General features: G+C 66.5%; 194 protein-coding genes, 4 tRNA genes, 1 other RNA gene and 2 pseudogenes (2 of these 201 cut by a window edge). 95 read left to right on the forward strand and 106 right to left on the reverse strand.

Annotated elements, in window-relative coordinates; genetic code table 11:
* Positions 1 to 1175, reverse strand: partial view of a DUF885 domain-containing protein gene (locus ABT392_RS11645; RefSeq protein ID WP_395385725.1) — the 5' portion only. Its footprint begins 610 nt before the window's first position; 1175 of the gene's 1785 nt are visible here — the first part of the coding sequence; its start codon is at positions 1173 to 1175; its stop codon lies beyond the left edge, outside the window.
* 119 nt (positions 1176 to 1294) lie between these two features.
* Here ABT392_RS11645 and mfd point away from each other — a divergent pair, with 119 nt between their 5' ends.
* The 3 genes from mfd to ABT392_RS11660 are packed head-to-tail and all read left to right on the forward strand — an operon-like array spanning position 1295 to position 6404.
* Positions 1295 to 4753: a transcription-repair coupling factor gene (gene mfd, locus ABT392_RS11650; RefSeq protein WP_395385724.1), complete on the forward strand. Its 3459-nt coding sequence runs from the start codon at positions 1295 to 1297 to the stop codon at positions 4751 to 4753.
* Positions 4750 to 5445, forward strand: coding sequence for a phosphoserine phosphatase SerB (gene serB, locus ABT392_RS11655; protein ID WP_395385723.1), 696 nt, complete (start codon positions 4750 to 4752; stop codon positions 5443 to 5445). The genes mfd and serB overlap by 4 nt, the downstream gene beginning before the upstream one ends.
* Positions 5446 to 5456: 11 nt before the next feature.
* On the forward strand, positions 5457 to 6404 hold the full coding sequence (locus ABT392_RS11660; protein ID WP_334276016.1) for a septation protein IspZ: 948 nt from the start codon (positions 5457 to 5459) through the stop codon (positions 6402 to 6404).
* Here ABT392_RS11660 and ABT392_RS11665 read toward each other — a convergent pair.
* Genes ABT392_RS11665 through ABT392_RS11680 form a run of 4 tightly spaced genes read right to left on the reverse strand, consistent with a single transcriptional unit; the run spans position 6394 to position 10198 of the window.
* The gene (locus tag ABT392_RS11665; protein WP_395385722.1) at positions 6394 to 7683 is read right to left on the reverse strand and encodes a metal-dependent hydrolase family protein; all 1290 of its coding nucleotides are present in this window, start codon (positions 7681 to 7683) and stop codon (positions 6394 to 6396) included. The two genes, ABT392_RS11660 and ABT392_RS11665, sit on opposite strands and share 11 nt — an antisense overlap.
* 14 nt (positions 7684 to 7697) lie before the next feature.
* Positions 7698 to 8207 carry a ribonuclease E activity regulator RraA gene (gene rraA / locus ABT392_RS11670; RefSeq protein WP_395385721.1) on the reverse strand — a complete coding sequence of 170 codons (510 nt, stop codon included), beginning with the start codon at positions 8205 to 8207 and terminating at the stop codon, positions 7698 to 7700.
* Positions 8208 to 8228: 21 nt separating this feature from the next.
* Positions 8229 to 8453 carry an RNA-binding S4 domain-containing protein gene (locus ABT392_RS11675; RefSeq protein ID WP_334276019.1) on the reverse strand — a complete coding sequence of 75 codons (225 nt, stop codon included), beginning with the start codon at positions 8451 to 8453 and terminating at the stop codon, positions 8229 to 8231.
* Positions 8454 to 8476: 23 nt separating this feature from the next.
* Complete coding sequence (locus tag ABT392_RS11680) at positions 8477 to 10198, reverse strand: thiamine pyrophosphate-binding protein (RefSeq protein WP_334276020.1); 1722 nt, start codon at positions 10196 to 10198, stop codon at positions 8477 to 8479.
* A 184-nt stretch (positions 10199 to 10382) separates the two neighbouring features.
* On the opposite strand from ABT392_RS11680, the gene ABT392_RS11685 reads away from it, so the two are divergent.
* Positions 10383 to 11903, forward strand: a complete 1521-nt coding sequence (locus ABT392_RS11685; protein WP_395385720.1) for an Lcl C-terminal domain-containing protein — start codon at positions 10383 to 10385, stop codon at positions 11901 to 11903.
* A gap of 16 nt (positions 11904 to 11919) precedes the next feature.
* Here the strand turns inward: ABT392_RS11685 and ABT392_RS11690 are convergent, their stop codons facing one another.
* The gene (locus ABT392_RS11690) at positions 11920 to 12399 is read right to left on the reverse strand and encodes a VOC family protein (protein WP_395385719.1); all 480 of its coding nucleotides are present in this window, start codon (positions 12397 to 12399) and stop codon (positions 11920 to 11922) included.
* Between the two features lie 63 nt (positions 12400 to 12462).
* A complete protein-coding gene (locus tag ABT392_RS11695) occupies positions 12463 to 13713 on the reverse strand; it encodes an MFS transporter (RefSeq protein ID WP_395385718.1) in 1251 nt (416 codons plus the stop codon).
* Positions 13714 to 13902: 189 nt separating this feature from the next.
* Here ABT392_RS11695 and ABT392_RS11700 point away from each other — a divergent pair, with 189 nt between their 5' ends.
* The 3 genes from ABT392_RS11700 to ABT392_RS11710 all read left to right on the forward strand — a co-directional run bounded on the left by ABT392_RS11700 (position 13903) and on the right by ABT392_RS11710 (position 16153).
* Positions 13903 to 14610 carry an AraC family transcriptional regulator gene (locus ABT392_RS11700; RefSeq protein WP_395385717.1) on the forward strand — a complete coding sequence of 236 codons (708 nt, stop codon included), beginning with the start codon at positions 13903 to 13905 and terminating at the stop codon, positions 14608 to 14610.
* Positions 14611 to 14656: 46 nt separating this feature from the next.
* Positions 14657 to 15757 carry a quinolinate synthase NadA gene (gene nadA, locus ABT392_RS11705; protein ID WP_395385716.1) on the forward strand — a complete coding sequence of 367 codons (1101 nt, stop codon included), beginning with the start codon at positions 14657 to 14659 and terminating at the stop codon, positions 15755 to 15757.
* A 105-nt stretch (positions 15758 to 15862) separates the two neighbouring features.
* A complete protein-coding gene (locus ABT392_RS11710) occupies positions 15863 to 16153 on the forward strand; it encodes a late competence development ComFB family protein (protein WP_334276026.1) in 291 nt (96 codons plus the stop codon).
* Here ABT392_RS11710 and nadB read toward each other — a convergent pair.
* From nadB to ABT392_RS11730, 4 genes are all read right to left on the reverse strand, one after another.
* The gene (nadB, locus tag ABT392_RS11715) at positions 16150 to 17763 is read right to left on the reverse strand and encodes an L-aspartate oxidase (RefSeq protein ID WP_395385715.1); all 1614 of its coding nucleotides are present in this window, start codon (positions 17761 to 17763) and stop codon (positions 16150 to 16152) included. The two genes, ABT392_RS11710 and nadB, sit on opposite strands and share 4 nt — an antisense overlap.
* Positions 17764 to 17851: 88 nt before the next feature.
* Positions 17852 to 20446: an ATP-dependent chaperone ClpB gene (clpB, locus tag ABT392_RS11720; protein WP_334276028.1), complete on the reverse strand. Its 2595-nt coding sequence runs from the start codon at positions 20444 to 20446 to the stop codon at positions 17852 to 17854.
* 57 nt (positions 20447 to 20503) lie between these two features.
* Entirely contained in the window at positions 20504 to 20890 is a 387-nt protein-coding gene (gene crcB, locus ABT392_RS11725; RefSeq protein WP_334276029.1) for a fluoride efflux transporter CrcB, read from the reverse strand.
* Entirely contained in the window at positions 20887 to 21372 is a 486-nt protein-coding gene (locus ABT392_RS11730; protein WP_395385714.1) for a molybdenum cofactor biosynthesis protein MoaE, read from the reverse strand. The genes crcB and ABT392_RS11730 overlap by 4 nt, the downstream gene beginning before the upstream one ends.
* 147 nt (positions 21373 to 21519) lie before the next feature.
* On the opposite strand from ABT392_RS11730, the gene ABT392_RS11735 reads away from it, so the two are divergent.
* The 7 genes from ABT392_RS11735 to ABT392_RS11765 all read left to right on the forward strand — a co-directional run bounded on the left by ABT392_RS11735 (position 21520) and on the right by ABT392_RS11765 (position 31072).
* Positions 21520 to 22560 (forward strand): SPFH domain-containing protein, encoded by a 1041-nt coding sequence (locus ABT392_RS11735; protein ID WP_395385713.1) that lies wholly within the window; start codon positions 21520 to 21522, stop codon positions 22558 to 22560.
* Between the two features lie 3 nt (positions 22561 to 22563).
* A complete protein-coding gene (locus ABT392_RS11740; RefSeq protein ID WP_395385712.1) occupies positions 22564 to 24219 on the forward strand; it encodes a DUF4178 domain-containing protein in 1656 nt (551 codons plus the stop codon).
* A gap of 25 nt (positions 24220 to 24244) precedes the next feature.
* Positions 24245 to 24466, forward strand: coding sequence for a DUF350 domain-containing protein (locus ABT392_RS11745; RefSeq protein ID WP_334276033.1), 222 nt, complete (start codon positions 24245 to 24247; stop codon positions 24464 to 24466).
* Positions 24447 to 26033, forward strand: coding sequence for a polyamine aminopropyltransferase (locus tag ABT392_RS11750; protein WP_395385711.1), 1587 nt, complete (start codon positions 24447 to 24449; stop codon positions 26031 to 26033). Before ABT392_RS11745 ends, ABT392_RS11750 begins: the two co-directional genes overlap by 20 nt.
* Complete coding sequence (locus ABT392_RS11755; protein ID WP_395385710.1) at positions 26015 to 27622, forward strand: flavin monoamine oxidase family protein; 1608 nt, start codon at positions 26015 to 26017, stop codon at positions 27620 to 27622. The genes ABT392_RS11750 and ABT392_RS11755 overlap by 19 nt, the downstream gene beginning before the upstream one ends.
* A 90-nt stretch (positions 27623 to 27712) precedes the next feature.
* Complete coding sequence (locus ABT392_RS11760) at positions 27713 to 28243, forward strand: outer membrane beta-barrel protein (RefSeq protein WP_334276037.1); 531 nt, start codon at positions 27713 to 27715, stop codon at positions 28241 to 28243.
* A 243-nt stretch (positions 28244 to 28486) separates the two neighbouring features.
* On the forward strand, positions 28487 to 31072 hold the full coding sequence (locus tag ABT392_RS11765; RefSeq protein ID WP_395385709.1) for a hypothetical protein: 2586 nt from the start codon (positions 28487 to 28489) through the stop codon (positions 31070 to 31072).
* A gap of 26 nt (positions 31073 to 31098) precedes the next feature.
* Here the strand turns inward: ABT392_RS11765 and speD are convergent, their stop codons facing one another.
* From speD to ABT392_RS11795, 6 genes are read right to left on the reverse strand one after another with little or no spacing between them, the layout of a single operon-like run.
* Positions 31099 to 31479 carry an adenosylmethionine decarboxylase gene (gene speD / locus ABT392_RS11770; protein WP_395385708.1) on the reverse strand — a complete coding sequence of 127 codons (381 nt, stop codon included), beginning with the start codon at positions 31477 to 31479 and terminating at the stop codon, positions 31099 to 31101.
* A 2-nt stretch (positions 31480 to 31481) separates the two neighbouring features.
* Positions 31482 to 31730, reverse strand: coding sequence for a MoaD/ThiS family protein (locus ABT392_RS11775; protein ID WP_334276039.1), 249 nt, complete (start codon positions 31728 to 31730; stop codon positions 31482 to 31484).
* Positions 31727 to 32956 carry a molybdopterin molybdotransferase MoeA gene (locus ABT392_RS11780; RefSeq protein ID WP_334276040.1) on the reverse strand — a complete coding sequence of 410 codons (1230 nt, stop codon included), beginning with the start codon at positions 32954 to 32956 and terminating at the stop codon, positions 31727 to 31729. Before ABT392_RS11780 ends, ABT392_RS11775 begins: the two co-directional genes overlap by 4 nt.
* Positions 32949 to 34340, reverse strand: coding sequence for a threonine synthase (thrC, locus tag ABT392_RS11785; protein ID WP_395385707.1), 1392 nt, complete (start codon positions 34338 to 34340; stop codon positions 32949 to 32951). Before thrC ends, ABT392_RS11780 begins: the two co-directional genes overlap by 8 nt.
* Positions 34340 to 35650, reverse strand: a complete 1311-nt coding sequence (locus tag ABT392_RS11790) for a homoserine dehydrogenase (protein ID WP_334276042.1) — start codon at positions 35648 to 35650, stop codon at positions 34340 to 34342. The genes thrC and ABT392_RS11790 overlap by 1 nt, the downstream gene beginning before the upstream one ends.
* Before the next feature lie 34 nt (positions 35651 to 35684).
* On the reverse strand, positions 35685 to 36911 hold the full coding sequence (locus ABT392_RS11795) for a pyridoxal phosphate-dependent aminotransferase (RefSeq protein WP_334276477.1): 1227 nt from the start codon (positions 36909 to 36911) through the stop codon (positions 35685 to 35687).
* Between the two features lie 128 nt (positions 36912 to 37039).
* On the opposite strand from ABT392_RS11795, the gene ABT392_RS11800 reads away from it, so the two are divergent.
* From ABT392_RS11800 to ABT392_RS11815, 4 genes are all read left to right on the forward strand, one after another.
* Positions 37040 to 37417, forward strand: coding sequence for an Mth938-like domain-containing protein (locus tag ABT392_RS11800; RefSeq protein WP_334276043.1), 378 nt, complete (start codon positions 37040 to 37042; stop codon positions 37415 to 37417).
* 108 nt (positions 37418 to 37525) lie between these two features.
* Positions 37526 to 38005 (forward strand): peroxiredoxin, encoded by a 480-nt coding sequence (locus ABT392_RS11805; RefSeq protein WP_334276044.1) that lies wholly within the window; start codon positions 37526 to 37528, stop codon positions 38003 to 38005.
* Positions 38006 to 38401: 396 nt separating this feature from the next.
* Entirely contained in the window at positions 38402 to 40078 is a 1677-nt protein-coding gene (locus ABT392_RS11810) for a PhoH family protein (RefSeq protein WP_334276045.1), read from the forward strand.
* Positions 40075 to 40929: a Cof-type HAD-IIB family hydrolase gene (locus tag ABT392_RS11815; RefSeq protein ID WP_395385706.1), complete on the forward strand. Its 855-nt coding sequence runs from the start codon at positions 40075 to 40077 to the stop codon at positions 40927 to 40929. Before ABT392_RS11810 ends, ABT392_RS11815 begins: the two co-directional genes overlap by 4 nt.
* Positions 40930 to 41014: 85 nt before the next feature.
* Here ABT392_RS11815 and ABT392_RS11820 read toward each other — a convergent pair whose 3' ends face one another.
* Complete coding sequence (locus ABT392_RS11820; protein ID WP_395385705.1) at positions 41015 to 42916, reverse strand: propionate--CoA ligase; 1902 nt, start codon at positions 42914 to 42916, stop codon at positions 41015 to 41017.
* 221 nt (positions 42917 to 43137) lie between these two features.
* Here ABT392_RS11820 and ABT392_RS11825 point away from each other — a divergent pair, with 221 nt between their 5' ends.
* From ABT392_RS11825 to ABT392_RS11900, 16 genes are all read left to right on the forward strand, one after another.
* A complete protein-coding gene (locus ABT392_RS11825) occupies positions 43138 to 43905 on the forward strand; it encodes a C40 family peptidase (protein WP_395385704.1) in 768 nt (255 codons plus the stop codon).
* Positions 43906 to 44617: 712 nt separating this feature from the next.
* The gene (locus tag ABT392_RS11830; protein ID WP_395385703.1) at positions 44618 to 45970 is read left to right on the forward strand and encodes a GH1 family beta-glucosidase; all 1353 of its coding nucleotides are present in this window, start codon (positions 44618 to 44620) and stop codon (positions 45968 to 45970) included.
* Positions 45967 to 46959: a glucokinase gene (locus tag ABT392_RS11835; protein ID WP_395385702.1), complete on the forward strand. Its 993-nt coding sequence runs from the start codon at positions 45967 to 45969 to the stop codon at positions 46957 to 46959. The genes ABT392_RS11830 and ABT392_RS11835 overlap by 4 nt, the downstream gene beginning before the upstream one ends.
* Before the next feature lie 128 nt (positions 46960 to 47087).
* Positions 47088 to 48122, forward strand: coding sequence for a LacI family DNA-binding transcriptional regulator (locus ABT392_RS11840; protein ID WP_334276053.1), 1035 nt, complete (start codon positions 47088 to 47090; stop codon positions 48120 to 48122).
* Between the two features lie 58 nt (positions 48123 to 48180).
* On the forward strand, positions 48181 to 51096 hold the full coding sequence (locus ABT392_RS11845) for a TonB-dependent receptor domain-containing protein (RefSeq protein WP_395385701.1): 2916 nt from the start codon (positions 48181 to 48183) through the stop codon (positions 51094 to 51096).
* 69 nt (positions 51097 to 51165) lie between these two features.
* Positions 51166 to 52593, forward strand: a complete 1428-nt coding sequence (locus ABT392_RS11850; RefSeq protein WP_395385700.1) for a glucoamylase family protein — start codon at positions 51166 to 51168, stop codon at positions 52591 to 52593.
* A 79-nt stretch (positions 52594 to 52672) separates the two neighbouring features.
* The gene (locus tag ABT392_RS11855) at positions 52673 to 53968 is read left to right on the forward strand and encodes a sugar ABC transporter substrate-binding protein (RefSeq protein ID WP_395385699.1); all 1296 of its coding nucleotides are present in this window, start codon (positions 52673 to 52675) and stop codon (positions 53966 to 53968) included.
* Between the two features lie 5 nt (positions 53969 to 53973).
* Positions 53974 to 54873: a carbohydrate ABC transporter permease gene (locus ABT392_RS11860; RefSeq protein WP_395385698.1), complete on the forward strand. Its 900-nt coding sequence runs from the start codon at positions 53974 to 53976 to the stop codon at positions 54871 to 54873.
* On the forward strand, positions 54870 to 55697 hold the full coding sequence (locus tag ABT392_RS11865) for a carbohydrate ABC transporter permease (protein WP_334276058.1): 828 nt from the start codon (positions 54870 to 54872) through the stop codon (positions 55695 to 55697). The genes ABT392_RS11860 and ABT392_RS11865 overlap by 4 nt, the downstream gene beginning before the upstream one ends.
* Positions 55694 to 58732, forward strand: a complete 3039-nt coding sequence (locus ABT392_RS11870; RefSeq protein WP_395385697.1) for a hypothetical protein — start codon at positions 55694 to 55696, stop codon at positions 58730 to 58732. Before ABT392_RS11865 ends, ABT392_RS11870 begins: the two co-directional genes overlap by 4 nt.
* Before the next feature lie 7 nt (positions 58733 to 58739).
* Positions 58740 to 59837 (forward strand): ABC transporter ATP-binding protein, encoded by a 1098-nt coding sequence (locus tag ABT392_RS11875; RefSeq protein WP_395385696.1) that lies wholly within the window; start codon positions 58740 to 58742, stop codon positions 59835 to 59837.
* Positions 59834 to 60565, forward strand: coding sequence for a carboxylesterase family protein (locus tag ABT392_RS11880; RefSeq protein WP_334276061.1), 732 nt, complete (start codon positions 59834 to 59836; stop codon positions 60563 to 60565). The genes ABT392_RS11875 and ABT392_RS11880 overlap by 4 nt, the downstream gene beginning before the upstream one ends.
* A gap of 19 nt (positions 60566 to 60584) precedes the next feature.
* Positions 60585 to 63938 carry a hypothetical protein gene (locus ABT392_RS11885; RefSeq protein ID WP_464970780.1) on the forward strand — a complete coding sequence of 1118 codons (3354 nt, stop codon included), beginning with the start codon at positions 60585 to 60587 and terminating at the stop codon, positions 63936 to 63938.
* Positions 63939 to 64032: 94 nt separating this feature from the next.
* Positions 64033 to 64842 carry a substrate-binding periplasmic protein gene (locus tag ABT392_RS11890; RefSeq protein ID WP_334276063.1) on the forward strand — a complete coding sequence of 270 codons (810 nt, stop codon included), beginning with the start codon at positions 64033 to 64035 and terminating at the stop codon, positions 64840 to 64842.
* A 128-nt stretch (positions 64843 to 64970) separates the two neighbouring features.
* Positions 64971 to 65318, forward strand: coding sequence for a YciI family protein (locus ABT392_RS11895; RefSeq protein WP_395385694.1), 348 nt, complete (start codon positions 64971 to 64973; stop codon positions 65316 to 65318).
* Positions 65319 to 65338: 20 nt separating this feature from the next.
* The gene (locus ABT392_RS11900) at positions 65339 to 66541 is read left to right on the forward strand and encodes an RNA polymerase sigma factor (protein ID WP_395385693.1); all 1203 of its coding nucleotides are present in this window, start codon (positions 65339 to 65341) and stop codon (positions 66539 to 66541) included.
* A 72-nt stretch (positions 66542 to 66613) separates the two neighbouring features.
* Here the strand turns inward: ABT392_RS11900 and paaZ are convergent, their stop codons facing one another.
* From paaZ to ABT392_RS11955, 11 genes are all read right to left on the reverse strand, one after another.
* The gene (gene paaZ / locus ABT392_RS11905) at positions 66614 to 68668 is read right to left on the reverse strand and encodes a phenylacetic acid degradation bifunctional protein PaaZ (protein WP_395385692.1); all 2055 of its coding nucleotides are present in this window, start codon (positions 68666 to 68668) and stop codon (positions 66614 to 66616) included.
* Positions 68669 to 68832: 164 nt separating this feature from the next.
* Complete coding sequence (locus ABT392_RS11910) at positions 68833 to 69984, reverse strand: ABC transporter substrate-binding protein (protein ID WP_395385691.1); 1152 nt, start codon at positions 69982 to 69984, stop codon at positions 68833 to 68835.
* A gap of 22 nt (positions 69985 to 70006) precedes the next feature.
* A complete protein-coding gene (locus tag ABT392_RS11915) occupies positions 70007 to 70618 on the reverse strand; it encodes a TetR/AcrR family transcriptional regulator (protein WP_334276067.1) in 612 nt (203 codons plus the stop codon).
* 19 nt (positions 70619 to 70637) lie between these two features.
* Positions 70638 to 71717 (reverse strand): 1,2-phenylacetyl-CoA epoxidase subunit PaaE, encoded by a 1080-nt coding sequence (gene paaE / locus ABT392_RS11920; RefSeq protein ID WP_395385690.1) that lies wholly within the window; start codon positions 71715 to 71717, stop codon positions 70638 to 70640.
* A gap of 24 nt (positions 71718 to 71741) precedes the next feature.
* A complete protein-coding gene (paaD, locus tag ABT392_RS11925) occupies positions 71742 to 72257 on the reverse strand; it encodes a 1,2-phenylacetyl-CoA epoxidase subunit PaaD (RefSeq protein ID WP_395385689.1) in 516 nt (171 codons plus the stop codon).
* A complete protein-coding gene (gene paaC, locus ABT392_RS11930) occupies positions 72257 to 73033 on the reverse strand; it encodes a 1,2-phenylacetyl-CoA epoxidase subunit PaaC (RefSeq protein WP_395385688.1) in 777 nt (258 codons plus the stop codon). The genes paaD and paaC overlap by 1 nt, the downstream gene beginning before the upstream one ends.
* 10 nt (positions 73034 to 73043) lie before the next feature.
* Positions 73044 to 73343: a 1,2-phenylacetyl-CoA epoxidase subunit PaaB gene (paaB, locus tag ABT392_RS11935; RefSeq protein ID WP_395385687.1), complete on the reverse strand. Its 300-nt coding sequence runs from the start codon at positions 73341 to 73343 to the stop codon at positions 73044 to 73046.
* Complete coding sequence (paaA, locus tag ABT392_RS11940; protein WP_395385686.1) at positions 73340 to 74341, reverse strand: 1,2-phenylacetyl-CoA epoxidase subunit PaaA; 1002 nt, start codon at positions 74339 to 74341, stop codon at positions 73340 to 73342. Before paaA ends, paaB begins: the two co-directional genes overlap by 4 nt.
* Positions 74342 to 74377: 36 nt before the next feature.
* Positions 74378 to 75685 carry a phenylacetate--CoA ligase PaaK gene (gene paaK, locus ABT392_RS11945; protein WP_395385685.1) on the reverse strand — a complete coding sequence of 436 codons (1308 nt, stop codon included), beginning with the start codon at positions 75683 to 75685 and terminating at the stop codon, positions 74378 to 74380.
* Between the two features lie 7 nt (positions 75686 to 75692).
* Positions 75693 to 76130 (reverse strand): hydroxyphenylacetyl-CoA thioesterase PaaI, encoded by a 438-nt coding sequence (gene paaI / locus ABT392_RS11950; RefSeq protein ID WP_395385684.1) that lies wholly within the window; start codon positions 76128 to 76130, stop codon positions 75693 to 75695.
* A gap of 2 nt (positions 76131 to 76132) precedes the next feature.
* On the reverse strand, positions 76133 to 76945 hold the full coding sequence (locus ABT392_RS11955) for an enoyl-CoA hydratase-related protein (protein WP_395385683.1): 813 nt from the start codon (positions 76943 to 76945) through the stop codon (positions 76133 to 76135).
* A 127-nt stretch (positions 76946 to 77072) separates the two neighbouring features.
* Between ABT392_RS11955 and ABT392_RS11960 the strand changes: the two genes are divergently transcribed.
* From ABT392_RS11960 to ABT392_RS12025, 14 genes are all read left to right on the forward strand, one after another.
* Entirely contained in the window at positions 77073 to 77675 is a 603-nt protein-coding gene (locus ABT392_RS11960) for a phenylacetic acid degradation protein PaaY (RefSeq protein ID WP_395385682.1), read from the forward strand.
* 33 nt (positions 77676 to 77708) lie between these two features.
* Positions 77709 to 78098, forward strand: a complete 390-nt coding sequence (locus tag ABT392_RS11965) for a DUF1801 domain-containing protein (protein WP_395385681.1) — start codon at positions 77709 to 77711, stop codon at positions 78096 to 78098.
* Between the two features lie 152 nt (positions 78099 to 78250).
* Positions 78251 to 79618, forward strand: a complete 1368-nt coding sequence (locus ABT392_RS11970; RefSeq protein WP_395385680.1) for a M28 family metallopeptidase — start codon at positions 78251 to 78253, stop codon at positions 79616 to 79618.
* A gap of 37 nt (positions 79619 to 79655) precedes the next feature.
* A complete protein-coding gene (moaA, locus tag ABT392_RS11975) occupies positions 79656 to 80759 on the forward strand; it encodes a GTP 3',8-cyclase MoaA (protein ID WP_395385679.1) in 1104 nt (367 codons plus the stop codon).
* A gap of 45 nt (positions 80760 to 80804) precedes the next feature.
* Positions 80805 to 81335, forward strand: a complete 531-nt coding sequence (locus ABT392_RS11980) for a GNAT family N-acetyltransferase (protein WP_395385678.1) — start codon at positions 80805 to 80807, stop codon at positions 81333 to 81335.
* A complete protein-coding gene (moeA, locus tag ABT392_RS11985; protein ID WP_395385677.1) occupies positions 81332 to 82621 on the forward strand; it encodes a molybdopterin molybdotransferase MoeA in 1290 nt (429 codons plus the stop codon). The genes ABT392_RS11980 and moeA overlap by 4 nt, the downstream gene beginning before the upstream one ends.
* Positions 82622 to 82737: 116 nt before the next feature.
* Positions 82738 to 83280, forward strand: coding sequence for an Mpo1 family 2-hydroxy fatty acid dioxygenase (locus ABT392_RS11990; RefSeq protein ID WP_395385676.1), 543 nt, complete (start codon positions 82738 to 82740; stop codon positions 83278 to 83280).
* Entirely contained in the window at positions 83277 to 84299 is a 1023-nt protein-coding gene (locus ABT392_RS11995) for an MBL fold metallo-hydrolase (RefSeq protein ID WP_395385675.1), read from the forward strand. The genes ABT392_RS11990 and ABT392_RS11995 overlap by 4 nt, the downstream gene beginning before the upstream one ends.
* Positions 84296 to 85309: a 2-dehydropantoate 2-reductase gene (locus ABT392_RS12000; RefSeq protein ID WP_395385674.1), complete on the forward strand. Its 1014-nt coding sequence runs from the start codon at positions 84296 to 84298 to the stop codon at positions 85307 to 85309. Before ABT392_RS11995 ends, ABT392_RS12000 begins: the two co-directional genes overlap by 4 nt.
* A gap of 1 nt (position 85310) precedes the next feature.
* The gene (locus ABT392_RS12005) at positions 85311 to 86048 is read left to right on the forward strand and encodes a substrate-binding periplasmic protein (protein ID WP_395385673.1); all 738 of its coding nucleotides are present in this window, start codon (positions 85311 to 85313) and stop codon (positions 86046 to 86048) included.
* 129 nt (positions 86049 to 86177) lie between these two features.
* Complete coding sequence (locus ABT392_RS12010; protein ID WP_395386829.1) at positions 86178 to 86681, forward strand: DUF1993 family protein; 504 nt, start codon at positions 86178 to 86180, stop codon at positions 86679 to 86681.
* Positions 86682 to 86689: 8 nt separating this feature from the next.
* Complete coding sequence (locus ABT392_RS12015) at positions 86690 to 87205, forward strand: GFA family protein (RefSeq protein WP_395385672.1); 516 nt, start codon at positions 86690 to 86692, stop codon at positions 87203 to 87205.
* Positions 87206 to 87292: 87 nt separating this feature from the next.
* A complete protein-coding gene (locus tag ABT392_RS12020; protein WP_395385671.1) occupies positions 87293 to 87601 on the forward strand; it encodes an antibiotic biosynthesis monooxygenase family protein in 309 nt (102 codons plus the stop codon).
* Positions 87602 to 87647: 46 nt separating this feature from the next.
* Positions 87648 to 89405: a M61 family metallopeptidase gene (locus ABT392_RS12025; RefSeq protein WP_395385670.1), complete on the forward strand. Its 1758-nt coding sequence runs from the start codon at positions 87648 to 87650 to the stop codon at positions 89403 to 89405.
* 3 nt (positions 89406 to 89408) lie between these two features.
* Here the strand turns inward: ABT392_RS12025 and ABT392_RS12030 are convergent, their stop codons facing one another.
* The 14 genes from ABT392_RS12030 to ABT392_RS12095 form a co-directional block, all read right to left on the reverse strand.
* Positions 89409 to 89954: a nitroreductase family protein gene (locus ABT392_RS12030; protein WP_464970781.1), complete on the reverse strand. Its 546-nt coding sequence runs from the start codon at positions 89952 to 89954 to the stop codon at positions 89409 to 89411.
* The gene (locus ABT392_RS12035; RefSeq protein ID WP_464970782.1) at positions 89882 to 90385 is read right to left on the reverse strand and encodes a DsrE family protein; all 504 of its coding nucleotides are present in this window, start codon (positions 90383 to 90385) and stop codon (positions 89882 to 89884) included. Before ABT392_RS12035 ends, ABT392_RS12030 begins: the two co-directional genes overlap by 73 nt.
* The gene (locus ABT392_RS12040; RefSeq protein WP_395385667.1) at positions 90364 to 90792 is read right to left on the reverse strand and encodes a glycine cleavage system protein H; all 429 of its coding nucleotides are present in this window, start codon (positions 90790 to 90792) and stop codon (positions 90364 to 90366) included. The genes ABT392_RS12035 and ABT392_RS12040 overlap by 22 nt, the downstream gene beginning before the upstream one ends.
* 15 nt (positions 90793 to 90807) lie before the next feature.
* Positions 90808 to 90903: transfer RNA gene (locus tag ABT392_RS12045), tRNA-Sec, on the reverse strand.
* Between the two features lie 19 nt (positions 90904 to 90922).
* Entirely contained in the window at positions 90923 to 92839 is a 1917-nt protein-coding gene (gene selB, locus ABT392_RS12050) for a selenocysteine-specific translation elongation factor (RefSeq protein WP_395385666.1), read from the reverse strand.
* 4 nt (positions 92840 to 92843) lie between these two features.
* Positions 92844 to 93953, reverse strand: a complete 1110-nt coding sequence (locus ABT392_RS12055) for a transglutaminase-like domain-containing protein (RefSeq protein ID WP_395385665.1) — start codon at positions 93951 to 93953, stop codon at positions 92844 to 92846.
* The gene (locus ABT392_RS12060) at positions 93953 to 94468 is read right to left on the reverse strand and encodes a TlpA disulfide reductase family protein (protein WP_395385664.1); all 516 of its coding nucleotides are present in this window, start codon (positions 94466 to 94468) and stop codon (positions 93953 to 93955) included. The genes ABT392_RS12055 and ABT392_RS12060 overlap by 1 nt, the downstream gene beginning before the upstream one ends.
* Entirely contained in the window at positions 94465 to 95907 is a 1443-nt protein-coding gene (selA, locus tag ABT392_RS12065; RefSeq protein WP_395385663.1) for an L-seryl-tRNA(Sec) selenium transferase, read from the reverse strand. The genes ABT392_RS12060 and selA overlap by 4 nt, the downstream gene beginning before the upstream one ends.
* The gene (gene fdhE, locus ABT392_RS12070; protein ID WP_395385662.1) at positions 95907 to 96965 is read right to left on the reverse strand and encodes a formate dehydrogenase accessory protein FdhE; all 1059 of its coding nucleotides are present in this window, start codon (positions 96963 to 96965) and stop codon (positions 95907 to 95909) included. Before fdhE ends, selA begins: the two co-directional genes overlap by 1 nt.
* A gap of 29 nt (positions 96966 to 96994) precedes the next feature.
* Positions 96995 to 97615, reverse strand: a complete 621-nt coding sequence (locus tag ABT392_RS12075; RefSeq protein WP_395385661.1) for a formate dehydrogenase subunit gamma — start codon at positions 97613 to 97615, stop codon at positions 96995 to 96997.
* A complete protein-coding gene (gene fdxH / locus ABT392_RS12080; protein WP_395385660.1) occupies positions 97612 to 98487 on the reverse strand; it encodes a formate dehydrogenase subunit beta in 876 nt (291 codons plus the stop codon). Before fdxH ends, ABT392_RS12075 begins: the two co-directional genes overlap by 4 nt.
* 8 nt (positions 98488 to 98495) lie before the next feature.
* Positions 98496 to 101660, reverse strand: coding sequence for a formate dehydrogenase-N subunit alpha (fdnG, locus tag ABT392_RS12085; protein WP_395385659.1), 3165 nt, complete (start codon positions 101658 to 101660; stop codon positions 98496 to 98498).
* Between the two features lie 160 nt (positions 101661 to 101820).
* On the reverse strand, positions 101821 to 102915 hold the full coding sequence (gene apbC / locus ABT392_RS12090; protein WP_395385658.1) for an iron-sulfur cluster carrier protein ApbC: 1095 nt from the start codon (positions 102913 to 102915) through the stop codon (positions 101821 to 101823).
* 132 nt (positions 102916 to 103047) lie between these two features.
* Positions 103048 to 103665 carry a LysE family translocator gene (locus ABT392_RS12095; protein WP_395385657.1) on the reverse strand — a complete coding sequence of 206 codons (618 nt, stop codon included), beginning with the start codon at positions 103663 to 103665 and terminating at the stop codon, positions 103048 to 103050.
* Between the two features lie 81 nt (positions 103666 to 103746).
* Between ABT392_RS12095 and ABT392_RS12100 the strand changes: the two genes are divergently transcribed.
* Positions 103747 to 104601, forward strand: a complete 855-nt coding sequence (locus ABT392_RS12100) for an alpha/beta hydrolase (RefSeq protein ID WP_395385656.1) — start codon at positions 103747 to 103749, stop codon at positions 104599 to 104601.
* Here ABT392_RS12100 and ABT392_RS12105 read toward each other — a convergent pair.
* The 19 genes from ABT392_RS12105 to ABT392_RS12195 all read right to left on the reverse strand — a co-directional run bounded on the left by ABT392_RS12105 (position 104544) and on the right by ABT392_RS12195 (position 121146).
* Complete coding sequence (locus ABT392_RS12105) at positions 104544 to 106937, reverse strand: glycosyl hydrolase 115 family protein (protein WP_395385655.1); 2394 nt, start codon at positions 106935 to 106937, stop codon at positions 104544 to 104546. The genes ABT392_RS12100 and ABT392_RS12105 overlap by 58 nt on opposite strands.
* A gap of 68 nt (positions 106938 to 107005) precedes the next feature.
* Complete coding sequence (locus tag ABT392_RS12110; protein ID WP_395385654.1) at positions 107006 to 108031, reverse strand: family 43 glycosylhydrolase; 1026 nt, start codon at positions 108029 to 108031, stop codon at positions 107006 to 107008.
* A gap of 173 nt (positions 108032 to 108204) precedes the next feature.
* A tRNA-Lys gene (locus tag ABT392_RS12115) sits at positions 108205 to 108280 on the reverse strand.
* Positions 108281 to 108305: 25 nt separating this feature from the next.
* A tRNA-Lys gene (locus tag ABT392_RS12120) sits at positions 108306 to 108381 on the reverse strand.
* Positions 108382 to 108406: 25 nt separating this feature from the next.
* Positions 108407 to 108482 (reverse strand) — tRNA-Lys (locus ABT392_RS12125).
* 56 nt (positions 108483 to 108538) lie between these two features.
* Positions 108539 to 109321, reverse strand: coding sequence for a tRNA threonylcarbamoyladenosine dehydratase (locus ABT392_RS12130; RefSeq protein WP_395385653.1), 783 nt, complete (start codon positions 109319 to 109321; stop codon positions 108539 to 108541).
* A gap of 2 nt (positions 109322 to 109323) precedes the next feature.
* On the reverse strand, positions 109324 to 110442 hold the full coding sequence (locus ABT392_RS12135; RefSeq protein ID WP_395385652.1) for a YeeE/YedE family protein: 1119 nt from the start codon (positions 110440 to 110442) through the stop codon (positions 109324 to 109326).
* A 101-nt stretch (positions 110443 to 110543) separates the two neighbouring features.
* On the reverse strand, positions 110544 to 111320 hold the full coding sequence (gene ybgF / locus ABT392_RS12140) for a tol-pal system protein YbgF (protein WP_395385651.1): 777 nt from the start codon (positions 111318 to 111320) through the stop codon (positions 110544 to 110546).
* A complete protein-coding gene (gene pal, locus ABT392_RS12145) occupies positions 111320 to 111868 on the reverse strand; it encodes a peptidoglycan-associated lipoprotein Pal (protein ID WP_334276100.1) in 549 nt (182 codons plus the stop codon). Before pal ends, ybgF begins: the two co-directional genes overlap by 1 nt.
* A 60-nt stretch (positions 111869 to 111928) precedes the next feature.
* Positions 111929 to 113236: a Tol-Pal system beta propeller repeat protein TolB gene (tolB, locus tag ABT392_RS12150; protein ID WP_334276101.1), complete on the reverse strand. Its 1308-nt coding sequence runs from the start codon at positions 113234 to 113236 to the stop codon at positions 111929 to 111931.
* Between the two features lie 193 nt (positions 113237 to 113429).
* On the reverse strand, positions 113430 to 114914 hold the full coding sequence (gene rng, locus ABT392_RS12155; RefSeq protein ID WP_334276102.1) for a ribonuclease G: 1485 nt from the start codon (positions 114912 to 114914) through the stop codon (positions 113430 to 113432).
* Positions 114915 to 114918: 4 nt separating this feature from the next.
* Positions 114919 to 115539 carry a Maf family protein gene (locus ABT392_RS12160; protein WP_334276103.1) on the reverse strand — a complete coding sequence of 207 codons (621 nt, stop codon included), beginning with the start codon at positions 115537 to 115539 and terminating at the stop codon, positions 114919 to 114921.
* Positions 115536 to 116006, reverse strand: coding sequence for a 23S rRNA (pseudouridine(1915)-N(3))-methyltransferase RlmH (gene rlmH / locus ABT392_RS12165; protein WP_334276104.1), 471 nt, complete (start codon positions 116004 to 116006; stop codon positions 115536 to 115538). The genes ABT392_RS12160 and rlmH overlap by 4 nt, the downstream gene beginning before the upstream one ends.
* An 8-nt stretch (positions 116007 to 116014) precedes the next feature.
* Positions 116015 to 116881 carry a ribosome silencing factor gene (rsfS, locus tag ABT392_RS12170; RefSeq protein ID WP_334276105.1) on the reverse strand — a complete coding sequence of 289 codons (867 nt, stop codon included), beginning with the start codon at positions 116879 to 116881 and terminating at the stop codon, positions 116015 to 116017.
* Between the two features lie 8 nt (positions 116882 to 116889).
* A complete protein-coding gene (nadD, locus tag ABT392_RS12175) occupies positions 116890 to 117495 on the reverse strand; it encodes a nicotinate-nucleotide adenylyltransferase (RefSeq protein WP_395385649.1) in 606 nt (201 codons plus the stop codon).
* 1 nt (position 117496) lies between these two features.
* Positions 117497 to 118432, reverse strand: coding sequence for an oxygen-dependent coproporphyrinogen oxidase (gene hemF, locus ABT392_RS12180; protein WP_334276107.1), 936 nt, complete (start codon positions 118430 to 118432; stop codon positions 117497 to 117499).
* A gap of 2 nt (positions 118433 to 118434) precedes the next feature.
* Positions 118435 to 119067 (reverse strand): 1-acyl-sn-glycerol-3-phosphate acyltransferase, encoded by a 633-nt coding sequence (locus ABT392_RS12185; RefSeq protein WP_334276108.1) that lies wholly within the window; start codon positions 119065 to 119067, stop codon positions 118435 to 118437.
* The gene (gene purD / locus ABT392_RS12190) at positions 119064 to 120344 is read right to left on the reverse strand and encodes a phosphoribosylamine--glycine ligase (protein ID WP_334276109.1); all 1281 of its coding nucleotides are present in this window, start codon (positions 120342 to 120344) and stop codon (positions 119064 to 119066) included. The genes ABT392_RS12185 and purD overlap by 4 nt, the downstream gene beginning before the upstream one ends.
* A 76-nt stretch (positions 120345 to 120420) precedes the next feature.
* Positions 120421 to 121146 carry a YebC/PmpR family DNA-binding transcriptional regulator gene (locus ABT392_RS12195; protein WP_334276110.1) on the reverse strand — a complete coding sequence of 242 codons (726 nt, stop codon included), beginning with the start codon at positions 121144 to 121146 and terminating at the stop codon, positions 120421 to 120423.
* A 187-nt stretch (positions 121147 to 121333) separates the two neighbouring features.
* Between ABT392_RS12195 and ABT392_RS12200 the strand changes: the two genes are divergently transcribed.
* The 4 genes from ABT392_RS12200 (at position 121334) to ABT392_RS12215 (ending at position 125395) form a co-directional block, all read left to right on the forward strand.
* Complete coding sequence (locus ABT392_RS12200; protein ID WP_334276111.1) at positions 121334 to 122890, forward strand: helicase HerA-like domain-containing protein; 1557 nt, start codon at positions 121334 to 121336, stop codon at positions 122888 to 122890.
* Positions 122891 to 123018: 128 nt separating this feature from the next.
* On the forward strand, positions 123019 to 123528 hold the full coding sequence (locus ABT392_RS12205; protein WP_334276112.1) for a DUF6622 family protein: 510 nt from the start codon (positions 123019 to 123021) through the stop codon (positions 123526 to 123528).
* Positions 123525 to 124604, forward strand: a complete 1080-nt coding sequence (locus tag ABT392_RS12210; protein ID WP_395385648.1) for a sensor histidine kinase — start codon at positions 123525 to 123527, stop codon at positions 124602 to 124604. Before ABT392_RS12205 ends, ABT392_RS12210 begins: the two co-directional genes overlap by 4 nt.
* Complete coding sequence (locus ABT392_RS12215) at positions 124601 to 125395, forward strand: LytR/AlgR family response regulator transcription factor (RefSeq protein ID WP_395385647.1); 795 nt, start codon at positions 124601 to 124603, stop codon at positions 125393 to 125395. The genes ABT392_RS12210 and ABT392_RS12215 overlap by 4 nt, the downstream gene beginning before the upstream one ends.
* 1 nt (position 125396) lies before the next feature.
* Here the strand turns inward: ABT392_RS12215 and ABT392_RS12220 are convergent, their stop codons facing one another.
* On the reverse strand, positions 125397 to 126170 hold the full coding sequence (locus tag ABT392_RS12220; protein WP_395385646.1) for a hypothetical protein: 774 nt from the start codon (positions 126168 to 126170) through the stop codon (positions 125397 to 125399).
* 209 nt (positions 126171 to 126379) lie between these two features.
* On the opposite strand from ABT392_RS12220, the gene ABT392_RS12225 reads away from it, so the two are divergent.
* A complete protein-coding gene (locus ABT392_RS12225; RefSeq protein WP_334276116.1) occupies positions 126380 to 126715 on the forward strand; it encodes a 2TM domain-containing protein in 336 nt (111 codons plus the stop codon).
* Between the two features lie 50 nt (positions 126716 to 126765).
* Positions 126766 to 128550, forward strand: coding sequence for a glutamine--tRNA ligase/YqeY domain fusion protein (locus ABT392_RS12230; RefSeq protein WP_334276117.1), 1785 nt, complete (start codon positions 126766 to 126768; stop codon positions 128548 to 128550).
* Between the two features lie 695 nt (positions 128551 to 129245).
* On the opposite strand, the gene ABT392_RS12235 is transcribed toward ABT392_RS12230, so the two are convergent.
* From ABT392_RS12235 to ABT392_RS12250, 4 genes are all read right to left on the reverse strand, one after another.
* Positions 129246 to 131498 (reverse strand): S9 family peptidase, encoded by a 2253-nt coding sequence (locus ABT392_RS12235; RefSeq protein ID WP_334276118.1) that lies wholly within the window; start codon positions 131496 to 131498, stop codon positions 129246 to 129248.
* Positions 131499 to 131553: 55 nt separating this feature from the next.
* Complete coding sequence (locus ABT392_RS12240) at positions 131554 to 131781, reverse strand: hypothetical protein (protein ID WP_334276119.1); 228 nt, start codon at positions 131779 to 131781, stop codon at positions 131554 to 131556.
* A 153-nt stretch (positions 131782 to 131934) separates the two neighbouring features.
* Positions 131935 to 133341, reverse strand: a complete 1407-nt coding sequence (dbpA, locus tag ABT392_RS12245) for an ATP-dependent RNA helicase DbpA (RefSeq protein WP_395385645.1) — start codon at positions 133339 to 133341, stop codon at positions 131935 to 131937.
* Between the two features lie 34 nt (positions 133342 to 133375).
* On the reverse strand, positions 133376 to 133750 hold the full coding sequence (locus ABT392_RS12250; RefSeq protein WP_395385644.1) for a YbaN family protein: 375 nt from the start codon (positions 133748 to 133750) through the stop codon (positions 133376 to 133378).
* Positions 133751 to 133773: 23 nt separating this feature from the next.
* On the opposite strand from ABT392_RS12250, the gene ABT392_RS12255 reads away from it, so the two are divergent.
* Positions 133774 to 134928: an alpha-hydroxy acid oxidase gene (locus ABT392_RS12255; RefSeq protein WP_334276122.1), complete on the forward strand. Its 1155-nt coding sequence runs from the start codon at positions 133774 to 133776 to the stop codon at positions 134926 to 134928.
* Between the two features lie 14 nt (positions 134929 to 134942).
* Here ABT392_RS12255 and ABT392_RS12260 read toward each other — a convergent pair whose 3' ends face one another.
* Genes ABT392_RS12260 through ABT392_RS12270 form a run of 3 tightly spaced genes read right to left on the reverse strand, consistent with a single transcriptional unit; the run spans position 134943 to position 137780 of the window.
* Positions 134943 to 135713 (reverse strand): phosphodiester glycosidase family protein, encoded by a 771-nt coding sequence (locus ABT392_RS12260; protein ID WP_395385643.1) that lies wholly within the window; start codon positions 135711 to 135713, stop codon positions 134943 to 134945.
* On the reverse strand, positions 135710 to 137026 hold the full coding sequence (locus ABT392_RS12265) for a serine hydrolase domain-containing protein (protein ID WP_395385642.1): 1317 nt from the start codon (positions 137024 to 137026) through the stop codon (positions 135710 to 135712). The genes ABT392_RS12260 and ABT392_RS12265 overlap by 4 nt, the downstream gene beginning before the upstream one ends.
* A complete protein-coding gene (locus tag ABT392_RS12270; protein ID WP_334276127.1) occupies positions 137019 to 137780 on the reverse strand; it encodes a GntR family transcriptional regulator in 762 nt (253 codons plus the stop codon). The genes ABT392_RS12265 and ABT392_RS12270 overlap by 8 nt, the downstream gene beginning before the upstream one ends.
* 267 nt (positions 137781 to 138047) lie before the next feature.
* Here ABT392_RS12270 and ABT392_RS12275 point away from each other — a divergent pair, with 267 nt between their 5' ends.
* Positions 138048 to 138932, forward strand: a complete 885-nt coding sequence (locus ABT392_RS12275) for an aldose epimerase family protein (RefSeq protein WP_464970783.1) — start codon at positions 138048 to 138050, stop codon at positions 138930 to 138932.
* Positions 138933 to 138936: 4 nt separating this feature from the next.
* Here ABT392_RS12275 and ABT392_RS12280 read toward each other — a convergent pair whose 3' ends face one another.
* From ABT392_RS12280 to ABT392_RS12290, 3 genes are all read right to left on the reverse strand, one after another.
* Positions 138937 to 139569 carry a sensor histidine kinase gene (locus tag ABT392_RS12280; RefSeq protein ID WP_334276129.1) on the reverse strand — a complete coding sequence of 211 codons (633 nt, stop codon included), beginning with the start codon at positions 139567 to 139569 and terminating at the stop codon, positions 138937 to 138939.
* 28 nt (positions 139570 to 139597) lie between these two features.
* Positions 139598 to 141211, reverse strand: a complete 1614-nt coding sequence (locus ABT392_RS12285) for a response regulator (RefSeq protein ID WP_334276130.1) — start codon at positions 141209 to 141211, stop codon at positions 139598 to 139600.
* Between the two features lie 98 nt (positions 141212 to 141309).
* Positions 141310 to 143478, reverse strand: a complete 2169-nt coding sequence (locus ABT392_RS12290) for a S46 family peptidase (protein WP_334276131.1) — start codon at positions 143476 to 143478, stop codon at positions 141310 to 141312.
* Positions 143479 to 143733: 255 nt separating this feature from the next.
* Here ABT392_RS12290 and ABT392_RS12295 point away from each other — a divergent pair, with 255 nt between their 5' ends.
* Complete coding sequence (locus ABT392_RS12295) at positions 143734 to 144000, forward strand: hypothetical protein (protein WP_334276132.1); 267 nt, start codon at positions 143734 to 143736, stop codon at positions 143998 to 144000.
* Between the two features lies 1 nt (position 144001).
* On the opposite strand, the gene ABT392_RS12300 is transcribed toward ABT392_RS12295, so the two are convergent.
* Together ABT392_RS12300 and ABT392_RS12305 are read right to left on the reverse strand one after the other, a co-directional pair.
* Complete coding sequence (locus tag ABT392_RS12300; RefSeq protein WP_334276133.1) at positions 144002 to 144304, reverse strand: hypothetical protein; 303 nt, start codon at positions 144302 to 144304, stop codon at positions 144002 to 144004.
* Between the two features lie 112 nt (positions 144305 to 144416).
* Positions 144417 to 144974 (reverse strand): deoxycytidylate deaminase, encoded by a 558-nt coding sequence (locus ABT392_RS12305; RefSeq protein ID WP_395385640.1) that lies wholly within the window; start codon positions 144972 to 144974, stop codon positions 144417 to 144419.
* A 52-nt stretch (positions 144975 to 145026) separates the two neighbouring features.
* Between ABT392_RS12305 and ABT392_RS12310 the strand changes: the two genes are divergently transcribed.
* The 3 genes from ABT392_RS12310 (at position 145027) to udk (ending at position 148128) form a co-directional block, all read left to right on the forward strand.
* Entirely contained in the window at positions 145027 to 145692 is a 666-nt protein-coding gene (locus ABT392_RS12310; RefSeq protein WP_334276135.1) for a Crp/Fnr family transcriptional regulator, read from the forward strand.
* Positions 145693 to 145803: 111 nt separating this feature from the next.
* A complete protein-coding gene (locus ABT392_RS12315; RefSeq protein ID WP_334276136.1) occupies positions 145804 to 147222 on the forward strand; it encodes a peptide MFS transporter in 1419 nt (472 codons plus the stop codon).
* A gap of 273 nt (positions 147223 to 147495) precedes the next feature.
* Complete coding sequence (gene udk, locus ABT392_RS12320; protein ID WP_334276137.1) at positions 147496 to 148128, forward strand: uridine kinase; 633 nt, start codon at positions 147496 to 147498, stop codon at positions 148126 to 148128.
* A gap of 60 nt (positions 148129 to 148188) precedes the next feature.
* On the opposite strand, the gene ABT392_RS12325 is transcribed toward udk, so the two are convergent.
* From ABT392_RS12325 to arsD, 4 genes are all read right to left on the reverse strand, one after another.
* The gene (locus tag ABT392_RS12325; protein WP_395385639.1) at positions 148189 to 150363 is read right to left on the reverse strand and encodes a carboxy terminal-processing peptidase; all 2175 of its coding nucleotides are present in this window, start codon (positions 150361 to 150363) and stop codon (positions 148189 to 148191) included.
* A gap of 210 nt (positions 150364 to 150573) precedes the next feature.
* Positions 150574 to 151014 (reverse strand): hypothetical protein, encoded by a 441-nt coding sequence (locus ABT392_RS12330; protein WP_395385638.1) that lies wholly within the window; start codon positions 151012 to 151014, stop codon positions 150574 to 150576.
* Between the two features lie 220 nt (positions 151015 to 151234).
* Positions 151235 to 152995: an arsenical pump-driving ATPase gene (gene arsA / locus ABT392_RS12335; protein WP_395385637.1), complete on the reverse strand. Its 1761-nt coding sequence runs from the start codon at positions 152993 to 152995 to the stop codon at positions 151235 to 151237.
* Positions 152996 to 153008: 13 nt separating this feature from the next.
* Positions 153009 to 153368: an arsenite efflux transporter metallochaperone ArsD gene (arsD, locus tag ABT392_RS12340; protein ID WP_334276141.1), complete on the reverse strand. Its 360-nt coding sequence runs from the start codon at positions 153366 to 153368 to the stop codon at positions 153009 to 153011.
* 108 nt (positions 153369 to 153476) lie between these two features.
* Here arsD and ABT392_RS12345 point away from each other — a divergent pair, with 108 nt between their 5' ends.
* The 8 genes from ABT392_RS12345 (at position 153477) to ABT392_RS12380 (ending at position 160039) form a co-directional block, all read left to right on the forward strand.
* On the forward strand, positions 153477 to 153800 hold the full coding sequence (locus ABT392_RS12345) for an ArsR/SmtB family transcription factor (protein WP_334276142.1): 324 nt from the start codon (positions 153477 to 153479) through the stop codon (positions 153798 to 153800).
* 26 nt (positions 153801 to 153826) lie between these two features.
* Positions 153827 to 154321: an arsenate reductase ArsC gene (locus ABT392_RS12350; protein WP_395385636.1), complete on the forward strand. Its 495-nt coding sequence runs from the start codon at positions 153827 to 153829 to the stop codon at positions 154319 to 154321.
* An 18-nt stretch (positions 154322 to 154339) separates the two neighbouring features.
* Entirely contained in the window at positions 154340 to 154852 is a 513-nt protein-coding gene (locus ABT392_RS12355; RefSeq protein WP_334276144.1) for an arsenate reductase ArsC, read from the forward strand.
* A gap of 10 nt (positions 154853 to 154862) precedes the next feature.
* The gene (locus ABT392_RS12360) at positions 154863 to 155564 is read left to right on the forward strand and encodes an aquaporin (RefSeq protein WP_395385635.1); all 702 of its coding nucleotides are present in this window, start codon (positions 154863 to 154865) and stop codon (positions 155562 to 155564) included.
* Entirely contained in the window at positions 155557 to 156288 is a 732-nt protein-coding gene (gene arsH / locus ABT392_RS12365; RefSeq protein WP_395385634.1) for an arsenical resistance protein ArsH, read from the forward strand. Before ABT392_RS12360 ends, arsH begins: the two co-directional genes overlap by 8 nt.
* 108 nt (positions 156289 to 156396) lie before the next feature.
* Positions 156397 to 156912, forward strand: a complete 516-nt coding sequence (locus tag ABT392_RS12370; RefSeq protein ID WP_395385633.1) for a MarR family winged helix-turn-helix transcriptional regulator — start codon at positions 156397 to 156399, stop codon at positions 156910 to 156912.
* Positions 156903 to 158783, forward strand: a complete 1881-nt coding sequence (gene arsN2, locus ABT392_RS12375; protein ID WP_395385632.1) for an arsenic resistance N-acetyltransferase ArsN2 — start codon at positions 156903 to 156905, stop codon at positions 158781 to 158783. Before ABT392_RS12370 ends, arsN2 begins: the two co-directional genes overlap by 10 nt.
* Complete coding sequence (locus ABT392_RS12380) at positions 158780 to 160039, forward strand: MFS transporter (protein ID WP_395385631.1); 1260 nt, start codon at positions 158780 to 158782, stop codon at positions 160037 to 160039. Before arsN2 ends, ABT392_RS12380 begins: the two co-directional genes overlap by 4 nt.
* Here ABT392_RS12380 and ABT392_RS12385 read toward each other — a convergent pair.
* The 12 genes and pseudogenes from ABT392_RS12385 to bla form a co-directional block, all read right to left on the reverse strand.
* A complete protein-coding gene (locus ABT392_RS12385; RefSeq protein WP_395385630.1) occupies positions 159989 to 161446 on the reverse strand; it encodes a hypothetical protein in 1458 nt (485 codons plus the stop codon). The two genes, ABT392_RS12380 and ABT392_RS12385, sit on opposite strands and share 51 nt — an antisense overlap.
* Positions 161443 to 163437, reverse strand: coding sequence for a hypothetical protein (locus ABT392_RS12390; protein WP_464970784.1), 1995 nt, complete (start codon positions 163435 to 163437; stop codon positions 161443 to 161445). Before ABT392_RS12390 ends, ABT392_RS12385 begins: the two co-directional genes overlap by 4 nt.
* Positions 163421 to 164407, reverse strand: a complete 987-nt coding sequence (locus tag ABT392_RS12395; protein WP_464970785.1) for a hypothetical protein — start codon at positions 164405 to 164407, stop codon at positions 163421 to 163423. Before ABT392_RS12395 ends, ABT392_RS12390 begins: the two co-directional genes overlap by 17 nt.
* Complete coding sequence (locus ABT392_RS12400; RefSeq protein WP_395385628.1) at positions 164404 to 165288, reverse strand: DUF58 domain-containing protein; 885 nt, start codon at positions 165286 to 165288, stop codon at positions 164404 to 164406. The genes ABT392_RS12395 and ABT392_RS12400 overlap by 4 nt, the downstream gene beginning before the upstream one ends.
* Before the next feature lie 5 nt (positions 165289 to 165293).
* Positions 165294 to 166298 (reverse strand): AAA family ATPase, encoded by a 1005-nt coding sequence (locus ABT392_RS12405; protein WP_464970786.1) that lies wholly within the window; start codon positions 166296 to 166298, stop codon positions 165294 to 165296.
* Between the two features lie 2 nt (positions 166299 to 166300).
* The gene (locus tag ABT392_RS12410) at positions 166301 to 166924 is read right to left on the reverse strand and encodes a DUF4159 domain-containing protein (RefSeq protein ID WP_334276155.1); all 624 of its coding nucleotides are present in this window, start codon (positions 166922 to 166924) and stop codon (positions 166301 to 166303) included.
* An 8-nt stretch (positions 166925 to 166932) separates the two neighbouring features.
* Positions 166933 to 168267 (reverse strand): TldD/PmbA family protein, encoded by a 1335-nt coding sequence (locus tag ABT392_RS12415; protein WP_395385627.1) that lies wholly within the window; start codon positions 168265 to 168267, stop codon positions 166933 to 166935.
* Positions 168268 to 168273: 6 nt separating this feature from the next.
* Positions 168274 to 169915 (reverse strand): annotated as a pseudogene (locus ABT392_RS12420) (TldD/PmbA family protein).
* A gap of 19 nt (positions 169916 to 169934) precedes the next feature.
* Positions 169935 to 171272 (reverse strand): TldD/PmbA family protein, encoded by a 1338-nt coding sequence (locus ABT392_RS12425; protein ID WP_334276158.1) that lies wholly within the window; start codon positions 171270 to 171272, stop codon positions 169935 to 169937.
* A gap of 14 nt (positions 171273 to 171286) precedes the next feature.
* Positions 171287 to 172924: a TldD/PmbA family protein gene (locus ABT392_RS12430; protein WP_334276159.1), complete on the reverse strand. Its 1638-nt coding sequence runs from the start codon at positions 172922 to 172924 to the stop codon at positions 171287 to 171289.
* Positions 172925 to 173158: 234 nt separating this feature from the next.
* A complete protein-coding gene (locus ABT392_RS12435) occupies positions 173159 to 173338 on the reverse strand; it encodes an oxidoreductase-like domain-containing protein (RefSeq protein WP_334276160.1) in 180 nt (59 codons plus the stop codon).
* A 30-nt stretch (positions 173339 to 173368) separates the two neighbouring features.
* The gene (gene bla, locus ABT392_RS12440; RefSeq protein ID WP_334276161.1) at positions 173369 to 174241 is read right to left on the reverse strand and encodes a subclass B3 metallo-beta-lactamase; all 873 of its coding nucleotides are present in this window, start codon (positions 174239 to 174241) and stop codon (positions 173369 to 173371) included.
* A 138-nt stretch (positions 174242 to 174379) separates the two neighbouring features.
* On the opposite strand from bla, the gene ABT392_RS12445 reads away from it, so the two are divergent.
* From ABT392_RS12445 to ABT392_RS12465, 5 genes are read left to right on the forward strand one after another with little or no spacing between them, the layout of a single operon-like run.
* Positions 174380 to 174727 carry a GntR family transcriptional regulator gene (locus ABT392_RS12445; RefSeq protein WP_334276162.1) on the forward strand — a complete coding sequence of 116 codons (348 nt, stop codon included), beginning with the start codon at positions 174380 to 174382 and terminating at the stop codon, positions 174725 to 174727.
* Positions 174724 to 175623 (forward strand): ABC transporter ATP-binding protein, encoded by a 900-nt coding sequence (locus ABT392_RS12450; RefSeq protein ID WP_395385625.1) that lies wholly within the window; start codon positions 174724 to 174726, stop codon positions 175621 to 175623. The genes ABT392_RS12445 and ABT392_RS12450 overlap by 4 nt, the downstream gene beginning before the upstream one ends.
* Complete coding sequence (locus tag ABT392_RS12455; protein ID WP_334276164.1) at positions 175620 to 176288, forward strand: ABC-2 transporter permease; 669 nt, start codon at positions 175620 to 175622, stop codon at positions 176286 to 176288. The genes ABT392_RS12450 and ABT392_RS12455 overlap by 4 nt, the downstream gene beginning before the upstream one ends.
* A 9-nt stretch (positions 176289 to 176297) precedes the next feature.
* Entirely contained in the window at positions 176298 to 178400 is a 2103-nt protein-coding gene (locus tag ABT392_RS12460; protein ID WP_395385624.1) for an ATP-binding cassette domain-containing protein, read from the forward strand.
* Positions 178397 to 179179 (forward strand): ABC transporter permease, encoded by a 783-nt coding sequence (locus ABT392_RS12465; RefSeq protein WP_395385623.1) that lies wholly within the window; start codon positions 178397 to 178399, stop codon positions 179177 to 179179. Before ABT392_RS12460 ends, ABT392_RS12465 begins: the two co-directional genes overlap by 4 nt.
* A gap of 13 nt (positions 179180 to 179192) precedes the next feature.
* Here the strand turns inward: ABT392_RS12465 and ABT392_RS12470 are convergent, their stop codons facing one another.
* The 4 genes from ABT392_RS12470 to ABT392_RS12485 all read right to left on the reverse strand — a co-directional run bounded on the left by ABT392_RS12470 (position 179193) and on the right by ABT392_RS12485 (position 184772).
* Positions 179193 to 182267 carry an efflux RND transporter permease subunit gene (locus ABT392_RS12470; RefSeq protein ID WP_395385622.1) on the reverse strand — a complete coding sequence of 1025 codons (3075 nt, stop codon included), beginning with the start codon at positions 182265 to 182267 and terminating at the stop codon, positions 179193 to 179195.
* Between the two features lie 13 nt (positions 182268 to 182280).
* Positions 182281 to 183279, reverse strand: coding sequence for an efflux RND transporter periplasmic adaptor subunit (locus tag ABT392_RS12475; protein WP_334276168.1), 999 nt, complete (start codon positions 183277 to 183279; stop codon positions 182281 to 182283).
* A 258-nt stretch (positions 183280 to 183537) separates the two neighbouring features.
* Positions 183538 to 183999, reverse strand: coding sequence for a ribonuclease HI (gene rnhA / locus ABT392_RS12480; RefSeq protein ID WP_334276169.1), 462 nt, complete (start codon positions 183997 to 183999; stop codon positions 183538 to 183540).
* Positions 183996 to 184772: a class I SAM-dependent methyltransferase gene (locus tag ABT392_RS12485; RefSeq protein ID WP_395385621.1), complete on the reverse strand. Its 777-nt coding sequence runs from the start codon at positions 184770 to 184772 to the stop codon at positions 183996 to 183998. The genes rnhA and ABT392_RS12485 overlap by 4 nt, the downstream gene beginning before the upstream one ends.
* A gap of 2 nt (positions 184773 to 184774) precedes the next feature.
* Here ABT392_RS12485 and gloB point away from each other — a divergent pair, with 2 nt between their 5' ends.
* Both gloB and ABT392_RS12495 read left to right on the forward strand, forming a co-directional pair.
* Positions 184775 to 185572, forward strand: coding sequence for a hydroxyacylglutathione hydrolase (gloB, locus tag ABT392_RS12490; protein WP_334276171.1), 798 nt, complete (start codon positions 184775 to 184777; stop codon positions 185570 to 185572).
* On the forward strand, positions 185569 to 187173 hold the full coding sequence (locus ABT392_RS12495; protein ID WP_464970787.1) for a transglycosylase SLT domain-containing protein: 1605 nt from the start codon (positions 185569 to 185571) through the stop codon (positions 187171 to 187173). The genes gloB and ABT392_RS12495 overlap by 4 nt, the downstream gene beginning before the upstream one ends.
* Here ABT392_RS12495 and ABT392_RS12500 read toward each other — a convergent pair.
* From ABT392_RS12500 to ABT392_RS12520, 5 genes are all read right to left on the reverse strand, one after another.
* Positions 187166 to 187555, reverse strand: a complete 390-nt coding sequence (locus ABT392_RS12500) for an MAPEG family protein (RefSeq protein WP_334276173.1) — start codon at positions 187553 to 187555, stop codon at positions 187166 to 187168. The two genes, ABT392_RS12495 and ABT392_RS12500, sit on opposite strands and share 8 nt — an antisense overlap.
* Positions 187556 to 187594: 39 nt before the next feature.
* Complete coding sequence (recR, locus tag ABT392_RS12505) at positions 187595 to 188176, reverse strand: recombination mediator RecR (RefSeq protein WP_334276174.1); 582 nt, start codon at positions 188174 to 188176, stop codon at positions 187595 to 187597.
* Positions 188177 to 188180: 4 nt separating this feature from the next.
* The gene (locus ABT392_RS12510) at positions 188181 to 188507 is read right to left on the reverse strand and encodes a YbaB/EbfC family nucleoid-associated protein (RefSeq protein WP_334276175.1); all 327 of its coding nucleotides are present in this window, start codon (positions 188505 to 188507) and stop codon (positions 188181 to 188183) included.
* 11 nt (positions 188508 to 188518) lie between these two features.
* Positions 188519 to 190483, reverse strand: a complete 1965-nt coding sequence (gene dnaX, locus ABT392_RS12515) for a DNA polymerase III subunit gamma/tau (RefSeq protein WP_395385619.1) — start codon at positions 190481 to 190483, stop codon at positions 188519 to 188521.
* Positions 190484 to 190551: 68 nt separating this feature from the next.
* Entirely contained in the window at positions 190552 to 193014 is a 2463-nt protein-coding gene (locus tag ABT392_RS12520) for an O-linked N-acetylglucosamine transferase family protein (RefSeq protein ID WP_395385618.1), read from the reverse strand.
* Between the two features lie 85 nt (positions 193015 to 193099).
* Between ABT392_RS12520 and ABT392_RS12525 the strand changes: the two genes are divergently transcribed.
* From ABT392_RS12525 to ABT392_RS12540, 4 genes are all read left to right on the forward strand, one after another.
* Complete coding sequence (locus ABT392_RS12525; protein WP_395385617.1) at positions 193100 to 194224, forward strand: AIR synthase-related protein; 1125 nt, start codon at positions 193100 to 193102, stop codon at positions 194222 to 194224.
* Between the two features lie 22 nt (positions 194225 to 194246).
* Positions 194247 to 194624: a SirB2 family protein gene (locus tag ABT392_RS12530; protein ID WP_395385616.1), complete on the forward strand. Its 378-nt coding sequence runs from the start codon at positions 194247 to 194249 to the stop codon at positions 194622 to 194624.
* A 41-nt stretch (positions 194625 to 194665) separates the two neighbouring features.
* An RNA gene (gene ffs / locus ABT392_RS12535) (signal recognition particle sRNA small type) lies at positions 194666 to 194763 on the forward strand.
* Between the two features lie 144 nt (positions 194764 to 194907).
* On the forward strand, positions 194908 to 195084 hold the full coding sequence (locus tag ABT392_RS12540; protein ID WP_334276180.1) for a hypothetical protein: 177 nt from the start codon (positions 194908 to 194910) through the stop codon (positions 195082 to 195084).
* A 10-nt stretch (positions 195085 to 195094) separates the two neighbouring features.
* Here the strand turns inward: ABT392_RS12540 and ABT392_RS12545 are convergent, their stop codons facing one another.
* The 3 genes from ABT392_RS12545 to hrpA form a co-directional block, all read right to left on the reverse strand.
* A complete protein-coding gene (locus tag ABT392_RS12545) occupies positions 195095 to 197515 on the reverse strand; it encodes a protein kinase domain-containing protein (protein WP_395385615.1) in 2421 nt (806 codons plus the stop codon).
* A gap of 17 nt (positions 197516 to 197532) precedes the next feature.
* A complete protein-coding gene (locus ABT392_RS12550) occupies positions 197533 to 199395 on the reverse strand; it encodes an HDOD domain-containing protein (RefSeq protein WP_464970788.1) in 1863 nt (620 codons plus the stop codon).
* A gap of 129 nt (positions 199396 to 199524) precedes the next feature.
* Positions 199525 to 203442 carry an ATP-dependent RNA helicase HrpA gene (gene hrpA, locus ABT392_RS12555; protein ID WP_464970789.1) on the reverse strand — a complete coding sequence of 1306 codons (3918 nt, stop codon included), beginning with the start codon at positions 203440 to 203442 and terminating at the stop codon, positions 199525 to 199527.
* A 26-nt stretch (positions 203443 to 203468) separates the two neighbouring features.
* Here hrpA and argA point away from each other — a divergent pair, with 26 nt between their 5' ends.
* From argA to ABT392_RS12630, 15 genes and pseudogenes are all read left to right on the forward strand, one after another.
* Entirely contained in the window at positions 203469 to 204809 is a 1341-nt protein-coding gene (gene argA, locus ABT392_RS12560; protein WP_395385612.1) for an amino-acid N-acetyltransferase, read from the forward strand.
* Between the two features lie 99 nt (positions 204810 to 204908).
* Complete coding sequence (locus tag ABT392_RS12565; RefSeq protein ID WP_334276184.1) at positions 204909 to 205181, forward strand: oxidative damage protection protein; 273 nt, start codon at positions 204909 to 204911, stop codon at positions 205179 to 205181.
* A 91-nt stretch (positions 205182 to 205272) separates the two neighbouring features.
* Entirely contained in the window at positions 205273 to 206313 is a 1041-nt protein-coding gene (locus ABT392_RS12570) for an extracellular solute-binding protein (RefSeq protein ID WP_334276185.1), read from the forward strand.
* Positions 206314 to 206429: 116 nt separating this feature from the next.
* Positions 206430 to 206729, forward strand: coding sequence for an H-NS histone family protein (locus ABT392_RS12575; RefSeq protein WP_334276186.1), 300 nt, complete (start codon positions 206430 to 206432; stop codon positions 206727 to 206729).
* A 276-nt stretch (positions 206730 to 207005) separates the two neighbouring features.
* Positions 207006 to 209615: a putative bifunctional diguanylate cyclase/phosphodiesterase gene (locus tag ABT392_RS12580; RefSeq protein WP_334276187.1), complete on the forward strand. Its 2610-nt coding sequence runs from the start codon at positions 207006 to 207008 to the stop codon at positions 209613 to 209615.
* A gap of 4 nt (positions 209616 to 209619) precedes the next feature.
* Positions 209620 to 211554 carry a DNA primase gene (gene dnaG, locus ABT392_RS12585; protein WP_334276188.1) on the forward strand — a complete coding sequence of 645 codons (1935 nt, stop codon included), beginning with the start codon at positions 209620 to 209622 and terminating at the stop codon, positions 211552 to 211554.
* Between the two features lie 329 nt (positions 211555 to 211883).
* Entirely contained in the window at positions 211884 to 214154 is a 2271-nt protein-coding gene (gene rpoD, locus ABT392_RS12590) for an RNA polymerase sigma factor RpoD (protein WP_334276189.1), read from the forward strand.
* A 184-nt stretch (positions 214155 to 214338) separates the two neighbouring features.
* Complete coding sequence (locus ABT392_RS12595) at positions 214339 to 215307, forward strand: adenylate/guanylate cyclase domain-containing protein (RefSeq protein ID WP_334276190.1); 969 nt, start codon at positions 214339 to 214341, stop codon at positions 215305 to 215307.
* A gap of 21 nt (positions 215308 to 215328) precedes the next feature.
* Positions 215329 to 216420 carry a ferrochelatase gene (hemH, locus tag ABT392_RS12600; RefSeq protein WP_395385610.1) on the forward strand — a complete coding sequence of 364 codons (1092 nt, stop codon included), beginning with the start codon at positions 215329 to 215331 and terminating at the stop codon, positions 216418 to 216420.
* Complete coding sequence (locus ABT392_RS12605) at positions 216417 to 216833, forward strand: RNA-binding S4 domain-containing protein (protein WP_334276192.1); 417 nt, start codon at positions 216417 to 216419, stop codon at positions 216831 to 216833. The genes hemH and ABT392_RS12605 overlap by 4 nt, the downstream gene beginning before the upstream one ends.
* A gap of 123 nt (positions 216834 to 216956) precedes the next feature.
* Complete coding sequence (grpE, locus tag ABT392_RS12610) at positions 216957 to 217481, forward strand: nucleotide exchange factor GrpE (protein ID WP_334276193.1); 525 nt, start codon at positions 216957 to 216959, stop codon at positions 217479 to 217481.
* Positions 217482 to 217567: 86 nt separating this feature from the next.
* Positions 217568 to 219532 (forward strand): annotated as a pseudogene (dnaK, locus tag ABT392_RS12615) (molecular chaperone DnaK); the annotation flags it as partial.
* Positions 219533 to 219656: 124 nt separating this feature from the next.
* Positions 219657 to 220808 carry a molecular chaperone DnaJ gene (gene dnaJ / locus ABT392_RS12620; protein ID WP_334276194.1) on the forward strand — a complete coding sequence of 384 codons (1152 nt, stop codon included), beginning with the start codon at positions 219657 to 219659 and terminating at the stop codon, positions 220806 to 220808.
* A gap of 261 nt (positions 220809 to 221069) precedes the next feature.
* Positions 221070 to 222704, forward strand: coding sequence for a response regulator (locus ABT392_RS12625; RefSeq protein WP_395385609.1), 1635 nt, complete (start codon positions 221070 to 221072; stop codon positions 222702 to 222704).
* 76 nt (positions 222705 to 222780) lie between these two features.
* The gene (locus tag ABT392_RS12630; RefSeq protein WP_334276197.1) at positions 222781 to 224445 is read left to right on the forward strand and encodes a phosphoethanolamine transferase; all 1665 of its coding nucleotides are present in this window, start codon (positions 222781 to 222783) and stop codon (positions 224443 to 224445) included.
* Positions 224446 to 224454: 9 nt separating this feature from the next.
* Here the strand turns inward: ABT392_RS12630 and ABT392_RS12635 are convergent, their stop codons facing one another.
* The 3 genes from ABT392_RS12635 to ABT392_RS12645 all read right to left on the reverse strand — a co-directional run.
* The gene (locus tag ABT392_RS12635) at positions 224455 to 225591 is read right to left on the reverse strand and encodes a PA0069 family radical SAM protein (protein WP_395385608.1); all 1137 of its coding nucleotides are present in this window, start codon (positions 225589 to 225591) and stop codon (positions 224455 to 224457) included.
* A gap of 118 nt (positions 225592 to 225709) precedes the next feature.
* Positions 225710 to 228235 (reverse strand): bifunctional diguanylate cyclase/phosphodiesterase, encoded by a 2526-nt coding sequence (locus ABT392_RS12640; RefSeq protein WP_395385607.1) that lies wholly within the window; start codon positions 228233 to 228235, stop codon positions 225710 to 225712.
* A 45-nt stretch (positions 228236 to 228280) separates the two neighbouring features.
* Positions 228281 to 229061 carry the 3' portion of a UvrD-helicase domain-containing protein gene (locus tag ABT392_RS12645; protein ID WP_395385606.1) on the reverse strand. Its footprint extends 1184 nt past the window's final position, so only the last 781 of its 1965 coding nucleotides appear in the window; its start codon lies beyond the right edge, outside the window; its stop codon occupies positions 228281 to 228283.

Genomic DNA, 229061 nt, shown 5'->3' on the forward strand with positions numbered 1-229061 from the left:
GCCGAAGGCGATTGGTATGAAGCACCGGCTGCGCTCTGCGCGCGGAAGGCCTCGACCTCGCGCACTTCATAGTCGGCCTTGGGCGCGATGTCGAAGAGCTTGGGCGTCAGCGCATTGATCTTCTTCTGCAGCTCGCGGTAGCCGGCCAGCAGGTCTTCCGGCTTGGTGTAGTAATAGCGCGGGTCGTCCTGCAGATGGACAAAGAAGGCCTTCAGGTCACCCTCGAACTTGACCTGACGGCGCACCGCATCCATCTCGCCGAGGATGCGAGCCACTTCCTTCAGGCCCATCTCGTGGATCTCGTCGGGCGAAAGGCTCGTGGTCGTGCTGCCGGCCACGCGGTAGGCATACCAGGCCTTGCCGTCAGGCAGCTCGGACCAGGCTGTGCTGGTGCGGCTCTTGGCCAGGTACTCGTCGCGCACAAAGGCATGCAGGCGCTTGTAGGCCGGGATGACGTGGTCCTTCAGGAGCACGCGCATCTGCGCGCTCAGGCGCTCCCTGTCTGCGGCGGGCACGGCATCGGGGAAGCTCTTGAAGGGGCTCCAGAACAGCGTCTGCTCCGGCTCGTCCTTGATCAGTGCGGCCAGCTGCGGAATCACCTTTTCCATCACCGGGCGCGGCTGGGTCACGCCCTTGGCCATGCCGGTTCGCATATTGGCGATCATGCCGTCGAAGATCGGCACGGCCCGACCCAGGCGCTTCATCCAGTCTTCGTAGTCCTTCGTTGTCTTGAAGGGCTGGATCGAGCGGCCCGAGCCCAGCTGGGCCAGGAAGCCCGGCGTGCTGCCGAACTGGTTCAAGGGCTGCATCCAGTCCGGGAAGCGCGTGCCAGCCAGGCCCTCTTCCAGGTTGCGCTGCATGATGGCCAGCGAGAGCTTGTCCTTCGAGTCGAGCGCCTCGCGCTTGAAAGCCTTCAAGGCCTTCAGCTGCGATTCGAGATGGGCCTTGCTTTCGGCGCGCCAGGCCGCGCTGGTCGTGTCGGGCATCTGGTCGTTGTAGCGGCTGTCGCCCAGAGAGGTGGCGAGGATGGGCGAGCGCTTGAGCGTCTGCTCCCAGCTGCTGTCCAGCCATTGCTTGAAGCGATCGCCTTCACTGGCAGGGCTGGCCTGGCCGGTCTGGGCCAGGGCGGCATGGCCCAGCGTCGCGAGCGTGAGGGTGGCAAGCAGGGTGCGCATCGGCGAAAGCTCCGTTCGTGTTCAGACAAGTCGGCCGGATCATATCGGCAGCCCCCGGCCCCGGTCCCTACAATGAGCCCAGGCCCCGTCTCGGGGCTGAACTCATTTGTGCGCCCGTCATGCAGCTGCCCCTGATCGCCCCCGGCAAGAAGTTCTCCCAACCCCGCCCGACAGGGTCCGCTGACGCCTTGCTGCTGGCTCGCTTTTGCGCGCAGCAACGAGCGGCGGGCCGGCTCGCGGTCATCGTCACCGCCGAGCCGGGCGACACGCAGCGGCTGGAAGATGAGCTGAAGGTCTTCGCGCCCGAGTTGCGCGTGGCCGTCTTTCCCGACTGGGAAACCCTGCCCTACGACACTTTCAGCCCGCACCAGGACCTGATTTCCGAGCGGCTGGCCACCTTGTGGCGCGTCCTGCAAGCGCAGGGCAAGGCAATTGATCAGCGCGATGTCGATGTCGTACTGATGCCGGCGAGCACGGCACTCACGCGCCTCGCGCCGACCAGCTTTCTCGCCGCCACCACCTTCAACTTCAAGCTGAAGCAGCGGCTGGACGAAGCCTCTCTGAAGTCGCAATTGACGCTGGGCGGCTACAGCCATGTGTCGCAGGTGGTGTCACCGGGCGAATACGCCGTGCGGGGCGGCCTGATCGACCTGTTCCCCATGGGTTCACCGGTGCCCTACCGCGTGGACCTGTTCGGCGACGAGGTCGATTCGATCCGCACCTTCGACCCCGACACCCAGCGCAGCCTCTACCCCGTGCCCGAAGTGCGGCTCCTGCCCGGCCGCGAATTCCCGATGGACGAGGCGGCGCGCAAGGCCTTCAGGGCGCGCTGGCGCGAGAAGATGGACGGCGACCCGACCAGGTCGCGCATCTACAAGGACATCGACCAGGGCCTGGCCACCGGCGGCATCGAGTACTTCCTGCCGATCTTCTTCGAGCAGTGCGCAACGATCTTCGACTACCTGGGCGAGGCCTGTGCCGTGGCCCTGCATGGCGAAATCGGCGAAAGCCTGAACCGTTTTTGGACCGACACGCGCGAGCGCCATCGCTTCCTGCAGCATGACCCCGAGCGGCCCATCCTGCCGCCGGAAGAGATCTACCTGAAGCCAGAAGAGTTCTTCTCGCTCACCCATCCGCACCCGGTGCTCGCCGTGCGAGGCACCGAGCCGGTGGAGTACGCCCGGCCGCTGCCCGATGTGTCGGTCGAACGCGGGGCCCAGGAGCCGCTGGCCCGCCTGGCCTCGCACCTGAAATCCACCTCGCATCGCGTGCTGCTGCTGGCCGAGAGCGAAGGACGCCGCGAAAGCCTGCTGGAGCTGCTGCGCGACAACAAGCTTGATCCGCCCTCGGTCAAGGACTTCGCCGAGTTCGCATCCTCCAAAGAGAAGTTCGCCATCATGGCCGCGCCGCTGGCGGCCGGATTCTTCTGGCGTGAAGAGGGCCGCGAATGGCAGCTCTTCACCGAGACCGAGCTCTTCGCGACCACGCCGACAACGCGGCGACGCAGAAAGCAGGAGCAGGTCAGCGACGTCAATGCACTGATCAAGGACCTCTCGGAGCTCAAGGTCGGCGACCCGGTCGTGCATGTGAACCACGGCATCGGTCGCTACCAGGGCCTGATCAATATCGACATCGGCGAAGGTGCTTCCGAGTTCCTGCACCTGGAATACGCCGACAAGGCCACGCTCTATGTGCCGGTGGCACAACTGCACCTGATCAGCCGCTACACCGGCGTGTCTCCGGAAGAAGCACCGCTGCACAGGCTGGGTTCGGGCCAGTGGGAAAAGGCCAAGCGCAAGGCCGCCGAGCAGGTGCGCGACACCGCCGCCGAGCTGCTCAATCTGTATGCCCGCCGCGCCGCCCGCGAAGGCCATGCCTTCCGCTATTCGGGCCACGACTACGAGGCCTTCGCCGCCAGCTTCGGCTTCGAGGAAACGCCGGACCAGCGCGCCGCGATCCATGCGGTGATCCAGGACATGATTTCCCCGAAACCCATGGACCGCCTGGTCTGCGGCGACGTGGGCTTCGGCAAGACCGAGGTCGCCCTGCGTGCGGCGTTTGTCGCCGTGATGGGCGGCAAGCAGGTCGCCGTGCTGGCGCCAACCACGCTGCTGGCCGAGCAGCATTTCCAGAACATCTCGGACCGCTTCGGCAAGTGGCCGATCAAGGTCGCCGAGATGAGCCGCTTCCGCTCGGCCAAGGAAATCAAGGCCGCGATGGAAGGCCTGGCCGACGGCACGATAGATATCGTCATCGGCACGCACAAGCTCCTATCCAGCGATGTGAAGTTCGCGCGCCTGGGCCTCTTGGTGATCGACGAGGAGCACCGCTTCGGCGTTCGCCACAAGGAGGCCATGAAGGCGATGCGCTCCGAGGTGGACGTGCTGACGCTGACCGCCACCCCCATTCCTCGCACGCTGGGCATGGCGCTTGAAGGTCTGCGCGACCTCTCGGTCATCGCCACCGCGCCGCAGCGCCGCCTGGCGATCAAGACCTTTGTGCGCGCCGAGAGCAGCGGCACGATCCGCGAGGCCGTGCTGCGCGAGTTGAAGCGTGGCGGCCAGGTCTACTTCCTGCACAACGAGGTCGAGACCATCGAGAACCGCAAGCAAAAGCTCGAGGAGCTGCTGCCCGAAGCCCGCATCGTGGTGGCCCATGGCCAGATGCCCGAACGCGAGCTGGAGCGGGTGATGCGCGAGTTCGTCGGTGGCAAGCACAACGTGCTGCTGTGCTCCACCATCATCGAGACCGGCATCGACGTGCCGACGGCCAACACCATCGTGATCAGCCGCGCCGACAAGTTCGGCCTGGCGCAGCTGCACCAGTTGCGTGGCCGCGTCGGGCGCTCGCATCACCAGGCCTATGCCTACCTGATGGTGCCCGACATACAGGGCCTGACCAAGCAGGCGGCACAGCGGCTGGAAGCGATCCAGCAGATGGAAGAGCTGGGCTCAGGCTTCTACCTCGCGATGCATGACCTGGAGATCCGCGGCGCCGGCGAGGTGCTGGGCGAGAACCAGAGCGGCAACATGATGGAGGTCGGCTTCCAGCTCTACAACGACATGCTCTCCGAAGCCGTGCGCTCCCTGAAGGCGGGCCGCGAGCCCGATCTGCTGTCGCCGCTTTCGGCCACCACCGAGATCAATCTGCATGCACCGGCCCTGCTGCCTGACGCCTATTGCGGCGACGTGCATGTGCGGCTCTCGCTCTACAAGCGCCTGGCCACGGCCGACAAGCCCGAGCAGATCGACGCGATGCTGGAAGAGATCACCGACCGCTTCGGCAAACTGCCCGCGCAAGGCCAGACCCTCTTTGACACCCACCGCCTGCGCGTGCTGGCCAAGCCCTATGGCGTGCAGAAGATCGACGCCGGCCCGGCGCTGATGAACATCAGCTTCCGCCCCAACCCGCCCATCGACGCGATGCGCGTGATCGAACTGGTGCAGAAGAACCGCAACATCAAGCTGGTGGGCAACGACAAGCTGCGCATCGAGAAGTCGCTCAGCGATCCGAAGGACCGCGCCCAGGCGATCCGGGAAATCCTGCGCCTCCTCGGCCAACCGACCAAACAAGCATGAACCAAGACCTCGTGATCCAGCGCTTCACGCCGCCGCTGAAGCTCGCCCACTTCAGGCTCGCCGCCTTCGACATGGACTCGACGCTGATCAGCATCGAGTGCATCGACGAGATCGCGGCAGTGGCCGGCAAGAAGGAAGAAGTCGCCGCCATCACCGAAGCCGCGATGCGTGGCGAGATCACGGATTTCAAGGAGAGCCTGCGCCGCCGTTTGGCCTTGCTCAAGGGCGTGCCGGCCTCGGCGCTGGACCAGGTGCTGCGAGAGCGACTGCAGTTCAATCCGGGGGCGCGCGAGCTCTGCGCGGCCCTGAAGGCTGCGGGGCTCAAGCTGGTGCTGGTCTCCGGCGGCTTCACCTTCTTCACCCGATTCGTCGCGGCGGAGCTGGGCATGGATTACGTGCGCAGCAACGAGCTGGAAATCATCGACGGCAAGCTGACCGGCGCTCTCATGATGCAGGCCTGGGGCGACATCTGCGACGGCGAGGAGAAGCGCCGCATGCTCGTGCAATGCGCTGCCGAAATCGGCGCGACGCCCGAGCAATGCATCGCCGTGGGCGACGGCGCCAACGACCTGCCGATGATGGGCGCCGCTGGTCTTTCCGTGGCTTTCCATGCCAAGCCCAAGGTGCGCGAGCAGGCCATGGTGGCGATCAACGCAGGCGGCCTGGAGCAGCTCCTGCAAGTGCTGCGCTGAGACCTGACGCCATGAAACTCTGGACCTACCGCTTCCCCGTCACCGTCGCCGGTGTTCGCTACGAGCTGCGCTTTGAATCGGGGCTGACCGCTTCGCGCCTGTTGCTGACGCACGAGGGCCGCACCCTGGAAGACGGCTTCAGCTTCACGAGCGGCCCCTACCGGCTGCATCGCATCAGCCTGCCCACGGCCCAGGGCGAACTGGTCTTCGAGCTGGGTCCGCGCTCGGCCTGGAACTACGGCGTGCGGGCCACGCTTGACGGGCAGGTGGCCTATCAATCGCATCCCGAGCCCTTTGCCTATCTGCCGCGCCTGCTGCAGATGCAGGCCAGGCGCAAGCCGGTCGCGGCCCAGGGCATCGACTTCTCGCGCCTGAAGAACCAGGGGCCGGCCATTGCCGCCGACATCGCGCTGGGCCTGCTGTTTTTCGTGCTCGGCAAGACGACCGATCTGCGCACCGCAGCGCTGGTCACGGCCGGCGCCGGCCTCGCCATGCTGCCGATGCAATGGGCCATCAACCGCTGGGCCACCCGCAAGGTCGACATCCTCGGCGGCATGGCGTTGTTCGGCATCGTCATCCTGCTGCTCTCGGCCGGCTTTTCCTGGTACTTCGATTCGGAGTTCGCGGTGCAGCTGAAGGCAACCGTCATCGGCAGCATCGTTGCGGCCTGCTTTGGTGTGGACGCGCTGATGGGTGGCAAGAACCTGGGGCTGCGCTTCAGCAACTACCTGGTCTACAAGGACCTGAACACGCAGCGGCTGTCGGCCGGCATGTGTCTGATGGGCTTGCTGCTGGCCGGCGTCAACCTGGCGGTCGCCTGCCTGCTGAGCAAGGATGCCTGGCTCTGGTACACGCTGTGGGGCGACCTGATCCTGGTGATGATCCTGACCAACGTCGCCATCCACTGGTCGCGCGCCAAGCCGGCCGCCGACGCCCCTCCGACAATGACTAGGGCTTGACCGCCACGCCGTCCTTCATCACGAAGCTGAGCTTGGTCATCAGGCTGATGTCGCGCAGCGGGTCGCCATTCACGGCCACCACATCGGCCAGCTTGCCTGGCGCAATGCTGCCCAGCTGGTCGCTCTGGCGCAGCAGCTGCGCGGCATTGACGGTGGCGGACTTGATCGCATCCATGGTCGTCATGCCGGCCTCGACCATGTAGATGAATTCCTGGCCGTTCGTGCCATGCGGCGCCACGCCGGCATCGGTGCCGAAGGCAATCTTGACGCCGGCCTTGTAGGCGCGGCCGAAGGTGGCCTGGATCAAGGGGCCGATGGCGGCGGCCTTGGGCCGCACCAATTCGTGGAAATAGCCATCAACCTTGGCCTTGTCGGCCACGAACTTGCCGGCGGAGATGGTCGGCACGAACCAGGTGCCACGCGCCTTCATCTCGCGCATGATCTCGTCGTCCATGTAGGTGCCATGCTCGATGGAATCGACACCAGCCTTGACCGCACGCATGATGCCGTCGCGGCCATGGGCATGCACGGCCACCGCGAAGCCGTAGTCGCGCGCGGTCTTGACGATGGCCTCGACCTCGTCTTCCATGAACTGTGGGTTGTGGCCGTTCTTCGCGAGGCTCAAGACGCCACCGGTGCCGGTGATCTTGATCAGGTCGGCGCCCTCCTTGTAGCGCTGGCGCACGGCCTTGCGGGCTTCGGCAGCGCCGTTGATCACGCCGCCTTCGGGGCCGTGGTCGTGCCTGTACTCCAGGTTGAGCGCATTGCTCGGGTCGCCATGGCCACCGGTGGTGGCAATGCCCTTGCCGGCAGCAAAGATGCGTGGGCCCTTGATCCAGCCCTTGCGCACCGCGTCGCGCAGGCTGATGGCCAGGCCATTGCCGGCGCCCAGGTCGCGCACCGTGGTGAAGCCGGCATTGAGCGTGCGGTTCAGGTATTGCGTGGCCCGCAGCGCGTAGTCGGCCGGGTTCAGAAGGAAGCGGTCGGTCGCGCCGCTCGCGCCACTGCTTTCGCCCGAGACATGCACATGCATGTCGATCAGGCCGGGCATCACCGTCTGCGCGCGCAGGTCGTGATAGGGCGAATAGCCCGCGGCATCGATGTAGCCGGCCTTCACCTCGCTGATGCGGCCGTCCTTGATGACGATGGACATCTGCTCCAGCACCTTGCCCTGGTCCACGTCGATCAGCCGTCCGGCGTGGATCAGCGTGTCGGCGCGGGCAGCGCCGCCCAGCATGGCAGTGACGGCGAGGGCAGCCAGGGTGAGGCGGTCTAGCATGCGGGCTCCGGTTCTCATTCAGCTCGGGCGTGCAAGGGCGCTGCGCTGACGACGACGCCATCCTCGTCGGCGTAGAGCCATTCGTTGGGACGTATCAGCAGGCCATGCAGCTGCAGGGCCACGTCGCTCGTGCCCTGCCCTTGGCGCTCGGTGGGCATGGGCACATGGCCGAGGGCCAGGATGCCGATGTCGGCCCGCCTCAGCTCGGCCAGGTCGCGCACGCAGCCGTGAATCAGCAGGCCCGCCCAGCCATTGCGCGCAGCTGCGGCGGCCAGGTTGCCGCCCAGCAGCGCGCGTTGCATCGAGCCACCACCATCCACCACCAGCACCCGGCCCTCGCCCGGGCTTTCCACAGCGGCCTTGACCTTGCTGTTGTCGTCCAGGCAGCGCACGGTGCTGATCGCACCGGCAAAGCTCGTTCGGGCGCCATAGCTCCGGTACAGCCCGCCGGGCAGCACGCGCAGCACGCCGCTGGCATCGGCCTTGTAGGCGTCGCAGATATCGCAGGTGGAAAAGCTGTTCATGCGGCACCCCTCATGAAGACATCAGGCGTCGGCCGCCAGGACAAGGATCAACTCGCCCGCGAGCTGGACACGCTGGCCGGCGCGGATCTTGGCGGTCTTGCGGCTCTCGGGCTGGCCGTCCACCTGCACCTGGCCTTCGGTGATCATGACGCGGGCCCGGCCGCCGCTTTCAGCCAGGCCGGTGGCCTTGAGCAGCTTGTCCAGTTCGATGTACTCGCCGCGCAGTGTGAATTCAGTCTTGTTCATGGCCGCATTGTTTCAGATGCCGCTCAGGCAAGGCGCTGCTCGGCGGCGGCGCGGATGGCGGACAAGCTGCTGCGGCTGGTCGACACATCGCTGGACAGGCGCAGGTGCAAGAGCGTCGGCTTGCCCGGTTCGGCGATGGCAGCGCGCAGCGCTGGCTCAAATTCGCCTGTCGACTCGACCCGTGCAGAGCGCCAGCCGTAGGCCTCGGCCAGAGCAGCGAAGTCCGGGTTGAACAGATCGCTGCCGGACACGCGGCCCGGATACTCGCGCTCCTGGTGCATGCGGATGGTGCCGTAAGTGCCGTTGTCCACCACCACGGAGATGAGCTTCTTCGCGCCATAGCCCGTGGCCGTGGCCAGTTCCTGGCCCGTCATCAGGAAGTCTCCATCGCCGGCGATATTGACCACCCAGCGGTCCTGTTGAAGCAGCGCCGCAGCCACGGCCGCCGGCACGCCATAGCCCATGGCTCCGCTGGTCGGCGCCAGCTGGGTGCGGCCAAACTGATGCAGCGCGCTGTAGCCATGGAAGCGGTGCAGCCAGCCCGCGTAATTGCCGGCGCCATTGGTGAAGATCGTGCCTTCGGGCAGCAACGTGGAAAGCTGCTTCACGACCTCGGCCATGTCCAGCGGGCTCACGGGCGTCGGCACGCAGTTGGCCACGTAGTCGGCATTGGCGGTGCGGGTCCATTCGGCCCAGGGCACCGAGCTGGGCGGCGCCAGCGACTCAAGCGCCTGGGCAGCACAACCCATGCTGGCATTGATCATCAAGTCAGCTGCATAGACGCGGCCCAGCTCTTCGGCGCCAGCATGGATGTGCACCAGCTGCTGCAGCGGCCGCGGGGCTTGCAGGAGGGTGTAGCCGCTGGTCGTCATCTCGCCCAGGCGCGGCCCGATGGCGATGATCAGGTCGGCCTCACGCACGCGCGCAGCGAGCTTCGGATTGATGCCGATGCCCACGTCGCCGGCATAGTTCGGGTGGCTGTTGTCGAACAGGTCCTGGAAGCGGAACGCACAGCCCACCGGCAAGCTCCACGCCTCGGCAAAGCGCTGCAAGGCGGCCGTGCTGTCTGCGCTCCAGCCACCACCACCGACGATCAGCAGCGGCTTGCTGGCATCCAGCAAGCGCTCGCGCAACTCGGCCAGGGCAGCCGGCGTGGGCGCGGCCTCGGCCGGCCGCACACGGGGCAGCGCCGCCGCGCTGGTCATGCGCGTGAGCATGTCTTCCGGCAGCACCAGCACCACCGGGCCGGGCCGGCCCTGCATGGCCGTGTGAAAGGCCCGCGCCACGTACTCAGGCAGCCGGTCGGCGTCGTGCACCTCGCCCACCCACTTGGCCATGCCGAGCGTGCCAGGGCCGAACATCTGCCGGTAGTCGACCTCCTGGAAGGCCTCGCGGTCGCGCTGGTCGGCCGCCACCTGGCCGATGAAGAGAATCATCGGCGTCGAATCCTGGAAGGCCGTGTGCAGGCCGATGCTGGCGTTCGTCGCGCCAGGGCCGCGGGTCACGAAGCAGATACCGGGCCGACCGCTCAGCTTGCCTTGTGCCTCGGCCATGAAGGCCGCGCCGCCTTCCTGTCGGCAGGCGATGAAGCGGATCTTGTCGCGGTGCTCGTGAAAGCCATCCAGCACGGCGAGATAGCTCTCGCCGGGAACGCCGAAGACGGTATCGACTCCCTGGGCCAATAGGGCCTCGACGAGGGCGTGTCCGGCGAGACGGGCGCCGGCTGAAGAATGGGTGGTGTTCATCGCCTCCGACTGTAGCGCCAGCCAGCTTGACGAAAGCCAAGCGGCAGCCACCCCGCCCACAGGGGCCGGCAAACAGCAAGTCCTGGGAATGCGCTTCAGCGCAATTGCAGCGCCGTCAGCAAGCGCCAATGGAACGGCTTTGAAAATGGACCCGGCTTCACTTCATCGACGAGAAAGACTTGCCATGATTCGCCTTGCCCTGAGCGCACTGTTCCTGACTCCATTGCTCGCGGCCTCGACCGCGCATGCACAGGCGGCGGAGCCCGCCAGTGCGGCTGCCTCGGGTGCGGGCGAGCAGGCCGGCGTCTGGGTCGATCCTGCCACCGGACTGCAGTGGGCCAAATGCATGGCGCGGCGCGATGGCACGGTTCCAATCGACGCCTGCCGGGGTGAGCTGGCCGAACTGACCTGGCCCGAGGCCATGGCGCTGGCGCAGAACAGCCGCCTGGCCGGTTTTTCCGACTGGCGCCTGCCGACTCCGAAGGAACTCGCCACGCTCGGCAAGCAGCGTCCGATCGAATGGTGGTCGACCGTCTGGACGGCCGCCAGTGGCAACGGTGGGGCGCAGGTCGGCTGCCGGCATTTCGGCGCCTCGGGCTCCTGCGGAGGCAGCAATCGCTGGACCTATGGCTCGCGCTGGCGCGTCGTGCTGGTGCGCGGGGGCAACCCCGATTCGACCTTTGCCCAGGCCCTCGGCGATCCGGCCGTCGTCGCGCAGCAACAGGCGCTCATCGCCCAGCGTCAGACCTTCGAGCGCCTGGCTTCGTCACTGAATGGCGGCAAGGGTGCCGATGATCGCTGGGGCCTGATCGACCATGCGCCCTTGAGCCTGTCGACCCAGCCCGTCGTGGACGACGGCTCCCTGCAAGCCATCGACTGGTACGTCAACGGCCTGCGCAGCGAGGAGAAGCTGCGCCCCAAGCTGCGTGCCGACTTCCTGGCATATCTGCAGACACGCCGCCTGCTCGACTACGAGGCCAAGTTCAGCAGCCCCTTCGACAAGGAGGCCTTCGATCAGCAGCTGGCGGCCGAGAAGAAGGGCTACGTCGAGCGGATCTTCGAGCGCGAGGCGCAGCCCCTGCCCCAGCGCATCTACACCTTCACGCCGATCAAGATCGAGGACTACGACATGGCCACCGAGGTGCTGCGCGTCAGCACCTGCCGCGACCTCGGCCTGTACAACAACGGCGGCGCCAACGGCATGCGCTGCGGTGGCTCGGGCGCGGTGTTCCCCGACCAGTCGCTCGAGACCGAGTTGCAGAAGCTGGGAGCGGCGGGCCCGATGGCCGCAGCCGGCCGCGTGCGCTATGTGAAGTTCGCCAGCTTCTTCAACGGCGACAACACCGGTGCGCCCGTCTACATCCTGAGTCGGGGCATCCCCAGCACGATCTCGCTGAAGATGCCCAAGGACCAGGCCCGCACGATCTACGACATGGCCAAGCTCACGGCCGTGCGGCCGGAATACCGCAGTGAGCTCGAGGGCAAGATGCTGGCTGCCAAGATCGTCTACGGCACGCCCCGGCCCAAGGGCTTCGCCGCGTCGAACTCGGTGCAGAAGGATTTGTTCGTCACCTTTGTCGGTGGCGCCGCCGTGACCTATGAGACGCCGGCCCTGGCGATCTGCTTCTACGACGGCGCAGGCACGACACCGCTGACCTGCCGATCGCTCGAGAGTACGCCCGAGAAGCGGGCGATCAAGCGCTGAGCGGTCAGCCCGACGCTCAGCCGCGCCGCGCCGCCTCGATGGCGGCAATATCGATCTTGCCCATCTGCATCATGGCCTCGAAGACCCGCTTGGCCACTGCACGGTCAGGGTCGGCCATCGCATCGGTCAGCACGCGCGGCGTGATCTGCCAGTTCAGGCCCCATTTGTCCTTGCACCAGCCACAGGCGCTTTCGCGGCCGCCATGGCCGACGATGGCGTTCCAGAGCCGGTCGGTCTCGGCCTGGTCGTCGGTAGCGATCTGGAAGGAGAAGGCCTCGGTCTGCTTGAAGGCCGAACCGCCGTTCAGCCCGATGCAGGGAATGCCGCAGACGGTGAACTCGACCGTCAGCACATCGCCAGCCTTGCCGGAGGGGTAGTCAGACGGAGCGTGATGCACGGCCTTCACCGCACTGTCCGGGAAGGTCCTGGCGTAAAACTCGGCCGCCTCCTTGGCGCCGCCGTCGTACCAGATGCAGATGGTGTTCTTGGGTGTCACATCGGTCTCCAGAGCTTATGCGGAGCGACGATCCTAGCCGCCCTGGAAACCGACAAGTGCAGCCTATGCAAGCGGCTGTTGCCGACGCCGCACCAGCCCGATGCCCACCAGCCCGGCCGAGGCGACACCCAGGCACAAGGCCAACGCCGAGCCCGCGAAGATGGCGGCGGGATGGCCGCCATCCAGCAAGGCGCCGAACACCGGCGCGGCCAGCGCAAAGCCGACGTCCAGGCCCGAATACACGGTGCCGTAGACCCGGCCGGTGGCGCCCGGAGGCGCGGCGCGCTTGATCAGCATGTCGCGCGAAGGGCCGGCCAGGCCGGTGCCGAAACCCGCCAGCGCTGCCACGGCCGCCGCCGCCAGGGGAGGCAGCCAGCCGCTGGCCGTCAGGAGCAGCAGGCAGGCGGCCAATGCCATCGCGAAGGCGATGCTGCGCTCCAGCCGCTCGACCCGAGCCACCAGAAAGCCGCCCACCACCATGCCCGCCGCACCGCACAGCATGTAGCCGGTCACCACATAGGCGGTCAAGCTCACCGGCAGGCCGTACATCGCCTGCAGCGCCGGGCTGGCAAAGCTCTGGATGGCCGACAGCGCTGCCGTGGTCCAGAAGAAGAAGCTGAAGCAGAGCCAGACCGAGGGCAGCTTCAGGAAGGCCATCGGATGCTCGGGCCGGGCGCCCGGCGCCGGCTTGGCGTGGGCCCAACTCCCTTCCCTGTCGTCAATGGCCTGGCGCTGCCAGACAAGCAAGGCGAGGACCGTGAGCGCGACCAGGGCGGTGCCGACGTAGGCGAAGCGCCAGTTGCCCGTGGCCTGTGAAATGCCGATGGAGAACACCGGTGCCAACGCCCAGCCGAGGTTGCCTGTGATGCCGTGCACCGAGAACGCATGGCCCAGCCGGGGCTGCGAAACACGCTTGTTGAGAATGGTGAAGTCCACCGGATGGAAGGGCGAGTTGCCAAGACCCGCCAGCGCCGCGGCCAGCATCAGACCGCCGAAGCCGCCCGCCAGGCCCGCGGCAAGCGAAGCCAGCACGAAGCAGCCCAGCGCTGCAAACAGCACCGGCCTGGCGCCGATGCGGTCCACCACAAAGCCGGCCGTGGCCTGGCCGATGCCCGAGATCACGAAAAAGGTGGTGACCAGCAGGCCCAGCTGCGAATAGCTCAGCCCGAACTCACCGATGAAAGCCGGAAACAGCGGCGGCAGCAGCATGTGAAAGAAATGCGAGGTGCCATGTGCCAGGCCGATCAGGCTGATGGTGCTGATGTCGCGCCGGGCCTGGGTGCGCGGGTCGAGGGCGAGGGTCGCTGAATTCATGGATCCAATGTAGGCCGCGAGCTTTCGGCCGGCATGCGATAGTTCGACAAACATTGTCGAATTCCGGCCATGCACCCGTCCAGACCCTCGACCCAAGCCTCCCGGCCCGCTCGGCGCTCTTTGCCTCCCCTGGATCCGTCGCTCCATGAACCCACGGCCGCGCGCCCGATTCGGGGCAAGGCGCGGCGCATGGAGCATCAGATGGACATCCATCCGCATCACCATGACTGGTGCCAGCTGGTCTTCTCGACCAGCGGCGCGGTGCGTGTGGGCACGGACGAGAGCACCTTCATCGTGCCGCCCTCGCGGGCAGTCTGGATTCCGGCCGGCATCACCCATGCGGTCACCGCCATCGAGCAGGCCGAGCTGCGCACGCTGTACCTCCTGCCCAGCCTGCTGGAAGAGTCCATATGGTCCGGATGCCGGGTACTTGAAGTGGCGCCGCTGCTGCGCGAGCTGGTGCTGCAACTGGCCATCGAGCTGGATGAGAGGATCGAGGCACGCCGGGAGGCGCTGCTGACCGAGCTGGTCCTCGATGAGCTGAAACGCGCCAAGCCGCTGAGCCTGGGCATCGCCCTGCCCCGCGATGCCCGCCTGCGCAAGCTCTGCCAGGCCATGCTGGAGGCACCCGAGCGCCAGCAAAGCCTGGAAGCCTGGGCGGCCGAGGCCGGCGCCAGTGCGCGCACCGTTTCGCGACTGTTCCGCGAAGAGCTGGGCACGAGCTTTGCGCAATGGCGCTCCCAGGTCCTGCTGGCCCACGCACTGACGCTGGCCGCCCGTGCGCGGCCGATGGCGCACATCGCCGCCGAGCTGGGATATGCGAACGCCAGCGCGTTCTCGGCCATGGTGCGACGCACCGTGGGCATGCCGCCCAGCCGATTCTTCGCCTCGGCCTGAAACCCTGGCTCCGCATCGCCATGGGCCCTGCGCTAGGATGCCGGCCATGGATCAGGTTCTCTTCGACTACACCCGCCAGGACGCCGCTGGCGAAAGCTGCACGGCCCATGCCTGGGCCAAGGTGCCAGCGCCTCTCACCCCCGACCAGCGTGTCGCGCTGAAGGCCCGCGCCGCCGCCCTGCTCAAGGCGCACAACGCTGTGCTGGTCGCCCACTATTACGTGGACGGCGACCTGCAGGACCTGGCCTGGGAAACCGGCGGCATCGTCTCCGACTCTCTTGAAATGGCCCGCTTCGGCCGCGACCATGCGGCGCAGACCCTGGTCGTGGCCGGCGTTCGCTTCATGGGCGAATCGGCCAAGATCCTGAGCCCCGAGAAGCGCGTGCTGATGCCCGACCTGGACGCCACCTGCTCCCTGGACCTCGGCTGCCCGGCCGACGAATTCGCCGCCTTCTGCGATGCCCATCCGGACCGCCAGGTGGTGGTGTATGCCAACACCAGCGCTGCCGTGAAGGCACGCGCCGACTGGATGGTCACCAGCTCCTGCGCCCTGGACATCGTGGCCGACCTGCATGCCAAGGGCGAGAAGATCCTCTGGGCGCCCGACCGGCACCTGGGCCGCTACATCCAGGAACAGACCGGCGCCGACATGCTGATGTGGAACGGCGCCTGCATCGTGCACGACGAGTTCAAGGGCCTGGAGCTGGACCTCCTGAGAGAGCAGCATCCGGACGCAATGATCCTGGTGCACCCCGAGTCACCGAAGAGCGTGGTCGAGATGGCCCATGTGGTCGGCTCGACCTCGGCCCTGATCAAGGCGGTTGTCGAAGGCACAGCCAAGGAGTACATAGTTGCCACCGACAACGGCATCCTGCACCGCATGCGCCAATTGGCGCCGGGCAAGACCCTGATCGAGGCGCCCACCGCCGGCAATGCAGCCAGCTGCAAGAGCTGCGCCCACTGCCCATGGATGGCGATGAACGCCTTGCAAGGCATCATCGACTGCCTCGAAACCGGCCAGGGCGAGATCGAGGTGGCCGAGCCTGTCCGCGGCCAGGCGGCCGGCTGCATCGAGCGCATGCTGGACTTCGTCGCAGCGCACAAGCTCAAGGCCGCCGGCATGAAGAGCGGCATCGGCGCCGCCTGAAGCCTGCAGCTGCGGTTTGTTTGACTAGGGTCAGCCCGACGCCTTGGCGCGGGCTGCTCAGGCTATAAAGTCGGCATATCGCCAGACTTGAAGAGTAGCCCCGCCATGCAAACCTCCGACTTCAGCTCGCTCTACAACCATCACGAACGCGAAGTCTTCGCCACGGTGCAGAAGCTGGCACCTCAGTTCCCGCAGATCGACAACAACGACCTGCTCGTGGACGTGGCCTGCGTCGCGCTGAACCGCCTGCCGCCGCGCTACATCCGTCACGCGGTCGATTTCTCGTTCTACCTCACGGAGCCGGAACGTCTGGAGATCGATTCGGCGATCAATGAGTCGGTGCGTTACGCCTTCAACTTCGTCCAGGCCCGCCGGGCTCTGCACGCCAAGGCCTAAGCTCTGCGCCGCTCGGCGATCAGGACGGTCGGGAAACTGGCCGGCAAGGTATCCGGATAGTCGCGGCTGTAATGCAGGCCGCGGCTCTCATGGCGTAGCAAGGCCGAGCGAACGATCAGCTCGGCGCAGTCCACCAGGTTGCGCAGCTCCAGCAGGTCCCGCGTGACGCGGAAGTTGGCGTAGTAGTCATCGATCTCGCTGCGCAGCAGCGAGATGCGATGCAGGGCCCGCTCCAGCCGCTTGGTGGTGCGCACGATGCCCACATAGTTCCACATCAGCAGCCGCAGCTCGTCCCAGTTGTGGGCGATCACCACCTGCTCGTCGGCGTCTTCCACCTGGCTTTCGTCCCAGGCCGGCGGCATAGCGGCCGCGGGCTTGGCCTCGGCCATGATGTCGTCGGCACAGGTCTGGCCCAGCACCACGCATTCCAGCAGTGAATTGCTGGCCAGGCGGTTGGCGCCATGCAGGCCGGTGTAGCTGGTCTCACCGACGGCATAGAGGCCGGGCAGGTCGCAGCGGCCGCGCAGGTCGGTCACCACGCCGCCGCAGGTGAAATGCACGGCCGGCACGACAGGAATCGGCTGCTGGGCGATGTCGATGCCGAGCTTCAGGCAGCGGGCATGGATGGTGGGGAAATGTTCCTTCAGAAAGGCTTCGCCCAGGTGCGTGGCATCGAGCCACACATGGTCGACACCATGCTTTTTCATCTCGAAGTCGATGGCTCGGGCAACGATGTCGCGCGGCGCCAGCTCCAGGCGCTCGTCATGCGCGGCCATGAAACGCGTGCCGTCCGGGAGCCTGAGATAAGCACCCTCGCCTCGCAAGGCCTCGGTGATCAGGAAACTGCGCTCCTGCGGGTGGTAGAGGCAGGTCGGATGGAACTGGATGAACTCCATGTTCGCCACCCGGCAGCCAGCCCGCCAGGCCATGGCGATGCCGTCGCCCGTGCTCGTGTCGGGGTTGGTGGTGTAGCGGTACACCTTGCCGGCGCCGCCGGTGGCCAGCACCACGGCGCTCGCGGCCAGCGTCTCGACCTTGCGGCTGTCGATGTCCAGCGCATAGACGCCGTAGCAACGCGGTTGTTCGCTGCGCTGCAGATGGCGGGAAGTGATCAGGTCCAGCGCCATCCAGCGTTCGCGCAGGCTGATGTTCGGATGCGCCTTGGCGGCCGCCAGCAGCTGGTCGTGGATGGCCTTGCCGGTGGCATCGGCCGCATGCGCGATGCGACGCACCGCGTGGCCGCCTTCGCGGGTCAGGTGCAGGCCGAGTGGGCCATCGTCATCAGGAGTAAACGGCACACCTTGCTGCACGAGCCATTCCACCGCCTGCGCGCTGCGCTCGGCGATGAAGCGGGCCGTGGCTTCGTCCACCAGGCCGGCGCCGGCGTCCTGCGTGTCTCGCACATGGCTGTCGATGCTGTCGTCGCTGCCCAGCACGCCGACGATGCCGCCCTGCGCCCAGGCCGTGGCGCTTTCGGTCAGCTCGCGCTTGGCGAGCACGATGACCGGCAGCTTGTCGGCCAGGTGCAGGGCGACGGTCAGGCCGGCAAGGCCCGCACCGATGATGACGACGGGAGAGGGAGCGGGCGCAACGGCAGCAGTGGCGGTCATTCGGTCACGCCCTGTGTCATCAGGGCGTCATGCGGAAGGTGGGCCGATTCTAAGGAGAGCCGACCCAGCCTTGCGCTCATGCTGGCGATCAGTGCACCACGCGCTCGAACGAGAACTCGCCGCCGTCGATATGCACCGGGATCACGTCCTTCGGCCCGAAGCGCCCTTGCAGGATCAACTTCGACAGCGGATTCTCGATGCGCTGCTGGATCGCGCGCTTCAGGGGCCGCGCACCGAAGGCCGGGTCGAAGCCGACCTTGGCCAGCTCGGCCAACGCGTCCTCGCCGACGTCCAGGCTCATCTCCAGCTTGGCCAGGCGCTCTTCCAGCGCACGCAGCTGGATCTTGGCAATCGCTGCGATGTTCTTGTTGTCCAGCGCATGGAAGACCACGGTCTCGTCGATGCGGTTCAGGAACTCGGGCCGGAAATGCGCCTTCACCTCTTCCCACACCGCATCGCGGATCACCTCGCTCGGCTCGCCGGCGAGCTGCATGATGTGCTGCGAACCGAGGTTGCTGGTCATCACGATCACGCAGTTCTTGAAGTCCACCGTGCGGCCCTGGCCGTCGGTCAGGCGACCATCGTCCAGCACCTGCAGGAGCACATTGAACACATCCGGATGCGCTTTCTCGACTTCATCGAGCAGGAGCACGCTGTAGGGCTTGCGGCGCACGGCTTCCGTCAGGTAGCCGCCTTCGTCGTAGCCCACATAGCCCGGCGGCGCGCCGATCAGGCGCGAGACCGAATGCTTCTCCATGAACTCGCTCATGTCCATGCGGATCATGTGATCTTCGCTGTCGAACAGGAAGCCGGCCAAGGCCTTGCACAGCTCGGTCTTGCCCACGCCGGTGGGGCCGAGGAACAGGAAGGAGCCCAGCGGCCGGTTCGGGTCTGACAGGCCGGCACGCGAGCGGCGGATGGCGTCGGCCACGGCCGTGATCGCCTCGTCCTGACCCACCACGCGCTCGTGCAGCTTGGCTTCCATCTTGAGCAGCTTGTCGCGCTCGCCCTGCAGCAGCTTGGAGACCGGGATGCCGGTGGCACGCGCCACGACTTCGGCAATTTCTTCCGAGCCGACCAGGGTGCGCAGGAGCTTGTTGGGCGTGCCAGTGCCGCTCTTGCCGGCTTCCTTGGCTTGCGCCTCCTTCAGGCTCGCTTCAAGTTCGGGCAGGCGGCCGTATTGCAGCTCGGCCACCTTGTTGAAGTCACCCTTGCGCTTCAACTCCTCGATCTGCTGCTTGATGCGGTCGATCTCTTCCTTGACGTGGGCCGAACCCTGGGCCTGCGCCTTCTCGTTGGTCCAGATCTCTTCCAGCTCGCCGTACTCGCGCCCGAGCTTCAGGAGTTCTTCCTCGATCAGGGCCAGGCGCTTCTGCGAGGCCTCGTCCTTCTCGCGGCGCACCGCCTCGCGCTCGATCTTGAGCTGGATCATGCGGCGGTCCAGCTTGTCCATCACCTCGGGCTTGGAGTCGAGCTCGATCTTGACCTTGGCCGCGGCCTCGTCGATCAGGTCGATGGCCTTGTCGGGCAGGAATCGGTCGGTGATGTAGCGATGGCTCAGCTCGGCCGCGGCCACGATGGCCGGGTCGGTGATCTCGACGCCATGGTGAACCTCATAGCGCTCTTGCAGGCCGCGCAGGATGGCGATGGTCGCTTCCACACTCGGTTCGTCCACCAGCACCTTCTGGAAACGACGCTCCAGCGCGGCGTCTTTCTCGACGTACTTGCGGTACTCATCCAACGTGGTCGCGCCGATGCAATGCAGTTCGCCGCGGGCCAGCGCGGGCTTGAGCATATTGCCGGCATCGATGGCGCCTTCGGCCTTGCCGGCGCCCACCATGGTGTGGATCTCGTCAATGAAGAGAATGATGCGGCCTTCATCCATGGCCACTTCCTTCAAGACGGCCTTGAGCCGCTCCTCGAACTCGCCCCGGAATTTGGCGCCGGCGAGCAGGCCCGCCATGTCCAGCACCAGCACGCGCTTGTCTTTCAGCGTCTCCGGCACTTCACCATTGACGATGCGCTGGGCCAGACCCTCGACGATGGCCGTCTTGCCCACGCCGGGTTCGCCGATCAGCACCGGGTTGTTCTTGGTGCGGCGCTGCAGGACCTGGATGGCGCGGCGGATTTCGTCGTCGCGGCCGATCACCGGGTCGAGCTTGCCCTGCTTGGCGCGCTCGGTCAGGTCCAGGGTGTATTTCTTCAGTGCCTCGCGCTGGCCCTCGGCTTCCTGGCTGTCCACCTTCTGGCCGCCGCGAACGGCTTCAATCGCTGTCTCCAGCGCCTGGCGGGTCAGGCCATGGCCGCGCACGACCCCGGCCAGGTCGGTCTTGGCATCCGCCAGGGCGAGCAGGAACATCTCGCTGGCGATGTAGTGGTCGCCGCGCTTGGAGGCTTCCTTCTCTGCAGTTTGCAGCAGGCTGACCAGGTCGCGCCCGGCGCCCACCTGCTGGCCTTCGCCCTGCACCTGAGGGAGACCGGCAAGCAGGCTGTCGAGCGCAGACTTGAGCGCCGGCACCTTGACGCCGGCTCTCTCCAGCAGGGCACGCGGGCCGTCCTCCTGCATCAGCATCGCTGACAAGAGGTGCACGGGTTCGATATAGGGGTTGTCGCGCGTGACGGCGAGGCTGGACGCCTCGTTCAGCGCTTCTTGAAATCGGGTGGTGAGTTTGTCGACTCGCATGGGGAAAATCCTCCGGTTCCCGAGCAAGTGGGACCCCAGGGCCGCAATTTCAAGACCCTAGGCTTTGTCCAGGATCAAACGAATCATCCCCATGCCCAGCGCCGCCGCCGCCAGCGAGCCCAGCACATGGGCCGCCGCATGGCCCAGCGCCATCCAGGTGTGGCCGCGCTGCAAGAGCGACAGCGACTCGCCCGAGAAGGCCGAAAACGTGGTCAGGCCGCCCAGGAAGCCGGTCACCAGCAAAACCTTGAGCAGTTCATCCGGCTGGCGGCCGAACCATTCCAGCGCCATGCCGATGGCAAAGCCGCCCAGCACATTCACCAGGAGCGTTCCCAGCGGGAAGCCCAGCCACAGGGCGTTGAACGAGACCCCGACCCGCCAGCGGAGCAAGGCACCGGCCGCTGCACCGCCCGCCACTGCCAGCCCATGAATCATTGCGCTCATCCCGCTCCGTTCCTTGAATTGACACCCCAACGCGCCAGCGCCGCGTCGTCCGCCTCGCGGGCGTCCACCCACTGCGCACCTTCCGGGCCATGTTCCTTCTTCCAGAACGGCGCCTGGGTCTTCAGGTAGTCCATCAGGAACTCGCAGGCCTCGAAAGCCTGGCCGCGATGGCGCGAGGCCACCAGCACCAGGACGATCTGATCCCGGGCCGCCAGGGCACCGACCCGGTGGATCACCCGGGCGGCGCGGATCTCGAAGCGCTCGAAGGCCTGGTCGATCATGCCGGCGATGGCCGACTCCGTCATGCCCGGGTAATGTTCCAGCTCCATCAACTGGACCGGGCGGGCATCCGCCGCATCGCGCACGGTGCCGACGAAGGCCACCACGGCACCGATGCCACCATCGCCCTCGCGCAGGGCGGCGGCCTCGGCCGTGAGGTCGAAATCCTCGGTCTGGATGCTGACGCTGCGGCAGGTTTTCATGGGAGCGTATTTTGCGGCCTCATGTGCCACCATGGTCCGTTCATGCGCGCTGGCGGTCCAACCATCCAAAATGGCTTGGGCCCGCGGGCGGCTGTTGGATACTGCGCCTCGCGGCAAACGGCCGCATTGCATTGAGAGGGGAACACCATGGGCCTGATGAGCTTCATCAAGAAACAGTTCATAGACATCATCCAGTGGACGGAAGAGGGCGATGGCACCTTGGCCTGGCGCTTCCCGATTGCCGACATGGAAATCCAGTACGGCGGCTCGCTGACCGTGCGTGAGTCGCAGATGGCGGTGTTCGTCAACGAAGGCAAGGTGGCCGACGTCTTCGGCCCCGGCATGTACAAGCTGACGACGCAGACGCTGCCGGTGCTCACCTACCTGAAGAACTGGGACAAGCTGTTTGAGTCTCCGTTCAAGAGCGACGTCTATTTCTTCAGCACCCGCCAGCAGATCGACCAGCGCTGGGGCACCCAGCAGCCGGTGACGATCCGCGACAAGGACTTTGGCGCCGTGCGCCTGCGCGCCTTCGGCAACTACGCCTACAAGATCGTCGACCCCAAGCTGTTCCATCAGCAGATCTCGGGCACCCGCGAGCAGTACACCGCGGCGGAGCTGGACGGCCAGTTGCGTGGCCTGATGCTGCAGCACATCAGCGATGCCGTGGCGCAGAGCGGCATCCCGTTCCTGGACCTCGCTGCCAACCAGGTCGAGTTCGCCAAGGCGCTGCAGGAAGCAACCGCCCCCTCCTTCGAAGCCATCGGCCTGAAGCTCGAAGGCGTGACGCTGCAGAACGTGTCGCTGTCGGAAGGACTCCAGAAGATCCTCGACCAGAAGATCGGCATGGGCATGATCGGCCAGAACATGGGCCAGTTCATGCAGTACCAGACCGCGCAGTCATTGCCCGAGATGGCCAAGGGTGCAGCGTCAGGTGGCGGCGTGGCGGGCGATGCGATGGGACTGGGCGCCGGCGTGGCCATGGGCCAGGTGCTGGCGCAGCAGTTGCAAGCCGGCCTGGCGGGCACCGCCCACCCGGCGGCCGCAGCGCCAGCCGCTCCTGCGGCGCAGAGCGCGGACGACATCATGGGCTTGCTCGAGAAGCTCGGCGACCTGAAGGCCAAGGGCATCCTCACCGACGAGGAGTTCGCGGCCAAGAAGGCCGACTTGCTGAAGAAGCTCGGATAAGTCTTGGCTGAGTCCACCGCACCGCAGCGCCGCTGGACCGCGGCCTGCCCCAACTGCGGCGCGCCGGTCGAGTTCGCTTCCAGCGCCTCGGCCAGCGCGATCTGCAGCTTCTGTCGCAGCACGTTGTTGCGCGAGGGCGAGGCCTTGCGCAAGATCGGCCAGAGCGCCGAGCTGTTCGCGGACCACAGCCCGCTGCAGCTGCAGGCGCGCGGCCGCCATGCAGGCGCAGACTTCACGCTCGTCGGGCGGCTGCAACTGCGCTACGAGGGCGGCGTCTGGAACGAGTGGCATGCCCTCTTTGATGAAGCCCCCGAGGCATCGCCATCGATGCCGCCCCCTCAAGGGGGTGTGGCTGCCTCGGGGCGGCCCAGCGCCAGCCGTGGCGGCAAAAGCGGCTGGCTGTCCGAAGACAACGGCGCCTATGTCTTTTCGTTCGACGCGCCGCTGAACGAACCGGCACCGCCATCTCACACGCTGGTCGTCGGCGCGCAGCAGGTGCTGGACGGCCAGGCCTGGCGGGTCGCCTCGCTGACCCTGGTCACGCTGGGCGCGGCCGAGGGCGAGCTGCCCAAGCCACCGCTGCAGCATGCGGGCGAATTCCTGCTGGCCGACCTGCGCAACAGCCAGGACGAAGTCGGCACGCTCGACTACTTGAGCGAGCCGCCGCAATGGTCGGTCGGCCGCGCCGTGCGCCTGGCCGACCTGGCCATGTCCGGCTTGCGAGAGGACAGCGAAGCCACGCTGGCCTCGCGCGCCATGTCCTGCCCCAGTTGCGGCGCCTCGCTGGAGCCCAAGCTCGGCACGACCAAGTCCATCGTCTGCGGCCAGTGCCATGCCGTCGTCGACATCTCCGGCGGCGCCGGCGCAGACCTGGAGCACTACGCGCAGTCGAACGGCATGGAGCCGCAAATCCCGCTGGGAACCACGGGCTCGCTGTCGCTGCTGCCCAATGGCAAGCCCCTGCCCTGGCAGGTGGTCGGCTATCAGGAGCGCTGCGACATTCCGGACCCCGGCGACGACGAAGAACAGACCTTTTGGCGCGAGTACCTGCTCTACAACCGCATGGAAGGCTTTGCCTTCCTGGTGGACACCGAAGAAGGCTGGAGCCTGGTGCGCCCGCTCACCGGCGTGCCCAAGACGGCCGGCGGCAGCGATGTGGAATGGCAGGGCCGGCGCTTCAAGCAGCGCTGGCAATACGCTGCCAAGACGACCTATGTGCTGGGCGAGTTCTACTGGCGCGTGCAGCGCGAGGACCGCGTCCAGGTGGGCGACTACGAGAGCAGCACGGAGCTACTGAGCAGCGAACGCAGTGGCGCTGAGATCACCTGGTCGCTCGGCCGCAAGCTGGACGCCGCGGAAGTGGCCAAGGGCTTCCGACTTGCAGCCGATCGCGGCGCCGCCCTGGCCCGTGATGCCAGTGCCCTGAGCGGCGGCGGCTCCCTGGTACGCACCATCATCATCATTGCCGTTGCCTTCGTCCTGCTGATCATCCTCCTGCGGGCCTGCAGCAAGGACGACTGCGACAGCTACAAGAACGCCTACGGTGAGGCCAGCACCGAATACCAGCAATGCCGCCGCAACAGCAGCGGCAGCGGCGTGCGCCCGGGCTATTCAGGCGGCTCCTACGGCGGCTTTGGCGGCGGCGGTGGGCACAAATAATGAATTCAATGCAAGGAGAGCTGAGATGAGCGGTTTCGAATTCCTCAAGCCCGGCATCGTGCTGGGCTCCATCCTCTACGCCATCATCGGCGTGCTGGTGTTCTGGATCAGCTTCGTCATCATCGACAAGCTCACGCCCTACAAGCTCTGGGAAGAAATCGTCGAGCACAAGAACCTGGCACTGGCCATCGTGGTCGGCTCCATGTGCATCTCCATCGGACTGATCGTTGCCTCCGCCATCCACTGACATCCCGGCCGGCAATTCCGCCGCGCGCGTCTCCCTGCCCGAGCTGCTGCTGCTCGCCAGCGTCTTCGTTGTCGCGGCCTGCGGCCTGGTCTATGAGCTGGCCGCAGGTGCGCTGGCCAGCTACCTGCTGGGCGACTCGGTCCTGCAGTTCTCGACCATCATCGGCACCTATCTGTTTGCGATGGGCCTGGGGTCCTGGCTCTCGCGCTTTGTCGAGCGGCAACTGGTGGCGCAGTTCCTGCGCATCGAGCTGCTGGTCGGCCTGATTGGCGGCCTGATGCCGGCGGCGCTCTTTGCTGCGCACAGCCTGCTGCCGCCCGCGCATCTCACCGAGTTCCGCTGGTTGCTCTATGCCCTGGTGCTGCTGGTCGGCGCACTGGTGGGCCTGGAGATTCCGCTGGTGATGCGCATCCTGAAGAGCCAGCACGGCCATCGCTATGCGCTGAAGGACCTGGTCTCGCAGGTGCTGACCTTCGACTATCTCGGTGCACTGCTGGTCGCGCTGGCCTTCCCGCTCCTGCTGGTGCCGCATCTGGGGCTGATACGCACCGGCATCGCTTTCGGCCTGCTCAATGCGCTCGTGGCAGTGTGGGCCCTGTTCCTCTTCAAGCCGCAATTGCGGCGCTGGGGGGCGCATGCCACCGCCTGCGCGTTCACCCTGCTCGCCCTCGTGGTGGCCATGCTGGGCGCCGAGCAACTGACAAGCTGGGCCGAAGAGCGCTTCTACGGCGAACAGATGCTGGTGCGCGAATCGAGCGACTACCAGCGCGTGGTGGTCACGAGCGGCCGCAATGGCGTGCGCCTGTTCCTGAACGGCAACCTGCAGTTCCATTCGCGCGACGAGTACCGCTATCACGAGGCACTCGTCCACCCGGCGATGGCGGCGCATGGCGCGCCCAAGAAGGTGCTGGTGCTGGGTGGCGGCGACGGCATGGCAGTGCGCGAGATCCTCAAGTACCCGAGCGTCGAGCAGGTCACGCTGGTGGAGCTGGATCCGCACATGACGCGGCTGTTCTCGACCTTGCCCTTGCTGCGCGAGCTGAACCACGAGTCGCTCCTGAGCCCCAAGCTCAGAATCGTCAACACCGACGCCTTCGGCTGGTTGGGCCAACTGCCCGTCGATGAACGCTTCGACGTGATCGTGATCGACTTCCCCGACCCGTCCAATTTCTCGCTGGGCAAGCTCTACACGACGAGCTTCTATCAGCTGGTCGACCAGCACCTGAGCGCCTCGGGCTATGCGGTGATCCAGACCACCTCGCCACTGATCGCGCGGCGCAGCTTCTGGACCGTGGCGGCCACGGTCGAGTCGGTGGGCCTGACAGCGACGGCCTACCACGCCCATGTGCCCAGCTTCGGCGAATGGGGCTTCATCCTGGCTTCGCGCCGACCTTTCGCCTTGCCACGCGCCCTGCCCGAGGGTCTGAAGTTCCTCAGCGTGCAGAGCCTGCCGGCCTTGTTTGACTTTCCGCCCGACATGGCCAGGCCGCCAGGGCTGGAGGCCAACCGCCTGTCAAACCAGCAACTGGTCCACGAGTTCGAAGCGGAATGGGGCAAGGTCCATTGATCTCGCGGCGCGGCCTGCTCGGCGGCGCTGGCGCCCTGGCCCTGGCGTCCTGCGGACGCGGGCCACAGGAGTTGCAAGGCGGCTGGGTTGGCGCCACGCCTGCGCGCGGCCACCGGCTGCGCCAGCCCTTGCCCGCCGCCGGCGATGGCCCGCTGCGCCGCACCGAGGTGCTGATTGTTGGCGGCGGTGTGGCCGGCCTGGCCTGCGCCCGTGCGCTTCACAAGCGGGGCATCGATTTCACCTTGCTGGAGCTGGAAGACCAGGCCGGCGGCAATGCGCGCGGCCATTCTCTGCAAGGCATTCGCTGCCCGCTCGGCGCGCACTACCTGCCACTGCCCGGCCCCGCGGCACCCGATGTTCTAGAGCTTCTGATCGAACTCGGGCTGGCGCGCCATGAGCTCGGCCGCGTGGTCTATGACGAGCGCAATCTCTGCCACAGCCCGCAGGAGCGCTTGTTCTTCGAAGGCCAATGGGTCGAGGGCCTGCTGCCGCCGGCCAATGGCGCGGCCGGCCTGGCTCAATACCGCCGATTTGGCGCAGCTGTGGCGCAAGCACAGCGGGACCTCGGCTTCGCCATGCCCACGCATCGCGCCCGCTGGACTGCCGGCCACACCGCGCTCGACAGCCAGACCTTCGACCAATGGCTGGATGCGCGGCAGCTGAACGATGCGCGGCTGCGCTGGTATCTCGACTACTGCTGCCGCGATGACTTCGGCGCCGGCAGCGCCGTGGTGTCGGCCTGGGCCGGTCTGCACTACTTCGCCAGCAGGCACGGCTTCCACGCGCCGGGCGATGCCGAGGCCGAACGCGAACCCGTGCTGACCTGGCCCGAGGGCAATGGCTGGATCACCGAGCGCATGGCGGCAGGCCTGGGCCCTCGCCTGCAGCCCGGCCGCACCGTGCTGCGCATCGAGCCCGGCAAGCATGAGGTGCAGGTGCGCTGCTGGAACGAGGCAGCAGATGCGCCCGAGCGCTGGTCCGCCTCGCAAGTAGTGCTGGCCACGCCGCTCTTCATCGCTCAACGGCTGCTTGGCGAGGCCGCACCAAGCGCCCTGCTGGAGGCCACGCGCACCGCCCGCCATGCGCCCTGGCTGGTTGCCAATCTGCTGATCGATGCACCGCTGCTGGACCGCCCCGGCGCACCGCCCGCCTGGGACAACGTGGCCTACGGCAGCCAGCAAGCGCTGGGCTATGTCGACGCCGGCCATCAAGGCCTCGCACCGCAGCGCGCAGCCACCGTGTTGAGCAGCTACTGGGCGCTGCCGGAGAGTCAGCGGCCTGCACTGCTGAAGGATGAATGGCGGCAATGGGCCAGCCGTGTGCTGGCAGAAATGAGCTCGCTGCATCTCGACCTGCCCGAGCGCCTCCAGCGCATCGACATCGCCCGCTGGGGCCATGCCATGAGCATCCCTGTGCCAGGACGACGCAGTTCGGCCAGTCTGGCCGCCTTGCGCCAGCCGCACGGCCGGCTGCGCTTTGCCCACAGCGATCTGGCCGCCTACTCCGTGTTCGAAGAGGCCTACGCCTTAGGCCATGAGGTGGGCAGCTCTGCCAAAAGTCAGTCGTCTCAAAAAGAAACATTCGGGTAAGCAGCAACAGCACAAACCCTTTTAGCAAAAACCCTTGTTAGCATCGCGTCGCCCCCAAGAGGAGGGGTTAACCGGAAAGAGACACGACCCATGAAGAAGATTGTTGCCCTGGCCGCCCTGGCCTTCATCGCTGCCCACGCTTCTGCCGCTGACAAGACTTGGTACATCGGTGGAGACATCAGCTCCAGCCAGTTCAAGGCCGAAGGCGAAAAAGAGCGCAAGACCGGCTTCGGCGCCACACTCGGCTACTCGCTGAACGAGAACGTCGCCTTTGAACTGCAAGCGCGCCGCATGGGCAAGTGGAAGGAAGACGGCGTCTCCATCACCGCCAACGCCATCCACGCCTCGGTGCTGGGCATCGCCCCGATCACCAAGGAGTTCTCGCTGTTCGGCCGCCTGGGCATGAGCCGCAACTCCCTGGACCTGTCGCAAGGCAATGCGACCTACTCGCTGCACAAGAGCAAGGCCCTGTTCGGCTTCGGCGGCGACTACGCTTTCGACAAGAACCTGAGCCTGCGCGCCGAGTACGTGAACCTGGGCAGCAACAAGATCGGCACCGGCACCGACTCGGTCAATGTGAAGATTCAGCAGTTCAATGTGGGCCTGAACTACGCGTTCTGATCCAGACACTACCCCTGCAGACCAGCCCCGCTTCGGCGGGGCTTTTCTATTCTGGAGAGCCACTTCTTCGGATGCGCGTCATATCGCCACTACACCGATGCGCGAACAGCGAACACTTTGGCCAGTTGGGGTGCGCACTTTCGCCGGAATGACCTTTTCTGCGCCGCACAGTCATGCAACACTCGCGCCCCTCGAAGCTGCCCATCGAGCACTGGCTCACAACCCTGAATGCGATCTTCCGTCTTGCTCACCGCCTCTGTTCCGGTTCGTCCATTCAGCCGTGCAACCCCGTGGCTGCGCGCGCTGGCGGTGCTGGCAGCCCTGACGCTGACTGCGTGCGGCGGCGGCGGCAGCAGCGGCACCGCACCAACGCAGCCAACGACGCCCACAAACCCCGGCACCCCGACCACACCCACCACCCCAACCGTGCCAACGCCGCAGCTGCCCGTGAGTGGCACCGCGGTGGCCTTGACCAGCGCCAGCGACAACCCGCTGGCGAAGGGCAAAAGCTACAGCTACACGCAGGTTGACGCCTCGATTGCCGTCACGCACGAAGGCGGCACGCTCAGCATCAAGGTGCTCGGTGACGAGCAGTGGACGGCGCGACTGTCGCTGGTCGACCAGGCTTCCGGCCTGAAGCCGGGAGACTACCCTGACCTCGCCGACACTCAGGGTCCACATTCTCCGTACGGGAGCTTCTACCTGCAGGCGCAGACGACGTCATCGCTTTGCGGGAGCCCCCGATCCCGCGTCACGGTGGAACGGGTAGTGTGGGAAGGTGCGTCCTTGTCCGAGGTGAGTCTCAGTTTCGAGCACACATGCATAGGTGTCGGCGGACCCTTGAAGGGTGCACTGCGCTGGCTGGCTTCGGACACCAGGCGGGGCCCCGGCCCGGTTCAGCCCATCCCGGCGACGCTGTGGGCGCCGCCCGCCGGCGCCACTCCAGCCAGTGGCAACTACATCTATATGGAAAGCGCTGCCGGAGATCAGGTTGGCCTGGGAAGAACCCTGCTGCACACGCACGCCGACACGCTGATCTATCCGGAACTTGCCGGCCCCCATATGCGATTCGTCGTGAAGGGAGACGTGAACTGGTACGGTGATATCCAGGTCATGGATTCGTTGTCAAGAGTTCAGGTCGGCTACTACCAGAATCTGCATGACCATGCCAACCGCAACCCACGCAAGGGCGGCCTGACCTGGCACACTGGCATCACTGGCTGCACATCAAGCGGCAGCAAGAGCTGGCTCGCCGTCGATTCGGTTCGCTACCAGGGTGACGTCATGACCCAGCTCGAGCTTCGTTTCGAGCAGCGCTGTGGCGACGGTGTAGGCCAGCCCCTGCGCGGCAAGCTCCGTTGGTCGATCGACCAGCAGACCCTGCCCGCTGGCCCAATCCTCCAAGTACCCGCCAATCTCTGGCAGCCACCTACCGCGGCAGTGCCGGCGACCGGCAACTTCGTCTACCTGGAAGGTGAGGCGGGAGAGTCAATCAGCCAGGGGCAAACCTTGCTCTACTCGGGCAGCCCGGCGTTGTTCAGTGTTTTCGACAAGTCGGGATCCCTCAGGGTCAGTGTGCCGAGCGGCGAATGGAACGCCACCTTTGCCGGCGATGTCAGCCGGCGGCTGCTGCAGCCTGGCCTGTACGCAGGCCTATTGGGGGCGCCATTTCACAACCCGGCCAGGGGCGGCATCAGCTGGACAGGCCAGGGGCGCGGCTGCAGCGCCACGGGCTGGTTTGTCGTTGACGACATCGCCCACACCTACGGCGAGCTGCGCCGCATCGACCTGCGCTTCGAGCAGATCTGCGCTGGCAGTGACAAGCGCCTTCGCGGCCGCATTCGTTGGGCATCCACCGACCCGATCGTGCTCGAGAACCGCATTGATCCACCTCTCCAGCCTGTTCAACCGCCCTCCCTCACGCCTCCGGACCATGGCAGCTATGTCGTGCTGGACAGCGGCGCAGACGACTTCATTGGTGCCGGGCGCTACTATCTCTTCAGCTCGGCCACCTCGCTGATCAAGGTGGAGGCCACCAGCCGCAGCGTCGTGGTCAGGGTCAGCGGCGATACGGCCTGGACCGGAAAGTTCATGGATACGACGCAGCCTGACAATGTTCCAGGCCCAGGCACCTACCCACTGGATGCGGCCCAGGGTATGCCGATATTCAGTGGCTGGTCTGGTGATGGCCGCGGCTGCATGGCCCAGAGGGGCAATTTCACGATCGACAAGATCACCCGCGATGCCAACGGCGTCCATGCACTGGACCTGAGCTTCGAGCAGTATTGCGACTCCAACTACACGCCACTTCGGGGCCGTGTGCATTGGGTGGCCAACGACCTGGTTCAGCCACCGGGCCCGGTCTATCCTGCACCCAGCGATCTGTGGCGCCTGCCTGCTTCGCAAACACCGGCAAGCGGCAACTACCTGTTCATCCACAGCGCGCCCGGCAGCTTCGTCGGCAATGGCGGAAATCTGCTCGTCACGCCTACAAACCATGAGTTCAAGGTGTTTGCAGAAGATCGAGGTGTGAAGGTCGTGTTCTTCGGCGACCCCGGCTGGGGTCTTGACCTCCAGCCCATGCTGCCGCTGACACGGCTTCAAGCCGGCTACTACGGCGATCTAAAAAGAGTCATCAGCATGAATCCCGCACGGGGTGGCCTCGACTTTGGTGGCAACAGCAGGGGTTGCAACACGCTCAGCGGTTGGTTCGTCATAGACGCCGTGGCCTATGACGGCAACAGCCTGTCGGCGCTCGATCTCAGGTTCATGCAACTTTGCGAAGAGTCCGGGCCGCCGCTGCATGGGCAGATGCGATGGCGCCGATGAGCCGGTGAGCCGGGCGATCGAGAGCTTCAGCCGGCGCGGCCTCGACGCAGGCGCTGCGAATCGACTTCTCGCGCGCCGAATGCAGCCACCATGGCGGCGCCGAGCGCTTCCGCCTTGTCGCTGTTGTCTTGCCCGAGATTGCAAACGTAGACGTCCAGCGTCACGCCACCGCGCTCCGGCCAGGTATGAATCGCCAGGTGCGATTCAGCCAGCAGCACAACACCCGTGATGCCGCTCTGGCTTTCGCCGGGCGCCGGCTCGAACCGATGAAAGAGTTCGGCCACAGCGCCGAGCCCGGCCGCAGCCACGGCCTCGACGCAAAGCGCGCGCAGGGCTTCGGTGTTGGTCATCAGCGGCTGCGCCGGATCGCAGCCACTCAGATCGGCAGTGAGGTGCAGGCCTTGCATGCTCAGCCGCCAGTGACGGGTGGAAAGAAGGCGACTTCCGAGTCGTCAGGAATGAGCGTCGACTCATCGCACATCTGCTTGTTCAGAGCGCATCGCACTGCACGGCCACGCGCCAGCACATCGGCATGAGCGGCGTCCCTGGCGATCAGGTGGTCACGCAGCTGAGCCAGGCTGAGGCCTGCAGCATCGAGCTGTTCGCTGCTGCCCAGTGCTTCGCGGAGCGAGGCGAAATAGCGGACGGTGATGCTCATGACAGCAGCTCGGAAAACGGCAGATAGCTGACGACATCGCCGGCGGCAATCGTCGTGGACGGCGGGTTGTCGACCAGGCCATCGCCCCAGACGGCCGAGCTCAGGACACCTGAACTCTGGTTCGCGAACAGCTCGAGACCGCCCGCGTCATTCAAGCGGACGCGCAGGAACTCGCGGCGCTTGTCGGCCCGGGGCCAGGCGAAATCTGCGCGCAAGCTCAGTCGCCGCGGCGTCAGTTTCGTGGCGCCTTGCATGCGCAGGATGACCGGGCGCACAAGCAGCAGGAAGGTGACGAAGCTGGCCACAGGATTGCCCGGCAATCCGATGAACCAAGCCTTGCTGACCTGGCCGAAAGCCAAGGGCTTGCCGGGCTTGATGGCGATCTGCCAGAGGTCCAGGCTGCCCTCGGCCTGCACGGCGGGGCGCAGATGGTCTTCCTCGCCGACCGAGACGCCGCCAGAGGTAATGATCAGGTCGCTCTTCGAAGCGGCTTCGCGCAAGGCGGCGCGCGTGGCATCGAGCTGGTCCGGCACGATGCCGAGATCGATCACTTCGCAGCCCAGGCCTTGCAAGAGCCCGCGCAAGGTGAAGCGGTTGCTGTTGTAGATCGCGCCGGGCTTCAAGGGCTCGCCGGGCATCACCAACTCGTCGCCGGTTGAGAACAAGGCCACGCGCACCCGCTTGGCCACGTTCAAATGCGCGGCGCCGACTGAAGCCGCCAGCCCCAAGGCGGCAGCGTCCAGGCGATGACCAGCAGCGAGCACCAGGCTGCCCCGCTCCACGTCCTCGCCCCGGCGTCGTATCCATTGGCCGCTTTTCACTGCGGTGTTGATGCGCACACTGCCGAGGCCTTCGCCAGCGACCGTTTCGCATTGCTCCTGCATCACGATCGCATCGGCGCCGAGCGGAATCTGCGCGCCGGTGAAGATGCGCGCCGCCGTGCCGGCCTGATGCTTGGCGCCGACCACGCCGGCAGGCACGCGCTGTGCAACCGGCAACACGGTGCCGAGCTCGGCCACGTCAGCTGCGCAAAGCGCATAGCCATCCATGGCGGTGTTGTCCGCCGGCGGCACGTCGATCAGCGAGCGAACCTCGGCGGCCAGCACGCGGCCGAGCGCATCAGCGGTGGGCAGGCTTTCGAACTGACCCAGCGGCGCGACCTGGTTCAGAAGCCGCGCGAGCGCGTCGTCCAGGCTTTGCAGCGCCGGCCGGGGGGCTTCAGACATGGTCGACGATGAACTGCTTGACGGCTTGTGCGTCGGCCTTCATTTCGGTGACGCGCTTTGGCAGGGCCTCGATGTTCTCAAGACCTGCAGGCCGCGGCGGCTCGATGTCCAGCGCCTCGCGGATGGTGGCAGCGAACTTGGCCGGCAGCGCTGTCTCCAGCACCAGCATCGTCACGCCCGGCTCGCGCTGTTCCAAGGCGACCTTGAGGCCATCGGCCGTGTGGGTGTCGATCAGCTGGCCGTAGCGCTGATGGCAGAGCTTGATCGTCGCCAGCCGGTCGGCATGCGTGCTGCGGCCGGAACTGAAGCCGAAACGCGCAATCGCCGCATGCTCTTCAGCCGTCAGCGCAAACCCGCCCGCGCCGAACAGCGCCTTCACGCGCGCGCCGTTGCGACCGAGGAGGTCGAAAACGAAGCGTTCGAAGTTGCTGGCCTTGGAAATGTCCATCGAGGGGCTCGATGTTTCATGCGTCTCGGCACTGCCGCGCGGACGGTAGCTGCCGGTACGGAAGAACTCGTCCAGCACGTCGTTCTCGTTCGTCGCCACCACGAGCTTGGCGATGGGCAGGCCCATCTGGCGGGCCACATGGCCGGCGCAGACGTTGCCGAAGTTGCCCGAGGGCACGCAGAAGCTGACCTTGTCGCTGTTCGACTTCGTGGCTTGCAGATAGCCGGCGAAGTAGTAGACGACCTGGGCCAGCAGGCGTGCCCAGTTGATCGAGTTGACCGTGCCGATCTTGTGCTGGCGCTTGAACGCGAGGTCGTTGGACACTGCCTTGACAATGTCCTGGCAGTCGTCGAACACGCCCTCAACGGCGATGTTGTGGATGTTCTTGTCCTGCAGGCTGAACATCTGCGCCTGCTGGAAGGGGCTCATGCGGCCCAGCGGCGAGAGCATGAATACATTGACGCCCGCCTTGCCGCGCATGGCGTATTCAGCGGCGCTGCCGGTGTCGCCCGAGGTGGCACCGAGGATGTTCAGCGTTTCGCCACGGCGGCCCAGCTCGTACTCGAACAATTGGCCGAGCAGTTGCATCGCCATGTCCTTGAAGGCCAGCGTCGGGCCGTTGGACAAGGCTTCCAGCGCGAGGCCGGGCTCAAGCTGCTTCAATGGCGTGATCGCCGCCGTACCGAACACCGCTTCGGTGTACGTGCGCTGTGTGATGGCGCGCAGGTCTTCGGCAGGGATGTCGTCGATGTAGAGGCTGAGGATCTCGAAAGCCAGCTCGGCGTAGGAGAGGTTGCGCCACTTCGTCAGCGTTGCATCACTGACCTGCGGATACGCAACAGGCAGGTAGAGACCGCCGTCCGGCGCCAGGCCTTCCAGCAGGATCTCGCAGAAACGGCGCTCGGTCTTGTCGCCGCGGGTGCTGATGTAGCGCATCAGGCGAGTTCCTCTTTGCGCAAGCGGACGATCGGCGCCAGCACCGTCGGCAGGCCCTGCATCAATGCCAGCGCCTTGTTCATGCGGCCTTCGACGGTCTCGTGCGTCAGGATGATCAGGTCGGTCTGCTTCTCGCCTTCGGCCGACTCGCGCTGCAGCACGGCGTCGATCGAGATGTCGTTCTCGGCCAGGATGGTGGTGATGCGCGAGAGCACGCCGGCTTCGTCGGCCACACGCAGGCGCAGGTAGAAGCTGGTCAGCACCTCGTCCATCGCGAGGATAGGCGTGTCGCTCATCGCGTCAGGCCGGAAGGCCAGGTGCGGCACGCGGTGCTCGGGGTCGGCCGTGTGCAGGCGGGTGATGTCCACCAGGTCGGCAATCACGGCCGAGGCCGTGGGCTCGGAGCCGGCGCCCTTGCCGTAGTACAGGGTCGTGCCCACGGCATCGCCCTGCACCACCACGGCATTCATCGCGCCTTCGACGTTGGCGATCAGGCGGTTGGTCGGGATCAGCGTCGGGTGCACGCGCAGCTCGATGCCGTTCTCGCGACGGCGCGTCAGACCCAAGAGCTTGATGCGATAGCCGAGCTGCTCGGCGTACTTGATGTCGGCCGCCTGCAGCTGCGTGATGCCCTCGACATGCGCCTTGTCGAACTGCACCGGAATGCCGAAGGCGATGGCCGACATGATGGTCGCCTTGTGCGCCGCGTCCACGCCTTCGATGTCGAAGGTCGGGTCGGCCTCGGCATAGCCGAGGCGCTGCGCCTCCTTCAGCACGGTGGCGAAGTCCAGGCCCTTGCCGCGCATTTCCGACAGGATGAAGTTGGTCGTGCCGTTGATGATGCCGGCGATCCATTCGATGCGGTTGGCGGTGAGGCCTTCGCGCAGCGCCTTGATGATGGGAATGCCACCGGCCACGGCCGCTTCAAACGCGACGATCACGCCCTTGGCATGGGCAGCGGCAAAGATCTCCGTGCCATGCACGGCCAGCAGCGCCTTGTTGGCGGTGACCACATGCTTGCCGGCGGCAATCGCCTCCAGCACCAGGGTCTTGGCCACGCCATAGCCGCCGATCAGCTCGACAACGATGTCGATCTCGGGGTTGGCGATCACCTGGCGTGCATCGCTCACCACTTCGCAGGCGTTGCCCACAATGCTCTTGGCGCGGGCGGTATCGAGGTCGGCCACCATCGCAATCTCGATGCCACGGCCGGCACGGCCGCGAATCTCTGCCTGGTTGCGGTTCAGCACGTTGAAGGTGCCACTGCCCACGGTGCCAATGCCCAGCAGGCCGACTTTGATCGCGTTCATTTGATGTCTCGGTTTCGTCTCAGGGGATTTCAGTTCAACGGCCTGCACGCTTGCGGTAGTGCGACAGGAAGCGTTCGATGCGGCCCACGGCTTCCGCGAGGTCGTCGGAATTGGGCAGGAACACCAGGCGGAAATGATCGGGGGCAATCCAGTTGAAGCCCGTCCCTTGCACGATCAGCACCTTTTCCTCGGCGAGCAGCTCGTAGGCGAACTGCTGGTCGTCCTCGATCGGGTAGATCTTGGGGTCCAGGCGGGGGAACATGTACAGCGCCGCCTTGGGCTTGACCACGCTGACACCCGGGATCTGGGTGAGCAAATCGTAGGCCAGGTCGCGCTGGCGGCACAGGCGGCCACCGGGCGCCACCAGGTCCTTGATGCTTTGATAGCCGCCCAGCGCAGTCTGGATCGCGAGCTGGCCCGGCGTGTTGGCGCACAGTCGCATCGAGGCCAGCATGTTGAGGCCGGTGATGTAGTCCTTCGCATGGCGCTTCTCGCCGGAGACGATCATCCAGCCGGCGCGGTAACCGCAACTGCGGTAGTTTTTTGACAGGCCGTTGAAGGTCAGGCACAGCACGTCGTCGGCCAGCGAGGCAATGCTGGTGTGGACATTGCCGTCGTACAGCGTCTTGTCGTAGATCTCGTCAGCCATGATGATCAGCTGGTGCTGACGGGCCAGTTCGACGATCTGCAGCAGGAGGCTCTCGGGATAGAGCGCGCCGGTCGGGTTGTTCGGGTTGATGACGACGATGGCCTTGGTGGCCGGCGTGATCTTGCGCCTGATGTCCTCGATGTCGGGGAACCAGTCGCTGCTCTCGTCGCAGATGTAGTGCACCGGGTTGCCACCCGAGAGCGCCACGGCGGCGGTGTAGAGCGGGTAGTCGGGTGCGGGCAGCAGCACCTCGTCGCCGTTGTCCAGGAGCGCGTTGAGCGCCATCACGATCAGCTCGGAAGCACCGTTGCCGAGGTAGACATCGTCGATGGTGACGCCGCGGATGTTCTTTTCCTGACAGTAGTGCACCACTGCCTTGCGCGGTGCGAAAAGGCCCTTGGAATCGGTGTAGCCGGCGGCATCGGGCAGGTTGCGGATCATGTCCTGCACGATCTCGTCCGGCGGCATCAGGCCGAATGCGGCGATGTTGCCGATGTTCAGCTTGATGATCTTCTGGCCCTCTTCCTCCATCGCTCGCGCCTTGTCGAGCACGGGTCCACGGATGTCGTAACAGACATTGGCCAGCTTGCTGGACTTGGCGACAGGCTTCATCACGGGGCGCAGACTCCGGGGCAAAAGTAGAATTTGACCACAGGGTAGCAGGGCTTTCCCCAGGGGCGCCGCTGGCGCTTTCGCAAACAACGCAGGCTCGCTTCGCGGCAGCCCAAATCTCCGACCCCATGAAATTCCAGCTCGACGAACAGCAAGGCGGCAACGCCATCTCGCGCCACGACGGCCAATGTGTCTGGGTCAATGGCCAGCCGCACCGCGCCAGCCTGCTCGTCCCCTGGCGTGGCGAGGTGCAGCCGTGGCCGCTGAGCCGGTTCGAAGACCTGACGGAAGCACATTTCGAGCAGATCCTGGCGTGCAAGCCCGAACTGGTGGTTTTCGGCAGCGGCGCGCGCATCCGCTTCGCCAGGCCTCAGCTCTATCGCAGCCTGATCCAGGCGCGCATCGGGGTGGAAACCATGGACTTGGGCGCCGCCTGCCGCACCTACAACGTGCTGGCCAGCGAGGGCCGCGCCGTGCTGGCCGCCCTGCTGATCGACCCCGAATGAGCATACGAATGATTGACGCCTGAAGCAGCGTCAGGAGCCGGGTTGCCGTTCAACGTATAATCGCTGGCTATGCCCATCCGGGCAGCACTACAGTCTACAGAACGCCACATGACGCCAGCGCTCAACAAACCTCTCCCGGAAATTGAAGCTCTCGCCACCGGCGGCGTGAAGTTCACGCCTCATGCATTCCACGGTCAGGTTGTGGTCTTGTACTTCTACCCGAAGGACAATACCCCAGGTTGCACCACCGAAGCGATGCAATTCCGCGACCGCCACAAGGATTTCGTGAAGGCCGGCGCAGTCGTGCTGGGTGTTTCGCGCGACAACATGGCTTCGCACGACAAGTTCAAGCAAAACCTTGAACTGCCCTTCGAGCTGATCGCCGACACCGAAGAAAAGCTCTGCCACATGTTCGGCGTGGTCAAGAACAAGATCATGTACGGCAAGAAGGTCAAGGGCATCGAGCGCTCCACCTTCCTGATCGACGCCAGCGGCGTGCTGCGCGAAGAATGGCGCGGCATCAAGGTGGCCGGCCATGTGGATGAAGTGCTGAAGTCGGTCAAGGCATTGAAGAAGGAAGCAGCCTGATAGCTTAGGCGTGCATCCGCGCAAGACAGAGTCGGCGTTTCCCCTGAGGACGCCGACTTTTTTGTTGGCCCGTCGCGCTTTCAAGCTGCATCGCCTGGGAGAACCTGGGTTGCCTCGCCCCCAATCCTGCGGGAAGCGCGCGACGAACCTGATATTGGCCCGTCGCTTTTTGCACAGCAGCCCTGCTGCTCGCGCAGCCAAGCCCGAAACCGTCATCCGGGATGTGCATAATCAGCCCATGCCCGAGGGTCGCCAAAGCCGCACCAACCAACAAAGCCGCACAGCAGCCTGTGCGGCTTTTTGCTTTTCAGAACCTTCGGCATCGGCCCCCGTGGCTTGTTCCGCCCCTGGCATTCACCTGAGAGGGCGATTCAGCCCGCCCTGACACCAAGCCTCATGCCTCTGCCCAAAGCCCCCACCAAGCGCGCCAGCCGACTCGAACCTACCGCCTACGCCACCACGCTGACTGTCAGCAAGCCCCCTGCCGCGGCAAAACCCACTGCCCGCCCGGCACCGGCTGCCAACGAGGCAAGACCCCTGAGCATCGTGCCGACCGTGGCCCGCAGCCCCGAATCCACGCCCGCCCGGCCCACCCCGGCCACCAAGGCCGCCGGCAGCCGTGCAGCACCCGTTGCCGGCAACAAACGCGGGCCCGCCAAGGCCAGGAGCGTGGGCAACCCCAAGCTCTTCGTGCTCGACACCAATGTGCTGATGCACGACCCGATGAGCCTGTTCCGTTTCGAGGAACACGACGTCTACCTGCCCATGATCACGCTCGAAGAGCTGGACGGGCACAAGAAGGGCATGACCGAAGTGGCGCGCAATGTGCGCCAGGTCAGCCGCGAGCTGGACCAGCTGGCGGCCTCGATGAAGAGCAGCAATCTCGAGGAAATGGCCAAGGGCCTGCCCCTGGACCACACCGGCCACCGCGAAGCCGGCGGCAAGCTGTTCTTCCAGACGCAATTGATCGACATGCCGCTGCCGCAAGGGCTGCCCCAGGGCAAGGCGGACAACCAGATCCTTGGCGTCGTGCAGGCCCTGAAAAGGCTCGACCCGAAGCGCGAAGTGGTGCTGGTGTCCAAGGACATCAACATGCGCATCAAGGCCCGCGCGCTGGGCCTGCCGGCGGAGGATTACCGCAACGACAAGACGCTGGAAGACTCCGACCTGCTCTACACCGGCGTGCAGCAGCTGCCCAATGACTTCTGGGAGCGCCATGGCAAGACCATGGAGAGCTGGCAGCAAGGCGGCCTGACCTACTACCGCATCAGCGGCCCGCTGGTGCCCACGCTGCTGATCAACGAGTTCGTCTACCTGGAAGCGCCGGGCGCCGCGCCGCTTTATGCCAAGGTCACCGAGATCACCGGCAAGACCGCCGTGCTGCGCACCGTGAAGGACTACGGCCATCAGAAGCATTCGGTCTGGGGTGTCGCCTCGCGCAACCGCGAGCAGAACTTCGCCTTGAACCTGCTGATGGACCCCGAGGTCGACTTCATCACCCTGACCGGCACCGCCGGCACCGGCAAGACGCTGATGACGCTGGCCGCCGGCTTGTCGCAAGTGCTCGATGAGCGCCGCTACAGCGAGATCATCGTCACCCGTGTCACCGTGCCGGTGGGCGAGGACATCGGCTTCCTGCCCGGCACCGAGGAAGAAAAGATGGGCCCATGGATGGGCGCCCTGGACGACAACCTCGAAGTGCTGGCCCGTGGCGACAGCGCCGCTGGCGAATGGGGCCGTGCGGCAACCAACGACATCGTGCGCAGCAAGATCAAGATCAAGAGCCTGAACTTCATGCGCGGCCGCACCTTCCTGAACAAGTACGTGATCATCGACGAGGCGCAGAACCTGACGCCCAAGCAGATGAAGACGCTGATCACCCGCGCCGGCCCGGGCACCAAGATCGTCTGCCTGGGCAACCTGGCGCAGATCGACACGCCCTACCTGACCGAAGGCTCCTCGGGCCTGACCTACGCTGTAGACCGCTTCAAGGGCTGGGCCCACAGCGGCCATGTGACGCTGGCCCGCGGCGAGCGTTCGCGCCTGGCGGACTTTGCTTCCGAAGTCTTGTGACTCTGTATGTAAGCGATCTCGACGGCACCCTGCTCGACCCGACCGGCCAGCTCGCGGAGTCCACGCGCGCTGGCCTGGTCCGTCTGCTGGACGAAGGCCTGACCTTCACCATCGCGAGTGCGCGCCACATCGTCTCGATCAAGCAGCTGCTGGGCAACCTGCCCTTGCAGCTGCCGGTCATCTCGTCGAATGGTGCCTACCTGAGCGACTACGCCAGCGGCCGCCACGAGATGGTCAATGCGATGGAGCCCTCGCTGGCGCAAGAAGTGTTCGCGCTGATACGCCGGCACGACAAGATGCCGTTCGTGGCAACGCACGGGCCCAAGGGCGACCAGCTGTTCTGGCAGTCGGCCCACAACGAGGCGCAAGAGCGCTTTGTCGAGGAGCGCCATCGCAACCGCGACCCGCGCTTCCGCCAGGTCGAGCGCCTGCAGGACGTGCTGCACGACCCGGCCGTGACCATCGTCGTCGTGGACCGTGCAGAACCCTTGCAGGCCTTGATGGCCGAGGTCGAAGGGCTGGCCCAGGGCCGTCTCGAGATCCACATGAACGAGGACCTCTATCGCCCCGGCTGGCCCTGGCTCACCATCCATGACCGGCGAGCCACCAAGGACCAGGCGATCAAGACCCTGGCCGAACGCTACGACCTGCATGAACGCGAGATCGTGGTCTTTGGCGACCACATCAACGACGTGAGCATGCTGCGCGCTGCGCACCGGGGCATTGCGGTCGGCAATGCCATCGATGCCGTCAAGGCCGTGGCGCATACCGTCATCGGCCCGCACCACGAGGACAGTGTCGTCCGCTTCATCGAGACCGACTGGCGTCGGCCACCGGGGTCAGGCGCTTAGTGCCGCCTGAACGCTGGCCTGCGCCAGCGGCAGTGCCTCGGCGGCACTACCCAGCTCCGCAAGGGCGGCACTCTGCAACAGGGTGTCAGGCGAACAATGCCTTGACCTGTGCCAGCGCCGTCGGGTCTTCGATGGTGGAGAGGTCGCCAGGATCGCGCCCCTCGCACACCGCCTGCAAGGCGCGGCGCAGGAGCTTGCCCGAGCGCGTCTTGGGCAGCACGGTGACGAAGCGCACGCGCGCCGGCCGGGCCACGGCGCCCAGCTGCTCGTCGACGCGCTTGATGATCTCGCCTTCATGGCGCAACGCCTCTTCGGGTGTGGCGGCCTTGGTCGGGTCCTTCAAGACCACGAAGGCCATGGCCACCTGCCCCTTCAACTGATCGGCCACGCCGACCACGGCCACCTCGGCCACGTTCGGATGGCTTGAGAGGCTTTCCTCGATCTCGCGCGTGCCCAGGCGGTGGCCGGCCACATTGATCACGTCGTCGCTGCGGCCCAGGATGAAGTAATAGCCCTCCTCGTCGCGCACGCCCCAGTCGAAGGTGGAATAGAGCTGGCGGCCGGGGATGCTCGTCCAGTAGGTCTTCACGAAGCGCTCGTCGTCGCCCCACACCGTCTGCAGGCAACCCGGCGGCAAGGGGTGGGCAATGGCGAGCAGGCCCTTCTGGTGGGCGCCCGCAATGTCTTCGCCGGTGTTCTCGTCCACCAGCTTCATGTCAAAGCCGTACATGGCCTTGCCGGGCGAGCCGAACTTGCTCTTCGCGGATTCCACGCCGTTGGCCACAGTGAGGATGGGCCAGCCGGTTTCGGTCTGCCAGTAGTTGTCGATGATGGGTCGGCCAATGCCCTCGGAAATCCAGCGCGCCGTGGGTTCGTCCAGCGGCTCGCCGGCCAGGAACAGGGCCTGCAGCGAACTGAGATCGTATTTGGCGAGAAAGGCCGGGTCGCTCTTCTTCAAGACACGCACGGCCGTGGGCGCGCTGAACATCACCGAGACCTTGTACTTCTCGACCAATTGCCACCAGATGCCCGCATCGGGCCGCGTGGGCAGGCCTTCGTACATCACCGTGGCCATGCCGGCCAACAAGGGGCCGTAGATGATGTAGCTGTGGCCCACCACCCAGCCGATGTCGCTGGTGGAGAAGTAGGTCTCGCCCGGCTTGGCGCAGAAGATGTGCTTCATGCTCGCGGCCAGCGCCACCGCGTAGCCGCCAACGTCGCGCTGCACGCCCTTTGGTCGGCCAGTGGTGCCGCTGGTGTAGAGCGTGTAGCTGACCTCGTTGGACTCCAGCCAGGCGCAGGGCACGCGCTCATTCAGGTGGCGCTCGCGCTCGGCGGCGTAATCGAGGTCACGCCCGTCCACGCGGCTCATCTCGGCGAGACCGCGGTTGACCATCAGCACGCGCGCCGGCTTGTGCGTCGCGAGCTTGATCGCCTCATCCAGCAGATGCTTGTAGGGCACGACCTTGCCCGAGCGGCTGCCGGCATCGGCGCTGACGATCAGCTTGGGCGCGGCGTCATCGATGCGCTGAGCCAGGCTCACGCTGGCAAAGCCGCCGAACACCACCGAATGAATGGCGCCGATGCGCGCGCAGGCCAGCATCGCAAACGCGGCCTCGGGAATCATCGGCATATAGACCAGCACCCGGTCGCCGCGCTGCACGCCCTGCGCCAGCATGATCGCCGCCATGCGCTCCACCTCGGCTTGCAGCTCGGCAAAGCTGTAGACCTTTTCCTGCCCGGTTTCGGTCGAGACCCAGATCAGCGCGCGGCGGCTGGCATGGTCGCGGGCATGGCGGTCCACCGCGTTGTGGCAGAGGTTGGTGCGGCCGCCGACGAACCAGCGCGCAAACGGCGGGTTGCTGGCATCGCAAACCTGTTGAGGCGGCGTCTGCCATTCGATCAACTCGGCCTGCTCGGCCCAGAATTCGTCGCGCTGGTCGATTGAACGCTGGTAGAAATCGGCATAGCGGTTGCTTGCGGTCATGGGCTCGTCTCCTGAATATTGCTGGGCATTTCAAACAGGCGCACTGACGACAGTCTGACCGGCGCGTGAACAAGCGCACTTCATTGCGTTTGCGCAAACCCCGAATCAGCCGGCACGCTGCAGCGCCGTGGTCCAATAACGGGTTTTCCCTGAAATCCTGCCGCTCTTACATTGCCTTTCTTGACACCCCCGCAGACCCCTCCGTAAGCTGCGCGGCCGATATGCCATTCCCACGCCGCGAGCTCTCGCGCCCCCTCCCCCGCCATCTCCTTGTGCTGCGCCAGCTCGCTGGTGCGGCCCTGTTGTGCCTGGCCGCCGGGGGTGCCGTGGCGCAGCAGAGCGGCAGCGCACCCTTGCCGCCGCCCGGCATGGTGACGGGTGCCTGGGGCCAGGGGCAGCAGATGCTGCAGGCGCAGCAACTGGTGGCCTCGGTGGCCACCGTGGCCGGCCCCAGCCAGGTCAGCAACGACCCCGTGAGCCGCTTCCTGCAGCAGCGCGGCCTCTTGCAGAGCGCGGGCTCCACCAAGCTCTTGAACCAGGTGCGCGACACCGCGTCGGACCTGGTGCTCTCGGCCATGAACTTCCTCGGCGTGCCCTACAAGCGCGGCGGCAACTCCGAAGAAAACGGCTTCGACTGCAGCGGCTTCACCCGCTACATCTTCGAGATGAGCGTCGGCATGGTGCTGCCGCACCGCGCCGAAGAACAGGCCGGCATGTCAGGCCTGAAGAACGTCCGCAAGGACGAACTCAAGCCCGGCGACCTGGTGTTCTTCAACACCATGCGCCGCACCTTCTCGCACGTGGGCATCTACGTCGGCGAAGGCAAGTTCATCCACGCCCCCCGCACCGGCAGCGCCGTGCGCGTGGAAGACATGCGCGAAGCCTACTGGTCCAAGCGCTTCACCGGCGCCAGGCGCGCCAATCTGCCGAGTGGCGGCAGCGTGCCGGTGGGTGAGGCGGCGGGAGTGGGGTTGACGGTGGCGCACTGAGGCGGGTGGGGTGTCGGCGCCAGGCTGATCTGAGTCATTCGTGGCAGACCGTCCGAGAGACGGCTGCGTTCGTCACCCGACATTCACCGAGCTGCAGTTCGGCCAACTGCCATAGAGTTTGCTCATGCTCTCTGCGCCTTCATCCTTTCTTGCTGCGCTCGATAGTCTTTGCAAGGACCAAATCCAGCAGGCTGGCCAAAGGTACACGCCTGGCCTTGATCCCACGGCACCGAACCTGCGGATCGGATCTCATCAAAAACCCTGCAAGGCAGCGCGTCTTCCAGAAGCACTCGCATATTCATCGGACCTTCTCGCAATGGGTCGCAAGAGACTGCCTGGTCCTCTAGGACTGGCGGCGGCTTTTTGCCATTGGAGGTAGCTCGTCAAGTTCTTGGCGTCAACCTCGACCGAGCTCAGTCTCGCGAGGGATAGCCGTTGCGAACAATGTCGTTGTAGGACTCGTGGTCGAGGTCTTGCTTAAGGGCTCAGCATCCACCTGTAGAAGTCCGAGCAAATGACTGCTTGTCGCCAGACAGCGTGAGTACATCGGCCAGCGTCCGCTGACTGCAATCGCTGCAAAGCCGTCTTCCCCCCGGGTAACTACCCCATAGCCTCCCCTCCCCACCCCCCGCTATAGTCATGTAAACGTTTTCACAACGCACTCACAACCGTTGCCACCACCCCGCCACCACCCCGCCACCACCAGCCACCCATGAACTTCCCCTCTCCGTTTCTCTGGGGCTGCGCCACGTCGGCGTATCAGATCGAAGGCTCGCCGCTGGCTGATGGCGCGGGGCCGAGCATCTGGCAGCGCTATTCGCGCACGCCGGGCCGCATCCTGGGTGGCGATACCGGTGACGTCGCTTGCGACCACTACCGCCGCATGAAGGAAGACGTGGCGCTGATGAAGCAGCTGGGGCTCACGGCCTACCGCTTCAGCATCGCCTGGGGCCGCGTGCTGCCGGAGGGGCGCGGGCGGGTCAATGCCGCCGGCCTGGACTTCTATTCGCGCCTGGTGGACGAGTTGCTGGCCGCCGGCATCCAGCCCATGGCCACGCTCTATCACTGGGACCTGCCGCAAGCCCTGGACGACCGCGGCGGCTGGCTCAACCCCGACGTGGCGAACTGGTTCGCCGACTACGCGACCATCGTCTACCAGGCGCTGGACGACCGCGTGCCGCTGTGGGCCACGCTCAACGAACCCTGGGTGGTGGCCGACGGCGGCTATATGCACGGCGTGCTGGCCCCCGGCCATCGCAGCGCCAACGAGGCGGCCGTGGCGGCGCACAACCTGATGCGCTCGCATGCCGAGGGCGTCAAGGCCTACCGGGCCGTGGGCAAGAACAAGATCGGCCTGGTGGTCAACATCGAGCCCAAGCATCTGGGCCCGAACGCCAGCGAGGCCGACCGCCATGCCGCGCGCCTGGCGGACGCCTACATGAACCGCCAGTACCTGGACCCTGCCCTGCTGGGCACCTACCCCGGGGAGCTGCGCGAGGTGTTCGGCGAGTCGTGGCCCGACTGGCCGGCGGCCGAGGTCGAGGCACTGAAAGTGCCCATCGACTTCCTGGGTCTCAACTACTACACCCGCGCCGTCGTGCAGGCCGACGCCAAGGCCTGGCCGGTGCCGGCCTCGCCGGTGCGGCAGAAGGACGGCATCTACACCGAGACCGGCTGGGAGCTGCATCCGCAAAGCCTGGCCGACACGCTGGTGTGGATGCACGAGCGCTACGGCGGCCTGCCGCTCTATGTGACCGAGAACGGTGCCGCCTTCTACGACCCGCCGCATGCGGTGAACGGCCAGGTGGACGACCCGCTGCGCGTGCACTACCTGCGTACCCACATCGAGGCCGTGGGCCAGGCGATGCAGCGCGGCGCGGATGTACGCGGTTATTTTGCCTGGTCTTTCCTGGACAACCTGGAATGGTCGCTGGGCTTCTCCAAGCGCTTCGGACTGGTGCACGTGAACTTCGAGACGCTGGAGCGCACGCCCAAGGCCAGCGCCCGCTTCTACAGCCAGGTCATACAGACCCAAGGCGCCGCGCTGGCGCTCGACCAACCATGACTGAAGCCCCGCTGCCGCACCTGGTGGCCGACATCGGCGGCACCAATCTCCGCCTGGCCCTGGCCACACGCCGCGCCGATGGCGGCGTGGCGCTGTCGCAGATGCAGAGCCGCGCCGCCCAGGCGTACAGCAGCTTCGAGGAAGCCGCCCGGCTCTACCTGCAGGACCTCGGGCAGCCGGTGGCCACGGCCGTGATCAGCGTGGCCGGCCGGGTGCTGGGCCAGCAGGTGCGCATGACCAACCTGGGCTGGACCCTGGACGCCGCGCAATTGGCGCAGTCCCTGCGGCTGGAGCGGGTGCACCTGATCAACGACCTCGGCGCTGCGGCTGCCGCCGTGCCGGCCCTGACGCCGGACGACAGCACGCTGTTGTGGGGCGGCGCCGGCAAGCCGGGGGCCGAGCAACGCATCGTGGTCGTCGGTGCCGGCACCGGCCTGGGCGTGGCGGGTGCCTCGCTGGGCGAAGGCCTCACCCGCATCAGCGACACCGAGGGCGGCCACATTGCCTTCGCGCCCGAAACCGAGCAGGAAGAGCGCATCCACCAGCGCCTGCGCCAGCGGTATGGGCGGGTCTCCTGGGAAAGGCTGATCAGCGGCCCGGGCCTGATGAACATCTACGCGGCGCTGCACGACGAAGGCCAGATGGTGGCCCCGCTGTCGCCGGAACAGATCCTGGCGGCGCACGATGACGAGCTGGCGGTCGGCGCCGTCAGCGTCTTCTGCCAGGCCCTGGCTGCGGCGCTGGGTGACGCGGTCCTGATGCATGGCGCCTGGCAGGGTGCCTACCTGGTTGGCAGCCTGCCGCAAGCCGTGCTGCCCTGGCTCACGAGCGAGGCCTGCCGTGCCCGCTTCTGCGCCAAGGGGCCGTTCGCGGAGGCGGTCGCCGCGGTGCCGGTGCGGCTGGTCAGGCACGCGCAGCCCGGCCTGCTGGGCGCGGCCTGCATCGCCCTCTCCTCGGCCAGCCGGACGCCTGGCGCCCTGGCCGCCTGAAGCCAACTGTTGTCCACCCGCCTCCCATTGGTGTAAACGATTACACGAGCCCATGTGTCGCCATGTCTAATCATGAAAACCTTTACATGAGCCGGAACGACTGAGTTCCAGGCCGGAGACAAGACCCCATGCCCGCCACCATCAAGGATGTCGCCCGTGTTGCCGGCGTCTCGGTTGCCACTGTGTCGCGTGCGCTCAACGGCGCCGAGAACGTGCTGCCCGAAACCAAGCAGCGCATCCTCGACGCCGCCCGCGAGCTGCGCTTCACGCCCTCGGGCGCGGCCCGCAGCCTGATCACGCGGCGCACCGACACCATCGGCGCCCTGCTGCCCGACCTGCACGGCGAGTACTTCTCGGAGCTGATACGCGGCATCGACCAGGCCGCCCGCGCCCGGGGCCTGCATCTGCTGGTGTCGAGCTCGCATGACGATGCCGACGAGGCCGCCGCAGCGCTGCGCGCCATGAATGGCCGGGTCGATGGTCTGCTGGTGATGTCGCCGCATGCCGATGCCGGCTTTCTCTCGCACAACTTGCCGGTCAACCTGCCGGCCGTGCTGCTCAATACCGACGTGGACCTGCCGGGGCACGCCCGCTTTCAGGTCGACAACTTCGGCGGCGCGCGCACCATGACAGCCCACCTGGCCGCCTCGGGCCGCCAGCGCATCGCCTTCATCGGCGGCCCGGCCGGCAACCATGAAGCCCAGGAGCGGCTGCGCGGCTACCGCGCCGGCCTGCGCCCGGGCATGAAGGAGCTGGTATTCGAGGGCGACTTCAGCGAGGCCTCGGGCTGGAGCGCCGGCCGCAAGATCGCCCAGGCCAAGGCTCGACCCGATGCCGTCTTCGCGGGCAACGACATGATGGCGATCGGCTGCCTCACCGCGCTGGCCGAGGCGGGCTTGAGCGTGCCGGACGACATCGCCATCGCCGGCTTCGACGACATCCCCATCGCCCGCTACGTCAGCCCGGCGCTGAGCACGATCCGCGTGCCCATTGCCGCCCTGGGCGCCGCCGCGCTCGACGCGCTGGCCAAGGGCCTCGAGAACCCCGACGGCGCTGAGCATCCGGCCACCGTGATGCCCGTGGAAATGGTGCTGCGCCGCTCCTGCGGCACCGGCCCGCCACCGCCGCAGCCGCAAACCCGCAAGCCATCGAACGCTCATTGAGTTCGACCTCCCCCTGATCACAAGCGACAGACACAACAAGTCAAGACAGGAGACAACGATGAAGTACCGATTGAACCGATTCCAGCGCCACGCGCTGTCCGCCGCGGTCGCGCTCTCACTGGCGGGCGCTGCCCACGCCCAGCTGAGCACGGCCACCATCAAGGGCCAGGTCGCCAGCGCACAAGCCGGCGCCGTGGTCACGGCCGTGAACCAGGCCAATGGCAACACCTATCGCGCCACTCTGCTGGCCGACGGCAGCTATGTGCTCACCGGCCTGGCACCGGGTGTCTACGAGATCCGCATCGGCGCCGTGAAGTCGCAGCCGATCACGGTGCAGGTCGGTGAAACCGCCTCGGTGGACCTCACCGCCAATACACAGCAGCTCGAGCGCGTCGTCGTGGCCGGCAGCAGCGCCCGCCAGGGCGTGAAGGACTCGCAGCTGGGCACCAACGTCTCCCAGCGCATGATTGCGGCACTGCCACAGACCACACGCAATTTCCTGAGCTCGGCCGACCTCGCCCCGGGCGTGGCCTTCTCGACCGACCAGAGCGGCAACACCAAGATCCAGGGTGGCGCGCAGAACTTCGACCACGTGAATGTGTTCATCGACGGCGTGGGCCAGAAGAACAACATCCTGCGCGGCGGCCTGAGCGGCCAGGACAGCTCGCGCGGCAATCCGTTTCCGCAGTCGGCCATTTCCGAGTTCAAGGTCTTGAGCCAGAACTACAAGGCCGAGTTCGAGCAGGTCAGCAGCGCGGCCATCACGGCCATCACCAAGTCGGGCACGAATGAGCTGCACGGCGAGGCCTATGTCGATCGCACCGGCACCAACTGGCGCCAGAAGAACCCCTTCGAGAAGGAGCGCGAGGCCGCAGGCGTGGCACTGCCGCCCTCGTCCAAGAAGGAATACGGCTTCAGCCTGGGCGGCCCCATCGTGCGCGATCAGGCGCACTTCTTCTTCGCCTACGACGGCAAGAGCATCGACGACTCGCGCCAGATCGTGCCGCGCAACGTCAACATGCTGCCCACCGGCAAGGGCATCGTGCCCACCATCGCCGGCTTCCAGGGCAGCCAGGTCGACAACTTCAAGGAACACCTGCTGTTCGGCAAGATCGACGCGCAGCTCGACGATGAGCAGCGCATCAGCGTGAGCCTGCGCGTGCGCCGCGAAGCCGACCACTCCCCCGAGAGCCGCGACCTGAGCGCGCCGGGCAACGACGTGGAGCGCAAGAACGACGAGACCCGGTTCGACATCAAGCACGAATGGGCGCGCGGCGGCTGGTTCAGCGAAGCCCGCGTCGGCTATGAAGACTATGTGTGGAACCCGCGCTCGGCAGCCAGCTCCGCCTTCATCAAGTACAAGGTGTCGCCGGCCGGCCAGAATGCGCTGAGCAACTCGCAGGACGTGCTGTTCACCGGCGGCTCGCCCAACGCGCAGAAGCGCGGCCAGAGGGGCAGCTTCATCTCCGAAGACCTGACCTACACCGGCATCTCGGGCCATGTGCTCAAGGGCGGCGCCAAGTTCAAGGCCATGAAGTACGACCTCTCGGGCACGGCCTTCGGCGTGGACACGGTCGAGACCATCATCGACAACGTCACCGGCCTGGCCTACTACAACGGCACGGCTTGCACGGGCACCAACATCACCAACGGCGGCAACAACAGCGACCAGTGCTTCATCCGCCGCGCCATTCCCGGCGCTGCTGCCTCGTTCAAGAACAACCAGATGGGCCTGTACCTGCAGGACGACTGGGCCGTCACCAAGCAGTTCGAGCTGAACATCGGCGCGCGCTACGACTACGAGAGCAACATGCTCAACAACAGCTACGTGACGCCGGCCGCGCGCGTCGCCGCGCTGAAGAAGCTCGACGTGCCGCGCTATGGCTTCACGCCGGCGGCTGGCCAGACCTATGCGCAGTCGCTGGCCAAGGGCGGCGTCAACATCGACGACTTCATCAGCACCGGCAGCTCGCGTCAGGCCTTCAAGGGCGGACTGGCACCGCGACTGGGCGCTTCGTATGACCTGTTCGGCAACCGCGAGAGCGTGATCTTCGGCGGCTGGGGTCGCAGCTACGACCGCACCATGGCCAACCATGCGCTCGACGAGCTGCAGAAGAACGAGCAGGCCGGCGGCGAGATCTGGATGATCAAGAACAAGTTCAAGATGCCCTTCGCCGACCAGCTCACCGTGGGCCTGCGTCAGGGCATGGGTGAGTGGAACGCCGAATTCGCGCTGTCCAGCGTGAAGGCCAAGAACCAGTTCGTCTGGTTCGGCGGCAACCGCGACGCCAACGGCGGCTGGGCCAACCAGAGCCCGATCGACCCGCTGTGGGGCGGGCCTGATGGCTACGGCACGCTGATCCTCGGCGACTTCGTCGGCGAGACCAAGACCGACTCGGTGCTGGTGAAGTTCGAGAAGCCCTACACCGTGGCCTCCGGCTGGGCCATGAACGTGGCCTACACCTACAGCAATGCCAAGACCACCAGCAAGGAGTGGAACAACGACATCTTCGACTGGACCTATGGCCGCGCCACGCACGGCTGGAACCCGTCGACCCTGGTCGACAAACAGCGCCTGGTGGTGGCCGGTGTCACCGACAAGCTGCTGCCCTGGGGCATGAGCCTCTCGGGCAAGGCCACCTGGGCCAGCGGCATGCCGCGCCGCATCACCAGCTGCGCCGCAGGCTGGGACAAATGCGTGAGCGTGGAAGGCGACGCCACCGCGTTCAAGCAGTTCGACCTGGGCCTGAGCAAGGAGTTCGCCGTCATCGGCCACAAGCTGGGCCTGCGCCTGGATGCGCTGAACCTCTTCAACGCCAAGAACTACGGCGGCTTTGACGACTGGGGCGGTGGCCCGGTGGGCGCCGGCGGCACCAAGAACGCGGTGGGCGGCGACAACCTGAACCTGGGCAAGCCCAACAGCATGCGCGGCGACATGCGCACCTACCGCCTGGTGGCCAGCGTCAAGTTCTGAGGACGGTCTTCTTTCTGACGCAACAATGGTGCGGGCCATGAGGCCCGCACCGCTTTCTCCTGCCTGAACATGAATCGCAAGCTCTCGCCCGGCCTGAACCGACGCGCCCTGCTTGGCCTGGCCGGCGCTGGCGCGCTGCTGGGCGCGGCCCCAGGCTGGGCCAAGCCAGACGCCGACACCGCCCTGCTCGACGACCTCGAGCAGCGCACCTTCAACTTCTTGTGGGACACCACCGACGCCCGCACCGGCCTGGCGCCCGACCGCTGGCCCACGCCCTCGTTCGCGAGCATCGCGGCGGTGGGCTTTGCGCTCACGGCCTATCCCATCGGCGTGGAGCGCGGCTGGATCAGCCGGGCCCAGGCGCGCGAACGCGTGCTCACCACGCTGCGCTTCTTCCATGCCGCGCCGCAAGGACCGCAGGCCTCGGGCGTGTCGGGCCACAAGGGATTTTTCTACCACTTCCTCGACATGAAGACCGGCCACCGCTTCGGCCGCTGCGAGCTGTCGACCGTGGACACCGCCCTGCTGCTGGCCGGCATGCTGTTCTGCCGCGACTGGTTTGACGGCAAGGACAAGGACGAGCAGGACATCCGCCGTCTGGCCGACGAGATCTATGCCCGCGTGGACTGGCGCTGGGCGCAGCACCGCCCGCCTTCGATCTCGCATGGCTGGGACCCCGAGCAGGGCTTTCTCGGCTCCGACTGGAAGGGCTACAACGAGGCCATGCTGGTGTACCTGCTGGCACTCGGTTCGACCACCTTTGCCGTGGAGCCCGCCGCCTGGGACGCCTGGACCAGCACCTACAACCGCGCCAGCTGGGGCAGCGAGTACGGCCAGACCTATCTGCGCTTCCCGCCGCTGTTCGGCCACCAGTTCACCCATTGCTGGGTGGACTTCCGCGGCATCGCCGACGCCTATATGCGCGGCCGCGGCATCGACTATTTCGAGAACTCGCGCCGCGCCACCTACGCGCAACGCGCCTATGCCATCGCCAACCCCGAGGGCTGGGCGGGCTACGGCGAAAACGTCTGGGGCGTGACCGCCAGCGATGGCCCGGCCGACGTTGTGCGCGAGTTCAAGGGCAAGAAGCGCAAGTTCATCAGCTATGCCGGCCGTGGCATGGGCGGCGCCCACACCTACGACGACGGCACGCTGGCACCGTATGGCGCCGGCTCGTCCATCGCCTTCGCACCCGAGATCGTGATCCCTGCCCTGCGCACGATGCGCGAGCGCTACGGCCAGCACATCTATGGCAAGTACGGTTTCGTCGACGCCTTCAACCCGAGCTTCACTTTCACCGACGTGAAGCTCACGCACGGCAAGCTCATCCCCGGCTTTGGCTGGGTGGACGTGGACATGCTGGGCATCGACCAGGGCCCGCTGATCGCCATGCTGGGCAACCACCGCGGCGAGATCGTCTGGAAGACAACGCGGCGCAGCGAATGGCTCAAGCGCGGCTTGAAGCGCGCCGGTTTCACCGGCGGCTGGCTGAAATGAAGCCCCCACGTTCACTTCGTTCCCTGCCCCCCACGGGGGCGCAGTGCTCCCTTGGGGCGGCCCGGCAGGAGTCCTCGAAATGACCCAAGCCTCGCGCGCCTGGACCCGCCGCGCCTGGCTCGGTGCGGCTGCCGCTGCGCCTGCGCTCCTGAGCGCATGCAAGCCGCAGGATGCGAACACGCTGCGCTTCTGGGCCATGGGTCGCGAGGGCGAAGTGGCGGCGGAGCTGCTCGCCGGCTTCAGGGCCGAGAACCCCGGCGTGAACCTGCGCATCGAGGCCCTGCCCTGGACGGCCGCGCACGAAAAACTGCTCACCGCCTTTGCCGGCGACGCCACGCCCGACGTGGCCCAGATGGGCAACACCTGGCTGCCCGAGATGGCGGCGCTCGGTGCGCTGGAGCCGCTGGACGACTGGCTGCCAAGAACGCCCTCGCTCGCAGCGGCCGACTATTTCGAAGGCATCTGGCAGACCAACGAAGTGGCGGCCCGCCGCGTCGGCGTGCCCTGGTATGTGGACACGCGGCTCATGTATGTGCGGCACGACCTGCTGGCCAGAGCCGGCTTCCAGAAGCCGCCCACCGACTGGGCCGCATGGCACCGCTGCCTGGGCGCACTGCAGGCCGGCGGCATGGCCACGCCGATCCTGCTGCCTACCAATGAATTCGAGCCGCTGCTGGCGCTGGCTCTGCAGCAGGGCGAGCCGCTGCTGCGAGAAGGCGGCCGGCGCGGCAACTTCGCAGGCGCCGGCTTCACCCAGGCCCTGCGCTTCTATCTGCGCCTGTTCGCCGACGGCTATGCCCCCGGCATCAGCAACAACCAGGTGGCCAATCTCTGGCAGGAGTTCGGCCGTGGCAGCTTTGCCTTCTACATCTCGGGGCCCTGGAACATCGGCGAGTTCAAGCGCCGCCTGCCGCCCGAGCTGCAGAGCAGTTGGAGCACCGCGCCGCTGCCCGGCCCCACCGGCCCGGGTGCCTCCATCGCCGGCGGCGCCAGCCTGGTGATGTTCAAGCGCTCCAGCGTCAAGCCGCTGGCCTGGAAGCTGATCGAGTACCTGAGCCGCCCGGCCGTGCAGCTGCAGTTCTACCGCCTCACCGGTAATCTGCCGCCGCGCCGCAGCAGCTGGGCACTGCCCATGGACGGCGCCTCGCTGGCGCAGGACCGCTACGCCGCCGCCTACGCCGAGCAGCTGGAGCGCGTGCGCCCGGCGCCTGCCGTGCCGGAGTGGGAGCGCATCGTGCAGGAGATGCAGCTGTTTGCTGCCCGCGCCATCCACGAACGCAGCGACGTGCACAGCACCGCGCGCGCGCTCGACGTGCGTGTGGATGCGCTGCTCGAGAAGCGCCGCTGGATGCTGGACCGCGGGTCCAGGAGCTGAAAGCCATGCTGCACCGACAACGTCAACACTGGGCCGCCATCGGCTTCATCGCGCCCGCGCTGTCGGTGATCGCGCTGTTCTTCGTGCTGCCGGTGGCAATGGGCCTGGCCCTGAGCCTCACCGACTTCGACATCTATGCGCTGGCCGACCTGCGCAACCTGCGTTTCGAGGGCTTCGGCAACTACCTGCATGTGCTGCAGATGCCGCTGTTCTGGCAGGCGCTGGGCAACACGGCCTACTTCGTCGCCATCGGCGTGCCGCTGTCGATTGCGGTCTCGCTCGGCTGTGCGGTGCTGCTGCAGAGCAAACTGGCGCGCTTCAAGCCGCTCTATCGCACGGCGCTGTTTGCGCCGGTGGTGACCACCCTGGTGGCCGTGGCCGTGATCTGGCGCTATCTGTTCCACGTCAAGTACGGCCTGGTGAACCATGCGCTGCAGGGCCTGGGCATCGACCCGATCGACTGGCTGGGCGACCCGACCTGGTCCATGCCCACCATCATCCTGTTCGCCGTATGGAAGAACTTCGGCGGCAACATGATCATCTTCATCGCCGCACTGCAGGCCGTGCCCGAAGACCTCTACGAAGCCGCGCGGCTCGATGGTGCCAAGCCCTGGGCGCTGTTCCGCCACATCACCTTGCCCAGCCTCGCGCCCACGCTGCTGATGGTGTCCATTCTCACCACGGCCGGCTACTTCCAGCTATTTGCAGAACCCTATGTGATGACGCAGGGCGGCCCGCTGCAAAGCACGGTCAGCGTGCTCTACCTGATGTATGAAGAAGGCTTCAAGTGGTGGAACCTGGGACAGGCCTCGGCAGTGGCCTTCCTGCTGTTCCTGCTGATCGTGGTGGTGACCAAGGGCTTGATGGCTCTGGCTGCTCGATTGACCGCGGGGCGTGCCGCATGAAGCGCCGATCCAACACCGTCGCGGCGCTTGCCGTCAACGGCCTGCTGCTGCTGGCCGCAGTGCTCGCCTTGTTCCCATTGCTGTGGATGCTCTCCGTCTCGCTGATGCCCAGCGGTGCGGCCAGCACCTATCCGCCGCCGCTGCTGCCTGCCAACCCTACGCTGGCGCACTACCGGCAGCTGGTCCTGCATGGCGGCATTGCCACGGCATTCGCGAACAGCCTGGGCCTGGCGATTGCCGCCACGCTGATCTCCACGCTGTTCAACACGCTCGCCGGCTATGCCTTCGCCAAGCTGCGCTTTGCCGGCCGCGAATCGCTGTTCGCCCTGCTGCTGGCGGCCCTGGTAATACCGGGCCAGGTGGCCATGCTGCCGCTGTTCCTGATGCTCAAGAACCTGGGGCTCGTGAACAGCTGGGGCGGTGTGCTGGTGCCAGGTCTTGCCGGCATCTTCGGCATCTTCCTGGTGCGGCAGTACGCCAGGGGCATTCCGGACGAGCTGATCGAGGCCGCCCGCATGGACGGCGCCGGCGAGTTCCGCCTGTTCTTCTCTGTGGTGCTGCCGGTGCTGAAGCCGGTGCTGGTGACGCTGGCCGTGTTCGCCTTCCTCGGCAGCTGGAATGACTTCATGTGGCCCCTGATCGTGCTGACCGATGGCGACATGTACACGCTGCCGGTGGCCCTGGCCTCGCTCTCGCGCGAGCATGTGCAGGACAGCGAGCTGATGATGGCCGGTGCGGTGATCACCGTGCTGCCGGTGCTCGTGCTCTTCCTGGCACTGCAGCGCTACTACATGCAAGGCCTGCTGATGGGGAGCGTCAAGTGAGGCGCTACCTTGCACTCCTCGCCTGCTCCCTGCTGCTGGCGGGTTCGCCGGCGCTGGCCGCAGCGCCACGCCTGGTTGCGGACGGCAGCGACATCGCTCAATGGAAGGCCCTCGCCTCCGACCAGGTGCGCGCCAGCCTGCGGCGCGACAGCTCCGACGCCAGCCTGTGCCTGGACTACGACTTCGCCGGCGTCTCGGGCTATGCGGTGATGCGCCGCGCGCTGCCGCTCGATTGGCCGCGCCGCTTCGAGCTTGTCGGCACGATCAAGGGCAGCGGCGCCACCAACGACCTGCAGATGAAGTTTGTGGACGCCAGCGGCGACAACGTCTGGTGGATCAACCGGCCGAACACGGCGCTGCCGGCCAGGCTAACGCCGATGAAGATCCGCGAGCGCCATGTCAGCTTTGCCTGGGGGCCGAGCGAAGACAAGGCGCTGCGCCGCACCGAGGCGCTGGAGCTGGTCATCAGCGCCGGTCGCGAAGGCGGCAAGGGCTCGCTGTGCCTTTCCAGCTTGACACTGGTGGAGCGCGCGCCAGACCCCTCGCCGTGGCCCGAGGCGCGGCAGCGCCGGGTCGACGCGCAGACGCAGGACTTCGACTTCCAGCATGCGCGCGAGTTCATGGGCCTGGCCCTGCAATGGCCGGCCGGGCTGCGCGGCCTCGACTACGACCTGCTCGCCTCCGACGACGGCCGCCAGTGGCGCAATTTGCGCGCGGTGCGCGGCAGTGACGGCGGGCTCGACACCGTGTTCCTGCCCGAGAGCGAAGCGCGCTGGCTGCGTGTGCGCCAGTTGCGCGGCACGCCGGCCACGGGCTCGCTGAAGCTCACGCTGCAGGACTGGCCGGACCGCAACGCGATGCTGAAGGCTGCAGCGGCCACCCTGCCGCGTGGCCAGCTGCCGCGCGCCTTGCTGAACGAGCAGAACTACTGGACGCTGGTGGGCGTGGACGGCGGCGCGGCACAGGCCGGCCTGGTCAGCGAAGACGGCGCCATCGAGCTGCACCGCAGCGGAGCCAGCATCGAGCCCAGCCTCCGCCTGGCCGACGGCACCTCCATCACCTGGGCCGACGTGAAGCTCGGCCAGAGCCTGGCCGACGGCTATCTGCCGATGCCGCGCGTGCACTGGCGCCATCCGGCCATCGAGCTCGTCATCGAAGCGGCGGCCGACGGCACTCGCGATGCATCGGCCCTGATGGCGCGCTACACCTTGCGCAACCCGGGCAAGCAGCCTCTCAGCCTCACGTTCACGCTGGCGCTGCGGCCCTGGCAGGTCAATCCGCCGCAGCAGTTCCTGTCGACGCAGGGCGGCGTCAGCAAGGTCGGGCAAGTGGCCTGGCGAAATGGCCAGCTGATGCTCAATGGCAAGGCCGTGCTTGCGTCCGATGCAAGGCCGCAGGCCGTGACGGCCTTGCCTTTCGACGGCGGCCTGTCGCTGGCAAGCCTGCAAGCGGCCCCCAAGCTCCAGCAGCTCACCGACCCGCAGGCCCTGGCCTCCGCCGCGCTGCAGTACCGCATCACGCTGTCGCCCGGCGCCAGCCGCACGATCGCCTGGAGCGCGCCCTCCAGCAGCACGCAGCGCATCGACCAACGTTTCGAGGCTGCCGCCGCGCATTGGCGCGAACGCCTCAACCGCGTGCAGCTGCAGGTGCCGCCGGCGGCCCAGCCCATCGTCGATTCACTGCGCACCGCGCTGGCGCAGATCCTGATGTCGCGCCAGGGCCCGGCGCTGCAGCCCGGCACGCGCTCCTATGCCCGCTCCTGGGTGCGCGACGGCGCCATGATGGTGGCCGGCCTGCTGCGCCTGGGCGAACAGGACGCGGCGCGCGAGTTCGTCGACTGGTACGGCGGCCAGGTGTTCGCCTCGGGCAAGGTGCCCTGCTGCGTCGACCAGCGCGGTGCCGACCCGGTGGTGGAAAACGACAGCCACGGCCAGTACCTCTATGCCGTGGCCGAGGTCTGGCGCCACACCCGTGATGACGCATGGCTGGCCCGCCACTGGCCGCGCGTGCAGCAGGTGGCCGACTGGATCGAGCAGCAGCGTCAGAGCGAGCGCACGGCCACGAACAGCACGCCGGCACGCGCCCACCTGTTCGGCCTGATGCCGCCGTCGATCAGCCACGAAGGCTATTCCGACAAGCCGGCCTACGCGCTGTGGGACGACTTCTGGACCCTGCGCGGCCTGAAGGACGCGGTGCAGATCGCCGAGCGGCTGAACAAGCCCGAGCTGCCGGCCTGGCAAGGCCGCCGCGACGAATTCCAGCGCGAGCTGATGGCCGCCATCCAGGCCAGCGCCCGCGTGCACAAGCTCGATCACATCGTCGGCGCGGCCGACCGCGGGGACTTCGACCCCACGTCCACCACCATGGCCCTGAACCCCGCACAGGCGCAGGAGCAGTTGCCGCCGGGCCTGCTCGAAAAGACCTTCGAGCGCTACTGGCAGGAGTCGCTCGCACGCGCCCAAGGCCGCCGCGCCTGGAAGGACTACACGCCCTACGAGCTGCGCACCGTCGGTGCCTTCGTGCGCCTGGGACAGCCCGAACGGGCGCATGCGATGCTGGACTTCTTCTTCAAGGACCAGCGGCCGCAGGGCTGGAACCAGTGGGCCGAGGTGGTACTGCCCGACTACCGCGAGCCTCGCTTCCTCGGCGACATGCCGCATGCCTGGGTGTCGTCCGACTACATCCGTTCGGCGCTGGACCTGTTCGCCTATGAGCGCGAGCCACAGGCCGCACTGGTGATCGCGGCCGGCCTGCAACGCGCCTGGCTCGACGCGGGCGACATCGAGGTGCGAGGCCTGTCCACGCCCTATGGCCTGCTCGACTACCGCATCCAGCGAACGGCCGGCGGCTGGGCCCTGAACCTGCCCGCGCGCACGGCGAGGCTGCACGAGCTGCATGGCGGCATCCGCCTGCCCTGGCCCGGCGACGGCCCGCTGCCGCGCGCCCTGCATCAAGGCCGCGAACTGCCCTGGCAGGGCCGCCAGCTGCTGCTGCCGCGCGCGCCCGCCGTCGTGCAATTGATCAAGCAAGATTGAGCCACCCATGTCCACACTGAGCCTGCGGGCCATCAAGAAGCAGTTCGAGCGCACCGAGGTGCTTCACGGCATCGACCTCGAGGTCGCACAGGGCGAGTTCGTGGTCTTCGTCGGGCCCTCGGGCTGCGGCAAGTCCACGCTGCTGCGCTGCATCGCCGGCCTTGAAGAGATCAGCTCGGGCGAGCTGCTGATCGACGGCCAGGCCATGAACGACGTGCCGCCTGCCGAGCGCGGCCTGGCCATGGTGTTCCAGAGCTATGCGCTGTATCCGCACATGACGGTGGCCGAGAACATGTCCTTCGGCCTGCGCCTGGCCAACACGCCCAAGGCCGAGATCGAGCGCGCGGTGGCCGCCGCCGCCGAGGTGCTGCGCATCACGCCGCTCTTGCAGCGCTATCCGGCCCAGCTCTCGGGCGGCCAGCGCCAGCGCGTGGCCATCGGCCGGGCCATCGTGCGCCGGCCGGGCATCTTCCTGTTCGACGAGCCGCTGTCCAATCTCGACGCCGCGCTGCGCACCGAGATGCGGGTGGAGATGGCGCGGCTGCATGCCACGCTGGGCGCCACCATCATCTACGTGACCCACGACCAGGCCGAGGCGATGACGCTGGCCAACCGCATCGTGGTGTTCAACGGCGGCCGCATCGAGCAGTCCGGCCCGCCGCTGGCGCTGTACCGCCGGCCTGCCAATCTCTTCGTCGCCGGCTTCCTGGGTTCGCCCAAGATCAACCTGCTGCCGGCCACCGTGCTGGCTGCCAGTTCGCAGGGCTTGCACCTCGAGCTTGGCGCCGATGGCGAACTGCAGCTGCCGGTCAATGCAGGCGGCCTGAAGGTGGGTGACAAGCTCACCTTGGGCCTGCGACCCGAGCAGCTCATGCCCACGGTTGCGGGAGGCAGCGCGCTGGCCCTGCATGGCAGCGTGCAGATGCTGGAGCATCTGGGCGACGTGGCCTATCTTCATGTGCTGAGCCGCGGCGGCGCACGCCTCATTGCGCGCGCGCCGGCCGATACCGCGCTGCAGGCCGGCCACGCGGTCAGCCTCGGCTTTGGCGCGGCTGACGCGCTGGTCTTCGACAGCGAGGGTCGCGCCCTCGCCCAACCTTCATGAGCATCGATCGACGCACCGTCCTGATGACACCGCTGCTGCTGACCACGGGCGCTGCGCAGGCCGCGCAGCCTCAAAAGCCGCAGGAAGGCCAGCAGGCCTGGACGATCAGCCTGCCCGATGGCCTGCCCGCCGTTCGCTGCTGGCTCTACATGCCACCAGGTTCGACGAAGCCGGGCAAGACCTGGCCCCTCGCGATCTTCCTGCATGGCTCGGGTGAGCGCGGCGAGAACCTGGATGCGGTCAAGGTGCATGGCCCACCCAAGCACATTGCCAATGGCCGCCACTACCCCTTCATCGTCTGCTCGCCCCAGCTCGAGGCCGGTGCCCGCTGGGACCCCAGGCGCCTGCATGCGATGCTGCAGGTGCTGCTCAAGCAGCTGCCGGCCGATGCCGACCGCGTCTACGCCACCGGCCTGAGCCTTGGGGGCCATGGGGTGTGGGACTGGGCGGCCGCCTTCCCGAACGACCTCGCCGCCATCGCACCGGTCTGCGGCTTCGGCAACCCGGCCGCAGCATGCAACGCACGCCAGGTGCCGGCGCGGGCCTATCACGGCGACGCCGACACTGTCGTGCCGATCGCGCAGCAGCAGGCCACGGTCAATGCGCTGAAAGCCTGCGGCGGTACCGTCGAGTTCATCATCTATCCCGGCGAGGGCCATGGCTCCTGGAACCCCGCCTACGAAGACCCCGCGCTGGTGCCCTGGCTGATGGCCCAGAAGCGACGCTGAGAGCCTTACCCTGATACCCATGACTGCGCCCCATTCCCATCCCCGCCGCCTGCACAGCGCTGCCGGCCTGCAGGTCCAGCTGCTCGCCAACGGCGCGATCCGCCGTTTCGACGCCGGTGAGCTGCTGATCAATCTGTTTCCCGGCAACGAGGTCGAAGGCGCGCCGGCAAACCTCTGGCTGCGCCGGCAGGGACCGGACGGCACGCTGAGCGCCACGCCGCTGCTGGGCCCGCTGTCGCCCCTGTACTTGCACGCCGGCGAGAACAGCCACGGCGCGAGCGGCGCATGGCTGGGCCTGCATCTCCAGCTGCAGCTGCGCCTGGCTGAATCGGCCAAGGCCTGGTTCTGGCATCTGCAGGTCGAGAACCGCGGCGACACAACGGCCGAGATCGACCTAATGATGCTGCAGGACATCGCGCTGGCACCCTATGGCACGGTGCGCATCAACGAACACTATGTCAGCCATTACCTCGACCTCAGCCCGCTTGATCATCCGCAGCACGGCTGCCTGCTGGCCGCGCGCCAGAACATGGCGGTCAAGGGCCTGCACCCCTGGGCCCTGATGGGTTCGCTGCGCCGCGCCTGCAGCTACGCGACCGACGGCCTGCAGGTGCAGGGCCTGGCCCTGCGCGAAGGCGGCCTGCCCAAGGCTGTGCTGCAAGGCCTGCCGGGCAGCCGGCTTCAGCATGAGCACGCGATGCTGGCCCTGCAGGACGAGCCGCTCACCCTGCAGCCAGGCCAGCAGTCCTCGCTCGGCTTCTTCGGCCTGCTGCTGGACGATCATCCCGAGGCCAGCTCGGTGGCCGACCTGGGCCGCGTGGCCGAGGTGCTGGCCCTGCCCGAGGCAAGACCTGGCCCCATGCCGTACGGCGCCTTCGCGCAGGCCGCGCCATCGCTGTTCGCCAGCGCGCCCCTGCTGGCCAGCGAGTCCTTGAGCAGCCAGGAACTCGACCATCACTTCGGCTGCGAACGCCGCCATGCCGAGTTCGAGCGAGGTGAGCTGCTGTCCTTCTTCAAGGCCGATGCCGGCCACGTGGTGCTGCGTGCCAAGGAGCTGCGCCTGCAGCGACCGCATGGCCACATCCTGCGCAGCGGGCGGCACCTGGTGCCGGACGAGACGGCGCTGACCTCCACCGTGTGGATGGGCGGTGTCTTCCATTCCATGCTGACGCAGGGCCATGTCAGCTTCAACCGCGGCCTGTCGACGCAGCGCAGCTGGCTTGGCCTGTATCGCTCGCAAGGCCTGCGACTGTTCATCGATGCAGGCGCGGGCTGGCAGCAGCTCGGCCTGCCCTCGGCTTTCGAGATCGGCGAAAGCGTCGACGAGAGCGCCTGTCGTTGGCTCTACAAGCATGCGACCGGCCTGATCGAGGTGCGCAGCGAGGCGTTGGCAGCACCGGACGCGATGCGGCTGCAAGTGCGCGTGCTGGCCGGCGCGCCGGTGCGGCTGCTGCTGAGCCTGCATCTCGCGCTGGGTGGTGATGACGGTGGCGGCAGCGAAGCCCTCCTGTGCACCGTGCGCCGCCAAGGCAATGAGGTGGCGCTGGATGCGCCGCAAGGCAGCGAGCTGGCCGCGCGTTTTCCGGGCGGCGGCTTCAGCCTGGACTTCGATGCCGCTTCGCTGCCGCAGCAGCTGGGCGGCGACGAGCTGCTCTATGCCGATGGCCGCCCACGCGGCGAGCCGTTTGCCTGCATGAGCACCGAGGCGCTCAGCGAGTTCGGCCTCACGCTGCGTGGCCGCCTGATCCAGGCCGAGCCGGCGGCGGCGGGCACCGTGGCCCTGCCGGCCTGGCAGGCGAGCGCGGCGAGCCCCTTGCAGGCCGAGAGCACTCAGTTGGCCGACATCCTGCCCTGGTACCGGCACAACGCGCTGGTGCACTACCTCTCGCCGCGCGGCCTGGAGCAGTACACCGGCGGCGGCTGGGGCACCCGTGATGTCTGCCAGGGTCCGCTCGAGATGCTGCTGGCGCTCGGTCATGTCGCGCCGGTGCGCGACCTGCTGCTGCGCGTGTTCTCGGCCCAGAACCCCGATGGTGACTGGCCGCAGTGGTTCATGTTCTTCGACCGCGACGCCCAGGTCCGCGCGGGCGACTCGCATGGCGACATCGTCTTCTGGCCGCTGCTGGGCCTGGCCCGCTACCTGCTCGCCAGCAAGGACGCGGCCGTGCTGGACGAGCCGCTGCCCTTCTTCGGTGGCGACAGCGGCACGCTGTGGCAGCACGTCGAGCGTGCGCTCGCGCTGATACGCCAGCGCTGCATTCCTGGCACCCGCCTGGCCGCCTACTGGCATGGCGACTGGAACGATTCGCTGCAGCCGGCCGACCCGGCGTTGCGCGAGCGCCTGTGCAGCGCCTGGACCGTGACCCTGCATCACCAGATGCTGGCGAGCCTGGCCCGTGCGCTGCAGCAGCTGGGCCGCGCCGACGAGGCTTTCGCCCTGCAAGCCGAAGCGGCGGCCGTGCTGGCCGACTTTCAGCGCCTGCTGGTAGTCGATGGCGTGGTCACCGGCTATGCGCTGTTCCCGGACCAGCCCGGCGCACCCGAGCTGCTGCTGCATCCGCAGGACCGGCTCACCGGCGTTCATTTCAGCCTGCTGCCGATGATGCATGCGGTGCTGGAGGAGATGCTGAGCCCCGAGCAGGCGCGCGCCCAGCTGGGCCTGATCGAGCAGCACCTGAGCGGCCCGGACGGCGCCAGGTTGTTCGACGCGCCCATGCCCTACCGGGGCGGTCCCGAACGCTTGTTCCAGCGCGCCGAGAGCAGCGCCTTCTTCGGCCGCGAGATCGGCGTGATGTACATGCACGCCCATCTCCGCTTTGCCGAGATGCTGGCGCACCTGGGCGAAGCCGGGCGCTTCTTCGCGGCGCTGGGCAAGGCCCATCCGATTGCGCTGCGCGAGCGCGTGCCCTCGGCCTCGCTGCGCCAGGCCAACTGCTATTTCTCCAGCTCCGACGCCGGCTTTGCCGACCGCTACCAGGCCAGCGCGCACTACGCGCAGGCGCTGGCGGGCGAGGTTCCGCTGGACGGCGGCTGGCGCATCTACTCCAGCGGCCCGGGCATTGCCATCGGCCTGATCGTGCAGCGATTCCTCGGCTGGCAACTGGGCCATGCCCACTTGACGCTGGACCCGGTGATACCAAGCGCCCTGGACGGCCTGAGCGCCCAGATCGAGCTGCAGGGCTTCCAGATCGATTTGGCCTATCGCGTCGGGCCACTGGGCCATGGGCCGCTGGCGCTGCAGCTCAACGGCCAGCCCCTGGCTTTCGAGAGGGCCAGCAACCCGTACCGGCTGGGCGGCGCCCGGCTGCCGCTGCCCGTGCTGCTGCAGGCGCTGCAAGCCGGCCCCAACAAGCTGCTGATCGAGCTCGGCTGAGCCATTGAGGCGGGTCAAAACGAGGCTGGCCGGCAGGGCCAGCATCGGGGGCAATGCTGAGCCGGGCGGGCGCCAGGGGCGCATACCATCAGGCATGCCCCGCCCCACGCTGTCCCTGATCCTGCGCCCGGCCCTGCTTGTTGCCACGCTGCTGATGCTGCCTGCCGGCACGGCCATTGCCCAGGCCTGCCCCCGCCCGCTCGTGGCCGCCATGTCCTCGATGAGCGCCCGGCCAGGCTTGCAGGGCTCGCCGCTGGAGCGCATGGCGGAGGAGTTGATGGCCGAACTGGGCCGCCGCAGCGGGCTGCGCATCGAGCGGCGCGAGATGCCGCGCATTCGCGCCTTCAATGAGTTCAAGGGCGGCACCGTCGATCTGGTACCCATGGCCACCCGCACCGATGATCGCGAAGGCTGGGGGCGCCTGCTGCCGATGGGTCGCGCCAAGGCGATGCTGATGGCGCGCAAGGATCGTGCCGCCAGGCTGCGCAAGGCTGACGACCTGTTCTCACCCTCGCTGACCATCAGCCTGGTGCGTGGCCAGGCTTTTGGCATGCGCTTTGACAGCCTGGTGGAGAAGCTGGAGCGCTCCGGCCGGCTCAGCCAGGTCGGCGATCAGCTGACCATCGTGCGCATGCTCAAGGCCGGCCGCAGCGACGCGGCCCTGGGCCTGCCGGCGGTGTTCGAGTCGGCCCTGGTGGCCGAAGGCTGGCTGGACGAGATCCGCATCATCGACCTGGACCTGGCCGATGCCGTTGACGAGGGCATCTATGTGTCACGCCTGACGCCTGCAGCCTGCGTCGAGCGCCTGGAGCAGGCCAGCGAGCAATTGCGCGAGAGCGGCTGGTACCGCGAACTGCAGGCCCGCTACCTGTCACCGGCGATGCGGCAGGGCCTGCTGCCCTGAGCCTGCGCCCTCGTCGGGGAGAAGAAATTTTCAGCGACCTGTCGATCAGCAGGTTTTCCCAGCGTCATTCATGCGGCGGCTCACGTTGGGTCGTCACAGCCCATAACCCATTGGCAAGGAGCGATGAGATGCAATACCTGTTGATGATCTACAGCGATGACCATGCGCTGGAAGCGGCCGGCCCGGAAGTGATGCCGCGCATCGTGGCGGAGTTCGACGCCTACACCGAGGCCCTGCAGAAAGCCGGCGTGCTGCTCGGCGGCGAAAGGTTGCACCCTGCCGAGATGACCACCACCGTGCGCGTCAGCGGCGGCAAGACCCAGGTGCTGAATGGCCCCTATGCCGACACCAAGGAGCAGCTCGGCGGCTACTACGTCATCGAGGCACCGGACCTGGACGCCGCCATCGCCTGGGCGGCGCGCTGCCCCGGTGCCAGCTACGGCACGATGGAAGTGAGGCCGGTCTGGGCGATGTAGTCGCCACGACGCTGGAGGCGGTGATACGGCGCAGTCATGGCCGGCTCGTCGCCCTGCTGGCCAGCCGCAACCGCGACCTGGCAGGTGCCGAAGACGCGCTCGCCGATGCCTGCGCCGCCGCGCTGAAGGACTGGCCGCGCGAGCTGCCCGACAACCCGGAGGCCTGGCTGCTGACCGTAGCCCGGCGCCGGTTGATCGATGCCGCGCGCAAGCTCGCGCGCGGTGAGGAAGGCGCGGCCGAGCTGGAAATCATCGGCGACACGGTCACCCTGCCTGCCGACCCCGGCATCCTGCCCGACCCGCGCCTGGGTCTGCTGTTTGCCTGCGCCCATCCAGGCATCGCGCCTGAGGCGCGCGCGCCGCTGATGCTGCAGGTCGTGCTCGGGCTCGATGCAGCAACGATAGCCGCCAGCTTTCTCGTCGCGCCGGCCGCGCTGGCGCAGCGCCTCGTGCGGGCCAAGGCCAAGATACGCGCGGCGGGCATTCCGTTCTCCGTCCCCGAGCCTGCCGAACTGCCGGCGCGGCTGGAGGCGGTGCTGGATGCGATCTATGCCTGCTACGCCGAGGCCTGGGCCGACGCCAGCGGCAGCGAGGCCCGCTGGCGCAATCTGCGCGAAGAAGCGATCTGGCTGGCCCGCCTGCTCGCTTCGCTGCTGCCCGACCAGCCCGAGGCCCTTGGCCTGCTGGCCCTGCTGCTCTATTGCGAGTCGCGCCGCGATGCCCGCCTCAGCGCGGCCGGCGACTATGTGCCGCTGGCCGAGCAAGACCTGACCCGCTGGAACCACGCGCTGCTCGAGGAAGCCGAGGCCCTGCTGCGCCAGGCCAGCGCCGGCGGACCCACCGGGCGCTACCAACTCGAAGCGGCCCTGCAGTCCGCCCATGCCAGCGGCCGGCGGCGGGGCCGCATCGACTGGGCGGCCTTGGTCGCGCTGTACGACGCCTTGATGGCGCTGACCGGCTCTCCAGTCGTTGCGCTGAACCGCGCCGTGGCACTGGCGGGACGCGATGGGCCTGATGCTGGGCTCGCGGCGCTGGATGGACTGGCGGCCGATGCGAGGCTGCTCGACTACCAGCCGTTCTGGGCGGCACGGGCGGAGCTGCTGGCGCGCGCGGGGCGCAGCGCAGAGGCGGGGGAAGCGTATCGGCGGGCCATCGGTCTGGAACGCGAAGCGGCGGTGCGGGCCTACCTGCAGCGCCAGCTGGCGGCTCTCGGCTCTGGCTGAAGGGCTCAGGCCGGCCGGCGAAGGCAGGCTGCAGCGGCGGCAGAGCGCCCCCCGTGGGGAGCGCTCGCCGCCTCAAGCGGCCTTCTTCGCCACCAGGGTCAGGATGTCATAGCTCGCCACCAGCTCGCCGCGCTGGTTCATCACCTGCACGTCCCAGGCCACGACGCCTTGCGGCGGCTGGTCGGGGCGATTGCCGCGGTCAATGCGGCGCTTGCAGGTGAGGCGGGCCTGGATGGTGTCGCCAATGGCGACCGGGTTCACGAAGCGCAGCGTGTCGAGGCCATAGTTGGCCAGTACCGGGCCGGGGGCTGGCGAGACAAAAAGACCGGCCGCGGCTGAGAGCACGAAGTAGCCGTGCGCGATGCGCTGGCCGAACTGCGTGTCCTTGGCGGCGATCTCGTCGAAGTGCATGTAGAAGTAGTCGCCCGAGATGCCGCCGAAGTTGACGATGTCGGCCTCGCTCACCGTGCGGCGGTGCGTGAGCAGCGAGTCGCCGACCTGGATCTCTTCGAAGTATTTGCGGAAGGGGTGAACCACGTCTTCCTGCACCTTGGCGCCGCGCTGGTATTCGCCGGTGATGGCCGTGAGCATGGTTGGCGAACCTTGCACCGCGCAGCGCTGCAGGTAGTGCTTGACGGCACGCAGGCCGCCAAGTTCTTCGCCACCGCCCGCGCGGCCGGGGCCGCCGTGCTTGAGCTGCGGCAGCGGCGAGCCGTGGCCTGTGGATTCGGGCGCTGCCTCGCGGTCCAGCACCAGCACGCGGCCATGGAAGGCCGCCGCATGGAATACCGCTTGCGCAGCGATGGCCGGCGTCTTGGTGACGACCGAACCCACCAGGCTGCCGCGGCCCTTGGCCGCCAGGGCCAAGGCCTCATCGAGGTCTTCGTAGGCCATCAAGGTGGACACCGGGCCGAAGGCCTCGACGTTGTGCACCGCGTCGTTCTTCATGGGCTGGCGGCACAGCAAGAGCGTCGGCGCGAAGAAGGCCCCATCGCCAACGCCCTCGCCCAGCGGCGCAAAGCCGTCCCTGGCGCTCAGGATGGTTTCGTTGCCGGCGCTCAGCAGCGCCACGCGCTCGGCCACGTCGGCCTGCTGGTCCTTGGATGCGAGCGCGCCCATGCGCACGCCCTCGATGGACGGGTCACCGACCTTGATCTTGGCCAGGCGCTCGCGCAGCATGGCGGCCACTGCGTCGATATGCTTGGCAGGCACGATGGCACGGCGGATGGCCGTGCACTTCTGGCCCGCCTTGGCACTCATCTCGCGCGCCACTTCCTTGACGAAGAGCTCGAACTCCGGATCGTCCGGCGTCACATCGGGCGCGAGGATGGCGCAGTTCAGGCTGTCGGCCTCGGCGTTGAAAGGGATGCTGCGGGCGATCAGGTTTTTGTTGACGCGCAGCATGGCGGCCGTATCGGCCGAGCCGGTGAAGGTGACCACGTCGGTCTCTTCCAGGCGGTCCAGCAAGTCGCCCGAGCCGCCGATGATCAGCTGCAAGGCGCCCGCCGGCAGCAGTCCGGACTCATGAATCATGCGCACGCAGGCTTCGGCCACGAAGCTGGTGGCCGTGGCCGGCTTGACGATACAGGGCATGCCCGCGAGGAAGCTCGGTGCGAACTTCTCGAGCATCCCCCACATCGGGAAATTGAAGGCGTTGATGTGCACCGCCACGCCGCGCTTGGGGACCAGCACATGGCTGCCCCAGAACTGGCCGGCCTTGCCCAGCTGCTGGGCTGGGCCTTCATGAACGATGTTGCTCGACGGCAGCTCACGCCGGCCGATGCTGGCGTACGCGAACAAGGTGCCGATGCCGCCCTCGATGTCGATCCATGAATCGGGCCGCGTGGCGCCGGTGTGGGCCGAGATGGCGTAAAGCGCTTCCTTGCGCTCCATCAGGTAGGCGGCCAGCGCCTTCAGGGTGGCGGCGCGCTGCTGGAAGTCGAGCTTCAGGAGCGCAGGCAAGGCCTGACCCCTTGCGAAGGCCAGGCTTTCGGCGAAGTCGATCTCGTCCGCATGTGTCAGCGCCACGGGCTTGCCATTGACCGCACTGGCCAGGCGGCGGCCAGCGTTCGAGCCTATCCAGCGGTTGGCGATCAGGCTTTGGAGGATGGGGGGATTGGTGCTCATGGCGATTTCGATGCGGGGTATGCGGTAGCGCCTCGGCGCGGATCTGGCGGGCAGAGGGCGTAGCGAGCGGGTCGAAGTCGGGTCTGAGGCGCACAGCCGTACCGACGTACGGCGAGCACCGCAGGCCCTAGATCGCCCCGCGCAGTAGCCAGATGCCCGTCAGATCAGGGCTGGTATTTCCAGGTGCCGTTCTCGATCTTGACCATGACGCGGGCGCGCTGGTCCAGACCCAGGTGGTCGTTGGGCGACATGTTGAACACGCCGTGGGCGCCCGGCACTTCCTTCAGGCCTTCCAGCGCATCACGCAGCGCGGCGCGGAAGGCGGGCGTGCCCGGCTGGGCCTTGGTCTTGAGCGCAACGGGGATGGCGGCAGCCAGCAGCTGGCCGGCGTCCCAGGCGTGGCCGCCGAAGGTGGAAACGGTGCCCTTGCCGAAGGCGGCTTCATACCTGGCTTGATAGTCAGCGGCGCTCTTCTTGACCGGATGGTCGGCCGGCAGCTGCGCCGTCACCAGCACCGGGCCGGAAGGCAGGAAGGTGCCTTCCACGTCCTTGCCGCCAACGCGCAGGAAATCGTTGTTGGCCACGCCATGGGTCTGGTACATCTTGCCGGTGTAGCCACGTTCCTTCAGCGACTTCTGCGGCAGCGCGGCGGGCGTGCCGGAGCCGGCCACCAGCACGGCGTCGGGCTTGGCGGCCATTAGCTTCAGGACCTGGCCCGTGACGGATGTGTCGGTGCGGTTGTAGCGCTCGCTGGCCACGATGGTCAGGCCCTTGATGCCGGCGATCTTGTTGAACTCGCCGTACCAGCCCTCACCATAGGCATCGGCAAAACCGATGAAGCCCACGCTCTTGACGCCTTGCGAGGCCATGTGGGTGGCAATCGCCAGGGCCATCATGATGTCGTTCTGCGGCGTCTTGAAGACCCAGCGCTTCTTGGCATCGACCGGCTCGACGATGCGAGCCGAAGCCGCCATCGAGACCATCGGCGTCTGCGCTTCCGAGACCACGTCGATCATGGCCAGCGAGTTCGGCGTGACGGTGGAACCCACCACCACGTCGACCTTGTGCTCGGTGATGAACTTGCGCGTATTGGCCACGGCCTGCGTGGTGTCCGACGCATCGTCCAGCACGATGTAGTTGACCTTCTGGCCGGCGATGGTCGTCGGCAGGAGGGTGAAGGTGTTCTTTTCGGGGATGCCCAGCGAGGCCGCAGGGCCGGTCGCCGAAACGGTCACGCCGACATTGATGTCGGCTTGTGCACCCACAGCCAGGGTCGCTGCAGCCAGGGCCAGCAGATGCTTGCTGATCAACTTCATCATCGTCTCCTGTTGAAATTCGTCAAAGAGAAGGGGCTGCGGTCTTCACCGCACCGAGTCCACCAAAGAAGAGATCCGCCACCATCGGGGCGACGGCCTCGTAACTCAGCTCTCCATCCGGCCGGAGCCAGGTGAAGGTCCAGTTGATCATGCCAAAGAGCAGCATGGTCAGGGGCTTGTGCAGGCGTGCCGCCTCCAGCTCGGGGCGCACAGCGGCCACGGCATCGGCAAAGGCGGCCACGACGGCACGCTCCACCACCAGCAAACGCGCACGGTCTTCGTCCTGCAGGAACTTCACGTCTTCGGTCAGTACCCGGTGCTGGTACTGCGCCTGGCCGTACTCCTGCACGAAGCGACGTATCAGCTCGCGCAGATGCGGCTCCGCCGCCAGCTTCTGCGCCTGCACGTCTTCCACCAGTGCGGCCAGCGTCTGCACATGGTCTTCGCAGATCTGCACCAGCAGCTCGTGCTTGTCGCGCACGTAGTGGTACAGGGTGGGCTTGCTCACCTCGCAGGCCTCGGCCACCTCGTTCATCGAGGTGCCTGGATAGCCCTTGGCCGCGAACAGGCGCGCGGCCTGCTCCAGGATCTCATCGCGGGTGGCGTCGAAGCCTGCTGCTCGTCCTCTTGCCATTGTTGTTGGTCTTGTGGGTTCAGCGTTCGTCGAAGGAGATGACCACGCGCGGGGTCAAGGCGTGCGCCTGGCAGCTCAGGATGAAGCCGGCAGCGAGCTCATGTTTGTCGAGCGCGAAGTTCTTGTCCATCCGCACTTCACCTTCCAGCAGCTTGCAGCGGCAGGTGGAGCAGACACCGCTCTTGCACGAGAACGGCACGTCCATGCCGGAACGCGCTGCTGCATCGAGCAGGCTCGGGTCGTTCTTCGAGAACTCGATCTCGCGGCTTACGCCATCGCGGATCACCAGCACCCTGGCTGCGTCGGCATCGCCCTCTTGCACCTCGTGCGGCGCCGGCTTGCCCTGCTGCATCTCGGGTGTGCCGAAGCGCTCGATGTGGATGCGATCCTCGGGCACGCCAGCTTTCAGGAGCGCGGCCTCGGCTTCGTCGTTCAGCTGATTCGGGCCGCAGACGAACACATGGTCGATGCCGGCGGCGGGGATGAGTGTGCGCAGGTACTCACCGATCTTGGCCTCGTCCAGGCGGCCGGCCTGCAAGGGCGCGTCCATCGCTTCGCGCGAGAACACGTGGTGCAGCGACAGGCGCGTCAGGTACTGGTTCTTCAGGTCCTCGATCTCTTCCTTGAACATGGTCGAGGCCGGGCGCCGGTTGCCATAGAGCAGCGTGAAGCGCGAGTTGGGCTCGCGAGCCAGCACCGTCTTCATCAGAGAGAGGATGGGCGTGATGCCCGAGCCACCGGCGATGCCGAGGTAATGCCGGCTGATGGCAGGGTCCAGCGGCACGAAGAAGCGGCCTTGCGGCGGGAAGACCTGGATCTCGTCGCCGGCCTTCAAGGCGCCATGCACCCAGTTCGAGAACACGCCACCGCCGACCTTGCGCACGCCCACGCGCAGCTCGCCGTCGTCGACGCCTGAGCAGATCGAGTACGAGCGACGCAGGTCTTCGCCGTTCACATCGGCGCGCAGGGTCAGGTATTGCCCCTGCGTGAAGCGGAAGGTCTCGTCCAGCGCAGCGGGCACATCAAACGAGACGATGACGGCCTCGTCGGTGTCGGGCCGGACTTCGCGAACTCTCAAAGGATGGAAATGAAGACTCATGGCGGTCTCTTTTTCTTGAATCGTTCAGATGGGTTTGAAGTGTTCGAAGGGCTCGCGGCAGGCGAGGCAGCGGTACAGCGCCTTGCAGGCCGTGGAGCCGAAGGCCGACAGCTTCTCGGTGTTCTCGGAGCCGCAGCGCGGGCAGGCGAGCTTGGTGAGCGAAGCGCGGTGCACGAGCCGGATCGGCTGCGGGCCGCTCGCCGGGCCGGGCGGCGCGATGCCGTAGTCCTTGAGCTTTTGCTTGCCCGCTTCCGTGATCCAGTCGGTGGTCCAGGCCGGGGCGCGCTGCATCACGATCTCGACTTCGCCAAAGGCGGCGAGCGCGGCGCGCACGTCGTCCTGGATCAGCTCGGTGGCCGGGCAGCCGGAATACGTGGGCGTGAGTACGACTTCCAGGCCACCCGCGGTCTCGCGCAGGTCGCGCACGATGCCCAGCTCGGCCAGCGTGATCACCGGCACTTCGGGGTCGGGAATCTGGCGCAGCACCTCCCAGGCGGCTTCCAGCCGTCCGCAGGAGTTGGCCATCGGCAGCGGCGTCATTACCACTTGCCTCCGGGATAGGCGCGCTGCAGGTATTGCATGGTGGCGAGCAGATGGCCCATGTGTTCGCCATGCATGCCAAGCCGGCCTTCACTGCGGAATCCGCTGTCCTTGGGGACCGTGAGCTGCGCTGCTTCCAGCACCTCGGCAAAGGCAGCGCGCCAGTCGTCCTTGAGGTCCGACCAGGCCGGGCCCAGGCCTTGAGCGGCCGCGGCAGCATCGACCGCATCGGCATCGAACAGCTCGTTGAAGTAGGGCCACAGCGCAGTCAGCGCGGTCTTCATGCGTTGCGCCGATTCTTCGGTACCGTCGCCCAGACGCAGCACCCAGTCGGCCGCATGCTGCTGGTGATAGGCCGCTTCCTTGACGGCCTTGCCGGCGATGGCTGCCACTTCGGCATCACTCGAATTTTCGAGCCGGCGCCAGAGCAGGAGCAGCCAGGTCGCGACACCAAAGTTGCGCAGCTGCGTGTAGGCGAAGTCGCCGCGCGGCAGCTCCATCAGCACCGGGTTCAGGTACTGGCGTTCGTCACGCAGGAAAGCAAGCTGGTCTTCGTCATGGCCCTGGCCGTCAAGCTTGGCGGCATGCGTGAGCACGGCGCGCGCCTGGCCGATCAGGTCCAGCGCGATGTTGGACAGCGCGATGTCCTCCTCGAGGATGGGCGCATGGCCGCACCATTCGCTGATGCGCTGGGCCAGGATCAGGCAGCTGTCGCCGATGCGCAGCAGGTACTGGACTTCGGGGGCGGAGCCCACCTTGATGGATTGCTGAGACATATCGCTGCAATCACATATGGTTCAGAGCATCGGGCAGCTCGTAAAACGTCGGATGGCGATAGATCTTGTCTTCCATCGGATCGAAGTACATGCCCTTCTCTCCCGGGTCCGAAGCCACGATCTGGCTCGACAGCACGACCCAGATGCTCGTGCCTTCCTGGCGGCGTGTGTAGACGTCGCGGGCCATCTGCAGCGCCATCTTCGAATCAGCGGCGTGCAGGCTGCCGCAGTGCTTGTGGTCCAGGCCCGCCTTGTTGCGGACAAAGACTTCCCACAGCGGCCATTCGTTCTGAGTAGCGTTCGTGCTCATGCTGCTTGTTCCTTGGTAGCTTGCTTGCGGGAATGCGCCAGTGCGGCCTCGCGCACCCAGGCGCCGTCTTCCCAGGCCTTGACGCGGGCGCCGAGACGCTCGCGGTTCATCGGTCCGTCGCCATTGACAACGCGCCAGAACTCGGACCAGTCGATCGCACCGAAGTCGTAGGAATCGCGTTCGGCGTTCCACTTCAGGTCGGGGTCCGGCACGGTCACACCGAGGATTTCGGCCTGCGGGATCGTGGCATCGACGAACTTCTGGCGCAGGTCGTCATTGGAAATGCGCTTGATGCCCCAGCGCATCGATTGCTCGGAGTTCGGCGAGTCCTTGTCGGCCGGGCCGAACATCATCAGCGAGGGCCACCACCAGCGGTTCACGGCGTCCTGCACCATGGCTTTTTGCTCGGGTGTGCCTTCACGCATGATCACCAGCAAGGATTCATAGCCCTGGCGCTGATGGAAGCTCTCCTCGCGGCAGACGCGGATCATGGCCCGGGCATAGGGCGCAAAGGAGCAGCGGCACAGCGGCACCTGGTTCATGATGGCCGCGCCATCGACCAGCCAGCCGATCACGCCGATGTCGGCCCAGGTCGTCGTCGGGTAGTTGAAGATCGAGCTGTACTTGGCGCGACCGGTGTGCAGCGCTTCCAGCATCTGGTCGCGGCTGGTGCCCAGCGTCTCGGCTGCCGAGTAGAGGTAGAGGCCGTGGCCCGCCTCGTCCTGCACCTTGGCGAGCAGGATGGCCTTGCGCTTGAGCGTCGGCGCGCGGGTGATCCAGTTGCCCTCGGGCAGCATGCCCACGCATTCGGAATGCGCATGCTGGCTGATCTGGCGCACCAGCGTCTTGCGGTAATGCTCGGGCATCCAGTCCTTGGCTTCGATGAAGTCGCCTGCTGCGATGCGGGCCTCGAAGGCTTCCTCGCGCTGCAGGTCTTCCGCGCTGCGGACCTTGCTCGCCTGGTCTTGTGGACCGACGCTCATGGCTTGGGTGTACATGGTGCGTACTCCTTGCTTGCTTGTTTTCTTGCTGAACTACTTGGGTCGGCGATCAATGACGCGGCGCGCCTTGCCGACGAGCGTGCGCTCGATCGAGTCTGGAGCACCGACCGTGACCTTGGTGCTGACGCCGATCAAGGTCTTGATGCGGTGCTGCAGGTGTTTCGCGATGGCGCCCACGTCGGAACCCATGGCCGTGGGCTGCAACTCGCAACGCACTTCCACTTCGTCGAGCGTGCCCTCGCGGCTCACTACGATCTGGTACTGGCCCGACAGCTGCGGCTCCGCCAGCACCAGCTCCTCGACCTGGGTCGGGAACATGTTGACGCCGCGGATGATCAGCATGTCGTCGCTGCGGCCGACGATCTTGCCCATGCGGCGCATGCTGCGCGAGGTCGGCGGCAGCAGGCGCGTGAGGTCGCGGGTGCGGTAGCGGATGATGGGCAGCGCTTCCTTGCTGAGCGAGGTGAAGACGAGTTCGCCCTCCTCGCCGTCAGGCACCGGCTCGCCGGTCTCGGGATTGATGATCTCCGGGTAGAAATGGTCTTCCCAGATCACCGGACCGTCCTTGCTTTCCACGCATTCGCTGGCAACGCCGGGGCCCATCACTTCAGACAGGCCATAGATGTCCACCGCATCGATGCCGGCCTTGCCTTCGATCTCGCGGCGCATCGCCTCGGTCCAGGGCTCGGCGCCGAAGATGCCGACCTTGACCGACATCGAGCGCGGGTCCAGGCCCTGGCGCTCGAACTCCTCGATGATCACCTGCATGTAGCTGGGCGTGACCATGATGATGTCGGGCTTAAAGTCCTGGATCAGCTGCACCTGCTTCTCGGTCTGGCCGCCCGACATCGGGATGACCGTGCAGCCCAGCTTCTCCGCACCGTAATGCGCGCCGAGGCCGCCGGTGAAGAGGCCGTAGCCATAGGCGATGTGGACGATGTCGCCAGCGCGGCCACCGGCGGCGCGGATCGAGCGGGCCACGAGGCCGGCCCAGGTGTCGATATCGCGCTGCGTGTAGCCGACGACCGTCGGCTTGCCCGTCGTGCCCGACGAGGCATGGATGCGCGACACGCGCGCGCGCGGCACGGCAAACATGCCGAAGGGATAGTTGTCGCGCAGGTCTTTCTTGGTCGTGAACGGGAACCTGGCGATGTCGGCCAGGGTCTTGAGGTCCGAGGGATGCACACCCTTTGCGTCGAACGCCGCCTTGTAGTGCGGCACGTTCTCGTAGGCATGCGTGAGCGACCAGCGCAGGCGCTCGAGTTGCAGCGCCTGCAGCTCGTCGCGGCTGGCGGTCTCGATGGACTCCAGCTCGCCGGGGGATGGGTTCTTCACAGGCATTGCTACTTCACTCCTGGATGTGGACGACGGGCTTGCCCTTGAGCCGGTACGAGCGACCACGGAACAAGGCCACCAATTCATCGCGCTGGTTGCGCACGGTGATGTCATAGACACCGGTGCGGCCGGACAGCTGCACTTCTTCGGCCACCGCAGTCAGCCGGTCGCCGAGCTTGCCCGGCGCCACGATGCTGACGTCGAAGCCCGAGGCCACGGTCATCTCGTTGTAGGCATTGCAGGCGAAGGCAAAGGCGGAATCGGCCAGCGTGGTGATGAAGCCGCCATGGCAGATGTCCAGGCCGTTGAGCATGTCGTCACGCACCGTCATCGTGAGCGTGGCGCCACCGGGCGAGATGGCCAGGATCTCCATCCCCAAGCCCTTGCTGGCGCGGTCGTTGGCGAACATGGCGTCGCGGACGCGTTCGGCAATCTGTTGAGGAGACAGCATGCTCAGCGATCCTTGAACTGGGGACTGCGTTTGTCCATGAAGGCTTGCACGCCCTCGCTGTAGTCATGCGCGAAGCCGAGCTGGCTCTGCATCATGGCCTCGACGCGCAAGGCATCCTCGAAGTCCTGGTCCATGGCCTGGTCAATCAGGCGGCGGGTTTCGGCGAGCGCACGGCTGGGCATGGCGGCGAGCTTTTGCGCGGTGGCCATGGCCTCACTCATCAAATCAGCATCGGGTACGCAACGGGCGATCAGACCGATGGACACGGCCTCGGCGGCCTTCACCTTGTCGCCCAGCAAGGCAAGCTGCATGGCCTTGGCACGACCCACCAGGCGCGGCAGGAGCCAGGTTCCGCCGCAGTCCGGAATCAGGCCGATCTTGGAGAAGGCCTGGATGAAGCTGGCGCTCTCGCCAGCAATCACGAGGTCGCAGCCCAGCGCGAAATTTGCGCCGGCACCGGCGGCCACGCCATTGACGGCCGCAATCGTCGGCACGGGCATCGCGCGCAATTGCAGCGCCAGCGGGATGTAATAACCGTCGAGCAGATGACCGATGTCCTTGGGCGCGGCGCCGGGGCTTGGATCGGGCTTGACGAGTGGGTCGCCAAGGTCCTGGCCGGCACTGAAAGCGCGGCCGGCGCCGGTGATCACCACGGCGCGCACGCTCGAATCGGCAGCCGCTTCAGCCAGCGCTTCGCGGGTCGACGCCAGCATGGCTGCCGTGAAGGCGTTCAGCGCCGTCGGGCGGTTCAGCGTCAAGATGCGTACCGCGCCTTGCGTGCTGACCTGGATCACCAGTTCGGGACTCTCGGACATTGTTCGATCACTCCTTGCTGCCGATCAAACACTCTTGACCGACCGGTCGGTAGATCGTAAGGTCGCACTTGATTTGGCGCAAGGGCGCCGCCGCCCCGATTGGCCGGGGTAAACCCGGAGAAGCGAAATGCCTTGCTACGCCATCGACGGAGTCATCCCCGTCGTCCATCCGAGTGCCTACGTGCACCCCACCGCCGTGCTGATAGGCGACGTGATCGTCGGCCCGGGCTGCTATGTCGGCCCCTGCGCCAGCCTGCGCGGCGACTTCGGCCGCATCGTCTTGCAGGAAGGCGCCAACGTGCAGGACACCTGCGTGATCCATGGTTTCCCGGCGTCGGAAACCGTCGTCGAGCGCAACGGCCATATCGGCCATGGCGCCGTCCTGCATGGTTGCATCGTGCGGCACGATGCCCTGGTCGGCATGAATGCCGTGGTGATGGACGAGGCCGAGGTCGGCGCCTACGCCATCGTCGCCGCCAGCGCCTTTGTGCGCGCCAAGCTCAAGCTGCCGGAGCGCTCGCTGATTGCCGGTGTGCCGGCCAAGGTCTTGCGCGAGCTTTCCGACGACGAGATCCGCTGGAAGCTGGAAGGCACGCAGACCTACCAACAGCTGACGGTGCGCTGCCTCGCAACGATGCAGGAAGTCCAGCCCCTGATCGAGCTGGAGGCCGACCGCCCGCTGCTGCAGACGGACTCTGCCCACCAGACGCTGGCGCAGCGCAAGGGCTGAATCGCCTCATCGATTCGGTGGTGCAATCGGGGCATGAACCCCGAAGCCGTTGATGATTTCCTGACCGAGCTGCGCAAAGGCGATGCCGAGCGCTTCGCCCTGATCGATCGCACCCGCGAGTTGATCCACACCGCCGGGCCGCGGCTGCGCGAAGAGGTGCGCTACGGCGGCCTGCTGTTCTCGGCCAGGTCGCCGGTCTGCGCCCTCTTCTCTTACGACAAGCACCTCGCGCTGGAGTTCAGCCGAGGCAGCGAGCTGCCCGACAGGCACGGCGTGCTGGAAGGCGAGCAGGGCAAGCGCCGCCACATCAAGCTGAACAAGCTCGGCGACCTCTTCAAGAAGAATGTGCGCGAGTACCTGGAGCTGGCGTTTGCGGCCGAGGCCGCTGGAGCCGCTGCGAAGGGCAAGAAGCCGCAGCGTTGAGTGCCTTGTTGAGCGCCTGTTCGAGCGAATGAATGAGCGCCTGTTTGAGCGCCTGTTTGAGCGCACCTCGCACAGTGACCAAGCGCCTCTCGCCCCGCCCGCCACCATAATCCGCCGCTTCAGAACACATCCATCAATCGAAGGGACGGACGGTGCGCTTTTCTCTCCAATCTCTCCTCGTCGGCGCTTGCGCTGCGCTGAGCCTGGCCGCTACGGCCCAGACAGCGCAGACGCCCTGGATCGTCAAGCAGCAATGGGTCAGCGCCCATGAGTCCTTCCTGGCCTCCGATGCGCTGCAAGGCCGCAAGAGCGCCACGCGCGACGAAACCATCGCCGCTGTCTACGTCGCCTCGCAGTTCGAGAGCTTCGGCATCAAGCCGGCGCCGGGCATGAACAACAGCTACCTGCAGACGGCCGTGATCCCCAGGCCGCGCCTGGAGGGTACCGGCCGGCTGAATGTCGGGGGCAAGGCTGAATCGGCCGGCTTGACGCTGCTGATCTCCAGCGGCAAGCCGGCAAGCGGCAAGCTCAGCGTGGCGAGCTCGGACGATCCGAAGGACTTGGGCAAGGAGGAGCTGGTCCTCGTCAAGGGCACTGCGCCGATTCGGGGCTGGTACGCCGCAGCGGCTCGCCAGGGCGTTCAATTGCTGATCATTCGCGACAGCGAAGCCAACCGCAAGACCTATGCCCAGATGGGCAGTCAGCCGCGCCTGATGGGCGAGCCCACGGCTGGCGGCAAGCCAGGACCTACCCTGCTGGTCGTACCAGAAGCCCTGTTTGACCAATTGGCAGCCAAGCCAGGCCTGGAGCTGAGCTTCGAGCCACCAGCGGTGGTCCAGGACAAGCTGATCACGACCAACGTGATAGGTCATCTGCAAGGCACCGACCCCAAGGCCGGCACCATCCTGTTCTCTGCCCATCTGGACCACCTGGGCATGCAGGCCGATGGCGTGACCATCATGCATGGTGCCAACGACAACGCCTCCGGCGTCACCGCCGTGCTGGAAGTGGCGCGCGCGCTGGCTGCCGGCGAAAAGCCCAGGCGCTCCATCCTCTTCGTCTGCTTCGGCGCCGAGGAAATCGGCCTGCTGGGCGCGGACTACTTCGCCAAGAACCCGCCGATTCCGCTGACCGACATCATCGCCAACCTCGAGTTCGAGATGATCGGCGCGCAGGACCCGAAGCTGCCGGCCAAGACGCTGATGATGACCGGCTTCGAGCGCTCGGATTTCGGCGAGACCATGAAGGCCCGCGGCTTCAGCATTACCGCCGACCCCTACCCGGAACACAAGTTCTTCCAGCGTTCCGACAACTATCAGCTGGCCCTGGCCGGCATCGTGGCCCACACCGTCTCGGGCTGGGCCACCACGCCGACCTATCACAAGGCCGACGACAACATTGCTCACCTGGACCTGCCCTTCATGACGGCAGTGATCCAGTCGCTGATCGAGCCGGCCCGCTGGCTGGCAAATACAGATTACGTCCCTGCCTGGAAGCCAGGCGGCCGTCCAACACGCTGAACGGACGCCCGCGCAGCGGGCGGGCACAATGAGCCCCATGTCCGAGCGCATCATTCCCCTGGTCGACCATCGTCGCTCGCTGCCCCTGCCGCCACCGCAGGCCGGCAGCAGGGGCTTGCTCGCCGATGCGCTCGGCCGGCCGCTGCACGACTTGCGGATCTCGGTCACCGACCGCTGCAATTTCCGCTGCAGCTATTGCATGCCCAAGGAAGTGTTCGACAAGAGCCACAGCTTCCTGAAACACAGCGAATTGCTGAGCTTCGAAGAGATCACGCGGCTCGCAAGGATCTTCGTCGCGCAAGGCGTGCAGAAGATCCGCCTGACTGGCGGCGAGCCGCTGCTGCGCAAGAACATCGAGCGGCTGATCGAAATGCTGGCCGGACTGCGCACACCCGAAGGTCGGGCGCTGGACCTGACGCTGACGACCAATGGCTCGCTGCTGACCCGCAAGGCCCGTGCCCTGAAGGACGCCGGCCTGCAGCGCATCACCGTCAGCCTCGATGCGATGGACGACGCAATCTTCCGCCGCATGAACGACGTGGATTTCCCGGTTGCCGAGGTGCTGGAAGGCATTGCCGCCGCCGAGGCCGTGGGTCTCTCGCCGATCAAGGTGAACATGGTGGTCAAGCGCGGCGTCAACGAGCAGGAGATCCTGCCCATGGCGCGGCACTTCCACGGCAGGGGCGTCACGCTGCGCTTCATCGAATACATGGACGTGGGCGCTACCAACGGCTGGCGCATGGACGAGGTCCTGCCCTCGCGCGAGGTGCTGGCCCTGTTACGGCAGGAGTTCAGCCTGCAACCGCTGCAAGCCAGCGCGCCAGGCGAGACCGCCGAGCGCTGGGGCCATGCCGATGGCGGCGGCGAGATCGGCCTGATCTCCAGCGTCACGCAAGCCTTCTGTGGCGATTGCAACCGCGCCCGGCTCTCCACCGAGGGTCGGCTCTATCTCTGCCTCTTCGCCCATGCAGGCCATGACCTGCGCGGCTTGCTGCGCAATGGTGCCGAAGACGACGCCATTGCCGGCACGCTCGCCTCGATCTGGTCGGCCCGCAGCGACCGCTATTCGCAGCTGCGCGCCAGCGGCACGGCCCTGCCTGGCGAGGCCCGCAAGGTGGAAATGCACTACATCGGAGGCTAGATTTTGAAGACCGGTACTGACCGCCTTGCGTGCCGCCTGCGCGTCATGCGCGAAGAAGATCTGGCGCAATACAAGCAGCTGCGCGACGCGATGCTGGAGCGCTTCGAGGAAGCCTTCACATCGGACGCCGAGACCGAGCGCAGCCGCACAGCCGAGAGCTATCGCAATCGCCTGGGGCTGGCAGCCGGCGGCCACAACCTGTTCACGCTCACCGCCTGGCTGGGCGAGCAGATGGTCGGTGCGATCAGTGCCGAGTTCGACCCGCGTGCCAAGGTACGCCACATCGCCCATATCGTCGGCATGATGGTCTCGCCCGATCTGCAAGGCATCGGCCTGGGCCGCGCGCTGCTGGAGCAGGCACTGGAGATGCTGGAAGGCGAGCCTGTGCTGGAGCAGGTGACCTTGAGCGTCAGCGCCGGCAATGCCGCCGCCGTGGCCCTGTATGAGCGTTGCGGCTTCAAGCGCTACGGCTTGCTGGACCAGGCGATCAAGCTGCCCGACGGGCGCTACGTGGCAAAAGCCCTGATGTGCCGTCATTTGCGCGATTCAGGCACCGCCCCGCCCGCTTCGCCATGAGCCTGCAAGAGATTGCCGCGCGTCTCGCCGGCTACGACGCCGAAGCCCTGCACCTCGACCTGGCGCGCGACTTCATCGCCCAGGCACTGCCCGCGCCCGACGCTTCACAGGCCGAACGGCTGCCGCTGCGCTCGGTGCTGGGCCGTGTGCTCGCTGAAGACTTGATCTCAGGCATCGACGTGCCGGCGCACGACAACTCGGCCATGGACGGCTACGCCTTCCATGGTGCCGAGATGCAGCCCGGCCTGACCACCACACTGCGCGTTGCCGGCCTCAGCCTGGCCGGGGAACTGCCTGCTGCCGAGCTGCCTGCGGGCCATTGCCAGCGCATCATGACCGGCGCGGTCATGCCGCCGGGTCTGGACACCGTGGTACCGCAGGAACTCGCGCAGCACCTGGGTGAGCACAGCATCCAGATTCCGGCCGACCTCCTGAAAGCCGGTGCGAACCGACGCAAGGCAGGCGAAGACCTGGCCAAAGACCAGGTGGCGCTGGCCGCCGGCCGCCTCCTGAAGGCGCCCGACATCGGCCTGATCGCCTCGCTGGGCCAGATCGAAACCCTGGTGTTTCCACGCCTCCGGGTGGCCTTGCTGTCCACGGGCAATGAGCTCTGCGCACCGGGCCAGCCTTTGCAGCCCGGCCAGATCTACGATAGCAACCGCTACACCATGACCGCGCTCCTGCAGCGCCTGGGCTGCATCGAGGTCCTCGACCTCGGCTTGGTACAGGATGAGCCGCAAGCACTGCGCCAGGCATTTGCCGAAGGCACGGCTCGGGCCGATGTCTTGATCAGCACCGGCGGCGTCAGCGCAGGTGACGCCGATCACACCAGGCAGGTGATGGCCGAAATGGGCGAGGTGTTGTTCTGGAAGCTGGCCATGCGCCCCGGGCGCCCGGCTGCCATCGGCCAGATGCGCCGCGTTGATGGCAGCGCCGCATTGCTCTTCGGCCTGCCTGGCAACCCGGTGGCCGTGATGGTGACCTTCTACGCCCTGGTGCGCGAGGCCTTGCTGCGAATGGCGGGCGCCCGGCCCGAGCCACTGCCGCTCCTGCGGGCAGCCAGCGTCAACGCCATCCGCAAGAAGCCCGGGCGCACCGAGTACCAGCGAGGCATCGTCAGCCGTGCCGCGGACGGCGGTTGGCAGGTCGAGACCACGGGTGACCAGGGCTCGGGCATTCTCTCGAGCATGAGCCGGGCCAACGGCCTGATCGTGCTGAACCACAGCCAGGGCGACGTGGCCGCTGGCGCTGCGGTCGATGTGTTGCCTTTTGACGCCCTGATGTAGGCGGCCCCGGGTTTGCAGGGGGATGCCTGTCGGCTTTTTGACAGTCTGGTGCCAAGATGCTGCACTAGCATTGCGGCATAGGAAATCCAGCAGTTCCAAGATTCAAGGAGACCGTCATGGCCAGCCCCTTCCGCCCTGCCATCGACCTGATGGCCCAGTACGCGGCCTACCACCGCGACCGTCGCAACATTGCCACTCACTTCGTAGGCATTCCGCTGATCGTGTTCGCCATCGGCGTGCTGCTTGCGCGTGCCAGCTTCGAGCTGGGCGGCCTGGCGCTCAATGGCGCCTGGGTGCTGTGGGCTCTGAGCGCCCTCTGGTACCTGACACGTGGCGAGTTCACGCTGGGCCTGGCCACCGTCGCCGTGAACGGCCTCTTGATGGCTCTGGCCACGCCGCTGGCCGCTGGCAGCCTGGCGTCCTGGCTGCTCTGGGGCATCGGCTGCTTCGTGCTCGGTTGGGTGATCCAGTTCGTCGGCCACTATTACGAAGGCCGCAAGCCGGCCTTTGTGGACGACCTGGTCGGACTGCTCGTAGGCCCGATGTTCGTCGTCGGTGAATGGCTGTTCGCGCTGGGCTGGGGCCGCAGCATGCTGGGCGAGATCGAGCGCCGCGTCGGCCCCACGCACATTCGCGACCTGGCCCATCCAGCCACGTGAGCCGCACGATTGCCCGGCTGCGCCGCTTCGCGCTGCTGCTGGCATTGCTGCTGATTGCGGCAGCGCTCTTCCTTGCGGTCCAGATGCAGCGCCGGCCGGCGATCGCCGGCCTGAATGATCTGGTGCTGCCGGTCGCCCCGGCGCAGACGGGCGAGCTGCGCGTGCGGTTCGCGGGTGTCAGCACGCTCCTGTTCGATGACGGCGAGACCGCCTGGCTGACCGATGGCTTCTTCAGCCGCCCGCCGCTGTCGGCCCTGCTCGGCAAGATTGCGCCCGATGTGCCGCGCGTCGATGCCGGCTTGAAGGCACTGGGCATCAAGAAGCTGGCCGCGGTCGTGCCCCTGCATTCGCACTACGACCATGCGATGGATTCGCCGTTGATCGCGCGTCGTACTGGCGCCCTGCTGGTCGGTTCGCCATCGACGCTCAACCTCGGCCGCGGTGCCGGCCTCGACGCCACGCAGATGCGCGAAGTGAAGTCCGGCGACAGCCTTCAGCTCGGCCGTTTCAAGCTCAGCTTCATTGCCTCGCGCCATTCGCCCACCTTGTGGAGCGATGGCAATGGCCATGAGGACATCGAAGCGCCGCTGAGCGCCCCAGCCGCTGCAAGTGCCTGGCGCGAAGGCACGGTCTGGTCACTGCTGGTCGAGCATGAGGGCCAGCGAATCCTCGTGCAGGGCAGCGCAGGCTTCGTTCCAGATGCAATGAAGGGCCGGCCGGCCGACGTGGTCTTCCTCGGCGTTGGCACGCTGGGCCAGAAGGACCAGGCCTACCGTGATGCCTACTGGCGCGAGACCGTCCAGCTGAGCGGCGCGCGTCGCGTGATCCCGATCCATTGGGACGACTTCTGGCAGCCACTGCCGGACGGTGCCGCGCAACCCCTGGCCATGCCCTACCTGATCGACGATTTCGGCAGCACGCTGAGCGACTTGCAGGCGCGCGCCAAAGCCGAGCAGCGTGAGCTGATACTGGCGCCGCTGTGGCAGCCCTTCAATCCCTATCCACAGGCCAGACCATGAGCCCGACGAGCAGCCCGGTCTTGATCATGGGTGCCGGCTCGGTAGGCTGCTATCTCGGTGGCTGCCTGGCCGCAGCAGGCCTGGAGGTGCATTTCGTCGGCCGGCCGCGCGTGATTGCGGCGCTGCGCGAGCAGGGCCTCAAGCTCACAGACCTGAACGGCCGCGAGCAGCGGATCCAATCGGTCGACCTGCATCTGCATGAGCAAGTGCCGGCCAGCCTCTCACCCAGCGTCACGCTTCTGTGCGTGAAGAGTGGCGCCACCACCAGCGCAGCAGCGGAGTTGCAGGCGGCCCTGCCGGCCGGCAGCCTCGTGGTGTCGATGCAGAACGGCATCGGCAATGCCGAGCGAGCGCAGGCATCAGCACCTGATCTTCGCTGCCTGCCGGGCATGGTTCCCTTCAATATCGCCGAGCTCGCACCAGGCCATTTCCATCGCGGCACGGCCGGCGCCTTGATGGCACAAGACGACCCCTTGCTGAAGCCGCTCCAGGCCGCCTTTTCGGCCCAGGGCCTGGGCTTCAAGCTGTTGCCCGACTTGCTTGCCATCCAGTGGGGCAAGCTGCTGATCAACCTGAACAACCCGGTCAATGCGCTGTCCGGCCGGCCGCTGCGCGAGCAGCTGCTGCAGCGCGGCTACCGACGCTGCTTTGCCGCGCTTCAGAGCGAGGCGCTGCAGGTGCTGGCGGCGGCCGGCATCGAGCCTGCCCAGTTGGCCGCCCTGCCACCGCGCCGCCTGCCTGCGATGCTGCGGCTGCCGACCTTCATCTTCAAGCGGCTGGCCAAGCGCATGCTGCAGATCGATGCCAAGGCCCGCTCCAGCATGGCGGACGACCTGGCGCTGGGCCGCAGCACCGAGATCGATGCGCTGTGCGGCGAGGTGGTGCGCCTGGCCGCCTCCAACGGCCGACAGGCCCCGCTGAGCGCGCGCATGTGCGAGCTCGTGCAGAATTTTCCGCAGCGCGGCCGGCCGTACGGCCCCGATGAGCTGCCCAAGGCGCTGGGGATCTGAAATGGCCGTGACAGGATTGGGCCAGCGCCTGTTCGCCATCCTCAGCTTGTTGCCGCTGGCCTGGCCGGCCCTGGCGGCGGAGGGCCCGGCCCGCATCACGTTTCTGCTGCCTGAGACGCCAGCCGTATTCGTGCGCGACCCGGCGACCGGCGTCTTCAGCGGGCGCGGTATCGACATGCTGCGCCGCCTGGCCAAACATGCCAACATCGGCGAGCCGCTGTTCGAACAGACCATCACCGCCCGCGCCCTGCTCGACGCGAATACACGACCGGGCACCTGTGCCGTGGGCATGGGCCGCTCGCCGGAACGCGAAGCGCAGTTCCTCTGGGCTGGTCCGATCTCGCGCGCCGAGTTGGTGCTGCTGGCCCGTGCCGACGACACGCGGCGCTTCGCCAGCCTGGAAGACGCCCGCAACCTGACCATAGGCGCGATTCGCAACTCGGTGGTCGCCCAGCGGCTGCGCGCGCAGAATCTGCAGGTCGAGGAAGTCGCCGACGATGCGACCAATCTGCGCAAGCTGCAGGCTCAGCGCATCGATGTGTGGGCCGCCAACGGCTTCGTCGCCCGCGAGGAGCTGCGCAATGCCATTGCGCCGCCGCCCAAGGTCGTGCTCTCGTTCGGTCTGATCGAGACCTTCATCGCCTGCAACCCACAGATGGATGAAGCCTTGTTCGCAGCGATACGCCAGGCCGTGGCGACGCTGACGCGCGAAGGCGCGTTCTCGACGGTCAAACCCTGATGCCCATGCTCGGCAACCCCATGGTCAGCCGCGCCACGTTGCGCCGCGACATTGCCGAATCGGTCGACCTCGGGAAGCGCGTGCTTGCCCGTATCCGCACCCCAACGTTCAACAAGGCCTAGCGTGCAGATGGAGCGTCGCGAAGATCTCTACGCAGCCTCGGTGCCCGTCTGCCAGCGCTATCTCGGCGCGCTGCAGGCCTGGCTTGATTGCGCCGATCCGGCGCAGTTGCCCGCGCTGCTGCACCAGCGCCTGACACCAGACATGATTCCACTGCAGGGCCAGGTCGAGATCGCTTCGAACTTCGCCCTGCGCCTGTGCTTCCCGCTGACCGGCGCCGCCGTGCCCGACTACGGGAGTTTCGCCGGCACGCCAGCCGGCCTGCGCGAGCGCCTGGCCTATGTGCAGGCACTGCTGGCAAGCCTGAAGCCAGGCGATTTCGACGCGCCGCCCGCCTTCATCGAAGACCAGGCCGGCCAGGCGCTGCTGAGGCTGCCGCCCGGCGATTTCCTGCATCTGTACGCCTTGCCCAACTTCTTCTTCCACTGCAGCATGGCCTACGCGCTGCTGCGCCTGCACGGCGTGCCGCTGGGAAAACCGCAGTTTGATGGCTTCCACACCTATCCAGAATGAGGTGCACCATGAGCGAGACACTCGATGGGCAAGGCGGATGCGACTGCCGTAAGACGCGCTACCGGCTGACCGAGCGGCCCTTGTTCGTGCATGCCTGTCATTGCCGCTGGTGCCAGCGCGAGAGTGGCTCGGCGTTTGCTTTGAACGCGATGATCGAAAGCGACCGTCTTCAGCTGCTGGGCGAGGCCCCCGAACTGGTGAGTACGCCGTCGGCCAGTGGCGCCGGCCAGATGATCGCTCGCTGCCCGCAGTGCAAAGTCGCGCTGTACAGCCACTATGCCGGCGCGGGCCCGTTGCTGTCCTTTGTCCGAGTGGGCACCCTGGACCAGCCAGACCTGCTACCGCCCGATATCCACATCTTCACGCAGTCCAAGCAGCCCTGGCTGCAGCTGCCGGCAGGTGCGCTCGTCATGCCCAGGTACTACCGCCGCGATGAGCATTGGCCGGCCGTGAGTCTTGCCCGCTATGAGCTGCTGAAGCCCCAGCTGGAGGCGCAGCGGGCACGGCGGACAAATAGCTCTTGAAGGCCGCCGCCGCGCCGAGTAAGTATTGCAAGGGCGCTCGTGACTATTCAGCAGCGGCGCCAATGCCGCGCAAAAGGAGTCGCCGCCATGAGCCAAGCCGCCTTCAACATCGTCCGATTCCGCGTCAAGCCAGGCCGGCAGCAGGCCTTCCTGGAAGCGCACCGCCGCGCCGATCCGACCTTCAAGGGCTTCCTGCGCGGCAGCATGGTGCAGACCGGCGAACGCGATTTTTGCCTGGTCGGTGAATGGGATTCGATGGCCAGCCTGGTGGCTGCGCGGCCGCTGATGATCAGCCTGCTGGACAGCTTCCGCGCCGAGCTCGATGACCTGGGCCATGGGCTGGGCGTGACCGACCCGGTGTCGGGCGAGGTGGTGCTGGACCTCGGCAAGTCCTGAGCCAGACTTTTCGCAGGCCTGGCGGGGCCGGCTAGCATCCGGACCCATGACAAGTTTCGTCCGCGCCTTCGCCACGCTGGCCATCGTCCTGCTGCTCACTGCCAGCGCCCAGGCCCAGACCCAGGCAGATTGCGATCTGCACTACCGCATCAAGCCGCGCTACGACAGCACGCCACGCCGGCTGGATGTGGAGTTCAGCTTTGCCGCCGAGGGGCGGCGCGAAACCTGGCTGCGCCTGCAGGCCGGCTGGGCCGGCATCAACGACTACGGCGCCAGCTTCTCGGCGCCCGACCCACAGCCCGCCGGCATCGAGCTGCGGCCCAGCGACAACACCCACCGCTGGAAGGTCGAGCACAAGGCCGACGGCCAGGTGCGCGTGGCCTTCCAGATCCGCGCCGCGCTGGCCGATCCTGACGACGGCAAGGTCCAGCAGCAGGACCAGCTCTACCGCACCCAGATCGGCGCGGACTGGTTCCAGTTCTTCGGTTATGGCGCCTTGCCCAGCGTCGAGAACTGGGGCGACAATCGTCAGGGCCTGATGTGCGTGACACTGGAACAGCCGCCAGCCAACCAGGGCCCGCTGCTAGGCAGCCATTTCAGCGGCAGCGTGCAGGCCAGGGCCGATGTGCAGCTGCAGGGCACGCACGCCTTGCTCCGTCACGCCTTCTATGCCGGCGGCCCGGGCTGGCGCGTCAGCGAGAAGCAGCTGGCGAGCGGCCCGGTGGTGGTGGCCAGCCGCGGCGTGATGAAGCTGGACGACCGCGTGTTTGCCGACCAGGTCGCCGGCCTGCTGGACGCGCATCGCCGCTTCTGGGGTGACAAGCTGGCGCCGCGCCAGACCGTGGTGCTGACACCCAACTACAGCCAGGGCAACAACGGCGGCACCCTGGTGCACCAGGCGGCGGTTCTGCATGCCAGCAAGGACTTCGGGCCCGGCAACGACAGCTTCGAGTTCCTGATCGGCCACGAGAACCTGCACCAGTGGCTGCCGCACCGGCTGGGCGGCCCAGCCACTCGCGAGGAGGGCAAGGCGGCCCTGCACTACTGGATGTCCGAGGGCTTCACCGACTACTACACGCACCGCCTGCTGCTGGCCAGCGGCTTGTGGGACCTGGAACGTTACGCCAGCCAGGTCACGCGCGCGCTGCGCGGCTACTGGCGCTCACCGGCACGCAATGCCACGGCGGCCAGCATTGCGCCGCGATTTTTCAGCGACCGAGATGCGGGCCGCCAGATGTATTCGCGCGGCGAGATCCTGGCGATGCGCTGGGACCGCGCCTTGCGCAAGCAAGGCCATGCCGGGCTCGATGTACTGCTGCGCGGCCAGTTGCTGCCGCTGGAGCAGGCGGCCAAGGCCGAGCCGGCGCATGAGCGGGTCTTGCTGGCCTTGAGCAAGCAGCTGGGTCCCATGGCGGCAGATGACGTCCGCACGCACGTGGACGAAGGCCGCGACCTGGAACTGGACGATGGCCTGGCCGGCCCCTGCTTTGCGCTGAGCTGGAACGAAGTGCCGCGCTGGGTGCTGGGCTTCGGCCAGGCCTCTTTCGCCAGCTACACGGCCACCGACGTTGTGGTCGATGGCCCGGCCTACCGGGCCGGCCTGCGCGACGGCATGTCGCTCATGGGCTGGTCGATCTACGGCAATGACACCGGCAAGGAGGTGGTGCTGAAGGTCAAGGCTGAAGAGGGCCCGCGCGAGCTGCGCTACCTGCCGGTGGACGGCCGCACCGAGCGGCTGCCGACCTTGAGCGTGCGGCCGAACGCCGCGACTGAGGCGAGTTGCCAGGCCTGGATCAGGCGCTGAATTTCAACCGGGCCAGTCTTGCAGCGCCACGTCAACCCCGCCCTTGCGCGAAGGGCCTGAGGGCTGGCGCGATGGCGTGCCCAGGTTGATCCAGCCCAGCAGGGTCTCGCCGGGTGCGCAGAAGGCTGCACAGATCGCCGGGTCGCGCACCTTGGCACCGCTGAGCATCTTGCCGCCGAAGCCCAAGAGATGAGCGGCGGTGAGGAAGTTGGAGATAGCGCCACCGACGCAGGCCCATTGCTCATGGGCCGGCACCTGCGGATGGCCAAGGTCGATGCGCGCCAGCACCGCCACGCTGACCGGCGGGCGCAGCGCGCGCTCAGCGTCCAGCGCGGCACCTGCTTCGTCCTTGCCCGCCGCGCGCGCGGCTGCAGCAAACAGCTCGGCCATGCGCGCCCTCGCCTCGCCGCGCACGAGCTTGAAGCGGAAGGGCAGGAGCTCGCCATGGTCGGGCGCGCGCAAGGCCGCCTGCACCATCAGGGCCAGATGCTCATCGCTGGGGCCGGGCTCCTGCAGATGCTTGGGGCCGACCGAATAACGCCCGAGCAAGGCTTGCAGGGCCGCGCTTGTCTTTGTCTCAACCATCTCAGAACACCAGGCAGCGCCAGGCCGGGTCGGCCAGGCGGAGACATGAACTGTACGGCGCCGCCATGGCCCGAACATTCGGCAATCAGCTCGCCGCGCTTCAGCCCATGCGCGGCCAGCGCGTCGCTGCAGGCCAGCAGCCTGGCGCCATGGGCCACCGCTTCCTGCATGGACTGAAGCACGGTCTTGTCGTGCCGCTCGGACGCATGCAGCGCGGCGGCCACGCCAGGCTGCAAGAGCAGCACCGAGCGGGCCGAGAAATAGATCTCGACCTCGAGCTCCAGCGCCGCCGCCGCCGCCGCATGGAAGAACGGCGTGGCCAGGCGCGCGGGCTCGGCCGGGTCGGTGGCCCAGAGCAGCAGGGCCAGGCCTTTCACTGCAGCTGGTTCAGCCATGCGTAGCGCTCCATCTCGGCCTGCGCCTGTGCAGCCTGCAGCAGGCCGGCGCTTTCCTGTTCCCAATGCGAGGCCTGCAGCTCCAGCAGCCAGCCCTCGCCATAGGGGTCGCGGCACACCAGCTCCGGCGTCTCGGCCAGGCGTTCATTGACGCGCAGCACCCGGCCCGACAGCGGCGACTTGACCGAGACGATGGACTTGGCCAGTTCGACCACCGCCATCGACCGGCCCTGCTCCAGCATCTCGCCAGCTGGCTTGGGCCGGCACATGTAGAGCTCGCCCGAGGCCTTGAGGCCGAGCGCCGTGATGCCGGCGCGCACCGTGCCATCCGGCTGCAGCTCGGCCCAGGTCTGGTGCTCGATGAGCACCCAGAGGTGCTCGGGCAGCTCGGTGCCGGCGATCAGCATCGCCGGCACCTGCAATGGCGGAAGAGAACAGGAGTCGAACCTGCCCGGCAGCGCATGGCGCCACCCACCGGGTTTGAAGCCCGGCCGACACACCGGTGTCGTCTCTCCTCCATGATGGTCAGACTTTCCTTCATGCGGCGCGCTCATCGGCAAACAGCCGCGAGTCGCTCCTCAGCTTGTGCAGGTCGCCAACGCGGCGCAGCAGGCCCACACGATCGAAATATTCCAGGATCTGGATGGCCCGCTTGCGGCCGAGGCCCGTGGCATCGCGAAACGCCGCAGCGACCACGTCGCCCTGGTGCGCAGCGCCGATGCCGCGCGCCAAGGCTGCCAGCTTAAGCATGCAGGCCTGGTCGTAGAACAGGTCTTTCACCACCTGGTGCAGCTCGCCCTGCTGTGCCAGGCGTGCCAGCGTGGTACGCATCAAGGGCTCGGGCTCGCCACAATCGCGCGCCAGGTCGCGGGCCCAGGCGCCCTCGAAGGCGGCGTCGGTCAGGCGCGGTGCGACCTTCTGGGCAATGCGCTGCTCGGTGGCCGAGAGCTGCACGCCATGTTCGGGCAGATGGACGAAGGCACCGCGCAGCGCCAGGCGGCCCTGGGCACGCAGCCGCGCCAGCAGCGCGCGCCACAGCGGCTCGGCCAGGCGCGGTGCGCACAGGCGCCGCAGGCGCCCGACGTCAGGGCCCAGTTCTTCGGGCTGGCGCTGGTGATAGTCCGCCAGCCTTTGCAGGAGTTGGCCGGCCAACTGCTCAGCCAGCGCATCGGCCAGCGCCCAGGCCGCATCGCGCTCCTGCACGATGAGCGCCTCCCCTGGGCTGGGCCATTGCGCGAGGCCCTCGGCCGCTGCAAAGCGCGCCAGCGCCACGCCAAGCGAAGCGGCCTGCAACAAGGCCTGCAGACGAGCTTCGGCCGTGGGCAATTGCAGGGCCGCAAGCTCGGTCAGGCGCTCGGGCGTGCGGCGGTAGCGGGTCGGGGCAAAGGGGTCGAGCACGCTGCCGCCGGCGATGGTGCGGCTGGCGTTCGCGTCCCGCAGCACGATGCGGTCACCGCGCCAGGCCGCCACGGGCTCGCGCAGCAGCAACTGGACCAGCGCTTCCTCGCCCGGCTCCAGCACGTCGCGGCTGAGCACGGCCACCGTGCCCATCACCGCCTTGGCGCCGATGTGCACATGGACCGGCGTGCCCGAGCGCAAGGCCTTGGCCTCGGCGGGCCAGAGGCGCAGCCGCAGGTCCAGCCTGTCGGTGCTCAAGACCACGGCCGGCGCTGCCAGCCACTGGCCGCGGGCGACCTCGTCCTTGGCCAGGCCAACGAGGCCGACGGCGCAGCGCTGGCCGGCCTCGGCCTCCTCGACCGCAGCGTTCTGCGCATGCAGGCTGCGCACGCGCATCCGATGACCGCGTGGGTCGGGCGCCAGCGCCAGTTCGTCGCCGACGCGCACCCGGCCCGCATGTATCGTGCCGGTGACCACGGTGCCCACGCCGTCGAGACTGAAGGCCCGGTCGATGGCGAGCCGGAAGGCCTGCCCTTCGTCACCACGACGCGGAGGCTTCTCGGCGGCATCGAACAAGAGACTGCGCAAGGCGTCGAGGCCCAAGCCCGTCGTGGCCGCCACTTCCAGCACCGGCGCCTCGGCCAGCGTGCTGCCAGCCACCAGCTCGGCGATCTCGCCGTGCAGGGCGGCGATGCGCTCCGGCGTGGCGCGGTCGCATTTGGTGATGACGATGGCGCCTTGCTCAAGCCCAAGCAGGCTGAGCACCGCCAGGTGCTCGCGCGTCTGCGGCATCACGCCGTCGTCGGCCGCGATCAGCAAGAGCGCGAAATCGATGCCGGTGGCGCCGGCCAGCATGGTGTGGACCAGGCGTTCATGGCCAGGCACGTCGATGAAACCGATGCGCTGACCTGCCGGGGTAGCAAGAAAGGCGTAACCCAGCTCGATGCTGATGCGGCGCTTCTTCTCTTCGGGCAGGCGGTCGGTGTCCACGCCGGTGAGCGCCCTCACCAGCGTGGTCTTGCCGTGGTCGATGTGACCTGCGGTGCCGACGATCATCGGGTCACACGATTTCCTTGGCCGCGATCGTGTACTTGAACGAATCGGGCGCCAGCTCATCGAAGCGGCCGCTGCGGTTCTCCCCCTGCGGATACATCAGGAAAGGCAGGCTGGCCTTGGCACTGCTGCCGGGCAGGTGCAGGTCGTGGGCGCGGTTGTAGGCCACCCAGTTGCCTTCCCAGCTGCCAAACAGGCCCTTCATCACGGGCGCGGCCACCGGGTGCGCCGGGTCCTTGATCCACTCGGGCGTCTCCTGGCGCATCACCTTGAGCACATCGGCCGGGTCCATCGCCACCCAGCCGTATTGCTTCAGGAAGACCTCGGCACGGCAATGCTGCGCGCCCTTCAGGCCGGCCGGATTGGCGCCGAGCTCGCGGTAGCCAAAGGCCGAGGGCACCAGGCGCAGGCCGTAGAGGTCGCGAGCCGGCACGCCCACCGAGCGGCACAGTCCGACGAAGATCGCGTTCAGGTCGGCGCACTTGCCGCCGAGGTTGCCGGTCTCCAGCATGGACTTGATGTCGCCCATGCCGCAGCCGCGCACCTTGGGCTCGCGGTGCGCCTTGGCCACCACCCATTGGTAGATCGCGCGGACCTTGTCCTGGTCGGTCTTGGCGCCGGCTGTCACTTCCAGAGCAGTCTTGCGCACGATGCCGTCCAGCGGCAGCAGTTCGGTCGGCGAGAGCGCCGCGCGCAGCACCTCCGGGTCCTCGCTGGCTTTGCCCGGCTTGCTCCAGTCGACCGCACGGCTGCGCGTCTGCAGCCGTGTCGTCACGGTCAGCACCGGCTCCTTCACCTCGGCCGGGAACTCGGCGTAGAGCATGCGCGTGTCGCGTGCCGCATCGGCCACCACGCGGGCCTGTGCGGCATTGCCGGTCCAGCTGTGGCCGAGCGTGCGCTGGAAATCGGTCTCGATGTCGGGCAGCGGCAGCCAGACGCGCGTCGTGCCCTGGTGGTCGGCCACGGCCACCGAGAGGCTCAGCTCGAACGTGCGCCAGTCTCCCACCTGCGGGGCAAACCGGCGTTCAGCCTGGGCGCGCGCGGCGCCCGGCAGCACGGCGGCGCAGGCGCCCGTGAGCATCACGGTGCGTCGGTTCATCATTGTCGAGAGGCTCATCATTTCGATCCTTTGAGATAGGGCGCGACCAGCTGGCGCGCGTCGGGACTGTTCCATTCGAATTCGCCGATCACGCTGAGCCGGGCCTGGCCGCTGCGATCCACGATGACCGTGGTCGGGAAGGCCCGCACACCAAAGGCGCGGGTGGTGGCGCCATCGCTGTCGCGCAGCATCTGCAGGCTGACCGGCATCTGGTCCAGGAATCGCTTCAAGGCCGCATCGGTCTCGCGGTGATTGACGGCAATGACCTGCAAACCCTCGCCACCCAGGCTGGCCTCGAGCAGCTCCAGCGAGGGCAGCTCGGCTCGACAAGGCTCGCACCAGCTGGCCCAGAAATTCAGGAGCACCACCTTGCCGCGCGCCTCGGTCAGCGACCAGGGCTTGACATCTGGATGGCCGGGCAGGCTCAAGGCCGGCGTGGCCTGCGCCTTGGGCCAGGGGCGGCGAATGGTGTCGGCCTGCGCGCTTGTGCACAAGGCCGCAGCGGCGCCCAGCAGCAGCTCGCGGCGCTTCATTGCAAGGCCTCCTGCAAGAGCGGCAACTGCACGCGCAGAAGCGCTTCGTCGTCCAGGCAACGGAGGTCGAGCCAGAGCTGGTCTTCGGCGATGCGGCCGATGACCGGCAGCGGCAGCGAGCGCAGGGCCGACGAGAGACGCTCCAGCGCCCTGCCCTGGCCCTTGGCCGAGATGGGTGCGATCGCCAGGCCGGCGGAAGGCAGGCGCTCGATCGGCAGGGAGCCTGAGCCGATCTGGCCCAGCATCGCGCGGACCTGCACCGAGAACAACGGCGCCACGGCCGCCGAGACTGGCGCGAGCAGGCCCTGCGCCTGCTGCTCTATCTCGGCCAGCGGCCGGGTCAGCAGACGCAGCGTCGGCAGGTCCTGCGTCAGGCGTTCGGGGCGCAGGTACAGGCGCAAGGTGGCCTCCAGCGCAGCCAGCGGCAGCTTGCTCATGCGCAGGGCCCGCTTCATCGGGAACTTGCGGATGCGGCCCACCATCTCGCGGCTGCCGACGATCAGGCCGGCCTGCGGTCCGCCCAGCAGCTTGTCGCCGCTGAAGGTCACGACATCACAGCCAGCCGCCAGCATCTCCTGCGGCATCGGCTCGCGCGGCAATCCCCATTGCGAAAGGTCGACCAGCGCGCCGCTGCCGAGATCGGTGACCAGCGGCAGGCCCGCCGCATGCGCAATCGGCGCCAGCTCGGCCTCGCTGACCGCAGCGGTGAAGCCCTGCACCTGGTAGTTGCTGGTGTGGACCTTCATCAGCATCGCGGTTTGCGGTGTGATGGCGCCGGCGTAGTCGCGCGCATGGGTGCGGTTGGTCGTGCCCACCTCCACGAGCGTGGCGCCGGCACTGGCCATCACATCGGGCATGCGGAAGGCGCCGCCGATCTCGACCAGCTCGCCGCGCGAGACGATGACCTCGCGGCCGCGGCCCAGCGCTGCGATGGAGAGCAGCACGGCCGCCGCATTGTTGTTGACCACGGTCGCGGCCTCGGCGCCGGTCAGCTCGCAGAGCAGGCCTTCGACGATGTCGTCACGGTCACCCCGGCCACCCGAGGCCAGGTCGTACTCGAGGTTGTTGGGCCCGCTCATCAGCGAGAGCAATTGCTGCAAGGCCGAATCGGCCAGCAGCGCGCGGCCGAGGTTGGTGTGGATGACGGTGCCGGTGAGGTTGAGCACCGCGCGCATGCGGCTTTGCAGGCGTGCCGCCACGCGCTGCTGCAGCGCGAAGTCCAACTCGGCCGGCATCAGCTCGTCCAGGGTCAGGTCTTGCACCAGCGCGCGGGCCCGCAAGCCTTCGAGCAAGGCGCGCGCCTCGCCGGCCACCAGCGTGTGGCCATGCTCATCGACGAGCGCGGCCACGGCCGGCTGGCGCAGCAGTTTGTCTATCGAGGGCAAGTCCTTCGGGGCTGCCGTCGAGCCGTGAACCACGGACTCTCGGGGCGCGGCCATCAGGGACTCCCTGGTGGCGCTCTAGGCGCTTCTGGCGCTTCTGGCGCTTCGGGTGGATCGGCGTCCGGGTCGCCGAACAGCAGCATCAGGTTGTGGCCATGCCGCGTCAGGCCGGTCTCGCTGACCAGCAGGTCCAGCGTGAGGCTGGCCAGGTCATCAGCCGCCGGCTCGACCTGCGGATCGCGCTCGCTGTGGACGATCTTCAGGTAATGGCCGCAGTCCTCGCAGGTCTCGGCCTGCACCGCATCCTTGGCCACGCCGGTCAGGCTCACCGCCACGCCATCCTGCGCCTGCAGCGACTGGTAGGCCAGCGAGCGGCCGGAGAGGCAATGCGGGCACTGGATGCGCACCATATGCCATTCGGCGGCGCATAGCGAGCAGTGCAGGTAACGCTGGCCGGCCACGTCACCGACCTGGCGCGTGATGCTGGCCGTGGGCCGGCTCCCGCAGCAGGGGCACAGGGTTTCGTCGGCAATGCGCGCAAAGGCAGGCATCTCGGGCTGCTCATAGGCGCGAGCCGTCTGCAGCACGAGCGCGGTCCAGCTGACCTGCAAGGCCGCGGCCACCAGCGGTGCGGCAGCCAGGTCCAGGCCCAGCATCATGCCGCCCAGCAGGCGATCGGCCTGCTGCTCCAGCCAGGCCGACTCGGCGCCACGCAACTGCCGCAGCGCCTCATGTGCCGGGGCGGGCGCACGCGGCAGCAACTGATCGATGATGGCGTGCAGGGCCGCCTGCCAGGCCGGATCGCGTGGCCAGGCGCTGGCCGGCAGCGGCGGCAGGCCCACGCCTCGCGCCGCAGCGATCTGCGCGGCCGTGGGCATGGGCAGCGCCGGCATGCCCGCCAAGGCCTGGTGCTGTGCCGCGGAGATGTCGGCCATGAAGATCAGGTAGTCGCGCATCGAGTGGCCGGCTGCCAGCTGGCGCAGTCGCAGGCTGCGCTCGGCGAACAGCGTCGCCGCGTCGGGCAGCCGCAGCGGCATCACCGGCGCGCCACCGCCGCGCGCCGCGATCTCCTCAGGCGACATCAGCTTGATGGTGGCGGTCGCGCCTTCTGCCATGCGGTCTCCAGTGTGGGGTTGGCGGTGAACTACTTGGCCTTGCGGCTGGCCTCAGCATGCCACAGCGGATGGTTCTTCCGGGCCCAGCTCTCGCTGACCGTGCCGCGTGTCATCGCCCGCACGGTGCCCTTGACCCAGATTGCTGCATAGACATGCACGATGGTTGCCAGCACCAGCACGACGGCCGAAACCGAATGCACCAGCACTGCGATGCGCTGCACGCCTATCGGCACCAGGTGGTCGAACCAGGGCCGCCAGAACATGAAGCCGGTCAGCACCAGCAGCAAGAGGCTCAGCGCCAGCACCCAGAACACCAGCTTCTGGCCGTAGTTGTACTTGCCCACCGGCGGCATGCCGTCCTTGTTGCCCCTGAGCATCTCGCCCATCTTGGCGCGCCATGCCTGATCGGCCTGGTTGACCACGTTGTCACGCCACAGACGCATGAACAGCCCCAGGAAGCACAGGGCCATCAGCAGGCCGATGAAGGGGTGCAGGATGCGTGTCCAGGCCCCGCCGCCAAACAGGTTGCTGAAGAAGTAGAAGGCCGGATGGAAGAAGGCCAGGCCCGATAGCGCGGCCAGCACGAACAGCAGGGCCACGGCCCAGTGGTTCATGCGTTCGCCGTCCTGATAGCGCTGCAGGTATTTCATGACGGCTCCTTCTCGTCAGCATCCTCGGCTTCGACCGGACCCACCTTCATGTAGTGGAAGAACCCGGCCACCACGGCACCCACCATGCCGGCCACGGCCAGCGGCTTGGCGATGCCCTTCCACAGCGACACCATGGGGCTGATGCTGGGATTGGCCGGCAGGTCGACCAGGCCCGGCTGGTCGGCGTGCTTGAGCACATACATCACATGCGTGCCGCCCACACCCTGCGGGTTGTAGAGCCCGGCGTTCTTGAAGCCGCGCTCCTGCAGCTCACCGGCGCGCTTCTCGCCGTAGGCCACCATGTCTTCCTTGGTGCCGAAGCCGATGGCGCCGGTGGGGCAGGTCTTGACGCAGGCCGGCTCCAGGCCCACGCCCACCCGGTCGGAACACAAGGTGCACTTGTAGGCCTTGTTGTCCTTCTGGCTGATGCGCGGAACGTCGAAGGGGCAGCCCTTGACGCAGTAGCCGCAACCGATGCAGTTCTCGGAAATGAAGTCGACGATGCCGTTGCTGTACTTGACGATGGCGCCGGGGGCCGGGCAGGCCTTGAGGCAGCCCGGGTCCTCGCAGTGCATGCAGCCGTCCTTGCGGATCAGCCACTCGAGGCTGCCGTTCTCGGGCTCGACCTCGAAGAACTTCATCACCGTCCACGAGCTCGGCGTCAGGTCCGAGGGGTTGTCGTAGACGCCGATGTTCTCGCCGATGTCGTCACGCAGGTCGTTCCAGCTCATGCACGCGACCTGGCAGGCCTTGCAGCCTATGCACTTGGACTCGTCGATGAGCTTGGCGACCTGGGGCGTGGAGCGCACCGAGGGGCTGGGTGTGGTGGTGGCCGAGCGGGCGACCACGTCTTGGCTTTGAAGGCTTGACATGGGCTACCTCACACTTTCTCGATGTTGACGAGGAAGGCCTTGAACTCCGGCGTCTGCGAATTGGCATCGCCGACGAAGGGGGTCAGGGCATTGGCCAGATAGCCGTTGTGAGTCACGCCCTTGAATCCCCAGTGGATGGGGATGCCGACGTGATGGACCTTCTTGCCGTTCACATCCAGGCCCTTCATACGCTTGGTCACGACGCAGGCCGCAATGACCTCGCCGCGATTGCTGCGCACCTTGACCTTGTCACCCTGCTTGATGCCCTTCTCCTTGGCCAGTTCCTCGCCGATCTCGACGAAGGGCGAAGGCTGCACGATCGCATTGCTGCGGGCATGCTTGGTCCAGTAGTGCAGGTGCTCGGTCAGCCGGTAGGTCGTGGCCGCGTAGGGGAACTCCTCCTTCTTGCCAAAGGCCTCGAGGTCGCCCTTGTAGACCCGCGCCGCCGGATTGCTGATGGCCTTGGCATTGGTCGGGCACATCAGGTTGACGCCCACCGGCGTCTCGAAGGGCTCGTAGTGCTCGGGGAAGGGACCTTCGGCCATGCCCACCGCGTGCAGCCTTGCCACGCCCTCGGGGTTCATGATGAAGGCGCCCACGCCCTGGTCGGGTGCGGCATCCGGGCGCATGTCCGGAATGTCGGCGCCACCGGCCCAGCTCGTGCCGTTCCAGGCCAGGTACTTGCGGGACGGATCCCAGGGCTTGCCATTGGCATCGGCCGAGGCGCGGTTGTAGAGGATGCGCCGGTTGGCGGGCCAGGCGAAGCCCCAGCCCGGGAACACGCCGAGGCCGGTCGGATCGCTGTTGTCGCGGCGCGCCGAGAGGTTGCCGGCCTGGCTCCAGACACCGCAGTAGATCCAGTTGCCGCAACTGGTCGAGCCGTCGTCGCGCAGCATGGCAAAGCCGGGCAATTGCTCGCCAGCCTTGACCAGGGGGACCGGCGGGGCTGCCGCCGCAGCGACAGGCGCCGCTGCCACGGCCGGTTTGGCCGGCGCCGCTGCCGGTTTGCCATTGACCAATGGCTGCACCACCGGCGCCGGCAGCGCAAACACATCGGCCAGCGCCTTGCCGTTGATCTCGCGCAGCACCTCGCCCGGGTTGGGCACGTTGGCATTCAGGTACGGCCAGGCCAGCGCTGCCAGCGGTTCGGGCAAGGTGCCGCCGTCCTTGGCATACATCTCGCGCAGGCGCACGAACAGCCGCGCCATGATCTCCGAATCGACCTTGGCCTCGCCGGGCGGATCGACCGCCCGCTCCTTCCAGCTGATCACGCGGCTGGAGTTGGTGAAGCTGCCGGTCTCTTCGGCGAAACAGCTGGTCGGGAAGCGGAACACCTCGGTCTGGATCTTGGACGGATCCACGTCGTTGAGCGGCCCGTAGTTCTTCCAGAACTCGCTGGTCTCGGTCTCGAGCGGGTCCATGATGACCAGGTACTTCAGCTTGGTGAACGCGGCCGAGAGCTTTTTCTTGTTCGGCACCGCCGCCAGCGGGTTGAAGCCCTGGCAGATGAAGCCGTTCATCTTGCCGTTGTGCATGCGCTCGAACATGGCCAGCACGTCGTAGGCCCCATCGCGCTTGGGCAGCCAGTCGTAGGCGAAGTCGTTGTCCTTGGTCGCGGCCGCGCCGTAATAGGCCTTCATCAAGCTGGTGTGCCACTTCGGGAAGTTGGCCGGGAAGTTCATCTGGTTGGGCCGCAGCGGTTTGGGCGTGCGTGCCTTCAGATAGGTTTCGCGGTCGACGTCCGCTTCAGTGGGCGCACTCAAGTAGCCCGAGAGCACCTCGGAGTAGGCGCACATGTCGGTGATGCCCTGCACATTGGCATGACCACGCAGCGCATTGATGCCACCGCCCGGCCGGCCCATATTGCCCAGCAGCAGCTGGATCATGGCCATGGTGCGGATGTTCTGCGAACCCACCGAGTGCTGGGTCCAGCCCAGGGCATAGCAGATCGTCATCACCTTGTTGGTGGCCGCCGTGGCGCCCATCAGCTCGCACACCTTCAGGAACTGCTCCTTCGGGGTGCCGGTGATCTTGCTGACCTGCTCCGGCGTGTAGCGGGCGTAGTGCTTCTTCATCTGCTGGAACACGCACTGCGGGTTCTCCAGCGTGTCGTCCACTTTCACGTAGCCGTCTTCGCCCAGTTGGTAGCCCCAGCTCGCCTTGTCATAGCTGCGCTTGGCCTCGTTGTAGCCACTGAAGAAGCCGTTGTCGAAGTTGAAGCCCTCCTTCACGAGGAAGGTGGCATCCGTGTTGAGCTTGACGTAATCCAGATGGATCTTGTTGTTGCTCAGCAGGTAGTTGATGACGCCGCCCAGGAAGGCGATGTCGGTGCCCACGCGTATCGGCGCGTAGTAGTCGGCCACGGCGGCCGAGCGCGTGAAGCGCGGGTCCACCACGACCAGCTTGGCCTTGCGCTGCTGCTGCGCTTCCACAACCCATTTGAAGCCGCAAGGGTGGGCTTCGGCGGCATTGCCGCCCATCACGAGCACGAGGTCGGAATTCTTAATATCCGTCCACGAGTTGGTCATCGCTCCGCGACCGAAAGTCGGGCCCAGACTGGACACCGTCGGTGCGTGTCAGATGCGTGCTTGCGTGTCCAGGGAGACGATCCCCAGAGCGCGAGCGATCTTGACGCTCAGATAACCGGATTCGTTGGAGGAGGCCGAGGAGATCAGGAAGCCCGTGGTGTTCCAGCGGTTCACCGTGATGGTCTTGCCATCCTTCTCGACGGTCTTGACGAGGTTGGCGTCGCGGTCGGCCTTCAGGTGCTTGGCAACGCGCGTCAGCGCCTCGTCCCAGCTGATGGTCTTCCAGTCGGCCGCGCCGGCTTCACGCACTTGCGGATGCTTGACGCGGTCGGGGCTCTGGATCATGTCCAGCACGCCGGCGCCCTTGGGGCACAGGGTGCCGCGGTTGACCGGGTGGTCCGGGTCGCCCTCGACGTGGATGATGGTCGACTTGACGTTCTTCGCCTTGTCGCCCAGCGTGTACATGATGAGACCGCAGCTGACCGAGCAATACGGGCAGGTGCTGCGGGTTTCGGTGGTGCGGGCGAGCTTGAAGTTGCGCGTCTCGGCGAGTGCCGCCGTGGGCGAGAAGCCCAGCGCTACCAGGCTCGAGGCTGCCAGCCCCGCGCCGCTCACCCGGAAGAACTGCCTCCGGTTCATATCCATCGGGTCGTCTCCTGCTTGCGGGTAGTCCCGCTTCTGGTGCGGCCGTCACGCGACACGTAAGGCTGATTCCCTCACATCCGCGCGCCGCTGTCCACTGCGGAGCTTCCCAGGGCAACACCCCAGACGCCGAGGCCTCCAGCCCGGTACAAACCCTAGGTCGTCAGCTGTTCTTGGAGACGGTGATGGTCGGGAACTTGGACGAGAAGTCTTTGGCCTGGCTTGCGATCTTGATCGCCACCTTGCGGGCCAGCGCTTTGTAGAGACCAGCTACTTCGCCTTCCGGCTCGGCCGCGACGCTGGGCTTGCCGGCATCGGCATGCTCGCGGATCGACATCGCCAGCGGCAGGCCGCCGAGGTAGTCGACGCCATACTGCGCCGCCATCTTCTTGCCGCCATCGGCGCCAAAGATGTGCTCGGCATGGCCGCAGTTCGTGCAGATGTGGACCGCCATGTTCTCGACGATCCCGAGGATGGGCACGCCCACCTTCTCGAACATCTTCAGGCCCTTCTTGGCATCGATCAGCGCGATGTCCTGTGGCGTGGTCACGATGATGGCGCCCGTCACCGGCACGCGCTGCGACAGCGTCAATTGAATGTCGCCGGTGCCGGGCGGCATGTCGATGATCAGGTAGTCAAGGTCTTGCCAGCGGGTCTGGCGCAGGAGCTGGTCGAGCGCCTGCGTGGCCATGGGGCCGCGCCAGATCATGGCCTGGTCTTCTTCGACCAGGAAACCGATCGACATCAGCTGAACGCCATGGCTGATGTGCGGCTCCATCATCTTGCCGTCCTGGCTTTCGGGCCGGCCGCTCACGCCCATCAGCATCGGCTGGCTGGGGCCGTAGATGTCGGCGTCCAGGATGCCAACCCGGGCACCTTCGGCAGTCAGGGCCAGTGCCAGGTTGGCGGCCGTGGTGCTCTTGCCCACGCCGCCCTTGCCCGACGCCACCGCAATGATGTTCTTGACGCCGGGCAGCAACTGGACGCCACGCTGCACCGCGTGCGCAATCACCTTGCTGCGCAGCTCGACGCTGACGTTGCCGACGCCAGAGACCTGGCGCGCCGCAGCCACCAGGGCACTGCGCAGGCCGTCGATCTGGCTGGCGGCCGGATAGCCCAGTTCCACCTCGAAGGCGACCTGGTCGCCCGAGATGCGCAGGTTCTTCAGTTGGCGGGTTGTGACGAAATCCTGGCCGGTGTTGGGATCAACGACGGCTTGCAGGGCTTGCAACAGGCTGGCTTCGGTAGGTGCGCTCATAGGCGGCGGAGTTTAGTGCCGACTTCACATCCCTCCGGGATATGAGTCTTCTCTGAAGCGCAAGCGCTTTGGTTCCGACTTCACATCCCTCCGGGATATGAGTCTTCTCTGAAGCGCAAGCGCTTTGGTTCTTCAGTTCTTTGCCGTTGCCAGCACGGCGCCGAAGGCCATGAAGGTCGCGCCGCCCACGCGGTTGAGGGTGCGGCCGCCGCGTTCGCTCTTCAGCCAGCGCCGTGCGCGCTGGGCACACAAGGCGTAGATGCTGTGGATCAGCACGACCAGCAGCGCATAGCTCAGGACCAGCAAGACGAACTGAGGCACATGGGGCACGTCATGATCAATAAACTGAGGTAGCACCGAGAGGAAGAAGAAGATCGCCTTGGGATTGGTGAACTGCAGGGACAGCGACTGGAGAAACAGCGCCCCCGGTTTGCGCAGCGGCTCTCTCTGCGGCGAATCCTGCAAGGCCAGGCCCGGCGTGCGCCACAGCTTGATGCCCAGCCAGATCAGGTAGCAGGCGCCGAAGATCTTGATCACGGTGAACGCCAGCGCCGAACTCGCCAGCAGGATGCCGAGGCTGGTGGCCGAGAGCGCTGCCACGATGGTGGCACCCGTAGCAATGCCGAGGATCCCCGGCAGGCTGGCGCGCCAGCCGCTGCGCAAGGCATTGCTGAGCGTCATCAGCACGCCCGGGCCCGGGCTCAGCACGGTGGCGCTGGCCATCAGCAGGAACAGGAAATACAGGCGCATGGGAGCGCATGCTATGCCAAGCCGGCCAATCGATCAGCCACTTGAGCGACAGCGGGCCGCGCAACTGCCTAGAGTGCCGGCATGGACCCAACTGCCCCCGCGCCCGCCGAACTGATCGCCCTGAGCGACGGCCTACCCAATCGCCTTGAAGGCCAATGGCCCGACCGGCATTGCCGGCGCGTCACACGGCTTGAGCTGCATGCGTACCACTGCACGGAATCGGCACGCGGCCGAGTCCTGGTCTATGCCGGCGGCGGCTATCTGCAACTTGTGCATGACAAGGAAGGCATCGAAGTCGCCCGCTGGCTCAACAGCCTGGGGCTTGACGCCTATGTCGTGATGCACCGCTTGCCCGGCCAGGATGATGGCCGAGGCGGCGTTTGGCCCTCCGATCAGGCATTGCAGGATGGTCTGCGCTGCCTTGACCATCTCGCCACGCTGCCTGCCTTGCCACTGCTGCACATGGGTCTTTCCTCGGGCGGGCACCTGGCCGGCGTGATGGCTTGCCAGGACCATGCGCTGCAGGCGTGTGGCGCAGTCATCGCCTACGCTCCGCTCAATGCCAATCACCGGCTCTACAAGGCGCCAGCCGGCAAGCCCGACTATCCGCCACCCGAGAAGCAGGCCTTCTACGACGCCTGGCCGATTGGCATTGCCGCCGAACCGCACGGCCTGCCGCGCATGCCCGTTTTCCTCGCGTATGCCTTGCACGATGCCATCGTGCCGGTGGACCATGCACTGAATCTCATCAAGACCCTGCAGCAGACCGGCGGCCAGGTGGACGCCCATGTGTTCGCCGAAGCGCCGCATGGCTTCGCGCTGCGCGAGCTGGCTGGCACGCAGTCCCAGTGGCCACTGCTTGCAGCACAGTGGATGGCTCAGCGGCTGCAGGCGCCGGCGGTCAGTTCAGCGCCGTCGAACAGCAAGCCTGCCTGATCGCTGCGCAGGGCTGCCTCAAAGGCTCCGGCGCTCGCCTGTACCGGGGTGGCGGTGCTCAAGCGATTCGCCAGCACGCCTTGGGCCCAGGCGGCGTCCTGCGCCGCTCTGCCGATCTCCAGCGGAACGGGCGCTGCATCAGCCAGCATCAGCGTCAGGCGCCAGGGGCTCGCGCCGTCGCCGGGATAGTTGGGCAGCAGGTGGACGCGCAGGCACCAGGTGCCGGGCCGCGGCAGGCGGGCCTGCAAGTCCAGGATGGCCCCGGCCTGCTGAGCTCGCAAGACACTGCCACCCCGACCGAGCCCCTGCACAACTTGCCAGCCGCTCGAAGCCTTGGCCGGCAGCGGCACGGTCTCGTTGACCGGCGTGAGCGGCTCCACGGCAAACACGGTCACATCGGGCCCACGATGGGCGGCAGCACTCAGCGCCGGCGCGGGCAGCACGGCAGGCTGCAGCCGAAAGTTGGGCCACAGGCCATCGGCCGGTTCCTCGGCCAGGATGCCAGCCCATCGGCCCTGGTTGTAGCGAGCGGTCAGGGCCTTGGTGCGCTGATCGGCAAGGTGAGCACGCGCGGCATGGCGGCTCGCCTGGGCGGGGTCAGCCTCGCGCAGCGCGGCATAGGCCTCCAGCGCGAAGAAGCGTTCATTGGCCAGGGCCGAGGCGCGCAGCGGATAGTCCACCAGCTGGAAGAACGCGGCGCGCTGGGCGACGGGAACGCGGGGCCGCAAGGCATCGAGTTTCTCCAGCAAGGCCGCGAAGGCAGCCAGGCGCTGGCGCACGGCATCGGCCGCGAGGCCGCTGCGCTTTGCGCGCTCGCCGGCCAGGTGGTACTGCAGGTGCTCGGGGCGGCGCTCGATATTGAGCCGGTAGTAGCCGTCCCACAGCTCGGCCAGTGATGCCGCCATCCGCGGGCCGAAAAGCCTTGCGGCCAGGTCGCGCAGGTAGGCCCGCTGGCCCATGGCGCGCACCACGCCCGGGTTCCAGGCCAGGTCGAAGAAATGGCTGAGGTTGAGCTCGGCCGGCTTGATGTCGCCGGCATTGACCATCCACAAGCGCTGCGCGCCGGCATCGAAGGCGCGCCCCAGCTCTTCGTTGACCAGGGCCGGCGGCGTTGTGCTGAGCCAGAGATAGGACAGCGGCGCGCCGAGATAGGACAGGTGGTAGTAGACGCCCGACCCGCCGCTGCGCCGCGCTTCGCTGGCCAGAGGCAGGCGACGGAGGTAGCCGAAGTTGTCATCGGGCCAGACGAGCGTCACATCGTCCGGAATCTTCAGGCCCGGCGCCGTCTGCATCAGCGGCAGCACCTCCTTGTAGGGCACGAAGATCTGCGGCAGCGCCTCGGGCCGGCCCACATGCCTGGCCAGCAGTTCGCGCTGGTCCGCGATCAGCTGGTTCAGGAGCGCCTGGCGCACGGCCACGCTGCTGCCGCCCTGCATCGGCGAGTCGTGGATGCCGCGCATGCCCAGCGTGTAGAGATTCTCGAAGCGACCGTTGCTGCGCAATCGCTCGGCCCAGTACTCACGCACGCCTTCCGGGTTGGCCGCGTAGTCGTAGCGCTCGGGTTTGTCGGCCCATTCGGCCACGTTGTTGCGCAGCAGGGGCTCGGCATGCGAAGAACCCATGACGATGCCGTAACGCTGCGCCAGCGCCGCGTTCTCCGGGCGCGCATTGAAGGCGCCTGACACCTGGTGCATGGCCGGCCACAGGGTATTGGCCTTGAGACGCAAGAGCAGCTTGAACACCTGCTCATACGTGCGCGGGCCGATGGTCGCAGCCTCGGGCTCGAACGTGCGTGCGGCCCAGGGGAATAGGCCCCAATCCTCGTCGTTGATGAAGAGGCCGCGGTAGCGCACTGCGGGCCCTTCGGTGTGGGGCGTGGGCAGGGCGAGGTGCAAGGGGCCGCGCCTGAGCGGCGCCACATCCGCCCACCAATGCCAGGGCGAAACGCCCAGCGCCTGCGACAAGGTGTAGACACCGTAGGCCGTGCCGCGGCGGTCTGCTCCGGCGATCACCAGCACCATGGCCACGCCCGGCGCAGGCTGGCGCACCAAGGCCATGGTGAAGCACTCCCAGCAGCCGGAGAGCGGCTTGAGATCGAGCTTGCCTTCATTGGCCAGCGCATCGATGGCGGGATGACGGCCGATGGTGCCAACCCAGATCTGCAGAGTCGAAGATCTGGACCGGGCCTGCGGCCCGACGCTTGCTCGCATCCCCAGGCGGCGCAGGTCCTGGGCCAGGTCTTGCGCGACGAAGGCTTCGAGTGGATCGGCGTCAGCAGCATGCAGCACTTGCGCATCCTGCAAGGCCACGCTGCTGTGCCGCGGTGATGTACTCACCACCGGCTGCGCCAATGCTGCCGACCCGATGGTCAGCACCAGCAGAAGCGATACAAGAACCCGCTGGATCACGGCTTCGCGCCAAACAGGTGGCGCAGATCTGGCGGCGGCGCATCGCGGTCCACCGCCAGCCAGCCGTCGTTCAATGTCAGCTCGGCCACCTGGATCACGCTGCGCTGGTGATAGCGATCGTCGCCTGAGGCCGCCGCTTCATTGCCCTGATGGACAAAGTAGAAGATGAAGGCCCGCTCGCCGATCACGACCACGTCCGGATGCTGGCCCTTGGCGAGATCGGTGGGATGACGGCCTGGCTCGGCCAACAGTCTTGTCGGTTGTTCCTGCCACTGCGCGGCATCGGCAGAGCGCATCACCAGCAGGCCGCGCCACAGGTCGGCCACCAGCCACCACTGGCCCTTGAAGCGGAACACCTTGGGCCCTTCGGCCGCGCCAGCGGTGATCGGGCCCTGGACCTTCCATTGCTTCAGGTCTGCACTCTCAGCCGCGAACAGGCGGCTGCCTTGCGCCTCGTCCTTGAACCACAGGCGCCAGCGGCCATCGTCCAGCCGCACCACGGAGGCGTCGATGATGCGCTGCGACCCGAGTTCGAGTTGATCGGCACATTGCCAGCGGCGCAGGTCGGTGCTGGTCAGGTGCTGCAGAAAGCGCCTGCCTGTCCAGCGCGAATGGATGCCTGGCACGACGGTCAGCCAGAGGTGATAGCGGCCTTCGTGCTCGATGATCTCCGGCGCCCAATGCGTGCTGCGCTCAGGCGTTCCGCCTGTGCATTCCGCCGGAAACTCGGCATCGCCCTCGCGGTGCCAGGTGTTGCCGTCTTGCGTGCTGGCGATGCCGATGCGCGTGCCATGCACCCAGCTGACGTCCTTGGGATCATCCAGCCGCTGCGTGGCCCGGCGGTTCGTGTAGAACATCTCCCAGCGGCCACGTTGCTTGTTGAAGACCACGGCGGCATCCGCCGCGCCATCAAAGACCGGATCGCGGTAGAGAGGCCGCGGCGCCTGAGCGTCTGCCACGTGCACAAGGCTGGCAAGCACCAAGGCGAAGACGAAACGCGACAGGGACAACAAGGCTGGCATGGCTGGCGCACCGACAGTGAGGCTGCGCAACCATAGCCGCGCGCATTCAGCCTGCGGCAGGCCGCTGACGAATACTCAGCAGCTTGCTTGCTTCGAAAAGAAAAGGCGCAAGCAAGCGGCCAACGCAAAAGGGACCTGCTTTGCAGCAGGTCCCTTCGACGATTCGGGAGATTTGGTGGGCCCTGAAGGATTCGAACCTTCGACCAACGGATTAAGAGTCCGCTGCTCTACCAACTGAGCTAAGGACCCGAATTCTGGTCCGCTTGAGATTTCGTGGTGGGCCCTGAAGGATTCGAACCTTCGACCAACGGATTAAGAGTCCGCTGCTCTACCAACTGAGCTAAGGACCCACGAAACCCAAAAGCAAAATGCAACTGGTGGGATGTGCAGGATTCGAACCTGCGACCAACGGATTAAAAGTCCGCTGCTCTACCGACTGAGCTAACATCCCTCCTTCAGCAGAGCCTCACATTATAGGCGAATTTTCAAAGGCCCAGCAAGCTGTTTTTAGCTGGCGGCAGGGCGCAGAAAAGTCTCCATCAATTCGGCGGCCGCCACCATGCCAAAGCTCGCGGTGACGGTGACGCTGGAGCCATAGCCGGCACAGTTCAGGCTGCCGTCCACATCGCAGGCCTCGCCCTCTTCGCTCACCGGACGATGCACCGCCTCGCGTGAGAAAACGCAGCGAACACCCATCTTGCCCTGGCGCGGTGCACCATTGAATTTGCGCAGGCGCTGGCGCAGCGATGCCAGCAAAGGGTCATGGGTTGTCGCCGACAGGTCTTCCAGCTCGATCAGGTGCGGTGCGCGCTTGCCGCCCGCTGCGCCGACGGTGACGAAACCGATCTTCTCGCGCCGCGCCCAATCAGCCAGACAGGCCTTGGCTCGGATCTGGTCGCAGGCATCGATCAGGCCATCGGGACGCACGCCGTTCAAGAGCAAGGGCCAGTTCCCTTCATCGACAAACTCTTCGATCAGCGTGACGCGGCAGGCCGGATTGATGTCGAGCACCCGCTGGCGCAAGGCCTCGACCTTGGACATGCCCACCGTCGCTCCCAATGCCTGCACCTGGCGGTTGATATTCGATTCGGCCACCTGGTCGAGATCGATCAGTGTCAACGCGGCAACGCCTGAGCGCGCAAGCGCCTCAACCGCCCAGGAGCCCACGCCACCCAGGCCGACCACGGCGAAATGCGCCGAGCGCAAGCGCTGATAGCGCGCCTGGCCATAAAGCCGGCGCAGCCCGCCGAAACGCCGATCGGCGTCGTAGTCCTCGACAAGCTCGCTCATGCTCAGGCGCTGCGCTCAACGCGCCAGATCTGGAAGCGCAGTGCCAGCACCGCACCGCACATGATGGAGGCCAAGGCAATGAAGCTGCCCACGCTCAAGGTGGACAAGCCCGACAGCCCCTGCCCCACCGTGCAGCCCAGCGCGACCACGCCACCCACGCCCATCAGAATCGCGCCGACCAGGTGATTCGCCGTGTCCTCGACACCGCGAAATCCCTCCCAGCGAAAACTCTTGCTGACCAGGGCCCACGCACCCGCGCCGACGATCACGCCCAGCGTGTTGACGATGGCGATGGTCAAGACCTTGCTCTTGTCACTGAAGAACATCAGCCAGTCCAGGCTGTAGGCGATGGGGGCCACAAAGCTCATGCCTTCGATGCGCTCGCGATTGACGCTGCCGACGAAGACTTCCTGCAAGGTGTTCGGGTCTTCCGCCACATGGCCCAGCTTGCCGCTGACCCACCAGATACCGGCCACCGCGAGGCCACAGCCCAGACCGCCGAGCAGCGCATCCAGGCTGCGACCTTCCGGCTTCCAGAGAGCCCAGACCAAGAGCCCGCCGCCGATCAAGCCGCCGAGCCAGGCAGCGGCCTGCGTCTTGGCCAGGCCCAGCGGCGCGGCCAGCAAGCTGGGCAGGTCCTGCCCGGTCGCCAGGTTGACGGCCACCTTCTCCAGAGTCTCGACGCGCAGCACTGCCGTGATGCCCTTCATGGTGGCAAACGCAGCCACACCCATCACGAAGAAAACAGCCACCGACTTCAGATTGCCCGCGCCGATGCGCACCAGCGTCTTGCTGCCGCAGCCCGAGGCAAGCACCATGCCGAAGCCGAACATCAGGCCACCGACGATGGAGGAGAGCCACAGGAGGCGCGGCGCGGCGTAAGCCGTCTTGCTCGCCTCCACCCAGCCCAGCGCGACCATGCCGTTGAAGCCCAGCATCACCACGCCGGCCGCCATGGCCCACATGCGCATGCGGCTCCAGTCGCCCATGTTGACGATGTCGGACACCGCACCCATGGTGCAGAAGTGGCTGCGTTGCGCGATCACGCCGAACAGCGTGGCCAGCGCGAAAGCGGCCCACAGCACCTGGGTGTTGAGGGCATTGATGTCGATGTCTTGCATGGCCGCGATTGTAGGAGGCCATGTCGGCAGCCCTTGCGTCCATGAAAAAGCCCCGCGGGCGCAGGGCCGGCGGGGCTTCGGGGCAGAGTGAGAAGCGAGGCTTACTTCAGCGAAGCGAGGCGTTCCTTGGCGGCCTTGGCCGCTTCGGTGCCTGGATAGGTCTTGATCAGGTCTTCCAGGCTGCGCCTGGCGCCCTTCACGTCCTTCAGGTCGGCCTGGCAATTGGCCAGCGTCAACGCTGCATCGGGCGCGCGAGGATGGTCCTTGGCGGCGGCGATGAAGGCCTTGAAGCTGACGATCGCGTCCTTGCAGTCGCGGTTGCCGTACTGGGCAATGCCCAGCGAGAAGCGCACCGAGTCGGCATAGCCGCTGGCTGAATAACGTCGCAGGAAGGACTGCAGTGCAGCCTCGGCTTCGGCGAAGTCGCCGCGCTTCACGAGGCCGGTCGCAGCATCGTATTGGCGACGCTCTTCCGGGTCGACCTGGAAGTCCTTGCCATCGAGCGTGACCTTCTGCGGCTCCAGCGGACGCAGGCGCGATTCGAGCGCCTGTACCTGCTCGCTCAGCTTGCGCTGCGTGTCCGAGAGCTCGCGGGCGAGCTGCTCGTTCTGGCCGCGCAACTTGGCCACCTCGGAGCGCAAGGCTTCGATCTGGCCATTCAGATCGAGGATGCTGCGCCGCAGGGGCAGCAGCATCTCGTTCATCTGCGCGCTGAGGGCGTCGATCTTGGCCTTCTGCGCCTCGTCGTTCTGCTTGACTTGGGCGCGCAGGTCCAGCACGGCCTTGCGTGCCTCGTCATCGGCAAACAGGGCTGCCTGAGCGGGCAGCCAGGCGAAGGCGGCCACGAGGGCCACCAGTGCGGATGCGCGCCGGATCATCACTTCTTGTCCATCAGTTCAACGCGGCGGTTCTTGGCCCAGGCTTCTTCGGTGCTGCCCTGAACGGCGGGGCGCTCCTTGCCGAAGGAAACCGGCTCGACGCGGTCAGCCGCCACGCCCAGCAGGCTCAGCGACTTGGCCACAGCTTCGGCACGCTTCTGGCCCAGGGCCAGGTTGTACTCGCGGCCACCGCGCTCGTCGGCGTGGCCTTCGAGGTTCAGGCGCACGTTCTTCGAGACACCCAGGCGCTTGGCATGGGCTTCGACCACGCCGCGGTAGTCGTCCTTGACCACGTAGCTGTCGAAGTCGAAATAGATGACGCGCTTGTCGGAGACGGCGGCGGTTTGCTCGGCGTCGATGTCGATGCGCTGGACCTTGGGCTCGGCGACCGGCGTGGGCGTCGCAGGCTTGGCCTCGGCCGGCGGCGGCGGAGTGCGGGTCTCGATCTTCGGCGGCTCATCGAGCTTCACCGGCGTGCTGCAGCCCACGAGAGCGGCGGCGGCCAACAGCGCCAACAGAACTTGGCTTTGCTTCATCATCTTCTTCATTTCATTCGCTCCTAGGAGTACGTCGTCGTTGAAACTTTGGGGAGGAAAGGGAACGGTCACTCAACGGGTGAACGGTCCCCAGGTGGGTGTGCGCATGTCTGCCGTGCTGGCGATCAGCTTGGCCTTGATCTTGCCGTCCAGCGTGGTGGTCATCAAGACATCACGGCCGGCCGAGCGCGTCGCATAGACCAGCAAACGGCCATTGGGCGAGAAGCTGGGGCTTTCGTCATCGAGGGTGTCGGTGATCTGGTTGACCGTGCCGCTGGCAAGGTCCATCACGCAGAGCTTGAAGTTGCCACCCGTGCGCGTGATGTAGGCCAGCGTGCGGCCATCCGGGCTGACGTCCGGGCTGATGTTGTAGCCGCCGACGAAAGTGACCCGCTCGACGCCGCCGCCGCTGGACGACATGCGGTAGATCTGCGGCGCGCCGCCACGGTCGGAGACGAAATAGATTGAACGGCCGTCAGGCGAAAACACCGGTTCGGTGTCGATGGCCGAGCTCTGCGTCAGTCGACGCGGATCACCGCCGGTGCGATTGACGATGAAGAGCTGAGAACCGCCCTCGCGCGACAAGGTCATCGCGATCTGCGAGCCATCGGGCGAGTAGGCGGGTGCGCTGTTGGTGCCCCGGTAGGCAGCCACTTGGCGACGAGCACGGGTGAACAGGTCTTGCGTGTAGATCACTGCCTTGCGTGCCTCGAAAGACACATAGGCCACCTCACGGCCATCCGGCGACCATGCAGGCGAGATGATGGGTTCGTGGCTGGTGAGCGCTTCCTGGCCGCCCTCGCCGTCCGAGTCCGAGATGATCAGCTTGTAGCGCGAGCCAACCTTCGTGACATAGGCCAGCCGGGTGGCAAACACGCCGCGCTCGCCGGTCAGCTTCTGATAGATCCAGTCGGCTATCCGGTGGGCACCGACGCGAACATCGTCCGGCGCAACCAGGTGGCTCTCGCCGCCCAGGTCCGCACCCTTGACCACATCCCAGAGCTTGAAGCGCAGGTCGATGCGGCCATCCGCCAGGCGGGTGGCCGAACCGCCGGCCACGGCGTCCACGTTGCGGCCGCGCCATTCGCTGAAGGCCGGTTGGCTGGTTTCGCTCAGGCCTGCCGGCGCATCGACAACCCGGAACTGGCCGCTGCGCTCAAGGTCGGCACGCACGATGGCGGCAACGGCCTGGCCGGCCACAGATTCATTCAGGAAACTCGGGATCGAGATCGGCATCTGCGTCGTGCCGACGCCAGCGATCTCGACGCGGAACTGAGCCCAGGCCGGCAGTGCCAGGCCGGAAGCGACAGTGGCAGCCAGCAGGTTGCGGCGGGTCAGCGGGGTGTTCGAGGCGGCGTTTGACTGGTCAGGCATGCGCATGGGTTGGGTGGCAGCGAAGCAGATATCCCTTGTCCTGGAGGCCGTTATTCTGCCTCACCCGCAAGAGCATCCCGGCGCAACCCCGCACATGCCTGTAAAAGATGGTGGTCCCAGAGTCGCCAAAGTCTCGCGGAACAAGGTCCACATGGGCGAAATGCGCACACCCGGAAACTCTGGCAGTTGGGACCTGACACTAGAGCAGCACGATGTCGTAGTGCTCGGTCTGGTTGGTCGGCTCGGCCGACAGCGAAATCGGCTTGCCGATGAAATCCGACAGGCCAGCCAGGTGCTGGCTCTCCTCATCCAGCAGCATCTCGACCACATTGGCGGCGGCCACGACGCGGAACTCCTTGGGCGAGAACTGGCGCGCCTCGCGCAGGATCTCGCGCATGATGTCGTAGCAGACCGAACGTGCCGTCTTGACCTGGCCGCGGCCTTCGCAGGTCGGGCAGGGCTCGCACAGCATGCGGGCCAGCGATTCGCGGGTGCGTTTGCGCGTCATCTCCACCAGGCCAAGCTGCGTGAACCCGCCCACGGTCACCTTGGTGCGGTCGCGGCTCAACTGCTTCTTGAATTCGCTCAGGACCGAAGTCTTGTGCTCCTCGCGCGTCATGTCGATGAAGTCGACAATGATGATGCCGCCCAGGTTCCTCAAGCGCAGCTGGCGCGCGATGGCGCCGGCCGCTTCGAGATTGGTCTTGAAGATGGTGTCGTCGAAATTGCGGGCACCCACGAAGCCGCCGGTGTTGACGTCGATCGTCGTCATCGCCTCTGTCTGGTCGACGATCAGGTAGCCACCCGACTTCAGGTCCACTCGCCGGGCCAGCGCGCGGTCCAGCTCGGCATCGATATTGTTCAGGTCGAAGATCGGTCGCTCACCCTTGTAATGCTCCAGCTTGGCCGTGGCCGCCGGCATGTAGACCTCGCCAAAGCCCTGCAGCACATCGAACTGCAGCTTGGAGTCGATGCGGATCGAGCCGGTGCGGTCCGTCGTCAGGTCGCGCAGCACGCGCTCCACGAGGCTCAGGTCCTGATGCAGCAAGGTGCCCGGGGGCGAGCGGAACGAACGCTCGCGGATGGTCGCCCAGGTCTTGCGCAGATAGGCGATGTCAGCCGCCAGCTCTTCGTCAGTCGCGTCTTCGGCATTGGTGCGCAGGATGAAGCCACCGCCGCCGCCCTCCTCGGCCTTGCCCACAAGGGCCTGCATGCGCGCACGCAGCTGCTCGCGGGTTTCGGGCGAGCCGATCTTCTGCGAGATGCCGATGTGCTCGTCCTGCGGCAGGAACACCAGCATGCGCCCGGCAATGCTGACCTGGCTGGAAAGCCTGGCGCCCTTGGTGCCTATCGGGTCCTTGATCACCTGCACGGTCAAGGCCTGGCCCTCGAAGACCAGGCGCTCGATCGGCGTTGGCACGCCCGCCTCGTTGTGCGGCGCGCGGCCATGGTTGTTGCCGTTCACGTGCAGGTCGGCCACATGAAGAAAGGCGGCGCGTTCCAGGCCGATATCGATGAAGGCGGACTGCATGCCCGGCAACACGCGGGCCACCTTGCCCGAGTAGATGTTGCCGACCAGGCCGCGCTCCAGCGTGCGCTCGATGTGCAGCTCCTGGACCGAGCCGTTCTCGACGACGGCCACCCGCGTTTCCTGCGGCGACCAGTTGATCAGAATGTCTTCCATGTCTTCACAGACCCCAAGGTTCCAGCAACTGTGCCGTCTCGAAGAGCGGCAGGCCCATGATGCCTGAGTAAGAGCCGGCGATGTGCGAGATCCATGCAGCGGCTTCGCTCTGGATCGCATAGGAGCCAGCCTTGCCGAAGGGCTGGCCGCCGTCCACATAGCGCTGCAGAACCGCTTGCGACACCGGCGCGAACTCGACTTCGGAAACGCTCAATCGCGCATCGCGGCGTGCGCCCAGACCCACCGCGACACCGGTGATCACTCGGTGGCGGCGGCCGGCCAGGCGCGTGAGCATGGCCAGGGCTTCTGCCGCATCGACGGGCTTGCCAAGGATGTCGTCGTCGATGGCCACCGTCGTGTCCGAGCACAGCACCGGCGCCGGCGGCAGGCCGCGGCGCTCCAGGCGCTGCAATGCAGCGTCGAGCTTCAACTGGGTCACGCGCTGCACATAGGCCTCGGGCTTCTCGCCGGGGAGCACCGCTTCGAGCGCTTCAGCGTCTTCCTCTGCCGTGGGCAGCAGCAGCTCCAGCTTCACACCGATCTGCTCCAGCAGCTGGCGGCGGCGCGGGCTTTGCGAGGCCAGGTAGAGAAAGTCGAAGGAGGTTGCTGACGGAGAGGCGCTCATTCTCGGTGGTAGGGATGGTTGACCATGACCGTCCAGGCCCGGTACAGGCCTTCCGCCAGCAGGACGCGTGCGAAGGCGTGAGGCAGGGTCAGGTCCGACAGGCGCAGGGTCTCGTCGGCCGTGGCCTTCAGGTCGGGGTGCAGGCCGTCGGGCCCGCCGATGATGAGCGCCGCGTCGCGCCCCTCGCCCATCCAGAGTTTGAGCCTCTCGGCGAGCTGCATCGTGGTGCGCTGGTGCCCGCGCTCATCCAGGATGATGCGGCGCACACCCTTGGGCAATGCAGCCTCGATGCGCTGCGCTTCGGCCGCCATCATCTGCTCGACCGACTTGCCGGCGCCACGAGGCTCGGCCTTGACCGCCTTCAGCTCGAGCTTCAGCTCGGGCGGAAAGCGCTTGGCGAAGTCTTCGTAGGCCGTGTCAGCCCAGGCCGGCTGGCGCTGGCCGACGGCAACAAGCCAGAGCCGCATCTGGAAAATCAGCGCGCCGACTTCTTGGCGGGCGCTGCCTTCTTGGCTGCTGGCTTGGCTGCGGGCTTGGCCGCCACGGCGGTCTTGCGGCCCACGGTCTTGGTGACGGCCTTCTTGGCCGGTGCAGCCTTCTTGGCTGCGGGCTTGGCGGCGCCGACCTTGATCGTCTTCACCGGCGCTTCAGCCGCCACGCGGGTGGCTGGCGTGCGCGCGGCGGGGGTACGGGTAGCCGGTGTACGCGTGGCTGGCGTGCGGGTTGCGGGTGTACGGGTTGCGGGCGTCTTGGCAGCCGTCTTGCCTGCGGGCTTGCGCAGCGGCGGCTTGGCTGCGGCGACCTTCTTGGCCGCAGGCGCTGCCTTCTTGGCAGCCGGAGCCGCCTTCTTGGCCGCAGCCGTCTTGGTGCCGGTGACCTTGGAGGGCGCTGCCGACGGTGCCGTCTTCTTGGCTGGCGCCTTGCCAGCATTCTTCTTGGCAGGCTTGGCTGGTGCTTCGTCTTCCGGCTCGGAAGCCTTTACCAGGCGCACTTCGCCGTCGCCCAGCTTCAGCTTGACCGGCTTGCCGCCCCAGATTTCTTCGAGGTGGTAGTAGTCACGGATGGCAGGCTGCATCACGTGCACGACGGCGGCACCGCAGTCCACGATGATCCATTCGCCGTTGTCTTCACCTTCCGTGCGCATCACCTGCATGCCGCGCTCCTTGACCGTCACCCGCACGCTGGAGGCCAGTGCCTTGGTCTGGCGGTTGCTGGTGCCCGAGGCAATGATCACGCGCTCGAACAGCGGCGACAGATGCTCGGTATTGAAGACCTGGATGTTCTGGGCCTTCACGTCTTCCAGACCATCGACGATGGCGCGCTGCAGCTTACGAATGTCCATTCAGTGACTCACTCTCTGTAGAGGCGGTGCCGGGAAATATAACCCGCGACCGCGTTGCCCACCATGGGGCGGATGTCCTCGCCACGCATCACTTTTTGACGCACGGCTGTGGCTGAATGCTCCATGGCCGGCAATGCCAGCTTGAAGCTCTGATGGGGGGTGACCTGCAGTTCCGGTGCTGCCTGGATGGCTTCGCCGGCACGGGCCGCCACGGCAATCGTGGCACGCTGCAGGATCTCGGGCCAGTCGCGCCAGGTGTTCAAGCGGGCGTACTGGTCCTGGCCGATGATGAGGAAGAGCTGCTCGCCCGGGTGATTCGCTGCTCTTTCGCGCAGGGTCTCCACCGTATAGCTGGCGCCGGTTCGGCGAATTTCGCAGTCGTCCAGTTCAAAGCGCGATTCATCGTCGATCATCAGCTCGACCATGGCGCGCCGGTGTTCGGCCGGGGCCAATTGTCGCCCAGCTTTCTGCCAGGGCTGGCCGGCGGGTATCCAGAGCAGTTTGTCGAGCTTCAATTCGGCCAGCGCGCAGGCCGCCAAGGCCCGGTGCGCCAGGTGCGGCGGATCGAAGCTGCCGCCGAACAGCCCGACCCGCGGCGCCAGCATCAAGGGCATGTCAAAGCCACAGATGCGTGGCCGGCTCGTCGGCCCAGTCACGGGGGCGCAGGAAGTCCGAATAAAGCTTCGCCTCGGGCGAGCCCTCTTCCGGTTGCCAGTCGTAACGCCACTTCACCAGCGGCGGCATCGACATCAGGATGGCCTCGGTGCGGCCACCCGACTGCAGGCCGAACAGCGTGCCGCGGTCGAACACCAGGTTGAACTCGACATAGCGGCCGCGCCGATAGGCCTGGAAGTCGCGCTCGCGCTCACCATAGGCATAGCCCTGGCGGCGCTCGACGATGGGCAGATAGGCCGGCAGGAAGGCATCACCCACCGAGCGCATCGTGGCAAAGGCCGCTTCAAAGCCGCCCTCGGCGTAATCGTCGAAGAAGACGCCGCCCACGCCGCGCGGCTCGTTGCGATGCTTCAGGAAGAAGTACTCGTCGCACCAGGTCTTGAAGCGCGGGAACAGATCCGCTCCATGCGGCGCCAGCGCCTCGCGGCAGGTGCGATGGAAATGCTGGGCATCACGCTCGAAGCCGTAGTACGGCGTCAGGTCCATGCCGCCGCCGAACCAGACGACCGGCTCACGGCCAGCCGGCAGGGCCGCAAACATGCGCACATTCATGTGCACCGTCGGCACAAAGGGGTTCTGCGGATGGATCACCAGCGAAACGCCCATGGCCTCGAAAGGCGCGCCCGCAAGTTCGGGGCGATGCTGGGTGGCCGACGGCGGCAAGACCCGGCCCCGCACATGCGAGAAATTGCAGCCGCCGCGCTCGAACACCGCACCGCCCTCGATCAGGCGCGAGACGCCATCGCCCTCGAGCCGGCCGCCGGGCTCGCGCTGCCAGCCGTCGCTGATGAATTCACCGCCATCCGCCGCCTGCAAGCCGGCAATGATGCGCTGCTGCAGGTCGAGCAGATAGCTGCGTACTGCTTGGGTTTCCATGCTCAGGTCCTCAGCTTGACCGGCCCGGCCAGCTCGGGCCGCTTGCCGCGATAGGGCGCCAGCACCTTGGCGAACAGGGCGAAGTCCTTGTCCGGGTCGCCGCTCAGCTCGACGAAGTCGGTCAGGCCCACGGTCTTGGTCGCGAAGTCGAAGTAGGCCAGGCCCACCGGCGCCTGCGCCTGTACGGCGACATGGTAGGAGCCCGAACGCCAGCCGCTCACCAGCGAGCGCGTGCCCTCCGGCGCCACGGCCAGCCAGAAAAGTTCCCTGTTGGCGCGCGCCGCCTTCATCTGGTCTGCGGTGTTGCCGACCAGGCCGCTGGCATTCGCACGGTCCACCGGAATGCCGCCGATACCGCGGGCCCAGGGGCCCAGCAGCGGGATCTTGAACAGGCTGTCCTTGCCCCACCAGCGCGCCTGGATGCCGAAGGCCCACTTGACCAGCACGCCGAGGATGAAATCCCAGTTCGAGGTGTGCGGGTAGACCATGATCACGCCCTGCCCGGCTGGCAGGCCTTCATAGCGCAGCGTCCAGCCGGCCATGCGAAGAATGCCTTGCGCGATGCTGCTGCCAGGCGCCTTGAACTCGGCCTTGCCGGCGATCAGGCGGGGCAACTCGGGGTTCGTCGTGCTCAACGCTTGACCGCCCGATGGCCGATGTCCTGCCGGTACTGCTTGCCGGCGAACTGGATGCCGCTCAGCGCCTCGTAGGCATGCTGCTGCGCCGTCTTCACCGATTCGCCCAGGGCCGTCACGCAAAGCACGCGGCCGCCGCTGGTGACGAGCGTGCCGTCTTTGTCAGCCGTACCGGCATGGAAGACCATGGCGTTGTCGGTTTCAGCCGGCAGACCGGTGATCGCGTCGCCCTTGCGTGGGTTGAGCGGATAGCCTTCGGCCGCCAGCACCACGCCCAGCGCCACGCGGCGGTCCCATTGCAGCTCGACCTGGTCGAGCGTGCCATCCGTGGCGTGCAGCATCACCTCCAGCAGGTCGCTCTTGAGCCGCATCATGATGGGCTGGGTTTCCGGATCGCCCATGCGGGTGTTGAACTCGACCGTGCGCGGCTGGCCGTGGCTGTCGATCATCAGGCCGGCATAGAGGAAGCCGGTGAAGGGAATGCCGTCTCGGGCCATGCCGGAAATGGTCGGCATGATGATCTCGTGCATCACCTTGGCATGCACGTTTGGCGTGACCACCGGTGCGGGCGAGTAGGCGCCCATGCCGCCGGTATTCGGGCCGGCATCGCCGTCCAGCAGGCGCTTGTGGTCCTGGCTCGTTGCCAGCGAGATCACGTTCTTGCCGTCACACAGCACGATGAAGCTGGCCTCCTCGCCTTCGAGGAACTGCTCGATGACGACGCGCGCGCCACCTTCGTTGTGCACCACGCCGAGCTTGTTGTCCGCGAGGATCCAGTCGATGGCTTCATGCGCCTCGGTCAGCGTCATCGCGACGACCACACCCTTGCCCGCCGCCAGGCCGTCGGCCTTGATGACGATGGGTGCGCCCTGTGCATCCACATAGGCGTGGGCGGCCGCAGCGTCGGTGAAGGTGTCGTAGGCAGCCGTCGGGATGCCGTGGCGCTTCATGAAGTCCTTGGCGAAGGCCTTGCTCGATTCGAGCTGCGCGGCCGCCTTGGTGGGGCCGAAGATGCGCAGGCCGCGCGCGCGGAATTCGTCCACCACCCCGGCAGCCAGGTAGGCCTCGGGGCCGACGACGGTCACCGAAATCTTCTGCTCGACAGCGAAGTCGGCCAGCGCCTTCACGTCCGTCAGCGGCACGTTCTTGAAGCGGACGTCATGCGCCGTGCCGCCATTGCCTGGCGCCACATAGATCTGCGAAACACGCTCGCTTTGCGAGAGCTTCCAGGCCAGCGCGTGTTCACGCCCGCCGTTGCCAATGACCAGAACTTTCATGCCGACCTCCGCAGGGCCGCCCCAAGGAGGGCGAACGCCCCCGCGGGGGGCAGCAAGTGACAACTTGCGTGGGGGCTCATGCTTCTATGCTCGCGTTGTGATACAGGGCCTGGGTGTCGTCGAGGTCTTCCAGCATGTCCAGGAGCTTCTGCATGCGCTCGGCGTCCTCGCCTGACAGCTCGATCGTGTTTTCCGGGCGCATCGTCACTTCGGCCACGTCGGCGGTGAAGCCTGCAGCTTCCAGCGCGTTCTTGACGGCTTCGAACTGAGTCGGCGGCGTCAACACCTCGATGGCGCCGTCGTCATCGGTGATCACATCGTCGGCACCGGCTTCCAGCGCGACGTCCATGATCTTGTCTTCCGAGGCGCCGGGCGCGTAGATCAGCTGGCCGCAATGCTTGAACTGGAAGGCCACTGCGCCCTCGGTGCCCATATTGCCGCCGTACTTGCTGAACATGTGGCGCACTTCGGCCACGGTGCGCACGCGGTTGTCCGTCATCGTGTCCACGATGATGGCCGCGCCGCCGATGCCATAGCCTTCGTAGCGGATTTCCTCGTAGCTCACGCCCTCGAGGTTGCCCGAGGCCTTGTCCACGTTGTACTTGATGCGGTCCGCCGGCATGTTGGCGGCCTTGGCCTTTTCAATGGCCAGACGCAGGCGCGGATTGGCGCTCAGATCGGCACCGCCCTGACGGGCCGCGACGGTGATTTCACGGATGATGCGGGTCCAGACTTTGCCGCGCTTTTCGTCTTGGCGACCCTTGCGGTGCTGGATATTGGCCCACTTCGAATGACCTGCCATCTTGGCTTGCTCCTGGCCTGCATATTGGTTGGATAGACTGCGATTTTAGTTCCGACATCACATCGCCTCGGCGATATGAGTCTTCTCTGAGCCGCAAGCGCCTTAGTTCCGACATCACATCGCCCCGGCGATATGAGTCTTCTCTGAAGTGCAAAGCGCTATAGCCCCCCGATCTGGAGCTCTCCCGATGGCCGATCCAATCCTGCTGGCGCGCAACGCCGCCACCGAATGCCTGCTGCTGCCCCAGTTGGCCAACCGACATGGCCTGATCACCGGGGCCACCGGCACCGGCAAGACCATCAGCCTGCAAAAGCTTGCAGAGTCCTTCAGCACGCTTGGCGTGCCGGTCTTCATGGCCGACGTGAAGGGCGACCTGACCGGCATTTCACAGGTCGGCACGCCCTCCGAGAAGCTGCTGGCCATCCTCAAGGAACGGGGCATCGAGCCGCCCGCCCGCGCCGCCTGCCCGACCACGCTGTGGGATGTATTCGGCGAGCAAGGCCATCCGGTGCGCGCCACGGTCTCCGACATGGGGCCACTCTTGCTGGCACGCATGCTGGCCCTGAACGAAACCCAGGCCGGCGTGCTGCAACTGGTGTTCAAGATCGCTGACGACAACGGCCTGCTGCTGCTGGACCTGAAAGACCTGCGCGCCATGCTGCAGTACGTGGGCGACAACAGCAGCCAGTTCACCACCGAATACGGCAACGTCTCGGCCGCTTCCATCGGCGCGATCCAGCGCGGCCTCCTGCAGATCGACGCCCAGGGCGGCGACAAGTTCTTCGGCGAACCGATGCTCAACATCGCCGACCTGATGCAGACCGAGAGCGGTGCCGGCGTCATCAACATCCTGGCCGCCGACAAGCTGCTGGCCTCGCCGCGCCTCTACGCCAGCTTCCTCCTGTGGATGCTCTCCGAGCTGTTCGAAACCCTGCCCGAGGTGGGCGACCTGGACAAGCCCAAGCTCGTCTTCTTCTTCGATGAGGCCCACCTGCTCTTCAAGGATGCGGCGCCGGCCCTGGTCGAGCGCATCGAGCTGGTTGTGCGCCTGGTCCGCTCCAAGGGCGTCGGCGTCTATTTCGTGACCCAGAACCCGCTGGACATTCCCGACTCCGTGCTCGGCCAGCTCGGCAACCGGGTCCAGCATGCGCTGCGCGCCTTCACGCCGCGCGACCAGAAGGCGGTCAAGGCCGCCGCCGAAACGATGCGGGCCAAGCCGGGGCTGGACATCGAAACCGCGATCACCGAGCTGGCCGTGGGCGAAGCCCTGGTCAGCCTCCTGGACGAGAAAGGCCGGCCCAGCATCACCGAGCGGGTCTTCGTGCTGCCACCGGGCAGCCAGATCGGCCCGATCAAGCCCGAGCAGCGCCAGGCCCTGATCCAGAGCTCGCTGGTGGCGGGCGTGTACGAGAAGGCAGTGGACCGCGAATCGGCCTACGAGAAGCTCAAGGGCAAGCCGGCGGCGGCTGCGCCTTCGGCTCCGAGCGCCGGCCCCGCCGCTCCGCCGCCATCGATGCCCACGCCAAGCACTGCCCAAGTCCCGACGGACGATGGCGGCGGCATGCTTGGCGGCCTGAAGGACGTGCTCTTCGGCTCGACCGGCCCGCGCGGCGGCCGGCGTGAAGGGCTTGCGGAAGCCGCCGCCAAGTCGGCCATGCGCTCGATCGGCTCCTCGGTAGGCCGAGAAATCATCCGTGGTGTGCTCGGCAGCATCCTCGGCGGCGGAGGCAGCCGGCGCCGCTGAGGCCCCCGCTCGCGCCGCATCGGCGGCGTTTCGCACCCGGCCTGAACCCTTGGTCGCAGCCGCATGGCGGGGCGGCGACCAGGGCCTCAGCATTCAAGCCTGTCAACACGCAATACACAGGAAGCGCCATGCAAACTGCCGCCATCATCCTCACGCACATCCCCGTCTGGGTCTGGGCCATCCTCGCCTTCCTGGTCCTCATGGGCTTGCGCCTGAGCCGTGAGCGACGCATGTCCAGGCTGCGTCTGATGCTGGTGCCGGCGATCTTTCTGGCCTATGGCGCCTGGGGGATCGAAAACACCTTCGGCTTTGCAGCCACGCCGATCCTGGCCTGGGGCGCCGGCCTGCTGACCAGCCTGACCCTGGTCCGCTGGAGCGGCTGGCCCGGGCGCGCCCGCGTCGAGGGCGGCCAATACGTGGTGCCCGGCAGCTGGATCCCGATGGGCCTGATGCTGGCCATCTTCGTCGGCAAGTTCATCCTGGGCATGGGCCTGGCGATGAACCCCGCGCTGGCCCTGCAGACCGACGTGGCCATCGGCTTCAGCAGCCTGTTCGGTGCGCTGAGCGGCGCCTTCCTCGGCCGCACGCTGAACATACTTGGCCTCGGCCGCACCAACGCCCAAGCGGCCTTTGCATGAAGAACATCCACACGCCCTGGGCCGAGCGCAGCCGCGAGGACTGGCTGCGCTGGGCCGCCTGGCAGATTGGCACCGTTGCCGCAGCCGCCACAGCCGTCACCATCGGGCTGGTGCTGCTCTTGCAACAGCCCGTGGGCATCACCGCGGTGTTCTGCTTCTGCATCGCCGCCGGCTGCTCCGTTGCAGTGCAAGCGATGCGCCGCGGCGTCGAGCTCTTTTGCGAGCACCTGCTGCACAGGCCGGCGCCCGCCTGGCTGCGCGAGGTCCTCAGCCTGGTGCTGGGCACGGTGATCGGCTACACCATTGGCAACGAGCTGGCAGTGCTGTTGACCGGCATCCAGAACAGCGGCATCTTCGATGTCAGCCTGCGCCGCGCGGTGACCATGGTGTTCATCGCCATCGTGCCGGGCGCTGCGATCACGCTGTTCTTCGTCGGCCAGAGCCGCATCGCGAATGCCGAGACCCAGGCCCAGCAAGCAGCCCGCATCGCCGCAGAAACGCAATTGCGCCTGCTGGAGTCGCAGCTTGAACCGCACATGCTGTTCAACACGCTGGCCAATCTGCGCGTGCTGATCGGCATGGACCCGGCCCGGGCCCAGGCCATGCTGGACCAGCTCATCGCCTTCCTGCGCGCCACCCTGCAGGCCTCGCGCAGCGGCAGCCATCCCTTGAGTGCCGAGTTCGCCCGACTGAGCGACTACCTGGCCCTGATGCAGGTGCGCATGGGCTCGCGCCTGCGGCCCGCTTTCCAGCTGCCGGCCGAACTGGCCGGGCTGGAGATTCCGCCGCTGCTCCTTCAGCCGCTGGTCGAGAACGCGATCAAGCATGGGCTGGAGCCGCATGTGGAAGGCGGCGTGCTCGTCGTCCGCGCTGAAATGCAAGGCCAGGTCCTGCTGCTGCAGGTGCAGGACAGCGGCGCCGGCCTTTCAGCCACACCCGATGCCGCCGGCACGGGCTTCGGTCTGCAGCAGGTACGCGAGCGCCTGGCCACGCGCTACGGCCCGAGCGCCAGCCTGGAAGTCAGCCCTGCCCCCGGTGGCGGCACGCTTTGTTCGATACGGATTCCACAGCCATGAAGCCCATCACTGCCCTGATTGCCGAAGACGAAGCCCTGCTGGCCGAGAACCTGCGCCAGGAGCTGGCCAAGCTCTGGCCGGAGCTGCAGATCGTGGCCCAGGTGGCGCACGGCCAGGCGGCGGTCGATGCGGCCCTGGCCCACAAGCCGACCCTGTGCTTCCTGGACATCCGCATGCCCGGCATGACGGGCCTGGAAGCCGCCGCAGCGCTGACCGAGGACTGGCCCGAGGGCGAGCCCTTCCCCAAGCTGGTCTTCGTCACCGCCTACGACCAGTACGCCCTGCAGGCCTTCGAGCATGCGGCGGTCGACTACGTGCTCAAGCCCGTGCAGCCCGAGCGGCTGGCGCAGACGGTCGCCCGGCTCAAGGAGGCCCTCGCACCCAAGCAGGACGATGCCTTGCAAGCCGCCGTCCAGCAATTGCGCAGCCTGCTCAGCGCCGCGCCGGCCGCCACTGCCGCCCAACCCTTGCGCCTTCTGCAGGTCAGCGTGGGCAGCAGCATCGTGATGGTGCCGGTGGACGAGGTGATTTTTTTCGAAGCGGCCGACAAGTACGTGCGCGTCATCGTCACGAGCGGCAAGGAGCATCTGGTGCGCATCTCCCTGCGCGAACTTCTGCCCCAGCTCGACACCTCACGCTTCTGGCAGATTCATCGCAGCATCGTGGTGCGCAGCGATGCGATCGAGCGGGCGGTGCGCGACGAAGCCGGCAAGCTCAGCCTGCATCTGCATGGCTGCAAGGAGCGGCTGGGCGTCAGCCGCATGTATGCCCATCTGTTCAAGGGCCTCTAGCCTAAGAGCCCTGTGTGCCCTGGTAGGCCTGCTGCAGGAGTTGCTGTGCCTTGAGGATGGTTGGATCGGTGCTGGTCTTGGCGCTGGTCGTGCGGCTGTTCGACAGCTTGGTGGCGGCGCTCAGCAAGGCGTCTTCCTGCTTCTTCAGCGCCGTCAGTCGGTTGCCGAGGCTGCTCAGCGCTGAAGTGAGCCGGCTCGAGCTGCTGAGCCCACCCTCGGCCAGCTTGCCCACGGCCGCGCCGAACTGCGAGAGCGCGCCCGTGACACCCTTGCCGTTCGCGGCCAGCGCCGTCTTGAGGGCGGCGGCATCCAACTTCACGGTGCCGTCCGCCTGCGCCCTGATGCCCAGTGCATGCAGGGTGGGCGGTGCCGTGCGCTGGTTCAAGGCACGGCGCAGATCGCCCAACAGGGTGCTGCTGCCCAGGTTCGACCCGCCTTGGGCGAAAGCCTCGCGCGCGCCGGAAATCGCGCTGTTGTAGTCCGCCGCGAAGGCCTCGAGCGCCGACTGGACGGCGGCCGGCGTGCTGCCGGAACCGAGCCTGCCCAGGCCGCCGGCCGTGCCGACCAGCGAGGCCAAGGCCGATTTGTATTTGCCAAGCACCGACAGCGAGGTCGCCGTCGATTGCTCCTGCGCCACCACGCGCTCGCGTGCCTTGGCCAAGGCCGGTGAGATCTTGCTCAGGCTGTCGGCGCTCAGAGTGGTCTTGCTCGAGCCGGCTTGCGACAGCGTGCTGTCGCCGCGGCCGACCAGGCCGGAAAGGCTTTGCAGGTCCATGGGTTTGCTTGTCCAATGCCAAGGCTTCAGGGTAGCCCCAGAGGGCGCCGCCAGCGGCCGGAAAAGCCGGGCCAAGCCCTGCCTGATCCACCGGCGCCGTCCAATGGCCACTGGCGCCCTGCCTTGTCCATTCGTCACATTTCCCGGGCCGGCCGGGCCGGCGCGCCGCAGAATTCGTTCCATACCAGACCAACATCCAGGAGCGAGAAATGAGCAGCAACGAGCAAAGCCTGAGCAACACCACCACCACAAGCGCCGACGACGAACTGCACATGCTGGCAAAGCGCCGCGTGGACCAGAAAATGGGCTTCTACACCCACGCCCTGGTCTATGTGCTGGTCAACCTGGGCCTCTATGTGCTCGGCCATGCCGGCAGCGACTGGGGCTGGGGCCATGGCCGCTGGCACTTCGTGCCGATGGTGCCCTGGGGCATCGGCCTGGCGATCCACGGCATCGTCACCTTCGTGTCACTGCAGGGCGGCGATCTGCGCCAGCATCTGATGGACAAGGAACTCGAAACCCTGCGCCGCCGCCAGCAGCGATAATTCGTGCCCAAGCAAATTGCACAGCCCCGGACCGGCGCCGGGGCGCCTCTATGTCCCATACCAGCGACGACGCCAAGCCCGTCAGCAACAACTTCCTTCGCGCCATCATCGAGCGCGACCTCGACGCCGGCCTGACCCAGGGCCGCAAGTTCGCCGGCACGCCCGGTGACGCGGCCCACCACGAGGGCGGCCAGGTCGACCCGGCCAGGATCCGCACCCGCTTCCCGCCCGAGCCGAACGGCTACCTGCACATCGGCCATGCCAAGAGCATCTGCCTGAACTTCGGCCTGGCACGCGACTACGGCGGCATCTGCCACCTGCGCTTCGACGACACCAATCCGGAGAAGGAAGAGCAGGAGTACGTCGACGCGATCAAGGAGATGGTCACCTGGCTGGGCTGGGACTGGAACGCGGGTGGCACCTCGCACCTGTTCTTCGCCAGCAACTACTTCGACTTCATGTACCGCGCGGCCGAGTACCTGATCGAACAGGGCCTGGCCTATGTGGACGAGCAGACGCCCGACGAGATGCGCGCCAACCGCGGCGACTTCACGACGCCCGGCAAGGACAGCCCGTTCCGCAGCCGCACGCCGCAAGAGAACCTGGCGCGCTTCCGCGAGATGCGTGATGGCCAGCATGCCGACGGCGCCATGATTCTGCGCGCCAGGATCGACATGGCCTCGCCGAACATCAATATGCGCGACCCGGCCCTGTATCGCATCCGCCGCGCCACCCATCACAACACCGGCGACCAGTGGTGCATCTATCCGATGTACACCTTCGCCCACCCGATCGAAGACGCGCTGGAGCGCATCACGCACAGTCTGTGCACGCTGGAGTTCGAAGACCAGCGCCCGTTCTACGACTGGCTCTTGAACGCCTTGGCCGATGGCGGCCTGCTGGCCCGCCCGCTGCCGCATCAATACGAGTTCGGTCGCTTCAACCTCTCCTATGTGGTCACCAGCAAGCGCAAACTGAAGCAGCTGGTGGACGAGCAGCATGTGACCGGCTGGGACGACCCACGCATGCCCACCCTGGTCGGCATGCGCCGCCGCGGCTACACGCCGGAGGCCGTGCGCGCCATGGTCGAGTCCACCGGCGTGACCAAGACCAATGCCTGGCTGGAATACTCGGTGCTCGACGGCTATCTGCGCGCCGACCTGGAAGGCAAGGCCGCGCGCGCCAGCGCGGTGCTGGACCCGGTGAAGCTCAAGCTCACCAACTGGGTCGAGCTGTTCGGCAGCGCCGAGCACAAGGAAGCCTGCCACGCCCCGGCACATCCCCATGTGCCTGAACTGGGCACGCGCAACTTCACGCTGGGCCCCGATGTCTGGATCGAGCGCGAAGACTTCCAGGAAGTGGCGCCCAAGGGCTACCACCGTCTGTATCCGGGCAACAAGGCTCGCCTGAAATACGGCTACATCGTCGAGTGCACGGGCTGCGAGAAGGACGAGAACGGCAACATCACCGCCGTGCTCGCCACGATCGTTCCGGACACCAAGAGCGGCACGCCGGGCGCCGATTCAGTGAAGGTCAAGGGCGTGATCACCTGGGTGAGCGCGCATGAAGCGATTGCCGCCGAGGTGCGCCTGTACGACCGCCTGTTCACCGAAGAACAGCCGGATGCGGGTGGCCGCGATTTCCTCGAGGTGCTGAACCCGGGCAGCAAGAAGGTCGTTACAGCGTACCTGGAGCCTTCCTTGTCTGCTGTGGCTGCGGATACCAAGTTCCAGTTCGAGCGGCATGGCTACTTCGTGGCCGATCGTGTCGACCACAGGGCAGGCAAGCCGGTGTTCAACAAGATCACCGGCTTGCGGGACAACTTCACCAAGTAAGGCTCGCGTGCAGTAGCGCCTGCTCTCGGCACGTTGCGGCCGTTCGCGAAGCCACGTCGGGAGAGCGTTGCACGGCAACCCGGGCAGCCGCACGGCTCAGGCAAGGGGGCCGGCCTTGCAGGCCGACTCCCCTGCGCTGCTCGCAACTCGGGGCGGCACGCAACTCGCTCCACTCACTTCGTTCGTGCCGCTCAGACAGGGCGTGCCAAGTCAGTCGTTGAGGCACGCTGCGCGTGCTGCCCCGAGCCGCTGTGCTGCTCGGCCCCTTGCATTCACCGCGCAGCTGCCCGGGGTCACCGTGCAACGCAGCGCCGCGTGGGGGTGTTTGCTCGCAGGCCACGAACGCTGCACGGGCACAGGCTGGCCCCGCTGCCGGGCGATTTGTGCGCGGCCGAGAGCGCAGCAGCACGGGCCGGGCGTGCGCAGCACGCTTCAACAACTGACTTGGCGCGCCCTGTCTGAGCGGCACGAACGAAGTGAGTGGAGCGAGTTGCGCGCCGCCGGCCCGTGATGCGAGCACCGAGGGGAGTTGGCCGCGAGGCCAACCCGCGCACCATGAGCCCGGTGGCGGGGCCAGCCTGTGCCTACCGCCCGACCTCTGCAAGCGCGAAGCGAACGGCCGCAACGTGCCGAGACACGTCACCAAGAGAAACGGCGCCTTCGGCGCCGTTTTCAATTCATAAGCCCACTTTCCCTCAGGGCTTGAGGTGGCGGACGAAGAAGTCCGTCTGCGTCTTGGCCAGATGCAGTCTCGACTTGCGGCCGGCGATGCCGTGGGCTTTGCCCGGGTAGATCGTCGTCTCGAAGATCTTGCCTTCGTTCTGCAGGGCTTCGATCAGCTTGAGTGAGTTCTCGAACAGCACGTTGTCGTCGGCCGTGCCGTGGATCAGCATCAGCGGCTTGGACAGGTACTTGGCGCGCGGGATCAGGTTGGCTTCGGCATAAGCCGGTGCCTTGCCGCCCTGCGGGTCGATGCCGAGATAACGCTCCGTGTAAGCCGTGTCGTAAAGCGTCCAGTCCGTCGGCGGTGCGCCGGCAAAGGCGGCGGCGAACGGTGTGTCGGTGTCCAGCATCGAACGCGCAGCCAGGAAGCCGCCGTAAGACCAGCCGGTGAAGCCGATGCGCGCCGGGTCGACAGAGGGCACCAGCTTGGGCAGCTGGCGAACCGCGGCGAACAGGTCGGCCACTTCGATCTTGCCGATGGCGCGGTAGTGCGCATGCGTGAAGTCGCGGTCACGGTTGGCCATGCCGCGCGTGTCCACCGTCATCACGCCAAAGCCCAGCCGCTGCCAGTAGGCTTCAAGCGCCATGCCACCGCTGTAGCGCCAGCCCACCGAGGCGCCATGCGGGCCGCCATAAGCCTGCACGATGACCGGGTTCTTGCCCGAGGCCGAGGCCTTGAGCGGCGGCGAGTAAGTGGCGTTGAGCGGCGTCTTGCCATCGGCAGAAATGATGTCCAGCACCTGCTGCTCCGGCACGATGCGCGCCAGGAGCGGGTCGGCAGGGCTGCCCTCGACTTCGATCGGCGCGGCCTTGCCGTCAATCGAGATCACGCGAGTGGTCGGCACCTTGCCCCAGCTGGATTCGCTCATCAGCAAACGCTGGCAGCTGCTGTCGCCCGAGGCGCCGCGGGTGCGGCGCGGCTGACCGGGATCGATCATCCGGGTCTTGCCGTTCAGGTCGGTCTCGAACAATTCCTTGCCGCGGCCGCGTTCGGTCACGCCGGAAAAGACGATGCGCTTGTCAGCGGCACAGACGACGCCGGCCACCATCTCGGGCTGCTGCGTCAGTTGCTTGACCGCGCCGCTCACCCGGTCCAGCAGCCAGAGCTGGCGGCGGCCACTGCGCTCGCTGGACCACAGGAGCGCCGGATGGCCGGACAGCTTCATCGCCGGCAGTTCACGCAAGTCGTTGTGCAGCTCGACCCAGGCCGGGTCGCGCTCGGAGAGCACGGTGCGCGCCTTGCCGCCATCGAACTCGACCAGGTCCAGTCGCGTCTGGTCGCGGGTCAGCCATTGCAGCCAGGGCTTGCCGTCGGCAAACCAGCCAGCACGGGCGATGTACTCGGCTTCGGTCGGCAAGGGCAGCGGCGTGATGCTGCCGCTCGCCACATCGATGTTCAGGGCGCGCAGCTTGGCGTTGGGCTGACCGGCGCCGGGATAGCGCTGCTCGGTCATCGCGGTGCGGTCCGCAAAGATCTGCGCGCGCACCTTGATCGGCACCGGGCTTTCGTCCACTTCGATGGCAAGGACAGCCTTGCCGTCCGGCGACCACCAGAAGCCCTTGTGGCGGTCCAGCTCTTCCTCGGCGATGAACTCGGCCAGGCCGGTGCTCATGGTCTTGCTGCCGCTCAAGGTCAGGCGCTTGGCGCCGCCTTCGTTCAGCGACTGCACATACAGGTCGCCGCCCTTGACGAAGGCAACCTGGCGGCCGGCCTTGTCGCACTGCGGCTCACGGGCCGGGTCGCCGCCGGCTTCGGTCAGCTTGCGTGACTTCGGCGCAGCGTCGCCATTGAGCTCAACGGCATACAGCGCGCCCGACATCGGCACCAGGAGGCGCTTGTCATCCTCGCCGCACCACTGATAGCTCAGGATGCCGCTGCCCTGGATGCGACGGCGCTCCAGCGCCATCTTTTCGGCCTCGGTCAGCTCAGCCTTGGCGCCGCCGATCAGGTCGGACATCGCCAGCAAGCGACGCGGCTTGCCTGCGGGCAGCGGCTGGCCCCACAGTTCCATCACTTCGCTGTCGGCCTCCGAGGGCTGCAGAAAGGTCAGCCACTGACCAGCCGGCGACAGGTTTGCCGCACGCGGCAGCCGGCCCGCCAGCGGCGGATCGGCATAAATGCGGTCCAGGGTGAGTTCATCGGTGGCGGCAGGGGCCGCGACCAGGGGCGAGACGCTGGCGGCCAGGGCGGCGGCCAGCAGGGTGAGGGTCAGGGGTTTGCGCATGCCGCATGCTAAATGCAGCAGCCGCCGCAAGCCATGGGGTCCTCACCCAATGACTTCAGTCACCGCACTCGCGAACCTCGGGCGTCGAATATTCGTCCCCGATGACAGCGCGGGCAAACAGGTAGTTTTCCAGCGCTCGCGGGCTCAGGTCGTCCAGCGGCACTTCGCCTCGGGCGTCGCAGGGAAAAGCCAGGCCGCGGCCAGCGTGATACAGCGACTGGAAGCGCAGTTCGTAGTGGGCGCCACCCGCAATCGAAAGTCCGTGGCTCAGTTTGCTTTCCATGATGGGCTCCTTGCCTTGCCTCTGCCTTGATTTCGGCCTCTTGAAGCAAGACTAGGAGTGTTTTGGAGAAGCCTGCGTGCAATAAGGCGCAGCTTTTGGCCCCACCACTGATTCAACCCGTGACCCGGGGGGATCGCCCAGCCGCCCGCCCCTTCAGTCGAGGGGTGCCAGATCGGCCAGGCGGCGCACCTTGACCTTGCGCCCCTTCAGCTTGCCGTCCGACAGGCGCTTGACCACCTCGCGGGCGATGCTGCGCTCCACGGCCACGTAGCAATGAAAGTCGGTCACGTGGATCTTGCCGATCTGGGCGGCCTCGAAGCCGGCCTCGCCAGTGAGCGCACCCAGGATGTCGCCGCGGCGGATCTTTTCCTTCTTGCCGCCGAGGATCTGCAAGGTGTCCATGGCTGGCAGCAGCGGCGCCTTGGAGGCTGCCGTCATTTCAGCCAGCGGCTTCCACTTCAGGGCATAGCCCAGCAGTTGCTCGATGCGCCCGATGCGACCCATCTCGTCCAGGCTTGCCAGGTTCAGGGCCAGGCCTTCAGCGCCCGCGCGGCCAGTGCGGCCGATGCGGTGCAGATGACTCTCCGCATCCGCCGCGATGTCCACGTTGATCACGCATTCCAGCTCGGCGATGTCCAGGCCGCGCGCAGCCACATCGGTGGCCACCAGCACCGAGCAGCTGCTGTTGGTGAACTGGATCAGCACCTGGTCGCGCTCGCGCTGCTCGAGCTCGCCATGCAGCGCGAGGGCGACGATGCCCTGTGCCTGCAGGACGTCCACCAGATCACGGCATTGCTGGCGCGTATTGCAGAAAGCCAGCGTGCGCGCCGGACGGTAGTGCAGGAGCAATTGCGAGACGGCGTGCAGGCGGTCGCCTTCGCTCACCTCGAACGCGATCTGCTGGATCTGGCGCGGCGCGGCGGCCGCTTCGGCCTTGACCGTCTGCGGGTCGCGCATGAAGCGCTGAGCCAGGCCGGCCACGCCCTCGGGCCAGGTGGCCGAGAACAGGAGCGTCTGGCGGTTCTTGGGCGCCGCCTTCACGACTGTGGCGATGTCTTCCACAAAGCCCATGTCCAGCATGCGATCCGCTTCGTCGAGCACCAGCGTGTTGAGCTGCGACAGGTCCAGCGTGCCGCGCTCGAGGTGGTCGAGGATGCGGCCCGGCGTGCCGACGATGACGTGGGCGCCGAACTCGAGGCTGGCAATCTGGTTGCGCATCGGCACGCCGCCGCAAACAGTCAAGATCTTGATGTTTTCCGCGGCGCGCGCGAGCTGGCGCAACACTTCGGCGACCTGATCGGCCAATTCACGCGTGGGGCAAAGCACCAGCGACTGCACGTTCATGCGCGAAGCATCGAGCCGGTGCAGCAGCGAGAGGCCGAAGGCCACGGTCTTGCCGCTGCCGGTCTGCGCTTGCGCGATCAGGTCGGTGCCGGCGAGCGACTTGGGCAGGGAAAGGGCCTGGATCGCGGTCATTTCGGTGAAGCCCAGCTGGGCCAGATTGGCCTGCATGGCTGCGGACAGCGGCAGGACGGCGAAAGACTGCGGGAACGTGTTCATCGAAGGATTATCCCAGGCCGCCTCGCGCGAGCCTCTACTTGCTCGGCAGCCGGTACATCCAGACCGCCACGCAGAGGCAAATCGCGGCAGGCAGCCAGGACCAGGCCCGCGGCAGCCGCCATGCGGCCACGGCGCAACCGAAGGTCATCATGACCCAGGCCAGTTGCTTGGCCCGAAGCGGAATCGCGCGGCGCGCGCGCCAGTTCCGCACCATGGGCCCGAAGGTCTTGTGACTCAACAACCAGGCCTCGCAACGCTTGCTGGCGCGGGCAAAACAGAAGGCCGCCAGCAGCACGAAAGGCGTGGTCGGCAGCAGCGGCACGAAGATGCCGACGATGCCTAGCACAAGCGCGGCGAGGCCGGCCAGCAGCCAGAGAACGCGCAGGGCGAGTGGGGTCGAGTTGGGCACGGCGCCAGTGTAGAGTGGCCGCCATGCCTGCCATCACCTGCATCGAAGACCTGCGTGTCCTGGCCGAAAAACGCGTGCCACGGATGTTCTATGACTACGCCGATTCGGGCTCCTGGACCGAAGGCACCTACCGCGCCAACGAGTCGGATTTCCAGGCCATCAAGCTGCGCCAGCGCGTGGCCGTGAACATGGAAAACCGCAGCACGGCGGTGAAGCTGGTGGGCCAGGACGCCAAGATGCCGGTGGCGATAGCGCCCACGGGCCTGACCGGCATGCAGCATGCCGATGGCGAGATCCTGGCGGCCAAGGCGGCCGAGGCTTTCGGCATCCCGTTCACGCTGTCGACGATGAGCATCTGCTCGATCGAGGACATCGCCGCCCACACCACGGCGCCCTTCTGGTTCCAGCTCTACATGATGCGCGACCGCGATGCGATGGAGCGCATGATCGAGCGCGCCCGCGCCGCCCGCTGCAGCGCGCTGGTGTTGACGCTCGACCTGCAGGTGATTGGCCAGCGCCACAAGGACATCAAGAACGGGCTTACTGCTCCACCTCGCCCGACCCTCGCCAACCTGATCAACCTCGCGACCAAGCCGCGCTGGTGCCTGGGCATGCTGGGCACGAAGCGCCGCACTTTCGGCAATCTCGTCGGCCATGTGAAGGCCGTCACCGACATGAAGTCGCTCGCCTCCTGGACCAATGAGCAGTTCGACCCGCGCCTCTCCTGGGCCGACGTGGAATGGGTCAAGCAGCGCTGGGGCGGCAAGCTGATCCTCAAGGGCATCATGGATGTCGAGGACGCCAGGCTTGCGGCCAACTCCGGCGCTGATGCGCTGGTGGTCAGCAACCATGGCGGCCGCCAGCTGGACGGCGCCGAGTCGAGCATCCATGCCTTGCCGCGCATCGTCGATGCCGTGGGCTCCAGGATCGAAGTGCACATGGACGGCGGCGTGCGCTCCGGCCAGGACGTGCTCAAGGCCTGGGCCCTCGGCGCTCGCGGCGCCTGGATAGGCCGGGCCTTCCTTTACGGCCTCGGCGCCATGGGCCAGCCGGGTGTGACCAAGGCCTTGCAGATCATCCACAAGGAGCTCGACGTGACCATGGCCTTTTGCGGCCACACGCAGCTGAAGAAGGTGGACAGCGGCATCCTCCTGCCGGGCAGCTTCCCGCAGGCCTGAGAAGCCGCGCCGGTTCAGTGCGGCTTGGCGAACAGATGCAAGGCGTTCGCCACCTTGCGCAGCGCGGGTTCGTTGAAGGGGCGCTCCATCGCTGAGCGGCCCTGCAGTAGCAAGGTGGACGAGCCACCGCCATCGAGGTTGATGGCGTGCACCGCGCCGAGCTGCGCCATCACCGCTGACATCTGCGCCAGCGATAGGCCCAGCACCGGCGGCCGGCGGCCTTCGGCCAGCGCGATGATCAGGAAGCGGCCGGAGGCATCCAGGCCCACGGCGGTGCGCGGATGCACCATTGCGCAAAGGTTCTTGCAAGTGGCGTCGTCCTCGGCGGTGCGTTGGCGGCCATGGTCCAGCAGCCAGGGCGTGCCAGCCATCACATTGCGCCATTCGGGCCGGGCCTTCTCCGGCTTCAGCTCGATCACGCAATGCTGGGCCGCATCGCAGGCCAGCACGGGGCTCCTGGCAATCTCGAACACCGGCTCCCAGGCCTCTCCATCGCTGATGGTGATGCCACGCACCTGGTACTCCTTGTTGAAGAAGGACACATTGATGCTGGCCAATGCGCCGGCGGCGCTGGGCATGTTGTCGATGGCCTGGCCGCGCTCGGCTGGCGGCGAGACGCTGAGCTTGACGGTTTGCAAGTCAACCCGCAGCGCATGCACCACGCTGTCCGGGAAGGGCGTGATCCGCGCATAGTCCAGGCCCGCGCTGTTCGCCTGGATGGGCGCGGGAATGCTGGCGCAACCCGCCAGCGCAAGAACCAGCCAGCCCAGCAGCAAGCGCCTCATGCGCCCTCCTTTGCGTGGGCCCAGAGCATGCCCTGCAGACGCTCCTCAAACAGCGGCAGGCTGGAATGCCGCCCGCGGAACTTCTCCGGGTCTGCACCTTCGCCCGAGATCGCGTAGGCGATGCCGTTGCCGCGCCGCGGATCGATCAGCAGGCCGGAATGCAAGCCATAGGCAAAGCCGAGATGCCCCCAGGCTTCCTGACCTGCAAAGACGCGATCGCCCCGCCCGCCTTCGCTGCGGTCGATGAAATGCTGCAGTCCCACGCCCCAGGCCTGGAACAGGCCACCCAGGTTGTCGCCGTTGCCGGCCTTGGCTTCAAAGCGCCATTGCTCGGTGCAGATCAGGCGCACGCTCTCAGGCCTGAGGAAGGCCCGGCCCTCATGCCGCCCTTCGGCCAGCAGCATGCGGGCAATGGTGCCCAGGTCTTTCACGCGCACGCGCAGCCGTCCTTGCGGACCGAACAGCGTGCCGTTGCTGCCCAGCTTGTAGTCGGCCAGACCCTTGAACGGCTTGGGCGGCTCGCGGCTGAAGTCGTCGACCTGCGGCACCCAGGGGCCGGCCGTGTCATAAGGCTGTTCGTCGCGGCGCTTGCGATAGAGCACGGCCACCTGGGCCAGTTGCTCGGGCGGCAGCGCCGAGGCATCAAAGCCGCCCGCCATGCCCAGCGGCACCTGCACCAGCTCCCGCATCAAGTGATCGAAGCGCCGACCGGCGGCGACTTCCATCACCGAGGCGAGGACACCATAGTTCAGATTGCAATACTGGAAGAAGGCCCCCGGCGCCCGTCCGCCCCAGGCCCGGGCTGCGATGCTGCCTTGCGCGCCCAGCAGCCCCTGCAAGGTGGCGGGCAGCTCGAAGAACAGGCCGCCAGCATCGGTCAAACCGGAGCGGTGGCTCAGCAGCAGGCGCGGCGTGATCGCCACGTCGGCAAAGCGCGGATGCCGCAGCCTGAAGCCCAGGCGCTCGGACACGTCTTCGTCCAGGCTCATGCGGCCGGCCTCGACCAGGCGCATCAGCCCCATCAAGACCACCAGCTTGGTGACCGAGGCGATGCGGAACAGTGTGTCGGGCGTGACCGGCAAAGCCGGCCGGCTCTCCGAAGCGACGACACGATGACCGTATTGGCCTTCGAACACCACCTCACCCTGGCGCAACACCAGCACGCTGAGGCCTGGCAGCGGGCATTGCGGGTCGTCGACGAGCCCGCGCAGTTGCTGCGCCAGATCCGGCGAGGCCTGGGCCATCGACACCACGCTCGCGCCAGCACCGGCGACGCCCCACTTCAGCATCGTGCGGCGCTGCACCTCATTCATCGCCGTCTTCCTCGACTTCGACGGCCTCACGCGTCGTCACGATGGGTCGCATCACCTGGACCTCGAAGCGGTAGCGATCAGCGCGGTACAGGGTCTTGGCGTACTCGACGACCTCGCCCGAGCCGGCATGCGAGAGCCGCTCCACCAGCAGCGAAGGCGAGAACGGCGCCACGCCCAGCGCCCCGGCCTCCTCCTCGTTCAGGACGGTGGCCTGCAGTTGCTGGCTGGCGGCACGGATCTGCAAGCCATAGCGGGCCTCCAGCAGTTCGTACAGCGAGCCCGTGGCCAGCACGGCGGCATCAAAGCCGGGCACGCGCGAATGAACGAGGTAGACGGTTTCGAGCGCCATCGGTTCATCGCTGGCCAGGCGCAGCCGACGCACCTCCAGCAGCTGTGTGCCGGGCATGACCTTGAGCCGCTGGGCCAGCTTGGCGCCGGCCGCCAGCAGGCGGCTGCTCAGCACCTCGCTCGAGGGCACCAGGCCGCGCTGGCGCATCTCTTCCGAGAAAGACATCAGAAGCGGCTGCTTGACCACAGGTTGGCCTGACACAAAGGTGCCCGCGCCCTGCCGGCGCTGCAGGAGGCCGTCGAGCTCCAACTCACGCAGGCAGCGCCGCAGGGTCTCGCGCGCCACCTCGAAACGTTCGCTCAACTCGCGCTCTGGCGGCAGGCGGCCACCCTCTCCGTTCTGCTGGATCAGCTCCAGCAGGCGCAGCTTCAATTGCTCGCGTTTCTGATTGCGGTCCGGGGTCATGGGCGCCCTCGCTCTAGGCCGGCAGGCCGGCAAATTGGTTTGCAGATGGTCTAACGCGATGGTAGCGACTAGACCAGCTGCCACTGAACCGGCGGCGCGTGTGCCAGATGCCAAACCATCAGCAGACCATAACCGGATGACGCTTTGCCGACCTGACGGCGGCCGCCCGACCTCGGGCATTCCCGAGGCGCCAATCGGGCCAGGCTTGCGAGACTCCCTGCCAATGAACGAGTCCTGCCTCCAGCCCAACGTGCCGCACGCCTGACGATGCTGCACCATCTTCGCCTGGGCGATCTGAGCGCGGCCGTCACGTCGGTCGGCGCGGAGCTGCGCAGCCTGCGTCGCGGCGACGACAAATATCTCTGGCAGGGCAGCGGCGCGGACTGCGGCACCGAACCACAGGGGCTTGGCTCGGCGGCCCTGCAGTTCCCGCACGTGGGGCGCTTGCGCGAGGACGGGTTTGCCCACGCGGGCCGCTTCTATGCCCTGCCGCCACATGGCATTGCCGGCAGCTCCCAGTTCCGCCTGATCGAGCGCGCCGCCCACAGCCTGACGCTGACACTGCGCGCCGACAGCCACACGCGCGAGTGCTACCCCTTCGATTTCGAATTGCGCGTCACCTTCACGCTGCGCAGCGATGGTCTGGTGGTGGACTATCGGGTGCGCAACCGCGGTCTGGAACGGATGGCATTCAGCCTCGGGTCGCAGGCCTCACTGGCCCTGCCGCTGCGGCCGGGCGAGGGCCTGGCGGACTGGATGGTCGGCTTTGACTGCGCGGAAGCACCCGAGGTCTATCGGCTCGATGGAAGGCTGCTCGGCTCCCTGCCCCAGCCCTTTGAATTCAAGCCCCGGCAAAGCGTGCAACTGGGGTCGCAGCAATTCGTTGCGGGCGGCCTGGTGTTCAAGAACATCAACTCGCGTCGGCTGGACCTGCTGCACCGCCGCCACGGCCGCCGCCTCGCTCTGCATACCGGTGCTGCGCCGCACCTGTGCCTGTGGTCGCGCCCCGGCGCGGAGTTCGTCACCATTGCACCCTGGTATGGCGTTGACGACGACGCCCAGACGCCACTGGAGCTGCTCGCCAAGCCGGCCGCCATCCTGCTGCCGGCCGGTCGGGCCTTCGTGGCTGGCTACCGGATCGAGCTCGGCTGAATGCTCAGGGAATCCGCAGCTCGAACAGCGCCCCGCCGCCAACACCTTCGCTGAGCCGACTCAGGCCCTCGCGGCCTTTGTTGCGATGGGCCTGGGCCACGGCGCGGCAGACCTGCAGGCCCAGGCCCGTGCTGTGCTCGCCCGGCGTGGCTGCCGCCGGGCCGGGGCCGTCGTCGGCGATGGAAAACACCAGCATGCCGTCCTCGCCCAAGGCAGCGGCCAGCCGGATGCGGCTCACCGCGTAATGCAGGGCGTTGTAGAGCGCAGAGTCCAACGCCAGGCGCAGCAGATGGCGGTCGCAGATCCACATTGCCGGCAACTCAGGGGCCGCCCGCACCTCGATCTGCAGCCGCCCGCCACCCAGCAGCCGCGCGTCGTCGGCAAGCTCCTCCAGCATCTGTGCCGGTGACTCATCCTGCAGATGCACAGGCAGCCGGCGACCGGAGGCCAGGCGCTGGGTCAGCAACAAACCGCTCAATCTATGGGTCAGCTGCAGCACTTGCGCGTGGCTGCCCGCTGCCAGTTCCTGTGCCTCACCTGCGCTGCTGAGCACCTGCAGGCGCGCCAGCGAGTCGGCCAGCAAGGCAAGGCGGTTCTTCAGGTCGTGGACGATGACGCTGTCCAGCGGCGTGGTCATGACGCGTGCTCCGCGTCTGCTTGCAGGCTCATCCCTTGACACGCTCGCGGAAGAACTTGCGGGCTGCCGCCACGCGGTCATGGTTCGGATAGCGCGCCGTCAACTGGTCCAGCAGCTCGCGTGCGCGGTCGGCATGCTGCTGTGCCTGTCCCATCCGGTTCATTGCGATCAGGTAGAGGGTGCAAAGCTCGATCAGCACGCTGAAATTGTGCGGTGCGCGCACCAGCGCCGCCTCGCCGACGACGATGGCCTGGGCCAGATCGCCGCCCCGCTTGGCTTGCTGCAACTGCTGCAGCGCCTCGTCAACGTCCCTGCCTTCTCGCTCGACCTGCTCACGGCAAGCCTCCTCGACTGCCGTGCCCTTGGCGGAGTTCAAGGCGGCGGCCAGCATCATCGGCTGGTCGGAGTTGTTGCGGGCCACGGCCAATATCAGCGCCTGGCCCAGCTCCAGGTTGCCGGTGGCCAGCGCAGATCGCGCCATCAGCAGCTTGTGGGCGTCGGGCAGCTCTTCCATGCCGCCTTGCTGGGCCTCGGCCATCAGCGTCGCGGCCTTGTCAGCCTGGCCCAGCTGGTGCAGGCCCTGCGCCTGCAGGGCCTTGCCCAAGGCGCGGGCTGCGGGCAGGTCAGCAAACTGCTTGCCCTGTTCCTGGGCCATCATCACGCCCTTGCCGATCTCGCCGTTGTCCATCAGCGCCTGGGCCAGCAGCATGCCTTCATGGTGACTGCGCTGCAGCGCACTGCGATTCTTGGTGACAGCCGACTCGAGCGCGCGCACCGCCAACGCCACGTCGCCGTTGGCCTGGGCCAGTTCGCCCAGCTTGATCTTGCGCTGGGCATTGGGCGCCAGGTCGGCGAGAGTCTTTGCCAGCGCCAGCGCACCGACGGCATCGCCGCGCTCTTCGGCCAGTTCCAGCAACAGATCGAAGGCGGCTGCATAGTCGGGCTGGGCCTGCACCAATCTCTGCAGCGCAGCCTCGGCTTGCGGTGCGCGGCCCAGGGCTCGCAAAGCCTGGGCGAGACCCAGCTGCGCCCAGGCCAGTTCGGAGTTCAGGCCGAGCGCCTGCTCGAAACATGCTCGCGCATCGTCGAAGCGGGCCAGCTTCATCAGCGCCTGCGCCTTCTGCTTGTAGCCTTCGCCGCGGGTGCTGTCAGCCTTCTTGATGAATTCGTCGGCCACGCTGATGGCCTGGTCCCAATCGCGTGCATCCACCGCCACCAGCAAGGGCGCGAGCTGCTGCTTGCGGGCGGCCAGCGCCTCGATCTGCCGGGCCAGCAATTGATCGGTGAAGGGTTTGAGGATATAGCCGTCGGGCTGGTAGTCGCCAGCAGCCAGCACATCGGCGCGCAAGGAGTTGGCCGTGATGTAGATCCATGGCGCCAGCGGATTGACACAGCGATTGCCGCGTGCGGTTTCGAGCAGTTGCTGGCCGTCCGCCCCTTCGCCCAGGTTGTAGTCGCACAGCACCAGGTCGAAGCTGCCTTCACGCATGGCCTTCAAGGCTTCGTCCGCATGCGCTGTCATCACCACCTGGCGAATGCCCAGCCGGTACAGCGACTCGCGGATGATCTGCCGCATCTGCTGCTGATCCTCGACCATCAGCACCCGGAATGAAGTGATGGGCTTGCCCACCGGTGGCGCCACGCTTGCTCCCTGCGCAGAGTGTTGCTCGTCTCAGTATCGTGCAAATGAAAAGGCCCGCAAGAGCGGGCCTTTCCGGAGAGCGAGAACGATCAGCGCGATTACTGAACGCCCATCTCCTTCAGCAGGTTGTCGGCCTTGTCGACGACCTTCATTTGCCACTGCATGTAGCGGGCGTCCAGCACGATGGAGCGAACCATCTTGGGGTTGAAGTCCACGTCGGCGATCACGGCGTCCAGCGTGCCGTCAAACAGCAGGCCCACCAGCTCGGCCTTGCTGTTCAGCACTGGCGAGCCGGAGTTGCCACCGGTGGTGTCCAGCGTGGCCAGGAAGTTGACCGGCACATTGCCCAGTTCCTTGGCGGCGTACTTGTCGAACTTCTTGGCCTTGATGGCGGCCAGCTGTGCAGCCGGTGCATTGAACTCGCCCGTGCCCGTGGCCTTGGCGCTGACGCCGGCCAGGGTGGTGAACGGCGTCCAGTTGCTGCCATCGGCGCCCGGCGTGCGGCCGGTCACCTTGCCGAAGCTCACGCGCAGCGTGCTGTTGGCATCGGGGTACAGGGCTTCCTTGCGGCTGGCCTTGTAGGCCATCAGGGCCTTCATGGTGCTGGCATAGGCCTGCTGCACGCGGCCGCCCAGTTCCTTGTCGCGGGTTTCGCGGGCTTCGTCGTCGGCATACAGGGCCACGGCGGCCTTGATGAAGGCGTCGTCGCTGGCCTTGAAGTCGGCCGGCTTCTTGCCGACCCAAGACGTGCGCTCGGCGCGGTCAGCCAGCTTGGAGCCGGCGTACAGCACGTCCAGGCGAGCCTTGATGGCGGCCTCGTTCATGCCGGCCGTCAGGCCCAGGGCCGACAGGAAGGTCGGGTTCAGCGTGCTGGCCGGCTGGGCCAGGTACTTGACCAGGAAGCTGGCGGCGATGGCCTTGTCGACCTTCTCGTCGTAGCGGCGCTCCAGCGACTGCAGGCCGGCAGCGATGCGGCTCATGTCGCGGGCCTGGAAGCCGGACTTGCGCTCGGCATCAGGCTTTTGCTGTTCCTCAGCCAGCTTCACCAGCGTGCGGGCCGTGCCCAGCAGCGTGGGGCTGCCCATGCCCATGGCCATCTCGGCCTTGCCGATGGCCTGGCGCTCGGCGATCAGCTTCTCGGCCGTGGCGAAGTCGGCGCCCCATTCCTTGGCGCGCTTCGGGTCGGCATTGACCCAGGCCTTCAGATCGGCATAGCCCTTTTGCTTGCGGTCCAGGATGTCGGAGCCGATGTAGCTCTCCTGCTGGCCCTGGAAGTTCTTCATCGTGTTGTTCAGGCCGGCGACCGTGCTGGCGTACTTCAGCTCGGCGTCCTTGCGGCCTTCGGTCTCGGCCTTGATGATGGCCAGGCGTTGCTCGAACGCGCTGATCACGGTGGGCTGCTGCCAGCTGAAGGTGAAGTCCACTTCCACCGGCAGGCGGTAGCGGTTGGTGCGGCCGGGGTAGCCGGTGACCATCACGAAGTCGTTTTCCTTCAGCGGGCTGCTGGCCAGCTTCAGGTAGGACTTGGGCTGGTAGGGCTTGTTGTCCTTGCTGTAGTCGGCCGGCTTGCCGTCCGGGCCCACGTAGGCGCGGTAGAAGCTGTAGTCGCCCGTGTGGCGCGGCCACATCCAGTTGTCGGTGTCGCCACCGAACTTGCCGACACCGTCGGCCGGTGCGTGCACCAGGCGCACGTCACGGATTTCCATCTGCTTGATCAGCTGGTACTGCACGCCGCCGTAGAAGCCGTAGACGTTGCAGCGGTGGCCGGCGTCCTTCTCGCACTCGGCGACCAGGGCCTTCTCGTTGGCTTCCATCGCATCGACACGGGCCTTGCCCGTCAGCGCGGCCACCTTGGCGTCGATCACGCGGTCCGTCACGTCCTTGACCTCGGAGGTCACGAACACGCGGCTGCCCGGAGCGGCCGGCAGCTCGTCGGCGAACGTGGCGGCCAGGAAGCCGTTCTTGATCAGGTCGCGGTCAGGACGCGAGTTGTACTGGATGCTGCCGTAGGCGCAGTGGTGGTTGGTGACCACCAGGCCTTGCGGCGAGACGAACGAAGCGGTGCAGCCACCCAGGCTGATCACGGCGTTCATCGGGAATTGGGTCAGGTCCTTCAGCTTGGCCGGGTCCAGGGCCAGGCCGGCGGCCTTCAGCGGCGCTGCGATCTGCGGCAGTTGCGAGGGCATCCACATGCCTTCTTCGGCGCGCGCGGCACCGGCGGCAGCCAGGGCCAGGATGGCCAGGCTCAGCGAGGAGAGCTTTTTCATTGAATCAGGTCCAGGTGGGGCGCGCCGGGGTGGGCGCGGGGCGTATGGCCTTGTGGGCCGAACAGCAAAGCCCAGAAGACTAGCACCGTTCTAAGGGTTTCCCCATAAGGCTTGCCCGAATGACGAAAGTCACCCCTGATGGTCCGAAGCCCAGGCGACGATACAAAAATCATCGCGTCGAAGCCCGGGAAAGCTGGCGCCAGGGCCCGGATTGCGCGATAAAGGTCCCTGACGCGAAGCTGACAGGAGCACCCCATGACGGTCCGACAACTCAGCCTGATCAAGCGCTGGCTGCGCCTGCATTCGCGCGGCCATGCGGTGGAATTGCAAGCCTGGGACCTGGTGCTGATGGCCTGGCTGGTGGGCCTGCTGGGCGTGCCCGTGGTCATCATGTTGGACGCGCCACTGTGGCTGCTGGCCTGCCTGACGGCCCATCTGCTGCCCGAAATGTATTCAGCCGCGCGGGTGCGGCTGCACCGGCGCGGCGTCTTGCGGTGTGACTACGAAGCGCTGCTGAGATGAATCAGTGGATCAGCCCGATCCACTCACCGGCGCTCTGGTAGCTCTCGAACAAGGTCAGCGAGAGCTCGCGCAGTTCGGTGTTGCTGCTGGCATGGCCCTTGGCCAGGCGCTCGAAGGCATAGAGCCGGTCGTAGATCATTCGGGTGGGCTGCACCGCAGTGCCTTCCTGCCGCATCAGTTGCTCGAAGTGCTGCAGCTCGCCCATGGCGACAGGACCGGCAATCAGGCTGCCGAGGTCGAACGATTCGTCCTGCCACAGCGTGCCGGCATTGGATGCGGGAACCAGATCGAGCGGGATGAACATGGGCGGCCTCATCGACGGAATGCTTGTGCCGCCATGATGCGAGCCGGCGCCAAAACTTAAGTCCGAAAAAGCAGGCAAAGACCCCGCTAATTCGGCTCAAGCCGGGTGCAGGTCAGCCGACGTCGGGACTTTCAGGCCGACCGTGCAGCGCCGGCCCCGTCTCCTGGATGAAGCTGTCCAGCTTCTGGCACCAGCTCGCAGCCGGGGCTTCAAGCTCTTCCAGGCGCAAGACCTCAATGCCGGCATCCGTCAGCATCTTGTCGGCCGCGCCGTTCTGCGCGACGTGGGTGGACTTCTTCTCGAGAAAGACCACGCGCTTGATGCCCACCTGGATGATGGACTGCACGCAGCGCGGGCACGGGAACTGCGTCGTGTAGATGGTGCCGCCGGTCAGCGGCAAGACCACGCAATTGAGGATGGCGTTGACCTCGGCATGCACGATGTAGCTGTGGCGCGAGCGCAGCGGGTTGTCGTCCTCGTCGGCCCAGTAGCTCGGGTCTTCATCGTCGCAACCGCGCGGCAGGCCGTTGTAGCCGACGCCCAGGATCTTGTTGTCCGCACCGGCGATGCAGGCGCCGTTGCGCTTGCGGCCGTCCTTGGAACGGGCGGCGGCCAGCAGGGCAACGCCCATGAACATCGAATGCCAGTGGATCAGAGGTGTGTTTTGCATCGCAGGGAAAGTGTACCCATGGCCCGACGATGCCTCCCTAGAATGCCCCGCCATGGACCTGCAAGAGATGCTCACGAAATCAATCTGGGGCCGCAACCTCGCCGCTGCGGAGCTCGCCCGCGTGCTGCAGGATGCGCGTGAGCGCAAGGTGCCGGCGGGCGAAGCCATCGTCAGCAGCGGGCAGTTGGCCCAGCACTGGCTCGGCCTGATCAGCGGCTTCGGCAAGATGAGCGTGGGCTCGGCCGAGGGCCGCGAGACCAGCCTGACCAGCATCGCCAGCGGGGGCTGGTTTGGCGAGGGCACCTTGATCAAGCGCGGGCACTGGCAGTACGACGCGGTGGCGCTGCGCGATTGCCGCGTGGCGCAGCTGCCGCGTGAAACTTTCGAATGGCTGCGCGCCACCAGCCTGCCCTTCAATCACCACCTGCAAGTGCTGATGAGTGCGCGGATGGGTCAGTTCATTGCCCGGATGTGCGATGACCGTCTGCTCGACTCCACTGCCCGCGTCGCCCACTGCCTGGCCGGCCTGTTCAATCCCGAGCTCTACCCGGAGCCCGGCAGCTTCATCGACATCCGCCAGGCCGAGCTGGGCCAGATGGCCGGCGTTTCGCGCCAGCGCGCCAATCGCGCCTTGCAGCTGCTCGAGCAGCAGGGGCTGGTGAGCCTGTCTCGCCGCGGAATCGAGGTGCACGACCTGCCCAGGCTGCGCGCCTATTGAGACGCTGCTGAGAGCTTGCTGGCGCCAGGCACCCCCTTGTCAAGGCGGGTTGCCAGCGCAGCCCAATTCGAGGACAGTCGCGCCCAGTTCAAATCAGAGCCGGGACCCGCCTTGTCTTCTGCATCCACCGCCGCCACACCGGCCGCACCCTACATACGCGACGACCGCGCGTTCTTCGGCCATCCGGCCGGCCTCGGCTGGCTCTCGTTCTGCGAGCTCTGGGAGCGCTTCTCCTACTACGGCATGCAGGCGCTGCTGGTGCTGTACCTCAGCAACTACCTGTTCCTGCCGGAGAACATCGGCAACGTCGCCGGCATCCATCAGCTGCGCGCCCTCATTGAAGGCGTGACCGGCCCGCGCTCGCCGCAGCAACTGGCCTCGGTGGTGTTCGGCCTCTACGCCGGCTTCGTCTACCTGACCCCGCTGTTCGGCGGACTGCTGGCCGACCGGGTGCTGGGCCGCACGAAGACGGTCGTCATCGGCGCCGTGCTGATGGCGCTGGGCCATTTCCTGATGGCCTTCGAGCTGCTGTTCCTGGTCGCGCTGGCCTGCCTGCTGCTGGGCGTTGGCTGCTTCAAGGGCAATATCGCCGCTCAGGTCGGCTCGCTCTATGCCCCGGGCGACAAGCGTCGCGCCAGTGCCTTCCAGATCTTCATGCTGGCGATACAGATTGCCGTGATCGTGGCGCCCATCGTCTGCGGCACGCTCGGCGAGAAGGTGGCCTGGCATTGGGGCTTTGGCGCTGCCGGCGTGGGCATGGTGTTCGGCCTGTTTGTCTACCTGGCCGGCCGCAAATGGCTGCCGCCAGAAACGCCGCGCGTGAAGAATGCCGACGCGAAAGCGCCCAGGCAGCCCATGACTCGACGCGACAAGGCGCGCTTTGCGCTGCTGATCGGCCTGATCCCGGTGCTGATGCTGTCCATCGTCGGCAACCAGCAGTACAACAACGCCTTCCCGCTGTGGTCGCAGAAGAACATGGACCTGCTGCTGTTCGGCTGGCAGGTGCCGGTGACCTGGCTGCAGTCGGTGGACGCGGTGATGAGCACCACGACCATGATCTTCTCCATCGCCTTCTGGCGCTGGTGGGCCACGCGCCGCCGCGAGCCCGATGAAGTGACCAAGATGGCCCTGGGCGCGCTGCTCGCTGCCTGCGCGCCAGCGCTACTGATGATCGCCTCCGTCACCGTCGATGGTGGCCAGGGCAAGGTCAGCTTCGCCTGGACGATCGGCTACACGCTGCTCAACAACCTGGGCTTCGCCAACATCCTGCCGGTCGGCATGGCGCTGTACTCACGCACCGCGCCGCTGCGCATGGAAGGCCTGTTCCTGGGCATCTACTACCTGCATCTTTTCCTCGGCAACACGTTCGTCGGCTGGCTGGCAGGCTTCCTTGAAGAGATGAGCGGCATGCAGTTCTGGGGCCTGCATGCCGTGCTGGTCGCCAGCGCCGGCGTGCTGCTGCTGGCGGTCAAGCTGTTCTTCGGCAAGCTGCTGGAGCCGGACGATCAAGCGGCCGGCGCCCAGGCCTAAAGCGAGCTCGCACAGCCGACCTCCACGTCCGCAAATCTGCGTGGGCTCGGTGGTCCACAGCAGTTCGAAATGGATGTTGCCGCAGTGGTAGCGACCGGGGATGAGCATGGGGGACGAGTTTGACGATTTGACGATTGCAGCGCCACGGCGGGCTCAACCTGGAGACTTGATCAAATAGTCGAGTGCCCGCCTGAGACGGGCCCCGAGGCCAGGGCAAAATCTGCCCCCAGCTTGCAAGTTCGCAAGCGCCACCCTAGATCGCCGTACGTTCTCATGCCAAAAATCCCTCACAAGCCTTTCGTCATCGGTGTCGCAGGGGGCAGCGGCAGCGGCAAATCCACGGTCACGCGCCAGGTGCTGGCAGCCATCGGGCCGGAGAACGTGGCGGTGGTGATGCAGGACGACTACTACCGGGACCAGTCCCACATGCCGCCGCAGGACCGGCGCAAGCAGAACTACGACCATCCCGATGCCTTTGACTGGCCGCTGATGACTCAGCACCTGGCCGCGCTGCGCAAGGGCGAAGCCATCGAGATGCCGGTGTATGACTTCGCGGCCGACAACCGCTCCAGCGACACCATCACCGTGACGCCCGCGCCGGTGATCCTGGTCGAGGGTCTGTTCGCCCTGTACGACACCAAGCTGCGCAACATGATGTCGCTGAAGATCTATGTGGACACGGCCTCGGACGTGCGCTTCATCCGCCGGCTGCAGCGCGATATTTCCGAGCGCGGCCGCAGCACCGAGTCGGTGGTGAACCAGTACCTGGAGACCGTGCGCCCGATGCACAAGCAGTTCATCGAGCCGACCAAGCGCTACGCCGACGTGATCCTCCCGCACGGCGCCAATGGGCCGGCGGTGGAACTCATCACGACCAAGGTGATGAGCCTGCTGCAACCAAAATAGCGGCGCTGAGCCCCGCGGAGCCGCCGGGCCAGATCGGCGGCCTTGAGAACCGCCGACCGCCTACTGCTTCATTGGCTCGCCAGGCAGGCTTGTGACCACGACGGGACGGGTCGACAAGGCACTCGATTCCATCTGAGTCTTGCCCTCCTTCAAGGCAGCGCTGTCCGACAGGATGCTGACCGCCTCATTCAGGAGGATGTCGACGACAGACTTCTGCGTCTTCTCGATGGCCAGATCCTTGCTGAGCTTGCGCTCGTTGAATTGCAGGCCATCGTCCGCCAGCACGCCGGCCGCACTGCTGCCTCCAGCGCCCAGGATGGCGCTCAGGCGAGCCTCTGAATCGGCGCGCTCCTTTCTCCGCTTCGCTTCATTGAGCGAAATCACATTGTTCTTGCGACGTTGCTGGGCCTTGGCAAGATCCTCAACGAGGCCCTGGTATTCACGGTCGCGTTGCACACGGCTCTCGTGCCACGCCAGCAGGCGCGGAACTTGAGCGGCGATCTGGCCCACAGGCACGTAGTCGACCGCCTTGATGCGCGTCCAAGGCAAGGCATTGCCAAAGCTCGACTCGCCGAACGAGGCGGCGTCGCCACTGGCCAAGAGGCTGATGTCCGGTGTCACGCCGCGCAATTGCGTGGTTCCCCCGTTCACCCGGAAAAACTGCGCGATGGTCAGCTTCAATTCGCCATACACGGGGCTTGTGTTCTTGGCGATCTGGTCGAGGTCAGCCACGGTCTGGACCGTCCCCTTGCCGAAGCTGGGCTCGCCGATGACCAGGCCCCGGCCGTAGTCCTGAATCGCCGCGGCGAAGATTTCCGACGCTGAGGCCGAGGACCTGTTGATCAGCACGCCCATCGGACCGTCCCAGGCCACGTCAGTATTGATGTTTCTCTCGACGCTGATCTCGCCTCGGGCATTGCGCGTCTGGACCACCGGCACCTTGCCGACGAACAGCCCTGTCAGGCCAATGGCCTCCCGCAGCGAGCCGCCGCCGTTGTTGCGCAGGTCGATCAGCACAGCCTCGACCTTCTGGGCCTTCATGTCTGCCAGCAACCGTGCCACGTCACGCCCGGCGCTGCGGTAGTCCTTGTCACCCCTGCGTAGCCCTTCCACATCCTCGTAGAACGATGGCAGGGTGATCACGCCGATCAGGCGCTTGCCTTCGCCGGTCGCCACCGAATAGACCTTGGCCTTGGCCGCGCTGTCCTGCATCGTGATGGTCTTGCGGACCAGGACGACGGTCTTCAACGGCGCATCGGGCCCCTGGTCGGCGGGCAGGACGTCCAGGCGCACGGTTGACCCCACCGCGCCACGCACCAGCGCCACCGTGTCGTCCAGGCGCCAGCCGACCACGTCTTCGAGGGGGCTCGTCTCGCCTTGGGCAACGCCCACGATGCGGTCGCCCACCTGCAGCTTGCCTGACAGGAGGGCGGGCCCGCCGGCCACCAATTCCCGGATGGTGGCGTAGCCGTCGATATCGGTCAGGACGGCGCCAATGCCCGCCAACGACAGGCGCATCGAAATGTCGAAATTCTCTGCGGCACGCGGCCCCAGATAGTTGGTGTGGGGCTCGATCGCCGTCGTGTAGGCGTTCATGAACGCCTGGAAGGCGTCGCTGGCCTTGATCTTGCCGATGCGCTTCTCGGCGCTGGCGTAGCGCTTGTCGAGCACCTTGGCGATGGCGGCGTCGTCCTGGCCCGCGAGCTTGAGCCGCAACCAGTCGTTCTTCACGCGCTTGCGCCACAGGTCCAGCGAATCCGCCTCGGTAGCGGGCCAGGGCTGGTCCTTGCGATCCATCATCAGCGTTTCATCGCCGCTGAAATCGAACCCCTTGAGCATCAGGCTGCGGGCATAGGCCATGCGCTCGACGGCCCGGCGCTCGTACAGATTGAAAATCTCGAAGGGCACGCGCAAGTCCTCGCCAAGGATCGCGTCGTCAAGCCGGGCTTTATCGACGGCCAGGCGGTCAATGTCCGACTGCAGGAAGTAGAGCTTCTCGGGGTCCAGCGCTTTCAGGTACTGGTCGAACATCTTGCTCGACAGGGCATCGTCCAGCGGAACGGCCTTGTAATGAAAGCGAGAGAGCAGCTCTGCAGCCAGCCGAGCCGCCTTGACCTCCTGCCCTGCCGGCTTCAGCGGAGGCGGGTAAGCAAGCCCAGAGTCCGCCGCCACAACAACGGTGGTTGTGAAAGCCAGCGTCAGCCAGAACCCAATCAGCTTTTGTTTCAATCTCACTCCACCACGGTTGAACCGAAGAACTCAGGGTCGATGCCAATCCTGGTCGATGGCCTGGTCGCTTGCCTGATCGCTTGCATGCCCAGGACCTGAACGCCGGTTGCTCATCGAAGGATACCTACGGCCCGGATACTGCCACGAGTCACGGGGGCTGACGTTCGTGACGGGCAGCTCCACAATCCGGACGCACCCGCTTGTTGGCGCTGCCGCTCAGACCTCGGCGAGGAAAGCCGCCGCATCACCCGCTTCACACGGCCAGTCTGCGAATACGCCGACCAGATTGCATTCCACGCAGTGGCAAGCGATGTAGTACCAGCGCACTTCATGGGTGCCCGCATGCACCGCGACGCCGGACACCAGCTCGAACACCTCGTTCTCGCACACGCATTCGTGCGTCTCGGGCGCGGCGCCTTCAAGGTGGCCCGCACTGTCGCCCATCAGGTGTTCCTGCCCGCAGTCGCTGCAGGTGCGGATGGCCACACCGGCCTCTTCGTCGGTCTGCAGCGCAAAGGTCCGGCAACCGCAAGCGCATTTGGACGTGGCAAACCGGACGGCCTCATGGCCATTCGCGATGCTGTAGCTGCGCAGTTCGGCTTGGGTGTCGCCGGACGTCGTCCCGTACCAGAACTCACCCTTCTTCGTCAGTGCCATTGATGCTGCTCCATGTCCCAAGAAGGGATTCCTGGCGGGCCTGACGCCAGGCCCGCCCCATTCGTTTGGATTTTGCCTGGAGGCGCGGCGAATCGTCGTCAAGGGCCTGGGTCGAGATGATCGCTGGCAATGGCTGCAGACAGCGTTCAATGCCGTTCCTGGCGCCGTCTCTCAAGCGCGGGTTCGCTGACTGGGCGCTGATGCCTGGTTTGCAAACTGTTCAACTTGGTTTCGCCAGCGCGCTCAACCGGTCAACGCCAATCGGCTCTTCAGGGAGTAGCGGCACGACGGCATATCGCTTGGCATGAAGCGTTGCGACGGCGTCAATGAAGGGCAACTCCTTGGCGGCGCGTGCTTTCAACAGGGCTGATGTCACTGACGTCACCGAGACACTGCCGTTGATGACCCAGGCCCACGGTTCAATTCCGGCTCTGCGCAGGTCATCCTGAAGCACGGCGGCCTCCTGAACAGGGGTGTTCTCCGCCAGCGTCGCGATCAGGACCTTGGTCCGAGTCTCATCCTGGAGCTGCATCATCGGCGTCGTGAAATGGACGCCTGAAATCGACATCTGCCTGGCAATCTCCCGGTGATAGGCCCCGGTGGCATCGAGCAACAGCAGGGTGTGGCCAGTCGGCGCAGTGTCCATGACGACGAACTTGCGGCCTGCCTCTCGGATGATGCGGGAGAAGGCCTGGAACACTGCGATCTCCTCCGTGCACGGGGATCGCAGGTCTTCTTCGAGCAGGGCGCGGCCCTGTGCATCCAGATTCTTGCCCTTGGTCGCCAGCACCTGCTCTCGATAGCGCAGCGTCTCGGCCTGCGGGTCGATGCGGCTGACCGTCAAGTGCTCCAACTGACCGACCAGAGTCTCCGCCAGGTGCGCAGCAGGGTCGGACGTTGTGAGATGAACCGGCAGCCCGCGTCGTGCCAGCTCGACAGCAAGCGCCGCGGCCAGGGTCGTCTTGCCGACCCCGCCTTTGCCCATCACCATGATGAGTCCATGCCCAGGTGCTGCCACGTCGTCCACGAGCTGAGACAGTGTCGGCGCACCGAGCGTCGCAGATTGCGTTGTATCCCCCGTCTTCGTCAGCGGAGCCTGATCGTCGAAGAATTGGCGCAGGGCTTCAAGGCCGACCAGGTCGAAGGCCTTCAGCGCGACCTGATCCGTCGGCAGGTCGCGAAGTAGCGTTGGCATTTCAGCAAGTGCATGCTGCTCGCGCCGAACCACGGCAGCAGCCAGGGCGTCATGCGCTGCTTCGGCGGTGGGCATGACCCCATTGATCACCAGGTACTGGCGGCGCAACCCTATCCGGGCCAACTCGTCGTGTGTGCGCGCCACCTCTCGCAAGGTGGAAGCCTGCGCGCGAGCCACCAGAATCAGTCGGGTGCGCTGCGAGTCGGCAAGTGCGTCGACAGCGGCTTTGTACTGAGCTCGCTGTTTCTCCAGCCCTGCCAAAGGTCCAAGGCACGATGCGTCGCCCTTGCCTGACTCCAGGAAGCTGTTCCAGGCCCCCGGGAGCTGCAGCAGGCGGATCGTGTGCCCCGTGGGCGCTGTGTCGAAGATGACATGCTCGAATCGCTCGACCAGAGACTCGTCGGTGAGCAGGCCGGTGAACTCGTCGAAAGCCGCAATCTCGGTGGTGCAGGCACCGGAGAGCTGCTCTTCGATGCCCTTCACGACATCGACAGGCAGGACGCCGCGCACCGGTCCGACGATTCGATCTCGATAGCCCTGGGCAGCCGCCTGCGGATCGATTTCCATGGCCCAGAGATTCTTCACCTCGGGCACGGCCGTGATCTTGTTGCCTATGCGGATGCTGAAGACCTGACCGACATTGGAGGCCGGATCGGTGCTGACCAGCAGGACCTGCTTGCCTGCATCAGCCAGCTTGACCGCAGTGGCGCAGGCCAGCGAGGTCTTGCCGACGCCGCCCTTGCCGGTGAAGAAAGCGAAACGGGGCAACTGGTCAAGAAATTTCATGGGGCGGTCCGGTTCAGCAGCACTTGCCACCGCTGCAGCAATTGCCCGCGCTGGTGGCTGGTTCACGTGTATCCAAGCCTAACCATTGCGCGAGTTGCTGGCGGCTCGGATAGCGTCCGGCCAACACGACCTGGCCCTCCAGAACCGAAATGGGCAGCGCATCCTGCCCCGCGCGTTCGAGGAACCCGCGTACGGCTTCGTTCTGCGCGAACGCCAAGGGCTGTTGGGCCAGGTTGAAACGCTCAACATGGGCGCCTTGACCCTTGGCCCAGTCGACATCGGCAGACATCTGGACGAGCTGAGCATCGACATCCTGGCCGCAAACGCCGCTGCTGCAACAAAGGGCTGGATCGAAGATCTGGATGGAGGGCATGTTGGTCTCCTGGAGCTTGCGTCATTGAACGGACACAAGCTTGCGGCAAAGTGCAAGCCCGTGTCTTGTGTTGCATCAATATTTCCAACTCTATAGAATTATCGACTTATGGAAGAGCAACACGTGATCCGTTCCCTCGCGGCCCTGGCCCAGGCCCACAGGCTCAAAGTGTTTCGTTTGCTGGTGGTCGCTGGCCAGCATGGGTTGACGCCCGGCGCACTCGCCGAGGCGCTTGAGCTCCCGGCCGCGACGCTGTCCTTTCACCTGAAGGAATTGAGCAATGCCGGCCTGGTAAGCCAGGAGCGCATCAGCAGAAATGTGGTCTACCGCGCAGCGTTCGATCACATGAACGAACTGCTGGCCTACCTCACCGAGAACTGCTGCCAGGGCGAAGCCTGCATGCCAGCGTCATCAACGACCTGCGCCTGCTGACTCCTACCTACTTCCGAAGGGATCCCGTGAGCTCCGTGATCTACAACGTTCTCTTTGTCTGCACTGGCAACTCGGCCCGCTCGATCCTGGCCGAAGGGCTGATGAACCACATGGGGCAAGGCAAGTTCAAAGCCTTCTCCGCAGGCAGCCACCCGGCCGGTTCCGTCAATCTGCTGTCGCTGAAGACGCTGGCCTGGCTGCAGCTGCCAACAGATGGCTATCGAAGCAAGAACTGGGACGAGTTCGCTCGCCCTGATGCGCCGCAACTGGATTTCGTGTTCACGGTTTGCGACAAGGCCGCTGGCGAGGTCTGCCCGGTTTGGCCGGGCCAGCCATTGACGGCGCATTGGGGCCTGCCTGACCCTGCGGCCGTCAAAGGTGATGAAGCGCAGCAGTTGCAAGCCTTCCAGGACACCGCGCTGGCCCTCAAGCGCCGCATCGAGTTGATGTTGGCGCTTCCCCTGACCACCCTGGACAAGATGTCGTTGCAGAAAGCAGTTCGCGACATCGGCCAAGCCTGACCTCTCGCAATTGCAGCCATGACGATCAACGTTCTCATCCTCTGCACCCACAACTCCGCGCGAAGCGTGCTCTCCGAGGGCATGCTGAACCATCTGGCTGCGAAAGCCGGCAAGGATGTCCGCGCCTTCAGCGCCGGCAGTGCGCCCAGCGGCCGACTGAACCCGTTTGCGCTGGAGGCGCTCACCAATGCCGGTGTCGATGTCAGCGGCTATCGCAGCAAGAGCTGGGACGAGTTCACCTCCCCCGATGCACCGCCGCTGTCCATCGTCATCACCGTCTGCGACAGCGCCGCGGCCGAGCAATGCCCGGTCTTCTTTGGCGCCGGCATCGATGGGGGCCAGCCGGTCAAGGTGCACTGGGGCTATCCGGATCCGTCGAACGCCGAGGGCGGCGACGAAGGCAAGCGCCGGGCCTTTGAGCTGACGCGCCAGGCCATTGGCTATCGCATGCTCCAGCTGCTGCAACTGCCGCTGGAGACGCTGGGCAAGCAGGAGCTGCTTGCCGCACTCAACGCCATCGCCAAGAGCTGAAGTCACTGCAATGAACTCGAGCACTCCTCAAAAGCTCCTTGCTGAGGCCTTGGGCACGGCCTTGCTGATGGCGGTGGTCATCGGCTCCGGCGTGATGGCGGAGCGCCTGTCCGGTGGCAATGTCGCCGTGGCGCTGCTGGCCAACACGCTGGCCACGGCGGGCGGCCTCTACATCCTGATCGAGGTCTTCGGGCCGCTCAGCGGAGCCCACTTCAACCCGGCGGTCAGTGCCGTCATGGCCTGGCGGGGCGAGTTGCCCCTTGCCACCCTTGCGCCCTATGTCGGCGCGCAGTTGCTGGGCGCCATGCTCGGTGCCTGGTTGTCGCATGCGATGTTCGACATGAGCATCCTCCAGTTCTCCACCAAGCTGCGGGGTGGCACGGGGCAATGGATCGCCGAAGGTGTCGCGACATTCGGGCTGCTGCTGGTGATCCTGCGTGCGCCCGGTTCGCGCGTGGCGGCCATGGTGGCCGCCTATATCGGTGCGGCTTATTGGTTCACGGCATCGACCTCGTTTGCCAATCCAGCCGCCGTGTTCGGTCGGATGTTCAGCGACAGCTTTGCAGGCATTGCACCTTCCAGCGCACTGGGCTTCGTTGTTGCGGAGTTGATCGGTGCAGCCGTTGCCGTGGGCGTGCATCGGCTGCTCTCTTCGCCACAGTCTGCTGGCGCGGCCTCTCCCAGCGAATCAACGTCCGCTCGCCATGTCTGATCCCCTGTTTCCTGACGCCACGTTTCCGGCCCTGAAGCCGGAGTTGTTCGACGTCCCAACTCAAGAGCGCCTGACTGTGCGCTCGCCCTCCCAGCACCGACCGCGCATCCTCATGCTCTACGGTTCGCTGCGCGAGCGCTCCTACAGCCGGCTGCTGAGCTTCGAGGCGGCACGCCTGCTGGAGGCCATGGGCGCCGAGGTGCGCATCTTCAATCCGAGCGGCTTGCCGCTCCCCGATGACGCGCCCGACTCCCACCCCAAGGTGCAGGAGCTGCGCGAGCTGGCTGCCTGGTCCGAGGGCATGGTCTGGACCTCGCCGGAGCGGCATGGCGCCATGACCGGCATCATGAAGGCCCAGATCGACTGGATTCCGCTTTCGTCCGGCGCCGTGCGGCCCACGCAGGGCAAAACGCTGGCGGTGATGCAGGTGTCGGGTGGCTCGCAGTCCTTCAATGCCGTGAACCAGATGCGCGTGCTGGGTCGCTGGATGCGCATGCTGACCATCCCCAATCAGTCTTCAGTGGCCAAGGCCTTTGCCGAGTTCACGGACGAGGGGCGCATGAAGCCCTCGTCGTTCTACGACCGCGTCGTGGACGTCATGGAGGAGTTGTTCAAGTTCACCTTGCTGACCCGTGATTTCGGGCCGTACCTGGTGGATCGCTACAGCGAGCGCAAGGAAAGCGCCGAGGAACTCTCCAAACGAGTGAACCAGCGAGCCATCTGACAACGCATGGCGGGGCGCAGCCCCGCTTCTTTCAACCCGAATAGTTGCTATTGACAACCAGAATAGTGGGCTTCAACATGCGAGCGGAAAGTTGCTATTCACATCCAAATGCCCGAGACGTCCCCATCGCACGCCCTCTCCGAATCCAGCCCGGGCAGCCTGCTGCGCGAGGTTGCGCGCCTCTACACCCGAGCACAGCGCGTGGTGGCCGATTGCTGCCGCACGACCAGCACGCAGTGCCATCTGCTGACCGAGCTGGGGCGGTCCGGGCCCCTGCCCTTGTCCGAGCTGGGCACACGGGTGAGCCTGGAGAAGAGCTGGGTGTCACGCGCGGTGGAGGCCATGGCAGCCCGTGGCTTGGTGACCAAGGAGCCGAACCCGCTAGACGCAAGGAGCTGGCTCGTCACGCTCACCGCCGACGGCGTGCGCACCGTCAACGAACTGAACGACACCCTCGACACCCATGCCGAACAACTGCTGCGACGCCTGGGCGAGCGCAACCGCGCTGCCGTCGAGAAATCACTGCTGCTGCTGCTCCAGGCCTTGCGCGAAGACCAGGCCGCCAATTGCTGCCTCCCGCCGCCTGAAGCCAAAGACGTCAAGGACAAACCGTCATGTTGCTGAACCAAGTTTCCCTGCGCCAGGCGGGCGCCGCCGACTGGCCCGCCGTGGAGGCCCTGTTACTGACCAACAAGCTTCCAACGGAGGGTGCGCAAGCCCACCTCTCCACCTACGTGCTTGCCGTCTCGAACGGTGAGGTCGTCGGCTGCGCCGGCGCCGAGGTCTATGGCTCCTTGGCGCTGCTGCGCTCGGTGGCCGTGGCGCCCGGCCTGCACAAGCAAGGCATCGGCCGCCTGCTCTTGCAAACCATGCTGCAACAGGCGCGGGCGCGCGATATCGCTTCGCTCCATCTGCTGACCGTCACCGCACCGGAATACTTCGCCTTGTACGGTTTCAAGCGCGGCAAGCTGGAAGGCGCTCCCGCTGCCTTGAAGGCCTCGGCGGAGTTCCAGGGCGCCTGCCCAGCCTGTGCCGCCTTCATGAGCCTGACCCTGCGCGAGGCACCCGAGGTGGAGGCTGACCTGCCCATCGCGGTGCTTGGTGCAGGTCCAGTAGGCCTCGCTGCCGTGGCCCAGCTGATCGAAAGAGGTCTGCCCTTCGTCGCGCTAGAGGCCGGGAGCCGCGTCGGTGCCAACCTCCTGGACTACGGTCATGTCCGCTTGTTCTCGCCCTGGAGATACAACGTTGATGCTGCCGTGGCGCGGCTGCTGAAACCCACCAGCTGGACGGCGCCGCCAGAGGCCGAACTGCCCCATGCCGCGGACATCGTCAATCGAGTCATGCAACCGTTCGCCGCGCTGCCGGAGGTCGCCCGGGCGTTGAAGCTCGGAGCGCGCGTGCTTGCCATCAGCCGCGAGGGCTACGACAAGGTGAAGACCACCGGCCGCGACCAGGCCGCCTTCGTGGTTCGCTTTGTCCAGGACGGGCGCGAGCAGGAATTGCGTGCTCGCGCCGTGATCGACGCAACGGGCACCTGGGGCACCCCCAATCCCATCGGCGCCAACGGGCTCCCTGCGATTGGCGAGGCCGCGGTGGCCGCGCAAGTCTTCTACGGCATTCCAGACATCGCCGGCTCGCAGCGCGCACGCTATGCCGGCAAGCGGACCCTGGTGGTGGGTGCCGGCCATTCGGCGGCCAACGCACTGCTGTACCTGGCAGACCTTGCCAAGCAATCGCCCGGCACCCGCTTGGCCTGGGCGGTTCGCTCGCCCGATCTGCAGCGGGCTTTCGGTGGCGGCAGTGCCGATGCGTTGCCGGCCCGAGGCGAACTGGGCAGTTCGCTGCGGCGTTTGCGTGACAGCGGCGAGATGGAGTTCTTCAGCGGCGTGCGCATCACCGAGATTCGGCAGGAGCCTTCGGGGCAACTCTCGGTACATGGCATCGATGCACGGCGCCAGCCAGTCGAAGTAGCGGGCATCGACGAAATCATCTGTGCGACCGGCCAGCGCCCGGACCTGAGCCTGAGCAACGAGTTGCGCCTGAAGCTGGACCCCTGGCTGGAATCCACCGAGCCACTAGGCCCCTTGATCGACCCGAACCTGCACAGCTGCGGGACGGTGCGGCCCCACGGTCATCGCGAGCTGGCACATCCCGAGCCGGGCTTTTACACGATCGGCGTGAAGAGCTATGGCCGAGCACCGACCTTCCTGATGGCCACCGGCTTCGAGCAGGCGCGATCCGTTGTGGCGGCTTTGGCGGGCGACCTTGAGGCAGCCGACAGGGTTGAGCTGGACCTGCCAGAGACAGGGGTCTGCTCCATCGGCCCGACGGATTCCGACGCGGGCAGCGAGGCCTGCTGCGGCGCGCCCGCGGCCGAATCATTGGCCGCCAAGCCTGTGGCGCCCGTTGTTGCAAGCCAGCCGGCTGCATCGTCGTGCTGCGGCCCAAAGCCCGCGCCGGCGACTGCTGCAGCCGCCTCGACATGCTGCGGATGAGCAGGCGAACAGGGCGGACGGCGACCGTCATTGCGCTGGGCTCTGCCCAGACACTGGCGTGGGCCTCGTCCTACTACCTCCCGGCGATGCTGGCACAGCCCATGGCCCGCTCGCTGGGGCTGAGTGCGCCGGACATCTTTGCGACCTTCTCTGTTGCGCTGATCGTCTCAGCCTTGATCGGCCCTCGGGCCGGGCGCCTCATCGACCAGCACGGGGGCCGGCCGGTGCTGGCAGGCACCAGTCTGCTCTTCGCTGCAGGCCTGGCCTTGATGGCCGGCAGCACGAGCTTCACCGGTGTTCTGCTGGCCTGGGTCGTGATGGGCATCGCAATGGGCAGCGGCTTGTACGAAGCCGCCTTCGCCACCATCGTCAGGCTGCACCGGCTGGAGTCTCGCCACATGATTACCGGCATCACCCTGATTGCCGGATTCGCCAGCACCGTGGGGTGGCCGCTGAGCGCCTGGGTCAGTGCGCAGTGGGGATGGCGTGAAGCCTGCTGGACTTGGGCCGCGTTGCATGTGATGGTCGGTCTGCCCTTGAATCTGAGCCTGCCGCGCGCCGAGACAGGGCAGGAATTGATTGCGGCGACGGCCGATGTGAAAGATGAGCCAGCGATCGCTGAACCGGGACTCGCGCCGGTGCTGGCCTTGTCGTTCGTGTTTGCCACCACCTGGTTCACCAGCACGGCCATGGCCGCGCATTTCCCGCGCCTGTTGCAAGGGTTTGGCATTGGCGTGGCAGGCGCCGTCGGCATCGCTGCACTGATCGGTCCATCGCAGGTCGCCGCACGCCTGTTCGAGTTCGGCTTCCTGCGCCGAGTGCACCCACTGCTGTCGGCTCGACTGGCAACGCTGACACATCCGCTGGGCGCGCTTGGCCTGCTGATCATCGGGGCACCCGCGGGCATTGCCTTCGGTGTGCTGCATGGCGCAGGCAATGGCGTGCTGACCATCGCAAAGGGAACCTTGCCACTGGTGCTCTTTGGTGCCCAAGGCTATGGCCATCGCCAAGGCATGCTCATGCTGCCTGCGCGCATTGCTCAGGCCTTTGCGCCTTGGTTGTTCGGCATCGCCTTGGATCGATGGCAGGGGCAAGCGCTGTGGCTCACCACGGCTTTGGGGCTGCTCGCATTCGGCACGCTCATGGCCCTGGGACAGCTTCAAAAGAAGCCGCTGCAGCAACAACAAGCTGCCTTGAACCAAACATCACCGACGCTCCCGCCACCACAGCGCCAACGCTCCAAGACCAAACAGTAGCCCGAGCAGCCATGCGGGCACTGAAGCAGCAGCTGACTGCGACACCGCACGCGCCAGATCCGCTGCCTGCACCACGGCCGCCTCGCGCTTGATCGCCTGCTGCCATTGCGGCCAAGCGTCCTTGCCGAAGACATACATCCGCGCCGCCGCGAGTTTGCCCTCCTCTGGCGCGATCACCAGCCATCCCGCTGAACGCGGCCAAAGCGCAGCACAGGCATCGTCAGCGCGATCCGCACGCCGCTGCAGCTGGAGCCGCACTCGGTCTGCGGGGGCCTCCGCTGCCAGTTCGCCAGCGCCACCACGCAGGCAGACCACCGTGCGCTCGCCGGCCCGAGGCATCGCATCCGGGAACACCCACTGCGCCTCGCGCTGCTGACGCAGGCCCGCCTGATCGAGCACGCTTTGCCACCAGCTGCCGAGCAGCTGCGGCGAACTGATTGCATGGCGGTGCCAATCGGTGAGGCCCAGCCAGACGATGCGGCCGTGCTGCCAGCGGCGCTGCCAGAGCCAGGGCCTGTCGGTCGCGTTGGCACGCCAGGCGCCGCGTTCGCTGATCGAGGGCCGGAGCGCAGCGAACGACAACTCCAAGCCAGGCAGGGGCTGCAAGGTCGCGGGCTCCTGCGGCGCCAGCGGCAGTTGCAGCTCGCGACTCCACACGCCGGCATCGCGCGCATTGCCGGCCAGCACGACCAGCGGCACGCCCTGCCTCACTTGCGCCAGCAAGGCCTGGCGCGCGCTGGCAGCGAGGCTCTCAAAATGGGCCGCATCGATGAGGATCAGCTCGGGCGTGGCCATGGCGCTGCGCGGCGTTTCGGCACGGGTGACGGTCTTGCCGAGCGTGAGCTGCCAATCGAGGTTGGCGCCGCTGGCCAGCAGCAGTTGGTTGAGCGCCTGCGCGTCGAAGGACGGTGCACCGAAGCGGCCCCAGACCTGCAGCGGCGCGCTTTCCTGCACGTCCAACGGCACGGGGCCTTGTTCCAGCGGCTTGCCGGCGGCATCGAGCACGCGGGCTTGCAAGATCATGGCTTCAGCCACCGGCGGCAGCCAACTCACCGAGGCCTCGGCGCCGCTGGCGCTGGTCTGCGCAAGCAGGCTGCCGTTTTCATCGAGCAGCTGCAGGCGCCAGCTCGCGAGCGGCTGGCTGCGCTTGAGCGTCAAGCTGAATGTGCGACCGAGGGCCAGCTGGCGCGGGAAGTCGAGCTGGATGCCGGGCTCGCTTGAAGGCGCTGGCGCGGAGGCCTGCGCGCGTTCGCCTGGCATGGTGGGCTCGGCGATCAGCAAGGCGAGGCCCGCTGCCGCGAGCAGGACCAGGGCTGCGTTGATCCATTGACGCGCGCGCAGGTAGAGCATCGCACTCACCGCGCCAATCAGGCCGACGGCGCCGGCAATGAGCACCGCCCCGCTCATGGCTCGCTCCGTTGCTGCCAGGCCCTGCTGAAGGGCGTGGCCGTGGTCGGCTCGGCCTGCAGGCGAACGCCAGCTTCGGAAACGCTGCCGCGCAGCCAGGCGCGCAGTGCGGGCCGGCAATTGGCGCAGCCATCCATCACGTCCTGCAGCGCGCGCTGGGCGGCGAGGCGGTCTTCGTCGGCGCGGATGCGCTCGCGTATCCAATCCTGCGCGGTGCGGCTCCAGAGCGCGGGCAGCGCCGCTTGCTCGCTGGCCAGCGCGGCCATCAGTTCGCGCAGGTTCGCGGGCACGGTCTCAGGCATGGCGCCCTGCTCGCGGCGGTAGGGTGCGGTGCCCACGGCATCGCCACTCATGCGCTTTTCTTCCTTGATCGGCGGTGGCGCGAAGGCGGTGCGGTGCAGGTAGATGCGGTCGGCCTGCTGCAGCTGCTTGATCGCCTCCAGCGCCTTGTATTCATGCGGCAAGGCCGGCTGCGGCGCTATCGCGCGCAGCTGCTTCTCGGCATCCCACATGGCCGAGAGCGCGCGACGCAGCATCTTTTTGGTCGCCTCGTCGAACAGCGTGGCGTTCTCGGCCTGGTCGTGCGCATGGCCGAAGCGGTGGAGGATGTCCTGCTTGTCTTCGCTCCCATGCTCGCCCCCATGCTCATCGCCATGTTCGTCCCCAAAAAGGCTGGACTCCTCACCAAGGAACTGGCCGTAGCGCAGCCGCAGGCGGGACTGGTCGGCCGCAATCGCCTCGCTGCGCGCGCGCAGTTGCCCCGGCGGGAAGCGCGGGTTGGCCTTCATCTCGCTGAGCAGTTGCTCGGTGTCTATGATGATCTGGCGCTGGCTGCGCAGGTTCTCGGGCTTGACCAGCATGGGCAGGGCCGAGCTCTCGGTCTCGGCCGCTTGCAGGCCGGGCAGGCGCAGCGTGTAGGTGGGCGAGCTGACGATGTGGGGGCGCGGCGCGGCGTTGTCGGCCGCGCGCACGAAGAAGTAGAGCTCGTCGCCCGGCTCCATGCCCAGCTCGGAGAGCAGCCAGGTCTTGTCCCAGCGGCGCTGGCGCGGGTCGCTGCTCACCGGCAGGGGCAGCTCGCGGTCGCTGAAGCGAATGTTCTCGCCACTGCCGCGCGCCAGCGTCAGGTGCAGGCTGGCCCGCTCGATCTTGTAGTCATCGCTGACGGTCACGGCGATGCGGGCCGAGCGCGCGTCGCGGGCCAGCACCTGGATCAGTTCATCGGGCGATTCGATGGCGATGCGCGGCGCTCCGTCGGGCGTGACCAGCACCGTGTAGCGCTGCCCTTGCCAGCGCCAGAACATCGCCTCGTTGGCCTGCCAGCTCGCGCAGCGCGGTGCGAACGGTAGGCGGCTGCCGTCACTCAGCTCGATGGCAGCAGCATTGGCCGGCTCGGTCTTCAGGCACCAGCGGATCTCGCTGTGCTCGGGCACCTGCAAGGCCTTGGGCGCGGTCTCGTAGGCGGCGAAGCCGGTGTAGGCCGGTGGCGTGACCTGCAGCAGCAGCTCATTGGCAGCCGCCGCCGATGCTGGCAACGCCTGCGGTGCAAGACCGGACGACTGCCCCGGCCACAGCCACAGCATCGCCGCTGCCGCAAAGCTCAGCGCCAACCAGCGCCTGTCGAAGCGGGCCTGCACGCTGGCGATGCGGCGCAGCGCCTCGGCGTCGACCGCCTGTGCGAGCCGGCCCAGAAGACGCTGCTGCTGCAGACGGGCCAGCGGCCCTGCAGTGTCGGTGCCCTGCTGCAGCAAGGCGCTGCTGTCTTCCAGCGCCGGCACGGCGGCATCCAGCCAGCGCGGCCATTGGCGCTCCGCCCGTTGGCGCAGACGCCAGAAATCAAAGCCCAGCACCAGCAGCGCGACGAGCAGGCCTGGCCAGGAGCGCAAGAGCAGCCAGGGCAGCACGAGCGCCAGCCAGCAGGGCCAACGGCGCGCCATCAGCGCGCGCAAGAGGCGTGGCTGCAAGGCCGAGTAGGCGTCAGCGGCGGCGCGCATGCGCGAGCCCCCTTTCCAGCGCGAACAGCAAGGCCAGCAGCGGCGCGAGCCAGGCGTGCAGCGCGTCAATCGGCAGCAGGGCCGGCGTGGCGCCTGCGGCGGCCTGCAGTGTCATCGACGGTGCGGCATGGGGCTCGGGCGCTTGCGCCATCGCCTGCCAACGTTGGTAGAGCGCCCGCGCGCCATCAATGTCCTGCAGGGCTGCGGAATCCACCGCAAGCACGGTGCTGCGCGCGCCCGCCTTCTTGTTCAAGCTGCTGCGCTCGGTTGCCCACCACAGCGGAGACCGCCAGCGCGCATCGGGCGGCTCGGGCTTGTCCCAGACGATCAGCTCGGTCTTGTCGCTCGGCGTCTCGTCGAACAGGTAGCGGTCACGCCACTGGCCTGCGCTCTCGAAGGCCTTGAACAAGGCGCGCCATTCGTCGGCACGGTCGCTCGCGAGGACAATGCGGCGCTCCCGCTTCTCGCTGGGCACTGGCAGTGGCTGCACACGCAGCGCCAGCTTGTGGGCCAGCGTGGGCGCCTCGGCGGCCATGGGCACGGCATCGCCACGCGCCAGCAGCAGCCATCGGGCCCCGGCCTGCCATTCGCGCTCGTGCGCGGCCAGCCAGGCGAGCGCATCGCCCTCGGGCAGCTCGAGGCGCCGCACGTCCTGCATGCCGGACTCCTTGATCTGCGCCTCGACCCAAGCCGGATCGGCGCCACGCGTCACCAGGACGGTGTCGCCCCGCCAGGCCAAGGCCACATCGGCCAGCCAGGCGATCACGCCCAGCAGCAGCAGACAGCGCAGCAGGAGCAGCAGGCGTTCGACCCAGACCCACACGCGCTGCTGCTGCGGCGGCGCCTTGGGCAGGAAACGCGCGGTGGCGAGCAGCTCGGCGCGCAGGCGCTGGTGCTTCTCGCGGTGCCACCAGATTGGGAGCAGCAGCACGGGCAAGGCCCACCACCAGGCAGCGAATGCATTCGTCATGCCCGCCCCGCCAATTGCAGCCAGCGACGCAGCACCGTGCCGACAGCCTGCTCGATCGATGCCGTGAGCAGCGGCATGTCGTGCTGCCGGCATTGGGTCTTCACCGCATCGAAGTGAGCGCTGCGCGCGCTGCGGTAGGCCGCCTTGGCCTCGGCATCGAAGCGATGCAATCCTTCCACCCGCTCAGGGTCGCGGTAGGCGCCGCCGCTGGCGAAGCTGGCGTCTTCCTCGGCCTGCGTGGAGAGGCTCAGCAAGCGCACGTCATGCGAGAGATGGCGCAAGCGCAAGAGCGCCTCGGACAGCGGCGACGGCCAGTCCAGGAAATCGCTGACTGCGAAGATCAAACTCGGCGAGCGTGCGAAATGCAGGTGGGCGCGCAGCATCGGCTCATCTGGCAAACCACCGCCCGCCTCCACCCGACTCAGTTGCGCCAGCACCTTGTGCAGCTGGCGCGGCCCGCGCGAGGCCGGCGTGAAGGCCACGCGGTCCTGGCCCGCAATGATCAGGCCGAAGGCATCGCCCTGGCGCTGAGCCACGGCCGCAATGCAGCCGAGCACGGTGCGCGCGAACCAGAGCTTGGTCAGGCCCTCGATGCTGCGGCTGGGCTCGGCCATCGAGGCGCTGGCATCCAGCAAGAGCCAGATCGCCACATGGCTGTCGCGCTCGGCTTCGCGCACGTAGTAGCGATCCACGCGGGCCAGGAGCTTCCAGTCCACGCGCCGCCATTCATCGCCCGGCACATAGGCGCGGTACTCGGAGAACTCAACGCCCGCGCCCCGCTCGCGACCCGCATGCAGGCCATGGCCCAGGCCCGCCAGCACATGGCGGATGACCAGGTCCAGGTCGGCCGTCTGGGCCAGCAGCGAGGCCGTCGCCAGCATGGTGATCAGTCGACCTTAATCTCGTTGCGCAGCGCCGCCAGGATATCGGCTATCGCCACGCCATCGGCCTCGGCTTCGAAGTTGCGCAGCACGCGGTGGGCGAGCACCGGCAAGAGCATGGCGGCGATGTCGTCTCGCGTGACGGCCAGGCGGCCGTGCATCAGTGCGCGCGCCTTGGACGCCAGTACCAGGGCCTGGCCGGCGCGCGGGCCGGCGCCCCAGCCCACATGCTTCTTGACGCTGGCAACCGTGCTCTCCTGCGGCCGCGTGGCGCGCACGAGGCGGGTGGCGTAGCGCAGCAGGTGATCGCCGATCTCGACGTCGCGCACCAGCTGCTGCAGGCGCATCAGGGTGGCCACGTCCATCGCCGGCACGGCGTCCGCCAGGCCCGCATGCGTGGTGCGCGAGACCATCTGCATTTCCTCGTCTTCGCTCGGATAACCCACGTCGATGCGCAAGAGGAAACGGTCCAATTGCGCCTCGGGCAACGGATAGGTGCCGGCCTGCTCGATCGGGTTCTGCGTGGCCAGCACGAAGAAGGGTTGCGGCAGCCGGTGCGTCTGGCCGGCGAAGGTGACCGAGCGCTCCTGCATCGCTTCGAGCAGCGCGGACTGCGTCTTGGGCGGCGCGCGGTTGATCTCGTCGGCCAGCAGCACCTGCGTGAACACCGGGCCGCGCTGGAACTTGAAGACACGCTGGTGCGTGGCCTGGTCTTCTTCCAGGATCTCGGTCCCGACGATATCGGATGGCATCAGGTCGGGCGTGAACTGCACGCGGCGGAACTGCATGTCGGTGGCCTGCGCCAGCGACTTCACCAGCAGCGTCTTGCCGAGACCAGGCACGCCTTCCACCAGCGCATGGCCCCCGGCGATCAGGCAGATCACCAGCGACTCGATCACCTCGGCCTGGCCGATGATGACGCGCGACATGCTGGCGGTGAGTTCACCCACTTTGGCGGTCAGCGAAGCAACTTCGGCTTCACTCCAGTCTTGGGCGTTCAGTTCAGACAAGTTCAGGCTCCCAATGCGTATTGAACGATGTTGACGGCAAAGCGTGTGTTGTCGATGGCCAGCCAGCGCTTGTTGCGGAAGTCGTAGTCCCACTCGCAGCCGTAGTCCTTGTTGCTGTAGAGCAGCCGGATGCGGCCGTTGAACTCGACGGCCTTCAGGTAGTCGTGCACCAGGTCGTCGCCCCAGCCATTCAGCTCCACGCCGGTGTTGGGCGGGCCGTCGAACTTGAAGAAGCTCGAGTAGATCGGGTGCTTGTTGCTGATCTTGCGCAGTGCGTTGCCGCCGAACATGCGCGCCACCTCGGCTTCGAAGGACTTGGCGAACAGGCCGTCGATGTCGTGGTTGCAGTCGTCCACGAAGAGGAACCCGCCACCCCTCACATAGCGCTCGAAGTTCTTGCGCTCGGCCGGTGTGAACTGCACCAGCTTGTGCCCGGCCAGGTAGCAGAACGGGGCTTCCAGCATCTTGGGGTCCGACAGCGCCACCACCCGCTCCACCGGATCAACCCGCAGCGTCGTGTACTCGACCAGCGAGTTCAGCACATTGCTAGGCATGCGGATGTCGACATCCCAGTCGCCGGATTCATAGATCAGGCGCGTGAAGTAGAAGTCGAAACCCGCCGCCATGCCTCAGCTCAGACCGCGTCGGACAGCGAGGTGAAATTGAAATCCCGCACCTTCATCGCCGGCACGACCGCACGGCGGCCGCCCCCTCCCATCACCTGTGTCCGTCCCAGCTCCTCGATGTTGTTGAGCATCGTGACCGGGCTCTCGTTGAAGCGGAAATTCTTGATCGGGTACATCAGCTTGCCGTTCTCGATATAGAAGGTGCCGTCGCGCGTGAGGCCGGTCACCAGCACCGACTGCGGATCGACCGAACGGATGTACCAGGTGCGCGTGACCAGCACGCCCTTCTTGGTCGAGGCGATCAGCTCGGCAAGCGACTTGCTGCCGCCGGCCATGATCACATTGCCATTGCGGCCGGGCGCCTTGATGCCCTTCTTGTTGGCCCAGAACGGCGAGTACTCGAGCGACTCGATCTTGCCGTCCTTGATGATGCTCTGGCGCTCGCGGGCCTGCATCGAGCCGCTGTCCCACGGGCGCACCGGGGCGTCCTTGTCCCAGGGGTCGGCCCAGACGTTGACCTGCTCATCGAAGAGCTTTTCGCCCAGGCGCGTGCCGCCGCCCTTCTTCGCGAGGAAGCTGCGGCCTTCGTCGGCCTGACGCGCATCGAAAGCACCGAACATGAAACTCAGGATGTCGCTGGAAGCCGCTGGCTCCAGGATCACCGTGTAGCGGCCCGGCTCCAGGGCCTTGGCATCGACCGAGCGCAAGGCCTTCTCGATGGCCACGTTCGAAGCTTCGCGCGGGTCGAACAGGCTCACATCGTTGGCGCTGCGCACCACCCAGCCGGAGCCGCGGCCGTCTTCGGTGCGGGTCGTCACCGTGAAGTCCACATTGGTGGATTCCTGGTAGCCGAAGACACCGTTGGAATTGGCAATCGCCTCGAAGCCCGAGCTGTCGATGAAGAAGCCCGCCGCCTGCAACTTGCTCTTGCGGCTTTCCTCGATGCTGTGGGCGGCCACCTGCGCACGGAACTCGGGGTCGATGGCCGCCGTGGTCTTGGCGAAGGTGTTCGAGGCCTTGAACTGCTGCTTGCCCGCAGCCGGCGTGAACTCGGGGTTCTCGGGCGCCAGGCGGGCCACGTCTTCGGCGCGGCGCACCAGCTTCTCCAGCGACTTGTCGTCGAACTCGTTCAAGGAAGCCGTGCCCTGACGCTTGCCGAAGGCCACGCTGACATTGATCTGCATGTCTTCGTTCAGGCCGGCGGTCGAGACGCTGTTCTGCGCATAGCGGATATTGCCGGTGCGGCTGCCCTGGATCGACACGCGGCATTCGTCCGCCTTGGACAGCGCCAGCACCTTGTCGCAGATGTGCTTGGCCTGTTCCTGCGTGATCTTTGCTTTCATGGTCTCTTATCCAATCTTGCGAGCGGTGTTGATGACGTTGATGCCGTTGAATCGGGTGGTGCTGGAGCCGTGTGACACGGCGCTGACCTGGCTGGGCTGGCCCTTGCCGTCAAAGAAGGAGCCGCCCATGCGCCAGTCGCGTTCATCGCAGATGGCGCTGCAGGCGTTCCAGAATTCCTGCGTGTTGGCCTGGTAGGCCACGTCCTCGACGGGGCCCGTGATCTTGCCGTTCCTGATCTCGTAGAACAGCTGGCCGCCGAACTGGAAGTTGTAGCGCTGCTGGTCGATGGAGTAGGAGCCACGGCCGAGGATGTAGATGCCCTTCTTGACGTCCTTGACCATCTCGTCGGGCGTGAGCCTTTCCTTGCCGGCGGCGAGCGAGAACATTGGGCATGCGCTGGAACTGCACGCTGTTCCAGCTGTCGGCATAGGAGCAGCCATGCGAGGCGCTCTCGCCGATGATGTGGGCCTGGTCGCGCGTGGCCTGGTAGTTCACCAGCACGCCGTTCTTGATGATGTCCCAACGCTTGCAGGCCACGCCCTCGTCGTCATAGCCCACAGCCCCCAGCGAGCCGGGCGTGGTCTTGTCGGCGAAGAAGTTGACGCGCTCGGCGCCGAACCTGAACTGCTTGCTCTGCCACTTGTCCAGCGTGGCGAAACTGGTGCCGGCGTAGTTGGCTTCGTAGCCGAGCACGCGGTCCAGCTCGGTCGGGTGGCCCACCGATTCATGGATGGTCAGGAACAGGTGGTCGGGGCTCAGCACCAGGTCGTACTTGCCCGGCTCGATGGACTTGGCGGTCAGCTTCTCCCTGGCCTGGCGGCCACAGTGGCGTGCCTCTTCCAGCAGGTCGATGCTGTTGCGGTAAAGCGTGGTCACGCCACCAGCGGCCTGTATCTTGTCTTCCGGCCTGGCATCGAAATACTCGAAGCCCATGCCCACAGGCGATGCCAGGCTCTCGCGCGTGCGGAACTTGCCGGTGGCCTTGTCCACGGCCGTGGCCGTCATCGGCGACCAGAGGCGGTGGACGTCCTGGTCGATGTAGGAGCCATCGGTCGAGGCAAAGTACTTCTGCTGGTTGACCTGAAACAGCGAGGACTGCATGAAGCTGGCACCTGCCTCCAGGCCCGCCTTGTTGGCCGCGATCAGCATGTCGGCCTTGTCCTTGATCGGCACGTGGCGCCAGTCCTTCAAGACCGGCGTGGCCCAGGCCACTTCGCCCACGCCTTTCACCGGCGCAAGCTGCAGGGGTTGGCTCTGCAGCCTGGCATTGGCCTTGGCAATCGCCACGGCTTGCCGAGCCGCACCCGCCACCGCATCGGGCGAAAGATCGTTCGTCGATGCGAAGCCATAGGCACCACCCGCGATCACGCGCACGCCCACGCCGATGGACTCGGTGTTGACGATGTTCTCGACCCGCACATCACGCGTGGTGATGAACTGGTTCAGGTAGCGGCCGATGCGGACATCGCAGTAGCTCGCGCCGGCCCTTGTTGCCGCATCGAGCGCCACGTCGGCCAGCTGCTTCTTGACGAAAACCGGCGCCGCCGGCTTCATCAGCTCTTCGGCCGCCACCGCTCGGCCCATCACCGGCACCAGGAGCGAACCGGCTGCAACGCCGGACAGATTCAGGAAACGACGCCTCTCCATACAACTCTTAGGGATGGGCTCAGACGGCATCGGAAAGCGACGTGAAGTTGAAGTCCCGCACCTTCATCGGCGGAATCATCATCTGGTACGGCACCTCGTCGCCACCGATGATCACCGGCTTGCCGATCTCTTCGATGTTGTTGAGCATGGTCACCGGGCTCTCGTTGAAGCGGAAGTTCTTGATCGGATGCAGGATCTTGCCGTTCTCGATGTAGAAGGTGCCGTCGCGCGTGAGACCGGTCAGCAGCACGGTCTGCGGGTCCACCAGGCGGATGTACCAGGTGCGGGTCACCAGCACGCCCTTCTTGGTGCTCGCGATCAGCTCGGCGGTGCTCTTGTTCGTGCCCGCCATGATCATGTTGCCGTGACCGGCCGTGGGCTTGACGCCCTGCTTCTTGGCCCAGAACAGCGAATAGTCCAGCGCATTGACGCGGCCGTTCCTGATCACATCGGTGCGCTCGCGGGCCAGCATCGAGCCGCCGTCCCAGGGCAGCACGCCCACGTCCTTGTCCCAGGGGTCGGCCCAGACGTTCACCTGTTCGTCGAACAGCTTGTCGCCCTTGCGGTTGCCGCCGCCCTTCTTCGAGAGGAAGCTGCGGCCTTCGTCGGCCTGGCGCGCATCGAAGCCACCCAGCATGAAGCCGATCAGCTCGGACGTGGCAGCCGGCTCCAGGATCACGGTGTAGCGGCCCGGCTCCAATGCCTTGGCTTCGACCGAACGGATGGCCTTCTCGATGGCCACATCCGCCGCTTCACGCGCGTCGAAGCGCGCTGCATCACCGGCAGTGCGCTTGACCCAGCCGGAGCCCCGGCCGTCTTCGGTGCGCACGGTGCAGGTGAAGTCCAGGCCGGTGCTCTGCTGATAGCCGAACACGCCGTTGGAGTTGGCCACGGTCGAGAAGGCGGTCTGGTCGGTGAAGAAGCCGGCCGTGGTCAGGCCCTTCTTGCGGCAGGCTTCAATTGTGTAGGCCGCGGCTTGAGCGCGGTAGTCGGCATCGATGTCGGCCGTCTTCTGGCTGAAGGTGGGGGTGGTCTTGTAGCTCTGCTTGCCCACCGCCGGCATGAACTCGGGGTTCTCCGGCGCCAGACGCGCCAGGTCTTCAGCGCGGCGCACCACCTTCTCGAGCGACTTGTCGTCGAACTCATTGATCGTGGCCACGCCCTGCTTCTTGCCGTAGGCGACGGACACCGCCAGTTGCGTGTCTTCCACGAGGCCTGCCGTCGAAACACTGTTGCGGGCGAAACGGATGTTGCCGGTGCGACTGCCACCCAGGTTGACCGTGCATTCATCGGCCTTGGACAGGGCCAGGATCTTGTCGCACAGGCGCTTGGCTTCTTCGGAGCTCAGGAGTTTCATCAGATGCTCCTGCCTCAGCCGATCTTGCGAGCGGTGTTGATCACGTTCACGCCGTTGAAGCGCGTGGTCGAGGAGCCGTGCGACACCGCGCTGGACTGCGAAGGCTGGCCCTTGCCGTCGAAGAAGGAGCCGCCCATGCGCCAGTCGCGCTCATCGCAGATCGCGGCGCAGGCATTCCAGAACTCCGTGGTGTTGGACTGGTAGGCCACGTCTTCCAACGGCGCGCCGATCTTGCCGTCCTTGATCTCGTAGAACAGCTGGCCGCCGAACTGGAAGTTGTAGCGCTGCTGGTCGATGGAGAAGGAGCCGGCACCGACGATGTAGATGCCCTTCTTGACGTCCTTGACCAGCTGGTCCGGGCTCAAAGGCGCCTTGCCGGCGGCCAGCGAGATATTGGGCATGCGCTGGAACTGCACGCTGCTCCAGCTGTCGGCATACGAGCAGCCATGCGAGGCGTTCTCGCCCAGCATATGGACCTGGTCGCGGGTGGCCTGGTAATTGACGAGGATGCCGTCCTTGACGATGTCCCAGCGGCGGCCGGCCACGCCTTCGTCGTCGTAGCCGACGGCACCCAGCGAGCCGGGCACGACCTTGTCGGCAATGATGTTCACGCGCTCGTGGCCGTACTTGAACTTCTTGCTCTTCCACTTGTCCATCGTGGCAAAGCTCGTGCCGGCGAAGTTGGCCTCATAGCCGAGCACGCGGTCGAGTTCGGTCGGGTGGCCGACCGACTCATGGATCGTCAGCCACATGTGTTCGGGGCTCAGCACGAGGTCGTACTTGCCTGGCTCCACCGACTTGGCGGTGAGCTTCTCCTTGGCCTGGCGGCCGCAGGCGCGCGAGTCCTCGATCAGGTCGTAGGAATTCTTGTAGAGCGTGGCCACGCCACCGGCGGCCTGCACCTTGTCTTCGGCCTTGCCGTCCAGATATTCATAGCCCATGCCCACGGGCGACGAGAGGCCCTGGCGCGAGCGGAACTTGCCGGTCGACTTGTCCACGGCCGTGGCGAACACCGGCATCCACAAACGGTGCACGTCCTGGTCGATGTAGGAGCCGTCGGTCGAGGCGAAGTACTTCTGCTGGTTGACCTGGAACATCACCGACTGCATGAAGCTGGCACCTGCATCCATGCCGGCCTTGTTCGCAGCGATCAGCAGCTCGGCCTTGTCCTTGATCGGCACGGCGCGCCAGTCTTTCTTGATCGGCGTGGCCCAGGAGACTTCACCCACGCCCTTCACCGGCGCCAGTCGCACCGGCTCGGACTGCAGCTTGGCATTGGCCTTGGCGATGGCCACGGCCTGGCGGGCGGCGTTGGCCACCGAGTCGGGCGACATGTCGTTGGTGGCCGCGAAGCCATAGGCGCCACCGGCGATGACGCGCACACCCACGCCGGCCGATTCGGTGTTCACCACGTTCTCGACGTTCAGCTCGCGCGTGGTGATGAACTGGTTCAGGTAGCGGCCGATGCGCACATCGCAGTAGCTCGCGCCGGCACTGGTGGCGGCATTGAGCGCCACATCCGCCAGCGTCTTCTTGAACTTCACCGCCAGCGGGCTCATCAGCTCTTCGGCGGCCACCGCACGCCCGAACACGGGCAAGAGCAAGGAACCGACGGCGAGGCCGCTGACATTGAGGAAAGAACGGCGTTCCATGGAAGATTCTCCTGAAGCGGTAGCCAAAGCGGCCAAACGGGGCACGGATATTTCTTGAATGCGGGACCCGCACGAACGGCGGCAACCATAGCAGCGAAAATGCCGCTTCAGCGCCGCAGACGCAATGACAGGCGCACGGATGATGTCGAGGCTCGCCCGCGCCTTGCAGTGCCGGATTGCACCGAGGGAGAGGTCCGATTGCAGGCCGAGCCGGGATAGGCTAGTGCTGCTGGCTCACACCGCTTGCGGATGCCGCTCGCGCCAGGCCCGCATCTGCTGCCGGTACTCGTCCATCGCCAGGTCGTGCAGATCGAAGATGCAGGGGTCGCAGCCGTTGCCGCAGCAGGCATCGAGGTCCGGCTGGAAGGGAGGCTGGGGCATGGGATCGGCGTCCGGGATGGCTTCGGCGGTCATTGGCGAAGATTGTCCGGCAAGGGCTGAAGATCAGGGCTTGGGCTTGGCTTGTTGCTCTTGCACCTGTTGCTTCCAGCGCTGCTGCGCCGCATCGGCGTACGCCGCACAGGTCAAGGGCCTGGGATGCGGCTGGGCGGCGTCGGCATAGTTCCAGCCGCTCTGATCCGGGTGCGGCGTCAGCAGCAAGTCGCAAGGCAGCTTGCGGACCAGCTCTGCGCTGCGCAGATAGGTCTCCAGCAGCTTGGGATAGGCCGGGTTGCCCACCAGCTGGTAGCCGGGCGCGCTGAGGCTGTCGGCGTACACGGTTCGCACGGCAGCGCCCTTGCGGGTGTCGGTCCAGGACCAGCTCATGCTGCCCGGCGTATGGCCCGGGGTGAACGAGACCGTGAGGGTCATGCCGCCCAGCTTGATCGCCTCGCCGTCCTGCAGCAGCCGGTCGGCCTGCACCGGCGGAAAGAGGATGTCGTCGCCGAAATGGATGTCGTTGCTGCCGCCGCGCGCCAGCAGCACCGCCGATTCGGCATTGCTGATCAGCTGTGCACCCGTGGCACGTTTGACCGCGGCCAATGGGCCGGCATGGTCGGCATGAGCGTGCGAATGCAGGATGTAGCGCAGATCGCCCGGCGCCACACCCAGCTTCTTCATGTTGGCCAGCAGCAGGCCCGCCACCTGCGGCATGCCGCCGTCGATCAGCAGCGCGCCCTGCTCGGTCTTCACCAGCAGCGCGGTGATGTTGGCCGTGCCGATCTGCCAGACGTGGTCGCTGATCTGCACGGGCTCGATGGGCGTCAGCCAGCTCGGCTGGACCTTGTAGGCCTGCAACTGCGGCAGCGGCTCATGGGCCTGGGCACCAAGACTGTTGGCAAGAAGCAGCGTGAGAGTGAGCGGGGCAGTGAGGCGCATGAGGAGGCTCTTGAAACGGATGCCGGCAATTTACCCCGCGAAACAGGGGGCACGGCTTGTCACTGCCGGTCTGTTCACATACTATGTATATACATTATGCACAGTGGACTTCTCATTTCCCAGGCCGATGCGCGGCCGATGTACCTGCAGATCATGGAGCAGATCCGGCTGCGCATTGCCGCAGGCGACTGGCCGGCCGGCAAGGAACTGCCCTCGATCAGGGCGCTGGCGGCCGACCTGCAGGTCAGCGTCATCACGGTCAAGCGCGCCTATCTGGACCTGGAATCAGAAGGTGTGATCGTCACGCGGCATGGCAAAGGCTCCTTCGTGGCAGATGCGCAAGACCTGGCCATCGGCATGCACCACGCCGAACTCGACACCCATCTCCGCGCCGCCGCCGGCATCGCCCGCAGCCTCGCCATGAAGCACAACGAATTGATAGACCGACTGCGCCAAGCGATGCGCGACGAGGGGGAAGCCCAATGAGCAATGCCAAGGCAATAGAGATGAGCGGCGTGCGCAAGAGCTTCCGCTTCTTCACGCTGGACGATGTCTCGCTGGAGCTGGAGCACGGCCAGATCATGGGCCTCGTCGGCCCCAATGGCGCCGGCAAGAGCACGACCATCCGGCTGCTGATGGGCTTGCTCGCGCCCGAGGCCGGCGAGATACGCCTGATGGGCCATGCCATGCCCGACAGCCAAGCCGCCGCCAAGCGCGACGTGGCCTTCGTCAGTGACGACATGCGCCTGTTCCCGCATGCCACGCTGGCCTGGCACATGGAGTTCATCGCCTCCATCTACCCGGGCTGGGACCCGCTCTATGCCGCTACGCTTCTCAAGCGCTTCAACCTGCATGCCGCGCAGACGATGAAGAGCCTCTCCAGCGGCGAGCAGGTCAAGGCCTTGCTGCTGCTGGCGCTGGCCCGCCGCCCTCGCCTGCTGGTGCTGGACGAGCCCACCTCGGGCCTCGATCCGGTGGCCCGCCATGAGCTGCTGACCGAGCTCATGGACGTGCTGCGCGACGACAGCCGCTCCATCCTCTTCTCCTCGCACAACACGATGGACGTGGAGCGCATCTCGGACCGCATCTGCTTCATCGACCGCGGCCGCGTGGTCGCCGCCAGCGACAAGGAAGACTTCCTGGAGCGCTGGCGCCGCATCCAGTTGCGCCTGCCTGCAGGCGCAGCCCTGCCGGCCTTTGCCGAGATCGTGCGCAGCGAGCGCGATGGCGGTTTCGCCACACTCACCACCAACCGCTATTCCGACGAGCTGCTGGCCCGCTTCGCCAGCAGCGTTCAGACCGTGCAGCGCATGAGCCTGGAAGAGATCTTCGTCGCCACCGTCATGCACAACCGGGAAGCGCGGGAGGCGCTGGGCCAATGAACACCGTCATGCGCAAGCTCGTGCTCAAGGAGCTCTATCTCTACCGCTGGCTGCTGATCGGCGTCGTCGCCGCGGGCCTCGTGGGCCTGGTGGTTGCTGCAGGCGGCGAGGTGGCGTTCAACGTCGGCTTTCTGCTGTGGATGACGGCCGTGATCGCCCTGGGCGCGATGCTGGCGCTGTTCGGCGTCTCGCAGGAACGCAAGGACCGCGCGCTGCTGTTCGTGATGAGCCTGCCGCTCTCACCGCGCGACTATGTGCGCGCCAAGCTGCTGGGCCTGCTGCTGTGCTTCTTCATTCCCTGGGCCTTGCTGACGGCCGGTGCGGCGGGGCTGATCCTCTGGATGCCCGGCATTCCGGATGGCCTCCTGATCTACGCCCTGCTGCTGTGCTTCTACCTGCTCCTGAACTATGTGCTGGTGCTCGCCAGCGCCCTGCACATCAGCTCGGACGCGGGCATGGGCGGCGTGATCATCCTGACCAATATGTCGGTCACGCTCTTCATGATGGGCGTGGGCCGCCTGCCCGAGATCGCATCCAACATGCTCGCGGCCGCGCCGGTCTGGAGCACAAGCTTCTGGCAGGTGCTGGGCGCTGAAGTCGGCCTCACGCTGCTGGTGCTGTGCCTGCCCCTGTTTTTCGCCGCGCGCCGGCGTGACATTTCCTGAGGTCCGGCGATGAGTCATCCGCAAGCATCCACTTCCGAGCGGCTCCACGCACTCGACGCCCTGCGCGGCTTCGCGCTGCTGCTGGGCGTGGCCTTCCACGCCACGCTGTCCTTCCTGCCCGACATGCCCAAGGGGCTCTGGGCGATGAACGACAACTCGCCGAGCGCCTTCCTGGCCGACGCCGGCTTCGTGGCGCACAGCTTCCGCATGCTGCTGTTCTTCTTCATCGCCGGCTACTTCGCGCGGTTGCTGCATCAGCGAGCCGGCACGGCCGGCTTCTGGGCCAACCGCGGCAAGCGCATTGCGGTGCCGATGATCGTTGGCTGGCTGCTGCTCTTCCCGGCCATCATCTTCGTCTGGTACCTGGGCCTGCAGAAGATGTTCAACGGCGCACCGCCGGCACCACCGGAGATGGGCAAGGAGTTCGGTGCGCTGCCGCTGTTCCATCTGTGGTTCCTCTACCAGCTGCTGTGGCTCTATGCCGGGGCGCTCTTGATACGCGGCCTCGTTGCGAAGCTGGATCCGCGTGAGACCCTGCGCGCCCTGGCGGACAAGGCCGTCGTCACCTCGCTGCGCTGGCCGCTGGGCGCCTTGCTGCTCGGCCTGCCGCTGGTGGCCAGCCTTTTGTCCCTGCCCGCCTGGTTGCCCTGGCTTGGCATACCGACGCCAGACCGGACACTGGTCCCACAACTGCCGGCCACGGTCGGCTTCGGCACCGCCTTTGCATTTGGCTGGCTGGTGCATCGGTCCGCCGGCGCACTGCAGGCGCTCACGGCGCGCTGGCTGCCCCATCTGCTGCTGGCGATCACGGCATCGGCGGTCTGCCTGTACCTGATGAAGACGCAGCCGCCGATGGCGATGCCCAAGGACGCCAAGGCCATCTTTGCGCTGGCCTACGGCGTGTCCGCCTGGGCGTGGACCTTCGCCCTCACCGGCCTCGCGCTGCGTTTCCTCTCGGGGCACAGCCCCGCGCGCCGCTATGTCGCCGACGCGTCGTACTGGATCTATCTGGCGCACCTGCCCGTGGTGGTGGCGCTGCAGGTCTGGGTCGGCGACTGGCCCCTGCACTGGAGCCTGAAGTTCCCCTTCGTCGTGCTCGCCAGTCTCGTTCCGCTGTTCCTGAGCTACCACTACCTGGTCCGTTCCACGCTGATCGGCAAGGTGCTGAACGGCAAGGCCTATCCACGCCATGCGGTGACCGCGACGGCAGTGCCCGTGGAGCCTGCCGGCGATGTGGTCGCCTCCTTGCGCGCCGTGTCCAAGCGCTATGGCGCCCTCGAAGCGCTGAGCAGCGTGGACCTGGAACTCAAGCGCGGCGAGCTGCTGGCGCTGCTGGGCCCCAATGGCGCCGGCAAGTCCACCGCGATCTCGCTGTGGCTGGGGCTGAATGATGCGGATACCGGCGTGGTGCGGCTGCTCGGCGGCTCGCCGCAGGACATCGAACAACGCCGGGGCCTGGGCGTGATGATGCAGGACGTGGAGCTGCCCAAGGACCTGAAGGTTCGGGAGCTTGTCGGGCTGTCCGCCAGCTATTACGAGCATCCGCTGAGTGTGGATGAAGCGCTGGCTCGCGTCGGCATCACGGCCTTGGCCAAACGCCCCTACGGCAAGCTCTCGGGCGGCCAGAAGCGGCAGGTGCAGTTCGCCATCGCGATCTGCGGCCGACCCAAGGTGCTGTTCCTTGACGAGCCCACGGTCGGGCTCGACATCCAGGCGCGCGAAGCCTTGTGGCACAACATCCGCGCCCTGCTGCGCGAAGGCTGCTCCATCCTGCTCACCACCCACTACCTCGAAGAAGCAGAAGCGCTGGCAAGCCGCGTCGCGGTGCTGGGCAAGGGCCGCGTCATCGCCTCGGGCAGCGTGGAAGACATGCGCTCGCTGGTCTCGCGACGCCACATCTCCTGCCAGACCTCGTTGGGCGCCGGAGAAGTTCAGACCTGGCCGGGCGTTGTCGAAGCCAGGGAGGACAAGGACAGGCTCGTCATCGTGGCGACCGACGCCGAGTCCGTCGTGCGCCGCCTGCTCGCCGCCGACGCCATGCTCACCCGCCTCGAAGTGAAGCAGGCCGGGCTCAACGATGCATTCAACGCCCTGACCCAGGAGGCCGCATGAACACGACCAGCCAGGCCCTGCCGATGCCGGCCAATCGCAGGGCGACCGCCTATGCCTTCGAGATCCGCCTGGAGCTGATCCGATTGCTGCGCTCACCCGCGTTCGCGCTGCCTGTGCTCCTGCTGCCGGTCGCCTTCTACCTGCTCTTCGCTTTTGCGGTCGCCGGCGAGATGGTGGCCAAGGACCCGGACGCCGGCCGCTACATGTTTGCCGGCTTCTCGCTGATGGCGGTGACGATGGCCGCGCTCTTCGCCACCTGCCCACTGCTGGCGCAGGAGCGCGAGCAAGGCCTGCTGACGCTCAAGCGCGCTCAGCCGGCGCCGCCCGGCGCCTGGCTGGCGGGCAAGCTGGTGGCCGGCGTCATGTGCGGCGTGCTGGCCTATCTGCCGATCCTGATCGTTGCGGCATCAACAGGCCAGGCTCATTTGAGCGGTTCGCAGCTGACGGCAATGAGCGCCGTGCTGGTTGCCGGCACCATCCCCTTCTGTGCGCTCGGCGTGATGCTGGGCTCGCTGGTCAGCGGCACGGCCGCGCCGGCCTATGCCAACCTGGTCTACCTGCCAGGGCTCTATCTGTCGGGCGTGTTCTTCCCGCTGCCCAAGTCCATGCACTTCCAGGTGCCGGTCTGGCCGCAGTTCCACCTCGACCAGCTCGTCTTCGCAGCGGGCGGGGTGGACAAGTTCCGCTTCATCCCGCCCGAGATCGCCGCCGCCGTGCTGCTGGGTTTCACGGTGCTGTGCAGCGGCGTGGCGATCTACAGGCTCAAGCGCAAGGGCTGACGAACCCGGGCTGTCAGTCGCCGGCAGCGCTGCTCGCCAGCGCCGGCGTCGTGATCTCGCCCGGCACCCGCTGGCGCGCGAACAGGGTGTACATGGTCGGCACGACGAAGATGGTGAGCAGCGTGCCCACGCTCATGCCGCCCACGATGACCCAGCCGATCTGCTGCCGGCTTTCGGCGCCTGCACCGCTGGCAAGTGCCAGGGGCAAGGCGCCAAGGACCATGGCGCCGGTGGTCATGAGGATGGGGCGCAGCCGCAGCGTGGCGGCCTCGACCACCGCCTCGGTCACCGTGCGGCCCTGCTGGCGAAGCTGGTTGCTGAACTCGACGATCAAGATGCCGTGCTTGGTGATCAGGCCTACCAGCGTGATCAGGCCGATCTGCGAATAGACGTTCAGCGTGCCCCCTGCCCACTGCAAGGCCGCCAGCGCGCCCACCATCGACAGCGGCACCGACAGCATGATCACGAAGGGGTCGATGAAGCTCTCGAACTGCGCCGACAGCACCAGGAAGATGAACAGCAAAGCCAGCACGAACACCAGGCCCAGCGCGCCGCTGGCCGCACGGAACTCGCGGCTGACGCCATTGAGCTCGGTCGAGTAGCCCACCGGCAGGACCTTGCGCGCCGTGGCGTCCAGGTAGGCCAGGGCCTCGCCGGTGGAATAGCCCGGCGCCAGATTGGCCGTGACCGACACCGAGCGGCGCTGGTTGAAGTGGTTCAGCTCGCGCGGACTCACCGCCTCGCGCACCTTCACGAGGCTGGACAGCGGCACCATGGTGTCGTTGCGACCACGCACGAACAGGCGCTCGATCTGCTCCGGCGTCACGCGGCCGCCGGCCTCGGTCTGCACCATCACGTCGTACTGCTCGGCGTCGCGCTTGTAGCGCGTGACCACGCGACTGCCGAGCATGGTTTCCACCGTGCGCGCCACCGCATCCACCGAGACGCCGAGGTCGGCCGCACGCTCGCGGTCCACGTCCATGAAGATCTCGGGCTTGTTCAGGCGCAGGTCATTGTCTGGCTGCACGAAGCCGGGGTTCTTGGCCAGCTCGGCCATGAAGGCCTGCGTCACCTTGGCGAGGTTCTCGTAGCTGTCACCGGTCACCAGCACATAGTTGATCGGCCGCTCGCGGAAGCCCTGGCCCAGGCTGGAGGGCGTGATCGGGAAGGCCTGCACACCGGGCAGCGCCGCCATCTGAGGCAGGAGCGCGCGGGCCAGCTCGGGCGTCGAGCGCTTGCGCTCAGACCAGTCGACCGTGCGCATGATGGCCGTGCCCTGGGCCACATTGCCACCGCCCATGAAGAAGAATCGGCGGTCGAACTCGGGGTAGCTTGCGGTGATCTTCTCGATGGCATCGAGATAGCGCGCCGTGAACTCCAGCGTGGCGCCGTCGGGCGCATTGACCGGCATGATGATGACGCCACGGTCCTCCAGCGGCGCCAGCTCCGACTTGGCCTGGCTGAACAACCACCAGCTGCCGCCGCCGCAGGCCAGCATCACCAGCACCACGATCCAGCGTTGCGCCAGCACGGCGCGCAGGGCCAGCGAATAGCGCCGGCTCAACCAGTTCAGGAAAGCATCGACGCCGCGGTCAAAGCGGTTCGGGCTCGGGTTGTGGCGCAGGAGCTTGCTGCACATCATCGGCGTGAGCGTCAGTGCGACAAAGCCCGACACCACCACGGCGCCGGCCAGCGTCAGGGCGAACTCGACGAAGAGGCGTCCGGTACGGCCCGGCGTGAACGCCAGCGGCGCGAACACTGCCGCGAGCGTGAGCGTCATCGCCAGCACGGCGAATGCGATTTCCTGCGCGCCCTTCAGCGCCGCCTGGAAGGGCTGCATCCCCTCCTCGATGTGGCGATAGATGTTCTCGAGCACGACGATGGCATCGTCCACCACCAGGCCGATGGCCAGCACCAGGGCCAGCAGGGTCAGGGTATTGATGGTGAAGCCGGCGGCTGCCATCAGGGCGAAGCTGCCGATCAGGCTGATCGGGATGGTCACCAGCGGAATGATCGAGGCCCGCAGGGTGCGCAGGAACACGAACACCACCAGGGCCACCAGCACCACGGCTTCGGCAATGGTGGTGTAGACCGCCGTGATCGAGCGGGCGATGAAGATCGAATTGTCATTGGCCAGCCGGACGTTGAGGCCCGGGGGCAGGTCTTGCCGCAGCGCCGGCAACAGGGCGTTGACGCCGCCAGCAACGTCCAGAGGATTGGCAGTGGCCTGGCGGATCACACCCAGCGACACCGAGGGCACGCCATTGAAGCGCACGCGCGAGCGCTCGCTGGCGGCGGCCTCCTCGATGCGGGCCACGTCCTTGAGCTTGACGCTGAAACCGCTGACGGACTTCAGCACTACGTCGCCGAACTGGGCCGGCGTGTTCAGGTCGGTGCGGGAGGTGACGTTGAACTCACGCTGCTGGCTTTCGATACGGCCGGCGGGCACCTCGAGGTTCTGCTTGCGCAGCGCGTCCTCCACTTCCTGCACCGTCAGGCGGTGAGCGGCCAGCCGGTCGGCGTCGAGCCAGATGCGCATGGCGTAGCGGCGGTCGCCGCCGAATTGCACATCGGCCACGCCAGGAATCGTCTGCAGCCGCGGCCGCACCACGCGGTTCACCAGGTCGGTGATCTGCAGCGGGTCCATGGTGTCGCTGGTGAAAGCGATCCAGATCGTTGGCGAGGCATCCGCCTCGACCTTGGAGACCACGGGCTCATCCACCGCCGTGGGCAGGCGGCCGCGCACGCGGGCCACACGGTCGCGCACATCGGCGGCGGCATCGTCGGGGTTCTTCTCGAGCTTGAAGCGCACGCTGATCTGGCTGGACTCGGAGCGCGAGAACGAGGTGACCACGTCCACGCCGTCGATGCCGGAGATCGAGTCTTCCAGCGGCTTGGTGACCTGGCCCTCGATCACCTCGCTGGAGGCGCCGACCAAGCGGGTGCTGACCGTGACCACCGGCTCGTCGATGCGCGGGTACTCGCGCAGTGAGAGCTTGTTGAACGAGACCAGGCCGACCAGCAGCAGCACCAGCGACATCACGGTCGCGAAGACCGGGCGGCGGATCGAGATTTCGGACAGGCGCATGGCGGCTGCTCCTTCAGCGCAGCGCGGTCGATGGCGCCGAACCGACCGGCGCAGCGCCGGCCACTTCCACGGCCTTCAGGGCCTGGCCGTCGCCGCGATTGAGCCGGGTGTGGCCGGCCGTCACGACGCGGTCGCCCGGCTTCACGCCGCCCAGCAGCTCCACCCGGCCGGGCTGGCGCAAGCCCAGCTTCGCTTCGATCTTCTGCGCCACCAGGCCGTTCGGACCTTCAACGGCCTTGATCACGAACTGCTTGCCGCCCTGAGGCACCAGGGCCTCCTCGGGCACCATCAAGGCCTCGGGCCGGGACGAGAAAACCAGGCGCACGCGCGCGAACAGGCCGCTGCGCAGGCTGCTGGTGTTGCCCTTCAGGCGCGCACGCACCAGGAGCGAACGGCCGTTCACGTCCACCAGCGCGTCGGTGGCCTCGACTTCAGCCTTCAAAAGCTGGCCGGGCAGCGCATCGAGCGACACCTCCACCGGCTGGCCACGCCGCAGCCGCGGCACGTCGCGCTCGGGCAGGCGGAAGTCCACCCACATGGTCGAGGCGTCTTCCAGGTTCACGAGCTCGCTGCCGTCCTTCACGTAGTCGCCGAGATTGACGGTACGGATGCCGGCGGCGCCATCGAAGGGCGCCAGCAAACGCATGCGCTCCAGCTGGGCGCGGCTCAGAGCAACCTGGGCCTCCGCAACCTGCAGGGCGGCCTGGGCCTGGTCCACCACGCTGGCCGAGACGAAGCTCTGCGCCAGCAGCTCGCGGTTGCGCTGCAATTGAGTCCGCGAGATGGCGGCCTGCGCCTCGGCCTGCTGCAGCTGGGCTGCCTGCAGGCTGTCGTCGAGCTGCACCAGGACCTGGCCCTTGCGCACGCGCTGACCGTCGGCAAAGCCGATCCTGACCACGCGGCCGCTGACCTCGGGCTTGAGCACCACCGACTGCTGCGCCCGCAGGGTGCCCACGGCCTGGACATCGTCCTCCACGGCCATTGCCTGAACATGGCCGAGCTCCACGCTCACGGGGGTGCCAGCGGCGGGGGCAGAAGCCGGCTTTGCGGCTTCGGCTGTGTTCACCCCTGCGGGCATGCGGTGCTGCCACCACCACGCACCCGCGCTGAGGGATGCCAGAGCCGCAATGGCGATCAGGGACGTCGCGCGGACACGGCCGCGCTGCTTGGTCAAACGAGTCTGAGTCATTCTTGTCTCCAGCGCGCACTGTAGCGACTGCCGGCGACCATGACTTCAGTGATGGGCGCTGTTCAGCCCATCGGCGCGCCTTCAGGCGCCGCTGACGCCCCGGTTGGCCAGCGCATCTGCGCGTTCATTGCCCGGGTCGCCGGCATGGCCCTTGACCCAGCGCCATTGCACTTCATGCAGCTTGCACAGAGCTTCCAGCCGCTGCCACAGCTCCACATTCTTCACCGGCTTGCCGTCGGCCGTCTTCCAGCCTCGGCGCTGCCAGCCGGAGATCCACTCCGTCATGCCCTTGCGGACGTACTCGCTGTCGGTATAGATCGTGATCTTGCAGGAGCGCTTCAGGGAGGCCAGCGCCTCGATCGGGGCGGTCAGTTCCATGCGGTTGTTGGTGGTGCTGGCCTCGCCGCCCCACAACTCCTTCTCATGGCCGGCCGACGACAGCCAGGCGCCCCAGCCGCCGCGGCCGGGGTTGCCCTTGCAGGCACCGTCGGTGTAGATCACCACGACGGGCTTGGGCATGGCTGCAGGTTTGGATTCGCTCATTGATGCTTCTGTGAATGTTTGTGTGTGTTCTGCGTGATGACAGCCGGCGCGGCCTGGCGCGCACGTGCGCTGCGCTTGGCAAGGCCGACCAGGCGCATGCCATGGACCCGCTTGACTGCCACGACGAAATAGACGGCACCCAGCACCGGCCACCAGCGCTTGCCGATGCGCTCGATCCAGGACCAGCGATCCAGCCATTTCTCGCTGCGCAGCGGCGGCGCATAACCGCCAAACTCGGCCGCCTCGACCTCGAAGCTCAAGAGCCGCAACCAGTCCCGCAGTCGCCAGTAGCCGATGTATTCGCCCGCCCTGGGCATGAAGAGCCGGCGATTGGCGCCCAGCAGACGGCCGCAATTCTGCCGCAAGCCCCAGAGGCTGACCGGATTGAAGCCGTTGATCACGAGCCGCCCCTCCGGCCGCAGCACCCGCTCGACCTCGCGCAGTGTCTGGTGCGGGTCGCGCGACAACTCCAGCGCATGCGGCAGCACGATCAGGTCCAGGCTGTTCGAAGCAAAAGGCAGGGCATCGAAGTCGCAGCGCAAGACGACGCGCGCTGCCGGCTGCTGCTCCTGCCCATCCTGCGCCAGCCAGCGCTGAGGCATGCGGTTGGCGCGCAGCGCATCGAGCTCGGGCAGGCCGAGCTGCAGCGCATGGAAGCCGAAACGGTCGGCAACAGCCACGTCCAGGCGTTGCTGTTCCCAGGCCAGCAGATAGCGCCCGGGAGCGGTCTGCAGCCAGTCGGCCAACTCTACAATCGAGGCATCACGCGTCATTCATGAAACTCGTCGCCCTGCCCGCTTTTTCTGACAACTACATCTGGATGCTCCACGATGGCCTTGAAGCCCTCGTGGTCGATCCGGGCGACGCAGCGCCTGTGCTCGCGGCCCTGGCCGACACAGGCCTGCGCCTCGCCGGCATTCTAGTGACCCACCACCATGCCGATCATGTCGGCGGCCTGGCCCCTCTGCGCCCGCATCTGCAGGGGCCGGTCATCGGCACCGGCAGCGAAGGCATCCAGGGTCTGGACCGGCAAGTGGTCGAGGGCGAAAGCGTCGAGCTGCTGGGCCAGCGCTTCGAGGTGATCGAGGTGCCGGGCCACACGGCCGGCCATGTCGCCTTCTTCCTGCGCGACCCGACTGACGGCAGCGCGCCCATCCTCTTCTGCGGCGATACCTTGTTCTCGGGCGGATGTGGCCGCCTGTTCGAGGGCACGCCGGCGCAGATGTTGGATTCGCTGGACAAGCTGGCAGCGCTGCCCGGCGATGCGCGCGTTTGTTGCGCCCATGAATACACGCTGTCGAATCTGAAGTTCGCGCAGGCCGTCGACCCCGAGAATGAAGACCTGAGCGACTACGTCGCGCGTTGCAAGTCCTTGCGAGAGCAAGCGCTGCCCACCTTGCCCTCCAGCATCGCAACCGAGCGACGCATCAATCCCTTCCTGCGCGCCGATGAAGCGGCCCTGCGCCAGAGCGCAGTGCAGCGCGCCAGCGCATCCACCACACCCCTTGCCGCCAACGCCGACCGCGTTGCGGTCTTCGCCACCCTGCGGCAATGGAAGAACGAATACCGATGATCCTGAAGACACCGAACGCTCGACTGCAGCCCCTGATCCTCGCCCTGTGCGCCGCCCTCCTGAGCGGCTGCGCCGGCATGCAGCCGCCGCCGAGCGAGGTGCCGGCGCCCGTGGTGGAGGCTGCGGCCGTCGCCGCGCCGGCACCGGCGCCCGCTGTCGTCGTGCCAGCGCCCGCCGCCGAGGTCGCAGCGAAGCCTGACACCGCGCTGCTGCAGGACACGCTGAACCCGGAACGCAAGATCGACCTGGATGCGCCCGCCGCCCATGCTGACCTGTGGAGCCGCATGCGCGCGGGCTTTGCCATGCCCGAGCTGGACAACGACGGCGTGCGCCGCGCCGAGGCCTGGTACGGCAGCCGCCCCGACTATGTGGGCCGCATGACCGAGCGCGGCAGCCGCTACCTGTTCCACATCATCGAGGAACTGGAGAAGCGCGGCATGCCCACCGAGCTGGCGCTCCTGCCCTTTGTCGAAAGCGCCTTCGTCACCGATGCCAAGTCCAGCGCCAAGGCCGTGGGCATGTGGCAGTTCATGCCGGCCACGGGCCGCGATTTCTCGCTGAAGCAGAACATCTTCCGCGACGACCGTCGCGACGTGCTGGCCTCGACGCGCGCCGCGCTGGACTACCTGGGCCGCCTGTACAAGCAGTTCGGCGACTGGCACCTGGCTCTGGCCGCCTACAACTGGGGCCAGGGCAATGTGGCCAAGGCGATTGCGCGCAATGAACGACTGGGCCTGCCGACCGACTACGGCAGCATCAAGATGCCGGACGAGACGCGCTACTACATACCGAAGCTCCAGGCGGTGAAGAACATCGTGCTGGACCCGGCGCGCTTCTCCCTGAACCTGCCACCGGTCGCCAACCATCCGTACTTCCTGAGTGTCAACATCGAGCGCGACATCGACGTGGAGCTGGCCGCCCGGCTGGCCGAGATGGAGATCGATGACTTCAAGCTCTTCAATCCGCAGATGAACAAGCCGGTGGTGCTGGCGAACGCCACGGCGCAACTGCTGCTTCCCTACGACAACGCAGGCCGCTTCGTCACCAACCTGGCGGCACACCGCGGCCAGCTCGCCAGCTGGACGGCCTGGGTCGTGCCCAGGACCATGAAGCCGGCCGACGCGGCCAAGCAGGTCGGCATGAGCGAAGCGCAGCTGCGCGAGATCAACAAGATCCCGCCCAAGATGCTGGTCAAGGGCGGCTCCACGCTGCTCGTGCCACGCACCGCCAAGCGCAACCAGGACGTCTCGGAGCACCTGGCCGACAACGCCAGCATGAACCTCGCACCCGATGTGCCACCGCTCAGGCGCGTGACGCACAAGGCCGGCAAGGGCGAGAGCGTTGCCACCGTGGCGGCGCGCTACAAGGTCAGCAGGTCGCAGGTGGCGCAGTGGAACAAGGTCTCGAGCAAGGCCTCGTTCAAGCCCGGCCAGGCAGTGGTGTTGTTCCTGAACCCGGCCCAGGCCGGCACACCTCAGCGCCTGGCGAGCAACACGTCCAGAACCAGCAAATCGGTGCAGAAGCCGGCACGCACGCCGGCCAAGGCCGCGCCTGCGAGGCTGGCCTCAGCCAAGCCAGCCGGCCAGCCGCAACTCAGATGAAGAACAGGGCGATGCTGATCGCCACGCCCACAGCCCAGACCAGCGAACGCAGGCTGGCCTGATCGGCAAGATAGAGCGCCACATAAACCAGACGCAGCACCACGAAGGCGATCGCCAGCTGGTCGATGCGGCCCTGGCTGGCACCCGATTGCTGAGCCACCAATACGCCGGCGATGAACAGCGGCAGGGCCTCGAAGCCATTGGCCTGTGCCGCGTTGGCGCGGGCCTGCCAGCCTTGCTGCTTGCTCATCCAACCGCGGGGGTCGTGGTTGTCATAGCCGCCATCACGGCGGCGCTTGCCGAAGCCCTTGGCCTTTGCCAGCGCGGCAGTCACTACAGGCAACAAGCAGGCGGCAATGATGCAGAGATTGGCAAGACTCACGGGCAACTCCTGGCAGTTTGATGGTGATTCAGCAGCGCCTCAGCGCCGGTCGACCAGGGCATGGGCAATGGTGCCAAGGTCCACATATTCCAGCTCGCTGCCCACCGGCACACCGCGCGCCAGACGCGTTGAGCGCAGCTGTCGCGAACGCAAGGCCTCGCCCAGCACATGGGCGGTGGCTTCGCCTTCGGCCGTGAAGCTGGTGGCGAGGATCACCTCCTCGACCCGGCCATCCTGCGCCCGGGCAAGCAATTGCTCGGCACCGATCTGACGCGCACCAATGCCGTCCAGCGGGCTCACACGGCCCAGCAGCACGAAGTAATAACCCCGGAATGAGCCGGTTCGCTCCAGCGCAGCCTGGTCAGCCGGTGTCTCCACCACGCAGAGCAGCCGCGCATCGCGTTGCTCGTCGGCGCAGATCGGACACAGCGCCGCCTCGCTGAAGGTGTGGCAGCGCTCGCAATGACCGATATCGCTCGCCGCTCCTGCCAGCGCTCTCGAGAGCACCTGGGCACCCTCGCGGTCATGCTGCAGGAGGTGATAGGCCATGCGCTGCGCCGACTTCTGGCCCACGCCAGGCAGGCGCCGAAGCGCCTCGATCAGCGTTTCTAAAGCAGCCAACGCGTTAGAAGGGGAACTTCATGCCGCCAGGCAGAGGCATGCCCGCCGTCAGCTTGCCCATCTTGGCCGAGCTCACTTCTTCGGCGCGGCGCAGGCCGTCGTTGAAGGCGGCGGCCACCATGTCTTCGAGCATGTCCTTGTCGTCCGCCAGCAGGCTTGGGTCGATGGTGACACGCTTCACTTCATGCTTGCAGGTCATCACGATCTTGACCAGGCCCGAACCCGACTGGCCTTCGACCTCGATGGTGGCGAGCTCGTCCTGCGCCTTCTTCAGGTTGTCCTGCATCGCCTGGGCCTGCTTCATCAGGCCGGCAAGTTGGTTCTTCATCATGGTGGCATCTCCTAGGAATTCAGCGGTTTGATCGACCCGGGCACGATGCGCGCGGTGCGGTACTGGCTCATCAGGCGCAGCACATCCGGGTCTTGAAGAATGATTTTCTCGGCAGCGCGCTGGCGCGCCTGCGTGGCGGCCAGCTCGCGCAGGGAAGGCGAATCGGTGGCGATGCCGACTTCCAGCTCGACAGTCTGCGGCGAGCCCAGTGCAGCGCTGAGCGCGGCCTGCAGCTTGTCTTGCAATGCCGGCTGCCGCAGCGACTCACGCTCGACGCGCAGGCGCCAGACACCGCCCTGCTCGCCCAGGCATTGAGCCTGCATGGCCAGCTCGCGGGCCAGCGCCGTCAGGCCCAGGTCCTTGACCAGCAGATGCCAGCGCTCGCCCTCGGGCGTGGGCTGCAGCTCAGGTTCATTGCCAGCGGTCGAGGCATAGGTCTTGGCGCTTGTGGCGGTGGCCGCTGGAGCCGGCGCTTCAGCAAACGGCTGACCTTCGTCGTCTGCCATGGGGGCATCGTCCAGCCACGGCGGCGGCTCATCGCCACCCGCATGCACTTCAGGCTCGGGTTCGACATGGACGACCGGGCGCGGGCGTAGGCGGGCGCTGGGGCCGTCAAGGTCGGCGGGCGCCGGCCTCGAGGCCACCGGTGTTGGCGCAGGTGCGGCTGCAACGGGCGCGGGCGCGGGCACGGGCACGGGCACGGGCACAGGCACAGGCACAGGCGCGGGCACGGGTGCGGGTGCGGGCACGGGTGCACTGGCCATCACCAGCGGTGCAACAGCCGCCACAGGCACCGTTGCCACGGCCGCCGTGCTGCGCAGCAGCGGCGCGCTCGCCGGCTTCGGCGCAGCGGCCTCGCCACGCGGCAGCTGCGCGCCACCGGGCCGGAAGGCCAGCATGCGCAAGAGCACCATCAGGAGGCCGGCGTATTCGTCGGGCGACAGGCCCAGTTCGGCACGGCCATGCAGGGCCATGCTGTACATCAGTTGCACCTCGTCGGCCGGCAAGGAGGCGGCCAGGCGGCGGGCTTCGGCGCTGTCGGGGTCGGCGTCGTCCAGCGCGGCCGGCGCCGCCTGGGCCACGGCGATCTGCTGCAGAAGGCTGGCCAGGTCTTCCAGCGTGCCGGCGGCCGAGAGTCCCAGGTCGCGCAAGGCATCGGCCTGCGCCACCACATCAGGGCCGCTGGCAGCGACCAGCGCATCAAGGATGGCCACCACATGGCCCCGGTCCACCGTACCCAGCATCTGGCGCACGCCGGCCTCGGCCAGGCTGCCAGCACCGAAGGCAATCGCCTGGTCGGTCAGGGACAGCGCATCGCGCATCGAGCCGCGAGCGGCTCGGGCCAGCAGGCGCAAGGCGCCAGGCTCGGCTTGCACGTTCTCGGCCTGCAGCACGCTGGTCAGGTGCGAGAGCACCGTCTGCGGCGCCATCGGGCGCAGATTGAACTGCAGGCAGCGCGACAGCACCGTCACCGGCACCTTCTGCGGGTCGGTCGTGGCCAGCACGAACTTCAGGTACTCCGGCGGCTCCTCCAGCGTCTTCAGCATCGCGTTGAAGGCGGTGTTCGAGAGCATGTGGACTTCGTCGATCATGTAGACCTTGAAGCGCCCGACAACCGGCTTGTAGACCGCCTGATCAAGCAGCTGCGAGATCTCCTCGACGCCGCGGTTCGAGGCCGCGTCGAGCTCGACATAGTCGACAAATCGGCCGGCATCGATATCGCGGCAGGCCTCGCACAGGCCACAGGGTCGGGCCGTGATCGTGCCCTGGCCGTCGGCGCCGGTGCAGTTGAGGCTCTTGGCCAGGATCCGCGACACCGTGGTCTTGCCCACCCCCCGGGTGCCGGTGAACAGATAGGCGTGATGCAGCCGCTGCTGCGTGAGCGCATTGGCCAAGGCCTGCACCACATGCTCTTGGCCCCGCAGCTCTTCAAAGCTGTGGGGGCGGTACTTGCGGGCGAGGACCTGGTAACTCATGGATGACCTTATTGCTGCGCGGTGCTTGAAACCCCGCGGCGTGCATGCAGCACGCTCAGCTGCGGATTTTACGGGCGCTGGCCATCGCCGGCCGCCGGCTTGAAGGCCACGGCCCAGAGGGCAAAGCCGTGCGAACGTACGACCACCCGCTCAAACCCGGCCTGCGTGAGCGCCTGGGCCAGTGAACGGCAGGTAAAACCGGTCTTGTGGATCATGAAGGCATTGCCGCCTTCGACAAAGGGCGCATAGCCATAGATCATGTCCAGCGCATTGATCGGGCCGGCCGGCGACTGATACATGGGCAGCTCCTGCTCGTCGCGGAGCACGCGCTCGGCAGCGGCCTTCAGGTCAGGCACCGTGATCAAGGCGAAGCCCCCCGGCTCCAGCACCCGCAGGAACTCGCCCAGCGCCTTGGGCACCTCGCTGACATAGAGATGCTCGACATTGTGCGAGGAGTACAGCGCCTGCATGCTGCTGGCTGGCACGACATGCATGTCGGTGGTCGATGCAACGAAGTCGGGCGCCACCTGCTTGTCGATGTCCAGGCGCAGTTCACGCCAGATCGAGGCATCGAAATAGGCCGGCAGCTTGCCTGCCTCCGGGCTGCCACAGCCCACATGGAGCACGCCGCGCGCCTGTGCAGCCAGGGGCTGGGCCTGCGCAGCCCAGGCCGCGAACAGGCGCTGGCAATGGTCCTCGATCTGGCGCGCCAGGCTGGCGCCGTCCAGCAAGCTTGACGCGCGCAAGGCCTGGCGCTGGCCGACCCGCAAGGCGGCCAGCGCCTTGGCGTCCTTGACCAACTGGCAGGCGACCTGCACGAACTGGTTTTCATCCTCGGCCACCCACTCGGGCCGGCCTGCTGCAGTGAGCAGCGACGCGCCCATGCGGGCAGCGGGCCGGGCACCGCGCAGGCTGACGACCGGCACGCCCATCCACAGCGCCTCGCAGGTATTGCCGGCGAGATTGAACGGCGAGGTGTCCAGCATCACGTCAATGCGGGCATAGTCCGCGAGATGCTCGGCATAGCCTGTCCAGCCCAGCAGCTGCACGCGCTCCGCTGCAACGCCGAGCGCCGCCAGACGGCTCAGCAAGCCGGCTGCAGTGTCCGCATCAGCCAAGGCTGCCGCCTTGAGCAGCAGGCGCGAAGCTGGTGTCGCCTTCAGGACCTGAGCCCATAGCGCCAGGGTGCCCGCCGTGACCTTGGAGAAATTGCAGTAGCAGCCGAAGGTCGCGCGGCCGTCGTTCAGCAACGGCGGCGGGCTCACCTCTGGCGCTTCAGGCGGAGGTGCGTAACGGAACATGCCACCCGTCAGATGCAATGTCTGCTCGGTGCCAGCATCGCTGCCGGGCGGATCGATCAGGGCATCGCTGAAACGATGGCCGATGGCCGCCAGGCCGGTCGTTGTGGGATAGCCCAGATAGCTGATCTGGACCGGCGCCGCACCGCGGGCCATGGCGGCAAGGCGGTTCCCGGCCGTGTGGCCTGCGAGATCGATCAGCACATCGACGCGGTCTCGGCGCAGCAGTCCGACCAGCTCAGCATCACTCAGTGCATGGCATTCGCGCCAGGCCGCGCCGGTGGCACGCAGGCGGTGGCTCAGTGCATCGTTGCGCTGGCGCGTGGCGTACAGCAAAGGCTCGAAGCGGCTTTGGTCAAGATTGGCCAGCAGGGGCTCGAACAGATAGCCCACCGGATGCTCGCCGAAATCAGGCGACAGGAAACCGATGCGCAGGCGCCGCGACACCGTACGCTCATTGGCATGAAGCGGCGGCAGGCTGTGCCAGATGCCGCCATGCTGCTCCCCGTAGGCGCGATGTTCCCGCAGCAGGGCAGCAGCATCGAGATGCTCGCTGTAGTTGAGCATCAGCAGCATATTGCTGTGGGTCGCGCTGTCGTCAGCGCGCAGCCGCAGCGCCTCGCGATAGGCCCGCTCTGCCGCTTCGAACTGCCCGGCATCGGTCAGCAGGTTGCCGAGCTGGCCGTGGGCGCGTGCGTCGGCCGGCGCCTGCGCAATGCGCTGCCGGCAGACCGCCAGCGCAGCCTGCGTACGGCCCAGGCGACCCAGGGCAACCGAGTAGTTGTGCAGCGCATCGCCGTCAAGGGCACCACCAACGCGCTCGTAGTCAGCAACAGCTTCGGCATGCTCACCGCGCGACACCTTCAGGGCCGCGCGGCTGGCGATGAATTCCAGCCGTGCCGGCGCGAAGGAAATCGCCCTCTGGATCTGCTCCAGTGCAGCATCGAAGTCACCCTGCTGAAACAGCACCAGTCCGAGGTTGTGCAGGACATCAGGGTTGCGGGGATGGGCCAGCAGCAGGTCCTGGTAGAGCGCGGCAGCCTGGACCAGCTCACCGCCGGTGTGGTGTTCAAGGGCTTGTGCGAACACACGCTCCGGCATCAGGATTGCCGCACTGCTGGCGGCCACCACGGGCACTGCAGGCGCTGGAGCCGGGGCCAGCGGGTTGCCGTGGCACTTCTTGTACTTCAGTCCGCTGCCGCAAGGGCAAGGCGCGTTTCTGTCCGTCTTCAAGTCAACCTCTTGTCTAGCCGCTTTCAACGGCCGCGCAGTGTAGCAAGGCGCTTGCATCGATTTCACTGAACGATAATCCCGCGTTATGAGCTCGCACGCCCCCTCTTCCCCCGACACCCTCAGCTATGAACAAGCGGGGGTCAATTACGACCTGATCGATCCGATGAAGATCGCTGCGCAGCGCGCGGCCGCGGCCACCGGCGCCCACCTGGGCGGCCATGGCTTCACGGAGGTGCTGGCCTCGCGCGGCGAGTCGGCCTATGTGGTGGATGTGGGCCCCTTCTACCTGGCCTCCATCGTCGAATGCCTGGGCACCAAGACCCTGGTGGCCGACGAGATGGCCAAGCTGACCGGCAAGAGCTTCTTTGCCGGCATCGCGCAAGACACGATCGCCATGGCGATCAACGACCTGATCACCGTCGGCGCCACGCCGCTGGTGGTGCAGGCCTACTGGGCCGCCGGTGGCTCCGACTGGTTCGGCGACAAGCTGCGCTCGCAGGCCCTGGTCGAAGGCTGGAAGAAGGCCTGCGACACCTGCCAGGTCGCCTGGGGCGGCGGCGAAACACCGGCGCTGGCCGGCATCGTTGAAGACGGCCGCATCGACCTGGCGGCTTCCTGCACCGGCCTGATCAATCCCAAGGAACGCCTCTCGGTGGGCGACAAGCTCGGCGCAGGCGACGCCATCGTGCTGCTCGCCTCCAGCGGCATCCATGCCAATGGCCTGTCTCTGGCGCGCAAGCTGGTCGAGCGCCTGCCCAAGGGCTACCTGACCGAGATCGAGCCCGGCCTCACGTATGGCGAAGCGCTGCTGGCGCCCACCGTGCTTTATTCGCCCGTGACCGAAGCGCTGTACAAGGCCGGCATCACGCCGCATTACTGCGCCAACATCACCGGTCACGGCTGGCGCAAGCTCTTGCGCCACCCGGCGCAGTTCACCTACCGCATCCACACGGTGCCGCCGGTCACACCGGTCTTGAAGTTCATGCAGGAGCAGGCCAAGCAGGATGACCGCGAAGCCTATTCCACGCTGAACATGGGCGCCGGTTTTGCCATCTTCGTCAAGGCGGAAGATGCCGCGCGCACCGTTGAAATCTCCAAGGCCTGCGGCATCAACGCCTGGGTGGCCGGGGCCCTGGAAGAAGGCCCGAAACAGCTGCTGATCGAACCGCTGGACATCCGTTTCAGCGACGACGACCTGCAGCTGCGCTGAGACCGCTGTCACCGGGACCGAAATGGACTGGTTCTACCCGCAGATGGTCAAGCTCCACGTCGTGATGGCGTGGGCGAGCATGCTGCTGTTCTTCGGCCGGGGCCTGGCCTATCAGCTGGGTGTGCAATGGGCCAAGGAAGGGCCGATCCTGATCCTCGTGTTCGGTGCCAACACGCTGATGATCATCACCGGCCTCAGCCTCTGGGGGTCGCTGTACTACAGCATCCCGCGCGATGGCTGGCTGCTCGGCAAGCTGATCGCACTCCTGGTCTATTTCGCCTGCGCCCACATTGCCTTCGGCGCTCACCCGCAACGTTCGCTCGGCTACCTTGCTGCGGTGCTGGCGATGGCGTATGCAATGGCAGCGGCCTATATGCGCCAAGGCCTGCTGGGTCTCTGACTTCATGGGGAGGGCCTCGCGGCTCGCATACAATGCGCGCTGACGGGCCTCCTCGCATGGAAGCGCGGCCAACCGGGTCAGGTGGGGAACCAAGCAGCCCTAGCCGTTGTGACCAGTGCCGGGGGTAAGGCTCGTCAACCCTCCCTTCTTTCTCCCGTCTTTCCTCCCCCTGACTTCCTTCACCGGCGGATGTATCGCTTGGTAAGAGTCGGCCGCGCGCGTCCTCGCATGCGCATTGGCCCTCGTTGACAGCTCACGTTCACACCCACAACGGAGCCCTCAAATGAAGTCGCGTCGCACCCTGCTGGCCATCACCACGGTCCTGCTCTCCACGATCCTGAGTGGCTGCATCGTCTTGCCGGGCGGGCATCACCACCGTCATCGCGACTACGGCGACCACCGCGGTGGCTATCACGGCAGCTACCAGGGCGACCGCGACGGCCGTCACGACCGCCGCTGAGGCCAGGCCTTCAGCTGGCCTGACGGAAGGCCATCACCGCCTGATTGCGCAGCGTGCGAAGGAGCGAGAGCTCCTTCTCACCGAGGTCGATGCTGCCGGGCTCGGGCTTGTCGGCATAGATCAGCGCAAACGGCGCGCCCTTCAGCGCCATGGGCAGCAGCAGGAAGCTGCCGGCCCGCAAGTCCTGCCGATGCCAGACCGGCAGCCGCTCGGCGATATTGGGCAAGGAAGCGTCGGCGATCAAGGTGTCCGCGCCCTTCAGGGCCACCGCGCTGAACAGGTCGGGCAAGGCCCCGGTCGCCACGCGCAAGGGCACCTTGAACAAGGGCACGACCGCTTCCACGCCCGAGCCCAGGCCAAAGCGGCCGGTCAGGGTTTCGGTGCGCGCATCCCGCAGGCAGAAGACCACGCGATCAAAGCCGAGGCCGCGATACATGGTCTCGAGCACCATGCGCAGGATCTCGTTGAGCTTGACGCTCTCGACCATGGCATCGGTGATGTCCTGGATGCCGGCCGCCAGCACTTGCGCGATCTGCTCGCGCGATTGCGGTTGCTGCAACACCTGCGTGGCCTCGAAGGTTGCATGCAACTGATGCGGCGAGAGCGAATCGCTGGGCGCTGGCGTCAAGGGCGCCAGCAGCCTCTGCGCCGGTGAATTCTTGGCCGGCAGGATGTCCATGGCCACGGCCAGTTGCGACAGCTTCTGGCGCGCCTGATCTGCCGCCTGGTCAAAGGCATCCGCGGTGATGCCCAGCGCGCGTGAATAGCGCTGCGCCATCGCTCGCACCTTGGCATGCGCCTCGCTCGGGTCGCTCTGCAAGATCACATCGGCCACGTCATTGGCAGCCCGGGCCAGCCAGCGCTGGCGCTCGACCGGGTTGTCCATCAGCTTGGCCGGCGGCTCGCCCTCGGGCCGGCGCATGGCGCGCTGCAGGATGTCAGGCAGCCCCCATTGGCGCGCCACGCCCAGACCCAGTTGCTCGTAGCTCAGGCCCAGCACCTGGGTGGAGGCCAATGCCTCGCTGACCGGCGCCGCCAGGTTCTGCGGCCCGCCCGTCTTGCGCTCGGGCCGCACCATGCGGCGCACCTGCTGAGCCTCTTCCGGGAAATAGAACTCGGTCAGCGCGCGGCCCAGGTTCTGGAACATCGCGCACAGAAACGCCTCTTCGCTCTCGCGCGAATTGGGGCTCAGTTCGCGCGCCAGCGACGCAGCCATCAAAGAGCGCAGGAACTCTTCTCGCAATTGCTGCGCATGGGCCTTGTTCTCCATGCGCTCCAGCACGATCAGCGACAGCGCCAGGTTGCGGATGCCGCCAAACCCAATGAGCGCCGCTGCGCGCGAGACCGTGGAAATGCTGCCGCCGCCCGCATGACTGAAATGCGCGGTGTTGACCATGCGCAGCAGCTTGTGGGTCAGCGCCACGTCCTTGAGGATCTCGTTGGACAGGCTGCCCAGGCTCTCATTCTCGGAAGCGGTCAGACGCTGGATGCGCATGATCGAATCCGACATCGCCGGGAAGTCACTCTTGTGCCGCATCCGGCGCAGTAGAAATTCCAGCGCCGCGCGGTCGCCGCCTTCGCTGCCGTCTGCGGCCAGTTGCGCCGTGGGATGCAGCCATTCGGCCAGCGCATCCATCATGGCCTTGGCCGAAGGCCACCGCGCCCGGGCGTCGCGCGCCAGGCCACGCTGGACGATGGCGCGCAGCTTGTCGTCCACATCGGCGTTCAAGCCGCTCGGCAGCTGCAACTCCTGCTCGGTGACGCGGCGCACCGCCTTCCAGGGATCGGGGTCGTGGTTCAGGCGCTGGCCTGACAGCATCTCGGCCAGCATCACGGCGGCCGCGAACACATCCATCACCGGCGCCGGCGCCTCGCCACGCGCGGCCTCCGGCGAGATATAGCCCGGCGTACCGACGATGCGCTGCGGCTTGCCGGCATCGCTCACGCGCGCAGCGATGCCGAAGTCCATCACCCGTGGCCGACCCTTGGCGTCGATCAGGATGTTGCTGGGCTTGAGGTCACGGTGCACGACGCCGGCCGCATGCGCAGCCAGCAGGCCATCGAGCACGCCCAGCATCAGCTCCACCGCATCGCGCGCCTTGAGCCGGGGCTTGCCATGCAACTGCTCGGCCAGGGTCAGGCCGGCCACGTACTCGAATACCAGATAGGCCTGGCCTTCCTGCACATCGGCCTCGAACACCGGCACGATGTTGGCGTGGGTCAGGCGGCTGACGGCACGGGCCTCGTGCAGCCATTCGTCCACGCTCGACGGGTCGGTGCCCGGTCTCAGCAGCTTGAGGGCGACCTCGCGATCCAGGCGCGGGTCATGCGCAAGCCACACCGTTGCCTGCGCACCCTCGCCCAGCCGGCGCAAGAGTCGGAAGCGGCCGATCTGCGGCGGCAGCGAGGCATTGAAATCGGAGGCAGCCATGGTGGATGCCGCCCCGCTCAGCGATTGCCCCCGGGGGGCCCCGCGTCACCGGTGCCACCCAGCTCGCTGGCCGCGACGCGGCTGCGCAATGCGGAGGGGCGCGGCGAGTCCGAAACATTCGGCGACTCCGCCGTGGCCGCGACACGCTGCACCGGCTCGCCGTTGTTGTTCGGTGCCGGCGGCTGCAAGGCCAGCATCACTTCGCGCAGGCCCAGCCCCAGCACGCGGGCATAGCGGCGCGTGGCCAGCTCGACACCAGCCTTGCGCCGCTCTTCCGGCCCCGCCAGCGCATCGACCAGCTCGTTCGCCAGGCTGCAGGTCAGGCGCAGCAGATCGGCATCGGTATCGGCCGATCTCACCGGCGCGTCTGGCGACTGGCGCCGGATCATGTGCAGGAGCTCGTCGCCCAAGGACCAATAGCGCGCCACGCCAGCGCCCAGCGTCTCCAGGTCGGTGCCGAGCACCGCGTAGGCCGCCGCTTCCTCGCTCATGCCGGCAGGATTGGGGTTGGCTTCGGTGGGCTCCGGCGGCTGCATCAGCTGCTTGATCTGCTGAGCGTCATCCGGGAAGTGGTACTGCAGGAGCAGGCGGCCGAGGTTCTGCATCAAGGTGATCAGGTAGACCACCTCGCCGTCGTAGCCGGCCGGGCGCAAGGCCTGGGCGATCTCGCCGGCACGGCGCACGCGCTGCATCAAGCTGCGCATGCGCGCGGCGTTCTGCTCATTCAGGATGCCAGGCCACTGCTTCACGGCGCGCGCGGCCTGCTCGACTCCGTTGAGGCCGACCATCGCGATGGCGCGCTGCATGTTGAGCACGGCGCCGTCTCCGGCACCACCCTGCATGCGCAAGGCATTGTTGACCCGGCGCAGCATTTCCAGCGACAGGGCCATGTCTTCCAGAATCAGGTTGGACACCGCGCTGGTGTGCGTGGCCTGCATCGAGCTGGACTGGGCCACATGCAGGAGCTTGCTGCTGGTGCTGGGCAGATGACCCAGGCGCTGGATGCGGTCGATCATGGCAGCCACAGGGCCGCCCTCCTCCTGAGTGGCGGCCGCGCGCCAGCCTTCCAGCGCGCGCAGGAAGACGCGGGCGCTGTGATAGCGCTGACGCTCCTGCGCCGCCGTGGCGCGATTGGCAATGGCGCGCAGCGGTGCGGCGATCGGGTGCGGCGTCTCGAAGGGCAGGCGCACCATCTCCTGGCCGCGTGGCTGCATGCGTTGCACCACCTCGTGCAGGTCGGCGACATCGAGCACCAGGCGGCCACCCAGGCCGCGATGCAGCAGCAATCCCATGCAGACCACGTCTTCCTCGGCCGCTTCGCGCACGGCACGACGGGTCACGGCATTGAAGTCCACCGTGCTCGGGAACACCTCCTGCGCCACCTCCAGACCCAGCAGGCGGACATGGCCCGCGGCGTCGATCACCAGGCTGGCGGCTTGCAGGTCCCGGTGGGCGTGGCCGGCCTCGTGGGCAAAGGCCAGGCCGTCCAGGCCCTGCGCCAGCCAGTGGGCCAGGTCCAGCGGCAGCGGGTTGGCCTGGCGGGCCAGGCGCTCTTCCAGCGTCTCTCCCAGGGCACGGTCATAGGCCAGGTAGGGCCATTGCTCGACCTGTCCGACCTCCACCACATGGGCCAGGTTGGGGTGCTGGATGCGCGCGCCGCCCTGGGCCATCTTGAGCCAATGCTCCAGCGCCGCCGGGCTGTTGGGTGCCTGGCGCGGCATGCACAGCATCATTTCCTGGTTGCTGCGGCTGTCAAACACCAGCCACAGCATGCTGCGCATGCTCTTGTTGAGCAGGGCACGCAATTCAAAGCGGCCAAAACGCCTCAAGGGCGTCGAAGTCTGGCTGGCATTGCCGGGAGCGCTGGGAATATCGGACACGTCGAAATGGCTTGGAAACAGTTGGTTCGAGTTTGCTCTATTTGAACTGGGGCTGGCAGAGGGCAATCGACAGAACTGGTCCTGAATTTGCGCCTACTGAGCAGTAGGCCTCAAAGGCAAAGTCTGGATTCAGCTCGTGAGCTGATTCCAGACTTTGTCCAGCCTTTTGGCGCTCACCGGCTGTGGTGTCCGCAACTCTTGCGCGAACAGGCTCACACGCAATTCCTCCAGCTGCCAGCGGAAATCGGTCATGCGGCCGTCGACCTGACCCTTCAACTCGGCCAGGCGGCGCTGGTAGCGCTGTTCCAGGGGCCGCAACTCGGCGAGCAGTTTGCTGTCACGGGCCGGGTCGGCGCGCAGCTTGTCCAGGCGCACGGCGATTGCCTTCAGATAGCGCGGCAAATGCTGGGCCTGCGCCCAGGGCGTGGCATTGACGAAGTTTTTCGGTATCAGACGCTGCAACTGGGCGCTGATGTCCTCAGCCGCCTCCTTGGGCGCGCGGGCGTCCTTCAGCTTGCGCAGCGCGGCCTGGTAGTCAAGCAGGATCTGCAGTGTCAGGCGGGCCACTTCTTGTGCGATCAGGTTGAGGCGGGCGCGGCCCTCCTCGATGCAGCGCTTGAACGCGAACTCGTCGGCCGGCAGCGGCTCGGCGAGAAAGGCCCGGTCCAGCGCCACGCCAATGATCTGGTCGCGCAGGTCCTCGGGCGTGCCAAGGCTCATGAAGGCCACGGCCATCTTCTGCAGGTCGGGGATGTTCTTCTCGAGGTACTTCAGCGGCTCTTTCAGCTGCAAGGCCACCAGGCGACGCAGGCCCAGGCGATGCCGGGCCGCCGCCACCTCGGGCTCGTCGAAGACTTCGATCTCCACATGCGCACCGCGATCGATCAAGGCCGGGAAACCAATCAAGGTTTGCGGGCCGCGCTTGACTTCCATCAGCTCAGGCAGCTCACCGAAGGTCCAGGCCGTGTACTGGGCGCTGGCATCCTTGACGGGCGCCTTGGTCGCGGCCACCTCGGCCCGCACGCCGCCCTTGGCCGCTGGCGCAGCGGGTAAGGCAACAGGCGCAGCCGCCGGCAGCTTCAGCGCGGCCAAGGCCTGGAAGGCCGAGCGCGCCTGCGAGCCCAGCTCGGCTTTCAGTGCCGCGAGGTTGCGGCCCTGGCCCAGTTGCCGGCCATGCTCGTCGACGACGCGGAAATTCATGAACAGATGCGGCTGCAGTTGCTCCAGCTTGAAGTCGTTCTTCTGGATTGCCAGCTGGGTGCGCTCCTTCACCGCCTTCAAGAGCATCTCGACCAAGCCGCCCTGCCCGAACGGATTCAACTCGACGAACTCGGCCACAAAGTCCGGCAGCGGCACCAGGCGCGCGCGCGGCTTCTGGTGCAGGCTCTTGAGCAGCGCCATCACCTTGGCCTCCAGCATGCCGGGCACCAGCCATTCGCAGCGCTCCTCGCTGACCTGGTTCAAGGCATAGATCGGCACGTTGACGGTCACGCCGTCACGCGCATCGCCCGGCTCGTGCAGATAGCTGACCGAGCAGTCCACGCCGCCCAGGCGCAGTGTCTTCGGGAAGGCATTGCCCGTGATGCCGGCAGCCTCGTGCCGCATCAACTCTTCGCGGCTGAGCATCAGGAGCTTGTCGTTGGCCTTGCTCGCGTGGCGATACCAGCGCTCCAGCGTGGCGCCCGAATGCACGTCGGCCGGCAGTTGCTGGTCGTAGAAGGCGTAGATCAGCTCGTCGTCCACCAGCACGTCCTGGCGGCGCGACTTGTGTTCCAGCTCCTCGACCTTCTTCACCTGCCGCTGGTTGTGCGCAAGAAAGGGCAGCCGTGTTTCCCACTCGCCGTTGACGAGCGCCTCGCGGATGAAGATCTCCCGCGCAGCGGCCGCATCGACATTGCCGAAGTTCACGCGCCGGTTGCTGTAGATGACGATGCCGTAGAGCGTGGCCCGCTCCAGCGCGATCACCTCGGCCGCCTTCTTCTCCCAATGCGGTTCCAGCAACTGGGTCTTGATCAGGTGGCCGGCGATGCCCGGCAGCCATTGCGGCTCGATGGCGGCGATGCCTCGCCCGAACAGCCGCGTGGTGTCCACCAGCTCGGCCGCCACGATCCAGCGGCCCGGCTTCTTGGAAAGGTGCGCACCCGGATGGCGCCAGAACTTGATGCCGCGCGCGCCGAGGTACCAGTCGTCGTCATCAGCCTTCAGGCCGATGTTGCCCAGGAGGCCGGCCAGCATCGACAGATGCACCTGCTCGTAGGTGGCCGGAGCGCCGTTGAGCCGCCAGCCATGCTCGGCCACCACGGTATGCAATTGCGAATGGATGTCACGCCACTCACGCACGCGGCGCGGGCTGACGAAGTTCTCGCGCAGGAGCTGCTCGTGGCGACGGTTGGAAAGCTTGTGCTCGCCCTGACCTCCGCGCGACTCCTCCAGCCATTTCCACAGTTTCAGATAGCCGTTGAATTCGCTCTTCTCGTCGTCGAACTTCTTGTGCTTTTCGTCAGCGGCCTGTTGCTGCTCCATCGGCCGGTCGCGCACGTCCTGGCCGGTGAGCGCGCTGGCAATGATCAGCACCTCGGTCAGCGCGTCACGCGTACGGGCTTCCAGGATCATGCGGCCCACACGCGGGTCCAGCGGCAGCTTGGCAAGCTCCTTGCCGATGGCGGTCAGCTCGTTCTGATCATCCACGGCGCCCAGTTCGGCGAGCAACTGGTAGCCGTCGGCAATCGCCTTGCGTGGCGGTGCTTCGATGAAGGGGAACTCCTCCACCTGACCCAGGTGCAGGGCCTTCATGCGCAGGATCACGCCGGCCAGCGAGGAGCGCAGGATTTCCGGGTCGGTGAAGCGCGGGCGCTCGTTGAATTCCTTCTCTTCGTAGAGCCGGATGCAGATGCCGTTGGAGACGCGGCCGCAGCGGCCGGCGCGCTGGTTGGCCGCCGCCTGGCTGGTCGGCTCGATCTGCAGCTGCTCAACCTTGTTGCGATAGCTGTAGCGCTTGACCCGGGCCAGGCCCGGGTCGATCACATAGCGGATGCCGGGCACCGTCAGCGAGGTCTCGGCCACATTGGTGGCCAGCACGATGCGGCGCTGGCCGTGCGGCTCGAAGACCTTGTCCTGCTCCTGCTGCGAAAGCCTTGCAAACAGCGGCAAGACCTCGACACCCGGCGGGTGGTGCTTGCGCAGCGCCTCGGCCGCCTCGCGGATCTCGCGCTCGCCGGGCAGGAAGACGAGCACATCGCCCGAGCCCTCACGCCACAGTTCATCCACCGCATCGGTGATCGCGTTGTTCAGGTCGTACTCGCGCGATTCCTCGAAGGGCCGGTAGCGCTGCTCCACCGGGAAGGTGCGGCCCGAGACCATCAAGACCGGCGCCGGCCCCTTGGCCGAAGCAAAGTGGTTGGCGAAGCGGTCGGCGTCAATCGTGGCCGAGGTGACGATCACCTTCAGGTCCGGCCGGCGCGGCAGCACCTCGCGCAGATAACCGAGCAGGAAGTCGATGTTCAACGAGCGCTCATGGGCCTCGTCGATGATGATGGTGTCGTAGGCCTTCAGCAGCGGGTCGGTCTGCGTCTCGGCCAGCAGGATGCCGTCGGTCATCAGCTTGACCGAAGCGCCCGGCTGCAGCCGGTCCTGGAAGCGCACCTTGTAGCCGACGATTTCGCCGAGCGGCGTCTTCAGCTCCTCGGCAATGCGCTTGGCCACGCTGGACGCGGCAATCCGCCGCGGCTGCGTGTGGCCGATCAGCTTGCCGGTATTGGCGCGACCGCGCCTCAGAGCCAGCGCGATCTTGGGCAGTTGCGTGGTCTTGCCCGAGCCCGTCTCGCCGCAGACGATGACGACCTGGTGCTCAGAGATCGCCCGCGCGATTTCCTCGCGCCGGCTGGAGACCGGCAGCGAATCGGGGAAGGTGATGGGGGGCAGCGGGTTGGCCTGGATAGGCTGGCGCCGCGGAGCCGCCGCGGGGGCCTTGGCCGCTGCGGATGTGGGAGCTGTCTTTTCTTTCACGAGGCGCGGATTATCAGCGCCCCGCCGTGTCTGGCTGGCCATGGCACACGCTGCGGCACAATTCGCACATGAGCCTGGTTTTCCCCCACACCTTCGTCCCCTGGTTTCGCTCGGTCGCGCCCTACATCCATGCCTACCGAGGAGAAACCTTCGTCATCGGGATGACCGGTGAGCTGGTCGAGGCCGGCAAGCTGAACCATTTTGTGCAGGACCTGTCCATCCTGCACGCCATGGGCATCAACCTGGTGCTGGTCCACGGCTTCCGGCCGCAGGTGAACGAGCAACTGGCCGCCAAGGGCCAGATGCCCCGCTACAGCCACGGCATCCGCATCACGGACGCGATTGCCCTCGATTGCGCCCAGGAGGCCGCCGGCCAACTGCGCTTCGAGATCGAGGCCGCGTTCTCGCAGGGCCTGCCCAACACGCCCATGGCCAACGCCGCGGTGCGTGTGGTCTCGGGCAACTTCCTGACCGCACGACCCGTGGGCATCGTGGACGGCGTGGATTTCCAGCACAGCGGCGTGGTCCGCAAGGTCGACGCCTCGGCGATCCAGCGCGTGCTGGACATCGGCGCCATCGTCCTGCTGTCTCCCTTCGGCTTTTCGCCCACCGGCGAGGCCTTCAACCTGACGATGGAAGACGTGGCAACCAGCACCGCCATCGCCCTGCAGGCCGACAAGCTCTTGTTTGTCTGTGAAGTGCCGGGCGTGCGCGAGAACCCGGACGACCCGGAAAGCGCCATCGACACCGAATTGGCCGTGGCCGATGCCAAGCGCATGCTGGCCCGGCTGCCCCGGCCCACTTCACCCACCGACGTGGCCTTCTACCTGCAGCATTGCGTCAAGGCCTGCGAGGCCGGCGTCGAGCGCTCGCACATCCTGCCGCTGGCCGTGGATGGTGCCGTGCTGCAGGAGGTTTACACCCACGACGGCATCGGCACCATGGTGGTGGACGAAAAACTGGAAAGCCTGCGTGAAGCAAGTTCGGACGACATAGGCGGCATCCTGACGCTGATCGAGCCCTTCGAGCGCGATGGCACCCTGGTCAAGCGCGACCGCACCGAGATCGAGCGCGACATCGAGCTCTACACGGTGATCGAGCATGACGGCGTGATCTTCGGCTGCGCGGCGCTCTACCCTTACGTGGAAGCCAAGACCGCGGAGATGGCGGCGCTGACGGTCTCTCCGGCAGTGCAAGGCCAGGGTGATGGCGACCGCATCTTGAAGCGCGTCGAGCAGCGCGCCAAGGCCATGGGCCTCTCGAGCATCTTCGTCCTGACCACCCGCACCATGCATTGGTTCATCAAGCGCGGCTTCGTGCAGGTCGACCCGGACTGGCTGCCCGAGGAACGCAAGCGCAAGTACAACTGGGACCGGCGCTCGCAGGTGCTGGTGAAAAAACTCAGCTAAGTTCTGTTTTTCGCCAAGAAGCTGAGCTGAAACCAGGCTTTTGTCGGCGCGCTACAGTGCGCGCCATTCTCTTTCTCTCCATCGAATTCGAGGTTTCTCATGGCTCGCACCGTTCAATGCATCTATCTGAAGAAGGAAGGCGAGGGCCTGGATTTCGCGCCCTATCCTGGTGAGCTGGGCAAGCGCATCTGGGACAACGTCAGCAAGGAAGCCTGGGCCGCCTGGATGAAGCACCAGACCATGCTGGTGAACGAGAACCGCCTGAACCTGGCCGACCAGCGCGCCCGCCAATATCTGGCCCGCCAGATGGAGCAGTTTTTCTTCGGCGCTGGCGCTGAGCAGCCGGCGGGCTATGTCCCGCCGGCCGCATGAGCCTCACCCGCTCCGTTGATTAACACTCCTCAAATAAGAACCATTCTCGTTTGAGATAGACTCCGGACCATTCCCAACGTCCGGAGTTCGCATGTCCATCGCCCGCCGCAGCCTGCTGGCTGCCGCCCTCGCCTTGTCCCCGGCCACAGCCGCCCTCGCCGACGAGAAGGTGCTCAATCTGTACTCGGCCCGTCACTACCAGACGGACGAAGCGCTGTATGCCAACTTCACCAAGGCCACCGGCATCAAGATCAACCGGGTGGACACCGACGATGCCGGCCTCCTGGCCCGCCTGAAGAGCGAAGGCGCGGCCAGTCCGGCCGATGTGGTGCTTCTGGTCGATGCGGCGCGCCTCTGGCAGGCCGAAGCCACCGGCTTGTTCCTGCCGATCAAGTCTGCCGTGCTGGAAGAGCGCATCCCCGCCCAACTGCGCGCGGCACCCACGGCCGCTGGTACGGCCTGGTTCGGTCTCTCGACCCGCGCTCGCATGGTCGTCTACAACAAGCTGGCCGTGAAGAAGGCCGATGTGCAGACCTACCAGGACCTCGGAGACCCGAAGAACAAGGGCCGCCTGTGCACCCGCTCGGGCTCGCATCCCTACAACCTCTCCCTGTTCGGCTCGCTGCATGAGCATCTGGGGCCTGAGCGCACCGAAACCCTGCTCAAGGGCATGGTGGCCAATATGGCGCGTGAACCCAAGGGCGGCGATACCGACCAGATCAAGGCCGTGGCCAGCGGCGAATGCACGATAGGCCTGACCAACAGTTATTACCTGGCTCGCATGATGCGCTCGAGCAAGCCCGAGGACAGGGAAGCCGTGGAGAAGATCGGCTATGTGTTCCCCAACCAGCAGACCTGGGGCACCCATGTGAATATCGCTGGCGGCGCCGTGGCCCGCCACACAAAGAACCGCGAAGTCGCCATCAGGTTCCTGGAATATCTGAGCAGCACGGAAGCCCAGAACTATTTCGCCAATGGCAACAATGAATGGCCGGCGGTGCCGGGCGTGCGCCCCGCCAACCCGGCCCTGGATGCCATGGGTAGTTTCAAGACCGAAACCATCCCGATTGCCGTGGTTGGCTCGAATTTCCCCAAGGTGCAGCAAATGCTGGACCGTGCCGGATTCAAATAAAACCGTGCCCGAGTGACTTTCGTTGCATATTCACCGCAGTATGTTTGCCGGCGGTCGTGTCTATAATCGGCCAATCCAGACCGCTGGCTCTTGATAACTTGCGAGGATTTGCACCGATGGCTTTGCTCAAAGACCTGCTGGCCCAACGCGCCGCACTCGATCAACAAATTTCCGAAACCAAGGACCGCGAGCGCGCCGACGCGATCAACAAGGTCAAATCGTTGATGTCCGAATATGGGCTGACGATCGCCGATTTGAACAGCCGCCCCGCCAAGGCCGCCAAGTCCACCACCAAGGTGGCTGCCAAGTATCGCAACAAGGCGACCGGCGAAACCTGGAGCGGCCGGGGCCTGCAGCCCAAGTGGTTGAAGGCCGCAATCTCCGGCGGCGCCAAGCTGGACGACTTCCACGTCTGAGCCTGCCCGCACAGGACAAGACAGCGCATTGATTGAAAGAGCCGCCCTTCGGGCGGCTTTCTTTTTGCACGGTCTGGCCAATAGCCCCGCCAAGCCACCGCGGGTTTGCTCTGCCACCCATTTGCAGGCCCCGCCGGGGATATTCGGCCCGCATGGGCATTACCCACTGCTAGCATCGCCGCCTGCTGTAGCCCCGCCTGCCTGACAATTCCCGTGGACGATTTGTTGCCCCCGCCGACCGATGGTGATGCTGGCTTGCCCCGTGCGCGCCGGAAAATGCCCAACTGGCTGGCGCCGTGGCTGATCGGTCTGGCCTATTTTCTGGCTGGTCTGCCGACAATATTGGCGAGCCCGGCCGGCCATGAATACCTGATCGGCACCGGCCTGGCCCTGGCGGGCTTGAGCCTCGTGGGCCCGCGATTGCTGCCGGCCTTGTTTTGCGCTTCGCTGCTGTTGGGTTTGCTCGGGAATCTGCCCCTGCAGTGGGCATTTTTCCAGGCCATTGCCGAATTGCTCGGCCCGGGCCTGGGCGCGATGCTTTTGCGGCAAATGCCCTGGCGCTCACTGGACCGCTGGTCGGGCCGCCTCGCCTTCCTGGTGTTTGGCGTCGCACTGCCTCCCTTGCTGAGCAGCCTGGGCTTGCTGGCACTGCGCAGCCTCAGCGAACCGGTCGCGCCAGACATCCTGAGCGGATCACTGTGGCTCGGAGTTGCGGGCCGCGCCCTGGGTGTGCTGGGTCTGGGACTGCCCATTCTTTGGCTGGGGCGGCGCTATCAGCAGTCGCAGCTGGAACAACTCGCCTGGCAGGGCCTGACCGACCAGACCAGCAGCGGGACCTGTGAATGGGATTTGCAGACTGGTCACAAGCAGGCTTCCGCCAACTGGCAGGCATGGGCCGGCGCCGAAGGCGACTGGCTGGGCTGGCTGGAGCACAGCCACCCGCTGGACCGCTCAGCGATCCTGGCAAGCCTGCAGGAGCTGCAAACCCAGCCCGGCAAGGAATCCTTCGACACCACACTGCGACTGCGCATCAAGCCTGGTGGCGAATGGCGCGACTTCCGCCTGCATCTTCAAGTGCTCAGGCGAGACCGCCATGGCAAGGCTGAGCGCCTGCGCACCCTCTTGCATGACGTGGACTGGGAGCGCAGCTCGGCAGAGCGCCAACGGCTGGCCACCCACCTGTTCCAGCACCTGAACGAGGGCCTGGCTGTCGTCGATCCGCAGTTCATGGTCGTCGACGTCAACCCCAGCTACTGCCGAATGCTCAGGGCTGAGCGCGAGCGCCTCTTGAAGCAGCCGGCCCTCCCCCTGAGTAGCGCAGTACTCGGCGATGCCGGCCACGACCTTGCAGTCGTACGCGAGACCTTGCGCGCCACCGGGCTCTGGCAAGGGCAGATCCGCGTGCGCCGCAGCGACGGCGAGCTGTGCGCCTTCCAACTCACGCTCTCCAGCGTCCAGGAAGCGGCGGGACCGGCGCGCTATCACGTGCTCACGCTGGCCGACAGCCGCAGCCAGCCATTGCCCGATGAACTGGCCCAGCAAGCCCGGCAAGACCACCTGACCGGACTGCCCACCCACCGCGAGCTGCTGCACATGCTGGAAGAGGCACTGCCGCTGAGCCAGCGCGAGGGCTTCATGCTCTGCGTCTGCTGCGTGGACCTGGACGGCTTTCGTCAGCTCAATGAGCGCCATGGCCAGGCGGCCGGCGATCAGCTGATCCATCAGGTGGCACAGCGCCTGCTGCACGCGCTGCGCAGCGCACCCCAATGGCGCGACTTGCTGGCCCGGCTCAATGGCGACGAGTTCGCCCTGGTACTGCGCTGCCGCAACCAGGAGGAGGCGCAACTGGCGCTGGAGCGCCTGCTCAATGTGCTGCGCGCACCGCATGTGCTGCCGGGCAGTTCAGCCCCCCTGAGCCTGACCGCCAGCATCGGTGCCACGCTCTATCCGCTGGACCCGAGCGATGGCGAGACCCTGCTTCGCCACGCCACACAGGCGCTGCACCAGGTCAAGCGCAATGGCCGCGATGCCGCCCGTTTCTTCGACACCGAGAAGCGTGCCCGCAAGGAAGCCCAGGCCCTGGCCCTGGCGCGCATGCAGGAAGCGCTCGACTCGCAGGAGCTGCGCCTGTACTACCAGCCCAAGGTCGACATGCGCCATGCCAAGGTGCTGGGCGTGGAAGCCTTGCTGCGCTGGCAGCATCCGCAGCGCGGCCTGCTGGCACCGGCACACTTCCTGCCGCTGCTGGAAGGCACGGGCCTCGGTGTGCGGGTGGGCGACTGGGTGATCGAGCAGGCCCTCAAGCAATCGGCCGCCTGGCTTGGCCTGGGCCTGCGGCTGGACGTCAGTGTCAACGTGGCGGCCCGGCATCTGCAAAGTGCCGATTTCGGCCAGCGGCTGCAGGAGTTGCTGGGGCGGCATGACCCGCTGGTCGCTCACCACCTGACGCTGGAGGTGCTCGAATCGGCCGCCCTGGCCGATGTCGATGCCACACATGCGCTCTTGCAACGCTGCCGCCGCCTGGGTGTGCGATCTGCGCTCGACGATTTCGGCACCGGCTATGCCAACCTCACCTACCTGAAGCGCCTGCCGGTGGATGTGCTGAAGATCGACCGCTCCTTCGTGCAAAGCATGCTGGCCGATGAGCAGGACCGCGCCATCGTGGAAGGCGTCATCAAGCTGGCCCAGAGTTTTGGCTGTGGCGTGATAGCGGAAGGGGTGGAATCACCCGCCCACGCTCAGGCGCTCCTGAAGCTGGGATGCACCCAGGGCCAGGGCAGCGGCATCGCCTCGCCGATGCCGGCCGACGAGGTCGCCGCCTGGGTTCAGGGCTTTGTGCGCGGAGGCTGGCCGGGCCCGGTGCGGCAGCCCATCACGGTAGACTGAAAGGGTGATTCCACCCGGCTTTATTCAGGACCTGCTGGCCCGCACCGACATCGTCGATGTGGTGAGCCGTCACGTCGAACTGAAAAAGGGTGGCGCCAACCTGATGGGGCTTTGCCCCTTCCACGGCGAGAAATCGCCGAGCTTCTCGGTCAGCCCGTCCAAGCAGTTCTATCACTGCTTCGGCTGCGGCGTGAACGGCAATGCGATCAGCTTCCTGATGGAGTACAGCGGCCTCGGTTTTGTCGAGGCCGTGCAGGAGCTGGCGCAAGGCGCCGGCATGCAGGTGCCCAGCGACGAGCGCTCGCCGCAGGATCGTGAACGCGCCGCCGAGCACAAGAAGCACCAGGCCACGCTGAGCGAAACGCTCGAGCGCGCTGCGGCCCACTACCGCATGCAGCTCAAGGGCAATCAGCGCGCCGTCGAATACCTCAAGGGCCGCGGCCTGAGCGGCCAGATCGCCGCGCGCTTCGGCCTGGGCTATGCGCCCGAAGGCTGGCGCGCGCTGGCCAGCGCCTTCCCGTCGTATGACGAGCCGCTGCTCGTGGAATCGGGCCTGGTGATCCTGCACGAGGCGGAGCAGGAAGGCGGCGAGGCAAAAAGGTATGACCGCTTTCGCGACCGCGTGATGTTCCCGATCCGCAATGTGCAGGGCGAGACCATAGGCTTTGGCGGCCGCGTGCTGGACAAGGGCGAGCCCAAATACCTGAACTCGCCCGAGACGCCGGTGTTCCACAAGGGCCGCGAGCTCTATGGCCTGTTTGAAGGCCGGGCGGCCTTCCGGCAGCGCGGCTATGCGCTGGTCGTCGAAGGCTATATGGACGTGGTCGCGCTCGCCCAGCACGGTTTCGGCAATGCCGTGGCCACGCTGGGTACCGCCTGCACGGCCGACCATGTGCAGAAGCTGTTCCGTTTCACTGACTCGGTCGTGTTCAGTTTCGATGGCGACGCCGCCGGACGGCGCGCCGCCGTGCGTGCGCTGGAAGCCTCGCTGCCGCACATCAACGAGATGCGCACGGTGCGCTTCCTGTTCCTGCCGACCGAGCACGACCCGGACTCCTATGTGCGCGAGCTCGGAGCGGATGCCTTCGAGCGCTGCATCGAGGCCGCGGTGCCGCTGTCGCGCCAACTGGTCGATACCAGCGCCGAAGGCTGCGATCTCTCCAGCGCCGAGGGCCGGGCCCGGATGCTCGCCCGTGCCAAGCCCTTGTGGCTGGCGCTGCCCGATGGCCTGCTCAAGCGCCAGTTGCTGGGCGAACTGGCCAAGAAGGCGCAACTGCCGGATCAGGAGCTGATGTCCTTCTGGCAGGTCGCGACGGCCCGGCCATCGCCTTCCCACAGCCCTCCCGAGCACGCGATGACCGAGGGGCCACCGCCCGAGTACTTCGGCCCGATTGACGAGCATCATCCGGCACCACAACAGCCCCCGCGCCGCAAGCTTCAGCAGCAGGCTTCGCAACGCAAGCCCTGGCGCAAGGACTGGAAGCGCGACCCCGACGCAGACATGCCGCGCTTTCCGCGGCGCGCTCCGGCCGGCCCGGCCGATGTCGCACTGCGCATGCTGCTGCTCAACAGTGTCTGGTGGGAGCAGCTCAGCCCTGAAGACCAGAGCCTCCTGCATGAGCTGCCGGAGCCGCATGGTTCGCTGGTGGCCTGGCTGGAGCGCTTCCTGGTCAACCATGGTCCGGGCGCCTGGACCGTGGTCGAGGCAGCCCTGATCGACGAAGGCTTGATCGAGCAGGTCCAGGCCCTGGGCGGCTGGGACCATGCCGAGGAGGCGGCGCTGGACGATTTGCGCGCCGTGCTCCGAGCGATGCTGATCGCGCGACTGGAGGAAGAACAGCGCCTGATCACCAGCGCCGGCGCCGCCGCAGACCTTGGCCGCTACCGCGAGCTGAACGAGCAGATCCGGCTCCTGAAGCAGCTCAGGCCGGCTGCTTGAGCCATTTTTTTGAAACTGCTCGACAAATCGGCGATAATTCAGGGTTTTCGCGCGCGTCGTCAAGAGTGACGGCAGCCTGCTTGCCGGACCCGGCCACCCAGCGAAACTGGGCACCCATCGAGGTATCAAGGCCACCCTATCCGCCAGGGCTGCAATTGCAAACGTTCACGCCAACTTGAACGCGCCGCATGTCGACACCATATCGATGGGTCCGACATGCCTGAAAAGCCGCCTGGGGGCCGCCTTCGTTGCCGTGCGAAGGTTGAGGACCCAGGTGGCCGCTGCATTGCCCGCCCAAATATTGACACGCACCGACCCCAAGGATCTGCATGACTGCCAAGAAAACCGCATCCAAGGCCAGCGCCGCCGCTGAGGCTGAACTCGTCGCCAAGAAGCCTGCCGCCAAGGCGAGCAAGGCCGCCAAGGATGCCGCCCCCAAGGCAGTGAAGGCAGAGGCGCCCGCCAAGGCTGCTGTGGCCAAGAAGGCCGCGGCCAAGACTGCCGCCGCTGGCGACGACAAGCCCAAACGCGGTCGCAAGCCCAAGGAAGAAACCACCAGCAAGAAAGCCGCCAAGGCCGAAGCTGACGAAGAAGACTTCTCGGACATCGATGCCGAGCTCGAAGGCGAAGTCGAGGAAGTGGCCGAGACCGAAGAGGTCGCCGAAGACAAGCCCAAGGCCAAGCCGCTGCGCATGAAGGTGTCGCGTGCCAAGGAACGCGCGCTGATGCGCGAGTTCGGCCTGGAAGAAACCGCGCTGACCGAAGAAGAAGCCGCCAAGCGCCGTCATGAGCTGAAGACGCTCATCAAGATGGGCAAGACACGCGGCTTCCTGACGCACCAGGAAATCAACGACCACCTGCCCGAGAAGCTGGTCAACGAGGAAATCCTCGAGGCCATCATCTCCATGTTGAACGACATGGGCATCGCGGTCTACGAGCAGGCGCCCGACGCTGCCACGCTGCTGATCCAGGGCAACGCCACGACCACCTCGACCGAGGAAGAAGCCGAAGAAGCCGCGGAAGCCGCGCTCTCGACAGTGGACTCCGAATTCGGCCGCACGACCGACCCGGTGCGCATGTACATGCGCGAAATGGGCACGGTCGAGCTGCTGACCCGTGAAGGCGAAATCGAGATTGCCAAGCGCATCGAAGGTGGCCTGCAGGCCATGATGCTGGCCATATCTGCCTCGCCCACCACCATCGCCCACATCCTGGAGTTCGCCACCAAGATCCGCGCCGGCGAGATGCAGATCTCTGAAGTCGTCGACGGCTTCGTGGCCGCCGACGAGGCCGACGACTATGTGGCCGAAGAAGACTTCGACGAGTTCGACGAGGACGATGACGACGACGGCAACGGCGGCTCCAAGGCGCTGACCAAGAAGCTCGAAGAGCTGAAGAATGCCGCGCTGGTCAAGCTCGACTCGCTGTCGGGCAACTTCGACAAGATGCGCAAGGCCTTCGAGAAGGACGGCTACCGCTCCGCCTCGTACGACAAGGCCCAGCACGCCATCAGCGCCGAGCTGATGACCATCCGCTTCACGGTCAAGACGATTGAAAAGCTGTGCGACATCCTGCGCTCGCAGGTGGACGACGTGCGCCGCTACGAGCGCGAGCTGCGCAAGATCGTGGTCGACAAGTGCGGCATGCCGCAAGAGCACTTCATCAAGACCTTCCCGCCCAATTCGCTGAACCTGCAGTGGGCCGAAAAGGAAGTCGCGGCCAACAAGCCCTACTCCGCCGTGCTGGCCCGCAACCTGCCGCCGGTGCAGGAGCTGCAGCAGAAGCTGATCGACATCCAGGCCCGCGCCGTCGTGCCGATCGAAGACCTGAAGGACATCAACAAGAAGATGAACGAGGGCGAGAAGTCCTCGCGCGATGCCAAGAAGGAAATGATCGAGGCCAATCTGCGCCTGGTGATCTCGATCGCGAAGAAGTACACCAACCGCGGCCTGCAGTTCCTGGACCTGATCCAGGAAGGCAATATCGGCCTGATGAAGGCGGTGGACAAGTTCGAATACCGCCGCGGCTACAAGTTCTCGACCTACGCGACCTGGTGGATCCGCCAGGCCATCACGCGTTCGATCGCCGACCAGGCCCGCACGATCCGCATCCCGGTTCACATGATCGAGACGATCAACAAGATGAACCGCATCTCGCGTCAGCACTTGCAGGAATTCGGCTTCGAGCCGGATGCGCCGACGCTGGCCGAGAAGATGGAGATCCCGGAAGACAAGATCCGCAAGATCATGAAGATCGCCAAGGAGCCGATCTCGATGGAAACCCCCATCGGCGACGACGACGACAGCCATCTGGGCGACTTCATCGAGGACACCAACAACACCGCGCCCATCGAAGCCGCCATGCAGGCCGGCCTGCGCGACGTGGTGAAGGACATCCTCGACAGCCTGACCCCGCGCGAAGCCAAGGTGCTGCGCATGCGCTTCGGCATCGAGATGAGCACGGACCACACGCTGGAAGAAGTCGGCAAGCAGTTCGACGTCACCCGCGAGCGCATCCGCCAGATCGAAGCCAAGGCCATCCGCAAGCTGAAGCACCCGAGCCGCAGTGACAAACTCCGCACCTATTTGGACAACCTGTAATTGGGTTGCGCCACAACCTGTAATCGGGTTGCGCTACAACCTGTAATCAGGTTTCCAAATAGGTTGCCGCCGCTGGCGCGCAGGGCGAGTAACGCACCAGGGCCGGATTTATCCGGCCCTTTTTCATGCCCGCGCCCCGCTACACTGCGAACAATTTCACGCTTCAGCCGCCCTACCCTCGCCCATGACCCAGATCCGGGAACGCACCGTCCTGTTCGCTGACCTTCGAGGCAGCACGGCACTGTTCGAGACCCTGGGCAATGCAGAGGCCACTTCGGTGGTCACTCATACGGTCGGGGTGATCGCGCAAGCGGTCGATGAGTGCAACGGCCAGCTGATCAAGACCCTGGGCGACGGCCTGATGGCGGTCTTTGAAGGCCCGGCCGACGGCGTCAAGTCCGCCATCCGCATGCATGAAATGCTGGAGCGCGTGGTCGCCCGCGGCAAGCAGCGCGGCGCATCCCCGGGGCTGCGCGGTCTGAAGCTGCAAGTGGCTCTGGCCCGCGGCGAAGTGGTGGAGATGGGCGGCGACTGCTTCGGCGACGCGGTCAATGTGGCCGCCCGGCTGATCGACCATGCCGGCGACAACGAAACCCTGATCACCGCCGAAGTGCTGAACGGCCTGACCGCGGCGCGCAAGAACCGCTTCCGCAGCCTGGACCGCATCGCGGTGCGCGGCCGCGTCGAGCCGGTGCATGTCTATGTCTATGACCAGCCCATGCAGCAGGGCGATGCCGCGGCCACCCAGTTTGGCGAGGTCGTGCCTGCCGTGGAGCCGGACGGCATCCGCCTCGTCTGGCAAGACCTGGACCGAGTGTTCGACACCGCTTCCATGCCCATCGTGCTGGGCCGCAGCGTGCAGGCGACCTACTGCATCACCGACGGCCGCGTCTCGCGCTCGCATGCCCGCATCGACTGGCACGCCGGCACCTTCTCGTTGACCGACCTCAGCTACAACGGCACCTTCGTGCGCTTTGGCCCGCTGGGCGAAATCCTCTCGCTCAAGCGCGGCAACTGCACCTTGCACGGCAGCGGCGTGATCGGCCTCGGCGGCCCGCCCATGGACAATGATTCGCCCACGGTGCGCTTCGAGGTGCTGCATTTCTCGGACACCGAGCCGCTCTCGCTGACCGGCCCGCGCAGCCGCGGCTGACCTCCTCGACTTCCCCTTCTCATGGCATTCAACGCAGAACCGGACTACCGGCATGGCAGCGCGCCGCGCACCGCCGTGCTCTTGTGCAACCTGGGCACGCCCGATGCGCCAACGGCCAGCGCCACCCGCCGCTATCTGGCCGAGTTCCTGGCTGACCCGCGCGTGGTCGAGATTCCCAGGCTCGTCTGGCTGCTGATCCTGCACGGCATCATCCTGCGCGTGCGGCCCGCCAAGTCGGCAGCCAAGTACCAGAGCATCTGGACCCAGGAGGGCTCGCCCCTGCAGGTCTGGACGGGCAGACAGGCCAAGTACCTGCAAGGCATGCTGGGCGAGCGGGGCCACAAGCTGCTGGTGAAGCATGCGATGCGCTACGGCCAGCCGGCGATTGCGGCGCAGCTGGATGAGCTCAAGCGTGAAGGTGCGACGCGCATCCTCGTGCTGCCGGCCTATCCGCAGTACTCCGGCGCCACCACGGCCAGCGTGATCGATGCCGTCTCGCTGTGGGCGCTCAAGACCCGCAACGTCCCGGAGCTGCGCTTCATCAACCGCTATCACGACGACCCGCTCTACATCGCTGCCCTGGTCGACAGCGTGCGCAGCCACTGGCAGCGCGAAGGCCGTGGCGACATGCTGGTGATGAGCTTCCACGGCATGCCGGCGCGCACGCTTGCGCTGGGCGATCCGTATCACTGCGAATGCCTGAAGACCGGCCGGCTGCTGGCCGAGGCGCTGGGGCTGGCCCCCGACCAATACCGCGTCACCTTCCAGAGCCGCTTCGGCAAGGCCAAGTGGCTGCAGCCCTATACCGAGCCGACCCTGATCGAGCTGGCCGGCAAGGGCCTGAAGAGCGTGGACCTGATCTGCCCGGGCTTCAGCGCCGACTGCCTGGAAACGCTGGAAGAAATCGACCAGGAAGCCCGTGCTGCCTTCCTGGCCGCTGGCGGCCAGGCCTTCGCCTACATTCCCTGCCTGAACGACAGCCCGGCCGGCATGCGCGCCCTCACCGCCCTGGCCGAGAAGCACCTGCAAGGCTGGCCGACGACCACCAGCGCCGAGCCCGACTTGCAACAGCGCGAGCGGGCGCTCGCAGCCGGCGCAGAACCCAGGCCATGAAGGACAAGCAAGCGCAGCAGGACGGCCTGCGGCTGGACAAATGGCTCTGGGCGGCCCGCTTCTACAAGACCCGCGCGCTGGCGGTCGACGAGATCAGCAAGGGCCGGGTCGAGATCAATGGCCAGTCCGTCAAGCCCTCGCGCGACATGAAGCTCGGCGACCGGGTACGGCTGCGCCAGGGCGTGGTGGAACGCGAGGTGATCGTGCGCGGCCTGAGCCATGTGCGTGGCCCGGCGCCGCAGGCCCAGGCGCTCTACGAAGAAACGCCCGAGAGCATCGCCAAGCGCGAGCAGACAGCCGAGGCCCGCCGCCTGGCGCCCGAACCGGCCGCCAGCATCGAGCAGGGCCGGCCTACCAAACAGGACCGTCGCCGTTTGGCCGAATGGGACCGCTGGAGCGCCCAAATCGACTGAATTTGGCCTCCAGCACGGGTTTTTCCGTGCCCAGATGTCAAAATCCGACTCTTGTTTTCAGCGCAAGCGCTCCCATGTGGAGCGCTTGCCTCTTTTGGCATCACCGTTGTTGGCCCCAAGACCATGAGCACCGAGAACACCTCCCCGCAAGAAAACCACGAATCGGCCGCCCCTGAAGCGGCCGTCGACAACAGCCTGGAGGCCCAGCTGGCCGAAGCCCAGGCCCGCCTGGCCGAGATGTCCGACGCCTATCTGCGCGCCAAGGCCGAGGTGGAGAACGTCCGCCGCCGCGCCGATGAAGACATGAGCAAGGCCCGCAAGTACGCCGTCGAATCCTTCGCCGAAGCCATGCTGCCGGTGATGGACAGCATGGAAGCCGCGATCGCCACGCCCGACGCCAAGGTCGAAACCGTGCTGGAAGGCGTGCACGCCACCCGCCGCCAGCTGGCCAGCGCGCTGGAGCGCAACAAGGTGATCGAGATCAACCCGGCCGCCGGCGCCAAGTTCGACCCGCACCAGCACCAGGCCATCTCCATGGTGCCAGCCGAGCAGGAGGCCAACACCGTAGTGGCCGTGCTGCAAAAGGGCTACCTGATCAACGACCGCGTGCTGCGCCCGGCCCTGATCACCGTGGCTGCCCCCAAGTAATCCACAAACTTATTCACAGGCTGCTGCCCCTTGAATAGCGGCGACCTGTCCACAGATTCACTGCATCCAAGCATTCAGTTCAGGAGAAAAAAATGGGAAAGATCATCGGCATTGACCTCGGCACCACGAACTCGTGCGTCTCGGTCATGGAAGGCAACACGACGCGCGTGATCGAAAACGCCGAAGGCGCTCGCACCACCCCGTCCATCATTGCCTACCAGGAAGATGGCGAAGTGCTGGTCGGTGCCTCGGCCAAGCGCCAGGCCGTCACCAACCCCAAGAACACGATCTACGCGGTCAAGCGCCTGATCGGCCGCAAGTTCACCGAGAAGGAAGTGCAGAAGGACATCGACCTGATGCCCTACACCATCGCCTCGGCCGACAACGGCGACGCCTGGGTGGAAGTGCGCGGCAAGAAGCTGGCACCGCCGCAGGTCTCCGCAGAAATCCTGCGCAAGATGAAGAAGACCGCCGAGGACTATCTCGGTGAAGAGGTGACCGAAGCCGTGATCACGGTGCCGGCCTACTTCAATGACGCACAGCGCCAGGCCACCAAGGACGCCGGCCGCATCGCCGGCCTGGACGTCAAGCGCATCATCAACGAACCTACCGCTGCAGCCCTGGCCTTCGGCCTGGACAAGCACGGCAAGGGCGACCGCAAGATCGCCGTGTATGACCTGGGTGGCGGCACCTTCGACGTGTCCATCATCGAGATCGCCGACGTCGATGGCGAAATGCAGTTCGAAGTGCTGTCGACCAACGGCGACACCTTCCTGGGCGGCGAAGACTTCGACCAGCGCATCATCGATTTCATCGTCACCGAGTTCAAGAAGGAACAAGGCGTCGACCTGACCAAGGACGTGCTGGCCCTGCAGCGCCTGAAGGAAGCCGCCGAGAAGGCCAAGATCGAGCTGTCGAACTCCTCGCAGACCGACGTCAACCTGCCCTATGTGACGGCTGACGCCTCGGGCCCCAAGCATCTGAACATCAAGCTGACCCGCGCCAAGCTGGAAAGCCTGGTCGAAGAGCTGATCGAGCGCACCATCGCTCCCTGCCGCACCGCCATCAAGGACGCCGGCGTGTCGGTGGGCCAGATCGACGACGTGATCCTGGTCGGCGGCATGACCCGCATGCCCAAGGTGCAGGACAAGGTCAAGGAGTTCTTCGGCAAGGAGCCGCGCAAGGACGTCAACCCTGACGAAGCCGTGGCCGTGGGCGCCGCGATCCAAGGCCAGGTGCTGGGTGGCGAGCGCAAGGACGTGCTGCTGCTGGACGTGACGCCTCTCTCCCTGGGCATTGAAACCCTGGGCGGCGTGATGACCAAGATGATCGCCAAGAACACGACAATCCCGACCAAGTTCAGCCAGACCTTCTCCACCGCCGACGACAACCAGCCGGCTGTGACGATCAAGGTGTTCCAGGGTGAGCGTGAACTGGCTCAGGGCAACAAGAGCCTGGGCGAGTTCAACCTCGAAGGCATCCCGCCGGCACCGCGTGGCACGCCGCAGATCGAAGTGAGCTTCGACATCGACGCCAACGGCATCCTGCACGTGGGCGCCAAGGACAAGGGCACGGGCAAGGAAAACAAGATCACCATCAAGGCGAACTCGGGCCTGTCGGAAGCCGAGATCGAGAAGATGGTCAAGGACGCCGAAGCCAACGCCGTCGAAGACAAGAAGAAGGTCGAGCTGGTCCAGGCCAAGAACCAGGCCGACGGCATGGTGCACAGCGTGCGCAAGTCTCTCCAAGAGCATGGCGACAAGATCGAGGCCGCCGAGAAGGAAGCCATCGAAGCTGCGATCAAGGACCTGGAAGAAGCCATCAAGGGCGACGACAAGGAAGCCATCGAGGCCAAGACCGAAGCCCTGATGACGGCCAGCCAGAAGCTGGGCGAGAAGGTCTATGCCGAATCGCAAGCCGCGCAAGCTGCTGCCGGCGCCGCTGCGGGTGCCCAACAAGCCGAGCAGCCGCAAGCTGCACCGGCCGGCAAGCCCGCCGCTGACGACAACGTCGTCGACGCCGAGTTCAAGGAAGTCAAGGACAGCAAGTAAGAAGAGCGGCGCGCCAATATCGTCGGTGACGTCGATATCGGCCCTGCCTGACGCCGCGCAAGCCCTTCGCCGGGTTTGACGCGGCGCAACTGTTTAGATTGAAGCCAACGCTCTGAAAGCTCTCATGGCAAAGCGTGACTATTACGAAATCCTCGGCGTCGCCAAGAACGCATCAGAGGAGGACATCAAGAAGGCCTACCGCAAGCTGGCCATGAAGCATCACCCGGACCGCAACCAGGGTGAAGGCGCCAAGGCGGCCGAGGAGAAGTTCAAGGAGGCCAAGGAGGCCTACGAGATGCTCTCCGACGGCCAAAAGCGCGCGGCCTACGACCAGTACGGCCACGCCGGCGTTGATCCGAACATGGCCGGCCGAGGCGGCCCGGGCGGCGAAGGCTTTGGCGGCTTTGCCGAGGCCTTTGGCGACATCTTCGGCGACATCTTCGGCGGCGGCGCCGGTGGTGCCGGCCGTCGTGGCGGTGGAGGCCAGCAGGTCTACCGCGGCAACGACCTGTCGTATGCCATGGAGATCTCGCTGGAAGAGGCGGCCAAGGGCAAGGAAACCCAGATCCGCATCCCCAGCTGGGAAGGCTGCGAAACCTGCAAGGGCAGCGGCGCCAAGCCGGGCACCAGCGCCAAGAGCTGTGGCTCCTGCAATGGCTCGGGCACGGTGCACATGCGCCAGGGCTTCTTCTCGATCCAGCAGACCTGCCCGCATTGCAATGGCAGCGGCAAGATCATTCCGGACCCCTGCACCTCCTGCAACGGCGCCGGCAGGATCAAGAAGACCAAGACACTCGAAGTCAAGATTCCGGCCGGCATCAACGAAGGCATGCGCATCCGCTCTGCGGGCAATGGCGAGCCGGGCGTGAACGGCGGGCCTGCGGGCGATCTCTACATCGAGATCCGTATCAAGCAGCATGAGATCTTCGAGCGCGATGGTGACGACCTGCACTGCACGATGCCCGTGTCCATGACCACGGCGGCGCTGGGTGGCACGATCGAGGTCCCGAACCTCACCGGCAAGGCCGAAATCGAGCTGCCCGAGGGCACGCAGCATGGCAAGACCTTCCGCCTGCGCGGCAAGGGCATCAAGGGCGTGCGCTCCAGCTACCCCGGCGACCTCTACTGCCACATCAGCATCGAGACGCCGGTCAAGCTGACCGAGCACCAGCGCAAGCTCCTGAAGGAACTCGACAAGAGTTTCAAGGAGGGCGGCGAGCGCCACTCGCCGAATGCCAAGAGCTGGACCGACCGGGTCAAGGACCTGTTCAAGTAAGCCGGACTTCGCGCGCACGAGAAGCCGCTGCTCCCAGGAGCCGCGGCTTCTTTTTTTGTCCCATGAGTTGAAACAGCAGCGGCATGACGGGCATATTTCACGGCGCTGCCGGTGCAAGTCCGGGCCGGCCCTGACTGCATTTTGTGCGTTGTGCGCCTAAAGTGTGCCAACAAGCACAAGAGCTCTCGTTGGTGAAATCAGTTCTCTATTCCTGCGCCGGACTTGCCCGTGCGCGCACGATGGGCGCCCGCCCCTGTATTGATGCGCAATCTTGACGACGGCATCCAGCAGGCAAGCGCGCTGATCATCGACGCCAATGCCAACTCGCGCAGCCTGATGGCCGCGCAGCTGCGCGACCTTGGCGTGGGCAATGTGCGCCAGACCACGCGGCTGCGCGACGCCCGCGTGATCCTCGAGAACAAGCCCTACGACATCGTCCTGTGCGACTACCATTTCGAGGGCAGCGAGCAATCGGGTCAGCAGTTGCTGGACGAGCTGCGCCGCGAGCAGTTGCTGCCCTACTCCACCGTCTTCGTGATGGTGACCGGTGAGGCCACCTACGCCGTGGTGGCCGAAGCCGCCGAGGCCGCGCTCGACGCCTACCTGATCAAGCCTTACACCACGGCCTCGCTGGCCGAGCGATTGGCTAGCGCGCGCTACCGCAAGCGCATCCTGAAAGACATCTTCGAGGCCATCGAGAACGAGGACTTTGCCAAGGCTGCCGACCTCTGCATGAAGCGCTTCGAAGCGCGCGCGCCCTTCTGGCTCTATGCGGCCCGCATCGGCGCCGAACTGCTCCTGCGCCTGGAGCGCCATGCCGAAGCCCGCAAGATGTACGACGCCATCATCGAGGCCAAGACCGTGCCCTGGGCGCGCCTGGGCGTGGCGCGTGCCGAGCTGGCCTCGGGCAACCTGGTCGCTGCGCGGCGCACGCTGGAAGTGCTGATCGGCGACATGCCCGACCACGCCGACTCCTACGACATGATGGGCCGCGTGCAGATGGAGCAAGGCGAGGTGGCGGCAGCGTTGGAAACCTATCGCACCGCCGCCCGCCTGACGCCGGGCTGCATCCTGCGCACGCAACGCTGTGCGACGCTGGCCTTCTATGCCGGCGAACGCGAAGAGGCGGTCCGCCTGTTCGAGCGCACCATGGCCAACGGCCTCAAGTCCAAGCTCTTCGATCCTTTGGGCCTGGTGCTGCTGGGCCTGATGCGCTTCGACAAGAAGGACAGCAAGGGCCTGGCCTACGCGCAGGACTGCCTGGCTCAACTGGGCGAGCGAACCGAGGACAGCGTCCGCCTGCAGCGCTTCGACCAGGTCTTGCGCATCATCAAAGCCTTGTACGGCCGGCAACTGGCGGAAGCGCTGGCCTTGACGCGCGACCTGAGCGCGCAGTCCGAACGCCCTGATTTCGATCTTGAAGCGGCCACCCTGCTCGTCGCCTTGCTGGTGCGGCTGCATGCGCAGGACATCCAGCTCGAGGAGATGGACGTCACGATCACGCGGCTCGGACTGCGTTACTGCGTCTCCAAGTCCAGCACCGAGCTGATGGTGGCTATGACCGAACGCAACGAGGCCGCAGCCAGCGAGCTGCGCGACTGCCATGCGCGCATCTTTGGCGTGGCCGAGACGGCGATGCGCTATTCGCTGCGCCATGAAGCGCGCAGGGGCGTGGCACTCTTGATCGAGCAAGGCGAACAGACCCGCAACGCCAAGCTGATCGACATGGCCAGCCTGGTGCTGCAACGCCATGCCGACAAGGTGGCCGACGCGCCCGACCTGGCGCAGCGCATTGACGAATTGCAAGCCCGCTGGGTGCGTCCGCTGGGTACCGCCCTGGCTCGCAACCAGCGCGCTGTGGGCGGTCTGGCCCTGCGCACCAAGGCCGCTGCCTGAAGCTGCTGTTCCTGCCGCGGCTCCCGGCCGCGCGCTGGGCCACAATGCGCGCCATCGACATGATGCAACGATACGCATGCGCGCCCTCTTCCGCCTGTTTGGCAAACCCACCCTCGATTCACCGCTGACCATCGCCTGGCTGGGCGCCCTGTGGCTGGGTGTCTTCGGCAATTGGCCGCTGTGGCAGCGCATGCTGGCACTGCCTGACCTGAGCAATGGCAGCGGGCGTGTCTTCGTGCTGGTGTTCGCCGGCATGGTCACGGCCATCCTCGGCGCGCTCTTGAGTCTGTTTGCCTGGCCGAAGCTGATCAAGCCGGCCCTGGCCGTCATGCTGCTCAGTGCCGCGCCGCTGGCCCACTTCATGGGCAGCTATGGCACGGTGATCGACCCGACCATGGTGGTCAACATCCTGCAGACCGACGTGCGCGAAAGCCGCGACCTCCTGAGCGTCGGCCTGCTCCTGAGCCTGGCCTTGCTGGCCTTGCTGCCCATCGCCTGGCTGTGGAAGCGCAAGCTGCATTCGCATCCCTGGCCAGGTCGGCTGGGACGCAATCTGCTGGCCTTCGCTGGCGGCCTGGTGCTGGCCGTAGGCCTGGCCTTGAGTTGCTTTGCCGACCTGGCTTCGACGATGCGCAACAACAAGTCGCTGCGCTACATGATCAGCCCGGTGAATCTGTATTACTCGCTGGGCTCGGTGATGGCCGCCAAGCGCGCCGCACCCAAGGGCCCGCCGGAAGTGATTGGCGCTGATGCCAAGCTGATTGCGCGCGATCCAGGGGCCAAGCCACGCCTGCTGCTGCTGGTGGTCGGTGAGACAGCGCGCTCGGCCAACTTCTCGCTGAACGGCTATGGGCCGACCACCAATCCGGAGCTGGCGAAGGCCGATGTTCTGAGCTTCCGCAATGTCTCGTCCTGCGGCACGAGCACCGCTGCTTCGCTGCCCTGCATGTTCTCGCACCTGGGCCGCGAGGCCTTCATCGAGCAGAAGCGTTCGCAGGAGACCCTGCTGGACGTATTGCAGCGCGCCGGCCTGGCCGTGCTCTGGCTGGACAACCAATCGGGCTGCAAAGGCATCTGCGACCGCGTGCCCAGCGCCATGGCGGCACAGCCGGTGGCTGGCGCAGCGCCTTTGCCGGCAGGGCTTTGCGATGGCACGGAGTGCTTCGATGGCGCCTTGTTGCATGGCCTGGACGAACGCCTCGGCGCGCTCGACCCCGAACGCGTGGCACGCGGCGTGGTGCTGGTGATGCACCAGATGGGCAGCCATGGGCCGGCCTACTACAAGCGCTCGCCCGCAGACCGCAAGCCCTTCCAACCCGAGTGCAAGTCCAACGCCCTGCAGCACTGCGAACGCCAGGCCCTGGTCAATGCCTACGACAACTCGATCGCCTATGCCGACTGGCTGCTGGCCCGCAGCATCGACTGGCTGAAGACCAAGTCGGATCGCTTCGACACTGCGATGCTGTATGCCTCCGACCACGGCGAATCACTCGGCGAGAACAATCTGTACCTGCACGGCCTGCCCTACAGCATGGCACCAAAGGAGCAGACGCACATCCCGATGATCCTGTGGATGCCCGAAGCGAGCAGCCAGTCACTCAAGCTCAGGAGCGGCTGCCTCAAGAGCCGCCTGGACCAGCCCTTCTCGCACGACCAGCTGTTCCACACCGTGCTTGGCTACAGTGGCGTGCAGAGCCAGGTCTACAGAAGCGACTGGGACATCCTGGCCGGCTGCCGCTGATTCATTGAGTTAGAACAATTCCGCCTGCGCTGAATCAACATCCCCAGGTGGCTTGAACTGGCTGAGATCCAGGGGCGAGCGCTCCCGCATGAGGCCGAGCCTGGCGCTGGCCTTGTTGAGGCGCTGGCGCAAGAGCTGTGCCCAGATGCCCTCGCCGGTCATTCGGGTGCCAAAGTTGGGGTCGTTGTCCTTGCCGCCGCGCATCTCGCGCAGCCTCGCCATCACGCGCGCGGCCTTGTCTGGCTGGTGCTGCTGCAACCAGTCTTGAAAGAGTGGGTCGACCTCCCAGGGCAGGCGCAGCGGAATGCTGAAGGCCATGCTGGCACCGGCCTCGGCGGCGGCCTCGAGGATGCGTTCCAGCTCCGGCTCGTTGAGGAAGGGAATGATGGGCGAAACGCTCACACCCACCGGGACGCCGGCCTCAGCCAGCGTCTTGATGGTGCGCAGCCGTCGGTGCGGCGCCGCTGCGCGAGGCTCGAGCGTGCGGGCCAGGTGCGGGTCCAGCGTCGTCACCGAGACATAGATCGCCACCTGGTTCTTCGCCGCCATCGGCGCTATCAGGTCCAGGTCTCTCTCAACCCCCGAGGACTTGGTGACGATCGAGAAGGCATGGCCGCATTCGGCCAGCTGCTCGATGATGCGGCGCGTGATGCGCAGCTCGCGTTCGATCGGCTGGTACACGTCGGTGGCCGTGCCCATGCACAGCTGCCGCGGCTTGTAGCCCGGCTTGCTCAATGCCGCGCGCAGGAGCTCGGGCGCATTGACCTTGGCGACGATGCGGGTCTCGAAGTCCAGGCCCGGCGACAGATTCAGGTAACTGTGGGTCGGCCGCGCAAAACAGTAGATGCAGCCATGTTCGCATCCTCTGTACGGGTTGATGGAAATGTCGAAGCCGATGTCCGGCGACTGATTGGTCGAGACGATGGTCTTGGCCCGCTCTTCGATGATCTGCGTGGCCGGCGGCAGGTGCTCGACTTCAGCCTCCTGCTGCAGCGAACCCCAGCCGTCATCGAACTGCTCGCGCAGGTCCTTGCTGAAGCGGTGCTTGATGGCCCAGGCGCTGCCGCGACCTTTCAGGGCATCGGCCTGGACGTAAAGAGGCTGGGCCAGGGCCGGCTTGGCATTGGTGCTGGGCTTGAAAGACATACTGTATTTTCATACAGCATTCCAGATTGCACCAGCGCGGATTCAGCGCCTGCACCAGGGCCGGTGCGGCGGCCGCAGGTCGCGGCGCTGAAGCCAGGCAGCCCGGAAGTTCAGACGTTCAGGCCCGCAGCCGCGCGGCGTCCGGCGGCAGGGCCGGGCTGAACAGCCAGCCCTGGTATTCGTCGCAGCCCAGCGCGCTCAGGCGCTCCAGCTGGGGCTGCTCCTCGACACCCTCGGCGATCACGCGGCAGCCGAGCGTGTGGGCCAGTCCGATGACGGCACGCACGATGGCGTCATCGCTGTCCTTGCGGAGCATGTCGCGCACAAAGCTGCGGTCGATCTTGATCACCTGGATCGGGAAACTCCTGAGCCAGGCCAGCGAACTGTGGCCGGTCCCGAAGTCGTCCAGATGCACGGCGATGCCCGCGTCCTGCAGGCGCTGCAACTGCCGGGCCGCTTCGGCCGGGTCGTCCATCACCGCCGATTCGGTGATCTCCACGACCAGAGAGCAGCTGGGCAGGGCATGGCGGCCGAGGGTCTGCAGAACCTGCTCGGCCAGGGCCGCATCGCGGAACTGCAGGGGCGAGAGATTGATCGCCACCACGGTCTCGAAGCCCTGATCACGCCAGTTGCGCAATTGCGCGCAGGCACGCTGCAGCACCCAGGCACCGATCTCGCCCATCAGCCCGGCGCGTTCGGCCACCGGCACGAACAGGGCCGGCGAGACCATGCCGAGCTGCATGTCGTCCCAGCGCAGCAGGGCCTCGAAGCCGAGAACCCGCCCGTCCGGCACGCCGACCTGGGGCTGGTAATGCAGGTCCAGCGTGCCCTGCTGCAAGGCCAAGCGCAGGCGCTGCTCAAGCAAGGCATCGCGGCGCGAGCGCTCGCCGAGCTGCTCGGTGTAGCGCTGCACCTGGCCCTTGCCCAGCGCCTTGGCCGACTGAAGGGCCAGTTGCGCGCGGCCCAGCAACTCGGTGGGGCTCAGCTCTCGCGGCGCGGGCTCCAGCAGCAGCCCGAAGCAGGCCGTCTGGCCGGCGCCGGTGCCCAGCTCCAGGAGCACCGTCTGCAGCCGGCTGGCGAGCAGTTCGGGCGTGGTCACCATGTCGCACAGGATGGCGAACTCGTCGCTGCCGAGGCGTGCCAGCGTCGCGCCCTCGGGCAGCACCGGCAGGAGCGCCGCGGCGCAGGCGCGCAGCAGGCTGTCGCCGGCCGGCGTGCCCTGGAACTCGTTGACCGCATGGAAGCCGTCCAGGTCCAGCACCAGCAGCATCAGCGCGCGCCCGCCCGAGGCGGCGGCGGCCAGCCGGTCGGCGAACAGCCAGCGGTTGGGCAGGCCGGTCAGGGCATCGTGCGTGGCACGGTATTGCAGCTCGCGCTCGTGAGCGCGGCGCTCGCTGATGTCAGACACATAGGCCGTGAGCCGCGGCTGCTCGCCGCCGTCGTCCAGGCCCAGCGCCACCTCGATGTCGAACTCATGGCCGTCGGCATGCAGGCCCCGCAGCCCGTCGCGGCCGCGCATGGCCGGCCAGCCGGGCGAGTCCATGTGGCGGGCCCTATGCTCCAGGTGGCGCTCTCGCAGGGCCGGCGGCAGCAGCAGTTCCATGCCCTGCCCCACGAGGTCCTCGCGCCGGCGGCCGAACATCTGTTCCAGGGCGCGGTTGACAATGAGGATCTGGCCCTCGCGATCGGTCACCACGACGCCGTCGGGCGCCAGCTCCAGCAGGTTGCGATACTTGGCCTCGCGCAGCTCGGCCTCGACGAAGGGGCGGCGCACGCGGTCGATGAACATGCACCGGTACAGCAGCGCGTAGCTGAGCAGCTTGTAGAGATGGCCGGTCATGTTGGCCATGTCGGTCGAGCGCTCCGAGAAGAGCACGAAGAAACCCTCCCCCAGCGCAGCCAGCCACAGCGCGAGACGCAACTCGGTGTCGCCACCCTGGCGGACATCGCCGCGTCGGCGCCGAGCGTGCAGGACCAGGGCCAGCAGGTTCAGGCCGGCAATGCCCAGCTCCAGGCCCTTCTTCAGTGGTGTCAGGCCCTGTCCCGGCACGAACATCGCCGGCAGCTGCTGAGGCGCCACCACCGCTTGAGCGGCGAGCGCACACACGATCACAAGCAGCAGGCCCGCCAGCCCCAGCCACAGGGCGCCCATGCGGCCCTGGCGAAGCTGCCACCCGGCTGCCCAGGCCAACAGGCTCAGGGCCGCTACCAGGCGCGCCAGCAGCCACAGGAGGATGGACTTGTGCGGCGTGTTGGGCGAGAACAGGTCGGGCATGCCGGCATAGCTGGCCAAGTGCAGCAGGTCCAGCGCCGCGATCAGCAGGAAGGCCGTGGTCAGTACTGGCGCGCGTCGGCCGGTAGCATCGCCGAGCGTGTAATTGGCGGTCAGCCCCACGGTCAGGCAGACCAGCACCGCCGCCATCTCAAGCAGCGTGTGCAGCGCAAGAAAGCTCTCGCGATGCACGCCCACGTCCAGCCAATGGCCCGGCAGCACGGCCACATAGAGCGCCAGCGTCACCCCGCCCAGCAGCGGCAGCTGCCATGCCTGCGCCCGCCAGCCATCGTGCCCTGTCGCGGGCGATGCCAACTGCCTGGCGCTCAAACTCCGGCCATCGACGGCCCCCTCTCCTGTCGCTTGTCGCATGCCCGGATCGTCACAGGCCTCACGCTTCACGGCAAGCCGGGGAAATCATGGACCAGGCAGCAAGCCCGCGTCCAGCAGGAAGCGTGAGGGCGCCTGTGGATTGAAGGCCAGGGTGAGGCGCTGCCGCGCGCGCGTCATCGCCACATAGAGCAGATTGCGGCTTTCAGCGGCGCCGGCCTCGCCGACAAACTCGCCACGGCCGAGGTGCGGAATCAGCACATGGTCGAACTCCAGGCCCTTGGCGGCCTCGATGCTGGACAGTGTCACGCGCGACTTGCCCCGCACACGCGACTGCACCAGGGCCAGCGCATGCAGCATCTGGAAGCCGTCGGCCACGCTGGTGTCCTCGGCCAGCACCACCTGCACGAGCTGGGCGATGTTGTCGCGCACCTGGGTGATGTCCTCCCGGCGGACCAGCACGGCACGCGCCAGGCCTGCCGGGTCCAGCGCCTGCATGAACCCGCGCGCAAACGTGCTGAGGCCACCCGCACGCAGCAGCTCCATTGCTGCGTGCAGCCTGGGTCTGGCGAAGTCCGAGGCCGTGCGCAGCACCTGGTTGGCGATGAAGTCATGCATGCCATCGACGGGGCTTGCGGCCTCCTCGATCGCTCGGCGCTGCGCGGTCACGGCGTCGACATGGCGCAGCTCGGTGCTGTCGATCCAGGCGCCACAGAAAAGCATCATGGCCTCCAGCACCTGCGCTCGCTGCGCCTTGTCCGGGAAGCCGCTGAAGTCATTGCTGCAAAAGGCCTGCAGGCCGCGCACCAGCAGCACTTCGCGGCGCTGCAGGAAGGGGCGCAGGCCCTGCGCGTCATAGGCAATGCCG

Origin of the sequence: Paucibacter sp. JuS9, assembly GCF_044043925.2 — a bacterium.
Taxonomy (GTDB): Bacteria; Pseudomonadota; Gammaproteobacteria; order Burkholderiales; family Burkholderiaceae_C; genus JAUASW01.

Bases quoted from the DNA above. Each gene is read 5' to 3' on its own strand.
- ABT392_RS12360 (WP_395385635.1), top strand. From the start codon at position 154,863: ATGAACTCGAGCACTCCTCAAAAGCTCCTTGCTGAGGCCTTGGGCACG.
- ABT392_RS12280 (WP_334276129.1), bottom strand. From the start codon at position 139,569: ATGACCACGCCGCTGGACAGCGTCATCGTCCACGACCTGAAGAACCGC.
- ABT392_RS11915 (WP_334276067.1), bottom strand. From the start codon at position 70,618: ATGGCAAGAGGACGAGCAGCAGGCTTCGACGCCACCCGCGATGAGATC.
- arsN2 (WP_395385632.1), top strand. From the start codon at position 156,903: ATGTTGCTGAACCAAGTTTCCCTGCGCCAGGCGGGCGCCGCCGACTGG.
- ABT392_RS11835 (WP_395385702.1), top strand. From the start codon at position 45,967: ATGACTGAAGCCCCGCTGCCGCACCTGGTGGCCGACATCGGCGGCACC.
- ABT392_RS11675 (WP_334276019.1), bottom strand. From the start codon at position 8,453: ATGAACAAGACTGAATTCACACTGCGCGGCGAGTACATCGAACTGGAC.
- gloB (WP_334276171.1), top strand. From the start codon at position 184,775: ATGAAACTCGTCGCCCTGCCCGCTTTTTCTGACAACTACATCTGGATG.
- rnhA (WP_334276169.1), bottom strand. From the start codon at position 183,999: ATGAGCGAATCCAAACCTGCAGCCATGCCCAAGCCCGTCGTGGTGATC.
- ABT392_RS12630 (WP_334276197.1), top strand. From the start codon at position 222,781: ATGCGCGCCCTCTTCCGCCTGTTTGGCAAACCCACCCTCGATTCACCG.
- ABT392_RS11965 (WP_395385681.1), top strand. From the start codon at position 77,709: ATGAACCCCGAAGCCGTTGATGATTTCCTGACCGAGCTGCGCAAAGGC.
- paaI (WP_395385684.1), bottom strand. From the start codon at position 76,130: ATGCTGTCTCCTCAACAGATTGCCGAACGCGTCCGCGACGCCATGTTC.
- ABT392_RS12635 (WP_395385608.1), bottom strand. From the start codon at position 225,591: ATGTCTTTCAAGCCCAGCACCAATGCCAAGCCGGCCCTGGCCCAGCCT.
- ABT392_RS12430 (WP_334276159.1), bottom strand. From the start codon at position 172,924: ATGGAACGCCGTTCTTTCCTCAATGTCAGCGGCCTCGCCGTCGGTTCC.
- paaC (WP_395385688.1), bottom strand. From the start codon at position 73,033: ATGTCTCAGCAATCCATCAAGGTGGGCTCCGCCCCCGAAGTCCAGTAC.
- arsA (WP_395385637.1), bottom strand. From the start codon at position 152,995: ATGAAATTTCTTGACCAGTTGCCCCGTTTCGCTTTCTTCACCGGCAAG.
- ABT392_RS11745 (WP_334276033.1), top strand. From the start codon at position 24,245: ATGAGCGGTTTCGAATTCCTCAAGCCCGGCATCGTGCTGGGCTCCATC.
- ABT392_RS11775 (WP_334276039.1), bottom strand. From the start codon at position 31,730: ATGAGCATCACCGTCCGCTATTTCGCCTCGCTCCGCGAAGCACTGGGC.
- ABT392_RS12330 (WP_395385638.1), bottom strand. From the start codon at position 151,014: ATGGCACTGACGAAGAAGGGTGAGTTCTGGTACGGGACGACGTCCGGC.
- ABT392_RS12445 (WP_334276162.1), top strand. From the start codon at position 174,380: ATGTACCTGCAGATCATGGAGCAGATCCGGCTGCGCATTGCCGCAGGC.
- ABT392_RS11810 (WP_334276045.1), top strand. From the start codon at position 38,402: ATGCCTCTGCCCAAAGCCCCCACCAAGCGCGCCAGCCGACTCGAACCT.
- ABT392_RS12565 (WP_334276184.1), top strand. From the start codon at position 204,909: ATGGCTCGCACCGTTCAATGCATCTATCTGAAGAAGGAAGGCGAGGGC.
- arsH (WP_395385634.1), top strand. From the start codon at position 155,557: ATGTCTGATCCCCTGTTTCCTGACGCCACGTTTCCGGCCCTGAAGCCG.
- ABT392_RS12025 (WP_395385670.1), top strand. From the start codon at position 87,648: ATGACAAGTTTCGTCCGCGCCTTCGCCACGCTGGCCATCGTCCTGCTG.
- ABT392_RS12200 (WP_334276111.1), top strand. From the start codon at position 121,334: ATGGCCGATCCAATCCTGCTGGCGCGCAACGCCGCCACCGAATGCCTG.
- ABT392_RS12580 (WP_334276187.1), top strand. From the start codon at position 207,006: ATGCCCAACTGGCTGGCGCCGTGGCTGATCGGTCTGGCCTATTTTCTG.
- argA (WP_395385612.1), top strand. From the start codon at position 203,469: ATGAGCCTGGTTTTCCCCCACACCTTCGTCCCCTGGTTTCGCTCGGTC.
- ABT392_RS12060 (WP_395385664.1), bottom strand. From the start codon at position 94,468: ATGAAGCGCCGCGAGCTGCTGCTGGGCGCCGCTGCGGCCTTGTGCACA.
- paaE (WP_395385690.1), bottom strand. From the start codon at position 71,717: ATGAGTCTTCATTTCCATCCTTTGAGAGTTCGCGAAGTCCGGCCCGAC.
- ABT392_RS11805 (WP_334276044.1), top strand. From the start codon at position 37,526: ATGACGCCAGCGCTCAACAAACCTCTCCCGGAAATTGAAGCTCTCGCC.
- rlmH (WP_334276104.1), bottom strand. From the start codon at position 116,006: ATGCGGCTCTGGCTTGTTGCCGTCGGCCAGCGCCAGCCGGCCTGGGCT.
- pal (WP_334276100.1), bottom strand. From the start codon at position 111,868: ATGAAGAAGATGATGAAGCAAAGCCAAGTTCTGTTGGCGCTGTTGGCC.
- bla (WP_334276161.1), bottom strand. From the start codon at position 174,241: ATGCGCCTCACTGCCCCGCTCACTCTCACGCTGCTTCTTGCCAACAGT.
- ABT392_RS12255 (WP_334276122.1), top strand. From the start codon at position 133,774: ATGCCTGCCATCACCTGCATCGAAGACCTGCGTGTCCTGGCCGAAAAA.
- ABT392_RS12135 (WP_395385652.1), bottom strand. From the start codon at position 110,442: ATGCAAGACATCGACATCAATGCCCTCAACACCCAGGTGCTGTGGGCC.
- ABT392_RS12525 (WP_395385617.1), top strand. From the start codon at position 193,100: ATGAGCTCGCACGCCCCCTCTTCCCCCGACACCCTCAGCTATGAACAA.
- selA (WP_395385663.1), bottom strand. From the start codon at position 95,907: ATGGCCGCGCCCCGAGAGTCCGTGGTTCACGGCTCGACGGCAGCCCCG.
- ABT392_RS11885 (WP_464970780.1), top strand. From the start codon at position 60,585: ATGACTGCGCCCCATTCCCATCCCCGCCGCCTGCACAGCGCTGCCGGC.
- ABT392_RS12005 (WP_395385673.1), top strand. From the start codon at position 85,311: ATGGCCGTGACAGGATTGGGCCAGCGCCTGTTCGCCATCCTCAGCTTG.
- ABT392_RS12400 (WP_395385628.1), bottom strand. From the start codon at position 165,288: ATGCTGGCGACGGCCTCGCTGCTGGCCCAGACGGCCGACCTGGACCTG.
- ABT392_RS11800 (WP_334276043.1), top strand. From the start codon at position 37,040: ATGAAATTCCAGCTCGACGAACAGCAAGGCGGCAACGCCATCTCGCGC.
- clpB (WP_334276028.1), bottom strand. From the start codon at position 20,446: ATGCGAGTCGACAAACTCACCACCCGATTTCAAGAAGCGCTGAACGAG.
- ABT392_RS12215 (WP_395385647.1), top strand. From the start codon at position 124,601: ATGAAGCCCATCACTGCCCTGATTGCCGAAGACGAAGCCCTGCTGGCC.
- ABT392_RS12390 (WP_464970784.1), bottom strand. From the start codon at position 163,437: ATGCGCGCCGCCGCTGACGCCTACTCGGCCTTGCAGCCACGCCTCTTG.
- ABT392_RS11790 (WP_334276042.1), bottom strand. From the start codon at position 35,650: ATGAACGCGATCAAAGTCGGCCTGCTGGGCATTGGCACCGTGGGCAGT.
- ABT392_RS11845 (WP_395385701.1), top strand. From the start codon at position 48,181: ATGAAGTACCGATTGAACCGATTCCAGCGCCACGCGCTGTCCGCCGCG.
- ABT392_RS12110 (WP_395385654.1), bottom strand. From the start codon at position 108,031: ATGCCAGCCTTGTTGTCCCTGTCGCGTTTCGTCTTCGCCTTGGTGCTT.
- ABT392_RS12205 (WP_334276112.1), top strand. From the start codon at position 123,019: ATGCAAACTGCCGCCATCATCCTCACGCACATCCCCGTCTGGGTCTGG.
- ABT392_RS11840 (WP_334276053.1), top strand. From the start codon at position 47,088: ATGCCCGCCACCATCAAGGATGTCGCCCGTGTTGCCGGCGTCTCGGTT.
- ABT392_RS12240 (WP_334276119.1), bottom strand. From the start codon at position 131,781: ATGGAAAGCAAACTGAGCCACGGACTTTCGATTGCGGGTGGCGCCCAC.
- paaA (WP_395385686.1), bottom strand. From the start codon at position 74,341: ATGTACACCCAAGCCATGAGCGTCGGTCCACAAGACCAGGCGAGCAAG.
- ABT392_RS11980 (WP_395385678.1), top strand. From the start codon at position 80,805: ATGCGCGAAGAAGATCTGGCGCAATACAAGCAGCTGCGCGACGCGATG.
- ABT392_RS11955 (WP_395385683.1), bottom strand. From the start codon at position 76,945: ATGTCCGAGAGTCCCGAACTGGTGATCCAGGTCAGCACGCAAGGCGCG.
- ABT392_RS12310 (WP_334276135.1), top strand. From the start codon at position 145,027: ATGGACCTGCAAGAGATGCTCACGAAATCAATCTGGGGCCGCAACCTC.
- hemF (WP_334276107.1), bottom strand. From the start codon at position 118,432: ATGGAAACCCAAGCAGTACGCAGCTATCTGCTCGACCTGCAGCAGCGC.
- ABT392_RS12460 (WP_395385624.1), top strand. From the start codon at position 176,298: ATGAGTCATCCGCAAGCATCCACTTCCGAGCGGCTCCACGCACTCGAC.
- paaB (WP_395385687.1), bottom strand. From the start codon at position 73,343: ATGAGCACGAACGCTACTCAGAACGAATGGCCGCTGTGGGAAGTCTTT.
- thrC (WP_395385707.1), bottom strand. From the start codon at position 34,340: ATGCGCTACATCAGCACCCGCGGCGACAAGACCGAGCGCCGTTTCTGC.
- dbpA (WP_395385645.1), bottom strand. From the start codon at position 133,341: ATGAACACGTTCCCGCAGTCTTTCGCCGTCCTGCCGCTGTCCGCAGCC.
- rng (WP_334276102.1), bottom strand. From the start codon at position 114,914: ATGGAAGACATTCTGATCAACTGGTCGCCGCAGGAAACGCGGGTGGCC.
- ABT392_RS12455 (WP_334276164.1), top strand. From the start codon at position 175,620: ATGAACACCGTCATGCGCAAGCTCGTGCTCAAGGAGCTCTATCTCTAC.
- ABT392_RS12275 (WP_464970783.1), top strand. From the start codon at position 138,048: ATGCTGCACCATCTTCGCCTGGGCGATCTGAGCGCGGCCGTCACGTCG.
- ABT392_RS11820 (WP_395385705.1), bottom strand. From the start codon at position 42,916: ATGACCGCAAGCAACCGCTATGCCGATTTCTACCAGCGTTCAATCGAC.
- ABT392_RS12305 (WP_395385640.1), bottom strand. From the start codon at position 144,974: ATGCAAAACACACCTCTGATCCACTGGCATTCGATGTTCATGGGCGTT.
- ABT392_RS12075 (WP_395385661.1), bottom strand. From the start codon at position 97,615: ATGAAATACCTGCAGCGCTATCAGGACGGCGAACGCATGAACCACTGG.
- ABT392_RS11960 (WP_395385682.1), top strand. From the start codon at position 77,073: ATGCCTTGCTACGCCATCGACGGAGTCATCCCCGTCGTCCATCCGAGT.
- ABT392_RS12510 (WP_334276175.1), bottom strand. From the start codon at position 188,507: ATGATGAAGAACCAACTTGCCGGCCTGATGAAGCAGGCCCAGGCGATG.
- ABT392_RS12300 (WP_334276133.1), bottom strand. From the start codon at position 144,304: ATGTTCATCCCGCTCGATCTGGTTCCCGCATCCAATGCCGGCACGCTG.
- paaD (WP_395385689.1), bottom strand. From the start codon at position 72,257: ATGACGCCGCTGCCGATGGCCAACTCCTGCGGACGGCTGGAAGCCGCC.
- ABT392_RS12220 (WP_395385646.1), bottom strand. From the start codon at position 126,170: ATGGACCTGCAAAGCCTTTCCGGCCTGGTCGGCCGCGGCGACAGCACG.
- hemH (WP_395385610.1), top strand. From the start codon at position 215,329: ATGGCATTCAACGCAGAACCGGACTACCGGCATGGCAGCGCGCCGCGC.
- nadD (WP_395385649.1), bottom strand. From the start codon at position 117,495: ATGCCCTTGATGCTGGCGCCGCGGGTCGGGCTGTTCGGCGGCAGCTTC.
- fdhE (WP_395385662.1), bottom strand. From the start codon at position 96,965: ATGGCAGAAGGCGCGACCGCCACCATCAAGCTGATGTCGCCTGAGGAG.
- arsD (WP_334276141.1), bottom strand. From the start codon at position 153,368: ATGCCCTCCATCCAGATCTTCGATCCAGCCCTTTGTTGCAGCAGCGGC.
- ABT392_RS12380 (WP_395385631.1), top strand. From the start codon at position 158,780: ATGAGCAGGCGAACAGGGCGGACGGCGACCGTCATTGCGCTGGGCTCT.
- ABT392_RS11665 (WP_395385722.1), bottom strand. From the start codon at position 7,683: ATGCTAGACCGCCTCACCCTGGCTGCCCTCGCCGTCACTGCCATGCTG.
- dnaX (WP_395385619.1), bottom strand. From the start codon at position 190,483: ATGAGTTACCAGGTCCTCGCCCGCAAGTACCGCCCCCACAGCTTTGAA.
- ABT392_RS12435 (WP_334276160.1), bottom strand. From the start codon at position 173,338: ATGACCGCCGAAGCCATCCCGGACGCCGATCCCATGCCCCAGCCTCCC.
- nadB (WP_395385715.1), bottom strand. From the start codon at position 17,763: ATGACCGCCACTGCTGCCGTTGCGCCCGCTCCCTCTCCCGTCGTCATC.
- ABT392_RS11990 (WP_395385676.1), top strand. From the start codon at position 82,738: ATGGCCAGCCCCTTCCGCCCTGCCATCGACCTGATGGCCCAGTACGCG.
- moeA (WP_395385677.1), top strand. From the start codon at position 81,332: ATGAGCCTGCAAGAGATTGCCGCGCGTCTCGCCGGCTACGACGCCGAA.
- ABT392_RS11910 (WP_395385691.1), bottom strand. From the start codon at position 69,984: ATGAAGTTGATCAGCAAGCATCTGCTGGCCCTGGCTGCAGCGACCCTG.
- ABT392_RS11660 (WP_334276016.1), top strand. From the start codon at position 5,457: ATGAAACTCTGGACCTACCGCTTCCCCGTCACCGTCGCCGGTGTTCGC.
- ABT392_RS12055 (WP_395385665.1), bottom strand. From the start codon at position 93,953: ATGAGCCTCTCGACAATGATGAACCGACGCACCGTGATGCTCACGGGC.
- tolB (WP_334276101.1), bottom strand. From the start codon at position 113,236: ATGCGCATGCCTGACCAGTCAAACGCCGCCTCGAACACCCCGCTGACC.
- dnaJ (WP_334276194.1), top strand. From the start codon at position 219,657: ATGGCAAAGCGTGACTATTACGAAATCCTCGGCGTCGCCAAGAACGCA.
- rpoD (WP_334276189.1), top strand. From the start codon at position 211,884: ATGACTGCCAAGAAAACCGCATCCAAGGCCAGCGCCGCCGCTGAGGCT.
- ABT392_RS11780 (WP_334276040.1), bottom strand. From the start codon at position 32,956: ATGTCTGAAGCCCCCCGGCCGGCGCTGCAAAGCCTGGACGACGCGCTC.
- ABT392_RS12015 (WP_395385672.1), top strand. From the start codon at position 86,690: ATGAGCGAGACACTCGATGGGCAAGGCGGATGCGACTGCCGTAAGACG.
- grpE (WP_334276193.1), top strand. From the start codon at position 216,957: ATGAGCACCGAGAACACCTCCCCGCAAGAAAACCACGAATCGGCCGCC.
- ABT392_RS11695 (WP_395385718.1), bottom strand. From the start codon at position 13,713: ATGAATTCAGCGACCCTCGCCCTCGACCCGCGCACCCAGGCCCGGCGC.
- ABT392_RS12605 (WP_334276192.1), top strand. From the start codon at position 216,417: ATGAAGGACAAGCAAGCGCAGCAGGACGGCCTGCGGCTGGACAAATGG.
- ABT392_RS12470 (WP_395385622.1), bottom strand. From the start codon at position 182,267: ATGCGCCTGTCCGAAATCTCGATCCGCCGCCCGGTCTTCGCGACCGTG.
- ABT392_RS12095 (WP_395385657.1), bottom strand. From the start codon at position 103,665: ATGCGCCTGTATTTCCTGTTCCTGCTGATGGCCAGCGCCACCGTGCTG.
- ABT392_RS12545 (WP_395385615.1), bottom strand. From the start codon at position 197,515: ATGGCTGCCTCCGATTTCAATGCCTCGCTGCCGCCGCAGATCGGCCGC.
- ABT392_RS12020 (WP_395385671.1), top strand. From the start codon at position 87,293: ATGAGCCAAGCCGCCTTCAACATCGTCCGATTCCGCGTCAAGCCAGGC.
- ABT392_RS12410 (WP_334276155.1), bottom strand. From the start codon at position 166,924: ATGGCGGCGGGTTTCGACTTCTACTTCACGCGCCTGATCTATGAATCC.
- ABT392_RS11880 (WP_334276061.1), top strand. From the start codon at position 59,834: ATGAGCATCGATCGACGCACCGTCCTGATGACACCGCTGCTGCTGACC.
- ABT392_RS11890 (WP_334276063.1), top strand. From the start codon at position 64,033: ATGCCCCGCCCCACGCTGTCCCTGATCCTGCGCCCGGCCCTGCTTGTT.
- ABT392_RS12235 (WP_334276118.1), bottom strand. From the start codon at position 131,498: ATGCGCAAACCCCTGACCCTCACCCTGCTGGCCGCCGCCCTGGCCGCC.
- hrpA (WP_464970789.1), bottom strand. From the start codon at position 203,442: ATGGCCAGCCAGACACGGCGGGGCGCTGATAATCCGCGCCTCGTGAAA.
- ABT392_RS12195 (WP_334276110.1), bottom strand. From the start codon at position 121,146: ATGGCAGGTCATTCGAAGTGGGCCAATATCCAGCACCGCAAGGGTCGC.
- ABT392_RS12450 (WP_395385625.1), top strand. From the start codon at position 174,724: ATGAGCAATGCCAAGGCAATAGAGATGAGCGGCGTGCGCAAGAGCTTC.
- ABT392_RS12035 (WP_464970782.1), bottom strand. From the start codon at position 90,385: ATGGCTGAACCAGCTGCAGTGAAAGGCCTGGCCCTGCTGCTCTGGGCC.
- ABT392_RS11685 (WP_395385720.1), top strand. From the start codon at position 10,383: ATGATTCGCCTTGCCCTGAGCGCACTGTTCCTGACTCCATTGCTCGCG.
- ABT392_RS12295 (WP_334276132.1), top strand. From the start codon at position 143,734: ATGACGGTCCGACAACTCAGCCTGATCAAGCGCTGGCTGCGCCTGCAT.
- ABT392_RS12570 (WP_334276185.1), top strand. From the start codon at position 205,273: ATGTCCATCGCCCGCCGCAGCCTGCTGGCTGCCGCCCTCGCCTTGTCC.
- ABT392_RS11760 (WP_334276037.1), top strand. From the start codon at position 27,713: ATGAAGAAGATTGTTGCCCTGGCCGCCCTGGCCTTCATCGCTGCCCAC.
- selB (WP_395385666.1), bottom strand. From the start codon at position 92,839: ATGATCGTCGGCACCGCAGGTCACATCGACCACGGCAAGACCACGCTG.
- ABT392_RS12595 (WP_334276190.1), top strand. From the start codon at position 214,339: ATGACCCAGATCCGGGAACGCACCGTCCTGTTCGCTGACCTTCGAGGC.
- ABT392_RS12575 (WP_334276186.1), top strand. From the start codon at position 206,430: ATGGCTTTGCTCAAAGACCTGCTGGCCCAACGCGCCGCACTCGATCAA.
- ABT392_RS12040 (WP_395385667.1), bottom strand. From the start codon at position 90,792: ATGCTGATCGCCGGCACCGAGCTGCCCGAGCACCTCTGGGTGCTCATC.
- ABT392_RS12130 (WP_395385653.1), bottom strand. From the start codon at position 109,321: ATGAGCGAGCTTGTCGAGGACTACGACGCCGATCGGCGTTTCGGCGGG.
- ABT392_RS11860 (WP_395385698.1), top strand. From the start codon at position 53,974: ATGCTGCACCGACAACGTCAACACTGGGCCGCCATCGGCTTCATCGCG.
- ABT392_RS11700 (WP_395385717.1), top strand. From the start codon at position 13,903: ATGGAGCATCAGATGGACATCCATCCGCATCACCATGACTGGTGCCAG.
- ABT392_RS12355 (WP_334276144.1), top strand. From the start codon at position 154,340: ATGACGATCAACGTTCTCATCCTCTGCACCCACAACTCCGCGCGAAGC.
- rraA (WP_395385721.1), bottom strand. From the start codon at position 8,207: ATGAACAGCTTTTCCACCTGCGATATCTGCGACGCCTACAAGGCCGAT.
- ABT392_RS12415 (WP_395385627.1), bottom strand. From the start codon at position 168,267: ATGAAAGCAAAGATCACGCAGGAACAGGCCAAGCACATCTGCGACAAG.
- ABT392_RS11755 (WP_395385710.1), top strand. From the start codon at position 26,015: ATGGGGCAAGGTCCATTGATCTCGCGGCGCGGCCTGCTCGGCGGCGCT.
- serB (WP_395385723.1), top strand. From the start codon at position 4,750: ATGAACCAAGACCTCGTGATCCAGCGCTTCACGCCGCCGCTGAAGCTC.
- ABT392_RS12485 (WP_395385621.1), bottom strand. From the start codon at position 184,772: ATGACGCGTGATGCCTCGATTGTAGAGTTGGCCGACTGGCTGCAGACC.
- paaK (WP_395385685.1), bottom strand. From the start codon at position 75,685: ATGCCTGTGAAGAACCCATCCCCCGGCGAGCTGGAGTCCATCGAGACC.
- ABT392_RS12010 (WP_395386829.1), top strand. From the start codon at position 86,178: ATGGAGCGTCGCGAAGATCTCTACGCAGCCTCGGTGCCCGTCTGCCAG.
- nadA (WP_395385716.1), top strand. From the start codon at position 14,657: ATGGATCAGGTTCTCTTCGACTACACCCGCCAGGACGCCGCTGGCGAA.
- ABT392_RS12265 (WP_395385642.1), bottom strand. From the start codon at position 137,026: ATGAATGAGGTGCAGCGCCGCACGATGCTGAAGTGGGGCGTCGCCGGT.
- ABT392_RS11680 (WP_334276020.1), bottom strand. From the start codon at position 10,198: ATGAACACCACCCATTCTTCAGCCGGCGCCCGTCTCGCCGGACACGCC.
- ABT392_RS12230 (WP_334276117.1), top strand. From the start codon at position 126,766: ATGTCCCATACCAGCGACGACGCCAAGCCCGTCAGCAACAACTTCCTT.
- ABT392_RS11855 (WP_395385699.1), top strand. From the start codon at position 52,673: ATGACCCAAGCCTCGCGCGCCTGGACCCGCCGCGCCTGGCTCGGTGCG.
- ABT392_RS11825 (WP_395385704.1), top strand. From the start codon at position 43,138: ATGCCATTCCCACGCCGCGAGCTCTCGCGCCCCCTCCCCCGCCATCTC.
- ABT392_RS11875 (WP_395385696.1), top strand. From the start codon at position 58,740: ATGTCCACACTGAGCCTGCGGGCCATCAAGAAGCAGTTCGAGCGCACC.
- purD (WP_334276109.1), bottom strand. From the start codon at position 120,344: ATGAAAGTTCTGGTCATTGGCAACGGCGGGCGTGAACACGCGCTGGCC.
- ABT392_RS11865 (WP_334276058.1), top strand. From the start codon at position 54,870: ATGAAGCGCCGATCCAACACCGTCGCGGCGCTTGCCGTCAACGGCCTG.
- ABT392_RS12465 (WP_395385623.1), top strand. From the start codon at position 178,397: ATGAACACGACCAGCCAGGCCCTGCCGATGCCGGCCAATCGCAGGGCG.
- ABT392_RS11850 (WP_395385700.1), top strand. From the start codon at position 51,166: ATGAATCGCAAGCTCTCGCCCGGCCTGAACCGACGCGCCCTGCTTGGC.
- speD (WP_395385708.1), bottom strand. From the start codon at position 31,479: ATGCAAGGCCTGCACCTCACTGCCGATCTGAGTGGCTGCGATCCGGCG.
- ABT392_RS12395 (WP_464970785.1), bottom strand. From the start codon at position 164,407: ATGACGAATGCATTCGCTGCCTGGTGGTGGGCCTTGCCCGTGCTGCTG.
- udk (WP_334276137.1), top strand. From the start codon at position 147,496: ATGCCAAAAATCCCTCACAAGCCTTTCGTCATCGGTGTCGCAGGGGGC.
- ABT392_RS12260 (WP_395385643.1), bottom strand. From the start codon at position 135,713: ATGAGGCGCTTGCTGCTGGGCTGGCTGGTTCTTGCGCTGGCGGGTTGC.
- ABT392_RS11795 (WP_334276477.1), bottom strand. From the start codon at position 36,911: ATGAAGCCTGTCGCCAAGTCCAGCAAGCTGGCCAATGTCTGTTACGAC.
- apbC (WP_395385658.1), bottom strand. From the start codon at position 102,915: ATGAGCGCACCTACCGAAGCCAGCCTGTTGCAAGCCCTGCAAGCCGTC.
- rsfS (WP_334276105.1), bottom strand. From the start codon at position 116,881: ATGGACATTCGTAAGCTGCAGCGCGCCATCGTCGATGGTCTGGAAGAC.
- ABT392_RS12495 (WP_464970787.1), top strand. From the start codon at position 185,569: ATGATCCTGAAGACACCGAACGCTCGACTGCAGCCCCTGATCCTCGCC.
- ABT392_RS12625 (WP_395385609.1), top strand. From the start codon at position 221,070: ATGCGCAATCTTGACGACGGCATCCAGCAGGCAAGCGCGCTGATCATC.
- ABT392_RS12370 (WP_395385633.1), top strand. From the start codon at position 156,397: ATGCCCGAGACGTCCCCATCGCACGCCCTCTCCGAATCCAGCCCGGGC.
- ABT392_RS11735 (WP_395385713.1), top strand. From the start codon at position 21,520: ATGGGCCTGATGAGCTTCATCAAGAAACAGTTCATAGACATCATCCAG.
- ABT392_RS11830 (WP_395385703.1), top strand. From the start codon at position 44,618: ATGAACTTCCCCTCTCCGTTTCTCTGGGGCTGCGCCACGTCGGCGTAT.
- ABT392_RS12000 (WP_395385674.1), top strand. From the start codon at position 84,296: ATGAGCCCGACGAGCAGCCCGGTCTTGATCATGGGTGCCGGCTCGGTA.
- fdxH (WP_395385660.1), bottom strand. From the start codon at position 98,487: ATGTCAAGCCTTCAAAGCCAAGACGTGGTCGCCCGCTCGGCCACCACC.
- ybgF (WP_395385651.1), bottom strand. From the start codon at position 111,320: ATGATCCGGCGCGCATCCGCACTGGTGGCCCTCGTGGCCGCCTTCGCC.
- ABT392_RS12270 (WP_334276127.1), bottom strand. From the start codon at position 137,780: ATGACCCCGGACCGCAATCAGAAACGCGAGCAATTGAAGCTGCGCCTG.
- ABT392_RS12530 (WP_395385616.1), top strand. From the start codon at position 194,247: ATGGACTGGTTCTACCCGCAGATGGTCAAGCTCCACGTCGTGATGGCG.
- ABT392_RS12425 (WP_334276158.1), bottom strand. From the start codon at position 171,272: ATGAAACTCCTGAGCTCCGAAGAAGCCAAGCGCCTGTGCGACAAGATC.
- ABT392_RS12225 (WP_334276116.1), top strand. From the start codon at position 126,380: ATGAGCAGCAACGAGCAAAGCCTGAGCAACACCACCACCACAAGCGCC.
- ABT392_RS11730 (WP_395385714.1), bottom strand. From the start codon at position 21,372: ATGAAAACCTGCCGCAGCGTCAGCATCCAGACCGAGGATTTCGACCTC.
- ABT392_RS12540 (WP_334276180.1), top strand. From the start codon at position 194,908: ATGAAGTCGCGTCGCACCCTGCTGGCCATCACCACGGTCCTGCTCTCC.
- ABT392_RS12100 (WP_395385656.1), top strand. From the start codon at position 103,747: ATGGACCCAACTGCCCCCGCGCCCGCCGAACTGATCGCCCTGAGCGAC.
- ABT392_RS11895 (WP_395385694.1), top strand. From the start codon at position 64,971: ATGCAATACCTGTTGATGATCTACAGCGATGACCATGCGCTGGAAGCG.
- ABT392_RS12210 (WP_395385648.1), top strand. From the start codon at position 123,525: ATGAAGAACATCCACACGCCCTGGGCCGAGCGCAGCCGCGAGGACTGG.
- ABT392_RS12385 (WP_395385630.1), bottom strand. From the start codon at position 161,446: ATGAGCGGGGCGGTGCTCATTGCCGGCGCCGTCGGCCTGATTGGCGCG.
- crcB (WP_334276029.1), bottom strand. From the start codon at position 20,890: ATGAGCGCAATGATTCATGGGCTGGCAGTGGCGGGCGGTGCAGCGGCC.
- paaZ (WP_395385692.1), bottom strand. From the start codon at position 68,668: ATGAGCACCAATCCCCCCATCCTCCAAAGCCTGATCGCCAACCGCTGG.
- ABT392_RS11710 (WP_334276026.1), top strand. From the start codon at position 15,863: ATGCAAACCTCCGACTTCAGCTCGCTCTACAACCATCACGAACGCGAA.
- ABT392_RS12160 (WP_334276103.1), bottom strand. From the start codon at position 115,539: ATGAGCGCCTCTCCGTCAGCAACCTCCTTCGACTTTCTCTACCTGGCC.
- ABT392_RS12345 (WP_334276142.1), top strand. From the start codon at position 153,477: ATGGAAGAGCAACACGTGATCCGTTCCCTCGCGGCCCTGGCCCAGGCC.
- ABT392_RS12640 (WP_395385607.1), bottom strand. From the start codon at position 228,235: ATGCGACAAGCGACAGGAGAGGGGGCCGTCGATGGCCGGAGTTTGAGC.
- ABT392_RS12290 (WP_334276131.1), bottom strand. From the start codon at position 143,478: ATGAAAAAGCTCTCCTCGCTGAGCCTGGCCATCCTGGCCCTGGCTGCC.
- mfd (WP_395385724.1), top strand. From the start codon at position 1,295: ATGCAGCTGCCCCTGATCGCCCCCGGCAAGAAGTTCTCCCAACCCCGC.
- moaA (WP_395385679.1), top strand. From the start codon at position 79,656: ATGTCCGAGCGCATCATTCCCCTGGTCGACCATCGTCGCTCGCTGCCC.